The sequence below is a fragment of the Microcystis aeruginosa NIES-843 genome (assembly GCF_000010625.1).
GTDB classification, from domain to species: domain Bacteria; phylum Cyanobacteriota; class Cyanobacteriia; order Cyanobacteriales; family Microcystaceae; genus Microcystis; species Microcystis aeruginosa.
In genome coordinates this window covers 228,527-459,212 of the sequence record NC_010296.1, presented here as the reverse complement: position 1 = coordinate 459,212, position 230,686 = coordinate 228,527, and the positions used below count along the sequence as shown (strand labels likewise).

At 41.4% G+C, this 230,686-nt stretch carries 214 protein-coding genes, 1 tRNA gene, 26 pseudogenes and 1 riboswitch (2 of these 242 cut by a window edge); of the genes and pseudogenes, 112 read left to right on the top strand and 129 right to left on the bottom strand.

Annotated features, from left to right (window positions below; translation table 11 throughout):
• On the top strand, window positions 1-1,371 hold the 3' portion of the coding sequence (locus MAE_RS02345) for an IS1380-like element ISMae9 family transposase (protein ID WP_012264152.1). The gene continues 114 nt to the left of window position 1, outside the view; 1,371 of the gene's 1,485 nt are visible here — the last part of the coding sequence; the start codon falls outside the window, past its left edge; it ends in the stop codon at window positions 1,369-1,371.
• A 423-nt stretch (window positions 1,372-1,794) separates the two neighbouring features.
• On the opposite strand, the gene MAE_RS02340 is transcribed toward MAE_RS02345, so the two are convergent.
• On the bottom strand, window positions 1,795-2,838 hold the full coding sequence (locus MAE_RS02340) for an IS630-like element ISMae22 family transposase (protein ID WP_012264150.1): 1,044 nt from the start codon (window positions 2,836-2,838) through the stop codon (window positions 1,795-1,797).
• A 45-nt stretch (window positions 2,839-2,883) separates the two neighbouring features.
• Window positions 2,884-3,042 (bottom strand): hypothetical protein, encoded by a 159-nt coding sequence (locus MAE_RS33090; protein ID WP_012264149.1) that lies wholly within the window; start codon window positions 3,040-3,042, stop codon window positions 2,884-2,886.
• Between the two features lie 139 nt (window positions 3,043-3,181).
• Between MAE_RS33090 and MAE_RS28275 the strand changes: the two genes are divergently transcribed.
• Window positions 3,182-4,404 (top strand): ISAzo13-like element ISMae28 family transposase gene (locus MAE_RS28275; protein WP_125730310.1). Its coding sequence is split into 2 segments (ribosomal slippage): window positions 3,182-3,662 and window positions 3,662-4,404, totalling 1,224 coding nucleotides; the frame shifts between segments, so codons are not numbered across the junction.
• 221 nt (window positions 4,405-4,625) lie between these two features.
• Here MAE_RS28275 and MAE_RS02325 read toward each other — a convergent pair.
• From MAE_RS02325 to MAE_RS02280, 12 genes and pseudogenes are all read right to left on the bottom strand, one after another.
• The gene (locus tag MAE_RS02325; protein WP_041803696.1) at window positions 4,626-4,868 is read right to left on the bottom strand and encodes a type I restriction endonuclease subunit R; all 243 of its coding nucleotides are present in this window, start codon (window positions 4,866-4,868) and stop codon (window positions 4,626-4,628) included.
• Entirely contained in the window at window positions 4,855-6,123 is a 1,269-nt protein-coding gene (locus MAE_RS02320) for an IS701-like element ISMae34 family transposase (RefSeq protein WP_012264125.1), read from the bottom strand. The genes MAE_RS02325 and MAE_RS02320 overlap by 14 nt, the downstream gene beginning before the upstream one ends.
• A 150-nt stretch (window positions 6,124-6,273) precedes the next feature.
• Window positions 6,274-7,476, bottom strand: coding sequence for a type I restriction endonuclease (locus tag MAE_RS02315; protein ID WP_012264146.1), 1,203 nt, complete (start codon window positions 7,474-7,476; stop codon window positions 6,274-6,276).
• 85 nt (window positions 7,477-7,561) lie between these two features.
• A complete protein-coding gene (locus tag MAE_RS02310; RefSeq protein WP_148204719.1) occupies window positions 7,562-7,999 on the bottom strand; it encodes a restriction endonuclease subunit S in 438 nt (145 codons plus the stop codon).
• Between the two features lie 101 nt (window positions 8,000-8,100).
• Window positions 8,101-8,475, bottom strand: a complete 375-nt coding sequence (locus MAE_RS34650; protein WP_231859784.1) for a hypothetical protein — start codon at window positions 8,473-8,475, stop codon at window positions 8,101-8,103.
• A gap of 37 nt (window positions 8,476-8,512) precedes the next feature.
• Window positions 8,513-8,638, bottom strand: coding sequence for a hypothetical protein (locus MAE_RS35565; protein ID WP_269453960.1), 126 nt, complete (start codon window positions 8,636-8,638; stop codon window positions 8,513-8,515).
• Window positions 8,639-8,703: 65 nt separating this feature from the next.
• Window positions 8,704-9,162, bottom strand: a complete 459-nt coding sequence (locus MAE_RS02300) for a hypothetical protein (RefSeq protein WP_050766265.1) — start codon at window positions 9,160-9,162, stop codon at window positions 8,704-8,706.
• A 302-nt stretch (window positions 9,163-9,464) separates the two neighbouring features.
• Window positions 9,465-9,884, bottom strand: a complete 420-nt coding sequence (locus MAE_RS02295; RefSeq protein ID WP_012264142.1) for an endonuclease domain-containing protein — start codon at window positions 9,882-9,884, stop codon at window positions 9,465-9,467.
• A gap of 35 nt (window positions 9,885-9,919) precedes the next feature.
• On the bottom strand, window positions 9,920-11,080 hold the full coding sequence (locus tag MAE_RS34645) for an N-6 DNA methylase (protein ID WP_231859703.1): 1,161 nt from the start codon (window positions 11,078-11,080) through the stop codon (window positions 9,920-9,922).
• A 107-nt stretch (window positions 11,081-11,187) separates the two neighbouring features.
• Window positions 11,188-12,066, bottom strand: coding sequence for a type I restriction-modification system subunit M (locus tag MAE_RS34640; RefSeq protein ID WP_012264140.1), 879 nt, complete (start codon window positions 12,064-12,066; stop codon window positions 11,188-11,190).
• 1,407 nt (window positions 12,067-13,473) lie between these two features.
• Entirely contained in the window at window positions 13,474-15,132 is a 1,659-nt protein-coding gene (locus MAE_RS02285; RefSeq protein ID WP_012264138.1) for an IS1634 family transposase, read from the bottom strand.
• Between the two features lie 170 nt (window positions 15,133-15,302).
• Window positions 15,303-16,282 (bottom strand): annotated as a pseudogene (locus tag MAE_RS02280) (ISKra4 family transposase); the annotation flags it as partial.
• A gap of 155 nt (window positions 16,283-16,437) precedes the next feature.
• Here MAE_RS02280 and MAE_RS31395 point away from each other — a divergent pair.
• From MAE_RS31395 to MAE_RS33925, 7 genes and pseudogenes are all read left to right on the top strand, one after another.
• Window positions 16,438-16,749: pseudogene (locus MAE_RS31395) on the top strand (transposase); the annotation flags it as partial.
• Between the two features lie 160 nt (window positions 16,750-16,909).
• Window positions 16,910-18,568 (top strand): IS1634 family transposase, encoded by a 1,659-nt coding sequence (locus tag MAE_RS02265; protein WP_012264135.1) that lies wholly within the window; start codon window positions 16,910-16,912, stop codon window positions 18,566-18,568.
• A 464-nt stretch (window positions 18,569-19,032) separates the two neighbouring features.
• Window positions 19,033-20,256, top strand: a complete 1,224-nt coding sequence (locus tag MAE_RS02260) for a DHH family phosphoesterase (protein WP_041803689.1) — start codon at window positions 19,033-19,035, stop codon at window positions 20,254-20,256.
• A 52-nt stretch (window positions 20,257-20,308) separates the two neighbouring features.
• Entirely contained in the window at window positions 20,309-20,803 is a 495-nt protein-coding gene (sixA, locus tag MAE_RS02255; protein ID WP_012264133.1) for a phosphohistidine phosphatase SixA, read from the top strand.
• Between the two features lie 68 nt (window positions 20,804-20,871).
• The gene (locus MAE_RS02250; protein ID WP_002797815.1) at window positions 20,872-21,228 is read left to right on the top strand and encodes a hypothetical protein; all 357 of its coding nucleotides are present in this window, start codon (window positions 20,872-20,874) and stop codon (window positions 21,226-21,228) included.
• A 274-nt stretch (window positions 21,229-21,502) separates the two neighbouring features.
• Window positions 21,503-21,832: a type II toxin-antitoxin system VapC family toxin gene (locus MAE_RS02245; RefSeq protein ID WP_002797814.1), complete on the top strand. Its 330-nt coding sequence runs from the start codon at window positions 21,503-21,505 to the stop codon at window positions 21,830-21,832.
• Between the two features lie 133 nt (window positions 21,833-21,965).
• Complete coding sequence (locus tag MAE_RS33925; RefSeq protein WP_173351051.1) at window positions 21,966-22,115, top strand: hypothetical protein; 150 nt, start codon at window positions 21,966-21,968, stop codon at window positions 22,113-22,115.
• Here MAE_RS33925 and MAE_RS02240 read toward each other — a convergent pair.
• The gene (locus tag MAE_RS02240; RefSeq protein WP_012264131.1) at window positions 22,078-22,698 is read right to left on the bottom strand and encodes a PEP-CTERM sorting domain-containing protein; all 621 of its coding nucleotides are present in this window, start codon (window positions 22,696-22,698) and stop codon (window positions 22,078-22,080) included. The two genes, MAE_RS33925 and MAE_RS02240, sit on opposite strands and share 38 nt — an antisense overlap.
• Window positions 22,699-23,080: 382 nt before the next feature.
• On the opposite strand from MAE_RS02240, the gene MAE_RS02235 reads away from it, so the two are divergent.
• Window positions 23,081-23,299 (top strand): type II toxin-antitoxin system HicB family antitoxin, encoded by a 219-nt coding sequence (locus tag MAE_RS02235; protein ID WP_012264130.1) that lies wholly within the window; start codon window positions 23,081-23,083, stop codon window positions 23,297-23,299.
• A gap of 93 nt (window positions 23,300-23,392) precedes the next feature.
• Here MAE_RS02235 and MAE_RS02230 read toward each other — a convergent pair whose 3' ends face one another.
• From MAE_RS02230 to MAE_RS31390, 6 genes and pseudogenes are all read right to left on the bottom strand, one after another.
• Window positions 23,393-24,466, bottom strand: a complete 1,074-nt coding sequence (locus MAE_RS02230; RefSeq protein ID WP_041803687.1) for a cadherin repeat domain-containing protein — start codon at window positions 24,464-24,466, stop codon at window positions 23,393-23,395.
• A gap of 311 nt (window positions 24,467-24,777) precedes the next feature.
• Window positions 24,778-25,999: pseudogene (locus MAE_RS02225) on the bottom strand (ISNCY family transposase).
• A 259-nt stretch (window positions 26,000-26,258) separates the two neighbouring features.
• Window positions 26,259-26,570 (bottom strand): hypothetical protein, encoded by a 312-nt coding sequence (locus tag MAE_RS02220; RefSeq protein ID WP_050766264.1) that lies wholly within the window; start codon window positions 26,568-26,570, stop codon window positions 26,259-26,261.
• A gap of 286 nt (window positions 26,571-26,856) precedes the next feature.
• Window positions 26,857-27,714 (bottom strand): annotated as a pseudogene (locus tag MAE_RS02215) (IS5 family transposase).
• Between the two features lie 92 nt (window positions 27,715-27,806).
• Window positions 27,807-28,802 (bottom strand): IS30-like element ISMae39 family transposase, encoded by a 996-nt coding sequence (locus MAE_RS02210; protein WP_012264126.1) that lies wholly within the window; start codon window positions 28,800-28,802, stop codon window positions 27,807-27,809.
• 302 nt (window positions 28,803-29,104) lie between these two features.
• Window positions 29,105-29,296 (bottom strand): annotated as a pseudogene (locus tag MAE_RS31390) (IS701 family transposase); the annotation flags it as partial.
• Window positions 29,297-29,374: 78 nt separating this feature from the next.
• On the opposite strand from MAE_RS31390, the gene MAE_RS02205 reads away from it, so the two are divergent.
• Entirely contained in the window at window positions 29,375-30,643 is a 1,269-nt protein-coding gene (locus MAE_RS02205; RefSeq protein WP_012264125.1) for an IS701-like element ISMae34 family transposase, read from the top strand.
• Window positions 30,644-30,660: 17 nt separating this feature from the next.
• Here MAE_RS02205 and MAE_RS02200 read toward each other — a convergent pair.
• Window positions 30,661-30,924: pseudogene (locus MAE_RS02200) on the bottom strand (IS701 family transposase); the annotation flags it as partial.
• Between the two features lie 80 nt (window positions 30,925-31,004).
• Between MAE_RS02200 and MAE_RS35560 the strand changes: the two are divergent.
• Entirely contained in the window at window positions 31,005-31,130 is a 126-nt protein-coding gene (locus MAE_RS35560) for a hypothetical protein (RefSeq protein WP_269453959.1), read from the top strand.
• Here MAE_RS35560 and MAE_RS02195 read toward each other — a convergent pair.
• A pseudogene (locus tag MAE_RS02195) lies at window positions 31,120-31,902 on the bottom strand (IS701 family transposase); the annotation flags it as partial. The gene MAE_RS35560 and the pseudogene MAE_RS02195 overlap by 11 nt on opposite strands.
• Before the next feature lie 2,137 nt (window positions 31,903-34,039).
• Here MAE_RS02195 and MAE_RS02190 point away from each other — a divergent pair.
• Window positions 34,040-35,698 (top strand): IS1634 family transposase, encoded by a 1,659-nt coding sequence (locus MAE_RS02190; protein WP_012263887.1) that lies wholly within the window; start codon window positions 34,040-34,042, stop codon window positions 35,696-35,698.
• A gap of 1,684 nt (window positions 35,699-37,382) precedes the next feature.
• Here MAE_RS02190 and MAE_RS33085 read toward each other — a convergent pair.
• The 3 genes from MAE_RS33085 to MAE_RS02180 all read right to left on the bottom strand — a co-directional run bounded on the left by MAE_RS33085 (window position 37,383) and on the right by MAE_RS02180 (window position 38,176).
• A complete protein-coding gene (locus MAE_RS33085; protein WP_012263821.1) occupies window positions 37,383-37,532 on the bottom strand; it encodes a hypothetical protein in 150 nt (49 codons plus the stop codon).
• A 67-nt stretch (window positions 37,533-37,599) separates the two neighbouring features.
• On the bottom strand, window positions 37,600-37,962 hold the full coding sequence (locus tag MAE_RS02185) for a PIN domain-containing protein (protein ID WP_012264121.1): 363 nt from the start codon (window positions 37,960-37,962) through the stop codon (window positions 37,600-37,602).
• Window positions 37,949-38,176 carry a hypothetical protein gene (locus tag MAE_RS02180; protein ID WP_231859702.1) on the bottom strand — a complete coding sequence of 76 codons (228 nt, stop codon included), beginning with the start codon at window positions 38,174-38,176 and terminating at the stop codon, window positions 37,949-37,951. The genes MAE_RS02185 and MAE_RS02180 overlap by 14 nt, the downstream gene beginning before the upstream one ends.
• A gap of 311 nt (window positions 38,177-38,487) precedes the next feature.
• Here MAE_RS02180 and MAE_RS35555 point away from each other — a divergent pair, with 311 nt between their 5' ends.
• Entirely contained in the window at window positions 38,488-38,619 is a 132-nt protein-coding gene (locus tag MAE_RS35555) for a hypothetical protein (RefSeq protein ID WP_269453958.1), read from the top strand.
• A gap of 1,606 nt (window positions 38,620-40,225) precedes the next feature.
• On the opposite strand, the gene MAE_RS02175 is transcribed toward MAE_RS35555, so the two are convergent.
• The 4 genes from MAE_RS02175 to ftsY form a co-directional block, all read right to left on the bottom strand.
• Window positions 40,226-41,506, bottom strand: coding sequence for a DUF3086 domain-containing protein (locus tag MAE_RS02175; RefSeq protein ID WP_002797809.1), 1,281 nt, complete (start codon window positions 41,504-41,506; stop codon window positions 40,226-40,228).
• 198 nt (window positions 41,507-41,704) lie between these two features.
• Window positions 41,705-42,121 (bottom strand): DUF3119 family protein, encoded by a 417-nt coding sequence (locus MAE_RS02170; protein ID WP_012264120.1) that lies wholly within the window; start codon window positions 42,119-42,121, stop codon window positions 41,705-41,707.
• Window positions 42,122-42,160: 39 nt separating this feature from the next.
• Complete coding sequence (locus MAE_RS02165) at window positions 42,161-42,961, bottom strand: metal ABC transporter ATP-binding protein (protein ID WP_012264119.1); 801 nt, start codon at window positions 42,959-42,961, stop codon at window positions 42,161-42,163.
• Between the two features lie 94 nt (window positions 42,962-43,055).
• Entirely contained in the window at window positions 43,056-44,411 is a 1,356-nt protein-coding gene (ftsY, locus tag MAE_RS02160; protein WP_012264118.1) for a signal recognition particle-docking protein FtsY, read from the bottom strand.
• Between the two features lie 225 nt (window positions 44,412-44,636).
• On the opposite strand from ftsY, the gene MAE_RS02155 reads away from it, so the two are divergent.
• The 4 genes and pseudogenes from MAE_RS02155 (at window position 44,637) to MAE_RS02145 (ending at window position 46,472) form a co-directional block, all read left to right on the top strand.
• Window positions 44,637-45,224 (top strand): Uma2 family endonuclease, encoded by a 588-nt coding sequence (locus MAE_RS02155; RefSeq protein WP_012264117.1) that lies wholly within the window; start codon window positions 44,637-44,639, stop codon window positions 45,222-45,224.
• A gap of 101 nt (window positions 45,225-45,325) precedes the next feature.
• Window positions 45,326-45,418: pseudogene (locus MAE_RS35985) on the top strand (PCP reductase family protein); the annotation flags it as partial.
• A 140-nt stretch (window positions 45,419-45,558) separates the two neighbouring features.
• Entirely contained in the window at window positions 45,559-46,146 is a 588-nt protein-coding gene (locus MAE_RS02150; RefSeq protein WP_012264116.1) for a Uma2 family endonuclease, read from the top strand.
• A gap of 140 nt (window positions 46,147-46,286) precedes the next feature.
• Window positions 46,287-46,472, top strand: coding sequence for a PCP reductase family protein (locus MAE_RS02145; RefSeq protein ID WP_002795651.1), 186 nt, complete (start codon window positions 46,287-46,289; stop codon window positions 46,470-46,472).
• 4 nt (window positions 46,473-46,476) lie between these two features.
• Here MAE_RS02145 and moaA read toward each other — a convergent pair whose 3' ends face one another.
• A complete protein-coding gene (gene moaA, locus MAE_RS02140) occupies window positions 46,477-47,466 on the bottom strand; it encodes a GTP 3',8-cyclase MoaA (protein ID WP_012264115.1) in 990 nt (329 codons plus the stop codon).
• 418 nt (window positions 47,467-47,884) lie between these two features.
• On the opposite strand from moaA, the gene MAE_RS02135 reads away from it, so the two are divergent.
• Window positions 47,885-49,228, top strand: a complete 1,344-nt coding sequence (locus MAE_RS02135; protein WP_041803681.1) for a DUF3370 domain-containing protein — start codon at window positions 47,885-47,887, stop codon at window positions 49,226-49,228.
• A 7-nt stretch (window positions 49,229-49,235) separates the two neighbouring features.
• Here the strand turns inward: MAE_RS02135 and MAE_RS02130 are convergent, their stop codons facing one another.
• Together MAE_RS02130 and MAE_RS02125 are read right to left on the bottom strand one after the other, a co-directional pair.
• Window positions 49,236-49,748 carry a TolB family protein gene (locus tag MAE_RS02130; RefSeq protein WP_002782737.1) on the bottom strand — a complete coding sequence of 171 codons (513 nt, stop codon included), beginning with the start codon at window positions 49,746-49,748 and terminating at the stop codon, window positions 49,236-49,238.
• Window positions 49,749-49,771: 23 nt separating this feature from the next.
• Window positions 49,772-49,987 carry a hypothetical protein gene (locus MAE_RS02125; RefSeq protein WP_002797803.1) on the bottom strand — a complete coding sequence of 72 codons (216 nt, stop codon included), beginning with the start codon at window positions 49,985-49,987 and terminating at the stop codon, window positions 49,772-49,774.
• Window positions 49,988-50,208: 221 nt separating this feature from the next.
• Between MAE_RS02125 and MAE_RS02120 the strand changes: the two genes are divergently transcribed.
• Window positions 50,209-50,282, top strand: a tRNA-Asp gene (locus MAE_RS02120).
• A gap of 85 nt (window positions 50,283-50,367) precedes the next feature.
• On the opposite strand, the pseudogene glgP (MAE_RS02115) reads toward MAE_RS02120, so the two are convergent.
• A pseudogene (gene glgP / locus MAE_RS02115) lies at window positions 50,368-51,507 on the bottom strand (glycogen/starch/alpha-glucan family phosphorylase); the annotation flags it as partial.
• Window positions 51,508-51,576: 69 nt separating this feature from the next.
• On the opposite strand from glgP (MAE_RS02115), the gene MAE_RS02110 reads away from it, so the two are divergent.
• On the top strand, window positions 51,577-52,845 hold the full coding sequence (locus MAE_RS02110; protein ID WP_012264111.1) for an IS701-like element ISMae34 family transposase: 1,269 nt from the start codon (window positions 51,577-51,579) through the stop codon (window positions 52,843-52,845).
• A gap of 17 nt (window positions 52,846-52,862) precedes the next feature.
• On the opposite strand, the pseudogene glgP (MAE_RS02105) reads toward MAE_RS02110, so the two are convergent.
• Together glgP (MAE_RS02105) and MAE_RS02100 are read right to left on the bottom strand one after the other, a co-directional pair.
• Window positions 52,863-53,978: pseudogene (glgP, locus tag MAE_RS02105) on the bottom strand (glycogen/starch/alpha-glucan family phosphorylase); the annotation flags it as partial.
• A 195-nt stretch (window positions 53,979-54,173) separates the two neighbouring features.
• Window positions 54,174-54,464, bottom strand: a pseudogene (locus tag MAE_RS02100) (glycogen phosphorylase); the annotation flags it as partial.
• Window positions 54,465-54,678: 214 nt separating this feature from the next.
• Between MAE_RS02100 and MAE_RS34635 the strand changes: the two are divergent.
• Window positions 54,679-54,853, top strand: a pseudogene (locus MAE_RS34635) (dihydroflavonol 4-reductase); the annotation flags it as partial.
• Between the two features lie 179 nt (window positions 54,854-55,032).
• Here MAE_RS34635 and crcB (MAE_RS02095) read toward each other — a convergent pair.
• Together crcB (MAE_RS02095) and crcB (MAE_RS02090) are read right to left on the bottom strand one after the other, a co-directional pair.
• A complete protein-coding gene (crcB, locus tag MAE_RS02095; RefSeq protein ID WP_012264108.1) occupies window positions 55,033-55,437 on the bottom strand; it encodes a fluoride efflux transporter CrcB in 405 nt (134 codons plus the stop codon).
• Window positions 55,438-55,582: 145 nt separating this feature from the next.
• Entirely contained in the window at window positions 55,583-55,972 is a 390-nt protein-coding gene (gene crcB / locus MAE_RS02090; RefSeq protein WP_012264107.1) for a fluoride efflux transporter CrcB, read from the bottom strand.
• 124 nt (window positions 55,973-56,096) lie between these two features.
• Between crcB (MAE_RS02090) and rsmA the strand changes: the two genes are divergently transcribed.
• Together rsmA and ispE are read left to right on the top strand one after the other, a co-directional pair.
• Complete coding sequence (gene rsmA / locus MAE_RS02085) at window positions 56,097-56,903, top strand: 16S rRNA (adenine(1518)-N(6)/adenine(1519)-N(6))-dimethyltransferase RsmA (RefSeq protein WP_012264106.1); 807 nt, start codon at window positions 56,097-56,099, stop codon at window positions 56,901-56,903.
• 17 nt (window positions 56,904-56,920) lie between these two features.
• The gene (ispE, locus tag MAE_RS02080; protein ID WP_002797798.1) at window positions 56,921-57,862 is read left to right on the top strand and encodes a 4-(cytidine 5'-diphospho)-2-C-methyl-D-erythritol kinase; all 942 of its coding nucleotides are present in this window, start codon (window positions 56,921-56,923) and stop codon (window positions 57,860-57,862) included.
• A gap of 204 nt (window positions 57,863-58,066) precedes the next feature.
• Here ispE and MAE_RS02075 read toward each other — a convergent pair whose 3' ends face one another.
• Window positions 58,067-58,879: an urease accessory protein UreD gene (locus MAE_RS02075; RefSeq protein ID WP_012264105.1), complete on the bottom strand. Its 813-nt coding sequence runs from the start codon at window positions 58,877-58,879 to the stop codon at window positions 58,067-58,069.
• Window positions 58,879-59,403: a hypothetical protein gene (locus MAE_RS02070; RefSeq protein WP_012264104.1), complete on the bottom strand. Its 525-nt coding sequence runs from the start codon at window positions 59,401-59,403 to the stop codon at window positions 58,879-58,881. Before MAE_RS02070 ends, MAE_RS02075 begins: the two co-directional genes overlap by 1 nt.
• A 313-nt stretch (window positions 59,404-59,716) precedes the next feature.
• Here MAE_RS02070 and MAE_RS02065 point away from each other — a divergent pair, with 313 nt between their 5' ends.
• Together MAE_RS02065 and MAE_RS02060 are read left to right on the top strand one after the other, a co-directional pair.
• Window positions 59,717-59,965 carry a helix-turn-helix domain-containing protein gene (locus MAE_RS02065; protein WP_002759092.1) on the top strand — a complete coding sequence of 83 codons (249 nt, stop codon included), beginning with the start codon at window positions 59,717-59,719 and terminating at the stop codon, window positions 59,963-59,965.
• The gene (locus MAE_RS02060) at window positions 59,962-60,687 is read left to right on the top strand and encodes a restriction endonuclease (protein WP_012264103.1); all 726 of its coding nucleotides are present in this window, start codon (window positions 59,962-59,964) and stop codon (window positions 60,685-60,687) included. The genes MAE_RS02065 and MAE_RS02060 overlap by 4 nt, the downstream gene beginning before the upstream one ends.
• A gap of 1 nt (window position 60,688) precedes the next feature.
• On the opposite strand, the gene MAE_RS02055 is transcribed toward MAE_RS02060, so the two are convergent.
• The gene (locus MAE_RS02055; protein ID WP_012264102.1) at window positions 60,689-61,852 is read right to left on the bottom strand and encodes a DNA cytosine methyltransferase; all 1,164 of its coding nucleotides are present in this window, start codon (window positions 61,850-61,852) and stop codon (window positions 60,689-60,691) included.
• Between the two features lie 255 nt (window positions 61,853-62,107).
• Here MAE_RS02055 and gyrA point away from each other — a divergent pair, with 255 nt between their 5' ends.
• Both gyrA and MAE_RS33920 read left to right on the top strand, forming a co-directional pair.
• Window positions 62,108-64,660 (top strand): DNA gyrase subunit A, encoded by a 2,553-nt coding sequence (gyrA, locus tag MAE_RS02050; RefSeq protein WP_002797789.1) that lies wholly within the window; start codon window positions 62,108-62,110, stop codon window positions 64,658-64,660.
• Entirely contained in the window at window positions 64,635-64,796 is a 162-nt protein-coding gene (locus MAE_RS33920; protein ID WP_173351049.1) for a hypothetical protein, read from the top strand. Before gyrA ends, MAE_RS33920 begins: the two co-directional genes overlap by 26 nt.
• 194 nt (window positions 64,797-64,990) lie before the next feature.
• On the opposite strand, the gene MAE_RS02045 is transcribed toward MAE_RS33920, so the two are convergent.
• From MAE_RS02045 to MAE_RS02035, 3 genes are all read right to left on the bottom strand, one after another.
• Entirely contained in the window at window positions 64,991-65,521 is a 531-nt protein-coding gene (locus MAE_RS02045) for a ComEA family DNA-binding protein (RefSeq protein ID WP_002759087.1), read from the bottom strand.
• Window positions 65,521-65,916, bottom strand: a complete 396-nt coding sequence (locus tag MAE_RS02040; RefSeq protein WP_002777830.1) for an NINE protein — start codon at window positions 65,914-65,916, stop codon at window positions 65,521-65,523. The genes MAE_RS02045 and MAE_RS02040 overlap by 1 nt, the downstream gene beginning before the upstream one ends.
• A 76-nt stretch (window positions 65,917-65,992) precedes the next feature.
• The gene (locus MAE_RS02035) at window positions 65,993-67,228 is read right to left on the bottom strand and encodes an RNA-guided endonuclease InsQ/TnpB family protein (protein WP_012264100.1); all 1,236 of its coding nucleotides are present in this window, start codon (window positions 67,226-67,228) and stop codon (window positions 65,993-65,995) included.
• A gap of 142 nt (window positions 67,229-67,370) precedes the next feature.
• On the opposite strand from MAE_RS02035, the gene asnS reads away from it, so the two are divergent.
• A complete protein-coding gene (asnS, locus tag MAE_RS02030; protein WP_012264099.1) occupies window positions 67,371-68,735 on the top strand; it encodes an asparagine--tRNA ligase in 1,365 nt (454 codons plus the stop codon).
• A gap of 166 nt (window positions 68,736-68,901) precedes the next feature.
• On the opposite strand, the gene MAE_RS02025 is transcribed toward asnS, so the two are convergent.
• Together MAE_RS02025 and MAE_RS36305 are read right to left on the bottom strand one after the other, a co-directional pair.
• Window positions 68,902-69,138 carry a DUF6887 family protein gene (locus MAE_RS02025; RefSeq protein WP_419866683.1) on the bottom strand — a complete coding sequence of 79 codons (237 nt, stop codon included), beginning with the start codon at window positions 69,136-69,138 and terminating at the stop codon, window positions 68,902-68,904.
• Window positions 69,135-69,419 (bottom strand): DUF6888 family protein, encoded by a 285-nt coding sequence (locus tag MAE_RS36305; protein ID WP_012264097.1) that lies wholly within the window; start codon window positions 69,417-69,419, stop codon window positions 69,135-69,137. Before MAE_RS36305 ends, MAE_RS02025 begins: the two co-directional genes overlap by 4 nt.
• 247 nt (window positions 69,420-69,666) lie before the next feature.
• On the opposite strand from MAE_RS36305, the gene MAE_RS02015 reads away from it, so the two are divergent.
• The 7 genes and pseudogenes from MAE_RS02015 (at window position 69,667) to MAE_RS33915 (ending at window position 72,629) form a co-directional block, all read left to right on the top strand.
• A complete protein-coding gene (locus MAE_RS02015) occupies window positions 69,667-70,002 on the top strand; it encodes a hypothetical protein (RefSeq protein WP_041803675.1) in 336 nt (111 codons plus the stop codon).
• Window positions 70,003-70,068: 66 nt separating this feature from the next.
• Window positions 70,069-71,018, top strand: a protein-coding gene (locus MAE_RS28215) for an IS630-like element ISMae26 family transposase (protein WP_076611860.1) whose coding sequence is annotated in 2 segments (ribosomal slippage) — window positions 70,069-70,411 and window positions 70,411-71,018 — 951 coding nt in all. Because the reading frame shifts where the segments join, the coding sequence is not laid out codon by codon here.
• A gap of 281 nt (window positions 71,019-71,299) precedes the next feature.
• Window positions 71,300-71,419, top strand: a pseudogene (locus tag MAE_RS34630) (PEP-CTERM sorting domain-containing protein); the annotation flags it as partial.
• A 125-nt stretch (window positions 71,420-71,544) separates the two neighbouring features.
• On the top strand, window positions 71,545-71,781 hold the full coding sequence (locus MAE_RS01995) for a hypothetical protein (protein WP_012264094.1): 237 nt from the start codon (window positions 71,545-71,547) through the stop codon (window positions 71,779-71,781).
• A gap of 2 nt (window positions 71,782-71,783) precedes the next feature.
• On the top strand, window positions 71,784-72,023 hold the full coding sequence (locus MAE_RS01990) for a hypothetical protein (RefSeq protein ID WP_012264093.1): 240 nt from the start codon (window positions 71,784-71,786) through the stop codon (window positions 72,021-72,023).
• Between the two features lie 199 nt (window positions 72,024-72,222).
• Window positions 72,223-72,468, top strand: a complete 246-nt coding sequence (locus MAE_RS01985) for a UPF0175 family protein (protein ID WP_012264092.1) — start codon at window positions 72,223-72,225, stop codon at window positions 72,466-72,468.
• Window positions 72,465-72,629, top strand: coding sequence for a hypothetical protein (locus MAE_RS33915; RefSeq protein WP_012264091.1), 165 nt, complete (start codon window positions 72,465-72,467; stop codon window positions 72,627-72,629). Before MAE_RS01985 ends, MAE_RS33915 begins: the two co-directional genes overlap by 4 nt.
• A gap of 23 nt (window positions 72,630-72,652) precedes the next feature.
• On the opposite strand, the gene MAE_RS01980 is transcribed toward MAE_RS33915, so the two are convergent.
• Window positions 72,653-72,937, bottom strand: a complete 285-nt coding sequence (locus tag MAE_RS01980; protein ID WP_012264090.1) for a type II toxin-antitoxin system Phd/YefM family antitoxin — start codon at window positions 72,935-72,937, stop codon at window positions 72,653-72,655.
• A 246-nt stretch (window positions 72,938-73,183) separates the two neighbouring features.
• On the opposite strand from MAE_RS01980, the gene MAE_RS01975 reads away from it, so the two are divergent.
• Window positions 73,184-73,903, top strand: coding sequence for a PEP-CTERM sorting domain-containing protein (locus tag MAE_RS01975; protein ID WP_002792105.1), 720 nt, complete (start codon window positions 73,184-73,186; stop codon window positions 73,901-73,903).
• A 76-nt stretch (window positions 73,904-73,979) separates the two neighbouring features.
• Here the strand turns inward: MAE_RS01975 and MAE_RS01970 are convergent, their stop codons facing one another.
• The 6 genes from MAE_RS01970 to MAE_RS01945 form a co-directional block, all read right to left on the bottom strand.
• Window positions 73,980-74,333 carry a type II toxin-antitoxin system RelE/ParE family toxin gene (locus tag MAE_RS01970; protein ID WP_012264089.1) on the bottom strand — a complete coding sequence of 118 codons (354 nt, stop codon included), beginning with the start codon at window positions 74,331-74,333 and terminating at the stop codon, window positions 73,980-73,982.
• Window positions 74,326-74,664 carry a UPF0175 family protein gene (locus MAE_RS01965; RefSeq protein ID WP_012264088.1) on the bottom strand — a complete coding sequence of 113 codons (339 nt, stop codon included), beginning with the start codon at window positions 74,662-74,664 and terminating at the stop codon, window positions 74,326-74,328. The genes MAE_RS01970 and MAE_RS01965 overlap by 8 nt, the downstream gene beginning before the upstream one ends.
• A gap of 71 nt (window positions 74,665-74,735) precedes the next feature.
• On the bottom strand, window positions 74,736-75,245 hold the full coding sequence (locus tag MAE_RS01960; protein ID WP_012264087.1) for a DUF3368 domain-containing protein: 510 nt from the start codon (window positions 75,243-75,245) through the stop codon (window positions 74,736-74,738).
• Entirely contained in the window at window positions 75,242-75,487 is a 246-nt protein-coding gene (locus MAE_RS01955) for a UPF0175 family protein (RefSeq protein WP_002748168.1), read from the bottom strand. Before MAE_RS01955 ends, MAE_RS01960 begins: the two co-directional genes overlap by 4 nt.
• A 318-nt stretch (window positions 75,488-75,805) precedes the next feature.
• Window positions 75,806-76,216 carry a putative toxin-antitoxin system toxin component, PIN family gene (locus tag MAE_RS01950; protein ID WP_012264086.1) on the bottom strand — a complete coding sequence of 137 codons (411 nt, stop codon included), beginning with the start codon at window positions 76,214-76,216 and terminating at the stop codon, window positions 75,806-75,808.
• Entirely contained in the window at window positions 76,206-76,412 is a 207-nt protein-coding gene (locus MAE_RS01945) for a hypothetical protein (RefSeq protein WP_002797778.1), read from the bottom strand. The genes MAE_RS01950 and MAE_RS01945 overlap by 11 nt, the downstream gene beginning before the upstream one ends.
• A 551-nt stretch (window positions 76,413-76,963) precedes the next feature.
• Here MAE_RS01945 and MAE_RS34625 point away from each other — a divergent pair.
• Both MAE_RS34625 and MAE_RS01935 read left to right on the top strand, forming a co-directional pair.
• Window positions 76,964-77,110 carry a UPF0175 family protein gene (locus MAE_RS34625; RefSeq protein WP_231859700.1) on the top strand — a complete coding sequence of 49 codons (147 nt, stop codon included), beginning with the start codon at window positions 76,964-76,966 and terminating at the stop codon, window positions 77,108-77,110.
• A 95-nt stretch (window positions 77,111-77,205) separates the two neighbouring features.
• Complete coding sequence (locus tag MAE_RS01935; RefSeq protein WP_012264085.1) at window positions 77,206-77,706, top strand: DUF3368 domain-containing protein; 501 nt, start codon at window positions 77,206-77,208, stop codon at window positions 77,704-77,706.
• 92 nt (window positions 77,707-77,798) lie between these two features.
• On the opposite strand, the pseudogene MAE_RS36300 reads toward MAE_RS01935, so the two are convergent.
• The 9 genes and pseudogenes from MAE_RS36300 to MAE_RS31375 form a co-directional block, all read right to left on the bottom strand.
• Window positions 77,799-77,975, bottom strand: a pseudogene (locus MAE_RS36300) (Txe/YoeB family addiction module toxin); the annotation flags it as partial.
• Between the two features lie 2 nt (window positions 77,976-77,977).
• A complete protein-coding gene (locus MAE_RS36295; protein WP_422730587.1) occupies window positions 77,978-78,211 on the bottom strand; it encodes a hypothetical protein in 234 nt (77 codons plus the stop codon).
• On the bottom strand, window positions 78,201-78,485 hold the full coding sequence (locus tag MAE_RS01925) for a type II toxin-antitoxin system Phd/YefM family antitoxin (RefSeq protein ID WP_012264082.1): 285 nt from the start codon (window positions 78,483-78,485) through the stop codon (window positions 78,201-78,203). Before MAE_RS01925 ends, MAE_RS36295 begins: the two co-directional genes overlap by 11 nt.
• Window positions 78,486-78,662: 177 nt before the next feature.
• Window positions 78,663-78,944 carry a hypothetical protein gene (locus tag MAE_RS01920; RefSeq protein WP_002779898.1) on the bottom strand — a complete coding sequence of 94 codons (282 nt, stop codon included), beginning with the start codon at window positions 78,942-78,944 and terminating at the stop codon, window positions 78,663-78,665.
• Window positions 78,937-79,242, bottom strand: a complete 306-nt coding sequence (locus MAE_RS01915; protein WP_002779895.1) for a hypothetical protein — start codon at window positions 79,240-79,242, stop codon at window positions 78,937-78,939. Before MAE_RS01915 ends, MAE_RS01920 begins: the two co-directional genes overlap by 8 nt.
• A gap of 272 nt (window positions 79,243-79,514) precedes the next feature.
• A complete protein-coding gene (locus MAE_RS28210) occupies window positions 79,515-79,583 on the bottom strand; it encodes a hypothetical protein (RefSeq protein ID WP_231859783.1) in 69 nt (22 codons plus the stop codon).
• 119 nt (window positions 79,584-79,702) lie between these two features.
• Entirely contained in the window at window positions 79,703-80,023 is a 321-nt protein-coding gene (locus MAE_RS01910) for a type II toxin-antitoxin system YoeB family toxin (RefSeq protein WP_012264081.1), read from the bottom strand.
• Window positions 80,013-80,297, bottom strand: a complete 285-nt coding sequence (locus MAE_RS01905; RefSeq protein WP_012264090.1) for a type II toxin-antitoxin system Phd/YefM family antitoxin — start codon at window positions 80,295-80,297, stop codon at window positions 80,013-80,015. The genes MAE_RS01910 and MAE_RS01905 overlap by 11 nt, the downstream gene beginning before the upstream one ends.
• A 290-nt stretch (window positions 80,298-80,587) precedes the next feature.
• Window positions 80,588-81,737 (bottom strand): annotated as a pseudogene (locus MAE_RS31375) (IS630 family transposase).
• A 179-nt stretch (window positions 81,738-81,916) separates the two neighbouring features.
• Here MAE_RS31375 and MAE_RS01890 point away from each other — a divergent pair.
• On the top strand, window positions 81,917-84,487 hold the full coding sequence (locus tag MAE_RS01890; RefSeq protein WP_002797773.1) for a TIGR03960 family B12-binding radical SAM protein: 2,571 nt from the start codon (window positions 81,917-81,919) through the stop codon (window positions 84,485-84,487).
• A 42-nt stretch (window positions 84,488-84,529) separates the two neighbouring features.
• Here MAE_RS01890 and MAE_RS01885 read toward each other — a convergent pair.
• From MAE_RS01885 to MAE_RS01865, 5 genes and pseudogenes are all read right to left on the bottom strand, one after another.
• Window positions 84,530-84,997 (bottom strand): annotated as a pseudogene (locus tag MAE_RS01885) (hypothetical protein); the annotation flags it as partial.
• 78 nt (window positions 84,998-85,075) lie between these two features.
• Window positions 85,076-85,285, bottom strand: coding sequence for a hypothetical protein (locus MAE_RS31370; protein WP_012264077.1), 210 nt, complete (start codon window positions 85,283-85,285; stop codon window positions 85,076-85,078).
• Between the two features lie 95 nt (window positions 85,286-85,380).
• Complete coding sequence (locus tag MAE_RS01875) at window positions 85,381-86,595, bottom strand: type II secretion system F family protein (protein ID WP_012264076.1); 1,215 nt, start codon at window positions 86,593-86,595, stop codon at window positions 85,381-85,383.
• Window positions 86,596-86,761: 166 nt separating this feature from the next.
• Entirely contained in the window at window positions 86,762-87,862 is a 1,101-nt protein-coding gene (locus MAE_RS01870) for a type IV pilus twitching motility protein PilT (protein ID WP_002797770.1), read from the bottom strand.
• Window positions 87,863-88,007: 145 nt separating this feature from the next.
• Complete coding sequence (locus tag MAE_RS01865; RefSeq protein ID WP_012264075.1) at window positions 88,008-90,023, bottom strand: GspE/PulE family protein; 2,016 nt, start codon at window positions 90,021-90,023, stop codon at window positions 88,008-88,010.
• A 240-nt stretch (window positions 90,024-90,263) separates the two neighbouring features.
• Here MAE_RS01865 and grpE point away from each other — a divergent pair, with 240 nt between their 5' ends.
• Window positions 90,264-90,986, top strand: a complete 723-nt coding sequence (gene grpE, locus MAE_RS01860) for a nucleotide exchange factor GrpE (RefSeq protein WP_012264074.1) — start codon at window positions 90,264-90,266, stop codon at window positions 90,984-90,986.
• 89 nt (window positions 90,987-91,075) lie between these two features.
• Here the strand turns inward: grpE and MAE_RS01855 are convergent, their stop codons facing one another.
• Window positions 91,076-91,744 carry an HAD-IA family hydrolase gene (locus MAE_RS01855; protein WP_002797767.1) on the bottom strand — a complete coding sequence of 223 codons (669 nt, stop codon included), beginning with the start codon at window positions 91,742-91,744 and terminating at the stop codon, window positions 91,076-91,078.
• Window positions 91,745-92,091: 347 nt separating this feature from the next.
• A complete protein-coding gene (locus tag MAE_RS01850) occupies window positions 92,092-94,056 on the bottom strand; it encodes an amylo-alpha-1,6-glucosidase (RefSeq protein ID WP_002797765.1) in 1,965 nt (654 codons plus the stop codon).
• 90 nt (window positions 94,057-94,146) lie between these two features.
• Here MAE_RS01850 and rpmH point away from each other — a divergent pair, with 90 nt between their 5' ends.
• From rpmH to MAE_RS01830, 5 genes are all read left to right on the top strand, one after another.
• Window positions 94,147-94,284, top strand: a complete 138-nt coding sequence (rpmH, locus tag MAE_RS28205; RefSeq protein WP_002739276.1) for a 50S ribosomal protein L34 — start codon at window positions 94,147-94,149, stop codon at window positions 94,282-94,284.
• Window positions 94,285-94,310: 26 nt separating this feature from the next.
• The gene (rnpA, locus tag MAE_RS01845) at window positions 94,311-94,673 is read left to right on the top strand and encodes a ribonuclease P protein component (protein ID WP_002797764.1); all 363 of its coding nucleotides are present in this window, start codon (window positions 94,311-94,313) and stop codon (window positions 94,671-94,673) included.
• Window positions 94,663-95,058, top strand: coding sequence for a PH domain-containing protein (locus MAE_RS01840; protein ID WP_002738951.1), 396 nt, complete (start codon window positions 94,663-94,665; stop codon window positions 95,056-95,058). Before rnpA ends, MAE_RS01840 begins: the two co-directional genes overlap by 11 nt.
• Before the next feature lie 84 nt (window positions 95,059-95,142).
• Window positions 95,143-96,291: a membrane protein insertase YidC gene (gene yidC / locus MAE_RS01835; protein WP_012264073.1), complete on the top strand. Its 1,149-nt coding sequence runs from the start codon at window positions 95,143-95,145 to the stop codon at window positions 96,289-96,291.
• On the top strand, window positions 96,291-96,785 hold the full coding sequence (locus tag MAE_RS01830) for a protein jag (protein ID WP_002797761.1): 495 nt from the start codon (window positions 96,291-96,293) through the stop codon (window positions 96,783-96,785). Before yidC ends, MAE_RS01830 begins: the two co-directional genes overlap by 1 nt.
• A 199-nt stretch (window positions 96,786-96,984) precedes the next feature.
• Here MAE_RS01830 and MAE_RS01825 read toward each other — a convergent pair whose 3' ends face one another.
• Genes MAE_RS01825 through MAE_RS01815 form a run of 3 tightly spaced genes read right to left on the bottom strand, consistent with a single transcriptional unit; the run spans window position 96,985 to window position 99,462 of the window.
• On the bottom strand, window positions 96,985-97,194 hold the full coding sequence (locus MAE_RS01825; protein ID WP_002739214.1) for a hypothetical protein: 210 nt from the start codon (window positions 97,192-97,194) through the stop codon (window positions 96,985-96,987).
• 11 nt (window positions 97,195-97,205) lie between these two features.
• A complete protein-coding gene (locus MAE_RS01820; RefSeq protein ID WP_041803668.1) occupies window positions 97,206-98,885 on the bottom strand; it encodes a glycosyltransferase family 39 protein in 1,680 nt (559 codons plus the stop codon).
• Window position 98,886: 1 nt separating this feature from the next.
• Complete coding sequence (locus MAE_RS01815; RefSeq protein ID WP_041803666.1) at window positions 98,887-99,462, bottom strand: hypothetical protein; 576 nt, start codon at window positions 99,460-99,462, stop codon at window positions 98,887-98,889.
• Window positions 99,463-99,698: 236 nt separating this feature from the next.
• On the opposite strand from MAE_RS01815, the gene MAE_RS01810 reads away from it, so the two are divergent.
• Both MAE_RS01810 and MAE_RS01805 read left to right on the top strand, forming a co-directional pair.
• Window positions 99,699-99,893, top strand: coding sequence for a hypothetical protein (locus MAE_RS01810; RefSeq protein WP_002763089.1), 195 nt, complete (start codon window positions 99,699-99,701; stop codon window positions 99,891-99,893).
• Window positions 99,894-100,371: 478 nt separating this feature from the next.
• Window positions 100,372-101,058 (top strand): class I SAM-dependent methyltransferase, encoded by a 687-nt coding sequence (locus MAE_RS01805; RefSeq protein ID WP_012264068.1) that lies wholly within the window; start codon window positions 100,372-100,374, stop codon window positions 101,056-101,058.
• Window positions 101,059-101,159: 101 nt separating this feature from the next.
• On the opposite strand, the gene MAE_RS01800 is transcribed toward MAE_RS01805, so the two are convergent.
• Entirely contained in the window at window positions 101,160-102,689 is a 1,530-nt protein-coding gene (locus MAE_RS01800; protein ID WP_012264067.1) for a pyruvate kinase, read from the bottom strand.
• A gap of 722 nt (window positions 102,690-103,411) precedes the next feature.
• Between MAE_RS01800 and gatB the strand changes: the two genes are divergently transcribed.
• Together gatB and MAE_RS01785 are read left to right on the top strand one after the other, a co-directional pair.
• The gene (gene gatB / locus MAE_RS01795) at window positions 103,412-104,884 is read left to right on the top strand and encodes an Asp-tRNA(Asn)/Glu-tRNA(Gln) amidotransferase subunit GatB (protein WP_012264066.1); all 1,473 of its coding nucleotides are present in this window, start codon (window positions 103,412-103,414) and stop codon (window positions 104,882-104,884) included.
• A 332-nt stretch (window positions 104,885-105,216) separates the two neighbouring features.
• Window positions 105,217-105,867 carry a ParA family protein gene (locus tag MAE_RS01785; RefSeq protein WP_002745320.1) on the top strand — a complete coding sequence of 217 codons (651 nt, stop codon included), beginning with the start codon at window positions 105,217-105,219 and terminating at the stop codon, window positions 105,865-105,867.
• 17 nt (window positions 105,868-105,884) lie between these two features.
• On the opposite strand, the gene MAE_RS01780 is transcribed toward MAE_RS01785, so the two are convergent.
• Window positions 105,885-106,337 (bottom strand): hypothetical protein, encoded by a 453-nt coding sequence (locus MAE_RS01780; RefSeq protein WP_041803663.1) that lies wholly within the window; start codon window positions 106,335-106,337, stop codon window positions 105,885-105,887.
• A gap of 48 nt (window positions 106,338-106,385) precedes the next feature.
• Complete coding sequence (locus MAE_RS01775) at window positions 106,386-107,183, bottom strand: pentapeptide repeat-containing protein (protein WP_012264063.1); 798 nt, start codon at window positions 107,181-107,183, stop codon at window positions 106,386-106,388.
• Between the two features lie 430 nt (window positions 107,184-107,613).
• Between MAE_RS01775 and MAE_RS35550 the strand changes: the two genes are divergently transcribed.
• The 4 genes from MAE_RS35550 to MAE_RS01760 all read left to right on the top strand — a co-directional run bounded on the left by MAE_RS35550 (window position 107,614) and on the right by MAE_RS01760 (window position 111,155).
• The gene (locus MAE_RS35550) at window positions 107,614-107,745 is read left to right on the top strand and encodes a hypothetical protein (protein ID WP_269453957.1); all 132 of its coding nucleotides are present in this window, start codon (window positions 107,614-107,616) and stop codon (window positions 107,743-107,745) included.
• A gap of 77 nt (window positions 107,746-107,822) precedes the next feature.
• Window positions 107,823-108,860 carry an AI-2E family transporter gene (locus MAE_RS01770; protein WP_012264061.1) on the top strand — a complete coding sequence of 346 codons (1,038 nt, stop codon included), beginning with the start codon at window positions 107,823-107,825 and terminating at the stop codon, window positions 108,858-108,860.
• Between the two features lie 18 nt (window positions 108,861-108,878).
• Window positions 108,879-109,736 (top strand): amino acid ABC transporter substrate-binding protein, encoded by an 858-nt coding sequence (locus MAE_RS01765; protein ID WP_012264060.1) that lies wholly within the window; start codon window positions 108,879-108,881, stop codon window positions 109,734-109,736.
• A gap of 12 nt (window positions 109,737-109,748) precedes the next feature.
• Complete coding sequence (locus MAE_RS01760) at window positions 109,749-111,155, top strand: DUF2079 domain-containing protein (RefSeq protein ID WP_012264059.1); 1,407 nt, start codon at window positions 109,749-109,751, stop codon at window positions 111,153-111,155.
• Here the strand turns inward: MAE_RS01760 and miaA are convergent.
• A complete protein-coding gene (miaA, locus tag MAE_RS01755; RefSeq protein ID WP_012264058.1) occupies window positions 111,097-112,044 on the bottom strand; it encodes a tRNA (adenosine(37)-N6)-dimethylallyltransferase MiaA in 948 nt (315 codons plus the stop codon). The two genes, MAE_RS01760 and miaA, sit on opposite strands and share 59 nt — an antisense overlap.
• Window positions 112,045-112,591: 547 nt before the next feature.
• Window positions 112,592-114,445: an ATP-dependent zinc metalloprotease FtsH3 gene (ftsH3, locus tag MAE_RS01750; protein WP_012264056.1), complete on the bottom strand. Its 1,854-nt coding sequence runs from the start codon at window positions 114,443-114,445 to the stop codon at window positions 112,592-112,594.
• 273 nt (window positions 114,446-114,718) lie between these two features.
• Here ftsH3 and MAE_RS01745 point away from each other — a divergent pair, with 273 nt between their 5' ends.
• The 12 genes and pseudogenes from MAE_RS01745 (at window position 114,719) to MAE_RS01690 (ending at window position 128,063) form a co-directional block, all read left to right on the top strand.
• Complete coding sequence (locus MAE_RS01745; RefSeq protein ID WP_012264055.1) at window positions 114,719-115,966, top strand: hypothetical protein; 1,248 nt, start codon at window positions 114,719-114,721, stop codon at window positions 115,964-115,966.
• A 2-nt stretch (window positions 115,967-115,968) separates the two neighbouring features.
• Entirely contained in the window at window positions 115,969-117,096 is a 1,128-nt protein-coding gene (locus MAE_RS01740) for a DUF1822 family protein (protein WP_012264054.1), read from the top strand.
• Between the two features lie 15 nt (window positions 117,097-117,111).
• Complete coding sequence (locus MAE_RS01735; RefSeq protein ID WP_012264053.1) at window positions 117,112-119,580, top strand: CHASE2 domain-containing protein; 2,469 nt, start codon at window positions 117,112-117,114, stop codon at window positions 119,578-119,580.
• A 65-nt stretch (window positions 119,581-119,645) separates the two neighbouring features.
• A complete protein-coding gene (locus MAE_RS27605) occupies window positions 119,646-123,785 on the top strand; it encodes a serine protease (protein WP_012264052.1) in 4,140 nt (1,379 codons plus the stop codon).
• 419 nt (window positions 123,786-124,204) lie between these two features.
• Window positions 124,205-124,393 carry a type II toxin-antitoxin system HicA family toxin gene (locus MAE_RS01725; RefSeq protein ID WP_002768607.1) on the top strand — a complete coding sequence of 63 codons (189 nt, stop codon included), beginning with the start codon at window positions 124,205-124,207 and terminating at the stop codon, window positions 124,391-124,393.
• Between the two features lie 11 nt (window positions 124,394-124,404).
• Complete coding sequence (locus MAE_RS01720) at window positions 124,405-124,701, top strand: type II toxin-antitoxin system HicB family antitoxin (protein ID WP_002763050.1); 297 nt, start codon at window positions 124,405-124,407, stop codon at window positions 124,699-124,701.
• A gap of 484 nt (window positions 124,702-125,185) precedes the next feature.
• Window positions 125,186-125,533: a hypothetical protein gene (locus MAE_RS01715; RefSeq protein ID WP_012264049.1), complete on the top strand. Its 348-nt coding sequence runs from the start codon at window positions 125,186-125,188 to the stop codon at window positions 125,531-125,533.
• A gap of 8 nt (window positions 125,534-125,541) precedes the next feature.
• Window positions 125,542-125,886 (top strand): hypothetical protein, encoded by a 345-nt coding sequence (locus MAE_RS01710; protein ID WP_002798281.1) that lies wholly within the window; start codon window positions 125,542-125,544, stop codon window positions 125,884-125,886.
• Between the two features lie 12 nt (window positions 125,887-125,898).
• Window positions 125,899-126,078: pseudogene (locus MAE_RS01705) on the top strand (hypothetical protein).
• Between the two features lie 86 nt (window positions 126,079-126,164).
• Window positions 126,165-126,458: a nucleotidyltransferase family protein gene (locus MAE_RS01700; RefSeq protein WP_002763046.1), complete on the top strand. Its 294-nt coding sequence runs from the start codon at window positions 126,165-126,167 to the stop codon at window positions 126,456-126,458.
• Complete coding sequence (locus MAE_RS01695; RefSeq protein WP_012264047.1) at window positions 126,455-126,796, top strand: HepT-like ribonuclease domain-containing protein; 342 nt, start codon at window positions 126,455-126,457, stop codon at window positions 126,794-126,796. The genes MAE_RS01700 and MAE_RS01695 overlap by 4 nt, the downstream gene beginning before the upstream one ends.
• 175 nt (window positions 126,797-126,971) lie before the next feature.
• Window positions 126,972-128,063: an ISAs1-like element ISMae8 family transposase gene (locus MAE_RS01690; protein WP_012264046.1), complete on the top strand. Its 1,092-nt coding sequence runs from the start codon at window positions 126,972-126,974 to the stop codon at window positions 128,061-128,063.
• A 468-nt stretch (window positions 128,064-128,531) separates the two neighbouring features.
• Here the strand turns inward: MAE_RS01690 and MAE_RS01685 are convergent, their stop codons facing one another.
• The 4 genes from MAE_RS01685 to MAE_RS01670 form a co-directional block, all read right to left on the bottom strand.
• Window positions 128,532-128,780, bottom strand: coding sequence for a DUF2442 domain-containing protein (locus tag MAE_RS01685; protein ID WP_002785172.1), 249 nt, complete (start codon window positions 128,778-128,780; stop codon window positions 128,532-128,534).
• On the bottom strand, window positions 128,764-129,000 hold the full coding sequence (locus MAE_RS01680; RefSeq protein ID WP_041803658.1) for a DUF4160 domain-containing protein: 237 nt from the start codon (window positions 128,998-129,000) through the stop codon (window positions 128,764-128,766). The genes MAE_RS01685 and MAE_RS01680 overlap by 17 nt, the downstream gene beginning before the upstream one ends.
• 267 nt (window positions 129,001-129,267) lie before the next feature.
• Window positions 129,268-129,441, bottom strand: coding sequence for a hypothetical protein (locus tag MAE_RS33080; protein WP_155120266.1), 174 nt, complete (start codon window positions 129,439-129,441; stop codon window positions 129,268-129,270).
• A 20-nt stretch (window positions 129,442-129,461) separates the two neighbouring features.
• Window positions 129,462-130,019, bottom strand: a complete 558-nt coding sequence (locus tag MAE_RS01670; protein ID WP_002763043.1) for a Uma2 family endonuclease — start codon at window positions 130,017-130,019, stop codon at window positions 129,462-129,464.
• A 178-nt stretch (window positions 130,020-130,197) separates the two neighbouring features.
• Between MAE_RS01670 and MAE_RS01665 the strand changes: the two genes are divergently transcribed.
• From MAE_RS01665 to MAE_RS01640, 6 genes are all read left to right on the top strand, one after another.
• Window positions 130,198-130,692, top strand: a complete 495-nt coding sequence (locus MAE_RS01665) for a tetratricopeptide repeat protein (RefSeq protein ID WP_041803656.1) — start codon at window positions 130,198-130,200, stop codon at window positions 130,690-130,692.
• A gap of 143 nt (window positions 130,693-130,835) precedes the next feature.
• Window positions 130,836-131,936 carry a S1C family serine protease gene (locus MAE_RS01660; RefSeq protein WP_012264042.1) on the top strand — a complete coding sequence of 367 codons (1,101 nt, stop codon included), beginning with the start codon at window positions 130,836-130,838 and terminating at the stop codon, window positions 131,934-131,936.
• 59 nt (window positions 131,937-131,995) lie between these two features.
• The gene (locus MAE_RS01655; protein ID WP_041803654.1) at window positions 131,996-132,604 is read left to right on the top strand and encodes a COP23 domain-containing protein; all 609 of its coding nucleotides are present in this window, start codon (window positions 131,996-131,998) and stop codon (window positions 132,602-132,604) included.
• A gap of 39 nt (window positions 132,605-132,643) precedes the next feature.
• On the top strand, window positions 132,644-136,183 hold the full coding sequence (locus MAE_RS01650) for a serine protease (RefSeq protein WP_012264040.1): 3,540 nt from the start codon (window positions 132,644-132,646) through the stop codon (window positions 136,181-136,183).
• Window positions 136,184-136,606: 423 nt separating this feature from the next.
• Complete coding sequence (locus MAE_RS01645; RefSeq protein WP_002774769.1) at window positions 136,607-136,879, top strand: hypothetical protein; 273 nt, start codon at window positions 136,607-136,609, stop codon at window positions 136,877-136,879.
• Window positions 136,866-137,309 carry a type II toxin-antitoxin system VapC family toxin gene (locus MAE_RS01640; protein WP_002761104.1) on the top strand — a complete coding sequence of 148 codons (444 nt, stop codon included), beginning with the start codon at window positions 136,866-136,868 and terminating at the stop codon, window positions 137,307-137,309. Before MAE_RS01645 ends, MAE_RS01640 begins: the two co-directional genes overlap by 14 nt.
• Window positions 137,310-137,447: 138 nt before the next feature.
• Here MAE_RS01640 and MAE_RS33075 read toward each other — a convergent pair whose 3' ends face one another.
• From MAE_RS33075 to MAE_RS01610, 6 genes are all read right to left on the bottom strand, one after another.
• Window positions 137,448-137,819, bottom strand: coding sequence for a hypothetical protein (locus tag MAE_RS33075; protein WP_012264038.1), 372 nt, complete (start codon window positions 137,817-137,819; stop codon window positions 137,448-137,450).
• A gap of 43 nt (window positions 137,820-137,862) precedes the next feature.
• Window positions 137,863-140,211: a tetratricopeptide repeat protein gene (locus MAE_RS01630; protein WP_041803651.1), complete on the bottom strand. Its 2,349-nt coding sequence runs from the start codon at window positions 140,209-140,211 to the stop codon at window positions 137,863-137,865.
• A gap of 441 nt (window positions 140,212-140,652) precedes the next feature.
• Window positions 140,653-140,994, bottom strand: a complete 342-nt coding sequence (locus tag MAE_RS01625; protein WP_002763032.1) for a DUF565 domain-containing protein — start codon at window positions 140,992-140,994, stop codon at window positions 140,653-140,655.
• Window positions 140,995-140,996: 2 nt separating this feature from the next.
• Entirely contained in the window at window positions 140,997-141,608 is a 612-nt protein-coding gene (locus tag MAE_RS01620; RefSeq protein ID WP_002800798.1) for a DUF3611 family protein, read from the bottom strand.
• A gap of 73 nt (window positions 141,609-141,681) precedes the next feature.
• Window positions 141,682-142,371 carry a J domain-containing protein gene (locus MAE_RS01615; protein WP_002763029.1) on the bottom strand — a complete coding sequence of 230 codons (690 nt, stop codon included), beginning with the start codon at window positions 142,369-142,371 and terminating at the stop codon, window positions 141,682-141,684.
• Window positions 142,372-142,771: 400 nt separating this feature from the next.
• The gene (locus tag MAE_RS01610; RefSeq protein WP_012264035.1) at window positions 142,772-143,536 is read right to left on the bottom strand and encodes a PD-(D/E)XK nuclease family protein; all 765 of its coding nucleotides are present in this window, start codon (window positions 143,534-143,536) and stop codon (window positions 142,772-142,774) included.
• 147 nt (window positions 143,537-143,683) lie between these two features.
• Here MAE_RS01610 and MAE_RS01605 point away from each other — a divergent pair, with 147 nt between their 5' ends.
• From MAE_RS01605 to MAE_RS01600, 3 genes are read left to right on the top strand one after another with little or no spacing between them, the layout of a single operon-like run.
• Window positions 143,684-143,986 (top strand): DUF4347 domain-containing protein, encoded by a 303-nt coding sequence (locus tag MAE_RS01605; RefSeq protein WP_050766262.1) that lies wholly within the window; start codon window positions 143,684-143,686, stop codon window positions 143,984-143,986.
• Between the two features lie 54 nt (window positions 143,987-144,040).
• Window positions 144,041-144,178: a hypothetical protein gene (locus MAE_RS33910; RefSeq protein ID WP_164516998.1), complete on the top strand. Its 138-nt coding sequence runs from the start codon at window positions 144,041-144,043 to the stop codon at window positions 144,176-144,178.
• Window positions 144,179-144,218: 40 nt separating this feature from the next.
• Window positions 144,219-144,719, top strand: a complete 501-nt coding sequence (locus tag MAE_RS01600; RefSeq protein ID WP_012264033.1) for a hypothetical protein — start codon at window positions 144,219-144,221, stop codon at window positions 144,717-144,719.
• An 87-nt stretch (window positions 144,720-144,806) separates the two neighbouring features.
• Here the strand turns inward: MAE_RS01600 and MAE_RS01595 are convergent, their stop codons facing one another.
• Together MAE_RS01595 and MAE_RS01590 are read right to left on the bottom strand one after the other, a co-directional pair.
• Complete coding sequence (locus tag MAE_RS01595; RefSeq protein ID WP_041803649.1) at window positions 144,807-145,211, bottom strand: type II toxin-antitoxin system VapC family toxin; 405 nt, start codon at window positions 145,209-145,211, stop codon at window positions 144,807-144,809.
• Window positions 145,208-145,453: a hypothetical protein gene (locus MAE_RS01590; protein ID WP_002747004.1), complete on the bottom strand. Its 246-nt coding sequence runs from the start codon at window positions 145,451-145,453 to the stop codon at window positions 145,208-145,210. The genes MAE_RS01595 and MAE_RS01590 overlap by 4 nt, the downstream gene beginning before the upstream one ends.
• Before the next feature lie 255 nt (window positions 145,454-145,708).
• On the opposite strand from MAE_RS01590, the gene MAE_RS01585 reads away from it, so the two are divergent.
• From MAE_RS01585 to MAE_RS01565, 5 genes and pseudogenes are all read left to right on the top strand, one after another.
• Window positions 145,709-148,219 (top strand): Calx-beta domain-containing protein, encoded by a 2,511-nt coding sequence (locus tag MAE_RS01585; protein WP_012264031.1) that lies wholly within the window; start codon window positions 145,709-145,711, stop codon window positions 148,217-148,219.
• A 145-nt stretch (window positions 148,220-148,364) separates the two neighbouring features.
• Window positions 148,365-149,423: an Rpn family recombination-promoting nuclease/putative transposase gene (locus tag MAE_RS01580; protein WP_012264030.1), complete on the top strand. Its 1,059-nt coding sequence runs from the start codon at window positions 148,365-148,367 to the stop codon at window positions 149,421-149,423.
• 26 nt (window positions 149,424-149,449) lie between these two features.
• Window positions 149,450-149,824: pseudogene (locus tag MAE_RS01575) on the top strand (hypothetical protein); the annotation flags it as partial.
• Between the two features lie 92 nt (window positions 149,825-149,916).
• Window positions 149,917-150,108 (top strand): hypothetical protein, encoded by a 192-nt coding sequence (locus MAE_RS01570; RefSeq protein WP_012264028.1) that lies wholly within the window; start codon window positions 149,917-149,919, stop codon window positions 150,106-150,108.
• A gap of 267 nt (window positions 150,109-150,375) precedes the next feature.
• A complete protein-coding gene (locus MAE_RS01565) occupies window positions 150,376-150,846 on the top strand; it encodes a hypothetical protein (protein ID WP_012264027.1) in 471 nt (156 codons plus the stop codon).
• Between the two features lie 29 nt (window positions 150,847-150,875).
• Here MAE_RS01565 and MAE_RS01560 read toward each other — a convergent pair whose 3' ends face one another.
• A complete protein-coding gene (locus MAE_RS01560; RefSeq protein ID WP_012264026.1) occupies window positions 150,876-152,765 on the bottom strand; it encodes an ABC-F family ATP-binding cassette domain-containing protein in 1,890 nt (629 codons plus the stop codon).
• A 190-nt stretch (window positions 152,766-152,955) separates the two neighbouring features.
• On the bottom strand, window positions 152,956-154,629 hold the full coding sequence (gene groL / locus MAE_RS01555; protein WP_002759846.1) for a chaperonin GroEL: 1,674 nt from the start codon (window positions 154,627-154,629) through the stop codon (window positions 152,956-152,958).
• 248 nt (window positions 154,630-154,877) lie between these two features.
• Here groL and MAE_RS01550 point away from each other — a divergent pair, with 248 nt between their 5' ends.
• Complete coding sequence (locus MAE_RS01550) at window positions 154,878-156,656, top strand: hypothetical protein (protein ID WP_012264025.1); 1,779 nt, start codon at window positions 154,878-154,880, stop codon at window positions 156,654-156,656.
• A 50-nt stretch (window positions 156,657-156,706) separates the two neighbouring features.
• Here MAE_RS01550 and MAE_RS01545 read toward each other — a convergent pair whose 3' ends face one another.
• The 4 genes from MAE_RS01545 to MAE_RS01530 all read right to left on the bottom strand — a co-directional run bounded on the left by MAE_RS01545 (window position 156,707) and on the right by MAE_RS01530 (window position 164,085).
• Window positions 156,707-158,731, bottom strand: coding sequence for a potassium channel family protein (locus MAE_RS01545; RefSeq protein ID WP_012264024.1), 2,025 nt, complete (start codon window positions 158,729-158,731; stop codon window positions 156,707-156,709).
• Between the two features lie 21 nt (window positions 158,732-158,752).
• A complete protein-coding gene (locus MAE_RS01540; RefSeq protein WP_012264023.1) occupies window positions 158,753-159,592 on the bottom strand; it encodes an SWIM zinc finger family protein in 840 nt (279 codons plus the stop codon).
• A gap of 13 nt (window positions 159,593-159,605) precedes the next feature.
• A complete protein-coding gene (locus tag MAE_RS01535; RefSeq protein WP_012264022.1) occupies window positions 159,606-162,728 on the bottom strand; it encodes a DEAD/DEAH box helicase in 3,123 nt (1,040 codons plus the stop codon).
• A 199-nt stretch (window positions 162,729-162,927) separates the two neighbouring features.
• Window positions 162,928-164,085 carry an RNA-guided endonuclease InsQ/TnpB family protein gene (locus tag MAE_RS01530; RefSeq protein WP_050766261.1) on the bottom strand — a complete coding sequence of 386 codons (1,158 nt, stop codon included), beginning with the start codon at window positions 164,083-164,085 and terminating at the stop codon, window positions 162,928-162,930.
• A gap of 101 nt (window positions 164,086-164,186) precedes the next feature.
• On the opposite strand from MAE_RS01530, the gene MAE_RS01525 reads away from it, so the two are divergent.
• Together MAE_RS01525 and MAE_RS35980 are read left to right on the top strand one after the other, a co-directional pair.
• On the top strand, window positions 164,187-165,344 hold the full coding sequence (locus MAE_RS01525) for an IS630-like element ISMae23 family transposase (RefSeq protein ID WP_012264020.1): 1,158 nt from the start codon (window positions 164,187-164,189) through the stop codon (window positions 165,342-165,344).
• 139 nt (window positions 165,345-165,483) lie between these two features.
• Entirely contained in the window at window positions 165,484-165,696 is a 213-nt protein-coding gene (locus MAE_RS35980) for a transposase (protein ID WP_308417900.1), read from the top strand.
• A 592-nt stretch (window positions 165,697-166,288) separates the two neighbouring features.
• Here MAE_RS35980 and MAE_RS01520 read toward each other — a convergent pair.
• The 12 genes from MAE_RS01520 to MAE_RS01465 form a co-directional block, all read right to left on the bottom strand.
• Window positions 166,289-167,266 carry a DUF3616 domain-containing protein gene (locus MAE_RS01520; protein WP_002797711.1) on the bottom strand — a complete coding sequence of 326 codons (978 nt, stop codon included), beginning with the start codon at window positions 167,264-167,266 and terminating at the stop codon, window positions 166,289-166,291.
• A gap of 149 nt (window positions 167,267-167,415) precedes the next feature.
• The gene (locus MAE_RS01515) at window positions 167,416-168,417 is read right to left on the bottom strand and encodes a hypothetical protein (RefSeq protein ID WP_002797709.1); all 1,002 of its coding nucleotides are present in this window, start codon (window positions 168,415-168,417) and stop codon (window positions 167,416-167,418) included.
• Between the two features lie 58 nt (window positions 168,418-168,475).
• Complete coding sequence (locus MAE_RS01510) at window positions 168,476-169,954, bottom strand: hypothetical protein (RefSeq protein WP_002797707.1); 1,479 nt, start codon at window positions 169,952-169,954, stop codon at window positions 168,476-168,478.
• 43 nt (window positions 169,955-169,997) lie between these two features.
• Entirely contained in the window at window positions 169,998-170,846 is an 849-nt protein-coding gene (locus MAE_RS01505; protein WP_002797706.1) for a DUF2272 domain-containing protein, read from the bottom strand.
• A gap of 43 nt (window positions 170,847-170,889) precedes the next feature.
• Window positions 170,890-172,050 carry a glycoside hydrolase family 75 protein gene (locus MAE_RS01500; RefSeq protein ID WP_041803645.1) on the bottom strand — a complete coding sequence of 387 codons (1,161 nt, stop codon included), beginning with the start codon at window positions 172,048-172,050 and terminating at the stop codon, window positions 170,890-170,892.
• A 9-nt stretch (window positions 172,051-172,059) separates the two neighbouring features.
• Window positions 172,060-172,941, bottom strand: coding sequence for a hypothetical protein (locus tag MAE_RS01495; protein WP_012264017.1), 882 nt, complete (start codon window positions 172,939-172,941; stop codon window positions 172,060-172,062).
• Window positions 172,942-173,109: 168 nt separating this feature from the next.
• Window positions 173,110-173,376, bottom strand: coding sequence for a hypothetical protein (locus MAE_RS01490; RefSeq protein ID WP_231859696.1), 267 nt, complete (start codon window positions 173,374-173,376; stop codon window positions 173,110-173,112).
• Window positions 173,377-173,617: 241 nt separating this feature from the next.
• Window positions 173,618-175,276, bottom strand: coding sequence for an IS1634 family transposase (locus tag MAE_RS01485; protein ID WP_012264016.1), 1,659 nt, complete (start codon window positions 175,274-175,276; stop codon window positions 173,618-173,620).
• 137 nt (window positions 175,277-175,413) lie between these two features.
• Window positions 175,414-176,004: a LysM peptidoglycan-binding domain-containing protein gene (locus tag MAE_RS01480; RefSeq protein ID WP_012264015.1), complete on the bottom strand. Its 591-nt coding sequence runs from the start codon at window positions 176,002-176,004 to the stop codon at window positions 175,414-175,416.
• A 27-nt stretch (window positions 176,005-176,031) separates the two neighbouring features.
• Window positions 176,032-176,934 carry an N-acetylmuramoyl-L-alanine amidase gene (locus tag MAE_RS01475; RefSeq protein ID WP_041803640.1) on the bottom strand — a complete coding sequence of 301 codons (903 nt, stop codon included), beginning with the start codon at window positions 176,932-176,934 and terminating at the stop codon, window positions 176,032-176,034.
• A gap of 49 nt (window positions 176,935-176,983) precedes the next feature.
• Entirely contained in the window at window positions 176,984-178,534 is a 1,551-nt protein-coding gene (locus tag MAE_RS01470; protein ID WP_012264013.1) for a glucosaminidase domain-containing protein, read from the bottom strand.
• An 85-nt stretch (window positions 178,535-178,619) separates the two neighbouring features.
• Window positions 178,620-179,372, bottom strand: coding sequence for an N-acetylmuramoyl-L-alanine amidase (locus MAE_RS01465; RefSeq protein ID WP_012264012.1), 753 nt, complete (start codon window positions 179,370-179,372; stop codon window positions 178,620-178,622).
• 650 nt (window positions 179,373-180,022) lie between these two features.
• Here MAE_RS01465 and MAE_RS01460 point away from each other — a divergent pair.
• From MAE_RS01460 to MAE_RS01400, 13 genes and pseudogenes are all read left to right on the top strand, one after another.
• Window positions 180,023-181,465, top strand: a complete 1,443-nt coding sequence (locus tag MAE_RS01460) for a sensor histidine kinase (protein WP_041803638.1) — start codon at window positions 180,023-180,025, stop codon at window positions 181,463-181,465.
• 92 nt (window positions 181,466-181,557) lie between these two features.
• Entirely contained in the window at window positions 181,558-182,655 is a 1,098-nt protein-coding gene (locus tag MAE_RS01455; RefSeq protein WP_012264009.1) for a saccharopine dehydrogenase family protein, read from the top strand.
• Between the two features lie 3 nt (window positions 182,656-182,658).
• Window positions 182,659-184,341, top strand: coding sequence for a mechanosensitive ion channel family protein (locus MAE_RS01450; protein WP_041803637.1), 1,683 nt, complete (start codon window positions 182,659-182,661; stop codon window positions 184,339-184,341).
• A 205-nt stretch (window positions 184,342-184,546) separates the two neighbouring features.
• A pseudogene (locus MAE_RS28190) lies at window positions 184,547-185,045 on the top strand (IS1/IS1595 family N-terminal zinc-binding domain-containing protein); the annotation flags it as partial.
• A 519-nt stretch (window positions 185,046-185,564) separates the two neighbouring features.
• Window positions 185,565-186,485 (top strand): glycosyltransferase family 2 protein, encoded by a 921-nt coding sequence (locus MAE_RS01440; protein ID WP_012264006.1) that lies wholly within the window; start codon window positions 185,565-185,567, stop codon window positions 186,483-186,485.
• Window positions 186,486-186,499: 14 nt separating this feature from the next.
• Window positions 186,500-187,453, top strand: a complete 954-nt coding sequence (locus MAE_RS01435) for a GDP-mannose 4,6-dehydratase (RefSeq protein ID WP_012264005.1) — start codon at window positions 186,500-186,502, stop codon at window positions 187,451-187,453.
• A 32-nt stretch (window positions 187,454-187,485) separates the two neighbouring features.
• Window positions 187,486-189,114: a glycosyltransferase family 39 protein gene (locus MAE_RS01430; protein ID WP_012264004.1), complete on the top strand. Its 1,629-nt coding sequence runs from the start codon at window positions 187,486-187,488 to the stop codon at window positions 189,112-189,114.
• 13 nt (window positions 189,115-189,127) lie between these two features.
• On the top strand, window positions 189,128-190,345 hold the full coding sequence (locus MAE_RS01425) for a glycosyltransferase family 4 protein (RefSeq protein ID WP_012264003.1): 1,218 nt from the start codon (window positions 189,128-189,130) through the stop codon (window positions 190,343-190,345).
• Window positions 190,346-190,374: 29 nt separating this feature from the next.
• Window positions 190,375-191,358, top strand: coding sequence for a glycosyltransferase family 2 protein (locus MAE_RS01420; RefSeq protein ID WP_012264002.1), 984 nt, complete (start codon window positions 190,375-190,377; stop codon window positions 191,356-191,358).
• Window positions 191,359-191,385: 27 nt separating this feature from the next.
• Complete coding sequence (locus MAE_RS01415; protein WP_002797685.1) at window positions 191,386-191,940, top strand: phycobiliprotein lyase; 555 nt, start codon at window positions 191,386-191,388, stop codon at window positions 191,938-191,940.
• 87 nt (window positions 191,941-192,027) lie between these two features.
• Complete coding sequence (locus tag MAE_RS01410; protein ID WP_002797683.1) at window positions 192,028-192,420, top strand: MerR family transcriptional regulator; 393 nt, start codon at window positions 192,028-192,030, stop codon at window positions 192,418-192,420.
• 5 nt (window positions 192,421-192,425) lie between these two features.
• Window positions 192,426-193,646, top strand: coding sequence for a hypothetical protein (locus tag MAE_RS01405; protein WP_012264001.1), 1,221 nt, complete (start codon window positions 192,426-192,428; stop codon window positions 193,644-193,646).
• Complete coding sequence (locus MAE_RS01400) at window positions 193,643-194,425, top strand: transporter (RefSeq protein WP_012264000.1); 783 nt, start codon at window positions 193,643-193,645, stop codon at window positions 194,423-194,425. The genes MAE_RS01405 and MAE_RS01400 overlap by 4 nt, the downstream gene beginning before the upstream one ends.
• Window positions 194,426-194,748: 323 nt before the next feature.
• Here the strand turns inward: MAE_RS01400 and MAE_RS01390 are convergent, their stop codons facing one another.
• Complete coding sequence (locus MAE_RS01390) at window positions 194,749-195,399, bottom strand: nitroreductase family protein (RefSeq protein ID WP_002797673.1); 651 nt, start codon at window positions 195,397-195,399, stop codon at window positions 194,749-194,751.
• Window positions 195,400-195,593: 194 nt separating this feature from the next.
• Between MAE_RS01390 and MAE_RS01385 the strand changes: the two are divergent.
• The 3 genes and pseudogenes from MAE_RS01385 to MAE_RS01375 form a co-directional block, all read left to right on the top strand.
• Window positions 195,594-196,235, top strand: a pseudogene (locus tag MAE_RS01385) (RNA-guided endonuclease InsQ/TnpB family protein); the annotation flags it as partial.
• Between the two features lie 196 nt (window positions 196,236-196,431).
• A pseudogene (locus MAE_RS01380) lies at window positions 196,432-197,013 on the top strand (RNA-guided endonuclease InsQ/TnpB family protein); the annotation flags it as partial.
• A gap of 147 nt (window positions 197,014-197,160) precedes the next feature.
• Window positions 197,161-198,585, top strand: a complete 1,425-nt coding sequence (locus tag MAE_RS01375; protein ID WP_012263996.1) for a PP2C family protein-serine/threonine phosphatase — start codon at window positions 197,161-197,163, stop codon at window positions 198,583-198,585.
• Between the two features lie 13 nt (window positions 198,586-198,598).
• Here the strand turns inward: MAE_RS01375 and MAE_RS01370 are convergent, their stop codons facing one another.
• The gene (locus tag MAE_RS01370; RefSeq protein ID WP_012263995.1) at window positions 198,599-199,840 is read right to left on the bottom strand and encodes an AmpG family muropeptide MFS transporter; all 1,242 of its coding nucleotides are present in this window, start codon (window positions 199,838-199,840) and stop codon (window positions 198,599-198,601) included.
• Between the two features lie 306 nt (window positions 199,841-200,146).
• Here MAE_RS01370 and MAE_RS01365 point away from each other — a divergent pair, with 306 nt between their 5' ends.
• On the top strand, window positions 200,147-200,767 hold the full coding sequence (locus tag MAE_RS01365) for a GNAT family N-acetyltransferase (protein ID WP_041803632.1): 621 nt from the start codon (window positions 200,147-200,149) through the stop codon (window positions 200,765-200,767).
• On the opposite strand, the gene MAE_RS01360 is transcribed toward MAE_RS01365, so the two are convergent.
• Window positions 200,738-200,980, bottom strand: a complete 243-nt coding sequence (locus MAE_RS01360; RefSeq protein ID WP_041803631.1) for a hypothetical protein — start codon at window positions 200,978-200,980, stop codon at window positions 200,738-200,740. The genes MAE_RS01365 and MAE_RS01360 overlap by 30 nt on opposite strands.
• A gap of 159 nt (window positions 200,981-201,139) precedes the next feature.
• On the opposite strand from MAE_RS01360, the gene MAE_RS01355 reads away from it, so the two are divergent.
• A complete protein-coding gene (locus MAE_RS01355; protein WP_012263992.1) occupies window positions 201,140-202,552 on the top strand; it encodes an LCP family protein in 1,413 nt (470 codons plus the stop codon).
• 23 nt (window positions 202,553-202,575) lie between these two features.
• On the opposite strand, the gene MAE_RS01350 is transcribed toward MAE_RS01355, so the two are convergent.
• On the bottom strand, window positions 202,576-203,259 hold the full coding sequence (locus MAE_RS01350) for a Uma2 family endonuclease (RefSeq protein WP_012263991.1): 684 nt from the start codon (window positions 203,257-203,259) through the stop codon (window positions 202,576-202,578).
• A 155-nt stretch (window positions 203,260-203,414) separates the two neighbouring features.
• Here MAE_RS01350 and MAE_RS01345 point away from each other — a divergent pair.
• Together MAE_RS01345 and MAE_RS01330 are read left to right on the top strand one after the other, a co-directional pair.
• Window positions 203,415-203,891 (top strand): annotated as a pseudogene (locus MAE_RS01345) (Uma2 family endonuclease); the annotation flags it as partial.
• A 507-nt stretch (window positions 203,892-204,398) separates the two neighbouring features.
• Window positions 204,399-204,854, top strand: coding sequence for a hydrogenase maturation protease (locus tag MAE_RS01330; RefSeq protein WP_002797663.1), 456 nt, complete (start codon window positions 204,399-204,401; stop codon window positions 204,852-204,854).
• Window positions 204,855-205,173: 319 nt separating this feature from the next.
• Here the strand turns inward: MAE_RS01330 and MAE_RS01325 are convergent.
• Window positions 205,174-206,217 (bottom strand): annotated as a pseudogene (locus MAE_RS01325) (IS630 family transposase).
• A gap of 86 nt (window positions 206,218-206,303) precedes the next feature.
• On the opposite strand from MAE_RS01325, the pseudogene MAE_RS28175 reads away from it, so the two are divergent.
• Window positions 206,304-206,567 (top strand): annotated as a pseudogene (locus MAE_RS28175) (ISNCY family transposase); the annotation flags it as partial.
• Between the two features lie 451 nt (window positions 206,568-207,018).
• On the top strand, window positions 207,019-207,375 hold the full coding sequence (gene folB / locus MAE_RS01315) for a dihydroneopterin aldolase (protein ID WP_002795705.1): 357 nt from the start codon (window positions 207,019-207,021) through the stop codon (window positions 207,373-207,375).
• Here the strand turns inward: folB and MAE_RS01310 are convergent.
• Window positions 207,362-207,904: an NADPH-dependent FMN reductase gene (locus tag MAE_RS01310; protein ID WP_002795706.1), complete on the bottom strand. Its 543-nt coding sequence runs from the start codon at window positions 207,902-207,904 to the stop codon at window positions 207,362-207,364. The genes folB and MAE_RS01310 overlap by 14 nt on opposite strands.
• 160 nt (window positions 207,905-208,064) lie before the next feature.
• Between MAE_RS01310 and MAE_RS01305 the strand changes: the two genes are divergently transcribed.
• Window positions 208,065-208,391, top strand: a complete 327-nt coding sequence (locus MAE_RS01305; protein WP_002759792.1) for an antibiotic biosynthesis monooxygenase family protein — start codon at window positions 208,065-208,067, stop codon at window positions 208,389-208,391.
• Here MAE_RS01305 and MAE_RS01300 read toward each other — a convergent pair.
• The 3 genes from MAE_RS01300 to rseP all read right to left on the bottom strand — a co-directional run bounded on the left by MAE_RS01300 (window position 208,388) and on the right by rseP (window position 210,870).
• Window positions 208,388-208,996 (bottom strand): rhomboid family intramembrane serine protease, encoded by a 609-nt coding sequence (locus MAE_RS01300; RefSeq protein WP_002795707.1) that lies wholly within the window; start codon window positions 208,994-208,996, stop codon window positions 208,388-208,390. The two genes, MAE_RS01305 and MAE_RS01300, sit on opposite strands and share 4 nt — an antisense overlap.
• Window positions 208,997-209,122: 126 nt before the next feature.
• A complete protein-coding gene (nth, locus tag MAE_RS01295) occupies window positions 209,123-209,779 on the bottom strand; it encodes an endonuclease III (protein WP_012263983.1) in 657 nt (218 codons plus the stop codon).
• On the bottom strand, window positions 209,779-210,870 hold the full coding sequence (gene rseP / locus MAE_RS01290; protein WP_012263982.1) for an RIP metalloprotease RseP: 1,092 nt from the start codon (window positions 210,868-210,870) through the stop codon (window positions 209,779-209,781). Before rseP ends, nth begins: the two co-directional genes overlap by 1 nt.
• A gap of 149 nt (window positions 210,871-211,019) precedes the next feature.
• Between rseP and MAE_RS35975 the strand changes: the two are divergent.
• The 4 genes and pseudogenes from MAE_RS35975 to MAE_RS01270 all read left to right on the top strand — a co-directional run bounded on the left by MAE_RS35975 (window position 211,020) and on the right by MAE_RS01270 (window position 214,004).
• Window positions 211,020-211,674: pseudogene (locus tag MAE_RS35975) on the top strand (phycobilisome protein).
• A gap of 179 nt (window positions 211,675-211,853) precedes the next feature.
• Window positions 211,854-212,444, top strand: coding sequence for a PAP/fibrillin family protein (locus MAE_RS01280; RefSeq protein WP_002797657.1), 591 nt, complete (start codon window positions 211,854-211,856; stop codon window positions 212,442-212,444).
• A gap of 238 nt (window positions 212,445-212,682) precedes the next feature.
• Complete coding sequence (locus MAE_RS01275) at window positions 212,683-213,339, top strand: sigma-70 family RNA polymerase sigma factor (protein ID WP_002759776.1); 657 nt, start codon at window positions 212,683-212,685, stop codon at window positions 213,337-213,339.
• A gap of 113 nt (window positions 213,340-213,452) precedes the next feature.
• Entirely contained in the window at window positions 213,453-214,004 is a 552-nt protein-coding gene (locus MAE_RS01270; RefSeq protein WP_002797655.1) for an anti-sigma factor family protein, read from the top strand.
• A 3-nt stretch (window positions 214,005-214,007) separates the two neighbouring features.
• Here MAE_RS01270 and MAE_RS01265 read toward each other — a convergent pair whose 3' ends face one another.
• Window positions 214,008-215,213, bottom strand: a complete 1,206-nt coding sequence (locus MAE_RS01265; protein WP_002797653.1) for an acetate kinase — start codon at window positions 215,211-215,213, stop codon at window positions 214,008-214,010.
• Between the two features lie 377 nt (window positions 215,214-215,590).
• Here MAE_RS01265 and trxA point away from each other — a divergent pair, with 377 nt between their 5' ends.
• Window positions 215,591-215,923, top strand: coding sequence for a thioredoxin (gene trxA / locus MAE_RS01260; RefSeq protein WP_012263979.1), 333 nt, complete (start codon window positions 215,591-215,593; stop codon window positions 215,921-215,923).
• Here the strand turns inward: trxA and dprA are convergent.
• The 9 genes and pseudogenes from dprA to MAE_RS01215 all read right to left on the bottom strand — a co-directional run bounded on the left by dprA (window position 215,920) and on the right by MAE_RS01215 (window position 226,451).
• Window positions 215,920-217,068 (bottom strand): DNA-processing protein DprA, encoded by a 1,149-nt coding sequence (gene dprA, locus MAE_RS01255; protein ID WP_012263978.1) that lies wholly within the window; start codon window positions 217,066-217,068, stop codon window positions 215,920-215,922. The two genes, trxA and dprA, sit on opposite strands and share 4 nt — an antisense overlap.
• Before the next feature lie 936 nt (window positions 217,069-218,004).
• Window positions 218,005-218,244, bottom strand: a complete 240-nt coding sequence (locus MAE_RS01250; RefSeq protein ID WP_002797650.1) for a hypothetical protein — start codon at window positions 218,242-218,244, stop codon at window positions 218,005-218,007.
• Between the two features lie 327 nt (window positions 218,245-218,571).
• On the bottom strand, window positions 218,572-221,229 hold the full coding sequence (locus MAE_RS01245; RefSeq protein WP_012263976.1) for an SUMF1/EgtB/PvdO family nonheme iron enzyme: 2,658 nt from the start codon (window positions 221,227-221,229) through the stop codon (window positions 218,572-218,574).
• A gap of 337 nt (window positions 221,230-221,566) precedes the next feature.
• Window positions 221,567-222,271, bottom strand: a complete 705-nt coding sequence (cobI, locus tag MAE_RS01240) for a precorrin-2 C(20)-methyltransferase (RefSeq protein ID WP_012263975.1) — start codon at window positions 222,269-222,271, stop codon at window positions 221,567-221,569.
• Entirely contained in the window at window positions 222,268-222,894 is a 627-nt protein-coding gene (locus tag MAE_RS01235; protein ID WP_012263974.1) for a precorrin-8X methylmutase, read from the bottom strand. The genes cobI and MAE_RS01235 overlap by 4 nt, the downstream gene beginning before the upstream one ends.
• Window position 222,895: 1 nt before the next feature.
• Window positions 222,896-224,320 carry a precorrin-3B synthase gene (cobG, locus tag MAE_RS01230; RefSeq protein ID WP_041803627.1) on the bottom strand — a complete coding sequence of 475 codons (1,425 nt, stop codon included), beginning with the start codon at window positions 224,318-224,320 and terminating at the stop codon, window positions 222,896-222,898.
• A 56-nt stretch (window positions 224,321-224,376) separates the two neighbouring features.
• A riboswitch (cobalamin riboswitch) is annotated at window positions 224,377-224,535 on the bottom strand.
• Window positions 224,506-225,075, bottom strand: a complete 570-nt coding sequence (locus MAE_RS01225) for an NERD domain-containing protein (protein ID WP_012263972.1) — start codon at window positions 225,073-225,075, stop codon at window positions 224,506-224,508. Its footprint overlaps the riboswitch before it by 30 nt.
• A gap of 57 nt (window positions 225,076-225,132) precedes the next feature.
• Window positions 225,133-225,747, bottom strand: coding sequence for a hypothetical protein (locus MAE_RS01220; protein WP_012263971.1), 615 nt, complete (start codon window positions 225,745-225,747; stop codon window positions 225,133-225,135).
• Window positions 225,748-225,804: 57 nt separating this feature from the next.
• Window positions 225,805-226,451 (bottom strand): annotated as a pseudogene (locus MAE_RS01215) (DUF3782 domain-containing protein).
• A gap of 63 nt (window positions 226,452-226,514) precedes the next feature.
• Between MAE_RS01215 and cbiE the strand changes: the two are divergent.
• Window positions 226,515-227,783, top strand: coding sequence for a precorrin-6y C5,15-methyltransferase (decarboxylating) subunit CbiE (cbiE, locus tag MAE_RS01210; RefSeq protein WP_080506920.1), 1,269 nt, complete (start codon window positions 226,515-226,517; stop codon window positions 227,781-227,783).
• An 81-nt stretch (window positions 227,784-227,864) separates the two neighbouring features.
• Here the strand turns inward: cbiE and MAE_RS01205 are convergent, their stop codons facing one another.
• From MAE_RS01205 to MAE_RS01195, 3 genes are all read right to left on the bottom strand, one after another.
• On the bottom strand, window positions 227,865-229,079 hold the full coding sequence (locus MAE_RS01205; protein ID WP_012263890.1) for an ISL3-like element ISMae36 family transposase: 1,215 nt from the start codon (window positions 229,077-229,079) through the stop codon (window positions 227,865-227,867).
• Between the two features lie 269 nt (window positions 229,080-229,348).
• Window positions 229,349-229,783 carry an endonuclease domain-containing protein gene (locus MAE_RS01200; RefSeq protein ID WP_012263968.1) on the bottom strand — a complete coding sequence of 145 codons (435 nt, stop codon included), beginning with the start codon at window positions 229,781-229,783 and terminating at the stop codon, window positions 229,349-229,351.
• 188 nt (window positions 229,784-229,971) lie between these two features.
• Window positions 229,972-230,686, bottom strand: partial view of a GUN4 domain-containing protein gene (locus MAE_RS01195; protein ID WP_231859694.1) — the final stretch only. It continues 1,148 nt past the right edge of the window; 715 of the gene's 1,863 nt are visible here — the last part of the coding sequence; its start codon lies beyond the right edge, outside the window; the stop codon is at window positions 229,972-229,974.

Below are 230,686 nucleotides of genomic sequence, written 5' to 3'. Positions count from 1 at the left end.
ATTTTGATGGCAGAGTTAGACCAAAAGCTAAAAATAACGGCTCGGTTTGCCGAATGTTTTCGAGATTATCGAAATTCATCCTATCTAGATTATTCAGTTCATGAACTACTCGCACAAAGAGTTTATGGGATAGTTTTGGGATATGAGGATGTCAATGATCATGATAAATTACGTCATGCTCCAGCTTTAGCAATAGCATTGAAAAAACTAAATTTTATTGACTCAGCCCAAGCAAATTTAGCGGGAAAAAGTACAATTAATCGACTAGAATATTGTCCGGAAACAGTCATCAATCAAGAGAACAGTCGTTACCATAAAATCGAGCCTAACCCCAAAGAAATTGAAAAAGCTTTTGTGGACATCTTTCTAGAATCCTACAAAAAGCCACCGAAACCAATTATTTTAGACATGGATGTCACCGATGACCAAGTGCATGGAAATCAAGAGGGAGCGTTTTTCAATACTTATTATAAAGGAGTGTGTTATGCTCCTTTGTATATTTTCTGTGAGCATCATTTATTAGTAGCTAAACTCCGGTCTTCTCATGTAGATACTGCTGGGGGAGCATTAGAAGAATTGCAGCGAATAATCGGTATAATTCGAGAAAAATGGTCAGATACGCAGATATTAGTACGAGGAGATAGTGCCTATTCCCGTGAAGATATCATGAAATTTTGCGAAAGTCAAGCAGGAGTTGATTATGTTTTAGCAATGGCAACGAATAGTCAATTAAAATTACGAGCGACCGATGTAATTGAGAAAGCTAAGGCAGATTACGAGCAAAGACTTCAGCCAGTTACTGAATTAATGGAGACGTTATTTTCTCCCGATGAAGAGTTAGGAGAATTGGCGAAATTGGTACCAGAATCGACTTGGTATCGTTCCCTATGTTATCAAACCCAAAAATCCTGGAGCCGTTCAAGAAGAGTGGTGACAAAAGTTTGTCCTGGTAGTGAGGGCGTAAAAATTCGCCACGTTGTGACTTCTTTACCTGCATCAAAGATTCCCCCATCTAAACTTTACACTGAAAAATATTGCCCCAGAGGTGAGAGGTCAAATCGAATTAAAGAGCAACAATTAGACTTATTTGCTGACCGGAATTCGACACAGACATTTGAGAGTAATCAATTAAGACTTTGGTTGTCATCAATGGCTTATGTTTTAATGCAAGCTTTTCGTCAAAATTGTTTGGCTAAAACTTCTTTTGCCAAAGCGACAGTGGGAACAATTCGCCTTAATTTCCTTAAATTAGGAGCTAGAATTACTGTTAGTGTCAGAAGAATTTTAATCGCAATTGCCAGTTCTTGTCCCTATCAAGATATTTTAGCGATAGCTTACTCTAGAATTCAAGCGATAGCGGGAACTGGATAAGTTGAAGAGTTTTCAAAGATCATTAAATAGTCTTAAAAATGGCTGCTTATAAATTCAGCTAACTTTGTCGTGAACATTTTCCCTAATTGACGGAATTTTTCCAGTAATTCAGGAATTTTTTGATTAGTTTAGTCAGATTATTCCTTGATAACTAAGCGGGTTTCTCTTATTTTTGAAAAACACCAACTTTTAACCTCCAAATTAGGTTCTTAATTCAGTTTGTGAGAAATGCGGGTAACGATCGATCAGGTTATGCAGCTTGACACAGGTGAGCTTGTCGATACAAATCACCATGGCTTTGCCTGTTTCCCAAGCGGTGCTGTAATGTTCAACGAAATCACGGGCCAGCGCATCCAACCGCTGCGGGGCCGTCAGGATGTAGTAATCCCTTCTTAATTCCCTTTCTAAACGGTCTTCTATACTTTAGACGTTCATAATCTGAGATTTATTAAACTTCTGAAATCGTAGAGTCAGCAAGGAATCCAGTTCTTTTTTATGTTTCAGATGGGCATCATTCAGACATTCATAAATAGCTGAAGAAAAGTCAGAAAAGTTCTCATAATATTTACCATATAAACATTTCTTTTTGACCAATTTCCACAGCCTTTCAATTAAATTTAGATTAGGCGAATAAGACGGTAGATAGAGTAGCTCTATTGACAAATAAAGAGCCAATTCTTCAACAATTTTACATTTCTGATAGCGGGCATTATCTAATACGAGAGTGATGGGAATCATTAGTCCTAAAGCAGCTATTTTTGACCGGAGTTCACAGACTTGAGTTGCTGTAATATAAGTGTCATTCGTAACCAGAATAACTTCATGAGTTATTGCATTTAATGCTCCTAAAACATTGAAGCGTTTACGCCCGCTCGGTGACTTAACAAAAAGTCTCTCAAAACACCAAACAAAACCGAGAAATGCTCCCATGACGAAGTGAGCGGCATCAACAAAAAAAACAGCCCTTTTTCCTTCTTTAGCCTCATTTAGTCTGGGTTCTAGCTTTTTTTCTTTGTATTCTTCTTGTTCATCTGGGTCAGCTTTAGAAGGAAGAGAACCTACTTTTAAACATTTCATTCCCAAGGATTTTAAGAATTTTCTCACTTGGGTAGGACTTCGTTTTATTCCTGTCAATTCTTCTCTTCTATATACAGCTTCATTTATTGTGGCTGGTGGATTTTTCTCGAAATATTTTTTGAGCGTTTCTCTTTGAGACTCTAATTCACTTTTAGGGCGATAGAAGTTGATTTCTTTTAATTTTTCTATTCCGCCCTCTTGATAATCTCGAAGATAGGTTAATAAGGTATTTGGCGAGATTCCTGCTAACTGACAAATTTTTTGGTGCGGTATCTTTTGGCTTTTTAACCAGAGAACTTCCATCTTCAGTTGAACCCGGGGATGGGGATGATGAAATCTTTCATAATACAGTGAGTTCTTTTCTTCTTCCGTGAATTCTAGGTTAATCATGTTTTTAATGAGTGCTTTGCTTCTAATTATGACTCTTAAACTATATTATTGTCCTTGAGTAAAAAATGCAAGTTGTAGCCGTGCAAAGTATATCTCGACATTTTCGATCTCTAACTCTTCGATTTTGGCGGCGATCTGTTCGTTGAGGTCGTTGACGGCGATCGAGAGTTTATCACCCCTTGCATCATAGTAGGGGACTTCCAAAAAATAAACTATTCATGCTCAAGAATAATAATCATTCTCGGAGTGTAGGAGGTAGGGGTCGATGGTTGCCTCCTCCTTCCAATTTTGTAGTAGAATTAATCCTGTACATTATTAATCAAGTTTTTCTTTGTAAGTGTATATGGAATTAACTGATTCCCTCAAGAAATTGCTCAGTGAAACTGCACTTCAATTAAAAGGTGCAGCTAAAAGAAGATTCATGGCCCAAACAGTCTTAGAATTAGGCTATGGGGGACAAACCCTTGCTGCACAGGAGTTAGGCTGGAATCGAACTACTATTCGTAAAGGAATTAAAGAACTAAAAAGAGGTATTATTTGTGTTGATAATCATTCAGCTAAGGGGCGGAAAAAAGCAGAAGAACATTTACCTTTTCTATTGGAAAACATCAAAAGTTTAGTGGATTCTCAAAGCCAAACTGACCCAAGTTTTAAAAGCCAAAGGCTTTATGTGAGACTGAGTGCGGCCGAAGTCCGAAAGCAATTAATCTCTAAATATGGGTACAGTGATGAGGATTTACCGAGCGAGGAAACTATTCGGGTTAAATTAAATAACTTAGGTTATCGTCTGAAAAGAGTCGCTAAAGTTTTACCTCAAAAAAAATTCCAGAAACCGAGGCAATCTTTGAGGAATTAGCTAACATTAATCGGGAAGCGGATGAAGACCCTACGATGTTACGTCTTAGTTTGGATGCCAAAGCCCGTGTTAATATTGGACTATTTGATCGAGGAGGTAAGAATAGAATAACTGTCGAAACAAACGATCATGATTTTAATCCGAAAACAACCCTAACCCCTTACGGAATATTTATTCCAGAATTTGATGAGTTGTTTTTGTATTTCACTGCCTCCACAGTCACCAGTGACTTTATTGTTGATATATTAGAAGATTTCTGGGAGTCGGAAAAATCTCGTTTTGAGAAAATTAAAACTTTGATAATTAATCAAGATAATGGACCAGAAAATAATTCGAGACGAACTCAGTTCATGAAACGTATAGTTGAGTTTTCCCAAAAATATCAAGTTAATATACGTTTAGCTTACTATCCCCCTTACCATAGTAAATATAATCCTATTGAACGAACCTGGGCTGTGTTAGAAAACCCTTGGAATGGGAGTATTTTAGATGAAATCGAAACGGCTTTGAAATTCGCCCAAACTATGACTTGGAAAGGAAAACACCCGATTGTTAAGTTGATTACTGAAACTTATGAAAAAGGAGTAAAGCTTACTAAAAAAGCCATGGAAAAAATCGAAGAAAAAATCGAACGTCTCACAGAATCAACGAATCAAGACTTTCCCGATTTGGGACAATGGTTTATTGATATCTATTATGATAAGACCTAGTTTGTAGTTAACTAAGATGGTTAGCTAAAAACTGTCTTTGATTCTTTAACTTGTCCTTGTTATACTCGAAAAAGCTCGGAAGTATAAGAGTTTGTGCTGCCTATTTTTTCGGAAAAATAGGTTGTAATGGGAGACTCTTTGTTTTCCTAGACAAAAATAATTACTTTTTCAAAAAAACACTTTTCTATTTTTTTGTTGGGTATTTTATTCTCTGGAAGTCCCTAGAGGGGAACGGTGGCTTTATCCTCGACCGCTCTCTGGAAGTCGTAGGTGGAGATATAATCCCCGAAATAGCGTTTAGTGATCTCGTCGTTGCTGACTAGAGGGGTGCCGGTAAAACCGATAAAACCAGCGCCCGGAAGTGCAGCCCGGAGGTTGCTGGCTAGGGTTCCGTACTGGGTTCGGTGGGCTTCGTCGCTGATAATGATGATAATGGGACTTAAACAAATTTCAAGCCCAAACAAAGCCTAAACTGGCTTTGTAAGCGGCAAACACATCCCGATTCTCGGTCAGCCACTCAAAGAAACGGAAAGACATCGCTGTCCGAAAAGCTTCCAAGGCTTCCACAAAAGTGTTTAAAGGTCGATTCGCCCACTGCCTTTGCAATCCCCCAGTTAACTTATGCCACAGGATAAATGTATAGGCACAAAACACCAGGATAAAATGACGAAGTAAGCTTCGTTTATCCCTGACTTGGTATTCCCTTAACCCTAACCATCCTTTGGCTTCTCGGTAGAATACTTCCACCCAATTTCTTTCGGTGTAAGTCTTGACTATCCACGACGCTGTTACTGTATCTGCCTCAACTACATTGGTGATGAAATAGTCCACCTCTGTGGCTTTTTCCATTGAACTTGCATTCATGACGATCGCCAAGTTCCTTTCTCCTTCTAGTTGAGATATTTTCGCTCTGAATACCGCTACCCAAACCGTTTTTTCTTTATCTAGATTTAGGGTGATTTTCTCCCAATCCTTTTCTGATAGGCTTTTTGCTAGTTGCTCAAGCTGGATTGTTTCTTCCACACCCCCTTCTTTTTCAATAATTACTTTTCGATTTTTTGCCAATCCTCCTAAGTATTTTAGCTTTCTTTCTTCCAGGGCTTTGAGAAAATTTGTGTTGTTGCCATAACCAGCATCTATTAAGACGATTTTCGGTCGATAGCCTCTGGTTAAGCTCCGGTCAATTAAATCTATCGCTATCTCCGGTTTCTTCTTAAATTCTTTGTCTTCTTTCCCCTCGGCTAAGGAACTAGCCGGTTGATAAATTTCAATGTCTAGGGGGACACTTTTTTTGCCGTCGTAGAGATGGGTAGTGACGGCGACTATTCCGTTGTCTGTCTTGCCAATTTCTCCTAGGTACTGCCTGCCAACTCCGGCGGTCAGATTGCCACTTTTTCGATGTCCTGAGTCATCGACAATCAGGGAAAATCCTCGGGGGATTTGCGTCTGGCGGCATTGGTTCATCACTTGCAACCGACATTCATTCACCTGACGGTCTGACCAGGGAGATTCGGTCAAAAAGTGATGTAATCGGTTATAAACTACTCCGACGGCATTATTGGCCATTTGAGTGAGGTTTTTCCGCTCACTTTCCCCTAATAATCCTCCTAAATATTGTCTGAAGCCGTTTTTTTGCGCTTCGTTTTTGAAGCAATTGTCAAACCGCCGACACCATCGGTCAAAGCATGGGGGCATCGCGGCTGGGGTTGTCTCTTTCATCGCTGATCTTTCAACGTAAAGTGCTTACTCTTTAACGATTATACTCGATTTGATCTTTATTTGGCGTTTAAGTCCCAATAAGCTAAACGGCTTTTACTTCGGATCACCGATATAGACTCCAAAAGGGTTATAGCTGTTGGATCATGCAGGTTAAGCGCCGTTTAGCTTATCGTTTCGGGAGTTGTAGGGTTGGTCGGGATTGACGGTTTGGTTGAATTTCTGGATGAGGGTGAAAATATAGGCTTTATGGTCTCCCAGAAGACTCTGTAAGTGTTCGTTACTGGAAGCTTGGCAGAGTTCTTGCTCGTTATTGGTCAATCCGGAACCGGCAAAGGTATAGTAGATTTGTTTATCTAGATCTTCGCGATCGGTACAGATAACGAAGGTATAGTTTGCGCCTAGTTTACGGCGAATTTTGCGGGTGAAAAAAACCATAGAGTAGCTTTTTCCGGAGCCTTGGGTATGCCAGAAAACCCCTAGTTTGTTATCTTTTATCGCACCCTCCCGCCATCTTTTCACAGAATCGATCGCTTGGTTAACCCCTAGAAACTGGTGATTTCGGGCGATAATCTTGCAGGTTTTGCCAGTGGAGTTATCGAAAAGGACATAATTTTCTAACAGATCGATAAAGTTATTTTTATCGCAGACTCCTTTTAGCATGGTTTCCATATCGACAATGCCGGGGTCACTCTCGGCCAAGCGTTTCCATGGGTGAAAGTGTTCGTATTTGCCGCAGAAACTACCTATTTTCGCGTCTATGCCATTAACTAAAATCGCAAAGGCGTTATAGGCGAATAGATGGGGGATGGTATCAAGATAGTCCGATAAATTCTCGTCGTAGGCCGCTTTTAGGTCCCGGTTGAGGTTTTTCGCTTCTAGGAAGAGTAGGGGAATGCCGTTAACAAAACCTACCAAATCCGTGCGACGGAGGTAGATTTCCCCCTGTATCCACAGTTCTCGAACCGCTAGAAAATGGTTATTGCTGGGTTGGTCGAAATCAAGGATTTTTAGGGTTTGTCTAATTAGCTCTCCTTTGGCGTTGCGGTAGCTCACCTGTACTCCATCGAGAAGGAGTTGATGTTTCTCTTGATTGGTGGCCAGAAGGGTTTGACTAGAGTTGATTTCTTCGATTTGGAGAATGGCGGATTTATAGGCTTCTTCGGGAAGATTGGGGTTAAATTCTCGTAATTTCTGTTTTAGGTAGCGTTTGAGGATAACTTCTTTCTGATTTTGCCGTCCGAGCAGGCTGTTTTCACCGTAATCCTCTTGATTATAAGCATAGACACTCTGCCAACCAAGTTGATCTCGCAGACAGTTGGCGGTGAGTTGTTGTACTTTATCCTCGGTGGTCATAGGGTCGATTGTGCAGGGGAGTGGTTTATTTTATTAATATTGCCAATTTTCAGGGATTTTTACAGGTGCGATCGCTCTTTCGCCTCTACACCTCGATCTCTCCATTCATAAGTTTCGGAAGTAGTATGTCACGCGCTTGTTTTAGTTTTTGATTGTATTTATGCAATAGAGAGCGTTGTTTTAACGCTGGCTCGACTACATCATTAAATAATCTAAGAAGAGTTTTATTAGGAGTAAGTATATGCAAGCCTCTTAAAAATTTCAAACTAAAAAACTTTTGTGATGTTCCAGAAGACTGAATTTCCATTTTTCTTAAAGTAGCAGGATCGGAAAAATATAAAAATATAAAACTAGAATAGTTTTTGTCAAAAGGTTTAAATAAAGCTACATTTTTTATACTAAACTCGAATTCATTATCTACCAAAACCGTTGAACCTAATGTCCCGATATTTGAAAAAATTATATCTCCTGTTTCTGGTCTGCTCCTTTGCATAACCTTTTGATGGTCTTCATCAGTAATCACATAGTGGGACTTAGACAAAAAACAAATCGAGAAAAGCTTCAACTCCAATCCCCGCTTGGGATTTACTTCGAGAAGCCCAAAATCGCTGAAACCCAGATATATCAAGGAAAATCATAAATCGAGGTTAACCCTTTGTCCCGTAATGGTTTGAGCCTTTTTTGCTGACCGAAAACGCCTAAGTCCCAATAGCATTTAGAAAAATCAATAAAACCATCTGTTATATGTCTTCCAGTTACTAAATAGTATCCTTCATGTACGGGTTTAGGACTATCGTGAGTTCCATCAATCACATAACATAAATTAGTAATTTTTGTATTCTCCCACCCTTCAGGAATACCATCAATAATCGGGGTGTGTTCGTGTCCGGGGAAGCGTAAACGGACGAACCATTCCTTGTAAAGTAAGCGGGCTGAACGTTCTAATAACTCGATGCGGCGGCGATTATTTTCGATTAAATCATCATATTTGGAGAGGATATCGGCGATTTTCTGTTGAGTAATAATTGAAGGATAATCAACTATTATATTTTTGGCTCTTCGTTACTTGGTATGGTTCGATAGGGGGGCATAAATTGACTAAATCCTTATCTGGCAAAAGACTTAATTGATGAGTTCGCTTTAGATCAAAAACAATTGACAAAAATCGCTAAACGCCTTTCTATATAAGGGTTCCATCCCTTATAACCCCCGTCCATTGCATAACAATTACCGAAGAGCCATATTTTTTAAGTCGCTTCCCTTAATCCCTTTGACATTAGTTCCTGTTACTATAGCTCGTATAGCACCACTTCCTCTTAAAGATTTAAACCAGTAATAATAAAATTTAGGTAATGCCAAATTAGGATCTAGCCTAACCCGAATAATCGATGATTCAAAGGTGGTTTTCTCGATCATATTATCGATAAGTGAGCATTTACCAGCACCAGATTCTACTAAAGATCTTCGCCCGAATAGTAGATCGCCATTTTGTAAACAAAATCTATCGATCTCTGAATCGGTCATTGAAATACGTTTCATCGGCTGATCCGCAATAAAATCATATCCGAATAACTCACCCATATTTATAATTTTAATACCAGTGCCATGATTTTCTTGTGATTTATATATTCCATTTCTTGAAGGTTCTAAATACAGTTGTGAGAATACTATTCGTTGCCATTTCATATTCGTGAGGGTTCCTTATATTTATGCGATCAATTGAGAAGCATCGGGAATCACTGGTGGGAAGCGGGACTTTTTATCCCCCTAAATCCCCCTTTTCAAGGGGGACTTACGCAGCCATAGCGCCCGTCTCACCACCAGCACCCCTACCGCGCTCCGATTCCGATTCCGGTTCCCCCCTTGAAAAGGGGGGCTAGGGGGGATAGCCTTGAAAAGGGGGGCTAGGGGGGATAGCCTTGAAAAGGGGGGCTAGGGGGGATAGCCTTGAAAAGGGGGGCTAGGGGGGATAGCCTTGAAAAGGGGGGCTAGGGGGGATCACCAAGCTCCGTACAGACAGGAAGCGAAGAAATAAACCCCGATATTTTCTCACAAACCGCCTCGAAATCGTATTTAACCTCATCATTGGTGAAACGGATCACCGTTAATCCGTATCCCTCTAAAACCTTCGTTCTTCTAGCATCATAAGCCATTGCCTCCGGAGTAAGATGAACCTCCCCATCCACCTCGATCACTAATTTCAACTTCGGACAATAGAAATCAACGATAAAATGATCGATCGGTCGCTGTCGCCACATTTTTAAGGGAAATTGTCGGAGAAAAGCCCATAACTTTTTTTCTGTCGGTGTGGGATTTTTTCGCATTTCCTTGGCTCTAGGGACTAAATCGGGATTGTAGGGTAGAAAATAAACACCGTATTTTAATTTAGACACGATCGCTATCTCCATCGGTCTCCTTTAAGGAAATATACCCAAGTTCTTTTTTAAATTCCTAACCCTTCAAAATTCTTCGCAATTTCATCAGCTAAACGAATCGCCTCGGAGTTGAGATCATTTAACTCCAGATGAATTTCGCGTAACGTTTCCTCGAAATCGAAATCCTCATCTTCCTCCTCTGGGGAAACGCCTACATAGCGTCCGGGGGTTAAACTCCAATCATTCGCCTGTAACTCCTCGCGATCGACCACTTTAACCAACCCTTCCACATCCCGCAGCTTGGCATCGGGGAACCTTTCTAATAGCCAGTGAGCGTGACGGTAGAAACCACGAAGCGATTTAAGCTGTTCGATCGCATTCTGACGGCTTGTATCGGCTTCTTTGCGTAAGGTGTTGAGTTCGCGGGAATTCCACCACAGTTTACTATCTCTTGCCCCCAGATCCTTCTCGGCACGCTCGATCGCTCGACCTAATAACTTATTCACCAGATCCGCCTGTTTGCCCAGATCCCGGCTAAATTCGCCGTATTCGTGATAACAGCGGACAGCCTCGTGTAAAGTCTCTAAATCATCAGCGTTATAGGAAATCGGAGCGAAACCGGCGTATTTATCGATGTCATCTTTGAAAAGCTCAGATGCTGTTCGGAGTTCTAACCATGTTCCGTCTTTTTCATCGATGAGATTATAAAATTTCTCTAGGGCCTCGGTTAACTTGTCCAGATGCTCGCAATAGTTTTGTAAAAGAGCGATCGATCCCTGATACTCTCGATCGATACTCTGGCAATAACCGACAACCAAATCGATAAAACGCTTCGATTCACTCCGATAGAGCCAGACAATCGAGAGAATATTCTGTAACTGCTCTGGGCTAAAATCGTTGATCGTCCGGTTTACTTTCCGGTAAATATTGCGGGCATCGATCATTAATATCTTATCTTGAAGCTCGGCGGGTTTCCCTCGATTGAGAAACCACAACTCGCAGGGTACGGAGCGGGTATAGAAAAAGTTAGAGCGGATCGCGATCATTATGTCCACCGTTCCCGTCTCGATTAACTTCTGTCTTACCTTGCCTTCGTCTCTCCCGGCGCTGGAAGCTTGGGAAGACATGACAAAACCGGCTTTTCCTCGATCATTGAGATAGCTGTAGAAGTAACTGATCCATAGATAGTTACCGTTGGAAACTTTGTTACTTTTATTGACCCCCGGCAATCCGAAGGGTAAGCGCTCATCACCATCTACCTTACTAAGCTTAGACGCACTTACATTGCACTTTAATATCCTGGAACGCCTTGTAGATAGGGATACGAGTAGGAAACTTAAATGCGTCTAAGCTTATCCACCTCGTCCACGTTGAAGGGAGGATTGGCCATCACATAATCCACTTTCCCGGCCAATGCCAGCGGATCCTCGTAGTAGGTGATCGCTTTTTGGATATCCCCTTCTAAACCGTGAACCGCGAGATTCATCTTGGCTAAACGAATTGTGGTCGGATTCTTCTCTAACCCTTTAAAAGTTAACATCTGGGGATTGATGCGCTGTCTCTCAACGAAATGTGCGCTCTGGACAAACATTCCCCCCGAACCACAGGCAGGATCGAAAACCAATCCGTGATCGGGTTCTAAAACATTGGCGATCAAAGATACTAGAGAAACGGGAGTAAAAAACTCTCCGTTATCGTGAGCTTTGAGATTAGCGAATTGTGTTAGGAAATATTCATAAATTCGCCCGAAAATATCCCCATCGGCTTTTTTTAACTCTTCTGGGTTTAAAATCCGTAGTAAATTCCCTAATACCACGTTATCTAGTTCTTGGTATTCCGTTTTCGGTAAAATACCCCCTAAAGGTGGATAATCCCCCTCGATCGATAGCATTGCTTCCATTAAGGAGGTCGATCGATTGACGCTATCGGGGAGCGCCACCAGAAAATCGAACTGAGCTTTTTCTTGGAGATAGATCGCTCCTTTGCACAAGAAATCTTCTTTGGTTAAGGAGCGTGTTTTACCCCCTCGCTTCGGTAAATCCGCCTCTACCTCCCTCTTAACCTTGAGAAAACGACTGTAGGCATGACGAAGGAAAATCAAGCCCATAACGGGCAGAAAATACTCGTTACTGGCATAGTTAGAATTAGCGCGCAGAGTATCGGCCGCTTTCCATAGCTTTTTTTCGATCGCTTCGATGTTGTCCAGTTGGGCCATGAAATTTTACTCAAGAATTAGGTAGATGGTCGAGCCTGAAGGGAAAATTAAGGGGTTTGGTATAGTAAGCTGCCCGCGCATTTAAACCCACATTCCGCACCCTAATACCATTTTTCTAAAGTAATGGCAGAGATAGTTAATTACCCTCACCCCCCCCCAACCCCCCCCCTGACAGGTGTAGGTATTTTACAAGTAAGAGGAAGGGGAGTAGTAAAAAGCGTCAACGGGGGTGGGAGGGAAAGAACTCCAACGATGAAGGTGAATCGACAAACCTTTTAGTAAATCAGCAATTAGGGTAATAGAACCCACATTCCGCACCCTAGTCGGTTGAAACCAACAGTTGCTCTAGCCCTTGTATAGCTGGACTTCCCCCATACAGAAATACTAAAAAATCAACAAAACCCTTACTGCCTGGAGCTTCTCAGAAAAAATTGACAAGCCGCTACTGGGTACATTTTTCGCTTGAAAATGGCTGTACCGTTGACTGTATCTGGAGTAGAGCGATTCCGTAGAGTTGGCTGTATAGTGATCGCTAACCTCATTGTAACAGATGGTGTCATTAATCTCTAGAGTCAGCGATTCCCTCTGTAGCCATGTTTTTGATGGTTTTCTGCCCGGAAACAAGCTATAATGGTCGAAAGGTCAAATTTGAAAATTTTTGCCTCAAACCCTATCAGCGTAAGGACTTCAGGAGTTTGTGTCCAGTAGTCCATTAGTATTATATGGCTTTAACTCAGGCTCTATAAGACTTTTAGCCATAGCTAGTATGTTTATACGGGGGAAGTCCAGGTATAGTAAGACTTTTAGCGATTACTAAGAATCGTGAAGTGTCACACTCTAGTCAGCGCTCGCCAGCTTAATGAGAGTCCATCTCAATAATTTGGTATCAGAGCTATCAGATTTTTAGCGCCAATTGTGCATCTGCTGGGCAAACAAATTAGCCTGTAATTCAGAGCCGGCAATCGTTTTGACGATTTAGATAAAATTTTCAATGTGACACTTTAGGGTGCGGAATGTGGGTTTGTTGTTTAGCATTGTCTTTCGCTATGCTCCTCTAAATCTCTAGCTTGATTTTCTCGCCATGAGTGTGTGACTGCTCACCTCTTTGTAATAAACCTACACCTGTCAGGGTGGGAGAGGGGACTATGATGCCTGCCACGAATAAGGAAAAATGGTATAAGTGTCACAACGTCTCAAAAGAGGAAGGGGCGCGAGTCAAAATACTTATCTAGAGGAGTGAGTTGGCGGCAAGCTGCCGGCAACTAAGCCGAAAATTTCAGAGTTCCCCCGGTCATTCTCAATAAACAGTGCTTGTTGAGAATGACTAGGCAATCAGACTTAACATCTAGGGGGAGATGTTCCAGTTGCTCGCTTTGTTTTGTCACCCCTTGAAGTCAATCCATCTGGTCAAGATAAGAGATAATATTCCTGGCAAGGTTTGGGGAAAAATCTCAAAATGTTGCGCCTCTCATCCGTTAAGTTGCTAATCTTTTGATTGTCTTGAATACGGACGAGATGAATCCCTTGAAAGCCCTGAAATATCCAGCGTAACGTCGGTCGGTCAGTTAACTTACCCAACGGATTTTTCAGTCCCGTCTCCTGCTGTTTTAAACTTAAACGAAGTTGTCTTTGACCAATAGTATAAACCAGCAGGCACAAGCCCATGAGCATGGCCATGACCTCGATTCTATGGGGAGATTTGAGAAAGACACTGTGGGCAAAAAAGCAGGGGTCTTTGAGAAAAGAAAATCCTCTTTCCGGAGCTTGTTGCCCTTTATATTTTTTGAGTATATCCTCACTGCTTAATCGTTGTTTCTCCAAATCGTTAGTTGCTAAAACGAATCGTCCTGCTCGTTTCTTTAGCCTCTCAATGGCGGTCAAATTCAACTCTAATTCGGCTTGAACTTGATAGCTTTGAGAGGGCAAATCGTCTTTTGATTTGAGTTTTGACTGCTGAGACTCAGGCGGAATGAGATTGACTTTAATCTCCGTTAACTGATGAGATTTTAAGGAGTCAGATAATCCTTTGGCTATCGCCAACGCCACCGCTCTATTCTCAAATTCTCTTCGGGATAGTTGCCGGATTTTTTCTTGGGCAGAATTCTTTTCTTGCTCGATTTTTTTCTCTAATTTTTTCAAGTCTGATTCTTGTCTAGCTTGACTTTCAACTAGCAACCATCTTTGTTCTATCCCCCCATAGTTAGAGATGGTTTCCCGCCAGGAATAACCCGGTATTTCTGAATCGGTTAACTCTTTTTCTGAGATGCTATCAACCAACTCTTGAGCCTCTTTAATGCTTAATGGTACTCGAGACAACCAACGCATTTCTTTCATTAGTTTTAAATTCTCTTTGCTATAGAGGGCGCTATCGCCGACTATTAAACTGTCAAAGTCAACTTGTTTTTTAAATTCTCGGGCGATTTGACCAAAAACCGCTTTGTCCGCTTCATTTCCGTCCCCTACTTTCAGGAATAAAGGTACATCTCCATCCCCACTTACGATTAAGTCAATCATAAATTGTTTTAAGTCAGGTCTTCGGTCGCGGGAGTATCCGTAGGTAATTTTTATTGGCTGTTGTCTGGTTTCAATTTCTTCTCCCACTGCTCCTGATTTCAGGATTTCTACTGTTGGGTATTCCTTGTTATATTCTCCTTCTACTGATAGAGAAGTCGAATCTAAATGGGAGTTCTCGGTTGCTACACCAAATTTTTTCACGGCCGCTAAACTAATCAGTAGGAAAATGACCGAAACATTAAGTTGATAAAGTTTGTCCATTACTCGACCAATTTTATCATCATTCAGGTGTTTTGGTTCGATGCCCTCTCCCAGCAGATGTTCGGTTGCTTTATCTTCAAAAAATTGAGGAAATAAATACAAGGCTCGGGAGACAAATCCCAATCCATTCAGGATAATTGCTTTCACGACTTGCCCAGCTGTGACAATTTCTCCTCGCTCAATTGAGACTTGTTCGTTGATAATTTCAACGATTCCTATTTCATCGATAATTCCGGCTACTAATCCCAGATGGTCTAGATTTTTGACTTCAATTTCTGTTGATTGATTCATGGTCGAACAGTCCACTCGCCTCAGTTTTCCAACAATTCCTATTTTTTCATAATTAGGGGTCTCAAGACCCCCCTAGCGGCCACCGAGAAAACCTTCACCAGCTAGGTATTTTTACTCAAGTCTCTGGCGGGGGACAGCTTATGTGACAGTTGAGGGTGCGGAATGTGGGTTTTAAGACGATGAGCAATTTGTTTAATTTTTGATTCAACAGAGCCAGAGCCAATCGAAATGCCCTCTGCCTGCAAATAACCATAATTGACAATTCGATGTTTATGCTTGTTCAAATAAATAATAAAATTCTCCACTTGCGGCTCTGACCATCCCTCAAAACAGGAGATAGCAGCATCCACTTCCCCCTTCCATAGAAAACATTTTACCTCATCAATCCGCTGGAATGACCCGCCAACTTTATAGAGGTTTTCGATTAAATGATACCAATCCAATATTTCAATTCTTTCCTGTTTCTCTCCTATCTGACCAAATAAATTCCAGATACCATCATGTCCATCTCCTAAACAAATTAAAGGTTCAGCCAAAACTTGAGAATTAACCAAATCTAATAAAGCCGAGTTATTTTGAAAAAAGGCCGCTACCCCCAGTTGATGAAAACTCACTGCTTTATAATCACGCCAAATCAAGGCTTTTCCCTTGGCAGTTCTTAGTCGTACCTTACCGCCATCTATGCTCATTTCTTCCACTTCGACTTCTGGGTTAGACGGTAATTCTTCAAAAGCATAGCGATGCACGAGGCGTTGTTGGGTACTGTGAGAAACAGCAATCCCTGTCAATGATTTGATTTTCTGCGCCGATTTCTCGTAGGATTCATCGCCACTTAATAACAAACAGTTCTTCTCTAACATTGGACTCATCTGAGTCCGAGGCTTTACTTCTAACTTCTTCGCTTGTTTTTCTGTAATTGGTAATTCCCCCAAAATACTTTTCACTTTTCTCGTCCGACCGGCGGTTTCTTCTGTGCTTGTTTTGACAAAAAAATACCGATTTCTGGGTTGACATAATGAATCATTAAATCTCTGACTGTCTCCTCTATCTCTCCCAAGTTATTAAATTTCTTAATTGGGGATTGCTCATAGAGACATTGCCCTAACTCTTGACATAACTCTTTAATTCTTTTTTCATTTTCTGATAACATTGAATTATTCCTCCTATCGAGCCATATTCTGAATTGTAAGCTATAACTATTATAATCTCATTTCTCTTTGTGATCAAGTTGAAGATTTTCTAGTTGTTGACGGCTATAAGCATTAATACTCATTGCATAAGTGAGATGCTCCCAGAAATTTAGAAATTTGTCCTGATGTCGAAGAACTTTTGAAGTGGAGAAGGCAACTCTATAACGCCCTTGGTTCGAGACGCGAGACGGTCATGGAATTGCTGGATTCCCTCTCGTCGAATCGACAAGCTTCAACAGTTGCCGAATTATCTTTGAACCCTTTATTTCGTCGAGATTATAACAGTTTATATAAAGGGATTCAAGAGTTTTTACCAAGTCCAACAAATGACAATTATCAAAAAGCAGTTGATAGCTTATTATCAGTCGTTTCGGCTACTATTCCTCCCCCCGTTTCTAGACAATTCTATTTATTTGGAGCCCACATTCCGCACCCTCAACTGTCACATAAGCTGTCCCCCGCCAGAGACTTGAGTAAAAATACTTATCTGGTGAAGGTTTTCTCGGTGGCCGTTAGGGGGAGCTTGAGACCCCTAATTATGAAAAAATAGGAATTGTTGGAAAACTTAGGCAGTGGGCTGTTCGACCATGAATCAATCAACAGAAATTGAAGTCAAAAATCTAGACCATCTGGGATTAGTAGCCGGAATTATCGATGAAATAGGAATCGTTGAAATTATCAACGAACAAGTCTCAATTGAGCGAGGAGAAATTGTCACAGCGGGGCAAGTAGTGAAAGCAATTATCCTGAATGGATTGGGATTTGTCTCCCGAGCCTTGTATTTATTTCCTCAATTTTTTGAAGATAAAGCAACCGAACATCTGCTGGGAGAGGGCATCGAACCCAAGCACTTGAATGATGATAAAATTGGTCGAGTAATGGACAAACTTTATCAACTTAATGTTTCGGTCATTTTCCTACTCATCAGTTTAGCCGCCGTGAAAAAATTTGGTGTAGCAACCGAGAACTCCCATTTAGATTCGACTTCTCTATCAGTAGAAGGAGAATATAAAAAGGAATACCCAACAGTAGAAATCCTGAAATCAGGAGCAGTGGGAGAAGAAATTGAAACCAGACAACAGCCAATAAAAATTACCTACGGATACTCCCGCGACCGAAGACCTGACTTAAAACAATTTATGATTGACTTAATCGTAAGTGGGGATGGAGATGTACCTTTATTCCTGAAAGTATGGGACGGAAATGAAGCGGACAAAGCGGTTTTTGGTCAAATCGCCCGAGAATTTAAAAAACAAGTTGACTTTGACAGTTTAATAGTCGGCGATAGCGCCCTCTATAGCAAAGAGAATTTAAAACTAATGAAAGAAATGCGTTGGTTGTCTCGAGTACCATTAAGCATTAAAGAGGCTCAAGAGTTAGTCGATAGCATCTCAGAAAAAGAGTTAACCGATTCAGAAATACCGGGTTATTCCTGGCGGGAAACAAGCTCTAACTATGGGGGGATAGAACAAAGATGGTTGCTAGTTGAAAGTCAAGCTAGACAAGAATCAGACTTGAAAAAATTAGAGAAAAAAATCGAGCAGGAAAAGAATTCTGCCCAAGAAAAAATCCGGCAACTATCCCGAAGAGAATTTGAGAATAGAGCGGTGGCGTTGGCGATAGCCAAAGGATTATCTGACTCCTTAAAATCTCATCAGTTAACGGAGATTAAAGTCAATCTCATTCCGCCTGAGTCCCAGGGGTCAAAACTCAAATCAAAAGACGATTTACCCTCTCAAAGCTATCAAGTTCAAGCCGAATTAGAGTTGAATTTGACCGCCATTGAGAGGCTAAAGAAACGAGCAGGACGATTCGTTTTAGCAACTAACGATTTGGAGAAACAACGATTAAGCAGTGAGGATATACTCAAAAAATATAAAGGGCAACAAGCTCCGGAAAGAGGATTTTCTTTTCTCAAAGACCCCTGCTTTTTTGCCCACAGTGTCTTTCTCAAATCTCCCCATAGAATCGAGGTCATGGCCATGCTCATGGGCTTGTGCCTGCTGGTTTATACTATTGGTCAAAGACAACTTCGTTTAAGTTTAAAACAGCAGGAGACGGGACTGAAAAATCCGTTGGGTAAGTTAACTGACCGACCGACGTTACGCTGGATATTTCAGGGCTTTCAAGGGATTCATCTCGTCCGTATTCAAGACAATCAAAAGATTAGCAACTTAACGGATGAGAGGCGCAACATTTTGAGATTTTTCCCCAAACCTTGCCAGGAATATTATCTCTTATCTTGACCAGATGGATTGACTTCAAGGGGTGACAAAACAAAGCGAGCAACTGGAACATCTCCCCCTAGATGTTAAGTCTGATTGCCTAGTCATTCTCAACAAGCACTGTTTATTGAGAATGACCGGGGGAACTCTGAAATTTTCGGCTTAGTTGCCGGCAGCTTGCCGCCAACTCACTCCTCTAGATAAGTATTTTGACTCACGCCCCTTCCTCTTTTGAGACGTTGTGACACTTAGGGTGCGGAATGTGGGTTCTCAAGTAATGGCAGCGATGGTTAATTGCCCTAACTCCTCTCCCAGAACAAACGGCAGGGGTCTTTTGATAGACTAGAGTTATAGCCCCAGAGTAAGGAGCTAGGGGCGAGAAAAGCTTAATAATTGAGATGAACCGATCGAGCGAGAATATCGTCTAGAATTAATTAACTCAAAAAATCCTGACTGAATCTACCTTTAAGCGAACTTTTCTAAAAATGATGGCTGAATTACTGAGTCTAGTTCCTGCCAAGTCCCTCGAAACCGATGTAGTGGTAGGGGAAGCGTCGGCAGTATGTCCCCTTCCTCCAGTCACGGTTAGTAATGATACCCTACTTATTTCCCTAATCGATCGCCTGCGACGTACTTTGGAAAATCACCGCGGCGAAAATCAAATTGTGGTGATGCAGGATTTCCCGGATCCCGATGCTCTTTCTAGTGCCTGGGCCTATCAAATTATCGCCGAACAGTACGATATTCACTGTGATATAGTCTATGCGGGTACTCTCTCCCATCAGGAAAATGTCGCTTTGGTAAAACTAACGGGTTTACCGGCTAAACGTTGGGGAGTCCATACCCTCAAGGATAGAGATCTATCCGTTTATCACGGTTGTGTTTTTGTCGATGGTCAGGGAACCAATAGTCAGTTAACCACTCTGGTTAAACAGGCAAAAATTCCCATTATTGTCGTGATTGATCATCATACTCGCCAAGGGGATCTAGACGCAGAATTTGTCGATATTCGCCCCCAAATCCGGGCAACGGCGACGATGTTAACCCAATATATCCAAAAAGGGTTAATAAGTTTTAATAGTAGCGATACCATCCATGTTAAGTGTGCCACAGCCTTGATGCACGGATTGCGATCGGATACGAATAATTTAATGCAAGCGCAAGAATGTGAATTTATTGCTGCTGGTTATCTCAGTCGTTTCTACGATGCTCAATTATTAAACGCTGTCCTGCAATCGGCCAGATCCCGAAGGGTGATGGATGTGATTGAACGGGCCCTGAAAAACCGTATTATTAAAAATAATTATTCGATCGCCGGGGTCGGTTATTTGCGTTATGATGACCGAGATGCGATTCCCCAGGCTGCCGATTTTTTGGTGACAGAAGAAAATGTTCACACGGCTTTAGTTTACGGTATCGTTCACGATGAAGATGAGGATATCGAGTTAGTCATTGGTTCTATGCGTACCAGTAAAATTACCCTAGATCCCGATGAATTTCTCAAGGAAGCTTTCGGACAGGATAACCAAGGTCGCTTTTTTGGTGGTGGTCGTTATATGGCCGGAGGTTTTGAAATTCCTATCGGTTTCCTCGGTGGTTTTAATAATAATGCCGAATACGCAAAACTTAAGTGGGAACTGTATGACACCCAAATTAAACAGAAACTTTCCCATCTAGTTAACCCAGATGAAAAGGTAATTCGCACCTAGCTATTAGACCTCAGCTATCTGTTAACATTGCCAAGACCGACCTAACACTGATATGAAACTTTATTTTGTGCGTCATGGATTAGCAGGACAATCGGGGGATTATCTCAACGATGGGGAACGTCCTTTAACCGAGGAAGGTAAGGCAAAAACTGCTAAAATTGCCCAAAGATTAGGACAGTTGGGGGTGAAATTTGACCTAATTCTCACTTCTCCCCTGGTGCGTGCCGTGCAAACCGCCGAAATTTTGCAAAAAGCGGGTTTAAGCCGTAAAATTGAGCAATTTAATCCCCTATCTCCCAACGGCAATATTCAAGATTGGGTGCAATGGTGGCAAAAGTCGGACTATCAGCGAGAGGAAAACGCGATCGCAATGGTAGGCCACGAACCGGATTTAGGCTATTGGACGGAAATGCTAGTTTGGGGCAAGTTTCAAGGAAAATTATCGGTCAAAAAAGCGGGAATAATTGGTCTAGAGGTTCCCAATCAGGAAAATCCCCTAGGCAAGTGTGAGTTATTCTGGTTGACAGCCCCGAAATTACTCCTCTAGGAATTAACCTGGGTGTATCTATCCTTTTTGGGGACTACAATCGATGTTTAGTTAATAGTTAAAAAATCATGAACGATGTAGAATTACGCCAGTTATTAACTGAGAAGTTAGCAATTTTGTCCGCAGACAATCTTAATTTAGTTGGGCAATTTATTGATAAGTTAACTCATCAAGAGGCAGCAAACAAATCCGACAATTACCTAACAGAAAAAGCATTACAAAAATGGCAATTTTTAGTTAAAAATAACCAAGAAATGGACAATACAAATCCTTTAAGTGAAAATGAAATTAAGATAATTTGGCAATTTTTAAGTCAATCTCATCGATCTCGTCCGGTAGGATTAGCTAGAGGAGAATTTACCATCTCCGATGATTTCAACGAACCTTTACCAGAAGAAGTTTTAGACTTGTTTTATCCACAATGAGATTGTTACTAGATACACACATTTTTCTTTGGTTAATTAGTGTTTGCTCAATAAATCTTAAAACCTTGTTGGGTAAGACTTTTAGACTTTTTTCCCATCAAAAAGTGCCAGACATTGGGGTGATCGGGGGGGGAAAATTTAGGCACTTTTTCCCTGAAAATTAGGTAATTGACCCCCTGAAAATGGGTAAAACCCTACACCCTACACCCTACACCCCACACCCTGTCCCCAGGAAAAATTTTTTCAGCAAACCCTAATTAGTGATCATCCGCGCTTGTCTGAAAAAATATGCCGTCAGATAAAAAATAGCAATAACGAAGTTTTTTTGAGTGTAGTCTCTGTTTGGGAGTGCGTTATTAAGTATCAGTTAGGCAAATTAAATTTTCCTGAGCGTCCTGACCTATATCTTCCCAAAAAAAGAAAACAGCATTTAATTAACAGTTTAGTTATTGATGAAAAAAGCCTAGTACATTTAAAAGATTTACCACTCCTTCATAAAGATCCTTTTGACCGTCTTTTAATCTGTCAAGCTTTACAGCATAATTTAGTAGTGGCTACTGAAGATAATGCAATTTTAGCCTATCCTAACTTACAGTTTTTTTGAGTATCAATCAGGGACGTAAACATCATCACTCACGTCCCCTAAAAATATCAATTAACGGTTCTTCGGTTTGTCTTATGCAACGGACAGGGTTACAAGGAATGAAACTCTTATATAGAAAGACATTCGGGGATTTATGTCAATTGTTTTCGATCTAGAGCGAACTAATCAATTAAGTCTCTTGCCAGATAAGGATTTAGTCGATTTATGCCCCCCTATTGAACCATACCAAGTAACGAAGAACCCAATTAACCATCATTACTACTGTCTTGATTGCGCTTTTTAGACAGCAATACACCTAACCCTAATATTACTATTGCCAAAATTGTAGAAGGTTCGGGAATAGCTGTCGATGAACCCACTTGAACTATTTTTATAAACTGACTTTGATTACCAGAATAACTGGCAACACTGCCATCGCTAAAACCAGTTTGAGATAAATCAATATTAAGTACCAGACCAGAATTACCATTGCCGATTACTTGAAAATACAATAAACTAAAAGTATCCAATTGATTAATTCCTAGAGGTGAACCAATGCCCAAAAATGGTAAAGAACCGCCGACTAAGTTAGTAATTGAACCATTGGTATTGTCTAAGATTCCCGTGCGTCCAAAGGGGAAACTAGAGGTAACAAGAGGACTATTGATATCTGAGGGATTGAAAGGATTGTCGATGTTTTGAATTGAGCGAGGATCGAAGGATAAATTAATGGCACTGCTAGTGATACCGACCGGATTAATATCACTATTTTCCATTAAAATTTCTACAAAAAATCTATCGCCTACACGGAGAGGACTATTAATAATAGTTCCCACTAGGCCACTATTATCAGTTTTGAGGTTGAATTGAGTAGTCAGACTAGACATAATGTAGTTCTCCTGAGTTAAAAAAGTTAGCGAGTTAAAACAAATGCTACGCAAAGCAGCATTTATTCAAAAACCTGGCAAGGGAAGTCACACTAATGGGACTTAGGCGTTTTCGGTCAGCAAAAAAGGCTCAAACCATTACGGGACAAAGGGTTAACCTCGATTTATGATTTTCCTTGATATATCTGGGTTTCAGCGATTTTGGGCTTCTCGAAGTAAATCCCAAGCGGGGATTGGAGTTGAGGCTTTTCTCGATTTGTTTTTTGTCTAAGTCCCACTAACTGGGTACATCATCTGTACTCTGGTAAAGTTACTGTTTCTGGAAAAGACAGTGCCGATGCAAAGCTGTATCAAGAAAAAGAAGGTAAGAGGAATCAAGAAAATGGCACAAATTAAATATCCCATGGTGATTCAATGGTCTGATGAAGACAATTGTTTTTTGGTTGCATTGCCTGATTTTCCGTGGCAATATTGGCGTACTCATGGAGATACTTATGAGGAAGCTGTCGCTAATGGAAAAGAAGCTATAGAATCCCTAATGATTGCTTATCAAGCAGATAATGACTCCTTACCTGAACCTTTATTTTGTAGGATGGTTTAGCGCAATTCGTAACCCATCAAACCTAATCAAAAGCCATCATAATTAATCTGAATTGTTGGGTTTTCTTGGGTCAACCCAACCTACAGAGTTAATCTAAACAACTAATCCAAATTCGGAATTGAAGGGAACTAATTCGGCAAGATTAATTCTTCCATCTCCGGTAATATCAGCAGTAGGGTCATAGTTAGTTTGTTCACTGCTACTACCAAATAACCCCGGACGTTGTAAGGTAGTTAAGTCGGTTAAATTCACCCGTTCATCGTAGGAAATATCACTGTTAAAGGTTGATTTCCCTGTTAGTTGAATGTTCAAAGCGGAATTGTTTTGAGCATTACTGTTGATGACTAAACCGTTAGCCAAATTGAAGTTTTCTTGCGCTGCTTTGGGTGTATATGCTAAAGCAATACGTCGAGTTTGTCCGGGGTTTAGCAGTATGTCTCCATTGGCAAAATTGGCATCTGTGGTGACATTTTGTGCATTAATAGTAATACCAGCAATAGCGAGTACATCATTAGTTCCCACTGCGGTATTAGTAATATCAATGTATTGGGTTTTGTCAGCAAAGTTAGGACGGACAAACAGGCTATCGGTTGCACCTTGTCGGTATTGGGAGAGTTTTGTCCCGAAGGTAACAGCAGTTTTATCTACGACTATTGTCCCTTCATTAACGTTAGTAATCTTAACGTTAAATGTCTTTTCCGCAGAGGTTTTGTAACCGTCAGTTGCTCTGACTCCCAATTGATAGGATATTACTCCACTTTCATAGTCAATGGTATTAGAACCTGCTTGAGTGAGGGTAATTTCTCCGGTGGTTGCATTGATGGCAAAAAGGTTATTTCCTGACCCATCTTTAGGAGAGGTACTGAGGCTAAAGGTGGGAGTTTGTCCGTAATTATCATCGGTTGCTTCGACTAAGTTACCGGCTACTACTACTGTACCTGCTGCGCTTCTTTCGGCGAGGTTGACGTTATTAATAGTACCGACGATGGGAGCATCATTGATAATGATGTTACGGGTTAAGCTTAAAGTACCATTAGGATCAGCAAATGTGCCATCAGCAAAACCAATTTGGGAAGGATCAAAGGTGACGGTTAGGTTGGAGTTGTCCCGTGTACCGACTACATTAAAGCGTAGCAGACTAAAGCGATTTAATTCAGCAATTCTCATTTTGAAAACAAAAGAAGATAAAGTTCTCTATGTGAACAAGAGAACTTCTGTCTAATTATCATTTTTTTTCAAGATAATCATCATAATTAGCTTCAAGAGACAGTTTTAAAATATCTGCCCATAAAAAACTTATCTCAACTCATAAATTTAGCTGAAATTCTGACCTAATTTGTGGTTTTTTCAATGAATAAAATAATCTTTCCTTCTCTCGAAAAATTGACATTTTTAACTAGAATTTATTTTTTTGAGCGGGACATATTCGGTAAGAATAAACAAGAAAAACTCTGACCAATTCTTAAACCAAAAATATTTTAATAAAGTACGAATATCATTAAAAAAACTGGTGCGAGTAACTAATAACTCACGAATCTTTTGATAAGTATGATTAACTAAATCTAAAACGGTATGAAATAAAAAAGCTAGTAAATTTAAAGACAACAAGAACTCGCATAAATGACTTTGACCATGACCAAAATTATGTTCTAAATTATAACCGTGATTTTTAAGAACGTTATTTCCTTCATTCTCAACTTTCCATCTGCTGCGTCCAGCTTTGACAATTTTTTCAACATTATTTTCAGTAATTTGATGATTGGTAATCCAATTATTTTGATAGATAATTTTCTGTGTTTTTTCATTAATGACCGTGACTTCACACCAATTAACTTCGAGACTTGACTCGACCTCTCTCAGAGGAACTCTAGAAACATAACGATAACGATAAATGAGATTCTTTCGTCCATCCCATTGTTTCTTTTCTACGGTTTTAACTTCTCCACTTTTTTCTAAAAATTCTCGCCATTCATATAAGGTTTTATGAGAAGTTTCAAGACAAACAAAAATAAAATTATAACCTTGTTTTAGAGCTAACTCACAGATAGGTTGGCGAGAGTATAAGTCATCTCCTAACAGGGTTACAGGATAACCATACTTCTTTTGATGATTCTTATCTAACCATCTTTTAACAGCCGCATTTTCACAATCTTGTTTTTGCTGCCCATCTTGTTTTTTAATAAATTCTGGTTCTAAATTAATCACTTGTTTTTGCTCAGGAGAAACCACAATTGGCGTGACGCAACCATGAAAATAAGTTGTCGTTCCATTACGAGGATTGCGGCAATTACAATGGGGACAACTAATTTTCTTTGAAGAAAAATATTCCGTACCATCTAAAGCTATTAAAATTTCCTCATCTAAGTAGAAAAATTTTTTAATAACTCCCGGTTTTTTTAACCATTGATAGACTTGTTGAAAAGAGCCAAATATTGTGGCAGCTGGGATAGGATCTAACAGGTTTCTGATTTGATTATCACCAGGTATTTTTTTGATACCAAATAAACTTGAAGCATTATCTTTTCCCTTACTACTTTTCATCAAACGTTGATGCTCTAAAAAAGAAGGTGACTGAGTAAAAAAAACCGAAAAAGCCGCCTTAACTGCATCTTCTACCTGATATTTGGTATTGTTTCCTGGTTTTCTGTCATCGGGTAAGTCATGTAATTCTTGAACTAAAAATTGTATTAATTCAGGAATTTCTCAAGTCACAGCCTTTTTCGTCATCGCAGAACAGTTTGATTAATTAATATTTCCAACTTAATAATTTTACCTCAACAGACAACAATCATCAATTTTTATTTGGTTCTCTTTCTGATGTAGAGAACTTTTGTTCTAGATTTCTCCCATCTTTCAAATATTTTGAGTATAAATACTCTATATACTCACTTCTCTGCGATGCAGTCGCACTCGCGGGAGCGCATTTTGTAGCTTGCTTAAAGCTTTGTTTCTGTCTGTATCACTTGTTACTTTTTAAAATGAGAATTGCTGGATTTAATTGATTAATACCAATCGCTTTACCTTGATTTGCTTGGGGAACTGAACCACCGCTTAGGTTATCAATTAATCCGTTAGTATTGTCTAATGTACCGCTTCGGAATAGGGGGAAATTAGAGGTAACTAGGGGACTGTTGACATTGCCAATATCGGCGAAGTTATTGATATTTTGAGCAACATCCGCAGCGAAGCCAAAATCAAGGGAATTAATGATTAAACCGGCTGCATTGGTACGAATATCCCCTACTATACTTTGCACGGCTACAACTTGCATTTTTTACTCAAGGACAAGGCCAATTCAAGTCTGAATTGCATCACTGTCTAGAACTCTTGCAAATTAATTATATGTTATAATGATGGGTTAACTAATTTTCCCCAAAAAATTAGTTAACCAGTACATTCGTCCTGAATGAAAACTTGAAGTTTAACTTTTAACTCAAAACTCTTTAGATATGCTTTAATTTGGTTATCAAAACCTCTTTATTTAAGCGGCACAAACTATCTCAATTATAAAAATTGAGAATAAATTCTCCTTGACTTGATTAATCTTTAGGCAACTTTTAAGAAGCTGCTATACCTATCCCTAACTCACCGTTATAAATAGCCGCCAACAAGTTAACTCTTAAACTATATCTTCGACGACGATTCCGATATTTACAGGATAAGATTTTAAAGATTTTGAGTTTCCTATTTATAGGTTCAATGATAATCCTTTCTTTGGCTAAAGCCTTGTTATACTCTTTTTCTAACTCTGTTAATTTTCTATTTTTCGATTTCTTTTTCGGTGTATAACTATTACTATGGTATGCAGCTATTCCCTGATAACCACTGTCTTCTATGCTGGTAGTTAAAGGATGAAAACGAACTCGACTTTTTTTAAATAAACTAAAATCATGACCTCTACCTTTCCCACAAAAGACACAGATAATTTCCTCGGTATTTTGATCAGCTACTAATTGGGATTTTAAAGTATGATAACCTCTTTTACCCCCCAAAAAATCTTTCTGTTTCTTTTTGGGGCGTTCAATGGGAGTTTCCGTTACATCCATTACCGTTACGACCGGTATCTCTGCTTGATTGAGTAAAGCTTTTTTTCCTTTTAAACGGAAGTTTCCCGATTGTAAAAGCATTTTTTCCGTCTTATTTACAATCCGACATATAGTTGATTCTGATAGTTCCCAGCTTGTACCAATGTGAAAATATGTTCTATATTCTCGCCAATATTCTAACGTTACTAAAACTTGTTCTTCTATAGATAGTTTAGGTTTCGGTCCCCTTTTAGATGGTGAATTAGAGTCGGCTTCAACACTTTTTACTGATTCTACCATCTTTCTATAGGTTTGTTTATACACACCGAAACGGCGTTTGAATTGTTCATCTGATCAGTTTTGATAATCCATAATTTTGCTAATAAACATAGCAAAATTATAGATGATTTCCTGACCTAAGATCACATTTTATTCTTTTTTCCACTTCAATCTAAGAATTGAGAAAAAAGCAAAACCTTATATTATACCATAAAAAAATTATGCAAGAGGTCTTCTGATCTACCTTTATAGAATACCTCATTCGGGGTACGATAGTCAAGACATTTTCGAGGACGATTGTTAATCAAGTTTACGGCTCTTTCCACCTCCTCTGGCTTAACGATTTTAAAATTCGTTCCCTTGGGGAAAAATTGTCTTAACAGTCCCTTGGTATGCTCGTTTAATCCCCTCTCCCACGAATGATAAGGAGTAGCAAAATAAAAATCTGCTCCTAGTTTCTGACTCAACTCTTGATGTCCACAAAATTCTTTGCCGTTGTCACAAGTAAAGGTTTTTCTTTTGTCAGGGTGAATCTCTTGAAAAAGTTTTTCTGTGACTCTATTGATTTCCGATGCGGTTTTGTTTTTGGCTAATCCTGCTCCTAAAAATTTCGAGGCTTTATCTACATGAGTAACGAGAACTCCTAGATGATTGCCTCCAATCATTGTGTCACTTTCCCAATGACCGATTTCAGTTTTCTGGTCAGCAATTACTGGTCGCTCGCTGATATCTACACGCCCTGGAATCCCTCCACGCTTACTTTTTGCTCCGCCTCGACTCTTTCTTTGACAAAGCCCCCGGCGTAAATATTTCTGGTACTCTCCACATCCGTGATAGTTCTGATAGATCATTTGATAGATGGTTTCGTGACTGAGAGATTCTTGACTGGCTCTTTTCAGACGACCTGCTATTTGTTCGGGACTATGATAATCTTTCAATCCTTCTTTGACCAACTCTAAGGCTGACTCGCTGACATTTTTAAAGGGTTGTTTGGCATTTTTTCGCCTTGTCTCGCTTTGAGCTTGTGCTGTGTCAGGTAGATAGCAGCCAAGGGAACTTTGATTCCTTTTTAATTCCCGTGATATTGTGCTTTGATGACATCCGAGCCAGACGGCCATTTGCCGTTGAGATAAATTTCCCTCCTGACTAAGTTGGTAGAGCAAGTTTCTTTGTTCTATGTTAAGATGTTGGTGGCTCATTTTGGGTCTGATTTGTTTTTGTTAATGATCAGACAGTACCTGATGAGCCTTTCTTTGTCAACTCTTGAGGTTGATGCGTTTCATTTTTGAATTGGCGCAATAATATAGTTTAAGAGTCATAATTAGAAGCAAAGCACTCATTGAAAACATGATTAACCTAGAATTCACCGAAGAAGAAAAGAACTCACTGTATTAAGTACCTAGGCAAAATTAATTACATACTCGCCTCCAAAATTGTCCAGCACTTTTTTAACGTAAGCGAGGAGGCTCTTTCGGTCTTTATAGTGGGACTTAAACAAATTTCAAGCCCAAACAAAGCCTAAACTGGCTTTGTAAGCGGCAAACACATCCCGATTCTCGGTCAGCCACTCAAAGAAACGGAAAGACATCGCTGTCCGAAAAGCTTCCAAGGCTTCCACAAAAGTGTTTAAAGGTCGATTCGCCCACTGCCTTTGCAATCCCCCAGTTAACTTATGCCACAGGATAAATGTATAGTGGGACTTAAACGCCAAATAAAGATCAAATCGAGTATAATCGTTAAAGAGTAAGCACTTTACGTTGAAAGATCAGCGATGAAAGAGACAACCCCAGCCGCGATGCCCCCATGCTTTGACCGATGGTGTCGGCGGTTTGACAATTGCTTCAAAAACGAAGCGCAAAAAAACGGCTTCAGACAATATTTAGGAGGATTATTAGGGGAAAGTGAGCGGAAAAACCTCACTCAAATGGCCAATAATGCCGTCGGAGTAGTTTATAACCGATTACATCACTTTTTGACCGAATCTCCCTGGTCAGACCGTCAGGTGAATGAATGTCGGTTGCAAGTGATGAACCAATGCCGCCAGACGCAAATCCCCCGAGGATTTTCCCTGATTGTCGATGACTCAGGACATCGAAAAAGTGGCAATCTGACCGCCGGAGTTGGCAGGCAGTACCTAGGAGAAATTGGCAAGACAGACAACGGAATAGTCGCCGTCACTACCCATCTCTACGACGGCAAAAAAAGTGTCCCCCTAGACATTGAAATTTATCAACCGGCTAGTTCCTTAGCCGAGGGGAAAGAAGACAAAGAATTTAAGAAGAAACCGGAGATAGCGATAGATTTAATTGACCGGAGCTTAACCAGAGGCTATCGACCGAAAATCGTCTTAATAGATGCTGGTTATGGCAACAACACAAATTTTCTCAAAGCCCTGGAAGAAAGAAAGCTAAAATACTTAGGAGGATTGGCAAAAAATCGAAAAGTAATTATTGAAAAAGAAGGGGGTGTGGAAGAAACAATCCAGCTTGAGCAACTAGCAAAAAGCCTATCAGAAAAGGATTGGGAGAAAATCACCCTAAATCTAGATAAAGAAAAAACGGTTTGGGTAGCGGTATTCAGAGCGAAAATATCTCAACTAGAAGGAGAAAGGAACTTGGCGATCGTCATGAATGCAAGTTCAATGGAAAAAGCCACAGAGGTGGACTATTTCATCACCAATGTAGTTGAGGCAGATACAGTAACAGCGTCGTGGATAGTCAAGACTTACACCGAAAGAAATTGGGTGGAAGTATTCTACCGAGAAGCCAAAGGATGGTTAGGGTTAAGGGAATACCAAGTCAGGGATAAACGAAGCTTACTTCGTCATTTTATCCTGGTGTTTTGTGCCTATACATTTATCCTGTGGCATAAGTTAACTGGGGGATTGCAAAGGCAGTGGGCGAATCGACCTTTAAACACTTTTGTGGAAGCCTTGGAAGCTTTTCGGACAGCGATGTCTTTCCGTTTCTTTGAGTGGCTGACCGAGAATCGGGATGTGTTTGCCGCTTACAAAGCCAGTTTAGGCTTTGTTTGGGCTTGAAATTTGTTTAAGTCCCAATAGGCACAAAACACCAGGATAAAATGACGAAGTAAGCTTCGTTTATCCCTGACTTGATATTCCCTTAACCCTAACCATCCTTTGGCTTCTCGGTAGAATACTTCCACCCAATTTCTTTCGGTGTAAGTCCTCACTATCCACGAAGCTGTTACTGTATCTGCCTCAACTACATTGGTGATGAAATAGTCCACCTCTGTGGCTTTTTCCATTGAACTTGCATTCATGACGATCGCCAAGTTCCTTTCTCCTTCTAGTTGAGATATTTGGCTCTTCGGTTTGTGTTATGCAATGGACGGGGGTTATAAGGGATGGAACCGTTATATAGAAAGGCATTTAGCGATTTTTGTCAATTGTTTTTGATATAGAGCGAACTAATCAATTAAGTCTCTTACCAGATAAGGATTTAGTCGATTTATGCCCCCCTATCGAACCATACCAAGTAACGAAGAACCAGATATTTTCGCTCTGAATACCGCTACCCAAACCGTTTTTTCTTTATCTAGATTTAGGGTGATTTTCTCCCAATCCTTTTCTGATAGGCTTTTTGCTAGTTGCTCAAGCTGGATTGTTTCTTCCACACCCCCTTCTTTTTCAATAATTACTTTTCGATTTTTTGCCAATCCTCCTAAGTATTTTAGCTTTCTTTCTTCCAGGGCTTTGAGAAAATTTGTGTTGTTGCCATAACCAGCATCTATTAAGACGATTTTCGGTCGATAGCCTCTGGTTAAGCTCCGGTCAATTAAATCTATCGCTATCTCTGGTTTCTTCTTAAATTCTTTGTCTTCTTTCCCCTCGGCTAAGGAACTAGCCGGTTGATAAATTTCCCTGTCTAGGGGGACACTTTTTTTGCCGTCGTAGAGATGGGTAGTGACGGCGACTATTCCGTTGTCTGTCTTGCCAATTTCTCCTAGGTACTGCCTGCCAACTCCGGCGGTCAGATTGCCACTTTTTCGATGTCCTGAGTCATCGACAATCAGGGAAAATCCTCGGGGGATTTGCGTCTGGCGGCATTGGTTCATCACTTGCAACCGACATTCATTCACCTGACGGTCTGACCAGGGAGATTCGGTCAAAAAGTGATGTAATCGGTTATAAACTACTCCGACGGCATTATTGGCAATTTGAGTGAGGTTTTTCCTCTCACTTTCCCCTAATAATCCTCCTAAATAGGGCTGGCTGAATAAATCTAAAAACCTTGTTGGATAAGACTTTTGGACTTTTTTCCCCTCAAAAAGTACCAGATATGGGAGTGATCAGGGGTAAATTCCGGGACTTTTTCCCTGAAAATTAGGTAATTGACCCCCTCAAAATCGGTAAAACCCCACACCCGTTACAGTAGAGCAGGAAGTCGCCTTCCCACCCCCTGCTTCAAAACCGGACTTACGACTTTCGCCGTATCCGGCTCCTGAGTAACTAGGCTACTGTCATTAGTAGAATAATAATGGGAATTATTATTTCCTTGTCTATTCAACCCTCTTGGCTGTATCCCCACCAGACAAGATTGTTGGTTTTAGGGCGTATATGACCGTTGATTGTTGCTTAGACTTCCTAGTTACCCGTCCTTTGTCAGCATATCTTTGATATTACTCAAAGCCTTGGCTTTTAAGGACATCCTCTCCCTCTATTGACTTGCGGATGGTTTCCTACTGCCCCGAACGGGCAGAGTCAATCAGGGTTACTTCGTTCCCTATAACCATTGGTTGAACCCTTAGGATGATACTGTCCACAACAGAGTAACGGGAATGCCTTACTGATAGTGGTATGAGCTATCAGCCCCAACTCTGTTAACTTTTGTTTCGAGCCTGTCAGCCTTTTGGCTCGTGGGTGTTGACGATGGTTAATTCGTATCTTCGCCCCAGGGCTATCCATAGGTTCTGGCTCAACGGGTTTCTGATTTAGGCTATCAGATACCGCTTTTTTTTCCTCGCTCACTACCTCAGATGTACCAAGTCTAAAGCAGCAGGAAATGCCGTCACTCTAGGCATCTAGAGGACAGGACTAAGGTTATTACTAACCCGCACCTGTAGGGTTATAAAGTTATCAAGGTACTACATTTACCAAGCGGCTAATCCTCTAAACGTCTTACTGTCTAGTTTCTAGCCAACGAATCGCACGTTACAGTAGAGCAGGAAGTCGCCTTCCCACCCCCTGCTTCAAAACCGGACTTACGACTTTCGCCGTATCCGGCTCCTGAGTAACTAGGCTACTGTCATTAGTAGAATAATAATGGGAATTATTATTTCCTTGTCTATTCAACCCTCTTGGCTGTATCCCCACCAGACAAGATTGTTGGTTTTAGGGCGTATATGACCGTTGATTGTTGCTTAGACTTCCTAGTTACCCGTCCTTTGTCAGCATATCTTTGATATTACTCAAAGCCTTGGCTTTTAAGGACATCCTCTCCCTCTATTGACTTGCGGATGGTTTCCTACTGCCCCGAACGGGCAGAGTCAATCAGGGTTACTTCGTTCCCTATAACCATTGGTTGAACCCTTAGGATGATACTGTCCACAACAGAGTAACGGGAATGCCTTACTGATAGTGGTATGAGCTATCAGCCCCAACTCTGTTAACTTTTGTTTCGAGCCTGTCAGCCTTTTGGCTCGTGGGTGTTGACGATGGTTAATTCGTATCTTCGCCCCAGGGCTATCCATAGGTTCTGGCTCAACGGGTTTCTGATTTAGGCTATCAGATACCGCTTTTTTTCCTCGCTCACTACCTCAGATGTACCAAGTCTAAAGCAGCAGGAAATGCCGTCACTCTAGGCATCTAGAGGACAGGACTAAGGTTATTACTAACCCGCACCTGTAGGGTTATAAAGTTATCAAGGTACTACATTTACCAAGCGGCTAATCCTCTAAACGTCTTACTGTCTAGTTTCTAGCCAACGAATCGCACCACACCCCACACCCTACACCCCACACCCCCACTTCCCCACACCCCACACCCCACACCCGTTACAGTAGAGCAGGAAGTCGCCTTCCCACCCCCTGCTTCAAAACCGGACTTACGACTTTCGCCGTATCCGGCTCCTGAGTAACTAGGCTACTGTCATTAGTAGAATAATAATGGGAATTATTATTTCCTTGTCTATTCAACCCTCTTGGCTGTATCCCCACCAGACAAGATTGTTGGTTTTAGGGCGTATATGACCGTTGATTGTTGCTTAGACTTCCTAGTTACCCGTCCTTTGTCAGCATATCTTTGATCCCACATTCCGCACCCTCAACTGTCACATAAGCTGTCCCCCGCCAGAGACTTGAGTAAAAATACCTAGCTGGTGAAGGTTTTCTCGGTGGCCGCTAGGGGGGTCTTGAGACCCCTAATTATGAAAAAATAGGAATTGTTGGAAAACTGAGGCGAGTGGACTGTTCGACCATGAATCAATCAACAGAAATTGAAGTCAAAAATCTAGACCATCTGGGATTAGTAGCCGGAATTATCGATGAAATAGGAATCGTTGAAATTATCAACGAACAAGTCTCAATTGAGCGAGGAGAAATTGTCACAGCTGGGCAAGTCGTGAAAGCAATTATCCTGAATGGATTGGGATTTGTCTCCCGAGCCTTGTATTTATTTCCTCAATTTTTTGAAGATAAAGCAACCGAACATCTGCTGGGAGAGGGCATCGAACCAAAACACCTGAATGATGATAAAATTGGTCGAGTAATGGACAAACTTTATCAACTTAATGTTTCGGTCATTTTCCTACTGATTAGTTTAGCGGCCGTGAAAAAATTTGGTGTAGCAACCGAGAACTCCCATTTAGATTCGACTTCTCTATCAGTAGAAGGAGAATATAACAAGGAATACCCAACAGTAGAAATCCTGAAATCAGGAGCAGTGGGAGAAGAAATTGAAACCAGACAACAGCCAATAAAAATTACCTACGGATACTCCCGCGACCGAAGACCTGACTTAAAACAATTTATGATTGACTTAATCGTAAGTGGGGATGGAGATGTACCTTTATTCCTGAAAGTAGGGGACGGAAATGAAGCGGACAAAGCGGTTTTTGGTCAAATCGCCCGAGAATTTAAAAAACAAGTTGACTTTGACAGTTTAATAGTCGGCGATAGCGCCCTCTATAGCAAAGAGAATTTAAAACTAATGAAAGAAATGCGTTGGTTGTCTCGAGTACCATTAAGCATTAAAGAGGCTCAAGAGTTGGTTGATAGCATCTCAGAAAAAGAGTTAACCGATTCAGAAATACCGGGTTATTCCTGGCGGGAAACCATCTCTAACTATGGGGGGATAGAACAAAGATGGTTGCTAGTTGAAAGTCAAGCTAGACAAGAATCAGACTTGAAAAAATTAGAGAAAAAAATCGAGCAGGAAAAGAATTCTGCCCAAGAAAAAATCCGGCAACTATCCCGAAGAGAATTTGAGAATAGAGCGGTGGCGTTGGCGATAGCCAAAGGATTATCTGACTCCTTAAAATCTCATCAGTTAACGGAGATTAAAGTCAATCTCATTCCGCCTGAGTCCCAGGGGTCAAAACTCAAATCAAAAGACGATTTACCCTCTCAAAGCTATCAAGTTCAAGCCGAATTAGAGTTGAATTTGACCGCCATTGAGAGGCTAAAGAAACGAGCAGGACGATTCGTTTTAGCAACTAACGATTTGGAGAAACAACGATTAAGCAGTGAGGATATACTCAAAAAATATAAAGGGCAACAAGCTCCGGAAAGAGGATTTTCTTTTCTCAAAGACCCCTGCTTTTTTGCCCACAGTGTCTTTCTCAAATCTCCCCATAGAATCGAGGTCATGGCCATGCTCATGGGCTTGTGCCTGCTGGTTTATACTATTGGTCAAAGACAACTTCGTTTAAGTTTAAAACAGCAGGAGACGGGACTGAAAAATCCGTTGGGTAAGTTAACTGACCGACCGACGTTACGCTGGATATTTCAGGGCTTTCAAGGGATTCATCTCGTCCGTATTCAAGACAATCAAAAGATTAGCAACTTAACGGATGAGAGGCGCAACATTTTGAGATTTTTTCCCAAACCTTGCCAGGAATATTATCTCTTATCTTGACCAGATGGATTGACTTCAAGGGGTGACAAAACAAAGCGAGCAACTGGAACATCTCCCCCTAGATGTTAAGTCTGATTGCCTAGTCATTCTCAACAAGCACTGTTTATTGAGAATGACCGGGGGAACTCTGAAATTTTCGGCTTAGTTGCCGGCAGCTTGCCGCCAACTCACTCCTCTAGATAAGTATTTTGACTCGCGCCCCTTCCTCTTTTGAGACGTTGTGACACTTAGGGTGCGGAATGTGGGTTTGATATTACTCAAAGCCTTGGCTTTTAAGGACATCCTCTCCCTCTATTGACTTGCGGATGGTTTCCTACTGCCCCGAACGGGCAGAGTCAATCAGGGTTACTTCGTTCCCTATAACCATTGGTTGAACCCTTAGGATGATACTGTCCACAACAGAGTAACGGGAATGCCTTACTGATAGTGGTATGAGCTATCAGCCCCAACTCTGTTAACTTTTGTTTCGAGCCTGTCAGCCTTTTGGCTCGTGGGTGTTGACGATGGTTAATTCGTATCTTCGCCCCAGGGCTATCCATAGGTTCTGGCTCAACGGGTTTCTGATTTAGGCTATCAGATACCGCTTTTTTTTTTCCTCGCTCACTACCTCAGATGTACCAAGTCTAAAGCAGCAGGAAATGCCGTCACTCTAGGCATCTAGAGGACAGGACTAAGGTTATTACTAACCCGCACCTGTAGGGTTATAAAGTTATCAAGGTACTACATTTACCAAGCGGCTAATCCTCTAAACGTCTTACTGTCTAGTTTCTAGCCAACGAATCGCACCACACCCCACACCCTACACCCCACACCCCCACTTCCCCACACCCCACACCCCACACCCTACACCCCACACCCTACACCCTACACCCCACACCCCACACCCGTTACAGTAGAGCAGGAAGTCGCCTTCCCACCCCCTGCTTCAAAACCGGACTTACGACTTTCGCCGTATCCGGCTCCTGAGTAACTAGGCTACTGTCATTAGTAGAATAATAATGGGAATTATTATTTCCTTGTCTATTCAACCCTCTTGGCTGTATCCCCACCAGACAAGATTGTTGGTTTTAGGGCGTATATGACCGTTGATTGTTGCTTAGACTTCCTAGTTACCCGTCCTTTGTCAGCATATCTTTGATATTACTCAAAGCCTTGGCTTTTAAGGACATCCTCTCCCTCTATTGACTTGCGGATGGTTTCCTACTGCCCCGAACGGGCAGAGTCAATCAGGGTTACTTCGTTCCCTATAACCATTGGTTGAACCCTTAGGATGATACTGTCCACAACAGAGTAACGGGAATGCCTTACTGATAGTGGTATGAGCTATCAGCCCCAACTCTGTTAACTTTTGTTTCGAGCCTGTCAGCCTTTTGGCTCGTGGGTGTTGACGATGGTTAATTCGTATCTTCGCCCCAGGGCTATCCATAGGTTCTGGCTCAACGGGTTTCTGATTTAGGCTATCAGATACCGCTTTTTTTTCCTCGCTCACTACCTCAGATGTACCAAGTCTAAAGCAGCAGGAAATGCCGTCACTCTAGGCATCTAGAGGACAGGACTAAGGTTATTACTAACCCGCACCTGTAGGGTTATAAAGTTATCAAGGTACTACATTTACCAAGCGGCTAATCCTCTAAACGTCTTACTGTCTAGTTTCTAGCCAACGAATCGCACCACACCCCACACCCTACACCCTGCCCCTAGGAAAAACTTTTTCAGCAGACCCTAAATATTGTCTGAAGCCGTTTTTTTGCGCTTCGTTTTTGAAGCAATTGTCAAACCGCCGACACCATCGGTCAAAGCAGGGAGGCATCGCAGCTGGGGTTGTCTCTTTCATCGCCGCTCTTTCAACGTAAAGTGCTTATTCTATAACAATTATACTCTATTATACTCTTGTTGATCGTTTAAGTCCCAATATTTGCATCAGAAAATGAAGCGCAAGCAATCACTAAACTATCCCAAAATGATAGATGATATTGAGTTCTCAGATTATATGCAGATTCAAAAATATCAAGATTAAATGAGATAACTTGATATTTGCTATAAAAGGAAACAATTAATTTAAACAGTTGTTTTTCATCAAGCTTATGCTTTTTAAGTAAATTACAAGAAACCTCATTAATTATTTGGGTACTAATAATGATGGACTTTTCTTTAATTAATTGTTTTGCCAATATTCTTTTACTTTCTTCTCTTTTATCAGTGGAAAAAGCATAAAGCCAAATATTAGAATCAACAAAACAACTATGATTTTTAAGTTCTGTCATAAATTTCTTCTCGTTTCATAAATTCTAAATTATCAACCTCTATAGGATTTTCCAACAGGTATTCAATCATATCAATTTCAGTTTCACTTTTATTGAGTTGATTTTGAGCTTTAAATGCGGCAATAATTGCTTGTATCTGCTGAATTTGTTCAGGTTTAAGTCCAGTTACATTAATGTTTTTAATCATGGCTACCTTGGAATGATTTGGGAGCATCTCACTTACGCGATAAGTAATTATACTTAGCCTAAAAGCCACTCTTAATCGTGTCTTGGAACGAAATAGAGGCTTTTAAAGACTGCGTACATGGAGAATTAAAACAAGAATTACCCTCGAAAAGCCTATTTTTCCACTAAGTATTTATGCTCATTGCAAAGGTGAGATGCTCCCAATGATTTTTACTTTAATTATACTAATTACACGCTCTCACAATCATGATCTTCCTTTTTTGGTTCTTCGGTTTGTCTTATGCAACGGACAGGGTTACAAGGAATGAAACTCTTATATAGAAAGACATTCGGGGATTTATGTCAATTGTTTTCGATCTAGAGCGAACTAATCAATTAAGTCTCTTGCCAGATAAGGATTTAGTCGATTTATGCCCCCCTATTGAACCATACCAAGTAACGAAGAACCCCTTTTTTTACATCTTTGACTAAAATTATCGGTGTTTATGAAGATTTATTATAGCCTAGCCTTTGAATTATAACAAAGAGACGCAAACTCCGTCGCTTACGTCCCCAATTGATCCTCAATCAAAGTTTACCGCTTGGATAACCGAGAAATCACCCGTTTTAAGCTATATCCCCCCCGTAAGGAAAACTAATACCATTTTTCTTTATTCGTAGCAGGCATAACCGGGTGCATCTCCTATTTGTGATTTTCTCTCACTTATGGTGAGCAGCAGAAGTTGTTCAAAGAGGGCGGGTAATGATTCGGTAGTAGTGGTGTAGCCCTCTTGCTTACCTGGTATGAATTGTGTAAAATATTTAGGGTTTGCTGAATAAATCTAAAAACCTTGTTGGATAATATCTTTAGGCTTTTTTGAAATCAAAAAGTGCCTGGCATGGGAGTGATCGGGGGGAAAATTCAGGTACTTTTTCCCTGAAAATTAGGTAATTGACCACCTCAAAATCGGTAAAACCCGTTACAGTAGAGCAGGAAGTCGCCTTCCCACCCCCTGCTTCAAAACCGGACTTACGACTTTCGCCGTATCCGGCTCCTGAGTAACTAGGCTACTGTCATTAGTAGAATAATAATGGGAATTATTATTTCCTTGTCTATTCAACCCTCTTGGCTGTATCCCCACCAGACAAGATTGTTGGTTTTAGGGCGTATAAGCTAAACGGCTTTTACTTCGGATCACCGATATAGACTCCAAAAGAGTTATAGCTATTGGATCATGCAGGTTAAGCGCCGTTTAGCTTATGACCGTTGATTGTTGCTTAGACTTCCTAGTTACCCGTCCTTTGTCAGCATATCTTTGATATTACTCAAAGCCTTGGCTTTTAAGGACATCCTCTCCCTCTATTGACTTGCGGATGGTTTCCTACTGCCCCGAACGGGCAGAGTCAATCAGGGTTACTTCGTTCCCTATAACCATTGGTTGAACCCTTAGGATGATACTGTCCACAACAGAGTAACGGGAATGCCTTACTGATAGTGGTATGAGCTATCAGCCCCAACTCTGTTAACTTTTGTTTCGAGCCTGTCAGCCTTTTGGCTCGTGGGTGTTGACGATGGTTAATTCGTATCTTCGCCCCAGGGCTATCCATAGGTTCTGGCTCAACGGGTTTCTGATTTAGGCTATCAGATACCGCTTTTTTTTCCTCGCTCACTACCTCAGATGTACCAAGTCTAAAGCAGCAGGAAATGCCGTCACTCTAGGCATCTAGAGGACAGGACTAAGGTTATTACTAACCCGCACCTGTAGGGTTATAAAGTTATCAAGGTACTACATTTACCAAGCGGCTAATCCTCTAAACGTCTTACTGTCTAGTTTCTAGCCAACGAATCGCACCACACCCTACACCCTACACCCTGCCCCCAGGAAAAACTTTTTGCCGCAGACCCTAATTAGTTAATAAGTAGTCGTGCAAAATTAATTTCCTAGTCGAGACAGGAGACTCCGAGACAGGAGACTCCGAGACGGGAGACGGGAGACAGCTATTAGGGATCGGATTTGAGTTTTCAGTTCACTGTTTCCTCACACCAGAAGTCTGACGGAGTAGTGGCTTAGATGTGTAATTAATTTTGCTTAGGTACTTACCAATAACTAGAACTTTGTTGGGGTTCAGGGGCAAAAGCTAACCAGTAGGGGAATTGTAAAAGAGCGAAATTGAGCCGTTCTTCGGTATCATCGATGATAATGAGCGGTGAATACTTATCCTCGATTAAACGTTCCGCTTTTTGAATTAAAGCTTCGGGAGACTCAAAGAGAACGATGCCGCGGTCTGGTCCAAAATCGGCGCGGGAAATGCCGAGACAATCTTGGAGGCCGCGCCGCCATTCGCCTAAACGTTCGGGACTATTAGCCAGAACTAGAGAACGGAAGCGATCGCCCTGTAATTCCGCCATAATCGAGATAATTGCCGAAGCGACCAGAATATTCTGGAGACGGCTGCCCATACCGCGAACAGTACCCCGGCCTCCCTGTTTAAAGAACCACTGTTGCACCCGTTCGGCGTGAATTGGTTCAAAAGTGCGCCGTAGTTGCCAAGGGGGACCGTAATAATCAGGACGACTGCGATAACGGTCTAAAAGAGCTTGGATGCGCTGATTTTGGTCAGAAAAGCCCTGTCTAGGGGTGGATTGCCCCACCGGTTCCGATTCATAACCGGAACGGTTAGAACGACGGGGTTCTTGCCAATTATCCCGGCCTTGGTTACTGGTGCGGGAAGGACGGGGACTTTCTTCGCGATCATCCCGGCCTTGACTGCCACGGGATGGGCGCGGGTTTTCCTCCCGTTCGGTCCGCAGGGGAGGTTCCACGGAGCGGGGGGATTTTTCGGGGGTTTCAAAACGGGGTAATTCCAACTGTTCGGCAGCCGCAGCCAAATCCTGTAAACTGCCCACCAGATAGTCTTTAAATCCCTGAACCCGCACGGCTATGTCCTGGGAGACTCCGGCGAAATTACTCCGCATTTCCTGCCGAATACGCTCACGACGGCGTTCTAACTGTTCGATCGCCAATTCTAAAGCCTGTTTGCGTTGTTCTAGGTCTTTTACGCCTTCCTTGAGCATTCTTTCGATTTGAGCTTTGATATCTCCTAGTTCCTCGGCGATCAAGCGTTCTTTTTCCGCTTTTAACGCCGATATTTCTGCCGCTAGGCTCTGTTTTTGCCGTTCTAGAGCCTCGATTTCTGCCCGCAGGGGTTGCGCCTGCGCTGCGGGAACTAATTCGCCTTCGGGGGCGATTGCCGATGGCAGCGGATTCTCTACTGGGCGATCGTTCCAGAGATCGTCAAAACTAAATTCTTCGACAGATTCATTGGGTAAGTCTGTCATTTTGTCAAGGGGTAAAACATTAAAATCTTCTGAATTCATCGGCTTTAGAAATGCAGAGCGAACAAAGGGCCAAGGCAGGCAATTAAGTAAGTGGTTCTAATTAATAGACGATATATCTTGCCTTTGATCCCCCCTGCCCCCCTTGATAAGGGGGGTGCCGATAGGCGGGGGGATCTGACAATTTTTAACACCTACCCACTTAAAACGCTATTAGCCAGATTTTATTTTATCTCAATCTTAGTTCGCTTCTGAGTCGATCGCTTGCGATGCTGCTAAAGGATAGTATTTTTCGAGGCAGAGTCTCAGGGTTGCGCTGTCAAAGATAATGGGCAAAAAATGAATGCTGTTAATTTCTTTGAAATAAAATAGGATCGGGACTTTATTCGAGAAAATACGCCAATTTTGCCATTCTTGGTAGGGAAAGGAGCGAATTTGTTGCCCGGACAGATAGACATCTAAGGAAGTGGGGGTAAACTGGAGACGAATGCGGGTAGTCTGGAACATCAAGAATAGCCCTAACAGGGAGAAAATTATTCCGAGCCAGACCTGTAAAAAGAGTAAAGGCAGCGATAAAATTACCAAAAACAGGGGAATTCGATAGTTAGGAGCCAGTTCGATCGTTCCTGTTACTTCTTGCGGGGAAATAGTTGTCATTGGTGTCCCTATCGGCAGTCAGCCAAAATATCTTCGCTTCTAGTTTATCGCATTGTTTTTCGAGAAGCGATCGAGATAATCGAGACTCGATCGGCGATGATCTGGTGGTGTCATGGCATCGTAGAAGGAGACTTTACCCCCATAGGCACGCCGGAGATTAAAATCAGTTAAGACCTTAGATCGTTGATCGGCGAGGATCAATTCTTTATTTAAGAGGATTAAATCAGCAAAATGGCTGATAGATTCGCCTAAATCATGGTTAACCACCATGACAATTTTATTTTCTTGGGCTAACTCACCAAAGATATTAAAAAGAACCCCCTCGGTTTTTTGATCTACCCCAACGAAAGGTTCATCAAAACAGAAAATCTCCGCTTCTTGGGCCAAAGATCTGGCTAAAAAGACTCTTTGCTGTTGTCCCCCCGACAGCTGACCGAGGGGACGATGGCGTAAATCAGCCATTTCCACCCGTTCTAGGGCATTTAAAGCCTGTTGACGACTAATATGGGAAAAAGGACGAAACCAACCCGTTTTTCTGACTCTCCCCATCATTACCACATCCCAAGCGGTGACGGGATAGGTCCAGTCGATTTGAGATCTTTGGGGAACATAAGCGACTTTATCCAGTTGTTGCTGTAGAGATTGCCCTTGATAGTTAACGGTTCCCTGTTGTACGGGAATTAATCCTAGCATGGCTTTGATCAGGGTACTTTTGCCCGCACCGTTGGGACCGATAATACCGGTTAATCGTCCTGGATGAATTTTCAGGGTGATATCCCGTAGGGCTTCCACGCCGCGATAATATACTCCTAGATGACTAACTGTAATTGTCGTTTGCATAGTTGTTACCCTGAGTCTCCATTTCTAGCATAACTAAAAATGAGACAATTATGAAGCAACCATGAAAAGATTATGAAAGATAGCTAGGGTGAGATTAATCGCCACTCAGTAAAGCTTCCACGAATTCGTAACTGGAAAAGGGCCGCAGATCCTCGATTCCTTCCCCAGCGCCAACAAAGCGAATCGGTAGGTTAAGCTGACGCGCTACGGCAAGGGCAACACCCCCTTTAGCTGTACCATCGATTTTAGTCAGGATCACGCCGCTTAATTGGGCAGCTTCCGAGAAAACCTCTGCCTGTCGCAGCCCGTTTTGTCCTAAAGTGGCATCGAGAACTAGAAGCGATTCCACCACAGCACTCTCGGCTTTTTTGTCGATAATGCGGCGAATTTTGCTTAATTCTGCCATTAAGTTCTTTTTATTCTGCAATCTTCCCGCCGTATCTACTAAGAGTAATTCTATCTCCCTGGATTTAGCGGCTTCGATGCCATCGTACACCACGGCGGCCGGGTCGGTATTTTTGCCCGGGTTGGCAATTACTTCGACTTGCGATCGCTCTCCCCAAACTTTCACCTGTTCCACGGCAGCAGCGCGAAAGGTGTCGGCAGCGGCGATCATACAGCTATAGCCAGATTGTTTAGATAAATGGGCTAATTTGCCGATAGTCGTCGTTTTACCCACTCCGTTAACTCCTGTGAGCATCCAGATATTTAATTTGCCTTTTTCTGGCTCAAAACCGGGGTTGCTATAATTGGCTAAAGGTGCATCTAAAATCTCGCGGATAATTTCTTTGAGATATTCGATCGCTTTTTCGGGGGGCAGAGCTTCCTGTTTTAGCTTATTTTGGAGGGTAGTGATAATATAATCGGTGGCATCTACCCCCACATCGGCCTGAAGCAATAAAGCTTCGATTTCCTCCACCGCGTCTTGATTGAGGGGACCCTGACCGACCACGGCCTTAAGCTGATTAACCAAGCTGCGGCGCGTTTTGCCCAAACCCTGACGCAATTTTTTTAACCAGGTGATTTCTTCTTCCGAAACGTCCTCTGCTTGTCGTCCCTGATTGGCTAAAACTTTGGCCGACCAGATAAAATCTTCATCTGGTTCTGTGGGGGTTTCGATGGCGGTTTCTTTAAGAATTTCGAGGCGATCAGATTTTTTCAGCCATGCGGGGGTATTATCCTCGGTTTCTTCTTCTTTAACTGGTTCTTGCTCTTGCGGAGGTTCCGTTTCAGCAATGGATGTTTCAGGGGTTTCGCTCACGACGGCCTCGGCCGTGGCTTTTTTCTCTTGAATATTTTTAAAGGCTTTTTTGGCCCAATCTAAATACTCTTCCTGACTGGTTGCCTCGCTAGTCGTCGGGGTTGCCTCGCTGGGGGTGTCCTCTACGGGTGCGGGGGGTGTTTGTTCTTGTTCGGGTTGGACTTTCTGACGACGGAACCAGTTAAACATAGGAGAAACTAAACATAAAACTATTTATCTAGTTTATCTTAACCCTTGAAGTGAGCAATTTTGATACTTAGATTTTTAATTATGGATTTCTCCGCATTTTTTGCCAGAGATTAAGGAAAAAATATGATCCGAGTAACTCAATTGATAACCTTGCTCAAGGATAACTTTATCTCTTTTTAGGGAAATGCTGTATCCTAGAAAATAGAATAGGAAGGAGAGTCAAAAATGTTAAGCGCTACTGAAACTAAATATTATACTCCCGAAGAATATCTAGCTCTGGAGGAAACATCCGAAGATAAAAATGAATATCGTCAAGGAGAAATTATCCCAATGGTAGGAGCCACCACTAATCACAATCAGATTTGTCTAAATTTTTGCCGTAATTTTCCCTTAAATATCAATAATCAAGATTATTATACCTATATGGAAACGGTGCGTTTATGGCTATCAGATTATAGCATTTACACCTATCCCGATGTGATGGTGATTCAAGGTCAACCTCTCTATCAAGGCAATAGTCAATCTAACGTGATCAATCCTTTAATTATTGTCGAAATTCTCTCCAATTCTACCCAAGCTTATGATCGAGGGGATAAGTTTAAATTCTATCGTTCCTTGCCAACTTTTCAGGAATATATTCTGATCGAACAATCTAGTTATAGTGTGGAACGTTACTATAAACAAAAGGATGATCAATGGTTAATTGATTTCGTCACGGGGGAAAATGCGGTTTTACAATTGGTGTCGGTAGATTGGCAGATTTCTTTTCAAGATTTATATCAAAGAGTAAATTTCGACCTAGCAGAAACCTAAAATTAAAAGAAAGGTGAAAAAGAGTCGCTATCAAGAAACTCATCATTTAATTAGCTTGGCAATAAATAGCTAATCTTTTTTGGTATAATAGACGGACTACTATTGTTAAATCTACGGACGCTCTAGATTTTTCCGATCAACTACAATGGACCGCAAAAGCAAAACTAAAAAATATTCCCTATTTTGTTCGTTCCTAAGCGCGTCAGCGGATTACTGAGATATTTAAGATACACTTTTCCGAGCCACTCAATTGATAACCTTCCTCAAGGATAACTTTGTCTCTTTTTAGGGAAATGCTGTATCCTAGAAAATAGAATAGGAAGGAGAGTCAAAAATGTTAAGCGCTACCGAAACTAAATATTATACTCCCGAAGAATATCTAGCTCTGGAGGAAACGTCCGAAGATAAAAATGAATATCGTCAAGGAGAAATTATCCCAATGGTAGGAGCTACCACTAATCACAATCAGATTGCTGGAAACTTCTATCGAAGATTTCCTCTGACTATCAATAATCAAGATTATTATACCTACATGGAAACGGTGCGTTTATGGCTGTCAGATTATAGTATTTACACCTATCCCGATGTGATGGTGATTAAAGGTCAACCTCTCTATCAAGGGAATAGTCAATCTAACGTGATCAATCCTTTAATTATTGTCGAAGTTCTCTCTAATTCTACCCAAGCTTATGACCGAGGGGATAAGTTTAAATTCTATCGTTCCTTGCCAACTTTTCAGGAATATATTCTGATCGAACAATCTAGTTATAGTGTGGAACTTTACTATAAACAAAAGGATGATCAATGGTTAATTGATTTCGTCACGGGGGAAAATGCGGTTTTACAATTGGTGTCGGTGGATTGGCAGATTTCTTTTCAAGATTTATATCAAAGAGTCAATTTCGACCTAGCAGAAACCTAAAATTAAAAGAAAGGTGAAAGAGATTGAGAACGGAATTGAGCAGGAAAAGGTCGCTATCAAGAAACTCATCATTTAATCAGCTTTTTAATAAATAGCTAATCTTTTTTGGTATAATAGACGGACTACTATATGTTAAATCTATGGAAGCTCTAGATTTTTCCGATCAACTACAATGGACCGCAGAAGCAAAAGCAAAACTGAAAAATATTCCCTATTTTGTTCGTTCCCAAGCGCGTCAAAGGATAGAAGAATTAGCTCGTCATGCCGGTTCCGATCGAGTTACCGTGGAAATGGTAGAACAGGCTAGAATAGAATTCGGACAGTAGATTTTTAGCCGCCAATTTGGGACATAGTACGGGTATAAATGCCGCTTGATGTGCCAGAATCACGCAGTTTAAAGTTTATTTCTGCTTTCAGTTCTATTAATTCCCGCACTCTTTCCCTGATTTCTGCCGGCGAAATTCCTTGACGGAGGGCAGTTTTTAGGTCAATTTGTCCGGTTTCGTTGAGGAGACAGGGACGCAACCAACCATCGGCCGAGAGACGTAGTCGGTTACAGCGATCGCAAAAACATTCCGACATCTGACTAATAAAGCCAATTGTACCCTTAGCCCCCGGAATTTGAAAAACATCGGCTGGACCATTTCCCCGCACTTGACCCTCATTTAAGCCCCATTTTGCCCGAATTCGCCCCCTTAATTCCTCGTTCGCAATCCAAGCTTTTTCTTGAAATAAATCACCGTTACCGATGGGCATAAACTCGATAAAACGGACGTGCCAACGCTTCTCAATGGTCAAAGCCGCTAAATCTTCCACTTCTGCCTCATTTATCCCCGGAATCACCACCACATTCAATTTTAAGGGGTCAAAACCCACCCTCTGGGCCGCTTGAATACCTGCCCAAGTTTTTTGCCAACGACTCCGGCCGCGATTACCGATAATCTTATCGAAAGTGTCGGGGTCGAGGGAGTCTAAACTGATATTAATCCGTCTTAGTCCGGCTTCATACAACATTTCGGCTAAATTGTCAAGTAAATAGCCATTAGTGGTCAAGGCTAAATCGCTAGTGGCAGATAAAGAGGCGATATCGCGCACAATCTCCACTACTTCGGGATGTAAGAGAGGTTCCCCACCAGTAAGGCGAAATTTGCGGAAACCGAGGGGAATAAAGACATTTTTGACTAAAGTAAGAATTTCCTCCCGGGTGAGTAAATCTTGCGGTCGAACATAGGCCAATTCTGCATCTTCAGGCAGACAATACTGACAGCGAAAGTTACAGCGATCGATTAAACTAATCCTGAGATAGTCGATTTGGTTCATGTTCACGGGGAAATACCGTTATAAAACTTCATGAATTTATCATAACAATTCTGGCTCGATCGATATCTAGACATCGGCTACATCTAGATTTTAGTCTATGATGACAATAGATTTGATCAATGGCAAGGGCAAATAACGATTGGGAAATTTGATAATTTTTCTTGATTGTACTTAAGTAGGTAGGCGTTAAAAATTATCAGACACCCCCCTTATCAAGGGTAGGGTTGATTCATGAATCAACCCTACCTTATCAAGGGGGGCAGGGGGGATCGAACCTAAAATCGATTTTTAATTTAATTATAACCAGCTACTTAACACCGGCAAGAAATATTAACCAATCCTCTAGATATAGACAAACAGAATACTATCTAAATTGAGCGAGCCAGTAATGCTATGATCAAAAAATAATTATCTTGAGATGGTAATTTGTGTGATGTTACCTTTTTTACTACCCATTGCCCAAACTCCTCCTATTGTAGAAATAATTCGACCGGTGCAGGTGCGTCCTTTACCGAATCAACTAGATCAAGTTCCCGTTTTTAATAGCAATAGTCCCGAATTATTGCTAGGAGAAGGGATTTTACTTTCGACTTTTCCCCCCCAAGAGAAAAGTTTTCCCTCGGCCCATTTAAATTATGCTTTTCAGGGACGCTTTGATATTTTTGCCCACCATGTAGCGAGGGGGAGTTTTCCCGATAATTTACGCAGCCTTTATCTGGGTATATTACTCCACAATCCTAGTTCTAATCCCGTGACCGTTAAAATTCTGCAAGGGGCCAGTTATTTGAGTCAACCCGATGCAGCTTTTATCGATTTACCTGCACAAGTGGAAAATAATCAGGGGACGGTTTTTGCCGGGCCGGGAAGTCGGGTAATGGGGGATATTTTAATGGGGCAGCGTCAGGATATTTTTCCCGATAGGATTATTATTCCGGCGGGGGAGAGTTTTATGGTCTTAAATGCGGCGATTCCCGTGCGCGATTTGACTCCCCCTTTAAACGGTAGGTCCACTTATCTCCGTCTGGAAAGTGACGGTCTTCTCTACGCTGCTAGTTTAGCTCTTTATGCACCCCTAGATGAAAATGGACAGGAAAGACCACCAAATCTTACAGAGTGGCAAAATTTGCTAGAAAAAGGCGATTTATCGACTCCGCGGGATCGAGCGCCCACTCCTCCCCATAGTCAAGGACAGATAATTTATGGACGGGTAGCGGGGGTGTCCCAAGGTTCAGCTTGGCCAGCCCGATTGGTCGATCGAGCTTCTTTATGGTTAAATATTCCTGATTCTGGTCAATCTATAGCCTATGGGATTAGCACCCTACCCGGGGGCAAACTGGGAACGGAACAAAATCAAAGTGCTAGTATGTTAGTTCGCTATCCCGATACGGCCTATCAAGCTCATGGTAATTACGGTGTGGAATATAGGTTAAGTTTACCTCTATTTAATCGAAGTAATGAGGCAAAAACGGTGACTATTGCGCTAGAAACACCGATTAAAGAGGATATTATTGGGCAGGGTTTGCGTTTTCTCGATCCGGCTGCCCCACAAGTGTTTTTTCGGGGAACAGTAGCCGTCAATTATAGCGATGACCAGGGACAGGCACAAAGCAGATTTTTCCATCTCGTCCAAAGACGCGGACAAGAGGGGCAACCTTTAGTGACTCTGACTATTCCTCCCGGGGATTGGCATATAGTACAGGTAAATTTTTTATATCCACCCGATGCAACTCCTCCGCAAGTTTTAACGATTAAGACCGAGTAGAACAAGTTTAAAATTGGCCGTTAACGATCGCAATATTCCATTGACCGTCTTGGTTGGTTTCAAAGGCAATTTGGCGACCATCACCGCTAATGGTGGGATTACGGACGCTTCCCCGCAGGTTAGCGGTTAATAGGGTTGCACGGGACTGGGAACGATCATAAACCATGACATCACTCTTGCCGCGTTCGCTGGAGATATAAGCAATTAAACGACCGTCAGCATTCAGAGATGGCTGATCTTGGCTAGAATCGCCACGATTTAGGTTAGGAAGATTAACTAAGCGCTTTTCTTGCAGATCGAATAAATATATACTACGACGACCGGAGCGATCGGAAGCGAAGGCTAAATAGCGACCATCAGCACTATAACTGGGGAATTGATCGGGAGCAAAACTATTTAAACCACCGGCGGGAACTTGAGGAGTAATCAAAAGAGGAGAATTACAGCCACTTATCCCCGATAACAGCCCAAAAGAGGCCAAAAATCGCCCCAGCCAGACAAAAAAATTTTTTTCTTTCATCTTGACTTTTGACCCCAAATGTGCTAGTAACTTTCTTCCCTGCCGACGGTTTTGAGGGTAAGTAGTTGATTGCCTTGACTGAGACTATCGGCGATCGCTTCTCGAATCGGCAGGTCAATAGTGGTTTCAGCGAGGATTTCTTGGGCTTTTTGCCGCAAATCTGCCCCAGTATCGGCATCTACTTGGTCTAGATCGAGTAATTCCTGCGATAGCTGTTCGATCGAATTCGGGTTAGTCATAGCTCAGGCTCCCAACAAGCTTAATTACAATCCCATTGTAAAGAGGGTCCGGTCCCTAATTGGGGATTTTTTGGCTTTAATTCAGTATTGATACCAATCCAACTTTAAAAACCCAGTTATCAATTGTTTCTCCCCACTTCCCCACTCCCTCAAAAAAATTTTCCCAGAGGTGCTTGACATAACCCTAATGATGAAGTTACAATCAGAAATGTGGCAAAAATGGGATTGTAGTTCAATTGGTTAGAGCACCGCCCTGTCACGGCGGAAGTTGCGGGTTCGAGCCCCGTCAATCCCGTAGAAATTTAGGTTAGAGTCGCCCAGGGCCAGTTAACCTGTGGGCAGTAGGATAAATGAACAGGATCCTACTGCCTAGATTGGTTCTAATTTACCGATAAACCGGCATTAGCTTGAGTATAATCGGGTAATTCAATCTTTACCGGTTGTACCCGCCAGATTTTCTCGCAGTATTCCCGAATCGAGCGATCGCTAGAGAATTTTCCCATGCGGGCCACATTAAGAATCGCTAAACGACTCCAATGTTCTTGATCTTTATAAGCGTGACCGACTCCTTCCTGACAGTCGATATAGGATTGATAATCGGCCAGTAACATATAGGGATCATTGTAGATAAGATTATCCACAAGCGGGCGGAATAAACTACTATCACCCCGGCTAAAAAATCCCGAACCAATGAGGTCTAATACTGCCCGCAATTCTTCGTTATGGTAATAGTATTCTTGGGGATTATAACCGGCGGCTTTCTTAGCATAAACCTCCTCGGTTGTCAAGCCAAAAAGAAAGAAATTTTCCGCCCCCACCTCTTCACGAATTTCGATATTTGCCCCATCGAGAGTACCGATAGTTAAGGCCCCATTCATAGAGAATTTCATATTACCAGTTCCCGAAGCTTCTTTCCCGGCGGTGGAAATTTGTTCGGACAAGTCGGCAGCTGGATAAACCCGTTGACCGAAGGTGACATTATAATCGGGGAGGAAAACCACTTTTAAACGTCCTCCAATCGTCGGATCATTATCAATCACTTCCGCCACAGAATTAATCAATTTAATGATTAATTTCGCCATAAAATAACCCGGGGCTGCCTTACCACCAAAAATAAAGGTACGGGGGGTAATATCGAGATTGGGGTTATTTTTGAGACGATGATAGAGAGTAACGATGTGTAAAACGTTGAGGTGTTGTCGTTTATATTCATGAATGCGTTTTACCTGCACATCAAAGAGGGTACTAGGATCAACTTTAATGCCGACTTTTTTATCGATATAATTGGCTAAATCTGCCTTAATATCGTATTTAATTCGTCGCCAATAGTCCCGAAATACTCCATCATCCACATAGTTTTCTAAACCGCGTAAATCCTCCAGATGTTTAATCCAATTTTCGCCGATTTTTTCGGTAATTGCAAAAGTTAAGCGGGGATTACTAGAAACTATCCAGCGCCGGGGAGTAACCCCATTGGTTTTGTTGCTAAACTTTTCGGGAAAGAGTTCATAGTGGGACTTAAACGCCAAATAAAGATCAAATCGAGTATAATCGTTAAAGAGTAAGCACTTTACGTTGAAAGATCAGCGATGAAAGAGACAACCCCAGCCGCGATGCCCCCATGCTTTGACCGATGGTGTCGGCGGTTTGACAATTGCTTCAAAAACGAAGCGCAAAAAAACGGCTTCAGACAATATTTAGGAGGATTATTAGGGGAAAGTGAGAGGAAAAACCTCACTCAAATTGCCAATAATGCCGTCGGAGTAGTTTATAACCGATTACATCACTTTTTGACCGAATCTCCCTGGTCAGACCGTCAGGTGAATGAATGTCGGTTGCAAGTGATGAACCAATGCCGCCAGACGCAAATCCCCCGAGGATTTTCCCTGATTGTCGATGACTCAGGACATCGAAAAAGTGGCAATCTGACCGCCGGAGTTGGCAGGCAGTACCTAGGAGAAATTGGCAAGACAGACAACGGAATAGTCGCCGTCACTACCCATCTCTACGACGGCAAAAAAAGTGTCCCCCTAGACATTGAAATTTATCAACCGGCTAGTTCCTTAGCCGAGGGGAAAGAAGACAAAGAATTTAAGAAGAAACCAGAGATAGCGATAGATTTAATTGACCGGAGCTTAACCAGAGGCTATCGACCGAAAATCGTCTTAATAGATGCTGGTTATGGCAACAACACAAATTTTCTCAAAGCCCTGGAAGAAAGAAAGCTAAAATACTTAGGAGGATTGGCAAAAAATCGAAAAGTAATTATTGAAAAAGAAGGGGGTGTGGAAGAAACAATCCAGCTTGAGCAACTAGCAAAAAGCCTATCAGAAAAGGATTGGGAGAAAATCACCCTAAATCTAGATAAAGAAAAAACGGTTTGGGTAGCGGTATTCAGAGCGAAAATATCTCAACTAGAAGGAGAAAGGAACTTGGCGATCGTCATGAATGCAAGTTCAATGGAAAAAGCCACAGAGGTGGACTATTTCATCACCAATGTAGTTGAGGCAGATACAGTAACAGCTTCGTGGATAGTGAGGACTTACACCGAAAGAAATTGGGTGGAAGTATTCTACCGAGAAGCCAAAGGATGGTTAGGGTTAAGGGAATATCAAGTCAGGGATAAACGAAGCTTACTTCGTCATTTTATCCTGGTGTTTTGTGCCTATACATTTATCCTGTGGCATAAGTTAACTGGGGGATTGCAAAGGCAGTGGGCGAATCGACCTTTAAACACTTTTGTGGAAGCCTTGGAAGCTTTTCGGACAGCGATGTCTTTCCGTTTCTTTGAGTGGCTGACCGAGAATCGGGATGTGTTTGCCGCTTACAAAGCCAGTTTAGGCTTTGTTTGGGCTTGAAATTTGTTTAAGTCCCAATAGAAATCGCGCAGAACATCTTTTTTCAGTAATTCTGTATGCAGGGCTGCCACCCCGTTAATTGCCTGGGAACCCACACAGGCGAGGTGAGCCATACGGACGTATTTTTCGCCACTTTCATCGATTATAGACAAACGGGACATTTTGCCGTCATCATGGGGATAAATAATGCGAATTTTATCCAAGAAACGATGGTTAATTTCGTAGATAATTTCCATTAATCGCGGTAAAAGACGACCAAAAATACTCAAAGGCCATTTTTCTAAAGCTTCTGGCAAAAGAGTATGATTAGTATAGGCGAAGGTATTTTGAGTAATAAACCAAGCTTTATCCCAATCGAAATGATGCACGTCAATTAACAAGCGCATTAACTCGGCTACCCCGACGGAAGGGTGAGTATCATTCAATTGTACTGACCATTTTTGATGAAAATTATCGAGACTGGGGTTCTCATGTAAGTGAATACGAATCAGATCCTGTAGGGAACAGGAAACAAAGAAATATTGCTGTTCTAAACGCAGTTCTTTGCCTTGAATTGGTTCATCGTTAGGATAGAGAACTTTACTGATATTTTCCGAGTGAACTTTATTATCCACCGCACCATAATAATCGCCGCGATTAAAGCGTCCAAAATCAAAAGATTCACAAGCTTCTGACTTCCATAGACGCATGGTATTAGCGGTGTTAACTCGATAGCCGAGAATTGGGGTATCGTAGGGAATTCCTTTGACTACATAATCGGGAATCCAACGACTGCGATAATTACCATTTTCGTCGGTATAGGATTCGGTATAACCGCCAAATTTTACCTCTACTCCCGCTTCCGGTCGGGCAATTTCCCAGGGATTTCCATACTGTAACCACTTATCGGTTATTTCCACCTGCCAACCGTCGTGAATTTCTTGATCAAAGATACCAAATTCGTAGCGAATACCGTAACCAATAGCCGGAATTTCTAGGGTAGAAAGGGAATCGAGATAACAGGCAGCTAAACGACCTAAACCACCATTTCCTAACCCCGGTTCTTCTTCCTGGGCAATTAATTCTTCTAGTTTTAATCCCGATTCGCTGACAGCTTTCTCGACCTGTTCGTAGATACCGAGATTAATTAAATTATGGCTCTTCGTTACTTGGTATGGTTCGATAGGGGGGCATAAATTGACTAAATCCTTATCTGGCAAAAGACTTAATTGATGAGTTCGCTTTAGATCAAAAACAATTGACAAAAATCGCTAAACGCCTTTCTATATAAGGGTTCCATCCCTTATAACCCCCGTCCATTGCATAACAATTACCGAAGAGCCTAAATTATTAGCCAAATGGGGACCGACTAAAAATTCGGCCGAGAGATAACAAACGGTTCTGACATCTTTTTTTAGATAGGTTTGTTGGGTGGTTAACCAACGCTGCAATAAACGATCGCGGATTGTATAGGCTAGGGCCATATAAAGATCGTTTTTGCTGGCTAATTCCGGTAATTTACCTTGAATATAGAGTAAATTATCCCTTAAAGCCCGTCGGATAGTTTCTGTGTCTAATCCTGTTCTGTCGTCTTCGATGATAATCGGACAAACAAAAGTTGACTCTGGAGATGGATTCATAGGAGCATTTTTACTGAAGATTTACTGCTCTTAGTCTAAAATAACCCGACCCCAAATTGTATCAAGAAAAGCTTAAATATTGACTAAGATTAAGGTATAGTAATAATAAAGTTAAGGTGATTAAATTTCAGTTACTGATAGGAAGCGAAAACAGGGGAAAGTTTGAATAATGGGTGCTTTTGTGACGGGTGGAACGGGTTTGATCGGGGCGATAATCTCGGGAAAATCGCCCTCTATACCCCTTGATGGCCTGAAAATGTCAAAACAGTCCATATACTAAGATTCCTCGAAGGCAGTGCAAGAAACTGGGCTTACCGCAATCGCCGATTAGACAAGCTTTAGCCGATGCCATCGATTGGTTTCAAACCCATGGAGACATTACCTATTAAGACTGAGTAGGAAAGGAAAAAGATAGTCTCAATTGTGCTGAGATGCTTAAGTAGTTAGGTGTTAAAAGTTGTCAGATGCCCCCCTTATCAAGGGGGGATTAAGGGGGGATCCCCCCGCCTATCGGCACCCACCTTATTAAGGGGGCAGGGGGGATCAGACGCAAAATCTATTGAATAATTCATCTAGGAAAACCCGTTCTTGCTAAAATAACTCCAATTTTAAGCGCCATCATCCCCCCAAGAACACTGCCCAACCAGTAAATTAAACCGAAAGTCATGTTTCCCTGCTCTAAAAACTTGTTAACCTCCAAACTATAGGTGGAAAAAGTTGTATAGGAACCACAAAAACCCGTGGCAATCATCAATCCTAATTCTGGGGCAATTATGCGAATATTTTCCCTAACTATAGTAAAGATATAAGCAATAATTAAACAGCCAGAAATATTGACAAAAAATGTCCCCAAAAATTGCCATTCTTGACCGAAAATACTTTCAACTAATTTCGCAATATAAAAACGACTCAAAGCCCCAAAAATAGCCCCAATCGCCACGGATAAACTATAACGTCCCCTGAAGAAGTTCATGCTGTCTCTCCTGCCCTTCAATAGTCAATAAATTGGAGAATTAAGTAGCTGGTTATAATTAAATTAAAAATGGATTTTAGGTTCGATCCCCCCTTAATCCCCCCTTGATAAGGGGGGCATCTGATAGTTTTTAACGCCTACCTACTTAACCTAGAAAAACTTGGGCAATAGCTGCCCCGATTCTCACGGCAATCAATCCGAAAATTATACTAGCAAAGGCAAAAAAAAGACTGAGAAAATTTTGTTGATTGCGCCAGAGGATCAGGATATCTAAACTATAGGTAGAAAAGGTGGTATAAGCTCCTAAAAATCCCGTTCTCACCATTAAATCTAGTTGGTGGGAATAAAAGGTAAAACTGGGTAAAATAGCCCAAAAAAAGCCGATAGCTAGACAGCCAGTTAAATTAATAATAAAGGTTCCATAGGGAAAGCGCAAGCCGAATTTTGCTTTTGTCCATTCGGTAATATGATAACGAGATAACGCCCCCGGAACCGCTCCGGCTACAATTGCGAAAACATCGTTCAAATCTGACATTGTCTCTAATTTTTTTGCTATCTTTGCCTAGGCTCTATCATAATTGATGCGGTTATCGATCGCATGGCCCATATTTTCAGGGGTGTTATTGTTGAGGACAACCCTCTGACTTTAAAATAAAGGGATGAAAATTCAACCGCGTAAACGTTTTGGACAACATTGGTTAAAAGATGAATCGATACTCGATCGCATCATCGGCGCTGCTAATTTACAATCAGAGGATCGGGTATTAGAAATCGGACCGGGTACAGGCATTTTAACCCGTCGTCTTCTCGATGGCGCTCAATTGGTTGTCGCTGTAGAAATCGATCGAGATCTATGGACAATTTTAAACAAAAAATTTGGCCAACAAGATAACTTTCATCTCATCCCGGGCGACTTTCTTAGCCTTAAACCGGAGCAACTGCCGCCAGTTAATAAAGTAGTGGCTAATATTCCCTATAATATCACCGGTCCGATTCTCGAAAAGCTGCTCGGTTCGATCGCCCATCCCTTCACCCCCCCTTACCAGAGTATTACCCTTTTGGTCCAGAAAGAAGTCGCCGAAAGATTAGTCGCTGTCCCCTCCACCAAAGCTTACAGCGCTCTCAGCGTCCGCATTCAATACCTTGCCGATTGTCAATGGATTTGTGATGTCCCCTGGCGAGCCTTTTCCCCACCTCCCCGGGTGGATTCGGCGGTAATTCAGCTTTTACCCCGTGTTTTGCCGAATAATGTCAGTAATGCTGCCTTTTTGTCCACTTTAATTAGCTGGGGTTTTGCCAACCGGCGCAAAATGTTACGCAATAATCTAAAAAATTGTCTAGATAGCGATCGATTAAGCCAAATCCTGACACAATTAGAAATTAATCCCCTCGCTCGTGCCGAAGATCTCAGTTTATCGCAATGGATTGACTTGGCGGAAAAATTAGGTCAATTGCCAAAATTTTAGATTTTTTTTCTTGACAAATGCACAGTTATACCCTTCTAGCCCCCGCTAAAATTAATTTATATCTAGAAATCGTTGGCGATCGCCCTGATGGTTTCCACGAGTTAGTCATGGTGATGCAGACGGTGGCATTATGCGATCGCATCACTCTCCGGCCGAACGGATTGCAGGAATTCCGTCTCTTTTGCCATCATCCCCTCGTCCCCCAAGATAGCAGTAATCTCGCCCATCGGGCCGCCACTTTGATGGCGAAGGAATTCCCCCGCCTCTTTGCCAATTACGGCGGCATCGATATCACCATCGAGAAATATATTCCCGTGGCTGCCGGTTTAGCGGGGGGTTCCACCAACGCGGCGGCGGTGTTAGTCGGTATCGATTTAATCTGGGAATTAGGCTTAACCCGTCCGGAATTAGAAACTTTAGCGGCAAGATTGGGGTCCGATACTTCCTTTTGTGTGACAGGAGGAACGGTTATCTGTACGGGAAGGGGAGAAATTCTCGATCCTATCGCTCCTCTCACTGGATTATGGGTGATTTTAGCCAAATACGATCATTTATCCGTTTCTACACCCTGGGCCTACCAAAGCTATCGACAAAAATTTCAGGATACCTATCTGTCTTCTCCAGAGGACTTTCATCACCGCCGTCAGCAGGTGAGTTCCGGGGCTTTGGTACAAGCGATCGCCCAGAAAAAACCAGCCGCTATCGGCAAATTTATCCACAATGACCTCGAAAAGGTGGTTTTACCCGAATTTCCCCTCGTAGCCGAGTTAAGACAGGTTCTGGGCGATTTAGGCGGCTTGGGAACGATGATGTCAGGCTCTGGCCCGACGGTTTTTACTCTCTGTTCATCTCAGGAAGTGGCGGAAACTATTGTTAAAGAGGCCCGGGAAATTCTCGTCGCTCCCGATCTACAATTTTGGATAGCCCCAATCACCGATACAGGCATTCAAGTGACTTGAAAAAATGATAATTAACCTCTTGTAAAAATCAAAAATTGTTGTTAGGGTTAGGAGTCAGTAGCCAGTAGTCAGTAGTCAGGAGAATTAAGAATGAATGATAATCAGTTAAATGGTCTATTTACAGATTTTATGCGATTTAATCCCTATTTTTGACGTTTTTGAACCCTCAAAAATTAATTATGCAAGAGGTTTAATTGACCGCCTTTACCAAGATAACCAAACTCGCGGAATAATTGCCTCTTGATCGCTCATTTCTCGCCTTAAAATTTGCCAAACCTGCTGAAACCATTGTCGCACTTCACCGCTAGAATTACCCCGATAACGACACAAAAGACCATCTCCTAAAGTGTTAGTAACTCCCCTCTCTCCTTCTAGGGAAAAATCTCTCACTTTCTCGATTAAATTTCTGCCCACCGGTTGACCGATATAAACTAAAGTACCGATCAGGGCGCTATCATTTAAACCAGAAAATCCCTCGATCATTTTACCACCTAACAGGCAGGATCGATCGAGCCATAAAGGTTGTCCAGATCGCCAAATTTCCCAATTAGAATGCCATTCTCCCGCTAAAAATTTCTCCCCTCGCGCACTGCGACCAAAACGGGTAATTTCCCATCCCAACCAACTGCTATTTTCCCCTAAATCCACTCGTAAATGTTGGCGAAATGCCGCCCCATTAAAGATAATTGTTTCTTGGGGTAGCCATTCTAAACTGGCATTGTCATCGATTTTAATCTCGATTAATTGCTGTGCCATCTGACCATTACTCTGGTAAACTTTTCCGGCAGAAGCAGTGGTAATCAGGGCATTAGTAGCGGCTTGGAGATGAATTTTTTGTTGAAGAACATCACCACCAACTATTCCCCCCGCCGTGTGTAAAATCACCGTATGACAAAGGTTTTTTCCTTCGGGATAAAAAGGTCTTTGTACTTTTAAAGGGGCGGTAGCATAGACGTGATTAATCTCGGTTGCGAGATTTTTTTGCTTGTAAATTAGTTCTAGGTTTCCCTGCCACATTATTGATCCTCGGTCATGGTTTCTAGAAATTGGCGATAATTTTCGGGACTGAGATTAATTTTAACTTCTATTTGCTGTTCTTTATCCCTGATCAGTAAAATATATTCACTTTCCGCTTTTTTGCCGACCATGAGAGGGTTTTTTAGCTCGAATTTTTGGTAAACCAGACGGGGTTTCGTCACCCGAATAACTAAACTAGCTTGGGATTGGGGATAAATGTCTAATTGCTCCCGTTCCCGATCTAAAATTAATTGTTTAGGTGTCATGCTTCTTTCGTCAGCAAAAGTAGATTTATGCCAATAGAGGGTAATCCCCCGAATTTGAGGCATTTGGATGCTAAATTTTTCATCAAAACCTTGCCGCTCCCAATTAATATCTTCCAGAGAGCCAGTATCGGGAATTAAACGCTGTTGCCAGAAGACTTCCTTAAGATTTAAATCTTGCCACCATTGGCTAATAATTTGGAAATTCTCCAGATTATCGGGGTGGGGATTGGCACTTTGCCAGAGGAGAGGAGTAAGCATTTTGGGGGAATTTTTGCGCTGGGAAAATCAGGTTAATAGTCTTCGCTGGAGTTAAGGGATCATTAATCTCAATTATCATCGATTCTTGAGCTGCTGATCGGGCCATGGTATTAACTCTCGATCGCATTTTTATTTTATCCTAAATTATCGAGGGAAAAACTGCTAAAAAATCCGATTTTGTCCCCCTGTGAGCTGCCTTGACGATCTTTTGATTCTGATTAAGAGGCTGTTTGGTTGACGGGAGGAGAGGAAAATTATTCCTGTGACATATAGTCCGTGGACTTATCGTCCACTAAGGACGATTATAGACTTTATGGAAAAATCAAAAGCAGTAATTTTAAGGGCATTGGGGTTAATGATCCGAGAGCATAGAGCAGCTTTAGGCATATCACAAGAAGAACTAGGGCTACGTTGCCATCTTGATCGTACCTATATATCTGGACTAGAGCGAGGAGTAAGAAATCCTTCTCTTACCGCTCTTGTCACTCTGGCGAAGGGATTAAACATAACTGTATCCCAATTACTGGAAAATTTAGAGATAGAAATAGAGAAACCGGAATGAGTTCTGATTTAGTAGAAGCTATAAAAGCAAAGTTTAAACAGGGTTCATCACAGTACAAAGTCTTCGAGTTATTATCAGATCGAGCTTGGCATTGTCGTACCTGTGAAGGGAAAAAAATAGCATCGGAGCAATATGCCGGTGGCGGTGGTATCCAAGGATTAGAGCGCGGAAATAGGAGCGGTCGCCAGGGGCTAGTAATAGAAACAAAACGAGAATACTGTCCAATTTGTCAGAAAACAACAACTTGGGATCGATGGACTGGAGAGATGCGAGCGGCGAATGCCTCTGCCAACATACCGCCTCAATTAGTGGCTAGAATTTTGGAGTTTTATCGATATAAAGATGTGATTGAAAACAGAATCAGACAGTCACATGAACTGGTTATTGACCATCGTTTTCCTATGGAACGTTGGGGGATAAGTGAACCAAGTCATGATGTCAATATGAGTGTAGCTGAGATGAGAAACAAGTTTCAGCTTCTCAAAAAAGATAGTGCGGGAAATCATAATTTATTAAAGTCAAGAAGTTGTGAAAAATGTATTAAAACTGGTAAGCGAGGAACACCAATGGATATCAGATTTTGGTATTCCAGTGGAGAGAACTGGCCGGAAAATATTCCTCAATCTGGAGCAGAAGCAGAACAGGGCTGTGTAGGTTGCGGTTGGTATGATTTGGAAACATGGCGTAATTCTCTTAATATCAAATTGACTGAAGAGCGGTGATTTATCTTGCCACCTCTCCAATATTTTTATTACCTGTAGCTATGAGATTTAAGTAGGGAATAAGAGCATAGCCAATACACTCTGCCAAACGTGGAGGTACGGCGTTTCCAATTTGCCACATCGCTTTTTTCATTGTTCCTTCAAAAATAAAGGAATCGGGAAAAGTTTGTAATCTAGCCATTTCTCTGGCTGAAATAACCCGATTTAAATAGGGATGGATATGAGTACCGCCATGATTTTCTTTAATTGTCATACTTGGCTTACCCCGATACTGTCGTTTGAAGGCATCAACATAACTTTCATATAAGGAACCCCCGGGAGGAACTTGAGCTATTCTGGCCATATATTCGGGGGAGTGACGAGTCCATTCGTGATTGATACTGGGAAGAGGTTCATAAGCAGGTAAATCGCAGATAGCGGCTTCAATCGGTTGGTATTTCTCCGGTACTAATTGAGGACTTGGATAAGGATTTGGCAGCCCAAATCTATTAGCTATGAAAATAGCTCTTGGTCTTATTTGAGGAACGCCATAGGCGGCAGATTCAAGAATTGCTATTGAAATATTTCCATAGCCAATACTTTGAAAAGCTTCCAGAATATTTTGCTTAATTTCTCCTTTTTTTATTGTTAGAATACCGGGTACATTCTCCATGACAACGTACCAAGGCTGTATTTCAGAAACAAGGCGGATAAATTCTTGAAAGAGATGATTCCTCGGATCATTAGCATCTCGTTTTCCAGCAACAGAAAATCCTTGACATGGTGGTCCGCCCACCACAAGATGAATGAATGGATTGCCAATTTTGGCCAACCATTCTTGAGTATTAAAATCATGTATATCACCACAAAAATGATGACAATTGGGAAAATTCTTTTGATGGGTTGCTGAGGCGATCGGGCTAATTTCTGCACTGGCTACAGGGTTAAAACCTGCTTGCAATAAACCTTGGGTGATACCGCCCGCACCGGAGAATAGATCGATAAAATTATAGCTATTGAGAGGCTGAAGCGGAACGTTAACATCGACCAGGACTTGATAGGGATCACGCTTTACCGTTGCTAGTTCGCGCTGAATTCTTTCGTAACGACCTAACTTGGCTTTTTTCTGTTTGCTTACCGCCTGACTTGGTTGATTATCTGGAAATAATGACAATTGCAAATCCATTACTTTAAGAACAAATGGCCTACATGACAATATTGTGACAGATAGTCCACAGAGTGTCAAGATCGGGCTGGAATGAGGGAAGAGACTTTCGGCAAAAGTTTGAGTGCCGCCTCAAACCCCAAAAAAGAGGGATTTTATGGTAAAATAGTCGTACAAATGGGCATATTCTGCACATCAAAAGGGTAAAAACCCGAATTTTAGCGAATTTACTCACAAAAACGCTTTTTTTGCCTTGTTATTGGAGTTAACCCCCCTATGACCGCCGCCCAGGATCATGTCGTCCCCACAGACTTAAGCAATGAAATGTCCCGTTCCTATCTAGAATACGCCATGAGCGTCATCGTTGGGCGCGCCTTGCCCGACGCTAGGGACGGACTGAAACCCGTACACCGGCGCATTCTTTATGCGATGTACGAACTAGGATTAACCCCCGATCGCCCCTTCCGGAAATGCGCTAGAGTCGTCGGGGAAGTATTAGGAAAATACCATCCCCACGGGGATACTGCTGTTTACGATGCTCTCGTCCGCATGGCCCAGGATTTCTCCATGCGCGATCCCCTGATTAACGGTCATGGTAACTTCGGATCGATCGATAACGATCCCCCGGCAGCCATGCGTTATACCGAGTGTCGTCTGCACACCCTGGCCACCAACGCCCTACTACAGGATATCGAGTCAGAAACCGTCGATTTTGCCGATAACTTCGATGGTTCCCAACAGGAACCCGTGGTTTTACCCTCTAGAGTCCCACAACTGCTAATTAATGGCTCATCGGGGATCGCCGTCGGTATGGCCACCAATATCCCCCCCCACAACCTGGCCGAGATTATCGATGGAACCGTTGCCCTCATCCATAACCCCGATCTCACCGATACGGAATTACAGCGTTATATCCCGGGGCCAGACTTTCCCACCGGGGGGCATATCCTTGGTAGAGACGGCATTCAGGAAGCTTACACCACCGGCCGCGGTTCCATTACCCTGCGGGGAGTGGCTACCATTGAAACTATCGAACAAAGGGGAAGACCCGATCGAGATGCTATTATCATCACCGAACTGCCCTATCAAACCAATAAAGCGGCATTAATCGAAAAAATCGCCGATTTGGTCAATGATCGCAAAATAGACGGTATTTCCGATGTGCGGGACGAAAGCGATCGCGACGGCATCCGGGTAGTGATCGAACTGAAACGAGATGCCTATCCCCGCGTCGTCCTCAACAATCTTTATAAACAAACGCCCCTCCAGTCGAATTTTGGGGCGAATATGTTGGCATTAGTCGATAACGAACCGAGATTACTGACTTTAAGGGAGTTTCTCCGCGTTTTCCTCGATTTTCGGGTAGAAGTGATCACCCGTCGTACCCGTTATGAACTCCGCAAGGCCGAGGAAAGGGATCATATCCTTCAGGGTTTACTAATTGCCCTCGCTAGTCTCGATGCAGTCATTGCCCTGATTCGCAGTGCTGCCGACACAGCTAGTGCAAAAGAGGGATTAGTGCAGAATTTTGGTCTTTCAGAGGTGCAAGCGGACGCAATCCTACAAATGCAGCTGCGGCGTTTAACCGCCCTAGAATCGGAGAAAATTCAGCAAGAACACGGGGAATTATTGGCAAAAATCGGCGATCTTCAGGATATTTTAGCCAAAAAAGAACGGATCGACAGCATTATCGAGGAAGAACTGCAACAGATCAAAACGATTCACGCTACCCCCCGTCGCACTCATATTGAACAACGGGAAGGAGAAATCGCCGAAACTGACCTGATTGCCAACGAACAAGCCTTAATTCTCGTCACCGAACAGGGTTACATCAAAAGAATGCCCGTTAATACCTTTGAGTCCCAAAATCGGGCAACAAGGGGCAAAGCAGGCGCAAAAATGAAAGAAGACGACGGCATCGATCACTTTATCACCTGCCGCGATCACGATAGCGTCCTCTTTTTCACCGATCGCGGGGTTGTCTATAGTCTCAATGCCTATCATATCCCCACCGGTTCCCGTACCGCTCGCGGCGTTCCCATCGTGCAACTGTTAGAGATTCCCAAAGGGGAGAAAATTACCTCGGTGGTGGCAGTCAGCGAGTTCAGCGAGGATAATTACCTGATTATGCTCACACAAAAGGGATTTATCAAGAAAACCGCCCTCGCTGCCTTTAGTAATATTCGATCGAACGGTTTAATCGCCATTTCTCTCGAAGACGGTGATCAACTACGTTGGGTTCGCTTGGCCAAAGAGGAAGACAGCGTCATTATCGGTTCTCGTCAGGGGATGGCCATTCATTTTAAGGCCGATAGTCAACAATTGCGCTCCTTGGGAAGGGCAACTAAAGGCGTAAAATCGATGAAATTGCGCTCAGGTGACGAATTAATTAGTATGGACATCCTGCCTAGTCAAATTGTCGCCCAAATCGCTGAATCTAACGAAGAAGAAACCGAGGACGAAAGCGAAGAAATTAACCCCGAAGTGGCTAATAATGGCCCCTGGGTGTTAGCGATTACCATGGCAGGACTGGGAAAACGGGTTCCCGTTACCCTCCTACGTCTGCAAAATCGGGCGGGATTAGGAGTCAGAGTGATTAAATTCCGCAAAAAGAACGATAAATTAGCGGCTCTGCACGTTGTTAACCCCCACGAGGAATTTATGATTATCACCGAACGGGGCATTATCATCCGTCAATCCGTCGATGCTATTACTCCCCAATCGCGATCGGCCGGAGGCATCCGGGTACAAAAACTCGATGAGGACGATGCGATCGCTGCGGTAGCCCTAGTTCCCCCTAGTGATGCGGAGGAATCTGAAGACATTTAGATTTGCTGGGAAGTGGGGAAGTGGAGTGTGGGGAAGTGGGGAAATGGGGAAGTGGGGAAGTGGGGAAGTGGGGAAGTGGGGAAGTGGGGAATTGGGGAAGTGGGGAATTGGGGAAGTGGGGAAATGGGGAGAATAAATAAAAATAATCTCCTGATTACTGTCTCCTGATTACTGTCTCCTGAATCCTGTCTCCTGACTCCTGACTCCTGACTCCTGACTCCTGACTCCTGACTCCTATCTCCTGACTCCTATCTGCTATCTCCTGACTCCTGACTCCTGACTCCTGACTCCTGACTCCTGACTCCTATCTCCTTTCCTGAGTATTTGGGATTAAAACTGGAAAAAGTGCATTAATTGGGAGATTTCCTGAGCGTCTAGGGATAAACGCCCTTTAAAATCCACAATATTCTTAAATAATCCCTGTTCTTCTCTATTTTTAATAATGGCAGCTGCCAAATTATCGCTGATTAGGGGTAAGGTGGTTAACTGCTCGATCGAAGCGGTGTTAGGATTGATTTTAGGGGGTGCGAGGTGACTTTCCCGACTATAATAGGCAAATTCTAGAATCGGCTCCCAAGCTTTCAATCTAGCCACAGGAACACTCAAAGCAGCCGCTAGATCTTCGAGACAAAGCAATTCTACCCCCATACCCGACAATTCCACCAACATTCGCGCTTGATGGATGGATATCCCCGGCAATCGCAGCCAATCATCCACACCCGCTTGACTGACATTAATTTTAATGCCCAATTGCGCCGCCATAGCGATCTCATCAAGGGAACGAAAGCGATAATAGGGATCATTGCTAATTTTGGCTTTTAAAGGGTTAAAAGTGCGCCCTAACCAGTTTTGCGGTGTCATTATAGTAATTGTCGCCGTTTTTCTTCAAATTCGTACTCAGAAATTAATCCTTCTTGCCGGAGGCGCTCTAATTCTCTTAAAGCTGCCCCGATCGCCTCTACTTGTTTAGGCTCTAAACTGGGGACAGTGGCAGCAGCGGTGGCAGTGGGAAAATAGTTAGCGAAAAATTGGTTATCTTGGATTAAATACCACACTGCATCGATCGCGCAAGCCACCCGGGGAATCGGAGTTTGCCAGAGGAGAAGATAAATAATTCCCCAGAGAGGTTGACCGAGATAGAATTTATGAATACCAGCGATAGGAAAGGGTAAAGCGAGAATGCTGCCGATAAAAGCCAAAAAAATCGCTAATTTACGGCTTTTGGGCTTACTTAATAATTTTTCCACCAGAAGCATGACACCTGTTCGAGATTGATTTTAGCCTGATCTGAACCTTCTATCGTGAACTACTCTCAAGGTCTTTGAGAGCTTCCTATTTCACAGGGGATTGCCTCAAGACGGACTTACGCCCAGCTTTTGGTCTTATATCCCCTCTATAGGCAGTATCGCTAGTTCCTAACGACAATATCCGTAAGCTTTCATCTCGAATATTTATTGCCGCATTTATGTCACGATCATGGATTGTTTTGCAATGCACACAAGTCCATATTCTAACATCAAGGGATAAACTACCCACTTGATTCAGACAGACATGACAAGTTTTAGAACTAGGGAAAAACCTATCAACTTCGATATAAGTTTTTCCTTCCCATTCTGCCTTGTATTTGAGCATTGTACAAAACATTCCCCAACTACAATCACTAATAGCCTTAGCTAAATTATGATTGCGTACCATGCCTTTGACATTGAGATTTTCTACCGCAATAACTTGGTTTTCGTTAACTATCTTACGGGATAGCTTGTGGAGAAAATCCTCACGACATCTTGAGATTTTAGAGTGAACTTTAGCTACTTTACATCTAGCTTTTTGACGGTTGTTACTGCCTTTCTTTTTACGCGATAACTTTTGTTGTTTCCTTTTTAGATTACGTTGATGTTTGGCTAAATGTCTAGGATTATCATATTTACTACCATTACTGGTAATAGCAAAATGATTAAGTCCTAAATCAATTCCTATGGCTTTTCCATCTATCCCCCCGCCTTCGTCATCCCCCTTATCAAGGGTAGATCCCCCCGCCTTCGGCACCCCCCTTATCAAGGGGGGCAGGGGGGATTGTCCGTCATCAACTAAAATAGAAGCGTAGTATTTACCGTCTGGGTTTTTTGAGATAGTAACGGTTTTAATTGTTCCTGCAAATTCCCGATGACGAACACAATAAACTAATCCAACTTTACCCGGTAATTTGAGGTAGTCACCTTCAAATTTGACATTAGCTGGATAGCTAATTGATTGTTTACCATGTTTAGATTTGAATCTTGGTAATCTCGCCCGTTTCTCAAAGAAATTTTGATAAGCTTGGGATAAGTTCAAAGCGACAACCTGTAAGCACTGGGAATAAGCATCTGTCAACCACTCATATTCTTTTTTGAGACTAGGCAATAGTCCCTGAATATAGTTTCGTGTCAGTCCTTTTCCTGTGGTTTTATAGGTTTCTTGGCATAAATTCAGGGAATAATTCCAAAACCAACGACAACAGCCAAAGCTTTTTGCTAAGGCTATTTCTTGCTCGGTATTAGGCTTAAGTCTGAATTTGTACGCTTTGTACATAAGAGTTATCAAGAAACTATAACTATGATAACATGGTTTTCGAGAATTGTCTATATACAAAGTCAGCAGAAGTCCATAAAAGCGAGGGACTTTTGCTGACATTCAGTTAAAATACTCTTTGGTTCTAACATAGGGATAAGCGATGACTACCAGAATCAAGGAAATCTTTCAAACAGGACAACCCGATCAATCCGTCACCGTGCAGGGTTGGGTGAGAACAAAACGAGAATTAAAAGAATTTACTTTCCTGGAAGTTAATGATGGCTCATCCCTAGCCAACTTACAAGTTATCCTCGAACCGACTTTACCCGATTATGAAAATGTACTAAAAACAATTAGTACAGGAGCAGCGATCGCTGTTTCGGGAAATTTGGTTCCTTCCCCGGGTAAAGGGCAAAATATCGAGTTAAAAGCGGCCGAAATCACCCTTTATGGTGACTGTCCCCCGGATTATCCCCTACAAAAGAAACGTCATTCCTTTGAATTCCTAAGAACTATTGCCCATCTGCGAGCAAGAACCAACACCCTAGGGGCAGTAATGCGGGTTAGAAACGCTTGCGCCACCGCTATCCACAGTTTTTTCCAAGAAAAGGGCTTTATTTGGGTACATACTCCCATTATTACCGCTAACGACTGCGAAGGTGCGGGGGAATTATTTACTGTCACCAGTTTAGATTTAAAAAAACCCGCCAATTTTGCCGAGGATTTCTTTGGTAAACGGGCCTATTTAACCGTCAGTGGACAATTACAAGCGGAAGTAATGGCCATGGCTTTATCTAATGTTTACACTTTTGGCCCGACTTTTCGCGCCGAAAATTCTAATACTTCCCGTCATCTGGCCGAGTTTTGGATGGTGGAACCGGAAATGGCTTTTTGTGATCTGGAAGGAGATCAGGATTTAGCGGAAGCTTTTCTGAAATATATCTTTAAATTCGTCTTAGAAAATTGTCCCGAAGATTTGCAGTTTTTTAACGAACGTATCGATAAAACGGTGTTAAGTACGGCCGAGAATATCGTTAATAGTGAGTTTGGCCGGATTACCTACAGTGAAGCGATCGAGTTATTAGAAAAAGCCGATCGTCAGTTCGAGTTTCCGGTAGAATGGGGCGTAGATTTACAGTCAGAACACGAACGTTATCTAGCGGAGGAACTATTTAAAAAACCCGTGATTGTCACCAATTATCCCAAGACAATCAAAGCTTTTTATATGCGTCTAGATGACAATAATAAAACCGTTTCCGCTATGGATATTTTAGCACCCAAGATCGGCGAAATTATCGGCGGTTCCCAACGGGAAGAACGATTAGATGTATTAATCCAAAGAATGCAGGAACAGGGAATGAATCCCGATGATTTGTGGTGGTATTTAGATCTGCGTCGCTACGGTTCCGTTCCCCACGCTGGTTTTGGTTTAGGATTCGAGCGTCTGGTACAATTCATGACCGGAATGACCAATATTCGCGATGTGATTCCTTTCCCCCGTACCCCTTTAAGTGCCGACTTTTAGAATGATGTCTAGGATCGACAGGAGAAAGGAGGAATGTAAATATTTATTAAATTGTAGCTTAGGCTACAGTCTTAGAGTAAAAAATGTGTATTTTTCACTGTCCTCCTTCTGTCTTGGGTTGGGCTATTGCTTGACCTGACTGCGAGAGAGTGCGATCGCACTGTATCTAAGTTAACTCATTTTGCTGAAAATTATGACGGGAATCTTGACGCATTTGTTCAATAACTTCGGGATATTTTTCCAGTTCTTCTAATGAGTTTAAAGGTGGATAAACTACTCGATCTTTTCTTTCATTTACCTTATCTACATAAGCATAAAAAGCCTCGTCATCCTCACGATGAGATAATACATAACTTTTTAATTCTTGAGATGTCATAGTTTTAAAATTAGGTTTTTGATTCATTTTATCCATTGTCCATTAGGTTTAATTTCAATCTCAATACCTTCACCAATTAACATGAAAATATTTTTAGTACGCTCATCCAATCTTATTAAGTTAATTGGTAAATAAAACCTTGTTGCCCAACAAGATAGGGTATAACATTGTAAGAGTTGTGCAAGTGTCGGAATATTTTTCCCTCCCAAAACCGAACGAATGACACTAATTATAACAAAATAGAGAATCTGCTTCAACAACTTCGAGACAGAGATGAACGCAAAGGCGAATCCGACAGACCGCGCCACAATAACTCAAGGAAGAGGATAGTTCGTCTGAGAAGGAGTAAAACAGTGGAAAACACCTGAGACTCCCTGCTCTGTCAACCCCTAAGCTAGGGAGAAAAATATAAAGACTTTATTAAATTGTAGCTTTTAATACAGTTGTGGGGGGGGAATGTGTATTGTTCTATTGTCTGCCTTGTGTCTTGGGTTGGGTTGTTGCTCGATCTATTGTGTTTTTGTCACACTTACATACAAATTTGAGGCTTATTTTATGAATCGTAGAAATGTCTTTGTAGGTAGTCTTTTAGGTACAGTATCCTTTGCCTTACTAGCTCAACCGGCATCTGCTTTAAAACTTGGACCTTTTCCAGATTTTAAAGGATTTGTATTTGAAAGTAAGAAAGTTACTTTGGAGACTTTTTTGGGAGTTGACCTAGGAAAATTTGGTCTTTGCTTTAAATGTGGGATTAAAGACAGCAGAGATTTTACAATTAAAATTCCCGTCCCAGTATTCGCAAGTACATATATAGATATCAAAGTAACTCTAGGAAATGTTGATCCTAATAGCCAAGTTGTGTTGACTGATGTTTGGTCTCTTGACTTATAGCAATTCTTGGAGCTATGAGGTACAATGGAAAGCAAATAGACAAATAATAGAACTTACCGGCTTCCTATGAGACCCTATTCCGTAGATTTTCGCCAAAAAATTATCGATGTCTGGAAGAAAGAAAAAATTTCCATTCGAGGACTAGCCCAGAGATTTGACGTGGCTAAAAGCTTTATTCAGAAGTTATTGAAGCAACATAAAGAAACAGGAGATATCCGTCCTCGTCCGCAAGGGGGAAGTCCGCCAACCAAGTTAAATAGTGAACAACTGATAATTTTAATAGAAATCATCGAAGCTAACAATGATGCAACTCTCGAAGAATTATCGGACTTACTGTATGAAAAGACACAGGTGAAAGTCAGTAGAGCCACCCTGGGGCGGCTTACGCAAAAACTCAATTACAGTTTCAAAAAAAAACACTACACGCGGCGGAAAAAGAAAGTGACAGGGTACAGCAAAAAAGAGTGGAATACTGGTCAGAAGTTCGGGAAATTGAGGCATCAAAACTAATTTTCATCGATGAATCGGGGGTAAATTTAGCCCTTTTGAGACTCTATGCTAGAGCCTTAATTGGCCGAAGAGCTCGGGGAAGAAAACCACAAAAAAGAGGGAGAAATATTTCAATAATTAGTGCTATAAGCTTAGAAAAAGTTGTCGCATCAGTCAACATATACGGTGCAGTGGATGCGGTAACATTTGAAGGATTTATTCTAAAGGAAGTGCTGCCAAAAATTAAAGAAGGAGACTGTCTGATCATGGATAACGCCAAGATTCATCTCGGAGAAATGGTCAGAGAAATAATCGAACAAGAAAAAGCTAGACTCATCTATTTACCTCCTTATTCTCCCGAATTCTCTCCTATTGAAAACTTTTGGTCAAAAGTGAAAGCGACGTTAAGAAAACTGAAGGCGAGAACTTACAAAGACTTAATAGAAGGGATTGAATTGGCTATGTTAGAAGTTACTCAAAAAGATATTCGCAATTGGTTTACTCACTGTTGCTACTGTACCTCATAAGTCAGAGAATTGCTATAAATCCATCTGGTAATCCAGACGACGTTCCTTTACAAACAGGTTTTAATGCTATTGATCCTCAAATTGTGCCTCTTTCTGATGAATTATTTATAGGGAGAAAAACGGGTACAATTTATACTTCCTTCTTGAATGTAACATCCACGTTAGCTGATCTTCCAAACCTTCTTCCTGGATATGACTTATCAGTTTTTACGGGTGACCCTAACTCAATAGTCTATGTATCACAAGCCCTAGTACCTGCATTCGATGTTGGAGAATGTATACCCGAACCCTCTACAGTCATCAGCTTATTAACCCTCGGCACACTAGGAGCAGCTTCAACCCTCAAACGCAAACTAAAACCCTCTAAATCCACTGAAAAAGAAACCACAAAAGTCGGCTAAATTGTTTCTAAAAATACCATAAATACCCCTTCAATCAATCTTGAGGGGGTTTTGTTTTTTTATATCTCTTTTTTGGCAATAGATGCTATAGTGAAAGGCCACTCTTTAAGATTGCTTGCTCGATCGTGGACTTTGAGATTATCAGCGATATCACGAATATCGAGATTATTGCCATAGGAACAGGAATTCGTAATCGGGAACGGTTGCAAAAACAGTATGGCAAAGGTAAATGGAGAAAATTAAAGGGCATAGCCCAAGTTCAGCTTCCCAATGGTATAGTAAGGTTAGCTGAAGTCCATTGGTATGAAGCTCATGGCATCGGCAAAAAAGAATTTAAGCTCAAGTTACCGTTTCTAGATTGACCATGAAAATAGAGTCATCTCCAACAAATAAGTTCGCAGTTTGTCTCAATAATGAAGGCTACGAAGCTTCACTAGAGGTGGGCAAAATATACCGCGTTGTCCCTGATGAGACAGCAGAAATAAACGGTCTAATTCGGGTTATTGATGAAAGTGGTGAAGATTACGCTTTTTCTGTGAATCGGTTTCATCCTATTGAGTTACCAAAGCCAATAGAAGAGGCATTGTTATCAATGGCCAACTAAAATCCTGCCAATCCACCGAAAAAGAAACCACAAAAGTAGGCTAAATTGCCTCTAAAAATACTATAAATGCTCCTTCATTCAATTTTGAGTGGGTTTATTTTTTTGCCCGTGTTTCCAATCATTAATTTTTCTTAATTAATTGCTCGCAAGTAGTTTTTGTGATACAATAATGGCTCTCAGTTTAATATCGTAAAATTCAATGACTATTGTGATTCCCAACGAAATTATACAAGCAACAGGAAAAAACGAGCAACTGTTGCGACTAGAACTGGCAATCATTATGTTTAGAGATTATCATATCAGTAGCGCAAAAGCGGCTGATTTTGCCAACTTATCTTTAATTGAATTTCGTCAAGAAATCGCCAAGAGGAATATTTGCGTAAATTATGATAGTGTAGATTGGCAACAAGAATTAGAAACCTTAAAAACTTTAGGTGATCTGTGATTGTTGTTAGTAACACCTCTCCTATTACCAGTTTAGCTGCTATCGGCTATCTTAACTTGCTCCATGATATTTATGGAACAATTATTATTCCAGTAGCTGTTTATGAAGAAATGACAGGATTAGGTTATTCAGTTCCAGGTACTATTGAGGATTGTTTTTAGGTTTATCTGGCTTATTTTCTCTTTTAGGACTCAATTCCTAACTCCTCTTTCAATTCAGCTAATGTTTGAGGAGTTGCATCTTCTGTCTGGGTCCATGCTAAAGAGCGAAATAAGCGTTGGGCATTTTCCGGAGATCGCAATAAATAAACACACTCTAATAAACTGGAAAGCTCATCTTCAGCAATTAACGCCACATTTTTCTGATTGCGACGCTTAATGACGATAATTTGAGATTCGTCACACACCTGATCTAAGATACTGGCTAAATTCATTCTCGCCTGAGAGTAGGTGGTTTCTTTGCTTAACATGATTTTTAGGGGAGACTTGTACAACTTTATTGTACAAGTCCAAGCTCTTGAACTCCCCAAAAACCCCAAAATCTGAAGGGATAGGAATGCAAATATTTATTAAATTGTAGCTTTTGATACATTTGTGGGGGGGGAGTGTGTATTGTTCTACTATCCGCCTTTGGTGTTGGGTTGGGTTGTTGCTTCACCTAATGGCTAAAGGGCGATCGCACTTAACAATATATTTAGCAAAAAAGAGAGGTTAGAATGCTAAAAAACTTAGCCGCCGTTTCTACTCTAGTCATTCCTTTTTTATTTTTTCCGACTCAAGCTCAAGCGATCACTATTAATTTAGCAACAGGATTAGATGCTTCCAATACCTTAATCACAACAGGAGCACAATCTGACGCTCACTGGACTGTAGATAACCCTCAAGGCAGTTCAACTACTACTCCGGCTCAAACAGTCTATCCGGGCAATCCAAATTGGTTTGGTGGATGGTTGGCTAATGGGCCTAATTCCACTTGGATTGCTAGAGATGCCAATACACCAGCTAATGGACTTGGAACTTATACTCGTGCCTTTGATCTGACTGGGGTCGATCTCTCGACAGTCTCTATTACAGGGAGTTGGGCGGTAGATGATACTGGTATTTTGGCTCTCAATGGGCAACAGATTGCCTCACTAAGTGCTGGCGCTTGGGGTAGTTTAACACCATTTTCTCTTGCCGCAGGTTCTTCCACGGCTGCACTTCTCAATCAAGGACAGAATCAACTAACCATTCGGATTATTGATCCAACAGATAACTTCCTAGAAGGAGTAAGATTGCAAGGAACTTTGACAGGAAGCAACGCACCAACCTCAGTCCCTGAACCCACCTCAACCCTCAGTCTCCTTGCCCTCGGCACTCTCGGCGCAGCTTCAACCCTCAAACGCAAACTAAAGTCCTCTCAATCCACTGAAAAAGAAACCACAGAAATAGGATAAATTGCTTCTAAAAATACCATAAATGCCCCCTTAATTCAATCTTGAGGAGGTTTATTTTTGGCATCTATTAATACTTCTAAAAACTGTCAAACTTATTAATGATGTCTTGAATTTGCTGCGCTGGGATGTCCGTTTGGTCAGATTTGGCATAGATGAGGAGCATCAAAACATAACTATTGTCTTTAAGTTGATAGATAACACGATAGCCGCTACTTTTGCCCTTTTGAATATCGCTGTTTTTGAGGCGAACTTTAAAAACAGTGTAGCCTATTCCTGGTATTTTATCGCCGATGAATTTGCCTATCTGAAGGTCATCAATTAGGGGTTGTATATCAGTACGAATGCTCCGATAGCGTTTGGCGAGGATGCGAAGTCGATCCTTGAATTCATCAGAGAAAAGGATTTTAATAGAGGGGATTCCTTCAGTCATCTATGCCATCCCACAGTTCAGAGATGGGATGTACTTTGCCCTCTTTAACTTGCTGAAGAGAAATACGAAGACTGGTGAGGATGAGTTCTTTTGGTTCGTCGTCGGGGTCCGTGGGTGGAGTGAGGATATTACGCGATACTAGCAATTGGTAGAAATCATCGATCGCCATTCCCGTTAGTTCGGCTGCTTGTTCAAATTGAAGACGTTGCTGCTGATAGAGCATGATAGCGATTTCCGTGAGCATTTGAGCTTCAGTCATTTGTACTGTTTGCAGAAGTTCAGAGGGAAGGATGAGGCTCATAGAGGTTTCATTAAGTGGTGGTAACTTCATTGTATCGCCATTAAAAAGAAACCACAAAAGTAGGCTAAATTGCCTCTAAAAATACCATCAATGCCCCTTCTTCAATCTTGAGGGGGTTTATTTTTTTCTTCATCAACAATCTGTAAAACACTGCTGTATAAAGGTGCAGCAACCCAAAATCCTGCTCGATCAATCAAAGCGTCTAGCAAGGGTTTCACCTCAGAGATTAACCCTCGATTCTTCGCCTCAACTAAAATGCCCAGAATTCCTGTGTATCGAAGATTAAGTCTAGCAGCAATTCTACGACCACGACGCTCATCAATCAAAACTTGATCTGCTCCCAACTCAAGTGCTAAAGCAATAGCCTCAGCTTCTCCCTTATCTAGTTCATCAGCAAGAGCTTTAATCACCGTGCGGTTAGTTACCGTTCGAGTTTGAATCCAATCTAAGGTTTGGACTTCTATTGAACCTGCTACTGGAAAATCAGGCTCAGTTAATTCTCGATAAACTGCTTCAGGAATAAAAACTATTTCGTAAAGTTGTTGTAGCAGATGAAGTTGATTAATGGCGGCAAGATTGTTGATAGGGGATGTATCACTGACAACAATCACAATCTTCCCATCTCCCGCAAGTTCTTAATATCCTGTTCAAAATCTTCGACATCGTAGTGTACCGGAATTTGACGACTTGCAAGTAGGTGTTGAAAAGCAATACGATTCATTCCTGCAAATCGACTCGCTTGAGCAAGGGTGAGCTTCTCTTTTTGAAAGAGCATGACCGCAATTTCCTGCCTCATCTCAGCTTCAGTCATGCGTGTTGCACTGAGAATTTCATCGGAGATATCAATACTCATGGCTATAACCCTATCTATCCCTTCCTATTGGAATGATATCATAACCCCCTTCATTTAGTCAGTTGAGCAGGTTTATTTTTTGCGTCTCTTCCTCTTACACATTTTACACATTAAGAATCGGTTTTATGCTATTGAGTTACCAAAGCCAATAGAAGAGGCTTTATTATCAGTTGCCAAATAAACCCCTCCCAATCCACCGAAAAAGCAACCACAAAAGTCGGCTAAATTGCCTCTAAAAATACCATCAATGCCCCTTCAATCAGTCACTTGAAGGGGTTTATTTTTTTGCCTTCCTCCCTCAAAAAATTCTCAGTGACACTAGAAAATAGCTAAAAACTCTGCTGGAGTAATAATTGGAATCCCTTGATAAGTATTGAGAATTAAAAGATCCTTATCGCCTGTTATGATGTATTGTGCCATTCCAGATACAGCTAATTCTAAGAATTTATTATCATCTAAATCGGAACACACTCTCGTTTCATGCAATATATCAACAAATAAGCTCCTATTTTTAAGAGACGACAAGAAATCTAACCTATCATCTTTTTCTAAATATTTGTCAAATTTCTTTTTACTTATTCTCGTTGCCAATTCTTGATAAGTTGCCTCGCTCTGGAGAATGGTAAATTGACTGACTGCTATATTGATTACTTTTTTGGGTGTTCCTAGTGGATTGAGTAAAGCACTAATAAAAACATTGGTATCTATAACAACTCGATTAGGATTCATCTGCTAATAGTTCTGTTAGTTTATCTTCTGTCAAACCTTTAGCTTGAGCTTTTTTGCCGACTTTATCCATAATTGAGATAAGACTTTCTGAATTTTCCTCAATCGTCAGATTAACTTCTTGTTCAGGAGAAAGACCTAACTGAGCGATTAGTGTAGGAATCTCCGATACCTTAATATTTTTGAGAACTTGTTTCATGGCTTAACTAGGTAACTAGGTGTATCTTCAACTTTCATTGTACTCTATTTAGGGCTTGCTGAATAAATCTAAAAACCTTGTTGGGTAAGACTTTTAGACTTTTTGGAAACCAAAAAGTGCCAGATCTGGGAGTGATCGGGTGGAAAATTCCTGGACTTTTTCCCTGAAAATTAGGTAATTGACCCCCTCAAAATCGCTAAAACCCTACACCCTACACCCTACACCCTACACCCCACACCCTGCCCCCAGGAAAAACTTTTTGCCGCAAACCCTATTTAATCACATTTAACAGTTTTCCTCAAATCGTCCTCGACCTCTTCGCCACAACTTCAACCCTGAAGCGTAAACTAAAACCCTCTAAATCCACCGAAAAAAAAACCACAAAATTCGGCTAAATTGCCTCTAAAAATACCATAAATGCCCCTTCATTCAATCTTGAGTGGGTTTATTTTTTTGCCCGTGTTTCTAATCATTAATTTTTATTAATTAATTGTTCACAAGTAGTTTTTTGTGATATAATGGCAACTCTCAGATCGATATCGTAAAATTCAATGACTATTGTGATTCCCAACGAAATTATACAAGCAACAGGAAAAAACGAGCAACTGTTGCGACTAGAACTGGCAATCATTATGTTTAGAGATTATCATATCAGTAGCGCAAAAGCGGCTGATTTTGCCAACTTATCTTTAATTTAATTTCGTCAAGAACTCGCCAAGAGGAATATTTGTGTAAATTATGATAGTGTAGATTGGCAACAAGAATTAGAAACGCTAAAAAGCTTAGGCGATCTGTGATTGTTGTTAGTAACACCTCTCCTATTACCAGTTTAGCTGCTATCGGCTATCTTAACTTGCTGCCTGATATTTATGGAACAATTATTATTCCAGTAGCTGTTTATGAAGAAATGACAGGATTAGGTTATTCAGTTCCAGGCACTATTGAAGTTCAAACCCTATCTTGGATAGAAAAGCGAGAGTTAAAAGATCGTTTATTATTGAAAGATTTACAGAAGGAATTACACCGAGGAGAATCAGAAACGATAGCTTTAGCTATTTCTCTAAATGCTGATAGAGTCATTATAGATGAGAACCCTGGCAGAAAGAAAGCTATGAGTTTAGGCTTGAATGTTATGGGAATTTTAGGTATTTTATTAATTGCCAAAAGAAGAAGATTAATTGCTGCCATTCAGCCATTAATGGATGATTTAATTTTAAAAGCAGGTTTCCTTGTTAATCAAAGATTGTATTTATATCTATTAAGATCGGCGCAAGAAATTGATGAAAATCAATAAGTCAACCCCGCCAACTTCACCGAAAAATAACCGACAAAATACGTTCTTTGTCTCCTTTCTCCTGTAACAGTTCTTAATAGGTTTGTCTGAGTTTAGCCTGATTGATAATGATAACGAGCTTGTAAAAAATAAACCTTATTTCCTGTGACTTTATAAACCAAACGATGCTCTAAGTCGATCCGTCGTGACCAAGTGTCGGCAGCAATATACTTAAGAGGTTCGGGCCTACCCAATCCTGTAAACGGATCGGCATCCAAAATATCTGCTAAGCTTAGACGCACTTACATTGCACTTTAATATCCTGGAACGCCTTGTAGATAGGGATACGAGTAGGAAACTTAAATGCGTCTAAGCTTACTAAGTCTAAGATTTTATCGCCTTTTTTCGGTTCGTTCCGATACCACCAAGCTAAATCTGCTTTGAAATCAGGACTAAAAACGGGCAAATAACTATGAATAGAATTGTTTTTAGGTTTATCTGGCTTATTTTCTCTTTTAGGACTCAATTCCTAACTCCTCTTTCAATTCAGCTAATGTTTGAGGAGTTGCATCTTCTGTCTGGGCCCATGCTAAAGAGCGAAATAAGCGTTGGGCATTTTCTGGCGAGCGCAATAAATAAACACACTCTAATAAACTGGAAAGCTCATCTTCAGCAATTAAGGCGACATTTTTCTGATTGCGACGCTTAATGACGATAATTTGGGATTCGTCACACACCTGATCTAAGAGACTCGCTAAATTCATTCTCGCCTGAGAGTAGGTGGTTTCTTTGCTTAACATGATTTTTAGGGGAGACTTGTACAACTTTATTGTACAAGTCCAAGCTCTTGAACTCCCCAAAAACCCCAAAATCTGAAGGGAGAGGAATGCAAAGATTTATTAAATTGTAGCTTTTGATACAGTTGTCGGGTAGTATGTGTGAATGTGTCTCTTGGTGTTGGGTTGCGTTGTTTTGGTTTACCCTTTTTTGAAATTACTTTCAACTAGCTCACCCGTGATATATTTGTGCAGGATACTAGAGATAAGTGTCTGATAGGGGATACCTTCCTCTATTGCTTTAGATTGAAGAGCATCCAGATCAAGGGAAGACAAACGCAAAGTAACTTTCTTATCCTTATTTAGGGTAGCTTTCCCATAGGATTGTATCTCGGTGATTCTCTCTGGTGTGGTGACAGAAAGCCACTCATCTTTTTCATAAGAATCGAGAATTTCTTGTTCTTCTTGATTAAGCTTAGTCATTATTTTTCTGGAGTCCAAGATATTTCTTTGTCGCTTTTCTTGAGGGAATAATTGTTTTGAGAAATAGTTCTGATGGCGAATCTATATAGGGAACCAGAAAAGCATAACTACCAATTCTTACAACCATCATGCGCTGGTTAGGATATTTAGTAACATTGGGATGGACGAGATCTTCTAGGACATTTCCTTGTTGTATTGCTGTAACGACCATCTCAAATGTTAGCCCTCGTTCTTGTTGAAGTTGTCTGTTCTTTTCTTGACTCCATCGAATTGTTTTTATGCCCTCATTTTCTGACATTTTAGCTAGAGTGTCAATCAAATCCCCAGATCACTGAAAATCCTGATGCTGTCAAGGGAGTAGTACAGATACCAGCGTAAGCCATCAGGGACAGGAATGTAAAGATTTATAAATTGTAGCTTTTGATACATTTGTGGGGGGGAGTGTGTATTGTTCTACTATCCGCCTTTAGTGTTGGGTTGGGCTATCGCTTAACCCAAGCTGCGAGGGGGAACGTACTACGTTCTTTGTCCCCTTTCTCCTGTAACAGTTCTTAATAGGTTTGTCTGAGTTTAGCCTGATTGATAATGATAACGAGCTTGTAAAAAATAAACCTTATTTCCTGTGACTTTATAAACCAAACGATGCTCTAATGGGACTTAGACAAAAAACAAATCGAGAAAAGCTTCAACTCCAATCCCCGCTTGGGATTTACTTCGAGAAGCCCAAAATCGCTGAAACCCAGATATATCAAGGAAAATCATAAATCGAGGTTAACCCTTTGTCCCGTAATGGTTTGAGCCTTTTTTGCTGACCGAAAACGCCTAAGTCCCACTAAGTCGATCCGTCGTGACCAAGTGTCGGCAGCAATATACTTAAGAGGTTCGGGCCTACCCAATCCTGTAAACGGATCGGCATCCAAAATATCTGCTACTAAGTCTAAGATTTTATCGCCTTTTTTCGGTTCGTTCCGATACCACCAAGCTAAATCTGCTTTGAAATCAGGACTAAAAACGGGCAAATAACTATGAATAGGATTGTTTTTAGGTTTATCTGGCTTATTTTCTCTTTTAGGACTCAATTCCTAACTCCTCTTTCAATTCAGCTAATGTTTGAGGAGTTGCATCTTCTGTCTGGGTCCATGCTAAAGAGCGAAATAAGCGCTGGGCATTTTCTGGCGAGCGCAATAAATAAACACACTCTAATAAACTGGAAAGCTCATCTTCAGCAATTAAGGCGACATTTTTCTGATTGCGACGCTTAATGACGATAATTTGAGATTCGTCACACACCTGATCTAAGATACTGGCTAAATTCATTCTCGCCTGAGAGTAGGTGGTTTCTTTGCTTAACATGATTTTTAGGGGAGACTTGTACAACTTTATTGTACAATTCCAAGCTCTTGAACTCCCCAAAAACCCCAAAATCTCAATCGCTGGTTGGGGAGAGAAATATAAAGATTTATTAAAATGTAACATAAGATACAGTTGTGAGGGGGTAGTATGTATTGTTTTGTTGTCCGCCTTTGGCACCTAGTTGGGCTGTTGCTTGACCTGGGTGCGATGATAGCGATCGCAATCAAAATATTTAGCAAAAAAGAGAGGTTAAAATGCTCAAAAACTTAGCCGCCGTTTCTACTGGTTTGTCAAGTTAAAATTGACAGATATAATTGAGTTAATTTGATGCGAGCATCTTCGGTAGTAAACTGCCAATCAACAGGAGAAGAAGTTTGATTTCTTTGTTGTTCCCAAGCCTCCACTTCTTGGATTAAAATCTCTTGGGAAGGAATGCGTCGGTTAAGGCATTGTCTATTGAGAACACTTAACTCAATTTCAGCCATATTCAACCAACTTCCATGCTTAGGAGTGTAATAAAATTCTAACTTGTCCAGTATTCGACGAGCTTCACGAGGGGGAAATGCTTTGTATAATGAAGCTTTAACATGAGTATTAAGGTTATCTTGAACCCCTCGGATTTTTTGAGCCTCTGGATAACGTTCATCCACTAAGTATTTCATTTGTTGGGCATAGTCAATGCTGGTACGTCGGTCAGTGACAGTGAAGTGACCTCAACGTGTCTCCAAGCTTTTAAGGGTTCAAAAAACATGAATAAATTACTAACTCCTTCTCGCTCGTATTGATAATCAAAACCTTCAGGTTTTCCTGGTTCGGCAGTTAAGGGTTGTCGGATTTCTGAAATGAGTTGCTTGCAGCTTTCATCAAAGCAAACTAAGGGATAAGCTGGATTATAAGGACGAGTGTAGAGTTCTAAAATTTCTGACCTCTGGCCAACAAACTCTGCATTGGCTTGAGGGGGAATTACCCAACATTCTTGTAGCCAAGGTTTAATTTCGTTTTTTTTAAGACTTGTCTGACGCTTTCATGGGAAATCGTTTCTACATACTCTAAAACGACCATTTGTTCGGCTAATAATCGTAAAGTCCAACGGCTATACCCTGTGGGAGCTTCCGAACAGGCCAAGGCGATTAAATGGGCTTCTGCTTCCCCATCTATCTTTCTGAGTTTTGACAAGTTTTTCGGACGGGGATTCAGTGATTGTTCTAATCCTTCTTCCACAAATCTTTGCCTCACTCTCTCAATGGTTCTGGTACTTATGTCCAATGTTTGACTAATCATTTGATCATTCCATCCCCCATTGATTTGATTAATGTCTGCCTTGAGTAAGATACGAGCATGATTGATTTTTCGGGCAGCCGATTTTCCCTTTTGGGTTAATTCTTCGAGTTCTTGGCGTTCCTTCTCAGTTAAAGAGACGATATATTTTTTAGCTGGCATTTTTAAGCAGATTGGGGAGAATTTACCTCTCCTATTATCCATCATTGTTGCTTTGACAGACCACTAGTTTCTCTTTTTCTTTTTAGGGCGCGTAGCGTCCTTCAGGATCTGATCACTGAAAAGGCTGGCTGCTATAGTAGAAAAGCACCCATTGCTGACGATATCTGAGGTAGATTGCCGTGACTATTGCTTTAGACCAACTGCTTACCCCCGACATTTTTCGACCAGCGCGTTATTTGGGCAACGAGTTAGGCGCTAAACATAAAGAATGGGCAAGTGCTGTGGTTCGTTGGGTGTTAACCTATCCGGAAGTGTACGAAGTGGGGGCATCTAACCTCGGCCATATTATCCTCTACAATATCCTCAATGCTCAACCCCGCCAACTCTGCGATCGCACTTATTTACCCGCACCGGATTTAGCCCAAAAACTCAAACAGACAAAAACCCCCTTATTTGCCCTAGAATCCCGTCGTTGCCTCACAGATTTTGATATTCTGGGTTTTAGTCTCAGTTATGAGCTAGGAGCCACCAATATTTTAGAAATGCTCGACCTAGCGGCAATTCCCTTGACTTGGAGAGCAAGAGACTCGGGTAACTATCCGCTAATTTTTGCCGGGGGACAAACTGCCACCTCTAACCCCGAACCCTATGCCGACTTTTTTGATTTTATCGCCCTTGGTGATGGCGAAGAATTATTGCCAGAAATCGGTTTAATTTTAGAAGAAGGTAAACTAGCTAATCTAAGCAAAGAAGAACTATTACTAGATTTAGCCCAAATTCCGGGGGTATATGTCCCGCGTTTCTACGATGTCACCCCAATCGGTGCAGTTATCCCCAATCGTGACGATGTACCGAAAAGAATTTTACGCCGGGTAGCCACTCCTATCCCAGCCTATTCTATCGGTTTAGTTCCCTTCGTGGAAACGGTTCACGATCGCCTGGTGGTGGAAATTCGTCGCGGTTGCACTCGGGGATGTCGTTTTTGTCAACCGGGGATGTTAACCCGTCCCGCGCGGGATGTGCAACCGGAAGCAGTAATCGAATCGATTGAAAAAGGAATGCGAGCGACGGGATATAACGAATTTTCTCTATTATCTCTCAGTTGCTCCGATTATCTAGCTTTACCTGCCGTGGGTATGGAGATTAAAAACCGTCTCCAGAATGAGAATATATCTCTATCCTTACCCAGTCAAAGAGTCGATCGCTTTGACGAAAATATTGCTAACATAATTGGGGGCAATCGTCAATCGGGTTTAACCTTTGCACCGGAAGCGGGAACCCAACGAATGCGCGATGTGATTAACAAAGGGTTAACCAACGAAGAATTACTCAGAGGGATAAAAACTGCCGTCGAACAGGGTTGGGATAAGGTCAAACTCTATTTTATGATTGGTTTGCCAGGGGAAACCGATGTGGATGTCATCGGTATCGCGGAAACGGTGCGTTGGTTGCGTCGGGAATGTCGTTTACCGAAGCGGAAACCCCTCGATTTTACCCTAACTATCTCTAATTTTACGCCCAAACCCCATACCCCCTTCCAGTGGCATTCCGTCTCGACGGCCGAATTTATCCGCAAACAGGAGTTATTAAGACAGGAATTCCAAGGCATGAGAGGGGTAAAAGTCAATTATACCGATGTCCGCATCTCGGCTATGGAAGATTTTATCGGTCGCGGTGACAGAAGTTTAGGGAAAGTGGTGCTGCGCGCTTGGCAATTGGGAGCCGGGATGGATGCTTGGTGGGATAATACGGAAAAAGCCTATCAAGCATGGTCACAGGCGATCGAAGAATCCGGTTTAACTTGGAAATATCGTCGGATAGAACAGGGAGAATGGCATATTTTTGCCGATGCAGACAAAGATATTTTAGAGCGTCCTTTGCCCTGGGATCATCTGGATACCGGTATCGATAAAAAATGGCTACAGGAGGACTTAAAACGCGCCCTAGACGCGGCAACAGTCCCCGATTGTTCTTTTGAGGGTTGTTCCCATTGTGGCGTTTGTAGCCTCGATTTTGGTCATAATATCGTCATTGAAGCGCCTGCGATTCCCGCTTTTGCTGGACATTTTCAACCCAATCAAGAACGCGCCCAAAGAATTCGGGTTTGGTTTGGCAAAATTGGCGAAATGGCCTTAGTTAGCCACTTGGATCTGGTGCGTTTATTTGATCGCGTCGTCCGTCGCGCTGCTATTCCCATTTCCTTTACCGGTGGATTTCACCCTGGTCCGCGCATTTCGATCGCCAATGCTTTATCCTTGGGAGCAACCAGTAGCGGTGAGATTGTCGATTTTGAATTGACAAAAGTGATCGATTTAGAGAGGTTTAAACAGCAATTAAGCGCACAATTGCCCGCAGATCTACCAGTTTATCAGGTGGAAGAAATTCCCTTAAATGCCCCCGCTGCCACCCGTTTGTTAGAAAAAGCCGAGTATTTGCTCACTTTTAACAGTGAGGGAATTGACTGCCAACAATGGCAAAATTGGATCGAGGCGATTAAGCAAGCAACGGTGATGGAACGGGAAAAAACCACCAAATCCGGCAAAAAAGTCACGATTAATCTGCGAGAACAATTATATGAATTAGAGTTAAAAACTGTTGACAAGGAAGCCGTTTTGTGCTATGTGGGCAGTTGTCGCAATGATGGCACTTTACTACAGCCCGATCATCTCGTCGAGATGTTAGAAAGGGTTTCTGGACAGGAAATTTCGCTGCTTAATTGCCATCGTCAGTGCTTGATTTTAGGAACTTAACCATCGTCAACTGTTCCCTTTATACTAACCCCAGAGAGTCAGCTAATCTTGATCGACTAATTCTAAGCAATCATCAATCAAAGCTGGCCGATAACTTTGAACAACCATCGGTAAAAAAGCCCCTCTTAAACCCTTTTTTATTCTCTCGGCCGTTTGATCAAAAACCACAAATAAAGGATGAATTGTTTCTGCACCTTCACTAAACATATGTTGTTCTCTGGGGGGCATTAACCATTCATATTCTTTATCTAAACATATTTGTGTTTCGCGCCAGCGTTTCAACAAATCAGAAAAATCTTCCCCCGGACGATGGATAAAAATCAGGATTTCTGAACCTAATTTAATTTTCCATTCCGGATCACACATCAGAATAGCCAAATCACAGGCTAATTGTACCGTCTTTCTAGATTCAAGGGCAGAAGATGGACGAATTCTGACCAAGGGCAAGGGAATAGTAATTAAACTCTCTTCAGGACGACGCATACTAGGAATTAACTCTAAATAGGGTTGGCTGAATAAATCTAAAAACCTTGTTGGGTAAGACTTTTAGACTTTTTGTCAATCAAAAAGTCCCCGGCATGGGAGTGATCAGGGGGAAAATTCAGGGACTTTTTCCCTGAAAATTAGGTAATTGGCCACCTCAAAACCGGTAAAACCCCACACCCCACACCCCACACCCCACACCCTGCCCCCAGGAAAAACTTTTTCAGCAGACCCTAAATAGGGGCGATATTGTCGCAATAATTCGATCGCCCGCTCACGACAGCTATATTCCGCTAATAAAGTTTCGTAAGACACAGATTCACCTAATCAAATAAAAGGAGATGAAAATTAAAATCTTGCTGATTTCCAGCTACCGGCAATAGTCACTGATCACTTGATCACTGATCAACTTATCCCAACGCATCGAAGATTTTAAACATGGGCAAGTACATAGACAAAAGAATAATTCCCACCATCCCCGCAACACCAATCATCATCAAGGGTTCAATGATACTGGTTAAAGCTTTAACGGCCTGTTCCACCTCATCTTCGTAGAAATCCGCCACTTTCATCATCATGGCATCTAATTCTCCCGTTTCCTCCCCAATACTAATCATTTGAATTGCCAAAGGTGGGAAAACATTGGCTTTTTGTAGGGCCAAACTCATCATTCCCCCCTGCTGAATTTCCGCCTTGGCACCGGCGATCGCATTGGCAATTACCTGATTACCCACCGTATTACAAACGATGTCGAGAGAACTTAAAATCGGGACACCAGAACGCGTCAGAGTCCCAAAAACCCGGCAAAATCTAGCCACAGCTGACTTTTCATTCAAATCACCAAAAAGAGGCATTTTAAGGAAAAAGTGGTCAATTTGTAGACGACCCATCGGGGTTTTGTAATAGCGACGTAGTAAAAAAACCGTGGCAACAATGGTGACAATCGGAATTAAAATCAACCAACTACGCATCACACTACTTAAAAAGAGCATAAATTGCGTTAAAGCTGGTAGCGGCACGTTTAAATCGGTGAAAATTTTCGCAAACACGGGAATTAAAAAGATCGTCATCCCGAAAAACACAATTACCGCCAAAATTCCCACCGCTACCGGATAGGTCATCGCCGATTTAATCTGGTTTTTCAAGCGGGCCATATCTTCCAAAAGTTTCGAGAGACGGTTCAGCACTTCATCGAGTACCCCCCCCGTCTCTCCAGCTTCGACCATACTGACATAAAGTTCATCAAAACATTCGGGATGTTTGGCCATCGCTTCCGATAACGGAGTCCCTTGCTGTACCTCAGCACTAATCGCTTGTAGGGCTTTTTTCATCTTGAGGTTACCGCATTGATCCCCCAAAACTCCCAAACATCTCACAATCGCCACACCAGCATTAATCATCACCGAAAATTGACGGGAAAAAACCGCTTTATCTTTGATGGAAATGCTGGTAAACATCAACTTTAAACCGGAAAGATCGATCTCTCCCCCCACTTTTTTGACCTTACCGACGGCGGCATATTTCGCCTTCAGCATCGTCCTGGCCTGTTCGGGAGACATGGCCTCAACTTTCTCTTGGAAAACTTTTCCAGAGCCGTTTTTAACTTGTGCGACAAAATTAGGCATAGGACAAATCAGTTATCAGTTATCAGTTATCAGTTATCAGATTGGAGTTTTAAGTGGGTAGATAGTGTTAAGTGAAAACTTCGGTACTTTCTTTTCACTGATTACTGGTTACTGTTCACTGATAACTGATAGGGGCTGACGAACGCTTAAAGGTTACTATTTGTTATTAAATCCGGGCTTTAGCGTTAGCGCCGGCCCCGGCGATAAGACGTTGTAATTCATCGGGTTTACCGCTTTTAGAAATGGCCTCTTCCAAAGAGACAACACCCCTAACAACTAAATTAGCTAATCCCTGTTCCATGGTTTGCATTCCTAACTTCATTCCCGTTTGAATTGCTGAATAGACTTGGGGGGCTTTTCCTTCCCGAATTAGGTTAGCGATCGCTGGAGTTACCACCATGATTTCCTGTACCATTGCCCGACCAAATTCCCCCGGTTTAGGATTTTTTTTCTTGACTAGGTTTTGACTAAAAACTGCTAGTAAAGAATTGGATAACATGGCGCGAATTTGTGCCTGTTGGTTAGCAGGAAAAACGTCAATAATCCGATCCACTGTTCCCGCTGCCGAGCTAGTGTGTAGGGTTCCGAAGACTAAGTGACCAGTTTCTGCCGCCGTGATTGCCAAACTAATTGTTTCTAAATCCCGCATTTCTCCCACAAGGATAATATCAGGATCTTCCCGTAAAGATGCTCTTAAAGCGTTAGCAAAACTCTTGGTATCTTCTCCTTTTTGTCGTTGGTGAAACAGACTTTTTATATTAGGAAAAACGTATTCAATTGGGTCTTCTACAGTTAAAATATGTTCAGACCTAGTCCGATTAATTAAGTCTAAAATTGCCGCTAAAGTGGTAGTTTTACCTGAACCTGTTTGGCCAGTTACGAGAATTAATCCCCTCGGTCTTTCCGATAACTCCCGTACTACTCTAGGTAAATTTAATTGTTCAAAGTTAGGAATTTTAGAGGACAAAGCCCGTAAACAAGCTGCATAAGCCCCCCTTTCTTTATAAACATTGACCCTAAATCTTGCTAATCCTTTCACCCCGTAGGAACAGTCTAATTCCCAATTCTGCTCTAACTCTTTTCTTTGGGTATTATTGAGCATACTAAAAATCAATTTCTGACAATCTTGCGGGGTTAAAGATTCTTCATTAATCGGGGACAGTTTGCCACTAATGCGAAAATAGACCGGCGCCCCAGACTGAATGTGCATATCGGAACCGCCCATCTCGACCAATTGTTCCATTAAATCTTCGATCATTAATTCCATAAGTTAAACCCCATCTATAAGGTAAAATCAGTGAACAGTGAAAAGACATTGGGAAAGTGCTATTTAAGACTACTCACTTAATACTCCTTACTTAAAACTCAAATCTCATAACTGATAACTGATAACTGATAACTGAAAAACTGTCTTAATCACTAAATCGCGGTGTCATACAATAGGGACAATCGAGCCATTCTGGTTGTAGTTCGGCGCGACAACCACGACAGATTAAACCGCTTTTCCGTTTGGCTTTTAGTTCCGCTTCCAGACCGGAATCGGTAAATGTCACCCGTTCCACTTCTTCGAGGGTGGTGTAACCCTCGCGCACCAGATTTAAACTATAGGCTAGGAGTGTCACCATGCCCTCATCGACGGCCGCCTCCTTAATGCGATCAGTGGTTGCCCCTTGGTAAATTAGCTGCTGTAGTCGTTCACTATTTTGCATTACCTCATAGACACCAATGCGACCTTTATAACCGCTGCCGCTACACTTAAGGCAGAGATTGCCCTGTTTTCGCGCCTGTTGAATTTCCTCTAGGGTCAGGGTATTAGCCTTATAAAAGGTCACTTCCCGTTCATTGGCGGCGGCAAGACCAAAACGGGCTAATTCCCCTTGGCTGGGGTTATAGGCGACTCGACATTGGCTACAGACGCGCCGCACGAGACGCTGGGCCAAGACTCCCAAGAGAGAACCAGAAATCATAAACGGTTCAACCCCCATCTTATCGAGACGAGCGATCGCACCAGCGGCATCGTTGGTGTGTAGGGTAGTGAGGACCAAGTGACCAGTTAGGGCGGCCTCGATCGCTGTTTTAGCCGTTTCCTTGTCCCTAGTTTCTCCCACCAGAATCACATCCGGATCTTGTCGCATGAATGCCCGCAGAATCGAGGCGAAATCCATGCCTTTTTCCCGAATTACCTGCACCTGGGTGATGCCTGGTAGAGAATATTCGATCGGGTCTTCGGCGGTACTAATATTAACTCCAGGGTGATTTCTTTCCGCTAACACCGAGTATAAAGTGGTGGATTTCCCCGAACCGGTGGGGCCCGTCACCAGTAACAGACCAAAAGGGTGACTGGCCAAGTCTCGGACGATTTGCAGGGTCTTTTGATCGGTGATCAGTTTATCTAAACCCAACTGGGTAGCCGAGTTATCGAGAATCCGTAAACAGACTTTTTCCCCGTAGCGACTGGGCAGGGTATTAACCCGAAAATCCACTGTTCGCCCTTGATAAAGCCGCCGGATTTTACCATCCTGGGGAAGACGACGTTCGGCGATATCGAGATCGGCCATGATTTTAAAACGGGCAGTGACCGCCGGGGTAATTTTTTTCGGCAGTGGCTCAAAAGCTTGATGAAGAACTCCATCTTTGCGAAAGCGAATTTTCAGGAATTCTTCTTGGGGTTCGATGTGAATATCGGAAGTCCCTTCCTGTAGGGCTTTAGCTAGAATTTTATTGACGAGGTTGATGACGGGAGCTTGATTAGCTTCCCCTTCTCCGAGATCATCGGCCACTTCATCGTTAGCAGCACCAGAGGCCACCTCAATATTGCTGACAATACCAGTGAGATCCGAGAGTTTTGCCAGTTCTTTTTCTTTTTGCAGTCGGGCTTTTTCCTGTTCTAGCTCCGATTGGACCGAGTGGAATTTTTCCAGTAATCTTTCATAATCTTCGCTGGTAATCACCAAACGCTGTAAACCTAACTCCCTGGGGCGGAGGATACGATTGATATCGTCGGTAGCCTCGAGGTTGTCGGGATCGACCATGGCTATCAAAATCGCAGCCGGCTCTCCTTCGATCCGACTCAGGGGGATGAGACGATAGCGACGACAAAGATCGATCGGAATCAAAGAATCGATCAATCGGGCTATTTCCAGTCCATCCACATCGGTTAATTCGGGGTCGATCGATTCGACTCCGTAGAGAATTTTTAGTTCAAATAACTGGTTTTTCTTATACTGTCGCTGTAAATCCGGGGGCAAAGGGCGCCCGGTTAGTTGTTGTAATATTTCTACTAGCGATCGTCCCGATTTCCGTGTTTCCACTAAGGCCCGTTGCATCTGGTCGGCACCGATATAGCCCGACTGCACCAACTTGTTACCAAAGGGCGAAAAGTAATTGCGCAGGGCAACGGCACGGGTTTTCTTGGAAGAAAATGTCATAGACGATTCTTAACCTCTCCACTACCCTTAAATGTTCCCAATTTTACTAATAGAACTATATTCTAGCAAAAATTTTTCTAGATCACCGATTATCTATCGGGGTCGCTTATATCCAGTTACGGATCTTGTCCACAAAATGTTACATTAAAGGTTAAACCTTGATTATTAGCTGGTACTTAAAGACCAAAATTAGCAGTAAATGGTCATATATTGCAAAATTACCCACTAAAATTGTATACTATGATTGCAGAACCGAATAACTCAGTAATTTTCGACGAAAACCAAGAATCCTTTCCTAATTCCCCCGAATCCCTTACAACCGAATCGGAAGCCACTGTCACCGATGAAGCCAAAACGGTGACTAACCAGGCAGCCTCTAGCGAGGAATTTTCCCTTCTAGGGGGAATGACTATCGATGCTCTACAAGAGGAAATCGACACTCTCAAACAGCAGTTAGAGGAACAAACCCAACAGGTTGATGCCTACAAGAAACTCTATATCACTCTAGCAGCCGAGTTCGACAATTTTCGCAAACGCACAGCCAAGGAAAAAGAGGAACTGGAAACAAAAATCAAGGGCAAAACCCTGATGGAAATTCTTGGCGTGGTGGATAATTTTGAGCGCGCCCGTACTCAAATTAAACCGGCTAATGATGGCGAGATGGGTATTCACAAGAGTTACCAAGGGGTCTATAAAATCTTAGTAGAGAGTCTCAAGCGTTTAGGTGTTTCCCCCATGCGTCCGGAAGGTCAACCCTTTGATCCCACCTACCACGAAGCGATGATGCGGGAGTACACCGATGAACATCCCGAAGGCACGGTGGTCGAGCAGTTAGTGCGAGGATACACTCTCGGAGAAGATGTTTTGCGTCATGCTTTGGTAAAAGTGGCCGCCCCCAAAGAGACAGATCCTAACGCTGATCAGTCAGAATCTAGTTACATTCCATCGCAGGAATTAGTCTAAAATCCCGATGGGGATTAAAGCATTTTGAGGGTTAGGTATTAGCCGGTAGGATATGTATTCCCTCCCTATCCCCTATCCCCCATCCCCGCTCAGAGACTTTTTCTCTCTTGACCGATTGATCTTTTAATTAAAAATGCTTCCATACCCAAGGCTTTTGCCCCTTGGTAGTCCTCTTTTTTACTATCGCCAATATGCCAAGCTTGTGCGGGGGAACAATCATGTTTTTGCAGGGCGATTTGAAAAATTTCAGCATCGGGTTTAGCTGCTCCTGCATGGGAAGAAATCGTGATCGATCGAAAAAAATATTCTAAGCCTAATTCGGCCAAAACTTGGTAGATACGACTATCAAAATTAGAAATAATGCCCAACTCGATCCCCTGAATCTGCCAGAGTCTTAAAGCGGGAATGACATCCTCGTACAGGACCCAAGGCTCGGCCGTGGCAAAATGACGGTAAAGTTCGCCAAAAAAAGCCTCAAAATCGGGAAATCGTTCCAGATAACCTAAATTATGAAAAACTGCCCCAGTCAGCGATCGCCACCAGCGATACTCTAACTCGGGAATTTGTGCAGGTTCAACCTTAGGAAAAGCTAGGGGGGGAGAAGTGGGGAAAATAGCCAAGAAAGATTGTTCTAGACTCTCGGCCGCCACCTCTACCCCAAAATCAGCTGCTATTTGACTATAAATTGCTCCGACACTGCCTTTTACTCCAAAAAGAGTACCCACAGCATCGAGAAAAATAACTTGCGGTTTCTCCATGAGAGTTTTGTCTATAACGGTCTGACTGAGGTTTTTAGCCGACATTCCGCACATCTTCATATACCTTTATATATTTTTACATTCCCCAAGATGTTTTGACGAAAAAGCTTCATTGTAGAAACTACTATTGAGAACATTTTCAATAATTGATTTTTTCTGAGAAAACAAATTACAATTCTTCACCTTGATGAAAATCGATCCTTGTAGCTACAATCTTTACTGGCAAAGGGTTGTAAGCAATGTATTAGTAAAAATTATCAATTGAATGTTAAGAAGTGCGGAAAGTGGGTTTTAGGGTCGGTCCTTTAGCTGGTCTAACACACCTAACAATTGCTTATTTTAAAGGATTATGGCGAAAATTCTCGGATCGCTTGCCAAACTCTTAATACCTCTGCCACCGTCCATGCTTGGGCAAAAGCACCCCTAGGGGTAAAAGGGGCATTACCATCGAAAATTTCACTTAAATTACCGATACAGCTATCCCGAAGATGGTCGATCATCGGTGTTAAAAAACTCTCAGCTAGGATGGGATCGCGATAGACTTTCAGATGGGCCTCGATAAATGCCCCTAATAACCATCCCCAGACTGTCCCCTGATGGTAGGCACTATCTCTTTTTAAGCGATCGCCACTGTAAACGCCACGGTAATCAGGATGATCGGCATCTAGCGATCGCAAACCGCGAGAAGTCAACAATTTTAAAGCACAAATATCGACAATGGCCTTTTTCTGTGGGGAATTTAATAACTCCTCCACCGACAAAGACACGGCAAAAAGTTGATTCGGTCGTAAACTGGCATCATTGCCCTTGTCCGTATCTAAAACATCGTAACAATACCCCAGAGAATCATCCCAGAAGCGAGAGAACCCTTTTAGGGTCATTTTTCTCATTTTTTCGTAATCAGTGGCATCCATGCCCAAATAATGGGCAAATTGAACCATTATTTTGAGGGCATTGAACCAAAGGGCATTAATTTCTACGGGTTTGCCGATGCGGGGAGTAATCACCAGATCATCAACTTTGGCATCCATCCAAGTCAATTGTACTCCCGCTTCGCCGGCATAGATCAAACCATCGTCATCTAGGTGAATATTGTAGCGAGTGCCGCGACGAAACCAAGCGATCACTTCCTTTAAAGCGGGATAAATAGTTCTGAGAAACTCAAAATCTTGGCTTTGGTTAAAATAGGAACGAATGGCTTCAAAATACCAAAGAATAGCATCGACAGCGTTATATTCGGGCATTTCTCCCCCATCGGGCAGTAAATTCGGCAATAAACCCCGGTCTAGATAACGGGAAAAAGTTAGTAAAATCTGACGGGCGATCGCAGGTCTGCCTGTAGTCAAAGTTAATCCTCTTAGGGAGATCATCGTATCGCGACCCCAATCACCAAACCAAGGATAACCCGCGATTATCGTTTTGCCCTCCGGTTGATCCCGGAGAGGACGACTAACGATAAACTGGTCGGCAGCGAGGGTAAGTTGTTGAATCCATTCGGGCTGCTGGGGATTAATCAGACTATTTTCGTAGCGATAGCGAGACTCTAGAGAAGATTGACCGTCTAAACTGGGATCGGGACGGGTACTAGCGGCAATTGTCACCGATTCTCCCACTTTAAGAGTAGCCGAAAAACTAGCGGCATGGAGATGATTTTCCCGATCGATTAAACCACGATAACGTTCCACGGCCAAATCAAAGCGATAATACCAGATATGAGCGGGAAAAACCTCTCCCTGACTGATTAATAGATAAAAAGGTACAGCATTGTCATAGGCAATCACTCTGACTCCTTTTTCTAGGGGACTAATAGCCATTTGCCAGTTAAAACCCTGGGTATTGCCGTGAAAATCACGATAATTGACAAAAGCAGTCAGATTGAGAGTTAGGGGAGAATTGCCACGACGGTAGGTATAGTGAGTATAGGTGGTATTTTCTCCCTGTTCCATCCAGATACGCTTTTCTAGTAAGGCATCCCCACAGGTAAAAGTCCAGACGGGAATTGTGCCTTCCAGATGAAAACTTTCGATATTAATATAGCCTTGCGGTTCGATCGTAGCACCTAACCAGCGATTGCTGGCCAGATGATAAATTTTCTGGTTATATTGTATCGATTCATCGATTTTAGTCACAAGAAGCGTTCTTTGCGTCGGTGGAGCCAAAGCAGCGATCAAGAGACCATGATAACAGCGAGTTAGCAATCCGGCCACAGTTCCCGCGGCAAAACCACCAATACCATTAGTGACTAACCATTCGCGCTTTTCAGCCACTGGGAGACAATTACAGATATCTCGACCAAAACGGAGCTTGACCATGGGCTTCCCAATTCCTAGTAATTTTGTTATAATAGAAAATTGTGTCTTTATATCTATAGAGTAACTCTATCTTAAGGAGGAAAATCAGCAGTGAGTAAACGTACTTTAGAAGGAACCACGCGCAAACAGAAGCGCACTTCTGGATTTAGAGCGAGAATGCGTAGCGTCAACGGACGCAAAGTAATTAAAGCTCGTCGGAAAAGAGGGCGCTATCGTTTAAGTGTTTAGGTTATTCTGGGAACCGACTAATTTTCGTGGGACTACCCCAAATTCATCGCTTAAAACATCGACAGGATTTTCAAGCTGTCTATGGAACAGGGAAGCGTTATCACGGTTCCCACTTAACCTTAATTAGTTTAGAGGATTCTTGCCCAGATGCCCCCGGCCCCAGTCGTTTTGGTATCTCGATTAGCAAGAAAGTTAGTAAAAAAGCGGTGGTTCGTAATCGACTAAAAAGACAAATAAGAGCGGTAATTCGGGAGTTATTGCCAGAAATAGCGGCAGGATGGCGAGGGATAATCATTATCCGTCCAGGGGCGATCGAGTGCAATTATGAACATTTTTTGCGAGAATTAAAGCAGTTGTTAGTGAAGGCCAATATAATTCATGGGCATTAAAGAAGAAACTTTTTATGAAGGGGGTCCGCACATCGGCGACCTAATCATCAATATACTGCTAGGATTTACGGTGATTTGTTTACCTTTGACCGTTGGGGCAGTAGTACGGGCAATCTGGTTAAGATATAAGATAACCGATCGGCGGATTTCGATCACCGGGGGTTGGATGGGACGAGATCGCACAGATATTATCTATTCAGAAGTGGCAAAAGTGGCGAAAATGCCGAGAGGAATTGGTCTTTGGGGGGATATTGTCGTAACTCTCAAGGATAGAAGTCGTTTAGAAATGCGGGCGATGCCGAAATTCCGGGAAATTCATGACTATATTGCCGAAAGAGTCGCCGATAAAACCGGTCGTCCCCTAGAATCGATCATCAGTCAATAAAACAAAATAATCGATCGCCGAGATTCGATAAATTAGATTTGTCAAAGTGAACCCCTATTAAACGAGAAGGCATAGATTAAACCCATGGATTTTGGAGTCGGATTTATTTCCACAAATATCATGTTGCCAATCCTAGATTTTTTCTTTCGGATTGTGCATAGTTACGGTTTCGCCATCATTGCTTTAACGCTGGTGGTCAGATTTGCCGTCTTTCCCCTCAGTGCCGGCCAGATTCGCAATATGAGAAAAATGCGAATCACTCAACCCTTAATGAAGGAAAGACAGACAGAAATTCAACAACGCTACAAAAATGACCCGCAAAAACAACAGGAGGAAATGGGCAAATTAATGCAGGAGTTGGGCAATCCCCTAGCGGGTTGTTTACCCCTGTTATTACAAATGCCGATTCTTTTGGCTTTATTTGCGACGCTGCGGGGTTCCCCCTTCTCGGATATTAACTACACCGTCGATTTACAGGTGTTGCCGAGCGAACAAATCGCCATGGTGCAGCGCCAACTCTATGCCACCAAACCCCAAAACGTTTATATTGACGAGTCTCTCCACTATCCCATCACCGCTTTTTTACCCCAAGGCAATAAAATCGCCCCGGGAGAACAGGTAAAAATCGACCTGCAAAACGACCAGGGCAAGTCTTTAAGCCAATTAGCCACGGAAGCACCCGAAAATAACCTAAAACCCACCTACGAGGTGGTTAAAGGTCAAGAACTGGTGCAAGTTAATGAAGACGGTTCCATCGTCGCTTTAGCCCCCGGAGATGCCAGTATTAAAGTTATCGTGCCGGGGATTGCCGCTAATACGGGTTTTCTCTTTATTGAGGCCCTGGGAAGAATTGGGGCAACCGGTCCAGATGGTGAAATTCACTGGGATATCTTGGCGATGGTGATCGCTTTCGGCATTAGTATCTATGTTAACCAAGAGTTATCCGGTGCCGGTGCGCCTTCGGGGGGAGCAGCCCAACAACAGCAAACGGTGAATAAAATCACCCCGATAATTTTTAGTATGATGTTCCTGTTTTTCCCCTTACCAGCGGGGGTATTGATGTATATCTTAACTGCGAACATCTTCCAAACTATTCAAACGGTGATTTTGATGCGGGAACCGTTACCGGAAAACCTGCAAAAATTGGTAGCGGAACAGGAAAAAACGGAAAAATCCCGCGATGCTCTCCCCTTTGAAAAACGTTCTAGCAAGAAAAAGGAAAAAACATCGTAATGAGTATATGGGAGCAAAATAGCGAGAAAGCTAAACAATGGCTGGAAAAACTGCTAAAGTTGATGGCCATGCCCACAGATGTCCAGATTGGTGTGCAGGAATTGGGAACTGGACCTTCCTCCTGTTGGTTAATTATTGATAGCAGTCAATTGAGTCCCCAACAAGTGGAACTTCTCCTCGCTAACAAGGGTGAGGGACTGGATGCGATTCAATCCCTAGCTAATACGATTCTGAATATTGGTGTCGAGGCGGCAGAACATCAGTTCTATATTGTCGAAATCAATGGCTATCGTCAACAAAAACAGGCAGAACTTTTCGACTGGGTGAATCAAGCGGCGACGCAAGTGCGGCAAACAGGACAGGAAATAGAATTAAAAGCCCTATCTTCGGCGGAACGTCGCCAAATCCATGCCTTTTTTCAGGAAGAAAACGATTTAACCACGGAAAGTCGCGGCGTGGAACCCGATCGCCGGTTAGTAATTCGTTTAAAATAAGACCAAAGGGTGGGGTAAAACCTGCCCTCTTGCATTTTTTCGCCTGTTTTTGCTCTAAAAGCTCTGCCAGCCAAATTTTTGTCATCGATTGACGTTGTTAATAGTGCGATTAACTCCTAATCCAGCTTTAAAAACCCGCTCCCTTGTCCCCACTTCCCACTTCCCACGCAAAACTTTTTGCCGCAAACCCTAGTTATAGTTAATAACTTAACTTCAGAGCATTTACTGGTACATCATCCCAAGATTCTACGGTTCTTAAAACTGCTACCCACCCCGCTTGTTTTTGTTCGTCCGTAAGACTGGTTAACCAACTTTGATGACAATCTTTTGCTGCTTGTTCATCTTGACAGGCAATACAAGCTTGTACTAAACCGCAGGGGTCAATCTGTTCATTTACCCAAATAATCATAGTTAATAGCCCTACTTAACTTTACTATTATAATCCATCGATCGCCCACAGAGAAACTTTTGATATTCATAACCTGTTACATAATTGGAGGATAACTCTGAAGGTTGACAGTCCGATAAATCTATTGAAGAATGGAAATTAATTAACCATAATTCAAAAGCAAGAGAAGATGACAGATTAAAATTTGGCTTTTGTTCTGGGTTAACTAAGATAAACTTAGGGTTTTTATCGGGAAATTTTTGGTTAAATTCCCAAGCAATTCCCATCATTTCTCCCACCTGCACCAAACTCCTATAGCTAGTGGCAATTACTAACGGATAACGGCTATTATTTTCGATAGTGGTAACTAATTTATCTGGGCGATAATACTTACGATAGCCTAAATTAAAAGTCACACTTAGGGAACTAACTAAAGCCATGATAATGACAATAATTACTATTCTTTTCTGCTTCCTTTGCCAACAATTGTCTAATAAAATTGCTAGAATTAAAATTACCGAGGGAAAGTAAACAAAACTATATCTAGCTCCCCGGGTAATATCGATCAAAAGCAGATAAGTGATGACAAAGAAAATAGCAATTGAACTGAGAAAAAATGCCGAGAGAATGCCTAATTCTGATTTATAGGAGTCTAGCCACGCTGTTTTTAATTGTGGGATAATCCAGAGAAAAAACCCGATCATTATTGCGCCAGAAATCAAGATAATTATTAAAGATTCTGATTCAACGGGGAGCAGGGAAAGCATGGTGATTAATGTTCCCAGCAATTGAAAAAAGGGGCTAATTACTGCTAAAAAACTATCATTGTCTCTCTGAATCCAACCAGTCATCTGATTGCCATAATCTTTGGGTACAAAGCTGATAAACCAAATAATAATAAAGCTCAAGTTACCTAAAAAAACTAAACTTAAACGCCACCAATTAGTTATCCAAAAGTTTTTTTGTTGGATTTGCTTGAATAAAATCAATAATAAAGTTATTGCTTCCGCTAGGATAGTTAAACTAAAAAAATAGTGGACTAATAACCCTAGACAGTTGACAATTAACCAGAAAAAAACCAAAGTATGGGATATTCTCTTATGGTCGATAATTTTGCTGCTTGCCCTAAGAAAACAGCCTAAAGATATGAGGACAAATACAACCGCTAAAGTATAATGACGCGCTTCTTGGGAGATAAAAACCGCATAGGGAGAAACCGCCATTAAAATCGCCGACAGAAAAGCGATCAAGCCGGATTTAAAGACCAATTTACTGATAAAATAAATTAAAGGAATCGAAATAACTCCCCAAAAAACTGCCAGCAATCGCATTCCTTCTAAAGACACATATTCTCCCCGATCAAAGAATAATTTATTCCAGAGATAGGCGAAAATAAAATATAAAGGTGGATGATTGTCCTCCTGAATAACTAATTTAATTACATCGGCAATAGTTGCCTGATGGTTGCTCTGAAGAGGTGCTAATAAAGTGTCTAGGGAAATTATTTGATTTAACGGCACTATCTGGTAATTATTGCCAATACTAAAAACCATAGTGGCAAATTCATCCGTCCAGGGAGGTTTGCTAGTTAATTGTGTTAACCTAATAACCAGTCCCAAAATTATTACTAATCCTAACCAGCAAAAATCAGACCAAGCTAACCGCTCCTTGCTTCTTTGTTGTAGATCAGAAATGACTGTAGATAAATTCAATTTAATTGTTATCTCCGAAAGATTCGATTATTTTAACCGCTTCCGATGGGGAAATATCTTGACGGCAATTAGGATAATCATACTCCTCCCGGGCAATTAATGCCCCACTGAGACGATAAAAATATTCTCCCATTTTCATCCAATCGGAATACAAATCGGGTTCGGGGAATTGTTGCCTTAATTCCGAGTCTTTGGGTGTACCATAATTGAGCCAGTATCCTTCTCCAAATAGTGGGGAATTGAGCGCCAGGGTTCCCTCTAATTCTAAACCATCATCGCCCCTGGCGTTTTCGATTCCTTCCACCAAAAAACAGCTATTCTCGGCATTTTCAAAGAGGACTGCGTATCCATTCCCCTCTTCTGCGAGGATTTTAATCTCGCTGGCCCGAAATCCGGGAGGAATATAGTTAGGTAAAATAATCTTAGCATCTAGCGATCGCAGTTGTTGCCGTTGACTGGCGCTCAAAGTTACCGTTTCTGCTCTCAAATATTGCCCATTGTCAATAATAACAATAGATAATCCTAAAACTAAAGGCCAGAAAAATTTTATGGTCATAATCGCGGTTTCTAAGGTCATATTCTGGAGAATATCTGAGTTTTTAGGCAATTTACTGATTATTTAACCAGATTAATGACGAATATTGCCCTTTTCCTGTTCCCGATTCCCTATCTACCGATTCTAATCGACAAAAAATCATAGCTTGTCTGTGGATTCCACTTTTTTCCACTTCTGTCACCCGGAATTATGGGACTGACATCACCCCAAACCCTCTCGTATTCTAAGGTTATCGACAGGAAAGAGAGGTGACAACCATGTTAGCCAACCACCAAAATCAAACTTTTGTCCGTAACTACTTAATCGCAGTTATCTCCGTGGTGATGATGGGTGTGGGAGTTGCCGATCTCGTCAATAATCCCTCTCGAATCGCTCAACAAAACCGTCTTGATGGTTATGGTCGCTATGTTAGCGCTGGTTTGGTTAGTGGTGCGGTCAATAATATGCGTTAATCTGCTTCTGACACTGGATGTCACCAAGTCCCTTTGAGGACAGATGTTAAAGCGAGATTTGACATTTCTAGCTTTTGTTGTATGATAATGTCGCTAGTCGTTATTCTCATAACTTGGCAATTTCAATATGGCCTATCATCCATTCCATGAATTCCTAGCAATTTCCCTGCTGATGAGGTACAATACCTTAGGTTTTGGGGAGGGGAACAAAAGGGTTAAGTGAGCATACCCCATGATACTGGTAAACTCTATAGTTATGGGTAAATCCTCTGTCGATACCAAGAGAAGATGTTATAGCAGTTTTCATCAGAATGAGGCATGGGCAAGGGGCTTAAACCCTTTGTTGGCAAAACTTGTCGATACCTCAGTAACGTGAAAAGCGCTATATTATGCCAGTAATAATGTTGATTTACAAATATGTTTTGTCCGATCATAACTGTCAGAATACCCTTAAATTCACCATCATAAAAGGAAAACAATGCTTAAACGTAGATTTGAAAGACTAAACGCATTAGCAGATATTAACTCCGCCTCTAAATATTTGGAAATTGGAGTTAGCTCTGGGGGGACTTTTATTCGGGTTAAGGTTCCCCAAAAAATAGCTGTAGATCCCTGTTTTAAGGACGATGTTCATAAAAAATACGCCAATGAAAACTCAATTTTTTATGAAATAACGAGCGATTCTTTTTTCTCCACTCTTGCTCCCCAACACGGTGAATTCGATCTGATATACTTAGATGGATTACACACTTTCGAGCAAACGTTTAGAGACTTTTGTAATTCTTTACGATACTCTCATTCCCGCACTATCTGGCTTATTGATGATACCTGTCCGATTAGTTGGTTTGCCTCTCTTCCTAATTTCCGGCTCTTTCGCATATTAAGAAAATTGCTTAAGATTAAGGACCCAAGCTGGATGGGGGATGTCTATAAGGTCATTTTCGCTATCCATGATTTTTTCCCTCAATTCAGTTATGCGACTTTTCCCGGTCACGGACAAACTGTACTCTGGTTGGAAACCCGAAAGGATTTTATCCCGACTTGGGATTCTTTGGAGAAAATTAGTCGTCTTAGCTATTGGGATTTCGAGAAGTTTAAAGACACTCATCTACTTATCCGCGATCCCGAGACTATTCTTGATCAAATCAAGAATAGCCTTTCTTAACCGCTACTCCCAAATCCGCTTTTGTATAGTACGATTAACTGCTCACTCCCTCACTTCCCATCAGCACACAGTTCCGACTGATAACTGATAACTGAAACTGCTTAAACCCAAGAATGGAGGGCGCGTAATTGGGGCGTTTTTTTAGCTTGGTGGCTCTGCATTCTTTGTAAAACATCATCGAGAATTGTCACCGCTTCACGGATATATTCCCCCTTATTAAGCATGACACATTCGGCTCTTTCGGCCATAGCGGCATCGGTAATCTCGGCCCGGGAGGGAATACTTTTCTTGACCAGATTTTCTAGGACTTGGGTAGCCCAAATGACCGGAATATGGGCCGCTTCGCATAACCAGAGAATTTCCTCTTGAATTTCTGCTAGTCTTTGATAGCCAATTTCTACGGCCAAATCACCCCGGGCAATCATTACCCCAAAAGGTTGTTTACCGGCGGCATGGATGATTAATTCGGGAAGATTTTTCACGGCTAAAGGTGTTTCTATTTTGGCCACGATTGCTTTTTGTCGCCAAGCATCCCCCAAACGACTTTGTAACTCTAGCTGTAGTGTCTCGATATCGCTGGCTTTTTGCACAAAAGAGTAACCGATAATATCGGCATTTTCGGCAATAAAATCTAAATCTTGCCGGTCTTTTGCGGTCAAAGGATCGATATTTAAGACCGTATCGGGGAAATTTAAGCCTTTATCTGCTTTGAGTTTTTCCCCTTTCTCCCTAGCGTGGGTAATTTTTAGTAAAAGACCTTCTGGCATTATGGCAATAACTTCAGCCCCGATATGACCATCATCAATCCAAACTTTCGCCCCGACGGGAATTTGGGGAATAATTTCCGGTTGGGAACAATTAGCCTGAAAATACTGAGGATGGGCAGTGTGGGGGGGTTGGGTGGTTAAGAGGAGAAAATCCCCTTGATATAGTCTGGTTTGGGACTGGGGGGCTAAAATCTCTTCTAAACGGATTTTTGGGCCAGCTAAGTCCATATAAACCTTACAGGTATGTCCATTGACTAAATTTTCGGGATTTTTGACCGCCTCGCGCAGATTTTCGATCATTCCCTGCCACTCTTTCGGGCCATCATGGGCGCAATTAATGCGAATACAGTCCATCCCGCAACGCAGTAATTGAGCGATAAAATCGGGGTCGGTTGCCGCCTCCGTCGGCATTGTCACCATAATTCGCACCCGACGCCGGGGGGAAGGCAGACCGAAAACTTCCGCGCTATGGGAAGCTAAAAGTTGATCTCCTTGGAAAAATGCCTCTAAAGGGGGATGTTTGGGTAATAATGAGGCTTCTTGATGACAAACCGCCCCTAAAGTGGCAATTACCGCATCGAGAGTCGGTAAAACTTTCGATTCAATCCGGCCTAGGGAAGATAATCCCCAGGGCATTAAAGCTAATTGTAAATCCCGGATATCTTCTTGTCTCAGGGCGAGATAATAGGCTAAATTACGGGTGCTAGGTTGAAAATTCTCCTTTTCAATGAGGTTTTTCCACTGCTGCAATTTCTCCTCTCCTTCCACTGTCACAAAATGCCGTAACCTTTGCAGATGATGGAGGAGAGTTTGGGGATAGGATAATTGTTCTCGTTTGAGTTGTTCTGAGAGAGTTAAAGACATAAAATTAAGTAAAAAGTAAAAATCGTCAATTAAGTAAGTGGTTTCAATTAAATTGAAGATAGATTTTAGGTTCGATCCCCCCTGCCCCCCTTGATAAGGGGGGTGCCGATAGGCGGGGGGATCTGACAACTTTTAACGCCTACCTACTTAAGTAAGTGGTTTCAATTAAATTGAAGATAGATTTTGTCCTTGATCCCCCCTGCCCCCCTTGATAAGGGGGGTGCCGATCCCCCCTTAATAAGGGAGGTATCTGACAATTTTTAACACCCACCTACTTACTAAGGCAATATTTGCCTAGAAAATGATCACTTTCGCCGCTTATATTGCTTTTGGCTGGTTATGGGGTCAGTTCTTAGGTATAATCTCTCTGTTTCTATACTAAGCAAATATCCCGTCTCTAGAAGTTAATTTTTGCTACGATTTATGGCGGTTATCTTAACGGTGAGGTGGGAAGTTTTGGTTTTCGGTGGTCGGTGGTCGATACTAAAAAAGCTAGGTTTATCGGTGAAAAATTATCGATAAGCTTCCCTGTCTTATGCCTTTGATAAAATTTAAAATAATGGCGTACATTGGCTGAATAAATTATCTTTTTTAAGCTATATTAAAGGTGCATAGAGTTATTAGTAACTACAGTATTAAGTTTTATGAAGGGAGGGAATGCTCCAGAATCGCGACTATAATGATTAAACAGATCATTCCTGTGTCGGCGAGAGCGAGAAAATATGTCTGCCACTGAATACGAAGCAATTATCGGTTTAGAAACCCACTGTCAACTGAACACCAGAAGCAAGATATTTTGTTCCTGTCCCACCAACTTCGATAGTCCCCCCAATACTAACGTCTGTCCCGTCTGTTTGGGTTATCCGGGGGTATTACCCGTCCTTAACCAAGAAGTCCTGGCTAGTGCCGTTAAACTGGGATTAGCTATCGATGGTAAGATTACACCTCATAGCAAATTTGATCGCAAACAGTATTTTTATCCCGACCTGCCGAAAAATTATCAAATTTCCCAGTATGATCTCCCTATTGTCGAACAGGGTCAACTAGAAATCGAGATCGTCGATAAAAAAACTAAGGAAGTTAGCCGCAAAATTATCGGCATTACCCGTCTGCACATGGAAGAAGACGCAGGAAAACTGGTTCATGCTGGCAGCGAACGTCTCTCCGGTTCCACCCATTCCCTCGTCGATTTTAATCGTACAGGTGTACCATTATTGGAAATTGTCTCGGAACCAGATTTACGCACCGGGGCCGAAGCGGCGGAATATGCCCAAGAATTACGGCGTTTAGTGCGTTATCTCGGCATCAGTGACGGTAATATGCAGGAAGGTTCCCTACGCTGCGATGTCAATATTTCTGTTCGCAAAAAAGGCACTGAAAAGTTCGGGACTAAGGTAGAAATTAAAAATATGAACTCCTTTAGTGCTATCCAAAAAGCCATAGAATACGAGATTGATCGACAAATTGAAGCGATCAAAAATGGCGAATTGATCGTACAGGAAACCCGTCTTTGGGAAGAAGCTAGTCAACGGACGATTAGTATGCGGAAAAAAGAAGGTTCTAGCGATTATCGCTATTTTCCCGAACCGGACTTACCCCCCCTAGAAGTCTCCCCCGAACAGTTAAAAGCTTGGGCGGAAGAATTACCGGAATTACCCGCGCGTAAACGTCGTCGTTATGAAGAAGAATTTGGTCTTTCCGCCTACGATGCCAGGGTTTTAACCGATGATCGCACCGTGGCCGAATATTTTGAAACTGCCGTAATTGCCGGGGCTAATGCGAAATTAGTCGCTAACTGGATCAGTCAAGATATCGCCGCTTATTTGAATAATAATAAGCTGACGATCACAGAAATTGCCCTGCAAGCATCAGACTTAGCCGAATTAGTTAAACTGATTGAAATGGGAACAATTAGTGGCAAAATTGCTAAGGAAATTTTACCGGAACTTCTCACCGAAGGCGGTTCACCAAAAACACTGGTGGAAAAGAAAGGATTAATACAAATTTCTGACACTTCTGCAATCAAAAAACTGATCGAGGAAATTATCGCCTCCCATCCAAGCGAGTTAGAAAAATTCCGGGCGGGTAAAACCAATCTTAAGGGATTTTTTGTCGGTCAAGTCATGAAAAAAAGCGGCGGTAAAGCCGATCCTAAATTAACTAGCCAAATCTTAGATCAAAAACTTTCTGGTTAGTTATATTCAGTGATCAGTGATCAGTAAACAGTAATCAGTGGGGAGCTTTTTTTCAGTGATCAGTAAACAGTGATCAGTAAACAGTAAACAGTGAACTTAAAACTCAAATCTGATAACTGGTAACTGATAACTGATAACTGGTAACTGATAACTGATAACTGATAAGTAGCTGGTTATAATTAAATTGAAGATAGATTTTAGGTTCGATCCCCCCTGCCCCCCTTGATAAGGGGGGTGCCGGTAGGCGGGGGGATCCCCCCTTAATAAGAGGGGCATCTGATAACTTTTAACGCCTACTTACTTAACTGATAACTGATAACTGATAACTGAAAATGACCTCGCAATTAAAGCCTAATAGCCCAAAAATCCTCGCTGTTGTCAATGGTAAAGGTGGTGTGGGTAAAACCACCACTGCGGTCAATTTAGCGGCAATTTGGGGGCAGAATCAGCGTGTTTTGCTGGTGGATGCGGATCCGCAGGGTTCCTCCACTTGGTGGGTAGAAAGAAATCAAGCGGGTATGGTATTTGATTTAGCCAAGCAAATTAATACAGAGAAATTAGGAGAATTGCGTCAAATTATCGAGTACGATCTGATCGTGATTGACACACCACCAGCTTTGCGTTCCGAATTACTTACGGCAGTAATAGCAGAATCGGATTATTTAATTTTACCGACTCCTCCCGCACCGATGGATTTAATGGCTTTAATTGACACGGTACGCACAGCAGTTAAACCCCTAGGAATTGCCTATCGGGTTTTATTAACAAAAGTGGATTCTCGTAGTCTTAAGGAAACTTTAGAAGCACAAAATACTCTATTAGAATTAGGTATTCCCGCCTGTCATGCTTTTGTCAGAAATTATAAGGCCCACGAAAAAGCCGTTTTAGACGGGGTAGCTATTACCAATTGGCGCGGTAAAAATGCCCAAGAAGCCAGCGCTGATTATCGTCGTGTAGCCGAAGAATTAGAACGGGATTGGTAGATTTATCGACAGGTTTTCTAAGGACAATATTTTTGTAGTAAAGAAATCACTAAATCTAGACCATCGGGCTGAACTTGAACAGTATAGGCTTCGGCTTCAATTTGTCTGCTAAAACCCTGATAATTCATAAAAAATCTTCTGGTCATTGCCGGTGGTTCTATGGCTAAATTAAGAGCTTTAACTGTTTTGCCTCCATGACAAAGTTGAGCGGCATGGACAGCTTCATGAATTAATGTTGGTCGGGCAATACCTAAGTCAAAAACTAGGGGATGAATCCAAATAATTCTAGTTTTACTATCAAATAACCCGTAGGCTCCTCGCACTGGTGGCGGGGAAATTTTAACGATAAAATTGTGTTTTTCTAGAGCTTTTTGCAGCAGTAAAAAATCAGAATTCGCTGCCGATAAATTTTCTCCTCCAGCTAATTGCATCCCTAGAAAAACAGCAGCGATTGTGTAATAAATGCCCATCAGGTGATAGTTCCTATTAAAAAAATATCAAAATTAGCAGGAGGTTATTCATTGATGAATCGAACCATCGGGGAGAATTGTTCCCGTTAAAATTGCTCCAGTTAATTTCACCATAATACGCTTACCAAAGCCAATTTTTGCCCCGCGTAAATCCGCCGCCGACAGATCTGCCCCGCTTAAATCCGCCCCGATGAGATTGGCTTCCTGTAAATTTGCGCCTTTAAGGTTAGCTTCGAGGAGATTGGCGCGAAAAAGATTAGCCTTGTACAGATTAGCCTTTTCTAGGTTAACTTTGTGCAGGAAGCTATCGCTTAAGTCGGCATGGCTTAAATCTGCCCCGATGAGACTGCGACTAGAGAAATCTTTTTCCTTCAGGTTAGCTCCCTGTAAATCGGCTCCGTTTAAATCCCGATAGTGAGGGCGCCAGGCGGCATGATTGTGGACCTGATGGTTATTCTGGGAGTGGCTGTGTTGACTGTGGGTTTGTTGACTGTGGGTTTGTTGACTGTGGGTTTTATGGCTGTGGGTTTGGGAATTTTGGCCGGGTTGGCTAGGGTGAGGCTGATAGGGGGACGCAGTTTTATAGGCGTGGGCGGGCTGTTTTTCAGTTTTAGGGGGGTAATTGGAGCGTTTAGGAGAATTTTGATGAATTTGCCGCAATTGTTCCCTAGCGTGGTTAATTTCTTGCAGTTTAGCGGTGGCTTTTTCCAAAAGACGCTGATTATCTTTGGGAATGCGATCGGGATGCCAAATAAACACCAAATCTTTGTAGGCTTGATTGATCTCGTCGAGAGATGCCCCATGATCTAACCCTAAAACTTTATAGTATCGCTCCAATTCTTTCATTATCGAAGTCCTAATACAAGGATAAAAGCATTAATGGCTACAATTTCTCTGAGTCTTGTCGGATTTTCTAGGAGAGGATTTCTTTCAGGATAATTTGACTCTGGGAGAGTTGCCATAAAATTTGAGAAAATGTCTGGTAATTAAGAAAATCTCGTTTTTCTATCCTGTTTTGTGGCGTAATTGTATAGCACATAACAGCAAAATTAGCAAATTTTTGATACAAAACTTGATTTATGCTGTTGGGGAAGTGAGGAAGTGGGGAGATTTGGTCAGTTATCAGTGAACAGTAAACAGTAATCAGTGAAAAGACAGCACTGTTGTTGTCATCCATATACTGCTCACTTAACACTCTAGGTTCTTCGGTTTGTGTTATGCAATGGACGGGGTTATAAGGAATGAAACCCTTATGGAGAAAAACATTTAGCGATTTTTGTCAGTTGTTTTTGCTCTAGAACGAACTAATCAATTAAGTCTCTTGCCAGATAAGGATTTAGTCGATTTATGCTACCCGATGGAACCATCCCGAGTAACGAAGAACCAGAGTCCCACTGATAACTGGTAACTGATCACTGATAACTGAAAAAGCTGAGGACCGACTGCTGTATGATAAAACTTGTCCCGATAGGATAAATAAAGGTCGTGAAATTTGGTCAGTGGTTGGGGTTTATCTGTTTAATAATGGCTCTCTATGTATTGTGGCAGATTCGACAGCTGTTATTATTGATTTTTATGGCGATCGTGTTTACCGTAGCCTTAAATAGATGTGTGAAAGGATTGCAGAGATTGGGTATTAAAAGGGGTTTGGCTATTTTAATTACCCTGCTGACGAGTCTAGCAATTGTGATTTTATTTTTTATAATTATTGTTCCCCCCTTTATCGAACAGTTTCAAAAATTAATTGAACTTTTACCGCAAGCTTGGGATTTAGTCCGCAATAACTCGATTCAATGGCGACAACAATTTCAATTTGATTGGTTGCCATCGCTGCCTAATTTAACTGATTTATTCCAGCAGTTACAACCTTTAGGAACCTTTGTTTTTAGTAACTTTTTTACCTTCTTTTCTAACTCAGTTGCGGCAATTTTGCAATTATTATTCGTGCTGGTGTTAGCAATGATGATGTTAGCCAACCCCCAACCCTATCGACAAGCTTTCTTAAAATTATTTCCTAACTTCTATCGTCGTCGTGCCGAGGAAATTCTGACCCTATCGGAAGCGGGTTTAGGTAATTGGTTGTTGGGAATTGCCATTAGTTCAACTATGGTAGGATTATTCAGTGGTTTCGGTCTTTGGCTTCTACAAATTAATCTAGTTCTCGTTCATGCTATCCTAGCAGGATTGCTCAATTTTATCCCTAATATCGGACCGACTGCTAGTGTGATTTTTCCCATTCTAATTGCTGTTATCGATGCACCTTGGAAAATTGTCGCTATTCTGATTCTCTATTTTATTATCCAAAATGTCGAAAGTTATTGGCTGACACCCACTGTCATGGCTAAACAGGTATCTTTACTACCGGCAATTACCCTAATTGCTCAAATTTTCTTTGCTCAAATGTTTGGCATCTTAGGTTTATTATTGGCTTTACCTTTGACAGTGGTAGTAAAAACATGGTTAGATGAATTATTATTCAAAGACATTTTAGATAAATGGGATCACGGCCATAACAAATCTTAAATAATCTCGGCAAAAGTCATGAAATTAATCATTCTTACTCTCGTTATTTTATCTAATGTTTTTGCTGCTCTCCCCGCTAAGTCTGAAACAGTGCTAGAAAAAATTAAACGCACGGGATTATTAGAAGTAGCGATGAGAGAAGATGCCATTCCTTTTGGCTATCGAGATAGTAATAATAATTTGCAGGGATTATGCTTAGATTTTATCCAATTGCTCAGAGGGGAACTCAAGCATAAATTAAACCTCCGGATCATCAGTGTCAAAATTTATAAATCAACTTTATTTAATCGCTTCCAGTTATTGGAAAATAAAACCGTTGATTTCGAGTGTGGTCCTAATAGTATCAGAAAAAATATACCCAATGCTGTCAGTTTTTCTCGTCCTTTTTTTGTGACGGGAACTCAGTTTTTAGTTCGGAGTGATAATCAGAATAATTTTAACTTTTCCTCGTCCTTAGAAGGTATAAGTATTGGAGTTTTGCGAGATACCAGCACTCAAGAATTATTAAGACAAAAATATCCTCTTGCTACCTATCAAGAATTTCAAGGAGTGACGGGAAGACTGCGAGGTATCCAAAGTTTAAGAAGGAATGGAATAGATGCTTTTGCTAGTGATGGTATTCTGCTAATTGGAGAAGCTGTCATTCTCGGTTTATCCTTAGAAAAAGATTATCAACTTATCCCGCGCAATCCTTTAAATTGTGATTATTATGGTTTTATTCTTCCCGCTAATGATCCCCAATGGCAAGAGTTTATTAATGGGGTTATCGTCACCAGTGAGAACAGAAATATTTTTAAAACATGGTTTACTGAAGTTGCTTCTTATTTTATACATACCTGGCAGTATTGTCGTAATAATCCCGAAGAATCCAGGTAAAACTTTATAATTATGCACAAAAAAAATTATTTATTTTGGTTAGTTATTTGCGGCACAATAATCCTGTTTATTTGCAGCAGCATCAGACATATTTTATTTCAATCTAACGCTCTCGATCTTGGTTGGTTCGATCAAGGAGTTTACCTAATTTCTCAAGGTAAACCACCGATTATATCTTTTGTGGACTACCATATTTTAGGCGATCATATCGCTTTTATCCTCTATCCTATAGCCTTACTTTATAAAATTTATCCTAGCGTTTATTGGCTGCTTTTCTTACAAGCTTTTTCCCTTTCTCTTGGTGCTTTTCCCCTCTGGCAATTGGCAATACAAGCGGGATTAAAAGAAAAACAAGCTTATACATTAGCCTTAGTTTATCTGCTCTATCCCCTAATTTTTAATGTTAATCTCTTTGATTTTCATCCTGAAGTTATCGCAGTTCCAGCAATTTTTTGGACAATTTTGGCCGCAAGATTAAATAATCTCTGGGGATTTTGTCTAGGAATCATTATTATTCTCGGTTGTAAAGCAATTCTCTCTTTAACATTGTTGGGAATGGGTATCTGGTTACTTCTCTGGGAAAAGAAAAAAATCTCGGGAATAATTGCTATTATTACCGGCATTCTTTGGTTTATTATCGCCACGAAATTATTAATCCCTCTACTGACAGGAAAATCAGCAGTTATTGAAATGGCCGATTCTCGATATAGTTATCTAGGAGATAGTTTACCAGCAATTATCTTTAATCTTTTCCTCAAACCCGATCTTGTCTTAGGAAAAATCTTTACTGGCAACAATCTAGAATACCTAATCCTATTAATTATTCCCTTAGTTTGGGGTTTATCCTGGCGCTATTCTGCCCCAATAATTGCCGCTATTCCCGCACTCGCTTTAAATTTATTAGCAGATCATGCCCCACAAAAAAACTTAACCACTCAATATTCCCTGCCAATTTTGCCCTTTTTATTTCTAGCGGTTATCGCCACTTTAGCCCATAATAGCAGCTGGTTGAAGCAGCCTAAATGGATAATTACTTGGGCAATTATTGCCTTTTTTGCCTTAGCTAAATACGGCTATTTTTGGTCACTGTATTTAAATTCCCTCGATACTTGGTCCGCCACCCAAAAAGCTCTCACCCAAATTACCACCAGTGAGAGTGTCTTGACTACTTCTAGAATTGCCCCCCATCTTACCCATCGAGAAATGATCAAATTAGCGATCGAAGGTTCCCAATCCCTAGATTTAAATCAATTTAATTATATCCTACTCGATCGCCGTCATCCCGGTTGGTCTAGTTCATCAGAACTAATTGATGATCACTTAAATAAACTGAATCAAAATGACAACTTTCAGTTAATCGTTAATCAGGATGATGTGTTTTTATATCGGGCCTTGACAACCCCTCAAGAAACAAAATAATTTCTCGTTCCACCGATTCCAATAAATTTTCTTTATCGACGGGAAACCAGATAATATCAGCATCGGCACGAAACCAAGTGCGCTGACGTTTGGCAAATTGACGGGTGTGGAGGATAATTAGATCGATCGCCTGTTCTAAAGAAATTTCCCCGAGCAGATATTGCTTAATCTCTGCATAACCCAAAGTCTGCAAAAGTGGCAAATCCCAACCGTATTTATCCCCCAAATTCTGCACCTCTGCTACTAATCCCCTGGCGATCATTTGATCAGTACGAACAGTGATCCGCTTGCCTAAACTTTCTGGGGAACAATCTAAACCAATTTGTAAAATCGGATAAGTGGGAGGATTTTCTCCCTGCTGACTAGAGATAGGTTTTCCTGTCAGATAAAAAACCTCTAAAGCGCGTAAAGTCCTGACCTGATCATGGGGATGAATTTTTTTAGCAGCCTCCTCATCTACCTGCGTCAGAATTTGATAAAGATAGGATTGCCCTAAAGCTTGTAATTGCCGTCTTAAATCCGCTTGAGGAGAAACCCTCGGTATTTTTAAACCTTTGACAATGGACTTGATATAAAGTCCCGTACCACCGACCAAAAACAGGGGAGAATAGTGGAGATTGTTGATTAAATCCTCAGCTTGTTCTTGGTACTGTGCTAGGGTAAAATTATCTTGAGGATCACAAATATCAATTAGATAATGGGGAATCCGCTGACATTCTTCTAAGCTAGGTTTAGCAGTACCAATATTAAATTCTCGATAGATTTGTCGGGAATCGGCACTGAGAATTACTGAATTAAACTTTTCGGCCAATTGTAGGGCTAAACTGGATTTTCCTGTGGCAGTTGCCCCACAAATAACAATTAAAATAGGTAAAGAGGAAGTAGTCATCAATGCTACATGACAGTAATCAGTGAACAGTGAAAAGACAGGACTGTTAAGCTAAGTGGGTGGGTGGAATTAAATATAAGATCAACGTAGGTTGGGTTGAAGCATGAAACCCAACGTCCGCTCATGTTGCGCTACCGCTAACCCATCCTACAAATAATTGTGCCTCCCTACTTAAGACGCATTTAAACTGGGTATTGTGAAGCTGATTAACAGGGGTACATCCCACATTAATTATCAGTGACTCTTAAATTATTACAGATATATCAGCAGCTATCTGTAATCATCCCACCGAAAAACTAATGCGCTTCGGGGTTTGGGTAGGGTTGATTCATGAATCAACCCTACCTTGAATCAACCCTACCTTGAATCAACTTTAGGAGAAAGTTTCCGCTTAAAAATCCGAAATTACATGAGTAGAAAACGGGTTTCTCCGAGAAACCCGTTTTCTCTGTGTGGGATTGACAAAAATTGAGATGCACCCGATTAACAGCTATCAAAAAAAACAGCACCCTGATGGATGCTGTTTGTCAAGAAAATGTTACAAAACTTAAGCTAAAGCCGCCATTTTCACATCGTTATGAGCGAGGATATTTTGTAACTCCTCCGCGTCCACGGTTTCTTTTTCCACTAACATTTGCGCTAACTGGTCCAAGATGACGCGGTTATTGACTAAAACCTCTTTAGCGCGACGATAGGCCTGTTCCACTAAGTTACGCACTTCCTCGTCAATAGCTGCCGCAGTTTCATCGGAGAAATCTCGATCGGAAGCGATATCACGACCTAGGAAAACATTACCATTTTGACGACCTAAAGCCACCGGCCCCAGGCGATCGCTCATGCCAAAACGAGTGACCATTTGCCGCGCTACTCGTGCCACCTGTTGCAGGTCATTAGAAGCACCCGTAGTCACTTCCTCCTCACCGAAGATAATTTCTTCAGCTAAACGACCCCCCAAAGCTACAGCCATCTGATTTTGCAGATAAGCGCGAGAATATAACCCGGATTCCATGCGATCCTCGCTAGGAGTGAACCAAGTTAAACCCCCAGCGCGACCGCGGGGAATAATACTAATTTTCTGGACGGGATCGTAATCTGGCATTAAAGCACCCACCAAAGCATGACCAGCTTCATGGTAAGCAACTAAAGTTTTGCGTTTTTCGCTCATGACGCGATTTTTCTTCTCAGGACCGGCCAGAACACGATCGATCGCATCGTTGATCTCATCCATGGAAATCTCGGTTAAATTGCGACGTGCCGCTAAAATTGCGGCTTCGTTGAGCAAATTAGCCAGATCCGCACCGGTAAAACCGGGGGTACGACGGGCGATTTTATCGAGATCCACGTCTTGGGCCAAAGTTTTGCCTCTGGAGTGGACATTAAGGATTTCCTTACGGCCAGCGTAATCGGGACGATCCACCACCACTTGGCGATCGAAACGACCCGGACGTAATAAAGCGGCATCCAGCACATCAGGACGGTTAGTGGCGGCGATAATGATAATACCTGTATTACCTTCAAAACCGTCCATTTCCGTTAATAATTGGTTGAGGGTTTGTTCCCGTTCATCGTTACCACCCCCTAAACCGGCACCCCGTTGACGACCGACAGCATCAATCTCATCGATAAAGACGATACAAGGTGCATTCGCTTTCGCTTGTTCAAATAGGTCGCGGACGCGAGAAGCACCCACCCCGACGAACATTTCCACAAATTCCGAACCGGAAATACTAAAAAACGGGACTCCTGCTTCTCCAGCTACTGCGCGAGCGAGCAGGGTTTTACCAGTCCCCGGAGGACCGACTAAAAGGACTCCTTTGGGGATTTTTGCCCCAATTGCCGTGAAGCGATCGGCATTTTTCAGGAAGTCCACCACTTCGTTTAATTCTAATTTTGCCCCTTCAATCCCGGCCACATCACCGAAAGTAACCTGGGTTTGGGGTTCCATCTGTACCCTTGCTTTCGATTTGCCGAAGTTCATCGCTTGGGAACCGGGACCACTTTGGGCGCGACGGAGCAAGAAAAATAGACCAACAAGAAGTAAAATCGGGAAAAAGAGGCTACTGAAGGCTCTTACCCATACTCCTTCTTCTCTTTGGGGCAGTACGGAAATATCAACGTTATTTTCTGCCAAGATGTTGATTAATTGCGGATCGTTGGGCAGGTTAACTAATACATTTGCTCCATCTTGGGTGGGTACGATCGCTCGTTGCCGGTCGGCACTTAAGCGCACGGTTTCTACTTTACCTTCCCGTACTTCCTGTAAAAATTCACTATACTTCCAAGTCTGTTGCACTGCTGGCTGGCGATCGAAGAAAGCTGAGGCCAAGGCAAGGACTACGATTAACAATAGGGCATATAGTCCCGCATTGCGCCATTTTTTGTTATTACCGTTTTTGTTCACGCTGTCGAACTCCTGATAAATTGAGGATGATTTTATCGGTTGTCAAGGGGTTGTTAACTTATGTTAACGTTTCTCAGGAACACTGGACAGGTTTTTTTTAAAAGATGCCCCTCGTAGTCCTCCCTGGGGGTTAGCTGTTGGGGGTGGGGGAGTATGTCAATGTGACTCTCCTAGACCGAGTATGATCAATTTGTAACAAAATGCCAAAATACTGCATAAAAGCTGCAAGTGGAACGATAGAGAGTTTAGTTGACCTCCACGGGGAGTAGCTAGATGAAAAAACGAGAGACTTTGCTGGAGAAGTTTTGTTGCTTTTTAGTTTTGCGACAAAATAGGACAGAATGGAATTGCGATCGGCGTTTGCGTCGTAACATGGAAAGCTATGGCCCAATCGATCCTAATGTCGAGTCCGAGGATTATTGGTCCCTATTCTTTCACCAACAGTATCAGAATCACGGTTCCAAAAATCATCTTTTTCGTGGGCATTTATACGCTTATTTACAGGAACCTTGCTACTGGGCTGCTGCCGAAATCTATCAAAAATATCAAGCTAAACTGGATTATCAGATCGAAGACTACTTTAACGAAGGAATTCTTGGTTTTGAGGCTATCTTAGCTGACTTTAAGCCTTTATTCTCTACTCGCTTCGATAATTTTGCCACTCAGAGGATTAAATATCGCTTAATCGATCGCATCCGTCAGATTAGTCAAGCATTCGGCCATAATACTTGGAGCCTACTACTTAATTCTACCGGAGCGCGTCTCAGCCAAGCTCTCCTGGCGAGGGGATTAGTGGGAGAAACTCTCGAAAATTACCTTTTAGCTTGGGATTACTATAAAGAAATTTATGCCCAGGCAAAAATCAAAACCGATGGTAAAATTCAGGAACCTAGTCCAGAAATCTGGCAAAAAATCGCCGCTGCTTATAACTCGGATAGCCACTCTACCATCAAAATCAGTTCTGCGACAATTACCCGATGGTTAAAGGATGCGGGACAAGCTATTTCTGATTATTTATTTCCCCAAGGAAAAACAATTTCTCTACAGCAACCTTTCGGGGATGGGGAAAGTAGCACGAGGGAAGAAATGATCGAAGATACTCTCCATAATAACCCTTGGCAGCAATTAGAAGCGGCGGAAAATTTTCTCGATTCGCAACAAAACCACCAAAAAATTCTAGCTTGGTTAGGGGCAGAAATTGAACAGATTTGTCAGCAGCCGCAACAGGCAAAACTGCATCCGCAAATTCAGTTAATTCTAGAGATGACTTATGGTTCCGGGTTGGGACAAGTGGCAATTGCCGCTAAGATTACAGAAATTACCACGGTGGTTATCAAACAATATCAGGTTTCTAGGGAACTGGATAAAGTTTATCGTCACCTCGCTAAAAAGTTTTTACCCTGGGCCAGCGAAAACCTGCATATTCCTTCCCAGTCTCACGATAGAGAAGTTATTAGTAAGGCAATAGAACCATGGCTAACATACTACTATCAAACCAGCGCAACAACTCAGGAGGATTAATTATGGTTAATGATTGGTTAGAACTAACTCCTGATAGCATTTGGCTAGAAATACCCGCAGATATTCAAGAGATCAGTTGGGCAAAAAGTGCCAGTTTTACTGATGCCAGTATTCGTCAGAGATTTTATGTTAATTATCTTTGTCAACAAGTTATTTTTAACTATCTACAGTCAGGGATGCCTGGGGTTAGCTTAGTAGAAAATCAAGAGGATTTCTGGCAACTAGGAGTTAATGGTTTTACCGTTAAATTAGGCGAAAAGTCAGTAATAGTTATTGCCAGCGAAACTCTGGATCTAGAAGCGATCGAAATTCCTCAAGAATGGGTAGATATTCCTCAATTAATTGGTGATTATTATCTAGCGGTACAGGTAAACACTGCCGAAAGTTATCTGAGAATTTGGGGTTATACTACCCATAAAGATATTAAGGAAAAAGGACAATATATTAAGCGTAATCTTAACTACTCTCTACCGAGAAATCAACTGCAATCAGGATCAGATTCTTTGAATTTATGGGGAGAGTGTCAATTACAACCAGTTAAGATTGAACCGGAAAAGATGGAAGAAAAACTATCTTTAGATAGATTGACAACCTTACTAGACATCTTAGCTAATCCTCAGTTAATCTTTCCCAGAAAAGCCGTTACTTTTCAGGAATGGGCAGCAGTTATCGTCAATAGTAACTGGAGAAAAATTTTAATTACCCGTCGGCAAAAATCCCCCGTCAAGTTAACCAATTGGTTTGCCGATAATTTCCCCATTGATTGGCAAAGTATCCTCGATTTTAGCTCACTGTCACTGGTTCCAGCTTTCAAAAATACAGAAATTAAACGCATCAAAGATTTAGGAATAGAATTACTGGGAAATTCCCTCGCTTTGATGATTACTATCGCTAAAATTGAAGAAGTATTTAGCCTGCAAGCGACTGTTTACCCCACCGGAGAAACAAGCACTTTACCCCCCCATTTAAAATTAACTATTCTCACCGAAAATGGTCAGGTTTTTCGAGAAGTAATTGCCACAGATAACGATGAATTTATTCGTTATCGATTTGATGCTGAATTGGGGGATAAATTCTTCATTGAAGTGGCTTTAGAATCGGCAAGAGTCACCGAATATTTACAAGTATAAGCGAGGAAAAACTTAATGATTAAACTCTTAACTCTCGAACTAGATGGCACATTTGATCGGGGATTTAAAGTAAAATTAGAAATTCGTCCCGATCTTAATTCTCGTCCCCAAACTGTGATCAAAGCAAGGCTACCAGCTAATTTAGAGTTATTAACTCTTTACCGTCAATGGCAACGTCACTATAGTGAATTAGAGGGATTTTTTAAAGTCTTAAAAGATAGCAATCCCCAACAAATTACCAATAGTTCTCAGCAGAGTTTAGTTTTTAAAAACTGCCAAGAAAAAGCCAAATTATTTGAGGATAACTTAAACAAATGGTTGAATAATAGCCCAGAATTTGAACCGATCAAAACCGCAATTCTGCGCTCTGGCAATAACTTTCGTATCTGGTTACAAACCGATAATATTTGGCTGCAAAGATTCCCCTGGGAAAAATGGGAAATCCTCCAAAATACTGGCGCAGATATAGCCATTATTGTCTCAGAATACGATACCTTAACCAGACAATTAAAAAATCATGAAAAAATTCGGATTTTAGCCATTTTAGGCTATGCCACCGACTTAAGATTTCTCGAAGAAGATCGCAAAACTTTAGACGATATTGCGGGAAAAGCAGGAGCCGAAATTATCTGGGAAAAAGCCCCTCACCCGCAAAAATTAAATCAGTTATTGCGTCAAGAAACTTGGAATATCCTCTTTTTTAGCGGTCATAGTGCCAGTACAGAAGATGGTCAAGATTGCGAAATTCAACTAACAGAAACTCATAAATTAAAGATAGCTGATTTTAGCTTTTCCCTGGGAGAAGCCACTAAAAACGGGTTAAAGTTAGCGATATTTAACTCCTGTGATGGTATTGGTTTAGCACAACAACTATCACGGGAAAAAGGGATGGCATTACCCCATCTAATCTTTATGCGCGAGAAATTACCCGATCCCGTTTCTCCCAAATTTCTGCAATACTTTTTAACCGCTTTTACCAATAATAAATCTCTCTATAGCGCCGTACATGAAGCCCAAAAAAATCTGCACGATGACTGGGAAAAAGACTATCCCTGTGCCAGTTGGCTGCCCGTAGTTTGCCCCAATCCCACCGAAGAACCCCCCACTTGGCATAGTTTCAGTAACTCCCCTCAAAAACAACAAAATTGGCGACGATTTGCTCTAACTTTCGGTTTAGGTTTAGCCGTAACGATGACAGTCTTGGCAATAAGAGAAACAGGAATTTTAGAACCCTTAGAATTAAATATTTATGATCGCCTGATGCAACTAAAACCCAAAGATAAACCCGACGAAAGATTATTAATTATTACCATTGATCGCCAAGATTGGGAATATCAAGATCGCATGGGTATGAAAAGACCAACAATACCCGGAAGCGATCGAAAACGTTCCCTCGCAGGAGAAGCATTATCGCAGCTTTTAAATAAATTACTGCCCTACGAACCGCAAATTATCGCCTTAGATATCCTCCGTCCCATCGCTGCCAGTCAAGATTATCCACCCCTAGCCAAACAATTACAAAATACTCCTAATTTTATCTCGATTTGTAAGTTTAATAATTACCCGCAACCGGACGGATTTCCCCCACCCCCGGAACTGCCAAAAAATCAGAGTGGTTTTAGTAACATAGTCCCAGACGAAACCATTGCCGGAGTTCCCCGAATTCGTCGTTTTTTATATCAGGCAAAACTCGATCGCACATCTCCCTGTCTTCCCCCGGATTCTTTGGCCACAGTTGACTCAATGTCCTGTAATTTTAAAGATTATGCTCCTAGTTTTAGTCTCCTAATTGCCAAACGATATCTAGAATCCCAGAATCAAGATTTTGACTGCAATAAACTGCAGCGGGGAATTCTAGAAATTAATATCGGGGATACTCATCTCGGTGACTGGCTGCAATCCAACCGCGGCCCCTATAGAACCAGTCAATCCGATACCCGATCCGGTCGTCAAGTTATGCTCGCTTACCGTCGAATCGCCGATAATGGCAGCGATGCAATCACAAAAATTGCCCCGAAAAAATCTCTCCAACAGGTTTTAGATCCGGGTTTTAATTCCGAATCGGTCCGGGGAAAAATTGTCCTGATTGGAGTAACAGAACCCGGGATCGATGATTTTTTAACCCCCTTTAGTCGCAACCCATCGGAAGCAATTCCGGGGGTTTATTTGCACGCGCACGCAGTCAGTCAAATTCTCGATACAATGGAAGGAAAACGTACCTCGATCGCTTTCTGGAATCCCCTACAGGAGGCTTTCTGGGTGCTGGGTTGGTCCCTGGTGGGGGGATTGTTAACGTGGCGTTTTCTTCGGGTAAAAACGGTACTTTTGACAGTGGCGATCACTGTGATTTCCCTTACTGGTATCGGTTGGCTTCTCTTTAGTTATTTCGGTCTCTGGGTTCCGATTATTCCCCCAGCGATCGCACTTCTCACCACCTCCGGTATCTTCTTTTTTCTTCGTTCTTATACTAAATCCGTTGAGTAACGCACAGAAAACGGGTTTCTCGGAGAAACCCGTTTTCTACTATTTAAAATAGCTAGGTAAAAGCCATGATCAAACCTTCGATCGCCCTCATCCTTCTTTTCTCCCTACTGCCTCAACCCGGGTTAACCCTTATCACCCCGGCTGCCGGAAATATTTCTAATCATCCCATTCTGACGGCACAGGGCGATCGGGAGCTTACCGAGGAGCAAATCCTACAACGAGTCACCGTTCGGATTACTAGCGAGACAAATCGGGGATCGGGGACGATTATCGCTAAAAAAGGCGATAATTACCTTGTCCTAACCAACGCCCACGTTACCCGCAACACGAAAACCCTACAGGTACAAACTTACGACGGCCACAGCCGTGCGGCCCGCATTGTCCCCAATTCCCTATCGGAGAATCAAGATCTCGCTCTGCTGGAGTTTAGCGATACCCGGGACTATTCGATCGCCACCATCGCGAAGTTTACCATCAATCAAAACAGGATCGGTTTAGAAGTGGTGGCCGCGGGATATGTTGCCGAAACGGGACAGTATCGGACGACAAAGGGAACCCTCGAACAGGTGAGCGATCGACCCCTCCGGGATGGCTACAGCGTCGGTTATAGTGGCGATATCGTGCAGGGAATGAGTGGCGGCGGCATTTTTGTCGATGGGGAGTTAATCGGCATTAACGGGCGATCGGCCCATCCGATTCTCTCTAACTACACCTACGAAGACGGCACAAAACCCACAGACGAAGAAATCCAACAGATGAGAGCGGTTAACTGGGGCATTTCCCTTCATACCCTATTAACCTACATCCGTCCTGAAATCCTCAGCGCCTATAACCTACCCCTACCGCAGGTGAACCCCGATATAGAAACCACCGCCCCTACTGTCTATATCGCCCAATTAGAAACAAAAGCCAAGGGTTTCACCGTGCGGATTGATAGTAGCAGTAAAGCCAATGGAAGTGGCGTAATTGCCAATGGAAGTGGCGTAATTATCGCTAAAAAAGGGAATATTTACACAGTTTTAACCGCCGCTCACGTCCTCTGCGAAAAAATCGCCGAGGAGAAAACCTGTGTCAATTTCACCTACACCGTCGTCACCAGGGACGGCAAAACTCGAAAAATCGAGAAAAGCACCATCATCCGGCAGGAAGGGGTAGATTTAGCAGTTTTTCAGTTTGAAAGCCGAGACAATTATCCCGTTGCGGAAATAGCGAATTATAACCCAAATACCGGTGATTTTGTTTTTGCCGCAGGCTTCCCCAAAATTGGCGACAATCCCTCGAAATGGTTGTTTAGTGGCGGTACAATTCACGATAAAGAAGGGGGATTACTACAAACCCGCCAAAGTGACTTAAGCAATGAACAAGGAGGAACATTACAAAGTGTTGCTTCTTTAACCGGAGGCTATGAATTAGTTTATACCAGCATCACATTTGGGGGCATGAGTGGCGGTGCAGTCTTAGACTCTCAGGGGAGAGTAATAGGGATTCATGGAAGTTCGGAAACAGCAGGGGTAGGGAAAATTCAGCTAGGGTTTAGTTTAGGGATTCCCATTAGCACTTTTATCGGATTGCAAGAAAGATTGAAGGTAAAACCGCAATTATTAACCACTGCTCAACCCCAAGTTAGTCCGCAACAACAACAAGAAATTATTCAAGCGATTACTGGTGTTATTGTCCCTAATACCAATGCGAAGGCGGATATTTGGATACAAAGGGGAGGACAATTATGGCGGTTAGAAAGGTATGAGGAAGCAATTAAAGCCTTTGATGAAGCGATTAAGCAAAATGACCCCAAGAATGTCTATTTAGCCTGGTATGGGAAGGGATTGGCGTTAGGTTATTTAGGTAAATATCAAACAGCTATAGAAGCTTTGCAACAAGCGATTAATACCTTACCTAAACGGGAAGATTTAAAGAACTTTCACAGTAGTATTTTACAAAAGCAAAGTGTTGTTTATCGCTATTTAGAAAATTATGAGCAAGCCTTAACGGTGATTAATCAGGCGATTTCTCTGTTTCCCAATAACCCCAATCACTATAACGAGAAATATGTAGTATTAAGTCAATTAAAACGCTATGATGAGGGATTAGCGGCGATTACTCAGGCAATTGATCTCGCTCCCCGTGCTGCTTGGTATGGCAATCGGGGGAATCTTTACTATAACTTGCAGAAATACGATTTAGCCCTCTCTGACTGGAACAAAGCCATTAAAATTAATCCTAATTATGCTAACGCTTACAACAATCGGGGGAATCTTTACTCTGACCAAAAAAAATACGAATTAGCTTTAGCTGACTACAGCAAAGCTATTGACATTAATCCTAATGATGCTGTGGCTTACTACAATCGGGGGAATCTTTACTATAACTTGCAGAAATACGATTTAGCCCTCTCTGACTACAGCAAAGCCATTGACATTAATCCTAATGATGCTAAGGCTTACTACAATCGGGGGAATCTTTACTCTGACTTGCAGAAATACGATTTAGCCCTCTCTGACTACAGCAAAGCCATTGACATTAATCCTAATTATGCTGAGACGTACAACAATCGGGGGAATCTTTACAAAGACTTGCAGAAATACGATTTAGCCCTCTCTGACTACACCAAAGCCATTGACATTTTAGCCCTCTCTGACTACACCAAAGCCATTGACATTAATCCTAATTATGCTGTGGCTTACAACAATCGGGGGCTTCTTTACTTTAACCAAAAAAAATACGATTTAGCCCTCTCTGACTACAGCAAAGCTATTGACATTAATCCTAATTATGCTGAGACGTACAACAATCGGGGGAATCTTTACAAAGACTTGCAGAAATACGATTTAGCCCTCTCTGACTACAGCAAAGCCATTGACATTAATCCTAATTATGCTGTGGCTTACAACAATCGGGGGCTTCTTTACCTTCTCCAACAAAAATACGAACTAGCTTTAGCTGACTGGAACAAAGCTATTGAACTTAATCGTAATTTGGCTCTGGCTTACTTAGGTCGGGGGGGTATTTACAGTCTCCAACAAAAATACGAATTAGCTTTAGCTGACTACAGCAAAGCTCTTGAAATTAATCCTAATTTAGCTGAGGCTTACTTAGGTCGGGGGAGTATTTACAGTCTCCAACAAAAATACGAATTAGCTTTAGCTGACTACAGCAAAGCTCTTGAAATTAATCCTAATTTAGCTGAGGCTTACTTAGGTCGGGGGGGTATTTACCTTCTCCAACAAAAATACGAATTAGCTTTAGCTGACTTCAACAAAGCTCTTGAAATTAATCCTAATTATGCTATGGCTTACTTTGGTCGGGGGGAGCTTTACTATTACCAAAAAAAATACGAATTAGCTTTAGCTGACTACAACAAAGCCATTGACATTAATCCTAATTATGCTAATGCTTACAACAATCGGGGGAGTATTTACTATAACCAACAAAAATACGAATTAGCTTTAGCTGACTGGAACAAAGCTATTGAACTTGATTCTAAGTTAGCTATGGCTTACAGCAATCGGGGGAATATTTACAATGACCAACAAAAATACGAATTAGCATTAGCTGACTTCAACAAAGCTATTGAACTTGATTCTAAGTTAGCTATGGCTTACAGCAATCGGGGGAATCTTTACTATCTCCAACAAAAATACGAATTAGCTTTAGCTGACTACAACAAAGCTCTTGACATTAATCCTAATTTAGCTGAGGCTTACTTAGGTCGGGGGGGTATTTACTATTACCAACAAAAAGACGAATTAGCTTTAGCTGACTTCAACAAAGCTATTGAAATTAATCCTAATTTAGTTGAGGCTTACAACAATCGGGGGAATCTTTACTATCTCCAACAAAAATACGAATTAGCCCTCTCTGATTACAACAAAGCTATTAAAATTAACAAAAATGCTTGGTTTGCTATGATGGGCATCGGCTTAGTTAAGTATGAACAAGGGTCAATAAGTGAAGCAATTAAACAATGGGAAAAAGCACTAATAATTAACAATCAATCAGCCGAAATTCAATTAGCTTTAGCCGTTGCTTTTTATCATCAAGGCGAAAAAGATAAAGCATTAAAACTCGCTGAAAGTGCTTTAAGTATTAATTCTCAACTTGCCAATATTGATTTCCTCAAAAAGATTTTACGGACAAACAAAATTTTTGCTGATGTTCAAAAATTATTAGCACATCCTGAACTAAAAAATTATGTTAATCAGTAGTTCCGTAGGTTGGTTTGAGCGAATAAATATGTTAAAGAAAACCTCTCAATTCTCAGGAAAAGCGAAACCCAACACCCAAAACCTAAATCTGTCTGAATCTTTTTGTTGGGTTTCCTTGGGTGTATTGTTGGGTTTCGTGCCTCAACCCAACCTACGGTAGAAACCCAACAACCAACACCTAAATCCGTCTGAATCTTTTTGTTGGGTTTCCTTGGGTCAACCCAATCGACGATAATTGCTATGATTACTATAATCCGTAGTCGTGGTGTTTTATATGCCATATTAGGACAATCCGAAAAAGTAAAAATTGATCTACAACAAGCAGCCATAATATTCCGCCAACAGAATAATATGGCAACTTATGAACAAGTGATGCAATTTTTGCAGCAATTAGGGGGGTGAAATAGAAATCATCAATTATGGAAAGTCGAGAAATTATCAAAAAACTGAAGGATGAGGGATGGTATCAAGTAGGTACAACAGGAAGTCATCATCATTTTAAACATCCCCATAAAAAAGGGAAAGTGACTGTTCCTCACCCTAAAAAGGATATTCCCCTTAAAACCCTAATCAGTATCGAAAAACAAGCCGGTATTAAATTACGATAAAGGAGAAATCAATGATTACTTATTTAGCCACCGTTCATAAAGATAACCATAGTGATTATGGGGTACAATTTTATGACTTTCCGGGTTGTATTAGTGCAGGAGAAACCATCGAAGAAGCGAAAAAAATGGCAACTGAAGCCTTAAAAGGTCATATTTCCTTTATGTTGGCAGATGGGGACGAAATTCCCACCCCTAGCACCCTCGAAACCATTTTAACCGACGCGGATCATCAAGATGCGATCGCTTTTCTGCTCATTGAGGTATCAGAAGCTATTTTAAACCATCAGGAATTGTGTGTAAAAAACTAGGTGCAGTCCCTAGCTTGGTTTGAGCGAATAAATATGTTAAAGAAAACCTCTCAATTCTCAGGAAAAGCGAAACCCAACAGCCAACACCTAAATCCGTCTGAATCTTTTTGTTGGGTTTACTTGGGTGTATTGTTGGGTTTCGTGCCTCAACCCAACCTACTTTAGAGTTTCGTAGTTTCGTAGGTTGGGTTGAGCGAATAAATATGTTAAAGAAAACCTCTCAATTCTCAGGAAAAGCGAAACCCAACACCCAAAATCTAAATCCGTCTGAATCTTTTTGTTGGGTTTCCTTGGGTCAACCCAATCGACGATAATTGCTATGATTACTATAATCCGTAGTCGTGGTCTTTTATATGCCAAATTAAAACAAACCAAAAAAGCCAAAATTGATCTATAACAAGCGGCTATAATATTCCGCCAACAGGATAATATGGCAACTTATGAAAAGGTGATGCAACTTTTACGCGAATTAGGGAGGTGACAAATGATAAAAACACCCGTTGATTTATACCGTAGAGGTAATGCTACATCTCCCAGAATGGATTATGTTCGTCCTAACAAAGATATTGCTATCTATGAAAATAATGGGCAAATATGGGTAAAAGAAACCCTTGTCGATGGACAAACACCGGGGGGAATTTCGACCTTTTCCGTTCAGGGAATAGGAAACAACTGGTGGAAACTAGATCGGGGAATTTCTATTCCCAGTGAGCTAGAATTAATTAATGATCGAGGTAATCACTGGTTATGGAAACCCTTATTTCCCATGTCAATAGAAACCTATCAACACGCTTTAAGGGTAATTGGTGAATTTTTTTATCGTGTAAGTTGAGGTAAACTATGAAAACTCTATCATTTAAAGACATCCAATTTATTATCGAAGCTCTCGAATCCCTTCTCAAAAATTATAGTGACCGTATTCAACAAATAGAAGCTCTCGAAAACTATGAAGATGAAATTTCGGACTTAAGTAATGATTCTTTATTTTTACAAGAATTAATTACTGACTTACAAAATCAACAAACACAAGAATTGGCTCTACTTGTGCCTGAATTTGATTTAAAAAAAATGCCTTTACAAACATTAATTAAACAAGGAAAAAACCTGTCAATTGAGGAAAAATTAATCTTATTGGAATCTCTAACTTCATCAATCCGCGAAGAATATAATCTAATGCGAACCTGAAATGAGAAATCAATGATTACTTATTTAGCCACCGTTCATAAAGTCCGTAGTCGTGGTCTTTTATATGCCAAATTAAAACAAACCGAAAAAGCAAAAATTGATCTATAACAAGCAGCTATATTATTCCACCAACAGAATAATATGGCAACTGATGAAAAGGTGATGCAATTTTTGCAGCAATTAGGGCAATAAGTGGGGGGGTGAGTTATCAGTATTTAGTTTTTTCTAGTCTAGTCTGTTAATTGTTCATTAAAAACCTTCGGGATGGATGTTATTTTATGACCTTAAAACAACTCATACAAGACAAACGAGAGGATATCCTAAAAATTGCCACCAAACATGGTGCTTTTAATGTGCGTGTATTTGGTTCCGTTGCTAGAGGTGAGGAAACCGAAAATAGTGATATTGATTTTTTAATTGATTATGATTTAGCTAAAACATCCCCTTGGTTTCCCGGTGGATTATTAGTTGATTTAGAGGCTCTCTTAGGGTGTAAAGTGGATGTAGTAACTGAAAAAAGCCTTCATCATCTAATTAAACAGCGAATCTTAAAGGAGGCAATTAAGTTATGAATGAAGATCGAGTTTATCTTGAATATATTTTAGACTGTATTGATAAAATTAAGGACTATTCCCAAGGAGGAAAACAGGAGTTTTTTGCTAATTCAATGATCAGCGATGCTATCATTAGACGCTTACAAACTTTGGCAGAATCAACTCAAAGGCTTTCGGAGGAATTAAAGGCAAATATTCCCAATGTTGACTGGCGTAATATTTCTGGTTTTAGGAATATTTTAGTACATGATTATTTAGGGGGAATTGACCTTAATACAGTTTGGGAGGTGGTAGAAAATTATTTGGATGATTTAAGAAAACAGATTTTAAGGCATCTAGAATCAGTCAATACTTAATCAAAGTCTAATTTCGTAGCTTGGGTTGAGCGAATAAATAAGTAGGTAGGCGTTAAAAGTTGTCAGACACCCCCCTTATCAAGGGTAGGGCTGTTTCATTCTCCCATCAGAATATCAAAAGTAAAAGCGATCACTATCAGGTAAAATGAGGAGTGACCGCCAACCTTTAAAATATATGTTGAGCTTAATAGAAAAACTGAAACAAGTCAAGGACTTTAGGAAAGATAAAGGAAAAAGACACCCTTTATGGATAGTATTAGTAGTAATAATACTGGGAACAATGCTAGGATACTCAGGTTATAGAGAACTAGGAGAGTTTGCTAAAAATAATCGGCACAGGCTCAGTAAAGAATTTAACATAATTCCAGAAAGAGTCCCATCCTATTCAACAATTAGAAGGGTAATGATGGGAGTTGACTGGCAGAGTTTGTTAAAAATGTTTAATGAATGGGCATTAGAAGAATATGGACAAAGAGATGATATAAATTGGCTAGGTATGGATGGAAAAAGTCTCAAAAACACCCTAAAGAATCCTAATAATGAACAACAAAATTTTATCATGTTTGTCTCATTGTTTAGTCAAGAAAGTGGATTAGTATTACACTTAAAAAGAATGGAAAACAAAAAAGGGTCTGAAATCGACGAAGGGCAAGCTATAATTGAGGATTGCTCTCTCCAAAATAAAGTTTTTACTGGCGATGCTTTACACTGTCAGAAAAAAACAATCAGCTTAATAGCCAAGACTAAAAATGATTATGTTATCACCGTTAAAGGAAATCAGAAAAATCTTTATAAGCGAATACAAGACCTGAGTAATTCCTCAAAGCCAGAAAGTTGCTTTCTTGAACAAGATAATAGTCATGGACGAAAAATATCAAGAAAAATAGAAGTTTTTAAAGTGAGAAAAAATGAAAGACAAGGGTTTGAAAATCTGCGAAGAGTTATTAAAGTAGAAAGAAAGGGTAGTCGCGGGGATAAAACCTATGAAGAAACAGCTTACTATATCAGTAGCCTAACCGAATCCGCTCAAGTATTTGCTAAAATTATTCGAGGACATTGGAAAATAGAAAATCAGTTACATTGGGTAAAAGATGTAATTTTTGAGGAAGATAAAAGCGAGATAAGTGATTTTCAAGCGGCCAGCAATTGGTCAATTCTCACAACTATAGGATTGAATCTTTTCAGAGGTTTGGGTTTTCTCTCAATAACAGAGGGACAGAGGTGGTTAGCTGAACGTTGGGAAAAATTGATAGTTTTATCGACGTAAGAAGCAGAAAAATTAGCTAAATTAACAGGATGTACTCTCAGACAATTTCAAGAGAGATAGGCTTTTAGTGGCTTGGGAACAGGCTTTATCAATTTATTCATAATAAATATTGGCAGAAGATTAAAGATTAGTTATTGTGACTAACTCTTTTGATTAGAAAAAGATAAACTTGAGAATCTTCGGTCAAATTTATTGACTCAAAATCAGCTGTAATTAATTTAAATGAAACAGCCCTACCCTTATCAAGGGGGGCAGGGGGGATCGAACCTAAAATCCATTTTTAATTTAATTATAACCAGCTACTTAGGTTAAAGAAAATCTCTCAATTCTCAGGGAAAGCGAAACCCAACACCCAACACCTAAGTCCGTCTGAATCTTTTTGTTGGGTTTTTTTACGTCAACCCAACCGACGGTAATTGCTATGATTACTAGGTTCGGTAGAGCCGATTTTTTTTAAGCATTTAACATTTAAGCACCCAATCTTCCTTCTAAAATGCCAATGATGGACAAATCCTCATCTAAGGTTTCCCAATGTAATCCCGTGCCATCACAAATTAACTCAACCTCTGCTAATTGTTCAAAGGTTGCTTTTGATAAGCGTTTATTTTTATAAGCAGGAAAACGAATTTCTCTATCGTCTTCTAAACGAATACAAATCCATTTATCTTCAACCCAAACTTTTTGAGCTTTTACTATGCTTTCATGTACCAAATACATCGTGCCATTTCCTCCGTATTATTTCTATATTTTCTGTAATGATAACTTCAGCCCGAACAATTTCTTTGGTTTTTAGACCTTTAGCATAATCCAATTCTAGCGGCTCTAGCCAAAATTTAGCATATCCGCCGCCCCGTCGAACGTGAACGTGCATGGGTTCATTGCCTTCATTGGCATAGAAAAAGAAAACATAGCCTTCCAGTCTGAAAATTTCTGGCATGAGGTTAAAGCTTATTTTGCCGGATTTCGCCAAGCATGAAATGTAACGCACCACCAATTTTATAATATTCGGTGGGTTATGCTACAGTGCTTGTCATCTTGGTGCGATCACTGTTTTAGAGAACGAAAAGCGATCGCATCCTTTCCTAGGTTGGGTCATCGGAACGAAACCCAACAACCAACACCTAAGTCCGTCTGAATCTTTTTGTTGGGTTTCCTTGGGTGTATTGTTGGGTTTCCTTGGGTCTATTGTTGGGTTTCCTTGGGTCTATTGTTGGGTTTCCTTACGTCTATCGGCTAGACAAGGAAAAAGCGATCGAGGATTTCCGACAAGCCGCCGAACTGTTCCGCCAGCAAGGGAACGCGCCAGCACGCGAAAAAGCCCTGCAATTCCTACGGCAATTAGGCGCGGTCTAGATACTCGATCGATTTTGAATCTCACCCCGAAAAAAGCGATCGATCTTACAGCAAGATTTCTAGCGCTAGGGTGAACCCCGGAACCACATCTTCCCCGCTTAAAATCGCGTTCTCGGGATAACAGGTAATCGTCCCGTCCTGACGGTAGACGAAAGCCTGTTTATTGTGGCGATCAATCAACCATCCTAACTTCACCCCGTTCTCCCGATACTCCTCCATTTTCCGCTTTAACTTGGATAAACTATCGGTTTTAGAACGGATCTCGATCACGAAATCCGGCGCGAGATCGAGAAATTCATCCTCCCTTTCCTGCCAACCGGACGGTAAACGTTCTCTCGCCACGAAAGCCACATCGGGAGAGCGTACCGCGCTATTGGCCAGTTTAAAACCGCCGCTAGAACTAAATACCTCTCCTAACCCGTTCTGTTCGACCCAGTAGAGCAGGCGAGCGCCGGCTTTCAGTTCTCGATTCGCTGAAATACTTCCGATCGGGGGCATAGTGACTAACGTTCCATCTGCATTGCGTTCAAAGCCTAATTCCGGGTTCTGACAACTGAGGCGAATTAATTCCGCATCAGTAATCGTCGGGGATTTGCTTACCATATTGCATCAAAAAAAACAAGTATTTTTCACTAAATGATAACAAAGCGATGCCGATTGCCGCGCTTTTTCCTTTTGTACCCGAAAGGAAAAAAAATTGATCGCCCTATCCTGCATATTCTCAAAAAAGCAACCGATGAATTAGGTAGAAGTTCAAATCACCCTCACCGAGGCACTACCCATGAAATCCTTTGCCCTTCTCACCACCGTCAGTCTAATCGGCCTCTCCACCCTCGCCACTGTTCGCCCCGTTATGGCCCTAGAAAGCCGACAACCAGCCGAAACCCTGATCACTCAAGCGAACTACAAAGAAGCGATCGCCCACTTTAACCGGGGAATTAACTACATCCAACAGGAAAAATATGATCTCGCCCTCGCTCAATTCACCAGAGCGATCGAACTCGATCCAGACTATACCGAAGCTTACCTCGGTCGGGGCATGATTTACACGATTCGCGAACAATGGCGGCCGGCGTTTCAAGACCTGAACACCGCGATCCGACTAAACCCCCGCGCTGCCTACGCTTACCATTTCCGCGGATACGTCCATCTCGCATTTAACCAGAGACAAAATGCGATCGCCGATCTAACAACGGCCGCCGAATTATTTCGCCAGCAGGGAAACACAGAAATGTACAACAGCGCCATAGAAGCACTACGGCAGATAGGTGCGTAAGTTGCAAGGGAGAGCGATCGCTCTCCCCCTCTAAACTTTTGTGAAAAAAGCAACCTGAAGACTTAAAACTTAATCGCATAATTGGAAAAAAACCAACGATAACATCCTTGCAAGTATCCCCCGACTAAAGAGGAGCCAACCCGATGAAACCAATTACTTTCACCCTATCGGTGCTACTGGCCACCACTGGCCTACTCGTTCAACCCGGAGGCTTCCTGATGGAAAACATTCCACCCATCCTCGCCCAGGAGCAGACCGCTTCTAGAGTCTATCAGAAAGCCAGCCCCGCCGTCGTCACCGTCAAAAATGGCAGCGGCCACGGTAGCGGCTTTCTGGTCAGTCCCGACGGTATCATCATTACCAACGCCCACGTTGTTGCGGACGGCCCCCGGGTGGTGACGGTGAAATTTTCCAACGGACAGCAGGCCTCGGCAGACGTGATCGGCTTCGCTAAAAATGGCGTGGATTTAGCCGTCCTGCGGATTTATAACCGCCAAAACCTGCCCTATCTTCCCCTCGCCCGTCCGAACTCCGCCAAAGTCGGCGAAAGCGTTTTCGCCATCGGCACACCCTTAAACGAGGACTATCAAAACACCCTCACCCAGGGCATTATCAGCCGTCTCGACCCCGAAAAAGGCATCGTACAACACAACGCTAATATCAACAAAGGCAATTCCGGCGGGCCGCTTTTGAATTCACGGGGGGAAGTGGTGGGGGTTAACGTCGCAGGCGATATCGGGAGTTACGTTTACGACGGTGCGGGAAACCCGATCGGCCTTACCCAGAGCGGGATTAATTTCGCCGTTTCCCTCGATCGCCTGCAAGCTTTCCTCACCGCAGTTAAAACAGGCGATGTCTCCACCGTCTCAACATTAGGACAGGACGATCGGATACAGTTACTCGCCCTCCCTCTTAACGGTCAGACCGTTCAAGGCAACTTGACCAAAGACCAAAACGAGCAATATTACGGGTTCGAGGGTCGTGCCGGACAGAAAATCGTTCTGGATATGAACAGCAACGAGATCGCTCCCTATCTTGTCCTCTATCGCGTTCTCCAATCTTCCGAGGGGACAAAATACCCACAGGTCGCCCGTAGTAACCAGCGCGTCGATCGCGCCCCCGGGGATTTTAACGCTCGACTCGTAACCGAATTACCTGCCGATGGAGTTTATATCCTAGTGGCCACCTCTCGCGAAGGGGGTGAATCGGGTCGCTACACCCTCAACGCCGCCGCTAACCCTTAAATAATCCCATTTTGACCCTAATCACGATTCTAATCCCTATTTTCTGAGGAACTATCCCTATGAACTCTAGACATATTTCCCACCGTCTCGCTTGCGTCGGCCTCCTCGCCACTGTCCTCCTCGGTGGTATCGCCCCCGGTTTCAGCCAATCGACCACCCCGAATGGCGTCACCTTCTTCTGTAAAGAGGTGTTCGATCGCGCATCGGGAGGAAAAATCCCCGCCACCCTGGCTTGGATTCCCCAAAGGAGCGGCAATGTGCGGATTATCGGCTGGAAATCGGAATATTTCTCCAAACGTTCCCCGGTTCGTTGCGAGGAAGTCACGAAAAAATTCCAGGAAGCCTATAATCAAGGGCGTTTTAACTATCTCACCACCGGCCGGGCGAAGGGATACCCGATCATCTGCAGCGTTTCACGATCCGGCGATCCCTGCGATGGTAATAGCCAACTTTTTACCCTTAAACCCCACGATAATCCAGATTTAGTCTTGCAACAACTCATGGACATCCTAGAGGGGAAAAGCTCGGATATGCTCCTCCAGAATTCCGGAGATAAAACCTATATCTCGATGACGGAGTTTTTCGCCAAAGCACCACTCGCCGATCGCGACGCACCCTGTGGTACGAGATCTGCTGGCCCGCAAAATAATTGCGTTCCCACCCGCTAGAATTTTCGCTGTTTTACCCCGAATTTCCCCATAATAACCATGTTGAAACCCTTTCCCCTACTCCTAAGCCTCCTACTTCTGCCCGTCGTACCGGTTAAAGCGCTATCCCCTTTCTCTGCTCCGGCGATCGTGGCGGAAGACAGCCCAAACGCGCAGATCGAGCGATCGATCCGTCAAGTCACTGTTAAGATTACTAGCGAGATAAATCGGGGATCGGGAATCATTATCGGGAAAAAAGGCAGTATATATCTCGTTTTGACCAACGCTCACGTTATCCGCGGCGCGAAAACCCTACAGATCCAAACCCACGACGGCCAAACCCGCACAGCCTCGATCGTGCCGAATTCCCTTTTAAAAGATAAGGATCTGGCCCTAGTGGAGTTTAGCGATACTAGGAATTATCCGATCGCCAAAATTAGCGCCATTCCCCTTGAAGCGGGACTAGATATCACCGTGACCGGTTATTCCGCAGAAACGGGGCAGTACACCACCGATAACGGGAAAATTGAACAAACAAGCGATCGACCCCTCCGGGAGGGCTACAGCGTCGGTTATAGTGGCGATATCGTGCAGGGAATGAGTGGCGGTGGTATCTTTTTCGAGGATGAGTTAATCGGCCTTAACGGGCGATCGGCCCATCCGATTCTCTCTAACTACATCTACGAGGACGGTACGAAACCCACAGACGCAGAAATCCAACAGATGAGAGCGGTTAATTGGGGCATTCCCATCAATACCCTATTAACCTACATCCGGCCCGAAATCCTCAGCGCCTATAACCTGCCCCTACCGCAGGTGAACCCCGATATAGAAACCACCGCCTATACTGGCTATATCGCCGAATTAGAAACAAAAGCCAAGGGTTTCACCGTCCGGATCGATAGTAGCAGTAAAGCCAATGGAAGTGGCGTAATTATCGCTAAAAAAGGGAATATTTACACAGTTTTAACCGCCGCTCACGTCCTCTGCGAAAAAATCGCCGAGGAGAAAACCTGTGTCAATTTCACCTACACCGTCGTCACCAGGGACGGCAAAACTCGAAACATCGAGAAAAGCACCATCATCCGGCAGGAAGGGGTAGATTTAGCAGTTTTTCAGTTTGAAAGCCAGGACAATTATCCCGTTGCGGAAATAGCGAATTATAACCCAAATAGCGGTGATTTTGTTTTTGCGGCAGGCTTCCCCAAAATTGGCAACAATCCCTCGAAATGGTTGTTTAGTGGAGGTATAATTGGGGGTAAAGAACAGGGATTACTACAAACCCGCCAAAGTGACTTAAGCACGCAACAAAGTGGAACATTACAAAGTGTTGCTTCTTTAACCGGAGGGTATGAATTAGTTTATACCAGCATCACATTTGGGGGCATGAGTGGCGGTGCAGTCTTAGACTCCCAGGGGAGAGTAATAGGGATTCATGGACGTTCAGAAGGAGCAGGGGGGGGGAAAATTCAGTTAGGGTTTAGTTTGGGGATTCCCATTAGCACTTTTATGGGATTGCAAGAGAGATTGAAGGTAAAACCGCAATTATTAACCACTGCTCAACCCCAAGTTAGCCAGCAACAAAAACTAGAAATTATTCAAGCGATTGATAGTATTATTGTTCCTAATACGAATGCAACAGCGGATATTTGGATAGAAAGGGGGGGACAATTATGGCGGTTAGCAAGGCATGAGGAAGCAATTAAAGCCTTTGATGAAGCGATTAAGCAAAATGACCCCAAGAATGTCTATTTAGCTTGGTATGGGAAGGGATTAGCGTTAGGTGCTTTAGATAAAGATCAACCAGCTATAGAAGCTTTGCAACAAGCGATTAATACCTTACCTAAAGGGGAAGATTTAAAGAACTTTCACAGTAGTATTTTACAACGGCAAAGTGGAGTTTATCGCTCTTTAGGTGACTTCTCAACAAGTGCTGGTAGAGAAAGAGAAGCCAGAGAAAATTATGAGCAAGCATTAACGGTGATTAATCAGGCGATTTCTCTGCTTCCCAATAACCCCAATTACTATAACGAGAAATGGGCAGTATTAGATAAATTAAAACGCTATGATGAGGGATTAGCCGCAATTACTCAGGCAATTGATCTCGCTCCCCGTGCTGCTTGGTATTCCAATCGGGGGAATCTTTACATTGACTTGCAGAAATACGAATTAGCCCTCTCTGACTGGAACAAAGCCATTGAACTTAATCCTAATTTTGCTGATGCTTACAACAATCGGGGGAATCTTTACAAAAACTTGCAGAAATACGAATTAGCCCTCTCTGACTACAGCAAAGCTATTGACATTAATCCTAAGTTTGCTGAGGCTTACGTCAATCGGGGGAATCTTTACAAAAACTTGCAGAAGTACGAATTAGCCCTCTCTGACTACACCAAAGCCATTGACATTAATCCTAATTATGCTATGGCTTACAACAATCGGGGGAATCTTTACTCTGACTTGCAGAAATACGATTTAGCCCTCTCTGACTACAGCAAAGCTATTGACATTAATCCTAATTATGCTATGGCTTACAACAATCGGGGGGTTCTTTACTCTGACTTGCAGAAGTACGATTTAGCCCTCTCTGACTACACCAAAGCCATTGACATTAATCCTAATTATGCTGAGGCTTACGTCAATCGGGGGGTTCTTTACTCTGACTTGCAGAAGTACGATTTAGCCCTCTCTGACTACAGCAAAGCCATTGACATTAATCCTAATTATGCTGAGGCTTACGTCAATCGGGGGAATCTTTACAAAAACTTGCAGAAGTACGAATTAGCCCTCTCTGACTACAGCAAAGCCATTGACATTAATCCTAATTATGCTGAGGCTTACGTCAATCGGGGGAATCTTTACAAAAACTTGCAGAAGTACGAATTAGCCCTCTCTGACTACAGCAAAGCCATTGACATTAATCCTAATGATGCTAAGGTTTACTACAATCGGGGGAATCTTTACTATAACCAGCAGAAATACGATTTAGCCCTCTCTGACTACAGCAAAGCTATTGAAATTAATCCTAATTATGCTAAGGCTTACTACAATCGGGGGAATCTTTACAAAAACTTGCAGAAATACGAATTAGCCCTCTCTGACTACAGCAAAGCTATTGACATTAATCCTAAGTTTGCTGAGGCTTACTACAATCGGGGGCTTCTTTACTATAACCAGCAGAAATACGATTTAGCCCTCTCTGACTTCAGCAAAGCTATTGACATTAATCCTAATGATGCTGGTGCTTACAACAATCGGGGGAATCTTTACTCTGACTTGCAGAAATACGAATTAGCCCTCTCTGACTACAGCAAAGCTATTGACATTAATCCTAATTATGCTAATGCTTACTACAATCGGGGGCTTCTTTACTATAACCAGCAGAAATACGATTTAGCCCTCTCTGACTTCAGCAAAGCTATTGACATTAATCCTAATGATGCTGGTGCTTACGTCAGTCGTAGTATTTTATATGCCATATTAGGACAACCCGAAAAAGTAAAAATTGATCTACAACAAGCAGCTATATTATTCCTCCAACAGAATAATATGGCTGCTTATGAAAAGGTGATGCAGATTTTACAACAATTAGGGGGGTGAGTTTCGTAGGTTGGGTTGAGCGAATAAATATGTTAAAGAAAACCTCTCAATTCTCAGGGAAAGCGAAACCCAACACCCAACACCTAAATCCGTCTGAATCTTTTTGTTGGGTTTCCTTGGGTGTATTGTTGGGTTTCCTTGGGTGTATTGTTGGGTTTCGTGCCTCAACCCAACCTACTTTAGCTAGAGTTCGTAGGTTGGGTTGAGCGAATAAATATGTTAAAGAAAACCTCTCAATTCTCAGGAAAAGCGCAACCCAACACCCAACACCTAAATCAGTCTGAATCTTTTTGTTGGGTTTCCTTGGGTCAACCCAACGGACGATAATTCTATTCCTGTTAATAAAGGAGCAGAAGTTAAAATTATTCGTTATGTGGCTTAAAAATTAGCAGCCCATTTAAAAATCTTAACGGAGGAAAATTAATGATTAACTTAGAACAAATTCAAGAAGATATTAACCAATTACCTGAAGAAGCACAAAACTTACTGATTGATTTTATTGAGTTATTAAAAAAACGCTATTCCTTGGCAAAAAAGCCAGAGATTGCAGCAAAAATAAACCCTGAAGCTCAAAGTACCCTAGACATTTTAAAAGAATCTGGATTAATCGGTTGTATTAGTGCAGAATCCGACCTTTCTACTAATTATAAATCTGTTCTCAAAGAAGGATTAAAAGCTAAATATGATCATCGTTGATACTGGATTCTGGGTGGCTTTATTTAACAATAAAGATCAATATCATCTAATAGCACAGCAAACCTTAGCACAGTATTCTTCTCAACCACTAATTACAACTTGGTGTGTTTTAACAGAAAGTTGTCATCTTCTTTTACAACGTTCTCCAAATCTCTATACAGGAGTTGAAAAACAAATAAAATTAATGAACGTATTTGAGAGACATCCCCAAAAATTTCTATTATTCCACCTTGAAAATACTCATCTAGAAAGAATTCAAGACCTTATGAAACAATATCAAAGTCTGCCAATGGACTTAGCCGATGCCTCTCTAGTTATCTTAGCAGAAGAGTTAGGAAATGGACGTATCTTATCAATTGATAATCGAGATTTTAATACCTATCGCTGGAAAAATAAAAAACCCTTTATTAATCTTTTCCCAAATTTCTAGTTAATCAGTAGTCCGTAGTCCGTAGGTTGGTTTGAGCGAATAAATATGTTAAAGAAAACCTCTCAATTCCCAGGAAAAGCGCAACCCAACACCCAACACCTAAATCCGTCTGAATCTTTTTGTTGGGTTTCCTTGGGTCTAGAAATAACAGCACTTAATCTTATTACCACACCCAGGAGGCCCCCAGAAAAGAAGTTTGGTCTTTGGTAAGTATCCATACTTAGCTAATTTTTGTCGTTGACGATGTTCATCTAAGACTCTCTCTATTTTAGCTTCAGTTTCTTGATTAAAGACAATTTGAGTTGAATCTATAGAGCTTTCTTCAAGTATAACTAAATCCTCGCCACTGTGACGATATCTAGGAAGTAATCTTAATCCATTCTCTGGAATCTGTTTCAACCGTTGCTTTCCTAAAACTTGCTGTAGCTCTTGAGCAAGAGCATGATGATTAGCGGCTAATTGATCGGCAATAAGAGACTCCCCCGCTCTTTGAAGGCTTGAAATAGCCAAGTCTTGAAGTCTTTGTCAAAAATGAGCTTATTTTTTCGAGAAATTACTGCATTTTTAACATCCATTCTACCGCGCGTTCATACAGTTCTAAATTACCAGTTTTTATCAAAGCATTAGCGGCTTTTTGCAAATAGTTAAGGCTCGCTACTCGACTACTAGGATTTTTATCGTCGTAGGTGGCAAGCGCCAAATTATAATAAGCTTCGCCATAATTTGGCTGATAAGTAATTGCTAATTGATAATCAGCGATCGCTGCCTTCTTATCGCCCATTTTTTCCTTAACTAAACCTCGATTATAGTAAGCTTCAGCATAGTTAGACTGGAGAGAAATAGCCATATTTAAATCCTCCAAAGCACTGGCATTATCTCCCAAATCAAAGCGAATAACTCCCCGGTTATTATAGGCGATCGGATTATTGGAATTCAAGCTAACTGCCTTATCTAAATCCTCTAAAGCACCCTCCTTATCCCCAGTTTGTCGTCGAATAATACCACGATTATTATAGGCGATCGGATTCTCCGATATTCTCGGTGTTACTTGTACATTATCGGGAATAGTAGCGGTATCAGTGCGTGCATTTCCCCGATTACTATACGCTGTCACATCGATAGGATTAATGCTCAAAGATTGCAGATAATCTGTAATCGCTCCTTGATCATCTCCCACGTCAGCGCTACTATTACCACGACTATAGAAAATTCTCGCATCACGGACTTTTTGTAGGAATACATTATAATCCTCGATCGCTCCCTGTTTATCCCCTTTTTCAAAACGCGCATTAGCCCGTTTATGATAGCCTTCTGGATCGTTAGGATAGGCAACTATATAAGTAGTATAATCTCTTTCGGCCGCAGCAAAATTTTTCAGAGCAAAATAAGCATCTCCCCGGGCCAGAGCATGACAAGAGACATTATAATTAGGACGAAAATCAGTTTCTCTGGAGTCATAAAAATAATTTTTCTCGGCAGATTCTCGGATATTTTCGCTACAGACAGATCGAGAAGTAAAACTAGGTGTATTAATCCCATCATCTTGGGCTAAGGCAATATTATAATTATCTACTGCCTCCTGATAACGCCCCAATTTATACAGCACTAACCCCCGATGATAGTTAGCGGCTGCATCATGACGATTTCGTGCTACTGCCGCAGTAAAATCCTCTAAAGCTCCCGCGTATTCTTGATATTTATTCGCTCGCATTAACCCCCGATATACATAGGCTTTTGCGTCTTGGGGTTGCAGATAAATTGCTTGGTTATAATCTTGAATTGCCCCTTGATTATTGTTGAGTCTTAGGTGAGCATAACCCCGTTTAAGAAATGCTCTAGAATGGGGAATTTTATCGTAGTTGGGATTAATACGGATGACAAGTGCTAGATCTTTGATTGCTCCATTATAATACTCGATCGCTGTTTGATACCCTTGGGGGGAATTAGAAGATAAATTGGCTAATTCGACTTCCTCGTCAGCCATTTCAATTTGTACTCTGGCACGGTTTTGATAACTGCTAGGAGCATTCTTGGCTAAAAATAGTTTGGGTGAGCATTTTAAAACGATTTTATAATCCTTAAAAGCCTCTCGTTTTCCCCCTATCTTTTCTAAAGCTATAGCCCGATTATAATAGCCTTCAATTAGATCGGGTTTGTATAAAATAGCCAGATCATAATCTTTGATAGCCTCTGCATAATTTCCCCACTGAGAGTATAGCTGTCCTCGATGATAATAGCCGCGATAATCTTCAGTTTCATAACCAATGAAACGCTGGTAATAATCTAAAGCCAAGGATTGATGATTGAGCAAAGACGCAATAATTGCTAGGTTAAAGTAAACTTCGCTTTTATTGGGATTATACTTAAAGGCTTGCTGAAAATCTGAGCGAGCAGCTTCTAATAATTTTAGCTGATGCTGATCCTTGATTCGGCTTTCTCGCTCAATCAAGGGTGTTTCTTCCTCAATAACAGGGATTTCCTCAACTATAGGGGTTTTTTCCTCAATAACAGGGATTTCCTCGGCGGCTATAGGGGTTTTTTCTCCCTCAATCACCATGGCTAACTTTAACACACCTCTTTGATAATAGGCTTGAGCTAGTAACTGTCGATCTTTGAAGGCGGGAGCATTATAATTACTATACCAAATGTATTGACTGAAATCATCGATCGCACCGTTTTGATCGTTGATTTTTTCTCGGGCCATTCCCCGTTGAAGATAAAGTTTAATCGTACCCAGATCGCTAGGATAGACTCGCAGAGTGGCTGAATAATTAGCAATTTCTCTTTTAAGAGCATTAGTATCAACTTCTTCCCTAGAAATAACGGGACATTGTAGGTTTTCTACTGCTTTAACTGAGCTAACTTCTAAACCCAATAATTCCCAAAACAACAGGGGAGACAATAAAAATATTTTTCTAAAAAGCTTGACATTTAAACGATTTTGTGCGGGGGGGGGTAACGGCTTGCTCTGTCAGGGTTTTAGCGATTAAGGATTGTTGTGGCATGATGATTAAAAAAATTTGCCCTAAATATAATTTGGTAATTTAATTATAACTGAACTTCTCCCGTATGAATATATTAGCCATGGCTAAAAGTCTTACAGAGCCTATGCTAAAGCTGGGTAATTTTAATGTACTAATGAGAATGAACGTCTGAAATCCTTATTTTCCTGAGAAGCGCCATGGAGTAAGGGTATCGTTGGGCAGCTTAACTAATACACTTGTTCTGTCTAGGCTGGCTACGATTGCTCGCTGCCGGTCGGCACTTAAGGGCAAGGTTTCCACTTTCCCCGACTGGCTCCTGAATCCTCACCCCACCAAGAAACATTTTCAGCCAACCCTATTTAAGAGCCAATTTTAAAGGCTTCTAGAAATAAACTATAGGTGATACCAATTTTGAGTAAATTGAAAGATTCTCGCAGAATCGGTGCGGGTTTAGCCTGAGAACTTTTTCGGTAAACAATCCGGCTAATCGCCTCCGTAAACAGCACTAATAAACCGGCCGCGGTGACATCCCATTGAGCAGTTTGTCCAGCAGTGGTGACAATTGCTTGACCAGAAAAAATTCCAAATAAAACACAAATTATCTGTAGGGAAATCCGTCGCCAAGGATTACCAAAAAAGCTATTAAATCGACTGCTGGTGACATTAGCCAGCGTACTTAAACGGGTGCGTTGCATGGCCATATTTATTTAGAAGTAATACGGTTAAGAAGCCACAAAGAAGTAACGATACCAGTAAAGTGAGCGAGAATTGTATTAGTATTAGCCTGCACAATTAACAGATCAACCGAATTAACAAATTGACTGGGGTTAGAGGCAACATTAAAAGTACCTTGGGGAACATTGAGGGATTTAATTAAGACGATTCCCGCTAACGCTTGCGCTCCCAAAATCGTTAAAAACATCCCGATAATATTAGCGATTAAACCCTGACGGATTAACTGAATAGTATCGGATTTTTTCGGGCGACTATCTTGATCACCCCTCAACATTTGACGGGCAATTTTCATGTAACGAGAGGAAAAGAAAATGGCGACCACCAAGAAACCAGCCCCACCAATGGCACATAAAACACCGATTTCAATGCCAGAAGTGCGTTGTCTCGTCCCTAATAAACTAGCGGTAGCAATGAGTAATAAAACCCCTGAAATTACGCCCAGGACAATCTGCGTCCAAAAACCGATTCTTCCCTGACGTAAAAGGATATTAGCAGCCCGTTGGACGGCCGGAGGCAAGGAATAAAGATCAGAATCTCTAGGGGTGGATATATTGGTAATTTCTGATTGTTTGTCTCTCATCGGGGTTAAGCTAGGGTTGGGTAAATCTGGTCTTGATCTATTTTCGTCTTTTTTTTTGCCCATGGCTAGAGATTTAATTTTGGCACTGACTGGCTATCTGTTTAGCTTCTACCTGTAAACGCTGGGCCATGCGAAACATTTCTTGACCGGTGTGGAGAGAGCGATCATCGTAGTTAAGGGTAAAGGTTTCTAATTCTTCTAGTCCATCAGTGAGATGATTGAGACAGTAGTAAAGAGAAGCGGCCACTTTGGCCATTTTGGCAGGGTTGGGCCGTTGGCAAAAGAGGGTTTTGGCTCGATCGAGATTTTGGCGACAGGTTTCTAGATAGTCTTGAAAAACAGCCATTAACTGATCATCGAAGGGATCGGCGGATAGGTGATCGATCTGACCTTTGAGAGGCCGGATAATTTGACCGATCAGACGATTAATCGGGCTATAGGTCTGGTTATACCACTGTTTCACCAGGGCCTCGTCTTCCTGGACTGCCTCTTTGTAACGATGGTAATTTGCTTGGGCAGTGGCAGTGCGTTGGCCGCGTTTTTCGGGAAAATTGGCGATTAGTTGGTTATCATAGTCCTTTCTTAGCCTCGGATCGCTTAAAATCTCGTAGGCGGCGTTAATAGCGACGATTTTATCGTGACTGGCACTATCGTTTTGACTATCGGGATGGAATTGTCTGGCTAAACGCCGATAGGCCCGTTTAATCTCGTCAGGGGTCGATTTATGGCTGATTTCTAAGGTTTGGTAGTGGTTGCCGGTCATGAGCGCAAGCGATCGATCTGTCTTTTATTATTATCGACTATGGTTAACGCGGCGGAGAAGGAGAATTGTCAGTAATCAGTGATCAGTGATCAGTGATCAGTTATCAGTAAACAGTAAACAGGGATAAAGATGAAGATAAATATAGCAGTTTTCATCAGAATGAGGTATGGGCAAGGATATTAAACCCTTTGTTGGCAAAACTTGTCGATACCTCAGTAACGTGAAAAGTGCTATAACTAACTAACTAACTAACTTAAAACTTAAGTAGGTAGGCGTTAAAAATTATCAGATACCCCCCTTATCAAGGGGGGATTAAAGGCAAAATCCATTTTTAATTTAATTATAACCAGCTACTTAGATCCGATCACTGATCACTGATAACTGATAACTGATAACTGATTTAGACAAAAGGATTGATTTCAGGGATATCCTCGATCGAGGGTAAGTCTATTGGGTCCGATCGCTCTTGTCTAAGATAATAGGGACAATGAAGCTGACAATCGGGACGATGGGGAAAATCAACTAAATCATTTTGGTATGCTGATAGATAGCGATCGAGATCCTTCAATAAACGGCGTAAATCTCGCCCTGTCTGTTGGTGTAGTTTCCGATTATAGTTAAAAGTAATTTGTTCGGGGCTGCGGGGTAACTGCACAAACCAATAGGTCATCGATAAACTATCAAGAGGATAAGCAGAAGTTTCTGCCAACACATACAGATAAAGTCTCGTCTGCCAATTTTTGGCTAGTTGGTCAGCATCGATAGGTTTTAAGTAGGTTTTCCAGTCAAAAATTACCGCTCGATCGCTCTCTAATAAAATTAAATCATAGATAACCGTTAATAAATAATTACCCACAGTTAAACTGCGACAATGTTCCGCTTCTCGATTGGTTTCTCCCGGATTTTGGGCAATTGCCGGGGCAGCCTTTAATAGGGCCGTTAAACAATGTTCTAACTGTTCATTTTCCCGTAATAAAGATGCGATCGGCAGTCCTAATTCCCGCTGCTGTAATAATAGGTGAAACTGACTGCCCCATTCTTGCCGCTGCAATTGTTCAGGGTCAGCCGGTGTGTTAAGTTCCTCTAGATAGACTTTTTGAAATCTGGGTGGACAGGTTTCCAATAGGTTTAAATGACCTTGGGCAAGACGGTAGATCTTAGGCATAATAGGGTTATCGTGAATATTATCGAGAAAACGGGTTTCTCGAAGAAACCCGTTTTCTGTATAAATGTTAATTGATGTTACAGGGGTCTTGAAAAATTGGCGATTGTTTGCACAAAATAGTCGCAGTCATCCCTTGAGGTTAATATCATCACTTCTTCTCTTTTGCCGAGCCTTCCTGCTGTTGACGATGTTTTGTTCAATTTTGCTCAATCTGATGGCTTGAGTCAAGCTAATCAGGTGGATAGTGTGAGAAATCAGGGTTTAACCGCACCCGAATTAAATACTGTAGTTTTCCTCGATGCTGGTGTTACCGATTATCAAAGTCTCCAAGCTGGGGTAATTCCAGAAGTCGCCACGGTTATTCTCTCTCCCAATCAAGACGGAATCGAACAAATATCCGCTTTTTTACCACAAAATCCCCAGATTACCACCATTCACCCCTATTATTAAATCGGTGCATTACGCTATCGCGCTTCACAGCCTACGAGTAAGCAAACAACTCAAATGAACCAAACAACCGCCAATTATGATGAACCCTGGAAAGAAGCATTAAGCGAGTATTTTGAAGCGTTTTTATACTTCTTTTTTCCTGAAGTTCACCAACTAATCAGTTATCAGTTATCAGTTATCAGTTATCAGTGACTAATTGGAAACAAGTAGCAATCCCTTTGCTATAATAGTCATGGCACACCTGAAAACAAAAGCGACTATTGGGAAGCTGCCACAACGGGAACAGTGGAAGTGGAAGTTAATCAGGGGATTATATGAAAAGGAGTTCGAGAGGGAACAGATAATTAAACTGTTTGAAATCATCGACAATATGATGACTTTATCCCCTGAATTGCAGTCAAGTTTAGAGAGTAAAATCAAACAATTTGAGGAGGAAAGAACCATGCCTTTAATGAGTAATATGGAGTTACGAGGAATCGAACGCGGTAAAGAAATTGGTAAGGAAATTGGGGAGTTACGAGGAATCGAACGCGGTAAGGAAATTGGGGTGCTAGAAAAAAGCCGCGATGCCATAAAAACAGTTTTAACTGTGCGGTTTGGAGAGATTTCTTCAGAAATTGAAGAGATAATCGGCAAAATGACTAACCCTACTATCTTAGAAGAGCTACTAAAATTAGCAGCTACCGCTAATTCTCTCGCAGAATTTAAGCAGTCTTTGGCAAGAATCCAATAATCTTATCCTAATATCTAGAAAACGGGTTTCTCCGAGATTCTCAACTGAGAAAACGGGTTTCTTCGAGAAACCCGTTTTCTGGACTTATTAACGAATAAAATTAATCTGACAAATATTAAGAGGAATAATCGGTTCAAATTCTTTTCGGTCAGAAGTAAGTAAAATTCCTTTTTCTTGATTGGCTAAAGTTAAAGCAAAACAATCAGCTAAAGAAATGCGCTTAATTAGTGCCTTATATTGGCTTACTTGTCGCCAAAACTTGCTACTTAAATCAAAGCGAGTTTTTATGTTAATATCACTTAATTCTTGAATTAGTTTTTCTGTTTCTGATTCTCCTATGTCGCAATAAAAATTATAGTAAACTTCGCAAAGATTAACAACATGAATCATTTTTTTATTATTTTGATTAGTGATGGTTTCTCTGACAAGATCCGCTCCTGTTTCATTACGAACAAAAGCAATTACAGCACAAGCATCTAAAATGATATTCATCTATTACGCTCCTCCCAATCAATTTCTGCTTGTTTTTGTTGGGCAAAATCTTCACTACTGGTGGGTGCATGAGCATATTTACCTTGTAATGATTTAATCAACTGTTGTCTTTCTTCTTCTGATTTAGGTTTAATTTGAGGCAAAAAATTTTGCTCGATTAACTCTCTAATTTGCAATAATTGTTCGCCAGAAAGATTAGCTAATGATTCAATTATTTGTTGACGTATTGCTGTAGCATTCATGATTATTACTGACAATTAAGTATAAAAAGTTACTATGGTTACAATCTATCACAAAAAATGCTAATTGGCCAGCAAACCTCTAAAATTAAGCAAATAACTGCCTCGCTTTGACGTTAGCGATCGCATCTTCGCAATAACTGAGAAAACGGGTTTCTTTGAGAAACCCGTTTTCTGTAAATTTTTGTTATATCCCCCTTGAAAGATTGGGGATTGTTGAGCTAAAAATGTTAGCAATAAACCTTTACAGTTAATATCATGACTTCTTCTCTTTTGCCGATTCTTCCTGCTGTTGACGATGTTTTGTTTAATTTCGCTCAATCTGATGGCTTTTGGGCGAATTTGGCCATCGCTTTTGGAGCAAGTTATGATGTGGTTAAGGCGACAGAATTACGACAGCAGTGGAAAAGCCGAAATTTTAGTCAACTTCCCCCAATTGAGGTACTTAGTGGTGAAGTTTTGGGGACGGCGAATGGTGCATATTCCAGTAGTACGAATAAGATTTATCTATCAGCATCTTTTTTGAATACAGCTTCTTCAGCAGCGATAATTAATGTGATTTTAGAAGAAATTGGGCATTATGTGGATGCTCAAGTTAATCAGGTGGATAGTGCGGGAGATGAGGGGGCAATTTTTGCAGAGTTGGTGCAGGGAAATAGTCTGGATGTGGCAACCTTGGAGGCTTTACGAGCAGAGAATGACCAGACAACAATTATAGTAAATGGCGAAATTATTCAAGTAGAACAGGCGGATTTTACGGGGACTAATGGGAATGATAATATTACTGGAACTTCTGGGGATGATAACATTTATGGGTTGGGAGGCAATGATACACTTTCTGGTCTAGCCGGAAATGACCGTTTAGAAGGTGGTTCTGGGAATAATACTCTCTACGGTGGGACAGGTAATGATGTCTTTAACTTTGCCTACCCTCTAAACACAAACACCAGTGATGTAGCGATGGATTTTGTCCAGGGACAGGACAAAATTGATGTGAGTAGCTTGAACCTGAGTGATTGGGCTACCCTACAATTACTAATTAGTAATGATGGCAAAAATAATGCGTTAATCACTACTTTTTTTGACGGTGTTCAATCTCAGCTAAAACTCAATGGCATTAATCCGACTCTCTTACAGGCAAGTGATTTTATCTTTAATACAATTAACCTCAATCAGTCTATTGATGGTGATGACTTTTATACTTATAATGATCAACTATTTGGTGGTTTAGGCAATGATACATTGAGAGGATTTAAGGGTAATGATACTTTGTTTGGAGAACAGGGAGATGACCGTTTAGATGGGGGTTCTGGAAGTGATACTCTCTACGGTGGTTTAGGAGATGATACTGCCGTCTATACTGGCAATCGGTCTCAGTATTCATGGACTAGCAATCAAGGAGTATTTACGATAACTGATTCAGTAGCTAATCGGGATGGCATAGACACTTTATACGGTATTCAAAAACTACAATTTTCCGATCAAATTGTAACAATTGCTCCTGAGGAAGATTTCCCTAGTATTACTCTTGCTGTCTCTCCCAGTAGTGTTACTGAAGATGGGACAGCTAATCTTGTTTATACCTTCACTCGTAGTGGTTCCACAACCAATCCTTTAACGGTTAATTACAGTATTGGAGGGACAGCAACCAATGGAACCGATTACGCTTCTATTCCCACGGGTGTCATCTTTGCAGCTAATTCTGCGACTGTTACCGTAATCGTTGACCCCACTGCTGACACAATAGTAGAAAGTAACGAAACTGTTATTTTAACCCTCGCTTCGGGGACAGGTTATACAGTAGGTACTCCTAACGCAGCCACGGGGACAATTACCGATGATGATACCAGTGTCACCTCGCAACTCTCCATTAATGACATCACCGTGGTGGAAGGTAAAGATAATCATGCCATCCTCACCGTCACAGTTGATAACCCCAACCCGCAACCAATTACCTTCAACTATACCACTGCACCCATTAACGCTACCGCTAATGTAGATTACACTAGCAAAACTGGAACTATCACCATTGCTGCTAATACTGCCACCGCTACTATTAGCATTCCCATCCTCAATGATAACCTTAATGAACCTGATGAAGCTTTTACAGTAACCCTGTCAAATCCCGTTAATGCTACCATCAATCCCGAAGGGGGAATAGGAGAAGTTATCATTACTGATACTTGGCAAAGCACTCTCACTCGCACCCTACCCAACAATGTCGAAAATCTCAGACTAATTGGCAGTAATAATATTAACGGTACAGGTAACGCCGGTAACAATAAAATCACTGGAAATAGTGGCATTAATCAAATCAATGGACGTGCGGGAATTGATACTTTAACCGGTGGTTTAGGTGCAGATACTTTTATCTTCCAATTTGGTCAATCTACCATATCAACAAGGGATCGTATCACAGATTTTGCCATCAATAGTGATAAAATCGACTTATTAACTCAAGGTGGAACTGCCACGAGTGCGCCTAGCAATTTCAGTCGTGCTGCTAATAGCACTGTCACCACTTTACAGAATTTAATCAATCAGGTATTTACTGATGCCAATGGAGCCACTACAGGTAATCAAGGATTAGGGGTTAATAGTGCCGCCTTAGTGCAGGTAACAACCGGTGCAATAGCTGGAACTTACCTCGTTATTAATGATAGCGCGGCTGGCTTCCAATCCAGCAATGATTTATTAATAAATATCACCGGATTTACTGGTGCTTTGCCAGCTTTAGGGAACATTCCAGTGGGTAATTTCTTTGTTTAATTAAGTAGGCGTAGGGTGCGTTAGGTGGCTAACAATTCGGTCAAAAAAACACGCATCAACAATCCGCCGTAACGCACCACCTCTATTATTAAATCGGTGCGTTACGCTATCGCGCTTCACCCCTAAGAGTAAGCGGACAACTCAAATGAACCAAACAACCGCCAATTATGATGAACCCTGGAAAGAAGCATTAACCGAGTATTTTGAAGCGTTTTTATACTTCTTTTTTCCTGAAGTTCACCAATTGATTGATTGGACAAAAATTCCCGAATCCCTAGAAAAAGAACTCAAACGGATTACCGCTTCAGCAAAGACAAAAAAACGTTTCGCTGACAAACTCTATAAAGTCTGGTTACTCAGGGGTGAAGAAGTCTGGATTTTGATTCATATTGAAATTCAAAGCCAGTACGAAGAAAATTTTCCTCAGAGGATGTATATTTATAACTATCGGGCCTTTGATTTGTATCAGAAACCAGTTATCAGTCTCGCTATATTAGGAGATGAACGAGTAAATTGGCGACCAGATTCCTATAATTATACTATCGCTGGTTGTGAAGTCAGCCTCAAATTCCCAACGGTTAAATTACTGGACTATGAGGAAAGATGGTCAGAACTAGAAGCAAGCAGCAATCCTTTTGCTATAATAGTAATGGCACACCTGAAAACAAAAGCGACTACTGGGAAGCTGCCACAACGGGAACAGTGGAAGTGGAAGTTAATCAGGGGATTATATGAAAAGGAGTTCGAGAGAGAACAGATAATTAAACTGTTTGAAATCATCGACAATATGATGACTTTATCCCCTGAATTGCAGTCAAGTTTAGAGAGTAAAATCAAACAATTTGAGGAGGAAAGAACCATGCCTTTAATGAGTAATATGGAGTTACGAGGAATCGAACGCGGTAAAGAAATTGGTGAGGAAATTGGGGAGTTACGAGGGATAGAACGCGGTAAGGAAATCGGTAAGGAAATTGGTAAGGAAATTGGTAAGGAAATTGGTAAAGAAATTGGAGCGTTAGAAAATGCTCGTGATTTTGTGAAAAAAGTTTTGGAAAACCGACTAGGCGATATCCCTGGAGATATTGGACAATGTCTCAATGATGCTTCAGTTATTTCGGTTTTAGAAGAGATGTTAAAAGCCGCACTTATAGTAAATTCTTTTGAGGAGTGTAGGAAGTCTTTTAGTATCATCATAAATAAGTAGGGTGGGTAATACCTACCTTACTTAGTAAACTGTTTGAAATCATCGACAATATGATGACTTTATCCCCTGAATTACAGTCAAGCTTAGAGAGTAAAATCAAACAATTTGAGGAGGAAAGAACCATGCCTTTAGTAAGTAATATGGAGTTACGAGGAATAGAACGCGGTAAGGAAATTGGTAAAGAAATAGGCAAGGAAATTGGTAAGGAAATTGGAGCGTTACAAAAAAGCCGTGATGCCATAAAAACAGTTTTAACTGTGCGGTTTGGACAGATTTCTTCAGAAATTGAAGAGATAATCGGCAAAATCACTAACCCTACTATCTTAGAAGAGCTACTAAAATTAGCAGCTACTGCTAATTCTCTCGCAGAATTTAAGCAGTCTTTGGCAAGAATCCAATAAGAAAATCTTGCCGTAGGGTAGGCATTGTCCACCCATTCACCTTAAAACTCTTAGCCAGAAGCGGAGAACAATTAAAACTATCACCCTAATTGATGAACCAAACAACCGCCAATTATGATGAACCCTGGAAAGAAGCATTAACCGAGTATTTTGAAGCGTTTTTATACTTCTTTTTTCCTGAAGTTAACCTAGAAAACGGGTTTCTCGGAGAAACCCGTTTTCTGGACTTTAAGACAAAAAAACGTTTCGCTGACAAACTCTATTCAGTTATCAGTTATCAGTGACTAAGTAGGTGGGTGGAATTAAATATAAGATGAACGTAGGTTGGGTTGAAGCATGAAACCCAACTCCCGATTATGTTACGCTACCGCTAACCCATCCTACAAATAATTGTGCCTCCCTACTTAATTGGAAGCAAGTAGCAATCCCTTTGCTATAATAGGGTCTGCTGAAAAGGTTTTTCCTGGTGGCAGGGTGTGGGGTGTGGGGTTTTACCGATTTTGTTCCTACCTCACCATTAGGATAACTGCTGTAAATGAAATAACCGACTAATGAAAAAGATAATATTGACTTTACTATTAGCTTGGCTTTTAGTTGCTAACATGAATAGCCAAGGGGTTTTAGCAGTGACGCTCGATTTTCAATGGTTGGGAAATCAAGGCTATACAGCTAAAGGTTCTTTTAGTTATGATGAAAAAACGGCCCCGACTATCTTTTCGGAAAAAGGTTCGGGAAAAATGCGAGTTTTAGAAAATTTTCAGGTATCTTTTTATGACAATGGTGGTCAAGAGATCGCTAAATACGATAATGTCAGCGAGGGAATTTCCTCGGCTAATTATTTTCAGTTTAATTTTAATACCAAAACCGGTCAAGTTTTCGGCTCGATCGATCTGGGGGGTGAAGGGATGGGGGAAATCTATCTTCAAGGGGTGGTTAACGATAATTTGGCCCTCTTGCGGGTGGAGTCGGTAGATCTGGTCATGGATGAGGATGATTCACCAGAAATTATCACTCAGTTTTGACTAAATTGATCGGGAAAATAGGGATTATCCTAGCCTAATTTTTCCGCTAATTCTAACCAGCGATCGGTTAAATTATCAATTTTTTGACTCAATTGAGCTAATTCTTCGGTCAGAGCGGTTATTTTAGTAAAATCTTCTAGGGGTTCTCCATAAAGTACCTGTTCAATTTCAGCTTTTTTTGCTTCTAAAATTGGTATTTGTTTTTCGATATCTTCGTATTCTTTTTTCTCTTTAAAAGAGATTTTCTTATTGACGGGTGACGGAGAAGCTTTAACAGTTTTTGGGGTGACTTTTTTTTCTTTTGGTTCCTCCTCCTCTTTTTTCTGATCGAGATAAAGGGAATAATTACCCGGATATTGACGGATATTACCCCCGGTTTCAAAGGAAAAAATAGTATCAACTACTCGATCGAGAAAATAGCGATCATGGGAAACGACAATCACACAACCGTTAAAGTCCTCTAAATATTCTTCTAAAATTGCTAAAGTCTGCACATCGAGATCATTGGTGGGTTCATCTAAGATTAAAACATTAGGCGCACTCATCAAAACTCGTAGTAAAAATAAGCGTCGTCTTTCTCCTCCAGAAAGTTTATAAATTGGTGCATACTGTTGATCGGGAGGAAAGAGAAATTTTTCTAACATCTGGGAAGCGGTGATCACGCTGCCGTCTAGGGTTTTGACTAATTCGGCCACACTTTTCAGATATTCGATCACTCTTTGATTTTCGTTGATATTGAGATCATCGGATTGTTGATCGAAGTAACCAATATGAATAGTGGAACCGATGTCAACCGTGCCTGAATCGGGGAGAGTTTTCCCGGTAATAATATCCATGAGAGTAGATTTTCCTACCCCGTTACTGCCAATAATACCGATGCGATCTTCGGGGGTAAAAATATAGGTAAAATCTTTAATTAAAGTATGATCGCCGTAAGCTTTCGAGATCTTTTCTACTTCGATAACTTTTTTGCCGATGCGTCTTCCTGCGGTGGCAATATCGACTTTTCCCTCCACCTGTTTAAATTCCTTAGTCCCCATTGCCTGAATGCGATCGATCCGCGCTTTTTGTTTGGTACTGCGCGCTTTTGGTCCCCGGGATAACCATTCTAATTCCCGTCGTAAAACTCCCGCGTGTTTGCGTTGACTACTGGCGATCGATTCTTCCGCTAAAGCTTTTTTTTCTAGATAATAGGCATAATTACCAGAATAAGTAGATAAATCTCCCCGATCGATTTCAATGATGCGATTAGTCACTCGATCGAGAAAATAGCGATCGTGAGTAATTAATAATAATCCTCCCCGAAAACGGGACAAATAACTCTGTAACCACTCCACGGAAAGCGCGTCTAAATGGTTTGTGGGTTCATCCATCAATAAACAGTCAGGATCGGCTAAAAGTGCGGTAGCGATGGCGATTCTTTTGCGATATCCCCCCGATAAATCTCCCACGCGAGCATTAAAATTATCGATACCCAGTTTACTTAAAATAACTTTAGCATTGGTTTCTAAATCCCAGGCGGCAAGTTTATCAATTTGTTGCGAAACCCTTGACAAACGTTCCATAATAGTATCCAGATTTTCTGGCTCATGGACAAGGCGATCGGACAATTCCTCGTATTCCTTAATTAAAGTCATACTTTCGCCACTATCGGCGAAAACCTGCTCTAAAACCGTTTTATCGTCGTCTAGATCGGGTTGCTGGGGTAAATAGACGATTTTCATCCCCGAATTGATTTGAATTTCGCCACCATCGATCGCTTCTAATCCGGCGATCATTTTCAATAGGGTCGATTTTCCCGATCCATTCGTACCGATCAGGCCGACTTTATCGCGATCATCGAGACTAAAACTCGCATCTTTGAGAATTTCCTTGATACCGAAGTCTTTTTTGAGCGATCGAACCGTCAGCAGTGTCATGATTTCTGGGAATAATCCTTCTTTTCTAGTGTAGTGTCTGGACTAATGCAAAGGATAGATTAAGCAGGTTCTGCTGAAAAAGTTTTTCCCGATGAAAAAAAACCTGTCCCTAATGCCGACGATAACGAGAAAAGGGACAGATTGGCTCAATGGAATGAGATTATTTTCAGGGGCCAGACGGCATCAGGAATTACATCATACCCATGCCGCCCATGCCGCCCATGCCACCCATGCCGCCCATGCCACCCATGCCGCCCATATCGGGGGCTGCGGCTTCTTTAACGGGTTTTTCGACCACGAGGGCTTCCGTAGTTAGGACCATACCGGCGATAGAAGCGGCGTTTTGAACGGCTGACCGTACCACTTTAGCCGGATCGATAATTCCGGCGGCGATTAAGTCTTCGTACTTGCCGGTGAGGACATTGTAACCGACGCTAAAAGCGGTTTCGCGCACACCTTCCACGATCACATCCCCTTCCACACCGGCGTTGTTGGCTAACTGACGCAGGGGGGCTTCTAGGGCTTTAGCGACGATATCGGCGGCGACTTTTTCCTCATCGTTAGTGAGAGAAGCTTTGAAAGCCTTCACCTTAGAAGCCAGATGAATCAAGGTTGTACCACCGCCCGGGACGATACCTTCTTCCACGGCGGCTTTGGTGGCATTGAGGGCATCTTCGATGCGGAGTTTGCGATCCTTGAGTTCGGTTTCTGTGGCTGCCCCGACCTTAATGACGGCCACACCGCCGGCTAATTTAGCGATGCGTTCCTGTAATTTTTCCTTATCGAATTCGGAATCGGTTTCTTCTAACTGTTTTTTCAGTTGGGCGAGACGTTTCTGCACATCGGCCTTATTGCGGCTGTCCCCGGAGGCGACAATAATTGTATTGTCTTTTTCTAGGGTGATTTTTGCCGCTTGCCCTAGCAGATCGAGGCTAACCGTGTCAAGACTCAAGCCCACTTCTTCGGAAATCAGACGACCACCGGTGAGGATGGCAATATCTTGTAAAACCGCCTTGCGACGTTCCCCGAAACTGGGGGCCTTGATGGCGACGACATTTAAGACCCCCCGGGCCTTGTTGACCACTAGAGTGGCTAAGGCTTCGCCGTCCACATCTTCGGCGATAATTAATAGGGGACGACCTTGACGAGCAACGGCTTCGAGGACGGGGACTAATTCAGCGATCGCACTGATTTTTTTATCGGTAATCAGGATCAGGGGGTTGTCGTACTCGACGATCTGTCTTTCCTGATCGGTGATGAAATAGGGAGAGATATAACCGCGATCGATCTGCATCCCTTCCACTACTTCTAATTCCGTGGTTAGGGATTTCGATTCTTCCACGGTGATTACGCCATCGGTGGTGACTTTTTCCATGGCGGTGGCGATCATTTGTCCCACTTCTTCATCGTTGCCGGAAGAAACGGTGGCCACTTGAGCGATCGCATCTCCAGCGATCGGTTTAGCGACGGCAGCGATTTCTTCCACCAGATAGGCGATGGTTTTGTCCAGTCCGCGTCTTAAGGCGACGGGATTGGCCCCGGCGGTAACGTTTTTCAGACCTTCTTTAATTAAAGCCTGGGCGATGATGGTGGCGGTAGTGGTGCCATCTCCCGCTAAATCTTTGGTTTTTGCCGCTACTTCCTGAATTAATCTCGCCCCGGTGTTTTCGAGGGGATCGGACAATTCGATTTCTTTGGCCACGGTGATGCCGTCATTAACGATCTGGGGGGCGCCGTATTTCTTTTCTAACAAGACATTGCGTCCTTTCGGACCGAGGGTGATTTTTACCGCATCGGCCAAGGCGTTGACACCTCTTTCTAGGGCGCGACGGGATTCATCTTTAAAGGCAATGATTTTGGACATGGTATCGCTGTTGTAATAGGACTCCTTATAGTTAATTTAGCACTCTTAGGGCTTGAGTGCTAATCCCGGTGTGCGGTTATTGAGGAGATCAGGGTGTTATCTCCCCACGGCAGACTGAATTGAGTTAAAAAAATAAAAATTTATCAAGATTTATGAATAATTGCAGAAAATCAATGATAACTATTGTAGCATTGGGGAGATAATCGAATTTTAGCCCATTTTCGCCTTTTTTTTAGGAGAAGACAACCATGATTAATCCAAATCCTGCTATCGAACAAAAAATTAATCAATTTATTCTAGAAACCCAAAATAAATTTAGTCAGGATAAATCAGCTACCCTTGCTAGTTACCAAACAGAAGCCAAAACAATCACTCAAGAGACTAATAATTTAAGAGATGAACTTATTCAAAAACTAGGTGAATTAACTTTTTCAGACCCTTTACCTAGCAGAGAAGAATTAGAAAAACAAATAATAGCTCATATAGATCAGCTTGTGGAGACAATCAACCTTTTATCTACGGGTAAAATTTCAGAAATTCCTCTTGATACTTTAAGCCAAGAAATTGATAGTTTGGTCGCAACAATTACGATTGTATTTGATGCTAATGCTAACGATGCAAACTTGCCAAAACTTAAGGAAAAGCTAACTGCTTGGCAAACAAAAGTTAAAGATACTTTGGTTAAATTTTCCACGACTGTGGAATTACAACAGAAAAATGAGTCTTTGATTGCTGAACTGAAGGATAAATTAGACAAATATAGTTCAATTCCTGAAGTAGATGAACCCTTTGAAAAGTTAGTCAAGGAATTTAAAGATAATTCTGCACAACTACAAGTACAAGAAGCAAGTGTTTTATTTCAAACTTTAGACGATTTAATCAATGAAATTAAAGCTAGAGATGAGGTGATTAAACTAAATCAAAGAATTGATACTTTGCTGGGAAAAACTAAAGAACAAGTAGCGGGATTCCCTCCAGAATTAGACCGGGAAGTACAGGGAGAATTAGCCAAATTAATTATAATACTAGGGATAGCGCAGGTGGAACTCATCAACAGTTCCAAAGCTTGGGATATCATGCAAGTAAAGTCGGTGGTAGATGCTGGAGAAATTGCGATTAAATCTTTAACAGGTCAACCTAATATTATTTTGGCACAAAAATTACGCTATGCTGCCGAAACAGGATTAAGAAAAACCCAGATGGGTTTTTGGAATGGTCTAGCCGAATTCAGAGGTAATCTTTTCCATTCTATCAAAATACCTACAAAAGTTTTAATTGGATTAGTGTTAGCTCTCCCTTTGAATTGGGGTATTATGAACTCCCCTCCAGTGAAGAATTTGCTTATGCCCTTACCTCCAATCTCAAATTCTAGTAACCAAAATACTGAGGACAAAGATGAAAATTTTAGACTCTTGATATTGATATTGATGACAGGGACTTTAGGGGGAGCAGTTAGTCTTCTAACTCGTTTGCAAGACTTTGATAATCCCAAAAATCAAAAATATGACGATGACTTCTTGCCATTGTCAATTGGTTTAACCAAACCCATTTTAGGGGGAAGTTTCGCTTTCTTTATTCTGCTAATTCTTAACTCTAGCATTTCTCCCTTACAAATTCGGACTGACAATGGAAATAAGGGGAATGACACCTATTTATATGGACTTTTGACAATGGCTTTTGTGGCTGGATTTAGCGAACGTCTTATTCCCGATTTAATTAATCAAGTAGAGAAAAAAGTAACTGTAGAGGCTAGTTCCACTGGACAGGGACTACCTCCAACGATTTTGATCGCTCCGTCTAGCGCAGCTTTAGCATTAAATGGAATCCAGGAATTTAGCATTAATCCCGTTGGTAACTACACCATCACAATCTCACCGCCAGAAAGCGGTAAAATTGATAAAAATACCACTGATGCCAAATTTACCTACACTGCACCCCCACAAGGAAATGCTGGGGATACAATTACTATTACTGCCACTTCTGATTCTGGACAAACTGCCAAGGCTACGGTCACTTTAACTGCATAAAAAAAGACCGAGAGAGCCTTCTAGTTTGACAAAAAAAGTATAACTCCCATTTACCCCGATTTCGGGTTAATGGGAATAGCCAAGGCTTGAACTTGAATTTTTTTTAACTCGGAAACTAATCGAATCGCCTGCTGTTCGTAGAGGGGGGCGCCGAGAGTCGCTGGCAAATTTTCCATGAGATCGCTGGCGGTTTTCAGGGGACAATTAGAAAAACGACTGATCACGGTGGGTGCTTCCGCGGCAATATTGCGGTTAAAGGCTTTTTCCACCCGCACGCGCCAAGTTTTGGGAGTGCGACGACCCTGCTCCACCCGTCGCAGTCCGTTGATGGTGGCCAGCACCACAATGCGATCGCCGATGCGTAAATTGAGATAATCTTCGGGCATTAATTTCGGGGCTTGCCGTTCTCGTTGGTGTAGGATCGGCACGACTCGATAACCGTAGGCAATATCCCCGATCGAGCTACCATTGAGAGTATCTCCGGCTTCGATCTCGTATTCTGTCACCAGAATCGTTTTTTGCGCCCAACGGAACAGATAGATAATATTTTCTCCGAAAGCCGCTCCCGTAAAGGCTTCTGCCGCTACGGTGTTGGTTCCTAAAATGTGAGATCGGGGCAGAATTTGACTTAATTGTTGACTAAGGTTGTCGTCGGTGGTGCGGATGACTAAGTAGCTTTGGGGGTTGAGTTTGCGGGTGGTTAGGGCCACTTCTAAATTGAGGATTTCGTCATCGGTAACGATGGCTATACTTTTGGCCCTATCTAAATTGACATTTTTTAAAGATTCTTCGATATTTCCCGTCATCAGGGGCATTTTTGGCAGCATAGTCCCATCAAAATCCCTATTTAAGCTCACCCCGACGATCGCCTGTTGCATTTCTAGTAATAAATTAGCCACTTCTCTGCCGACTCGACCTAAGCCAACAATAACGATATGATTCTGTTGGGGAACTGGGGGACGGTTAGGGATAAATTGAAATCTTGATGATAATAAAGTTTCTGTCAAAATGGCATAGAGAACCCCGATAAAAGCGGTTCCAGCTAAGGTTAAAAAGAGACTAAATAGCTGCATCCACCAGGGAACCGCATTTAAATCTTCGGGGTTAGAGCCACCGAAAACATCGCCGTAACCACCTAATAAAAGGATCGCTGTTCCTGAAAGAGAGGAAATAAAGGAAGCTCTCGGGGCGTAGAGATGGAAAAGAAAAGTCCCGATAATTACTAGGAGGATAATGATAAATACTGACAGGAAAGCCACCCGATGAATTTGCTGCTGAAAACTCAATTGCCAGAATTGTTGGATTTCTTTGAGGAATTTCTGCCAAAAATCCCGCAACTTCTGGGGAGAATTTGACGGTTTCTGGCGGGTAGAATCGATGTTTTGATAGGTAGTCTCTATAGTGGTAATGGTATCACCAGCCCTGATAGTGGTGGTGGGAGACCATTGATAAAATCCGGCCCTTAAAGGTTCATCGGGGGCTGTGTGTGCTAACAGACGACGGGTGGGAGTATTTAAATCACCTAAAAAGCGATCGAGTAAACCATCTTCGGGGCTAATTTGTCTCTGGATAATCCGCAATTTCTGACCGTCGAGATGCAAAAAACCGAGGGTTTCTGTGCCTAATGTGGCTAAAGCAAAGGCATTGGCGGGTAGTTGGGTGGGTTCATAGGCGATAAAATTGCCTAAACGTTCCTTGAGTAGCTGATTGAGATTATCTTTAGAAGAACGCACCACTAAGCGGGTAAGGGGATTTAATTGCCGAATAATTAGGGCAGTGGTGGCATTAATTCGCTCATCACTGGTGACAATTAAAGCGGCCCGACAGCGATCGATTCCCGCTCTTGCTAAAATGTTTTTTTGACGACAATCACCGATAATTATTTCCTCTAATAAATCGGGAAAATCATTAATTTCCCAACTGGGAGGCTGTATTAGTTCGATACCGACGACGCTAACCCCAAACTCTTTTAAAGACTTGACGCAGTGTTGTCCGAGACTACCCAATCCACAAACTAAAAAGCGATCGGCTGACTTGACATTACCATGGACAAAGCTGAGAGATTCTTGGTTCATAGATTCTGCTTGTCTTAAAAATTATAACATACCTGCATTTTTATTGCGTACCCGTTGATACATTTCTTCCATTACCTCGATAAAGGAAGTATCCTTATCCCAAAATGCAGGATAATCACCAGCTTTTTTAATGACAATTGCGGGAATAGTTGCGGATTTAACTAACTGAGGATTTTCGGGTAAACGGTGATGAGAGTGCCAAAATTCTTTGAGATCAATTGTTTCTGCTGCCAGTATGGTTTCGGGTTTAGTGTGATAGGAGGTAACGGGGTTAAGAGGAATTTTTTCCTCTTGGATGGAGGAGGAAAGCAGCTTACCGAGGGGAGTTTTTGCTAACTCTTGCAGTAATTTTTGACGAGAGATACCCCGTAATTCAAATAAGAGGAAAGGATCCTGATCTAATTGGGAGGCAACCAGATAATAAACTCCAGCAATATGTTTACAGGGATTTTCCCAATCGGGACAGGAACAATTGGTGATAAAATCCTTTTGATTGTGGGGTAATAAGTGCAGATTCAGATCGCTAAATGCTTCATCAATATTATCGGGAACTTCTTTGAGCAGCAGTTTAGAGATCATACTCGCTCTTGAACCAAGATTATATAAAGCTTGTGACCACTCTGCTTTAGTAATTGGTTTAATCTCGATACTCACCTTATACAAAGGTTCTTTGTAAACCCCAAAGTAGGGATTAATGGAACCTCGCACCTGAGCAGTAATTAAATTACCGTCAATTGTATAATTCTTGACTTTATCATTTTTGGCGTAGGAACGTCCTCGACTCAAGCGCGCTGAGTCGGTAAATTCCTCTAATGCTTCTATAAAGCGTTGTCCCCACCAAGTTTTACTAAATTTATTCATAGGTTTACCTCGGTTAAATAATTGTCTGTTTATTCAATGCGATTAACTGACGAAAACTTTCGTTATCTAATTCCGTTAACCAGGATTCATCATTACTAACAATAGCATTAGCTACCTTTTTCTTTTCCTCGATCATTTCATCAATTCTTTCCTCTAAGGTTCCCAATGTGACAAATTTATGCACGAAAACATTTTTTTGTTGACCAATTCTAAAAGCGCGATCGGTTGCTTGATTTTCCACCGCAGGATTCCACCAACGATCGAAATGAAAAACATGATTTGCTTTGGTTAAAGTAATGCCAACTCCCCCAGCTTTTAAGGATAAAATAAATACGGAAGGTTCTGTTTCGGGATGTTGAAATTCTTCGATCATTTGTTCTCGTTTTGGTTGAGAAGTCCCTCCGTGAAGATAATAGGTATTGTAGCGAAAAGTTTGTTTGAGGTACTTTTGTAAGGAGTCACCGATTTCAGTAAATTGAGTGAAAATAAGCAAACTATCTCCCTCTAAAATTACTTCTTCTAGCATTTCTCCCAAACGCTCTAACTTATGCGATCGCTCAGGAGTAAAAGCACTGTTATCCTGTAAAAATTGACGCGGGTGATTACAAATTTGTTTCAAGCGCATCAGGGTAGATAAAATTAATCCTTTGCGTTTTATTCCCTCCGCTTCTTCTAATTGTTTTTCCACTTCTTTGATGACAACTTCGTAGAGAGAAGCTTGTTCTTTAGTTAAATTACAATACTGTTTGTTTTCCACTTTGTCAGGTAAATCTTTAATTATCTGCTTATCGGTTTTTACCCGACGCAGAATAAAAGGTTCCACTAATTTTTTGAGAACCGTGGACTGGAGACGATCATTTTGTTTTTGGATTGGCACTTCAAACGCTTTACGAAATTGAGTTTCTTTACCTAAATAACCAGGGTTAAGGAAGTTAAAAATTGACCATAAATCAAGCAGTCTATTTTCTACTGGAGTTCCCGTTAATGCGAGACGATGTTGTGCAGATAAACTCAAGATTGCTTTAGTTTGTGCTGCTTTAGGATTTTTGATATTTTGTGCTTCATCAATTACCAAACGTTGCCAAGATTGCGAGTTAAATAATTTCAAATCCTTGCGAACTAAGGTAAAGGAAGTAATGACGATATCCTTTTGACTAGCTACTGTCTGAAATTCGCTCTCATCTTGATAGCGCTTACTACCATGATGAATTAAAACCTGAAGATGGGGGGCAAATTTTTCAATTTCTTTTGCCCAATTTCCCACCACGGAAGTGGGTGCAACTAGCAGAGTTGGTAAAACATTATTATCTCCCTCTCTTTCCCCAACCAATCTAGCAATTACCTGTAGGGTTTTTCCTAATCCCATATCGTCAGCAAGACAACCATTTAAACCCAATTGTTCCAGGTATTGAATCCAGGCAACTCCACGCTTTTGGTACTCCCGCAGCGTTCCTTGTAATTGGGGAGGATTTTCGATCGGTTCTAGTTGACTAGGATTTTGTAATTTCTCTAGCATAGAACCCAAAAATTCATCGGTTTCAACAATAATCTCCTCTGGGGATTCGGCAGCTTTTTTCATTAATTCAATCAGATTCATCTCAGGATTTTCCTGCTGATATTTCTCCCAAAAATCCAGCATTTGCTGCATTTTATTTTGTTCTAATTCTACCCATTGACCTCGAAATTTAACTAGGGGTGTTTTGGTGTTAATTAATTGTTGCCATTCCTCTTGGGTAATAGTTTCTTCACCGATGGCTAGTTCATATTGATATTCAATGATGTTTTCGAGGCTAAAAATCCCTTTACTAACGGGGGTAGATTTGCCCGATTTAGAAGTAGTTTTTAGCCGAACTTTGGCGCGCTGACGACCTTGGGGAGTCCACCAAGCGGGAATAATCACTTTATATCCCGCATCTTCTAAAACCCAAGCAGTTTCTTTCAAGAAAGTAAAAGCTTCTGTAAGGTTGAGAGAAAATCCCGTCGGTTTATCCGTTTCTAATCCTTGCCAAATGGGGGGATAAATACGGGCAGCATAACCCAAACTTAGTAAAATATTTTTGTCTAAATCTTGACCAAAATGCGCTCGTATGCTTGTTCTATTTTCGGGTACTGCATACCAATATTCGTCTAATTCTAATCGCAGGGAGGGGTCTTGTTTAGAGATGAGGATAAAAGTAATTTGCCACTGTTCAATATTATTTTCTGGTGCTTCCGTTAGTTTAAAACCAAGGCTAAAACTAGATATATTTTGGTCTCCTAGTAATTGCTGTCTCCAAGTTTGCCACTGTTGATATTTTTCTAAGGCAGCGGCAGTTTGCAGAAATCCAGCAGCTTTAGTCACAGAGAGGCAGTCACCTATAATTGTCTCGCCAATTTTTTTGTCAAAACTGGCAGGAATTGCCGTATTAGTGACAATTTCATTGAGGAGACATTCGGAGAAGTGCCGCAGTAGGGTTTTGGGATCGTATAATTGTGGTGAAGCATGGGGATTTTCAGCACCAGCAAGACAAATGCGGGGAAGATATTCGAGATAGCGATCGAGATTGGGTTCGTAGGTTGCTGATATAATTTCCCAAAGAGGATAGATGGCAAAGTTAGCGTTTTTCTTGTTCTTTGTGGCTAATTCTCGATATTTAAAAGCAGGAATATAGTTATCTTTGAGAATTATTTCTTTAAAAGCTTGACTGTAGTGATACCAAAAAAGTAAATCTGCACCTAACTGAATCTCTGAGGAGTTGTAAAGACAGATAAAGTGCAGATCATTGAGCAGTTTAAGTACAGGATTAAGGGGATAACAATCAATGTGCCAAGATTGCCATTGGCTATTTTCTGGGGGTTCTTTTTCTAGATAACGCAGTAATTCTAAGGAGGGTAAAGGTTGATTGTCGTGACTAGGTAAAAGAAAGTAGCGGGGGGCAAATTGCCGACTAAGAGGATTATAATTCGATTGAACTATTCCTAACTCTCCAGTGAGAAAGCTAGTTAATTCTTCTTTGCTTAACTGAAAAGGATGATAATTATCAGCAGTGGTGCGACTCTTTTTCGGGGTGCTAGTTTCTCCCCAAAGATAAAAGCTACCCTTCTGAATAAATTCATCCGTTGATTGGGGAATCCAAGTACCGTGAAGAATTTTCATGGTTTTTAATGAGTACAAAAGAACTTGAATGAGGGCAATACTTAGCCTCTAGAAAAATTGTAGCGATTATGGGAGGATTCTCCACACTTTTTTGTCCCTTTGCGAACCCAGAAGTCCTCTGGATAAGAGAAAAAGGTTATTGACTCTCCCCCGCTAACCGCTCGCGCGGTGTAGCGGGGGATTCTCGGTTCTTAGGCTTTTAACTAGATCGACCTGGTTTAACCCGGTCGATCCCCGTCAAATCGCCTCCGCGAGCGTTTTCCAACACGGTCAGCCCGACCGCGTTTTTTCCTCGGTTCTCAATTACCTTTGCTGATGCCGTATCTCTTGGTTCGATGTGACCGCAAGAATCACACCGGTGAACTCTTTCCGATAACGCTTTTTTGCCAGTAATCGCGCCACAATTCGGACACTCTTGCGAAGTTCCGTTTTTATCGACCTTAAGATAATATTTTCCCCGTTTCCAAGCGACAAACGGTAATATCTCGTTAATAAAACTACCGATACCCGAATCTAGAGATTGTTTTCTAACGATCCCTCTAGACCACGAAACGAAGTTAATATCTTCAACGAAAATATTATCAGCGAGATCGCAAAGGTAATGACTTAATTTAAAGTGCCAATCTCTACGAGTATTAGACACTTTTTCGTGTAATCTCGATATCTTCTCTTGGAGTTTTAACCAATTGCTAGAGCCTTTAGTTTTCCGTTTCAAGCGTCTTTGTAGCAATTTAAGCTTACTCTGTACTTTCAACAAAAATCGAGGGGCTTTGATTAAATCTCCCCGTGAAGTAGCGACAAAACTTTCAATCCCCGCGTCGATTCCTAAACAGGTCTTCCCAACTGTCATATCGGGAACTAATTCCGTAGATTGGAAGGAAACCGAAACGTAAAATCCCGACGCTTTGCGGATAATTCGAGCTTGTTTAGGCTCAAACCCAGACGGGTACTCCCTAGATTTCCTAATCCGAATTTTTCCCAATTGTGGAAAATTCAAACATCCATCCCCTAGAAAGTTTTTTGACAGCGCAGGAAAAACCAAACTCCGCATCTTTTTCTTAAATCTAGGAAAGCCGAAGCCTTTCGATTTTATCTGGTCAAAAGCTTTATCTACAGTTTTTAAGACTTGCTGTAAAACTTGAGCGTTAACCGTCTTTAATATCGGGTAAACTTTTTTAGCTTCCGTTAGATTTTTAGCTTGAACGAAGTAATTTGGATAGGGTTCATCCGCAGGAATTATGTACTCGGAAACTAACGAACAACGATCCGCAAGACACTTTCGAGAGTTTAACCAATCTTTCCGTTCCGAGAGCGCGTAATTATAAACGCTTTTGCAAACATCAAGAATGTGGATTATCTCCCGTTCCTGTCGCCTGTTTACCTTTAGTTTGTACTGGTAAGCTAAAACGCACTTAAACCACCTAAAATAGAAATAGTAACTTGAGAAAAATCCTACTTATGCCAGCCAAAGATTTCCTAGACTTAGAAGAAAAGAAAAACTTACAAAAAGCTCTTAAAGAAGAAGAAAGAGCAGAGGTTAGGGAAAGAATTTTAATGTTTCTCTTGCTAAACGACGGAAAAACTCAACGAGAAATAGCTGAGTTTATTGGCTGTTCACTCAAAACAGTCGCCCCTTGGTGTGTTCATGGCGATCCTAACAATATAGAAAGTCTAGAAGATGGTAGAAAAAATGGAAATCATAAAAAAGCCACAGAGGAATATATTAATTTACTATTGAAAATAGTTGATGAAGACCCGAAGGAATTGGGATATGAATTCGGGAGATGGACAGCGGCAAGATTAGCAGAGCATCTAGAAAAGGAAACAGGAATTAAACTGAGTGGCTCGCAAGTGAGAAGAATATTGAGAAGAAAAAAGTATGTGTATATCTGGGCAAAATATAGTCTAGAAGATAAGCAAGACAAGAAATTAAGAAAAGCATTTAAAGAAAAATTAGATGAATATTTAAAGTTAGCGAAAGAAAAGCCAGAGTCAATCCAGGTATGGTTTTGGGACGGGGCTTTCAAGGTGGCGACGCAGGTTCGCCACACAGCCCCTCATGAGTGTGGATTTAGTTTGAGAGTAATAAGAAGGAGAGCTTGGACAAAAAAAGGAAAGCGAAAAAAAGTGAATGGGCAAAGAAAAAGAGGAAGGGTGAATGTGATGGGAGCCTTAAGATATAATGATAAAAAAAGAGTCTGTTTTATGATCAAAAAAGGAAATTCAGAAACTTTCCATGAACAATTAAAGAAACTTCATGAAGAGATTCGTCAAGAATGGATAAACTTGGGAAATCTGCCCGAAGATTTTCGAGAAAAGGGGCCGAAGATTATCATTATATTAGACAATGCTAGTTATCACAAAAAGAAAGATGTTATTGAGCAGGTGGAAAAAGAGTTGCCCAATATTAGGCTAGAGTTTTTACCAGCTTATAGTCCAGATTACAACCTAATAGAATTAGTGTGGCATTCCGCTAAAGAATACATAGCTAATCGAGAATTTGAAAATAAAGAAGAACTGGAAAAAGTAGTCAATCAGCTTTTAAATGAAGGGGGATTGATTATTAAATGGAGTAGAAAACTTAAAAATAAGGGTAATGCTGTCAATGTAACTTAAATGCGTAAAAGCTTAGGTAAGCGTTATCACTGTCGTTCGTTTCGTGATGTACAATTAGATTATAACACTTACCGCCTAATATGTCAACCGATTACAATCATGAATTTTGCTCTGTTTATAGACTTACCGCTCACGTCATATTCGTCATCAAATACCGACCATTGCTATTAACAATGAAATCTTAGCCCGACTTCAAGAAATCTTTGTATCAACGCTGACGAAATGGGAAAGCGTGTTGCTTGATTTCAACGGTGAATCGGATTACGTTCACCTGATTATCGATGACAAGCCTGACATCGCTTTATCCAAATTAATCGCTAACCTTAAAACAGTTAGTAGTCCCATTAATTAGAAAGGAATTTCTGGATTTGGCGGCCAAGTATTTCGACAATAAACCTTATTTTTGGACGGGAGCTTATTTCGTGGCTAGTTGTGGCGGAGTTAAGTACCTAAGCAAAATTAATTACACATTTCGATCAAGCTTTTGCCTTTTGCCTCTTGCCTTTTGCCTATCCTAACCAAGAAATTAATTTTGCACGACTACTTACTGTCGAACAACTAAAAAAATACGTCGAGAACCAAAACTCCCCAAAAGTGGAAACGCTACCGCGTTAGTTTCATTCCGGTGGCGATTTATCTCCCGTTAACCGCTACGCGGTTTAACGGGAGTCCTCTCGCTCCATTGAGATAGAGCTTCTAGGATAAAAAACCATTGAAAAGACGTGATCAACGGTTTTTTTGAGCTTAAAGCTTATCCCTATATGGGTTTAAAGCTATTTTTGTTCTAGGTTTTGTTGAGGTTCCACTAAGAGGGATGTCTAATTATATCAATTCTCCAAAATCCGGCTACAAGAGTTCGATCCCCCTACCTTCGGCATCTCCCTTAAAAATGGGAACTTAAATTCGATAATTCGATCTGTAGTTTTTATGGGTGAGAATTGGTATTAATTAACTTTTACCCAAATACTGCGGAAATATTTTTCGGGATTATTTTTATCGGTATTTTTACAGGGAGTATTACCAACTCGCTCGATTGTACCATCATCGCTTAAAATCTGAAAGCGATCTGGGAAATGGGGATAAAACAACAAAGCTTCTGGACGAAAACCGTCAGGGAATTGCAGTGATTCTATCTTTTCCGGTGCATCTTCTTTTTTTCCTGACCAAGTATAGAAAACAAATTGATCGCCTCCATGAAATTCTCCAGCAATAATTAAATATACTTCTAAAGCAGGCCAAAATTCAATGCTACGAATTCCTAATCCTCCCAAATCTAACAGGATAGGATCACCAAAATCAGCCCGAGCATTGCTGGAATTATTAACTAAACTGTAAGGATTTTTTAGAGTTAATAAAAGAGCTTTATTACTTGGTATGGGATTACGAAAACCGATTAAGATATTTCCGTCTTGAGTTGCCGTTAAACCTTCAATATTTAATCCTCCTTCAGCTTTAGGAGCTTTGGTTTCTGCCGTTTTGAAATCAAATATTTCAGCCAATTGAGAGTCTTCGATAATATCGCGCAAGACTAACTGAGTATAAGACTCACCCACTTGAACTATACTAGAGCCGTCATCGGTAATTTTACTGGCAAAAAATTGATGACGAGGGAGTTTTTGTTCGGCATTTTTATTGCGGCCATGGGAAGTAATCCAATAGATTATGTCATTTAGCACAGTTACCCCCTCCAAGTCGATTTCTTTATTTTTAAGATTGTTCTTCACCCAACTATTAATGTCAATTGTTTTCAGGGCTTTTCCCGACTCTTGAGAGGAATAAATCCAGAGAAAATTACCTAATTTTGGATCCGCCTCATCATTACCAACAACAAATTTATTTTCTCCTAAAGCAGTGGCTGCAGAAGCATCACAAATTCCTTGATGTTTGATCTCTTGGATAATAGAAAAGTTGAGAGGTTGCATGATTGTATTCTCCTTGTTAACCAGAAAAGTGAGGATTAAGAAAATTATAGGCAATAAAAGAGAAAAAGACAAGAAATGACTAGAAATAATCTGAGAAAGGACTGGTTTGAGGATTGATGGAAAATCGTTAAAGTGACAGCAATAATTATTTATTTCTGAGTATTAGGAAATATGGGTTTGCCAGTATTACGCACATTGATAAGCTTCCCTAAAATATCAAACCAAAAAGGTGCGCCCATCGCCACGGCTACTCCTGTCATTAACCAGCCAAAGATAGCTTGTAACAAGCCATTTTGTTCTTTTATTTGTTCACCATTAAACCATCCTTTTTCATCCCAACCAAGCGGCAAAGGTTGATTAATTTTTTCTAAGTCCTTGACACTGGCTTGTAATTTTTCTGTACATTCAGCGACTTTGTTAGGATCATCTTTAGCGTCTTTAAAACAAGATTCATTAGTCTGAAAAACTTCTGTCGCTACCTGATTAATTCCCTGTCTTAAATTGGAATTTTTGGATAGTTGCTCAATGACATAAAAACTATCAATATTGAGCAAGGCAGCCGCTAAAAAACCAAAAGCAAAAGATACACCCTTGGCATTTCTTTTATATACCCCCGATGTTCGCTCCATAATTTGAGTAAAAGTGTTGGCTATTTCATCAACAAAATTCTCCAGAGTTGGATTGTCATATTTGAGTTTGGTGCTGTAACCTATTTGTATCAATCTGTCAATAGCCGTTTTGTCTATTTTAGAAAAATCAGAAATACTAGCTAATTTCTTAAAGATTCCTGTTTTTTGTTGATCAAGATTATTTCCTAAGAAATCCGCTTTTAATAATTTTTCATTATCTGAAAGTTGACTATTAACTAGACTAATTAGAGACTCTGCCAAAACTTTTGGTTCAACATAGGAAGGACCAACTGACTTCCCAAAATTAGTGTATTGATTGAAACTTGATAATAACGATCCATTATTGTACAAAGATTCCACCGTATTTTTCCCCAAGAATATTTCCAGAGCTTTTTTTAAATTTCTAGCCCGAAATTCTAATAAGGCGGCCAATTGTTCCTGTAATTCGGAGATAATAAGGCTGGAAGCTAAGTAGATAAAAATTAGAGCAACAATAATTTCGAGAAGGGTTCCTAGGTTCATTTTTAAGACCTCACTATTGATTTTACAAGTTTTTGTTTTTAGTTATGACCAAAGTAGATTAAGGCAATTCCTCGGTTAAAATGCGGCGGACAATTTCGGTGACAGCGGCGGCTAAATTGGTATCTCTCCCATCAAAATCAGAAGAAACTGGACTCAGACAACGTAAAGATAAGGCGAAAGTTCTTAATTTTGCAGGAGTAAAACGTCGATCAACAAATTTAACAAATACGGTATAAGTCATTGACCCAGAAGTAGCAGATATGTTTCCCCAACCTACTTTTGAAATAATCACAGGTTCACTGATAATATTCATAACTCCCAAGGTTTCAAAAGCTACATCTACATATCGTGCTGTATCATGACCCATTGCCCGAACTATGCTTTCTAAACTTTTCCATTGGGCTGAGGGAAGTTTAGCATTATTGGGTAAATGTAAATGCCATCCTAACATTGAAATTAGGCGTACCAGATCGTAGGCTGACAGGGAATTAGTTGAAGTAGCCGCACCAACATCCCCTGAAGATAAGACAATATTTCCTGTCGTTGTATCTTTAATTCTTGCTGGAAAAATTAAGGAATCTTCTCCATAGGAACCCGTAAAATTTAGACTAACACTTCCTGTTTGTGTTTCAATCCAATTACTTAAAACTTCTCTTTTACTAAAGCTTTTAAATAAAGCCCCAATACGATTAGAAGATAGTCCCTGATAACTCACCATATCTCTTACTAAATCATTAAATCGGTGAGAAGCAATCACACAATCATCAATATCTGTATTAATTGAGTTTTGATTAATTTGACAAACTGTATTTAAAACGCCAATAAATTTAGTGGTACTCCACCATAAAGTAACAGGTGTTAGGGCATCTTTTCCTAACCATCTGGCTTTAATCGGGCTATTACTATCTTTAAAACTTCCGATACAAAGACAAGCATGAGAGATATTACTAGGAAGAAAACTTAAACCATTATTGTCAATATTTGGCTGACTTCCGCAATTAGGATAGTCGTTAAAGTTAACCGTTCTACCATCAGAAAGTACCAAAGTATCACCAGAGGAAATTAGAGAGGTTCCGTCGGGTTTCTGGGTTAAGAAATTGGGATAATTAATGATAAATGGTTTGAAAGGAGATTGCTCAATACTTCGAGATACAAAAGCAGAAGGAGGGGTGTTTTTATTAATAATTGGTGATCTGGTTTGAATTTGTTGAAGACGGGTAAGAATTGAATTTTGAGTAGCTGCTTTAAGAACCGAGTCAACTTGCTTGGTTGTTAGCAATTTTTGGGCAATCTCTTTATTGATAGCTAGGGTATCCGAGGGAATGGGAAGACTCCCAATTTTTTTACAAAAATCAATTAATCCAGTCCAAGAAAAACTACTGGATTCTCCTAAATCTCCATCAATCCAACCGCCGCCGGGGTAAAATCCTAGGTTAGCGAGTTTGGTTTGAATTTCTATTACTAACCCTTTGTCCGTTTTTAGTTGGGAACGGGTTAGGGTTTTACTTTCGTTGATAATATCTTGTAAGGTAGCCATAACTTTGTCCTTGAAAGTTAAAGTAAATAACGAAAGAAACAAATTAGAGAAGGTTTTTAATCACTACAAACCAAGGTCGTTTTGTAGCTGGATTCCCGTTAACCAGAATTTTTCCATTAGGAATTACTTTTCCTTCTGCATTCAATTCAATAGTTGTCTTACTCACAGAATCTTCAACATTGCCCCCAATCATATCAATTTCATTCGTTCTTTTTGCCACCACTAAATCGCAGTGAGAAGCATAAGGTGGGGATGTGTCATATTTAACAAAATCTACTGAACTTGCCCTTGGCGCACAAACTAAGTCCCCTACTTCTGGCGTGATTTCATCAACTTTAAAAGCAATAAATGGGGCATCAAACACTCGATTTTTACGTTTTTGAACGGCATCGTGAATATAAACTGAATGACTCGCATCACGCTTAAATTTGTCTGCTGCACCTGCCTTTGTCATGATCCAAGAAATAAAGGCAGCTGACCAAGGATTTCTTATACCGTCTCCTACTTCATCGGGAGTATCAATATGGTGTATATTAAGAGCTTCTTTCCAATATTTAACCACTCTTTGCCAAAAGCCATCTTCTCGTTCTTTTTTAGTTCCTTTTTCAAAAAATTCCCATTCTTCAGTAGCTGTCTCTACTAAAGTTTTCTTGAAGTTAGGATCAGAAAATATTTCGACATGGGAGATAAAAGCAAACCAAGTGACAAGACCATTTTGGGGAGTGACTAATTGAATTTCCCAATGATTATTAGGTGCAGAACGATATTGCAAGATTTCTAAAGTAGCATCTTCAGGTAAAGTAATTTTCTGGGAATCACTTAAGCCAATGCTATCTTGAGGTAAAGACTTAATAACGGTGTTGGTTAATGCTTTGAGAGTTTTGTTAGCCATGGGTTTAATTCTCCTGAAAGTCAATACAAAAGAACAGAATGAACTATTGAATGGTAATCGTAAAATTCAGAGGTTTAAGCGGTTTATCTGTAGCATTGAAAGGTTGAATAGTCACAGGTCTATCGATCCCTTTTGTGTTAAAAACTTGCTCAAAAGTCCAGTTTTTTTTAATATTTTTGAGGTCGGCAATTTCAAAGAGACCTCCAAGACCGATACTGACTTTAATTCGGGAAACTTCTGGGTTAGCAGTACCAGAAAATGTCACGGCAGTATTAACAGCAAAACTTTGTCCTGATTGAGGTTGATTGAGTTGAATCACCCCTTGACGATTATCCTTGAGGTTTTCAAAGCGTTTTAAAGCTTCTGTATTGATTTTGTTCGTGGCATTCGCAGGACTCAAATTCGGAATTTTAGAGTTGGGAAAGATAAAAAAGAGAACTTTATCTTCCACACTAACATTCTTGTATTCAGTACAATGAACATCACTTGTCCATCGCTTATCAGTGCGAGTTTTTCCGTCCGTTCTTCGTTTACCCGGTTTACATTTATCTTCACCAATCAATTGATGAAGTAAGGATGAACCTTCGCCTAATTTATTATAAGGGCCGCTATCAGCGACGAATACAGGAACCACCTTATTTTTGTAAACAACTACTCCTAAATCTCCTAACTTAACCCCTGTTTTCTTTTCAAATAATTGATTTCCACCGGGATCATTACTTTTTTGAAAATTAGATACTGGATTGACGATATAAGCAAAGTTATCAGGATCAACAAATTTATTAGGTTCTTGGGTTTCCGTTGGCCAAGAAAAAGATGTTGGGCATTGAGAAGTCGGCGCGCCTTGTCCTTTACACGCTAACCATGAGCCATCGATATCTAAACTCAATTTCGATTCGATAAAAATTGTTCCGTCTGATAATTTTAACAAGGCTTTAACATTATTAGGATCGTTCTTACATCTTCTAATAATTGGTAGAGAAAATCCTCTAAAAGTATCTTTTTGATCGCAGTTTTCAAATTCTTTGCGATAGGCTTCATCAACCGGAACAGCTTGATTGAATGGAATATCTCGTAAAACACTCGCCGACTGAGCAGGAGGGGTGTAGCTAACTTGTGCGAATGCTGGAGAGAGAAAACTACTCATTAGAATTAGATAAATTACTGCAATAGTTAGTAATAATTGTCTCAAATATTTGTTCATAATTAACTCCTAAGAACGAATTTCAGTTAAAATGTCATTGAGTTGTTTTGACCATTGATCTAGGTTAAAATTCTGAGGGTCATCATGTCCACCCGGTACGATTTGATCAAGAACAACATGAAAAGCAGGAATTAACCATTTTCCGCGCCGTACACTGGCCGCAATATAAACAACTGCTAGGCGATCTAATTGAGCTTTGGTAAAGCCGGGATCTGGCGATTTAGCATCATTTTTTCTGGGTGGAGAACACTGTGTTTGACCAGAGTTTGGTTGACATTTTCTAGGTTGAACTAATTCAACTGCTAAGAATAAACCCTTACATTTATTCACCCCACAAAATTGCTCCGATTCTCGTCTGGTAGAACGCCAAGGGGTATTAAAATCCTTACGAGTGACGGATTGTCCTACTCGATTAATAATGATATGAGCGGGAGAATTGTCACCACTGCCATATTTATTGAAATTATTAAATTCCCAACTAGCTTCATTAATATTATTGGGAAAGGTATCATTGCCCAAATTAGGGGTACTGGTATCATGAATAATAAAATAACGAGCCAACTCTGCCCTGGGATTATTATTATTGGTTCGTGAGACAGGTTTATCTAATGAACCGCCAATGTCTGCTTCGTTAATTCCTTGAGCTTGTAGATATCGTCTTAATTGCTCTTTACTGATATCAATGGTAGGTCTAGTTAAGAGTTGATCAAACGGAGCAGGTAAACTGGTTAAAGTTGGTCCCACATTCCCAAAAATCTTGGGTTGACGTAATAAACATTTAGCCTGATCGATAGAAGAAATCTGAGAAGTCGGTACTATTTGACAAACGGTTTGAGCTTGGATTTTTGCTTGAAAAAATAAGATTATTACTAAAGTAAATCCAAAGATCATGAATCGCTGAAAAAGCTTGAATAACACAGCTTTACCACTCCTTGAAATCTTGAAATAAATAGAAAGACAAATTTCTTCTAACTAGATAACTGGACATGACTGACTAAAATTGATGCTTGAGAGCCGCAAGCTGAATTGATGATCAGAACCCCAAGACAGGCGAGGAAATCAAGCTAGATAAAATTGTTGATAGCCGACGCTAACAGGCGTGGTGGTTCCTTTCAAAACAAAGACTGCATCGTTAAAGAATTTAATAAAGCGATCGCAGTGTGCGGAAGTACCAATGGGAAATTGACGCATTCGCCAACGATTATTGGAATTTTTGTTTTCAAATAGAGAACCAGCATTATAAGCACAGGCAACTTTGGGCGGATCTAACAAAGTTTTCAAGCGTTGATCGGCAATAAATGACGTTCCTGCTTTAATAGAACCCACATTCCGCACCCTAAGTGTCACAACGTCTCAAAAGAGGAAGGGGCGCGAGTCAAAATACTTATCTAGAGGAGTGAGTTGGCGGCAAGCTGCCGGCAACTAAGCCGAAAATTTCAGAGTTCCCCCGGTCATTCTCAATAAACAGTGCTTGTTGAGAATGACTAGGCAATCAGACTTAACATCTAGGGGGAGATGTTCCAGTTGCTCGCTTTGTTTTGTCACCCCTTGAAGTCAATCCATCTGGTCAAGATAAGAGATAATATTCTTGGCAAGGTTTGGGAAAAAATCTCAAAATGTTGCGCCTCTCATCCGTTAAGTTGCTAATCTTTTGATTGTCTTGAATACGGACGAGATGAATCCCTTGAAAGCCCTGAAATATCCAGCGTAACGTCGGTCGGTCAGTTAACTTACCCAACGGATTTTTCAGTCCCGTCTCCTGCTGTTTTAAACTTAAACGAAGTTGTCTTTGACCAATAGTATAAACCAGCAGGCACAAGCCCATGAGCATGGCCATGACCTCGATTCTATGGGGAGATTTGAGAAAGACACTGTCAGCAAAAAAGCAGGGGTCTTTGAGAAAAGAAAATCCTCTTTCTGGAGCTTGTTGCCCCTTATATTTTTTGAGTATATCCTCACTGCTCAATCGTTTTTTCTCCAAATCGTTAGTTGCTAAAACGAATCGTCCTGCTCGTTTCTTTAGCCTCTCAATCGCTGCCAAATTCAACTCTAATTCGGCTTGAACTTGATAGCTTTGAGAGGGTAAATCGTCTTTTGATTTGAGTTTTGACCCCTGGGACTCAGGCGGAATGAGATTGACTTTAATCTCCGTTAACTGATGAGATTTTAAGGAGTCAGATAATCCTTTGGCTATCGCCAACGCCACCGCTCTATTCTCAAATTCTCTTCGGGATAGTTGCCGGATTTTTTCTTGGGCAGAATTCTTTTCCTGCTCGATTTTTTTCTCTAATTTTTTCAAGTCTGATTCTTGTCTAGCTTGACTTTCAACTAGCAACCATCTTTGTTCTATCCCCCCATAGTTAGAGCTTGTTTCCCGCCAGGAATAACCCGGTATTTCTGAATCGGTTAACTCTTTTTCTGAGATGCTATCGACTAACTCTTGAGCCTCTTTGATGCTTAATGGTACTCGAGACAACCAACGCATTTCTCTCATTAGTTTTAAATTCTCTTTGCTATAGAGGGCGCTATCGCCGACTATTAAACTGTCAAAGTCAACTTGTTTTTTAAATTCTCGGGCGATTTGACCAAAAACTGCTTTGTCCGCTTCATTTCCGTCCCCTACTTTCAGGAATAAAGGTACATCTCCATCCCCACTTACGATTAAGTCAATCATAAATTGTTTTAAGTCAGGTCTTCGGTCGCGGGAGTATCCGTAGGTAATTTTTATTGGCTGTTGTCTGGTTTCAATTTCTTCTCCCACTGCTCCTGATTTCAGGATTTCTACTGTTGGGTATTCCTTTTTATATTCTCCTTCTACTGATAGAGAAGTCGAATCTAAATGGGAGTTCTCGGTTGCTACACCAAATTTTTTCACGGCGGCTAAACTGATGAGTAGGAAAATACCCGAAACATCCAGTTGATAAAGTTTGTCCATTACTCGACCAATTTTATCATCATTCAGGTGTTTTGCTTCGATGCCTTCTCCCAGCAGATGTTCGGTTGCTTTATCTTCAAAAAATTGAGGAAATAAATACAAGGCTCGGGAGACAAATCCCAATCCATTCAGGATAATTGCTTTCACTACTTGCCCCGCTGTGACAATTTCTCCTCGCTCAATTGAGACTTGTTCGTTGATAATTTCAACGATTCCTATTTCATCGATAATTCCGGCTACTAATCCCAGATGGTCTAGATTTTTGACTTCAATTTCTGTTGATTGATTCATGGTCGAACAGTCCACTCGCCTCAGTTTTCCAACAATTCCTATTTTTTCATAATTAGGGTCTCAAAGCCCCCCTAGCGGCCACCGAGAAAACCTTCACCAGCTAAGTATTTTTACTCAAGTCTCTGGCGGGGGACAGCTTATGTGACAGTTGAGGGTGCGGAATGTGGGATAGAAATACTGGCATTTTTTAAGTCATCTCGATCGATGGTTGAATTATGTAATGTACCTCTGGCCGTAGAAATTAATGTTTGCATTAAGCCAACACTGATCAAATGAGGGGTGATAGAATCAGATACATAACCCGGTTCTTTGCGGATAGCGTCTGCTTTTCCGTTCGATTCTGTGGCAATGGTGGCAATAATAATTACTGCTGGCACATTAAAATGTTTTGACCATTGATTAATTTCATCAGAAAAATTATTCCAAATTTTAGTAGCAGTCGCCGGTTGACCACTGGTTCGCTCAATGCCGCTACCTTCAATTTCCACTCCATCTTCTGCCAATCGCCAGCGTACACTATTAGGAAAAGCCCGATGAAAATTTTCTAGGGGATTATTGTCATTGTCATCGGCAAGCTCGGGAATTTCTAAAACTTGTCCCACGGAAATTTGATTAGGATTGGCAATATCATTGGCTTCTTGAATTACCACAAACTTTGAAGCATCACCATAAAATTTTAAAGCAATTCCTCTGAGGGTATCTCCCGATTTAATCGTGTAGTTTTGCATAAAATTATCTCCTGAAGTTATCGATCTTTACTCAATTGTTACTGTCCGAGTTGTGCCATCCCAAGTTACAGAAAGATTCAGTGCTTGCGCCAAATCTACTACTTTCACAAAGCCGAATTGTTCAATTTTCTTGATAATTTCTCCTTGGCTAGTTCCCTCGGGGATATCCATCGGGTTATTGCTGTGTTCAATCAGCAAAAATCCTAAGGATTTTGCCTCTTCCCCATCAGCAAATTTTAATTCCATCACTTCTTGATCATTGGCAGTAATAATTTTCCAATTAAAAGTATCTAGCAAAGGACGAATCTTGACGATACTTTTTTCATTAAATATCTGCGCTTCTCGGAAGGGTTTTCCTTGAATAACTGCTGTGATACTAGCTGGAGTTTCCACTAAACCAGAAACGCCCGTTAATTTCGTTTTGACTAGGGTTCTAAATTGATCTCCCACCTGTCTTTTACTTAAGGATGTATCCCAGGGTAAAACCATTGGATCCCATTTTCCGCGTTGGGGTTTATTAGGAAACTCACGTTCTACTTCTCCATGACCTAAAACGGTTTTAGCTGTTACTTCAATATCGTAAAAATCACAGAGTTCTGCTACTACCTGCGCCATGGTTTCCCATTGGGTTTGTGTCATCGGAAAACTTCCTGCTTTAAATGGTTTTTCCACCGCACCACTCATACAACAGACGCTAACTCCGATTGAACCCGTATTAAACAGTGCTGTATGAGCCGCATAAACATTATCTGCGGTGGAAACATTATCTTTAATTGAGTGAGTTCCCCGCACTAAGTTACCATCATCCTCGATTAAAATATGATAATGAGATTTATCGCTGCTAGAGGCTTTATGTCCCCCTGCCGTCCAGTGAATAATGATTCTTTTCATCGAACAGTTAGGCATCCATGTTGTCGGTACAATTCCCATAATTTTTACCTCTCAATTATGCAATTATCTGGTTAGTCAATGAATGAAACTAAGCTCTCACGGGAGGGCGAATAGCAAAGTGAATGTGGTGATCATGACCGGGAGCAAAATTGCATAGTTTTTGTCCCAAAAAAGTTTCATCTCTCAGGGTCGCGTCATTAAAAAACACTTGACTAACCAGTTTTTGTCGTCTCATGGCTTTAATCAGAGCGCGTGCTGCGGTGCGGTCAAAATTGTCACTTTCCCAAGTGATTCCGCCATGTTGTCCATCCGTGCGCGGAAGCCTTACATCACACATTAAACCCGTTTCATGGCCTGCGTGTTGGGGGGTGTCTCCTCCTGTGGGTTTACTAACATCATTAATAGAAAAAGCGGCACTACTAGGATTAGAAACTCGGAATGTATTATGATAGTCAGCAGCAATTTCTAAGATGGCATCTGCTAACCAACTTGTTCCAAAATCATGATCATCATTAGTTTGATTTTTCTCATGATTAATTAAGCTAATAGAAGGATTACTATCGGGCATGGTTTGCCAACGAGGTGCATTGGCTGCTTCTAACCATTTCTGAGTGGTATTGTCCACATCTATTCGTCCATCTCCACCTAGAGTTTCTCTCCCTGCAATAATCGATTGAAATAATTTAATAGCAAGAATGAAACCTGTATTCAAGGCTGCACTATTAGGATCACCGACAAAAGTATAGCCGAGGGAATGTAATCGCTGTTTAACCGCAATCTTATCGGCTGTTCGGTTGATTCCTCCTAATCCGACACTTCCCGTTAAATTCAGGGTAACTGCACCTGTTGCCTTTGGTGGAGAAGCCTTGATTTTGATTTCTACACTTTGATTATCAATGGCTATTTTAACAATGCGATTGCCTGCTTGTAAGAAGACAAATTCGGCTTTCCATTCTCCTCCTTCTTCTATTTTAATATCATCTAGGGGGAATTGATTATCAATTAAAACGGTGAGTTTTTTGCCTTTGTCGGCAGCGGCGGCGGTTCCTTCAATCCGAAAACTTTGTCCCACTTCCACTTCCTTGGGAAAACTGGTTACTTGTAAGGTATCGGGGGGTGGTGGAATAACAATTCCGTTGGCTTTTGCTAGTAAAGTCCTCGCTTCGGGAACAAGTTTTAACACTTTGCTGATATAACTTATATCGGCAGCAAAGCCTTTACTTTGAATAAAACCGATAAAGTTTTCAGGAGTTTGAGTATTTTCTTCTAATCCTTTATAGGGTTCACGGGTTAAAAATTTCCAATAACCTCGCAGAAATTTGTCAATATCCGTGAATAAACAAAAGTCCATCGCTTCCGATTCAGAAGGTACTTTAATCGATTTAGGAGTAGCAAAGGGAGTCATTTCGTTGCGCCATTTTAAACCGGCGAAGTTTTTCTGTTCCTCGGCTAGTTTACTGGTGGCTCTGGCGGACTCTAATAGCCATTGAGCGAGAGAAACTTCTTTTAAATGACTAAAATGATCGGGAGGAATTGCAGTTAAGTTAACTTGCCGATTATCGGTAGCGTCAACTTCTCGAAAAATTATGGACAAATCAGCTTGAGCATATCGTTGAACTAAGTCATCTAGTAAAGCCATTGCTTTCTCCTGTGAGCGGTAGAAAATCAATTATTTCGCTGATATATTTCCCTTTATTTTGAGAAATAAATCGAGAAATTTCTGTCTATTGCACGATTTCGGCAAATTCCTCAAAAATGAAATGTTCATCTCGATTAGCCTGACTTTTATCAGGCCATTTCACCCAAAAATGTCTTTCTTCCAAGCGCACATCCAACACGGCATAATCTCCCGGTTCAATCTCAACTAAAGTACTTGCCTCTAATTCAGAGGATTGTTCTGTGGAGGGTTTAAGAACAGTTTTTTGAGTAATTCTTAGGGTAGCTGGCTCTGGTGTAGAGTTGTCATCAGCATCCCCAATTAAACCAACTTTAATCGCTTCTGCCATCTTTTCTGCATCAAAAAGATCCATGTCTGCTTGGGAATCCACAAAGCAACATTCAATTAAAATCGCCGGCATTGAAGTATTTACCAACACAGAAAAACGGGTATTTTTTACTCCTCTATTTTTAAATCCTAGCTTGACAATTTCCGTCAAAACTGATTTAGCGATCGCTTGAGAAGTTTGACTAATACCATAAACCTCCGCTCCCACTGCCTTTTTGTTAAAGGCATTAAAGTGAATAGAAACAAAAATATCAACGTTATTACTATTGGCTTTATTGGCTCTTTTTCGCAAAGAATCATTAAGACTAACGGCACTGGTCGGGGTGCAGTTAATTACTGAATGACCCGCTGCGGCTAATTTAGCAATTAGGCGAGTACCCACCTCTTTAATAACAACATCTTCCTGTCTAACTCCCGATGCGCCAATGTCATGAGGTGGGCAATTATGACCCATATCAATCCCAAATTTCATCTGTATACCTCCAGTTTCTTCAATGTTTATTTATTGATCAATTACTCTGAATATACTCTACCTCAATTAAACTAATAAAAATCATATTTTACAAAAATTTACTATTGTTTTATAGCAATTTTTACTGAAAAATTTGGCAGCAATAATGCTACTCTAAAGCTTAATTTAGAGATAATTCTTACCATTGACGTAATGCCAAGGCAAAAGGTTTTGGGATCAAAGATCAGTTAGTTAGGGAAATAATTTGGGAACAATTTAACTTGCTCTATGATAACCATAGATAAACAAAAAAAATACTTAAATGTAACAAAAAAACACATAAGTCGGCAGGTGTAATTAAATATCAGACTTATCGAGGTTGAATTGAGCCACGAACCCCACAACCAGCATAGGTAATCAACTGGACTAACCTATATTACAAATCATTAAACCGATTGACAGCCTTTCTGATCAAGATGAAGTGTAACCTAATTTGCTATCGACGACCGACTCCCCAAAAGCAAAACTTTGTACCTCACTATTAAGATAACTGCCCTAGGTAAAAACGCGGATATCACTGCTAATAGAGTTCGGTTTTACCGTTATGGGATGAGCATTAACGGGGGTACTATTCTAGGTAAGGAATTTGTATCTAGTCAGTGATGAAGACGATGTTAAAGGGGTCTTTACCGAAATTAAGCGATATTTTCCCGCCGACTGACCATCAGGACCGGGAAACTTTCACCCCCAATGCTTTTTATCCTAATTTATCGGAATGGCTCAAGCGCTCGCAACTGAAAGCGGAAAGTGAATGGTTCGCAGCGATCGCCGCTTTAGAAAATATCTTATTACAAAACCAAAATAATGCTGCCGCCGGTCGGGGTTTAATTCTCTCCGGTCCGACGGCTTTAGTTAGAGAAAGCAAGGCTTTAACGGGTTTTGAATTTGGTGTTTTTACTGTTAAAGCTTTAAAACATTTACAATGGCCGGGTTTTCAATTGCCTTCTCAGGAAAAATCCGCCGCCGATGTTTCCCCGACGGAGATTCATGAATTGCCTCTCTTGCCAACGGATCCGATTGCTAATGAAAGATTTTGTCTGGTTTTTAGCGAAAGTTTCGCTCTTTTGCTGGTTTTAGGCGAGGATCAGTGGGGTTTGTCCTCTTTTCAATTTTCCTTTGATCCCGTCCTCACCCAGCAAGCCTGGCAGCAGTTGCGGCAACGATTAGTTAATCTGCGTTATCCGCAAATCGGGACTTTAGAGGCAATTATCGAGGCTAATGGCAGTCCCTCGCCGGATTATCGTCTAGTTAGCCAATTTAGTCGCCAATTACTGCAAAATTTACCCAACCAGCCTAATTTAGACCTGAAAAAAACGAAATCGCCTATCAATGCCGAAATCACTCCGCCAAAGGAAGATAATTCTAATTTAGAATCGGGTTGTGATTTGGAATTATTGCGCGCTTTAACCCACGAAATTCGCACCCCTTTAACCACCATTCGCACCATTACCCGATTATTATTAAAACGGGCAAAAGTAACGGAAGATGTGCAGAAATATTTAGAAACAATCGATTTAGAATGTAGTGAACAAATTCAGCGCATGGAATTAATTTTCCGAGCCGCAGAATTGGGTATTAATCCTCTGGGGGATAAACCGATTCAATTAATTCCAATTGCTCTAGAAAAAGTCTTTCAAGATAGTATTCCCCGGTGGCAAAAACAAGCTAAACGGCGCAATGTCAATTTAGAAGTTAATGTACCGAAAAAATTGCCTTCGGTAATTAGTGACCCGAATTTATTGGATCAAATGTTAAATGGAGTCGTGGAAAAATGTACTCGCAGTATGGCTAGTGGTGGCCTGTTGCAAGTACATATATCAACGGCAGGAAATCAATTAAAAATGCAGTTCCAAACTCAGGTAAAATCGCCTAATCTTACCCTCAAAGCTTTGGGAAAAGTCCTAATGTTTCAACCAGAAACCGGTAGTTTAAGTCTGAATATGAAGGTGACTAAAAACCTTTTTCAAGCTTTGGGAGGTAAATTGATTGTGCGTGAAAAACCCGAAGAAGGTGAGATTTTAACTATTTTCTTGCCCCTCGGACGCATTAAATAAGTTGTGATTATTCTCAATTTTTCATCTTGTAAAATAGGCAAAATTGCCAAGAGGATGCTATACTAGGGCAACAAATATTATTGATAGTTGCCATGGAAAAAACTGTTTTAATTTTAGGTGGCACTGGTCGCATTGGTCAAAGTGTCGCCCTAGATATTATTAATCATACTGCAGCTAAAATTATTGTCACTGGACGGAAGGAAAAAGCGATTAAATTACTGCCAAGAATGCAGTTTTTGGCTTTAGATTTAGAAGAAATAGACAAGCTTAGACAGGCAATTAAAAAGAGTGATTTAGTTATTCATTGTGCCGGTCCCTTTCATTATCGCGATGGCAGGGTAGTAAAAATTTGCATCGAAGAAAAAGTCAATTATATTGATGTTAGTGATCATCGTTCTTTTTATCAAAAGTTAATTCCCTATCGAGAATTAGCGATAAAAGCGGGAATAACTGCCGTGGTTAATACGGGAATTTTCCCCGGTATTTCTAATAGTATAGTGCGAGAGGGAGTGGAACAGTTAGATAGGGTAGAAACGATCTGTTTAAATTATGCCGTAGCTGGTTCAGGAGGTGCGGGATTAACCGTGATGCAGACTACTTTTCTCGGCTTAAAAAAGCCTTTTTTAGCTTGGATTGAGGGACAATGGCAAGAGATTAAACCCTATACTGCTAGAGAAGTAATTGACTTTCCCGCTCCTTTAGGTAAAACTGGTGTTTATTGGTTTGATATGCCAGAAACCTATACTTTTGCTGAATCTTTTCAAGTGCAAAATGTGATTACAAAATTTGGTTCTATTCCCGATTTTTATAATCATTTAACTTGGATTACTGCCCATATTTTTCCCGATGCTTGGGTAGAAAGTTCTCGGGGAATCGAGTTTTTTTCCCAAGTTAGTTATCGCATGACAGAAGTAACCGATAAATTTTCGGGAATTGGGGTAGCAATGTTAGCAAAAGTGGCCGGATGGCAAGGGCAGCAAAAAGCAGTTTATCAAGCAACTATGCTTCACGAGAATACTGCTCAAGCAGCGGGTTGGGGAACTGGCAGCGTGGCAGAATTAATCTTAGCGGCAAAACTCCAAAAAGCCGGGATTTATCCGGTGGAACAGGTGTTATCCACAGAACTATTCCATGCTACGATGAAAAAAAGAGGTATTAAACTCGATCGCTCCTGTGCAATTGTGGCTTAGAAGATGCAAAAAATCTGGCGTTACCTAGGGCTGTTTTGTTTAGTTTTGTTACTGACTTTATCCCCTATCTTCATGATAGCAGCCCAGAATAATCCTGCTAAACAGGGACAGGAAACACCCCTGGAAACTTTGGGAGAAGTTTTTCCCGTCATGCTTGATAATCAAGAACTTTTTACGATTCGGCAGGGAATAGGTTCTTTTTCAGCGCAAGAAAGAGCGAAATCGATTACAACCAGAATTGAAAAAATTGCCGATGACGATGCTCTTTCTCCTGAAGATTTAACCATAAAAATCGATCCTGAAGACAAAAACCCCTCGATTATTTTGGGAGATACGGTTATTGCTACTATTACTTCTAAAGATGCCAAATTACACTCAGTAAGTCAAGAAGTATTGGCCGAACGAGCTTTAGCAAAGATTAAAGCGGCCATTGTCCGTTATCGTCAAGAACGTCAACCGGATAACCTCTTAAAAGATGCAACTTTGACGGTAAGTGCTACCTTGGCCACGGTCTTAATTTTCTGGGTAATAATTTTTATATCTTCGCGGGTTTTTCCCCAGATTCAGAGATTAATCACCTCCCTAGTTCCTGGGGTCGTATTCCAAAATTTTGAGATTATTAGTTCCCAGACAATAGGAATTTGTTGCCTGAGAGTTTTGCAATTTATCCGAACTCTAATTATTTTAACTATTCTCTATTTTTATTTAACTTTTGTCCTTCGTCTTTTTCCCTGGACTAGAAAATTTGGTGATGGTTTTCTGCAATACTTTTTTAGTGCTTTGGAAGTTATTTCCCAAGAGATAGCAAAATATTTACCCAATATTTTTATTATACTGCTAATTGTTTTTATAACTCACTATCTGTTGAGAGCAATTAAACCATTTTTCACTGGATTGGAAAGAGAAAATTTAGTAATCCATGGTTTCTATCCCGATTGGGCAAAACCAACCTATAATTTACTGTCACTGCTGATAATTGCCTTAGCTATAGTCATCGCTTTTCCCTATCTACCCGGATTTAATTCTCCTGCTTTTCAGGGGGTGTCGGTATTTTTAGGGGTGCTATTTTCCTTGGGTTCCACCTCTGCTATCGCTAACGTGGTAGGAGGAATTATCCTCATCTATACCCGCTCTTTTCAACTAGGAGATAAAATTTCTATTGGTGATGTTATTGGAGATGTGATTGAAAAAGGATTATTAGTCACCCGTATTCGCACACCAGCTAATAGAATTATCACGATTCCTAATTCATCGCTGTTAAACACCAATGTGATTAACTTTAGTGTCTCCCAAAGGGAATTCAAACAGCCTTTAATTTTGCAAACCACAGTCACTCTCGGTTATGATTTACCTTGGCGTAAGGTTCACACAACCCTGAAAGAAGCAGCCTTAGCAACCAAATTTATTGTCTCAGAACCTGCTCCTTTTGTCTTGCAAACCAGTCTCGATGATTTTTATGTCAGCTATCAGCTAAATGCCTACACCGATCATCCTAGCAAAATGGTGTATATTTATTCTGAATTGCATCAAAATATTCAGGATAAATGTAACGAAGTCGGTATCGAAATTATGTCTCCTCACTACAAGGCTCTCCGGGATGGCAATCACAGCACTATTCCTGAAAATTATCTGCCGGAAGATTATCAAAGTCCTGCTTTTGGTATTCAGTCAAATCCTCAGAAGTAATAATACTAAATCCGTTGAGTATAGGCTACTGGTCTGTCAAAGCAATTATGTCGGATAATAGGAATGTAAATAAGCTAACCCCGAAAAATGGTAATGATTCGGTAGTAGTGGCGTAGCTCTCTTGCTTACCTGGTATGAATTGTGTAAAATATTTATTAATAAAAATAATTGCAACCCGCTCAGTCTTTAAACCTCTAGCTTGATCATGACTTTTCTAATAAATATCTTTTTCTGGCTCCTGTCTGGCTTACTCAAATATCAGTCTAGCACCGAACAAAGTCCCCCCTTCACCTCTATTCCCCTGTCCTAATTGTGGTTCTCACCATACTATCAAGAATGGTTCTATTCATAATGGAAAACCCAAACGTCAAGGTAAAGAATGTGGTCGTCAGTTTGTGATCAATCCCACTAATAAAACCGTCTCTGACCAAACCAAACAATTAATTGATAAACTCTTACTCGAACGAATTTCCTGACGAGGAATTGCTAGAGTAACAGGGGTAAGTTGGTCATGGTTACAAAACTATGTCAACAATAAACTGGCGGCTGTTCCCCGTCAAATAAAGGTTTCGGACAAACCAAAAGGTAAATTGGTTAGAGAATGTGATGAGATGTGGTCTTGGGTTTTTTCTAAGACGATAAAGGTTTATATTTGGCGGTTAATTGATAGAAAGACAAGGGAAATTATTGGTTGCTATTTAGGAGATAAGTAGGGTCTGCTGAATAATGGTAAAACCCTTTTAAAATAAGGCTTTTGACCTGTTAAAATCCGATGTTCATGCTGCGAAAATCGGATTGGGACCATCAAAAACCTGGCATTATCCTTAGTTTAGTACATAAGTTAGTACAAAAAAGAGAGGGCAACAAAGCCTGAAACTCCCGACGACCGGCTACTGACGACCGGCTACTGACTCCTAACCCCACCAACAAACTTTTTGCCGCAAACCCTAAGTACATCAAAGCTTTTAGCTTAACAAATTAGGTTTGAGATTGGTCGAGTGGAGAGTGTTATAGCAGTTATCTTCATGGTGAGATAGGAAGTTTTCCTTTTGGGGAGTCGGTCGTCAATACCAAATTAGGTTATACTTCATCTTTACGAGAAACGCTATAAGTAAAAAGCAATCTCCTGTCTCCTGTCTCCTGTCTCCAGGTTAAAAAGCATTTTTACATTTTTCCAAAGGAATGTTAAGTTTTAGGGTATTGAATGAGTAACCTTGATAGCCATGGCTCCTAAAATAGCAGGGATTATCTGTACCCACAACCGCGATCACTACCTAGCAGGAGCGATCGATAGTCTTTTAGGGCAAACCTGCCCAGATTGTGAGATTTTAGTGGTTGATAACGCATCTACCGATAAAACCCGTCAAGTGGCCGAGTCGCGTCTGGGAGATGGGCGGCTAAAATACGTTTACGAACCTATTTTAGGGCTATCTACCGCCAGAAATCGCGGGGCGAAGGAAACTAGAGCGCCGATTTTAGCCTATTTGGATGACGATGCGATCGCTAGTACTCAATGGTTGCAAATTCTGTTAAATGCCTACGAAAATAACGAAAAACTGGCAGTAGCGGGGGGAAAAGTCACTCTTATTTGGCCGCAAGGCTACAGTCAACCCAATTGGTTATCCGATGAGTTAGCAGGGGGTTTAGGGGCTTTCGATTTGGGCGACAATGTGGTATACATTAGCCAGGCGAATTTAACTCCGCGAGGGGTTAATTACTCGATTCGGCGAGATTTTTTGGAGAAAATTGGCGGTTTTGACCCTAATTTGGGAAGAATTGGCAAAAAACTTCTCTCTAATGAGGAATTATACACTACAGAACTGGCACTCGCCCAGGGATGGCAAGTAGGCTATTTTCCCGCAGCATTGGTGGAACACAATGTTGCCCCGGAAAGAATCAATCGTCAATGGTTTATGCGTCGTAGTTGGTGGCAAGGCATCAGCGAACACTACCGGGAAGAAGTGGCAGGAAGGACGGGATTGGCTCAATTTAGGCGAGGAGGTGAGCGTTTGGTGAGAGGATTGGTTAAATATGTCAAATTTATCAATGATCCCGCTAAAAGCTTTGATAATCTTCTCTATGCCTACGGACAAATCGGTTATTTAAGCGAGGCCGCCAAGGCGATGTTAAACCCTCAAAAGTAAATTATTGTAAATAAATGAGTAAAAAAGCGTTAATTTGTGGTATATCGGGGCAGGATGGAGCCTACCTAGCCGAATTACTGTTAAAAGCCGGCTATACAGTTTGTGGCACCTCCCGGGATGCCCAAATGTCCTCTTTTAGTAACCTGAAACGTTTGGGAATCAAGGAACAGGTAAAACTAGAATCGATGGCACTGAACGACTTTCGCAGTGTCCTACAAGTCTTAATTAAAATTCAGCCCGATGAGGTCTATAATTTGGCTGGACAAAGTTCTGTGGGTTTATCCTTCGAGCAGCCGGTGGAAACCTTAGAAAGTATTGCCACGGGAACCTTAAATCTCTTAGAAGCAATTCGATTTACCGGAGCAAAAATTAAATTATATAATGCAGGATCGAGTGAATGTTTCGGGGATATCGGCGATAATTCTGCCGACGAAAATACCCCTTTTCGTCCTCGCAGTCCCTACGCTGTGGCCAAATCGGCGGCTTTTTGGGAAGTGGCTAATTATCGAGAAGCCTACGGAATTTTTGCCTGTTCAGGCATACTTTTCAATCATGAATCTCCCCTGCGTCCCGAGCGCTTTGTTACCCAAAAAATTATTGCTGCCGTGGCTAGAATTGCCCAAGGAAGTCCCGATACTTTACACTTAGGAAATATGGATATTCAAAGGGATTGGGGTTGGGCGCCGGAGTACGTTGAAGCGATGTATTTAATGCTGCAACAGGAGCAACCCGATGATTACGTCATTGCCACGGGAGAAAGTTCAAAACTGGAGGATTTTGTCGCCACAGCTTTTGCTACTGTTGGCTTAAATTGGCAAGATCATGTAGTTTCCGATCAAAGTTTATTAAGACCAACAGATTTAGCCATTAGTCGCGGCAATCCCAACAAAGCTAAGGAAAAATTAGGTTGGCAAGCACAATACAAAATGACTGATATTGTCCGCATGATGGTAGAAAAAAATCAGTAAATAAATAAAACATAGAAAAAAGGAGCTAAAATATGTTAATGGAACTTAAAGCTGGATTCTTGAAAATTCCCAATTGGTTAAAAGCTTTAGTATTAATCAGTTTAATTTTGGGGATTTTCCTGAGATTTTATAATTTAGATGGCAAATTATATTCTAATGATGAAGCTTTTAGTACAACCTATATCTACGGGCAAAATATAGCGAACATTATCGATGTTAAAATTGTCTCTGCCTCGGAATTACAAAACTATCAAAGATATAACACAGATGAAGGTATTTTCGATAGTTTTAAGCGCCTGCTTGAGCGACCTTACGTCTTTCCGCCTTTATATGCTTTCATGGTGCAAATTTGGTCAAGATTCTGGAGCTTATTCCTTACCGAGCCTGCGATAATCACTCGAAGTTGTTCAGCTTTTATTAGTTTGTTTTCTCTCCCTTTTATGTATTGGCTATGTTGGGAATTATTTCAATCAGCATCTATCGCTTGGTTAGGGACGGCAATTTTCGCAATTTCTCCATTACAACTCCAATATTCCCAGATCGTCAGAACTTATAGTCTAATTACAGCCTTTACTCTATTATCTAGTGCAACTTTACTTCACAGCTTACGAGTTCCCAAAAAAATTAATTGGTTGCTCTATACATTTACCGTTGCTTTCGGGTTATATTCTAATATTCTTTTCGCTTTTGTAATAATTAGTCATGCTCTTTATATAATTATTGATTCCAGAGGCAGAATTACTAAGAATGTTAAGAACTATATTCTATCATCGCTGTTAGGAATTTCACTTTTTATGCCCTGGTTCTATCTGTTTCTAACCAAGCCAGGGTTATTCGGATATTCTGTGGAACAACCGGCTGAACAAAATATCCCAATCACTGGGTTAATTAAAGATTGGATGAGAGGGGTGCTTCGTATTTTTATCGATCTAAATGATGGCTGGATTAAGGATACTGACTCTTTTCTCTTATTACAAAGAACTTCTTGGATTTTTCTTCTAGTTTTTCTTTTGACATCTGTAGTATTTTTAATTTTTAATGCTGGCAAAAATAAAAACTGGATGATTCTCGCTTTGCTAATTGGTGGGGGAGGGATTTTGATGATAAAAGACGCTATCTCGGGAACAGGGTTTTCTGTTCGATTACGTTATATGTTGCCCTACGCTATCGGTTGGCAATTAGCAGCAACTGCTTTGATAGCTTATCTTTTTTATTCTCGTTTAAGCTGGCAAAGACAACTGAGTAAAATCATCATTTCTAGCCTTTTACTATTGGGATTGCTATCATCTTGGATCATAGCTAGTTCTCCTTCTTGGTGGGCATTTGGAGCACCTGATTACCCAGCAATAGCTCAAAAATTGAACAAATTAGAGAAACCTGTAGTTCTATATGATGATTTTGCTGATGCCTTAACCATGAGTTATTTAGTTAACCATAATGTCTATTCTCATCTGACTAAAAGAGCAGAATTTCATCTCGAAACTAATCCCAATCAACCTAATGATATTTACCGAGGATATACTGATATTATCATTTTTCGTCCATCATCAACTCTTGTGGAAAAGTTACAATCAACAGAAAATTTTGTCTTAGAACCACTTTTTAAATCCCAAGAAAACTATCCTAGTAAACCCAACGCATGGAAAGTCATCAAACGCTAACTTTGCTCAAGCCATGAAAATTTTAATTCTATCCTCTACTTTTCCCTATCCCCCAACCAGAGGGGGAACTCAAGTTAGAACCTTCAATCTTTTAAAACACCTGAGTAAGAATCATGAAATCACGATCATGACTCGACCAAATTCGGATGTTAGTAGGACTGATATTGAAGCCTTGGAAAGATTGGTTAAGGAGGTAAAGATATTTCCCTATTCTAATTCTGCCAACCCTAGTATTTTAGGCAAAATAAATCGTTTTTATGATTTTATAATGCAAGGTACTCCTCCCAACGTTCGACAAGTATATAGTGCTGATATTCAATTGTGGCTTGATCGTGCCATTGATAGTCAAAAATTTGATGTTATTACTTGTGAGCATAGCGTCAATGAGATCTTTGTCCGCCCCCATTGGCAAAAAAAGCTTAAAACTATAATAAATATACATAGTTTAGCCTATAAAACCTGCAAAAATCAATTAGAGATAGGAGTCAGCCCTAATCCTATTCGAGATACATTGTATTTGCCACTTCTCGAACGCTATGAACGGAGATTTTGTCAGAAATTTAACCCTATAGTTGTCACTACTTCAGAAGACAAGGAGCAGATGAAAGAGTTGAACATTAATCGCCCTGTTATTGTAATTCCCAACGGCGTTGACTTGGAACTATTCCCCTATCGAGAAACCGATCCCAGTGGTTATCAAATTATTATGACGGCAGGCCTAGATTACAGTTCTAATATAGATGCAGTACGCTTTTTCAGTTTAGAAGTTTTCCCTATTTTACAACAAAAATATCCTGAGGTTACTCTGATACTTGTTGGTTCCAATCCTGCTCCATCGGTCATAGAATTAACAAAAAATTCTAAAATCACTGTCACAGGTCGAGTTCCATCTATGGCCGAGTATCTTCATCATGCTACTATTTGTGTTGTGGCAATGCGTTCGGGTTTTGGGATTAAAAATAAAACCCTAGAATCGATGGCTGCGGGAGTGCCGGTGGTAGCCAGCGATCGAGGTTTAGAAGGGTTAACAGTGGAAGGAAATCATGTTCCTTTAGCAGCCTTAAGGGCTAATAGTATTGAGGAATATTGTACGGCGATTAGTAGTCTTTTTGAATCGGCAGAGTTACGAGAAAAATTATCTAGAAATGCTCGCAAGTTAATCGAAGATAATTATACTTGGCAGCAAGCAGCCACTAAGTACGAACAAGTTTTGACTGCTGATATTTGTTAGACAATTTCTCTAGTTTTTTGTAAATTAATATGCTATCAAATCAAATACCAGTGAAAATATCTGTTGTTGTTCCTCTGTATAACGAAGAAGAAAATATCGATGCTCTCTTTGGGCGACTTTTAGCGGTTTTAGAGACAATAAATACCAGTTATGAGGTCGTTTGCGTCAATGATGGTAGTCGTGACAATACTCTCAAAAATCTCGTGGAATATCATCAACGTTACCCACAAATTAAAGTGGTTAATTTATCCCGTAATTTTGGTAAAGATATTGCCATGTCAGCAGGAATTGATTACAGTCAAGGGATGGCAGTAATTCCTATTGATGCTGATTTACAAGATCCCCCCGAATTAATTGCCGAAATGATCGAAAAATGGCAGCAGGGTTATGATGTGGTTTATGCGTCCCGTCGGGTTAGAATTGGCGAAAGTTGGTTGAAACGTTTTACAGCAGAAGGTTTCTATCAAGTCATTAATAAATTAAGTCGGGTTCCTATTCCCCCTAATACGGGAGATTTTCGCTTGATTGATCGCCGAGTGGTAGAATCAATTAAAAAGATGCCCGAACGTCAAAGATTTATGAAAGGAATATTTGCTTGGGTGGGATATAAACAGACATCAATTTTATTCGATCGAGAACCACGGTATCAAGGACAAACTAAATGGAATTACTGGAAATTATGGAATTTTGCCATCGATGGTATTACCTCTTTTAGTTTTTTACCTCTAAAAGTCTGGACCTATGTAGGATTTATCATTTCACTTGTTAGTCTTGTTTATGCTAGTTTTTTAATGCTCAGGACTATTATTTTAGGAATCGATGTACCTGGATACGCTTCTCTGATGGTTGCTATCTTATTTTTAGGAGGAATTCAATTACTGACTCTTGGTATTATTGGCGAATATATTGGCAGGGTTTATGAAGAAGTAAAGGGACGGCCACTTTATCTTGTTCGAGATTGTTATGGTTTTGAAAATCGGGAACAAGTTACTGATAAAATAACTCAAAATTAAAATACTGACAAGAGGAGAATTAACTCTATGAATACCGAAGTTTTTCAGCAATTTTTTGTCTATTGTGTCGGTAGTTGGCAAACGGAAAGAACCTATCATTATCTAGCCGATCAAGAAGTGGAACGTTCCCGTACTGAATTCCTCATTCAACCCCTGACTAGGGAGATTAAACAGAAAGTTCTGACAGATAATAACTATCCTGATATTGCGGATTTAGAAAGTATCCCCGGGTTTAATTTAGGTTTCTATACCATCTCGGAAAAAGGGGAAGAAGTGCGACAAAATCTTAATCTTTTATTTGTGGTTAAAGCAGAAAATAACGGTTATTTAGAAGGGGATTATCTTCGTGATCGCGCCTACGAAGAAGCAAGACCAATTATCTCTGCTTTTCGCTTTGATTCCACTACCAGAGAGTTATTAATGACCACCAATTATACTCGCAGTGTTTCCGTGGATTCAATTACTTTAATCAATCCAGACCTGCGAATTCGCAAAATTATTAACTATCAACGTCCCAAGGAGGGGGAACCCTTGGAAAAAGTTCTCTTGGTCGGTTTTGGAGTTGAGTGTAAAGTCAGTTAAAAAAATATTTCTTTCCCCCCCCCCTTGATTCTCCAGTCAGGGGGAGATTTTATAATAGGGTAACGATAGGATTAAGGAGCAAAAATAATGCTCAGAATCGGTCAACTTTCCCTAGAAAGTGGTGTTTCAATTAAAACGATTCGTTATTACGAGGAATTAGGACTAATTCAGTCCCCTGAGAGGACAGAGGGACAATTTCGCCTATTTACTCCCGATACTGTCCATCGCTTGCTGTTTGTCAAAAGATTGCAATCTTTGGGTTTAAGTCTGCAAGAGATCCGCGAATGTTTAGTAATTCATGACCATGGTGAGTTACCCTGTGGAGATATTCAGGAAAAATTAATTAAACATATTGCTGAGATCGATCAACAAGTGGAACAATTGCTTTTATTGCGTCAACAATTAACCGAAACCCTGCAAGAATGGACGGATACACCTGTAAAAGACGATCAATTTATTTGCCCTAATCTCAAGGTTTAACTATCATGAAAAAGTTGATTGTATTGGTAACTGTAGCACTTATTTCTACTCCTGTAATTGCTCAACATTTACATCTTGATTCACCTCAAACTCAGACTTTACAAGCAATTCCTGACAATATACCAGCTTGGATGTATAACAAGCAACGTAATCATATTTATCCCCAAAGAGGGGTTTATAACAATGCAATTTATAATGTCAGAGATTTAGCTTTAGACTTGAATGCGATCGCTGTTGGTCATGCCTTTGCTTACGAAGATATCGTAACGGGAAAAGCGAAAGATTTAGAAACTAAGACATACCAAACAATTAATTGGGTTTTAAAAAATCCGCCTAAATTTATGCCCGACGAGGGTAATATTTCCCCAACTTTTGGCAGAAAATACGGTGTTTTAGAACAGGTTTTCGATTGGGCGCATATTTTCCATGCTCAAACCGTTGATGTTTTAGCCAGCAGCAAATTAACCAACAAGGAAAAAGAGGCGGAAATTGAGAAATTATATCAATTTTACTTGACAAAAGTTCCCTATGCGATTACGGGATTACCCATGAATATGGGTTATCTGGATTCCCAGCCTTATTCTAAAGCCTTTCGCCAGAAATATCCGAAAGTTAATGGCTTATTTTGGGGCTACCATTGGTTACAAGGAACAATGTATGACTTGCTCTATGAGAAGACGCTAGAAGAACAAAAACAAGCTTATAAACAGGTAGGAAAACAATACCATAGTCAGGAATTGTATCGCACCGATCGAGCTTTTATGCCGATGTTTGCCGAACTTAGTCCCAAGTTTGCCCGACGTTTTCCTCAGATATCTAACACCTTCGATAACCTGCATATGTTGCACGATATGGTTAATGATATTCTGGCATCAGATTGGCTAACTCCCCAACAAAAAGACGAACAAATCACCCGCGCTATTTGGTTAGTAATGGCTGCTAATCATCAAGAAATGGCAGCAGGAAAAAATTATGGTGGTGAAGGACTACACGATCATCGTTTTCAGTCAGGAATTCCGGGGATGGGATTAATGCCAGCAGATATTTCTCACGAAGGTCATAATCACGACAATCCTCATAATTCTGAGAAAAAACCTGATAATTCTCAGGGAGATGAGGGAGGAGATCACCAACACCATAACCACGAAAATCACTCTCCGGAAAACCCTCCTAATACGGAGAAAAAACCTGACGACAGCAATCATCAAGAGGAACCCAAAAAATGAGAAGATTTTTATTAATTGCTGTGAGTTTAGTCGTTAGTTTTACTAATCCAGTTTTTGCCAACGATCATAATAATCTGGATTCTGGTCGTCCCCTTTCTTTTGATGATGCTGAAAGTATTGGTTTTGGGGAACAATCAATAGAATTTGGAGGAAGTCTAGTCTTTCCTGAAAATAGTAATCTTGGGGGTGAGTTTGATATTGAATACCTCAACGGTATTATTCGCAATGGTCACATTATTATCGGCATCGATCCGCAAGTGGGAGGACGAGTTAATAGTGATGATACGGATTTTGATGTGGGAAATTTATCTGTAGGTTTTTTCTATAATTTCAATCGAGAATACGATAATGTTCCCGCTTTTGCCATTCGTACCGATTTAGGATTACCGACGGGAAATAATGCTAGGGGATTAGATTTTCGTCTGCGGGGAATTGCTAGTAAAACTGTTGGTCAATTCGATCGCGTGCATCTTAATCTCGATTTAAACATAAACACTGACCCCGATAACGGCGATCGAGCTTTTTCCCCGGCAGCAATTCTCGGTTATTCGCGACCGATTGGTTATCCGAAACGTTTTGATCGCACTTTTTTAGCAGAATTGGGCGTAATTACCGGCGATAATAGTAATGGTGGCGTTTTAATTCGCACTGGTATGGGAATTCGTCAGCAAATTAATCGCCAAGGTGTGATCGATTGGGGTATCGAGGGAGATATTGCCACTAATGGCAATGATCAAAGTCAATTAAAGCTAAAAATCGGTTATTCTTTCGGATTTTAGGATTTTTCCCTAGCCTGCTCTTAAAAGCTAAAATAGATGAAGTATAACTTAAATTTTGGTTTGACTGGGAGTATGAGGGGGTTTGGAAGTCCACATCTTCTCATCCCTGAAAACAACAGGGATATCTTACCAAAACCGATACTTTTCAGCAGACGATTTTTTAGTAAACTTTTAAAAGCGATCGTCAGACAGGTGACAAGAATAAACAGTACAAGAATACCAATAGTCCAACCAAGAGTGATCGACACTCCCCCAGCGCGCCAAAGGGGAGTGTTAAAAAAGGGCGTTAACCAAGCTGAGGGAGAGAAAGTCATCGCTAAAGTTTAGATTTGATAGGGATTACCCAAGCGATCCACAAAAACATTGTAATCTAAGGGTAAACGCCCCGGATTAAGCCGTGGTTCCGCCGCGTAACCGATGGGAACGACAACAGCGATCGCCAGATGGGGATGATCGGCAGCACCAATGACAGCTTTTACCTTGTCCTCAATCCAACCGTTGAGAAAACAACTAGATAAACCGAGACTTTCGGCAGCCAAAACCAGATGAGTAGCGGCGATCATGGCATCTTTAATCGCGTATTCCCGGGTTTTTTCGCCTAAATTCTTTTGAAATCCCGGGATTGCCTGTTGAAAATATTTTACCGTGCCTTCGCTCCAGGCACCCGTACTGAGAGCCTGTTCATAGATAGGAGTTAGCTCTCCCCCTCCTGCGGCAGCATCGGCAGCGAAAACAAAAGTAACCGGCGCTTGGATAATTTGCTTTTGTCCCCAAGCGGCCTCGGCTAAAGCGGCCTTTTGTGCCTCATCCTGTACTAAAATAATTCGCCAATCTTGGATGTTGAAACTACTAGGTGCGGCAACGGTTAATTCTACCAGGGTTTTCAGCAGTTCTGGGGCGATCGGAGCGGTAGTAAAATTTTTAATAGAACGACGTTGATTAATCGCCGTGGGAACATCGAGAGGCAAGGTCATAAAGTCAGTGGATCAAGTTAAATACTTCTAATTATTATAAGGTCAGGTTATCAGCCCTAGACTTCGGTGTGACCGAAAATTTGGGTACAAGCCCCGCCATGCCCGCGCAGGGTCGGGCGGCTTTAAATAAATATGTATTGTCAACTTAAAGAATTTTGTGTTAAGATATTGATACTCAGTCAAGCAGTATCAAAATGTTTGTACTAGAATACAAGGTTAAGCCAAAACCTAATCAGATAGAAGCCATTAACGAAGCAATACGGACAACTCAATTTGTTCGGAATAAAGTTCTGCGTTATTGGATGGATAATCGGGGTGTTGGCAAAACAGAGTTATTTCGATACAACACAGCATTAAGGAAAGAGTTTAAATTTGTTGATGATTTAAACTCCCATGCTTGCCAGACTGCCGTAGAAAGAACCTTGCGGGCAATTACTCGGTTTTACGATAATTGCCAAAATAAAGTTAAAGGAAAGAAAGGCTACCCTAAGTTTAAAAAACATTCCCGTTCTGTTGAGTATAAAGTATCTGGATGGAAGCTATCAGCTAATAAACGTCATATTACCTTTACAGACAAAAAAGGTATTGGTACTCTTAAACTGATTGGTTCTAGAGATATTAATTACTATCAACCAGACCAGATTAAACGGGTAAGAATCCTTAATCGTGCCGATGGTTATTATGTGCAGTTTTGCCTTAAATTAGACCCCAGAGACAGGGTTAAGCCTTTAACACCTTCCCAGAAAGCCACTGGGATTGATGTGGGATTAAAGTTTTTCTTAGTAGATAGCGAAGGCCATCAAATTGATTGTCCGAACTACTATCGAAAAGCTGAAAAACAACGGCTCTTCGTTACTTGTTATGGTTCGATAGGGGGGCATAAATCGACTAAATCCTTATATGGCAAGAGACTTAATTGATTAGCTCGTTCTAGATTGAAAACAATTGGCAAAAATCGAAGCAATGTCTTTCTATATAAGGGTTTCACCCCTTATAACTCCCGTCCATTGCATAACACAAACCGAAGAACCAAAACAACTAAACCGATTAAATAAAAAAAAGTCAAAGAAATACCGTAAGGGTAAAAAACAATCTCGTAATTATCACAAAGCTAGAAAGCGATATGCTCGGAAACATTTAAGAGTAAGTAGGCAACGAGAAGAGTTTGTCAAGAGTGTGGCACTCCGTTTAGTTAAGTCTAACGACTTAATCGTCTATGAAAACTTGAATATCAAAGGCATGGTCAAAAATCGTCATTTAGCGAAGTCGATAACCGATGCAGGATGGTCTGTTTTTAGGCAATGGCTAGAGTATTTTGGGGACAAATACGGCAAGTTAACTATAGCTGTCTCACCTCATAATACGTCTCAAAATTGTTCTAATTGTGGACAAAAAGTCCAAAAGTCGCTATCTACTCGAACCCATGTTTGTCCTCATTGTGGATATACAGATTGTCGAGATAGAAACGCCGCTTTAAACATCTTGCAAAAGGGATTAAGTAGCGTGGGGCGCACGCAAACTTTAAACGCTTCGGGAGAGATTCCCTCTTGGTTGGTTGGAGAAATCCTGCTTGCTAACGGAGACTCAATGAACGAAGAATCCCCGTCTCTTTAGACGGGGAGCGTCAAAAAACGGAAATAGTAAAACATCAGGGTTAAATTGTGGCAGTCAGAAAAAGATCAACTATACTGTTAGACTTAAACAGGTCATAACCCAATGACCATCTAGCTATAATCATGTCACCGCCACAAAGATCATTTTATGCTTTCTGAGCCGGAACCGAGCGACACCCTCACCACTCCCACCGTCAATATGGGCGATCACAGTACCGATATCAAGCCAATTTTAGCCTTAAAAGAGTTGGTCGCTAGTTTATATCGCGAACAAAACAAAGTTCAAAATCTCTTAAGTTCCCTCGGTTTTGCCCTGCGGAGTTTCAATAATTTAAACCAATTCCTCGATCTTACCCCCTTGATGGCCGCACGAGTGGCAGACGCGGAGGGAGGGGCATTGATTTTGAGCAAAAATAACGGTCAAGTGGCGCTCGATCAACTCCATTGCCAAGATAATCAAATTAATGGGGAACTACGCCGACAATTAGAGGCAATTATCCGACAATTAAACCAAGAACCGGCACTTGAGAATAAAAATAATCGATCGCTTCTCGATAGTCTCGACCATAAAATCCGGCAAACTCTCGGACAGGGTACGCAGGTTTATAGTACACCTGTTTTGGTAAAAAATAGTGAGCGGGGGCGTTTATACGTTTTCAGTCGCGATCCCGATTATGGTTGGACACCCACCCGTCGTAAACTGTTGCAGCTAGTGGCCGATCAAACGGCGGTGGCTATAGCTAATAATGAATTAACGATCGAATTACGTTCTAAGGAACGTCAGGATCGAGAGTTAGAAATCGCTGCCGAAATCCAAAATCGTCTTTTACCTCGGCAATGTCCGAAAATTCAGGGGGTAGAATTGGCAGCCCACTGCCAAACGGCTAATCGCGTTGGTGGCGACTATTATGATTTTATCCCCTGCAACTACGATCAATTTAAACCGGCAACGGAGGCGGAAAGGGAAGCCAGTGCCGCTCCTTGGAGTATAGTCATCGGTGATGTCATGGGAAAAGGTGTCCCAGCAGGATTATTGATGACCATGACCCGGGGAATGTTGCGAGCGGAAGTGTTAAATCGTCACTCCCCGGCCCAGATTTTGCGTCATCTCAATCGGGTTATGTATGCCGATCTCGATAATTCTCATCGTTTCGTGACATTATTTTATTCCGAGTATGATCCCCTGACGCGCCGTCTTGGCTACAGTAATGCTGCCCATTATCCCACCCTCTGGTGGCGGGCCAAAACGGGAGAGTTAGAGTCTCTCGACACGGAAGGGACATTAGTTGGTTTAGAGGCCGATTCTATCTATGACGATGCCCAAGTGCAATTAGAAGCGGGAGATACGCTGATTTATTATACCGATGGCTTTACCGATGCAGTTAACTCGAAAGGGGAAAGATTTGATCAGAAAAATTGGCTATCGGCAGTTAAAGAAGCCTGTCAACAGTACACCGATCCCGAACAGATTCTAGAATATTTATTTGGAAAAGTGGCCGCTTTTACCGGTTTAGGAAATGACAGTAGTGACGATATGACTTTAGTAGTTATGCGAGTGAAATCGGAGGAATAAATCATCAATTAGCTCAATTGTCCTCTTGCCAAGGAGCAAATAAAGGCAATAAAGCTAACCCGGGTAAAGCGGCAATTACTGTGATTAAAAAGAACCATTGCCAACCGATCGCCTCAGCTAAAACTCCGGCGGGAGCCACCAAAATATCGCGACTAAAGGCCATTAAACTTGATAAGAGGGCGTACTGAGTAGCGGTAAAACGAGCATTGCAAAGACTCATTAAAAAAGCCACAAAAGCGGCAGTGACTAAGCCACCGCAGAAGTTTTCAATATTAATAGCCAAGACCATAAAAGGATAATTTTGCCCTAAATTTGCTAAAGTAAAATAGGCTAAATTACTAATAGCTTGCAAGCCGCCAAAAATCCAGAGCGATCGATTAATTCCCCAACGACTTAACAGGGAACCACCTAATAAAACTCCCACCATAGTTGCTATCATGCCCATGCCCCCTTGGATCGCCCCGATATCGGTTTGACTGAAACCAGTTTTTAAGAGAAAAGGAGTCACCATATTATTAACTAAAGCATCCCCTAAACGATAGAGAACGATAAAGGCGAGAATACCGATTCCTTGACCTAATCGATAGCGTTGAAAAAACTCTTGGAAAGGCAACCAAACCGCCTCTAAAAGGGTTTGAGGAGTATCATCTCTAGGGGGAGTAGCTGGGGCGAAAAAAGACCAAATAATCGTTAAAGCCATCAATCCAGCTAGGAAAAGATAGACGAGAGGCCAGGGAAAGTGATCGGCTAAAATTAAAGCGATCGAACCGGTTAGAATTAAAGCCAAACGATAACCTAAAACCCCGATCGCTACCCCAGCACCCATCTCCCATTTTTCTAAAATATCTGTGCGATAGGCATCGTAGGCAATATCTTGGCTGGCACTAAAAAAAGCGATCAGTAGAGCATTAATTGCCAATAATTCCAAAGATTGTTTTGGTTGTTGAAAGGCCATAAAACCAATCGCTAAAGTTAAACAAATTTGAGCGATTAAAATCCAACCGCGACGACGACCAAGAAAAGGAGGAACATAGCGATCGAGTAAGGGAGACCAAAGAAATTTGAGAGAGTAGGGGAGAGCGAATAAACTAAATAAACCGATCGATTCCAGAGGAACTTCTTCGGTGGTCATCCAAGCTTGCAGGGTGCGACTGGTGAGCAACAAGGGCAATCCAGAAGCGAAACCTAAGAATAACAAAGCCGCCATTTTTTGACTGCGGAACACTTGTAAATAGGCGGAAATTTCCTTGATCATAGAGGGGGTAGGAGGATAGATTAGATTAAAGAATATAGTTAATTGACCCAAAAAGAAAGAAATTAGTTCTGACCGGCATCGTCCCATCTTAACCATGGCCCGGCGATCAAAAAAAATTCCCGAAAAATAGCGGTCTTTCCCCCAACTGGGGCTATAGGCAGTAGAATGGATGAGATTTTGATTCAGTAGTCTTGAAAAATTGCGGTCTTCTCCTTAAGATAGATGCTTGATTCTCCCAACTAAATCCCACCCCTATTTACCTTTCCCAGATAAGGACTGCCATCCCCACCTTCCCTGCCGACTCCTGTGATTAAAGTGGACTCCTGTTTTATCTCATACCTATTGTCTAATCCCTCCGACTCGGAAGCGACCGGTGACAATGCCGCCATTACCGTCGAGGTGCGTTTGGCCCAAAGCCAAGATCTCAAAAGCTTGGCGGAAATTCTCACCGATAGTTTTTTCCCCACGGCCAATTATTGGTCTTTTCTGCGTCCTATCTTTAAATTAGGCATTTACGAGGACTTACGGGGACGATTGCGCGCCGATACCCCTTACTATCACTGTCTGGTAGTCAGTCAAACCAGCGTCACCGTCACGGGTCCTCAGGAAATTATTGTTGCTACGGCGGAAATCGCCTTAAAATCCAGTTCTTTTTTAGCTGTTCCCATTCCTTATATCTCTAATTTAGCCGTTAGTCCCGATCGCCGGCGTGCCGGTCTGGCCCGGAGATTGCTGCTCAAGTGTGAACAGATCGCTAGAGAATGGGGTTTTGAGGAACTTTCCCTCCATGTTCTCGATAATAATCTAGCGGCCCAGTCACTGTACTCAAGTAGCGGTTATCGTCTGCAAAAAACCGACGGTTGGTTGATCAATTGGTTATTTAATCGACCACAAAAGTTATTTCTGCACAAAAAAATCAGCCAATGAGGAGATAGGAGACTCCCAGACTCCGAGACAGGTTTTAGGTGTTGGGGGTTGGGGTTTTGGGGTTTTGGGGTTTTGGGGTTTTAGTTCAATTTCCCCACTTCCCCACTTCCCACTTCCCACTTCCCACTTCCCACTTCCCCACTTCCCACTTCCCCACTTCCCCATTCCCCACTCCCACGAAACAAACCCTAGATATTTCGACAAAATTGCCATGCAGAAGAACTATAAGGAAAAATTCTGCTATATTATCTGCTAACTCTCTAAAAAACCCGATTAGTTTAATGATCTTTTCCGGGTATCTGAGAAAACAAATAGTTCATCCCTTTAAAATATGGTTTTAGGGAGATAATTAGTGACTGTGTGAGGCAATTTGTGGTTAATAAGAGGAAATCAAGGCTTAAAAGCGGAAAATCAAGCAAATTAGCAGCTAAACCTGTTAAAAAGCGGCGATTGTCGGGTAAATGGTTCCTGACAGCCCTAGGCTTAACTGGCTGCGCCCTAGTTTCCGCTACGGCGGGGGCTATGTTGGCTGTGTCTCTCTCCTCCACACCTTTGCGACAAGCTGCTCTTAGTCCCCAAGAAGCCGCCGCTTTTAACAATCAGCAGGCGATATCCTATCAAAATCTGCAACTTCCCGCCCTCAACCGCCCCGTTAATATTCTGGTAGTTGGCGCGAAAGTGTTGACATCCGATGTCAAGGAAGCACAAACCCCAGATCTGGGTTATCATGCCCCGGTTAATTCCTTGGATGGTTTAACCGATACCATGCTGTTACTGCGTTTTGACCCCCAAAGACAGAAGTTAACCATGCTTTCCATCCCCCGGGATACCCGCACCGATATCGAGGGTTACGGGGAGAAAAAAATCAATGAAGCTAACGCCCTCGGTGGACCTGCTTTAACGGCGGAAACGGTTAGTCATCTTTTGGACGGAGTGGCTATCGATCGCTATATTCGCATTAATGTGCAGGGTGTGGAAAAATTAATTGATGCTTTGGGGGGGGTGACGGTATATGTTCCCAAAGACATGAAGTATAAAGATTTTAGTCAACACCTCTACATTGACCTGAAAAAAGGGGAACAACACCTCAACGGCGAGAAATTCCTCCAGTTTGCCCGTTTTCGTTACGATGCTAACGGCGATATCGGTCGTATCCAACGACAACAGCAATTAATGCGGTCTTTAGTAGAACAAACCCTAAAACCAGCAACTTTATTGAAAATTCCCGATATTATCGAGGTTATCCGCAATCATATCGATACTAATCTCAGTTTAGAGGAGTTACTCGCCCTAGCTGGCTTTGCCTCCAAAACTCAGCGCGCTGATGTGCAAATGCTACTGCTACCAGGAGACTTTAATGGTGATGGTCGGCAAGGGATCAGTTATTGGTTGCCCAATCAAAGTAAAATTCAAGAGCTAGTGGCTCAACATTTTAACCACGGCTCTTTTATGGCTGACATCGAAGAAACCACGCAACCGACTCGCATAGCTGTGGAAGATAGCATCGATAATCCAGAAGCGGTGCAAGCTCTAGTCAGATATCTGCGCTCGTTTGGTTATGAAAATGTTTTTGTCTCTAAGTCTTCATCGCCAATTCTAGAAACTACCAAAATTATTGCTCAAAAAGGGGATAATTCCCTGGCTGCTGCCCTGCATAATAGCCTTGGTGTCGGGGAAGTTTTGGTGGAAAGTACGGGGAATCTCGCTTCTGATGTGACGATTAAAATCGGTCAAGATTGGCAAGAAAAATCAGCTAATCTTTCTGAGCCATCCCTAGGCAACTAAGAAAAAAATCAAGTTTATCCTGGTTATTTATTAGCCAAAGTTTGACAAAAATTTTGGTGTTGTTCACTAGCTATTCCTTGCTGTAACACTGCCAAAACTTCGGCTAAATTACCCGATAATAAAGCATTTTTATTCAGCCATAATCCAGGAAATACTTGAGAACAAAAGATGTTATTTTGATTTGATTCTAGGGGCAAATATTCCCCATCAGTTAAACCAAACCAATCTAATTGAACGTCATAAACTCGCCAGATAATATACTCTTGCACTCCCTGGCGACGATAAACTTTGAGTTTTTCGTGTAAATCGTAGGAAGCAGTAGAAGCGGCAATTTCCACGATTAATTCCGGCGCGCCTTCTACATAATCATCTTCACTAATGCTTGATTGTCCACCGGTTTCTATTCTTAATAAAGCATCTGGTTGTGGTTGATTATCCCCATCCAGTCGCACAGTAGTATTATCCAGTGTTTCTACTCCCGGTGTCGCCACTTCGTAGGCAGTTAACCAACCGATAATATTAGCGTGGGGTTTACCGTGGTTTTTGGCTCTCACCGCGGCTGCCATATAAACAACTCCTGCGATTAATTCAGCTTTTTTTAGCTGTGTCATTGCTTGATAACGGCGCTCGAATTCAGGACGAGTTAATCTATCGCCATTTTTGAGAGGGGGAATAATATGGGGGGAAACTGTGTTAGTCGATAGCATAATTTTTGGCTCATCAAGAAACTACTATCAAGGCTTAAGTTTTCTTACCAGACTCAGTTAATTTATCGATTAGGTTAAGCTGTGCATCGAGAGCATCGAAGATATCCTATACTTATTTTACAGCGTTTCTGATCATTTACCTGCAACCTTGCGCCATGTTTGCCTTAGTTTCACTAGATAAAATCGAGCTACCGGCGGGGTCCTTAGTGAGATTACCTGCCACTTGGCTAGATTATCAAACTTTGTCTCGGCAAAGGGGCGACAATTCTCAGCCTAAAATCAAATATCACAATGGAGAAGTCTTGCTTATGTCTCCACTTCCTAAGCATGGACGTGATGCCCATTTAATTGCTAATATTATCATCACCTTATTGGATTATCTGGGGCGTGAGTACGAGGCTTTTACTCCCGTAACCATGGAATTACCAGAAACAAGTGGTATTGAACCAGATTATAGTTTTTATATTGACCATTGGCCGGCTATAGCAGGGAAAGCCAGAATTGACTGGGTAAATGATCCTCCTCCCGATTTAGTATTAGAAATTGATGTCACCAGTTACTCGAATGTGGATGATTATCTGCCTTATCAAGTGCCTGAAATTTGGTTGTATCGTCAGAAAAATCTCTATATTTAGGGTCTGCTGAATAAATCTAAAAACCTTGTTGGATAAGACTTTTGGACTTTTTTCCCCTCAAAAAGTGCCAGCCATTGCGGGGATCGGGGGGAAAATTCAGGTACTTTTTCCCTGAAAATTAGGTAGTTGACCACCTGAAAATCGATAAAACCCCACACCCCACACCCCACACCCCACACCCTGCCCCCAGGAAAAGCTTTTTCAGCAAACCCATTTATTGGCTAGAGAATCAAGAGTATATCCCTCGCCATCAAAGTCAATATTTTCCTGACTTTAACCTAGAAAATTTAGTTTCTTTCTGTGGAGAAATTGCCGACAATCGCAATAGTAGTATGGCAATTCGTCAACTAAAACAACATCTCGAAGATTTTTATAGTATTTCAACTAATTTTTCCCGCTTACAGCGTCTTTCATGGCAACCAAGTAAATCCCGAACCAAGTTAACCTGATTAGGGAAAAGTTACTTACTGTCAAGTTTCCAACTCCTGTTTCCTCTATTTAACCATGAATAATTTTAAAATACTGCTCATCGGTTACGGTAATACTTTAAGAAATGATGACGGAGTGGGAGTGAGAATAGCCGAAATTATTGCCGAGGAGAATTTGCCTAATGTGCAAGTCATCGCTACCCATCAATTGACTCCTGAGTTAGCAGCCGATATAGCTGATGCTTCTCTAGTTATTTTTGTTGATGCGGTATTATCTAATCAAACCGATATCCGGATAGAAAAATTAGCAGCAGTTACCGAATGGAATAATTTAGGTCATGCAGAAAGTCCCGCTTCTTTATTAGCATTAACTCAAGCAATTTATCAACAAACTCCCAGGGCCTGGGGAATATTTATTCCTGCTATTAATTTTGAATTTGGTGAAGAATTATCAACAATAACTCAAAAGGGCTTGACAAACGCGATTAAAGCTATTAGGAAAATTATCCTAAATCTGGTTATTAAAGACTGATTATCTATTGCCCCTATTGCCTATTGCATGAGTGCCTATTGCCTCTCCTGATATGTAGGGTCTGCTGAAAAAGTTTGTTGGTGGGGGCAGGGTGTGGGGTGTGGGGTGTAGGGTTTTACCGATTTTGAGGTAGTCAGTTACCTAATTTTTAGGGAAAAAGTACCTGAATTTTACCCCCGATCCCTCCAATGGTCGGCACTTTTTGAGGTCAAAAAAGTCTAAAAGCCTTATCCAACAAGGTTTTTAGATTTATTCAGCAAGCCCTATGTAGTGATCTGTCAAGATGTTATTGACGGATAGAAGCTTTTTAATTTATACTTTAGACGTTCATAATCTGAGATTTATTAAACTTCTGAAATCGTAGAGTGAGCAAGGAATCCAGTTCTTTTTTATGTTTCATATGGGCATCATTCAGACATTCATAAATAGCTGAAGAAAAGTCAGAAAAGTTTTCATAATATTTACCATACAAACATTTCTTTTTTACCAATTTCCACAGCCTTTCAATTAAATTTAGATTAGGCGAATAAGACGGCAAATAGAGTAGCTCTATTGACAAAAAAGAGCCAATTCCTCAACAACTTTTACATTTTTGATAGCGGGCATTATCTAATACTAGAGTGATGGTAATTATTAGTCCTAAAGCAGCTATTTTTGACCAGAGTTCACAGACTTGAGTTGCTGTAATATAAGTGTCATATGTTACCATAATAACTTCATGAGTTATCGCATTTAATGCTCCCAAAACATTAAAGCGTTTACGCCCGCTCGGCGACTTAACGAAAAGTCTCTCAAAACACCAAACAAAACCGAGAAAAGCTCCCATAACAAAGTGAGCGGCATCAACAAAAAAAACAGCCCTTTTTCCTTCTTTTGCCTCATTTAGTCTGGGTTCTAGCTTTTTTTATTTGTAGTCTTCTTGTTCATCCTGGTCAGCTTTAGAAGGAAGAGAACCTACTTTTAAACATTTCATTCCCATTGATTTTAAGAATTTCCTCACTTGAGTAGGACTTCGTTTTATTCCCGTCAATTCTTCTATCCTATATACAGCTTCATTTATTGTGGCTGGTGGATTTTTCTCGAAGTATTTTTTGAGCGTTTCTTTTTGAGACTCTAATTCACTTTTAGGGCGATAGAAGTTGATTTCTTTTAATTTTTCTATTCCGCCTTCTTGATAATCTCGAAGATAAGTTAATAAGGTATTTGGCGAGATTCCTGCTAACTGACAAATTTTTTGGTGCGGTATCTTTTGGCTCTTTAACCAGAGAACTTCCATTTTCAGTTGAACCCGGGGATGAGGATGATGAAATCTTTCATAATACAGTGAGTTCTTTTCTTCTTCGGTGAATTCTAGGTTAATCATGTTTTCAATGAGTGCTTTGCTTCTAATTATGACTCTTAAACTATATTATTGTCCTTGAGTAAAAAATGCAAGTTGTAGCCGTGCAAAGTATAGAGCATAATTTTGGGCATGGCAAGCAACATTTAGCCTCTTTTCTGCTGACCCTAAATCTTCTGGCTTTCTTATTCCATACTGTTCTGCATCTGGTCGATGAACGCTATCAACGGACTCGGCTTCAGCGAGGAACTCGCCGGGGCTTTTTTCAAGACGTTATTTGTCTGACCAAGTATCTGTTGTTTGAAAGCTGGCATCACCTTCTAGACTTTATGCTCGATGATGCCGTCCCTATTGCTCTCGTTAATTCTTCTTGATGTTGGATTGGGATGTACCTGGCAAAAGTGTTTGATGTTCCGTATCATTTGCTACATTCTGAATTGGGAATTGCTGTAATGCTGACAGCAAAAATAAATTCGGAACGATTTTGCGCCATTTCAGAGATCAATCCAAATGTTAAGAATTGTACAACCCTCTTGTCATAAGGATTTTTATGTCATGAAACCTTAAATTTGGAATTGCTGTAATGCTGACCAACATATAGACAATTCTCAAAAACTGTGCTACCCTGAACATATCTTGACCACTATTCCTTAAGCGATAACCGAGCTTCGGCGGGTCGTGTTGCAAGAAAAAGTATGGGTCTTAGGAACTAGGACTTCTGCAAGGGTCGGGAAGGTAAGACTGGCTATCTTTCGAGGTAGAAAGCGCATCCCATTGAAGCAGGAAGCTCTCAACGACCTTGAGAGTATTTCACTTTAACTATCTATGGATACTATTCACTTTACAGGCATTCGTGCCTACGGTTACACAGGATATCTGGCCGAAGAACAGGTTTTAGGTCAATGGTTTGAGGTGGATTTATCCCTAGAACTTGATATCAGCATTGCTGGCAAAAGTGACGCGATTGAAGATACCCTAGATTATCGACAGGCGATCAAAATTGTCAAACACCAGATTGAAACCAGCAAATTTGCCCTAGTGGAAAAATTGGCCACGGTTATCGCTGAGGATATCCTACAACTCGATCGAGTGCGACAGGTAAGAGTACAATTATCGAAACCTGCCGCTCCAATTCCCCATTTCACCGGTAAAATCACCATCGATATCACTAGATCTCGTTGAGTTTACGGGTATTATCGACTAAACTTCGCGCAAAAGCGTCAAAACGTTGGGAAAGCTTCTCGTCAAGGATTTCTCCTTCTTCGTTGAAGACTTTCCACGCTTGTCCTAAGCCAATTTGTTCCGGAATTACCCAAGCGTGAACCCAACGGAGAATGATTCTTAAATCATTTAGGGCGTTACTATTGGATTGGCCGCCTAAAACACTGATTAATCCGGCAACCTTTCCCGATAACTCCTCAAAACTCATTAAATCTAGGGCATTCTTCATCACACCACTGACACTGCCATGATACTCCGGTGTCGCCAAAATTAATCCCGCTGCCGATTTAACCGTTTGCTGCATTTTGGCCACATCGGGATAGTCAGAATAGTCATCTCCCCCGTTACAGAAGGGTAAAGAGAGTTTTCTCAGGTCAATTATCTCCGTTTCTACCCCTAACCCCTGTACTCGACTGATAGCAACTTCTAACGCCATCGCACTATAGGATCCGGGGCGTAAACTGCCATTAATACCAACGATTTTGATCATAGAACTTATACAAACTCATAACGACTACATATAAGCTAACAAAAAAAGAGACAATTGGGGAAGCTTAGTTAAAAAAATATGTCGATGGGGCGGAGGGGGCGATCGATCTAAGTTTTAATGAGAGTAGAAAGAAAGATTTATTCCATTTCCCCTCATTGCCATGCCAGAATTTCTCGATTTTCTCAAACATAAATACGCCTATGTGGCTATTGGTGAATTCAAACCGGGGTGTTTTTCCGAAGCCCAAAAACTCTACGAAAAGGCCGTTTCCACCTATTCCACGGGATTCCAGGGGGCTTTTCTGCTGCAAAAACCCGGAACCGACGAAGGAATTGCCGTGATCATCTGGGATAAAATCGATGATATGGAGGCAAATAAAAGCGAAGCCCACGAATTATTGCTGAAATCCATGGCTCCTCTGTTTGCGAAACCGCCTGTCACCGATTTTTATGAAGTATGTAGCGAGATAGAAGGTTCCCCCATTTAGGGATAATGTTTCTTTTCGGTGGCGATTAATTTGGCGGCTAAAACCCCGCCTAGGAAACCAAATAAATGTCCTTGCCAAGAAATCCCCGGACGGGAAGGCAAAACGCCCCAAATTGTGCCACCGTAGAGTAAAAAGACTAGAATTGACAAGAGTATAGAAGGAATATTTCTCTGGAAATAGCCCCGCAGTAATAAAAAACCTAAATAGCCAAAAATCAAGATACTTGCCCCGATATGAATGGATCCGGGAGTAGCAAATAACCAGACTCCTAACCCCCCCACCAGCATAGTCAAGCCGGTAACAATAAAAAAGTCACTGGTTTCCTGTAACATCACCAACCAACCGAGAATCAGGAAAGGAACCGTATTAGCGATAAGATGGGGAAAGTCACCGTGTAGGAAAGGTGCGAAAAGAATACCCCGCAATCCGATGACTTGATGCGGAATAATCCCGAAAATGTCTAAACTGCCCCGAAAAACAAATTGATCTAAAATCTCTAACAGCCAAAAAATCGCCACAAAGGTAGCGAGGATTATTGCTTGGGTTTTTATTTCTTGCCGAGATCCTTGACTCATAAGATTGATGGATGAGCTATTTTTTCCCATTATAGCCCCCCACATCAGTTATCAGTTATCAGTTATCAGTGATTCAGTTACCAGTTATCAGGTGTGAGTTTTAAGTTTACAGTTATCAGTTATCAGTGATTCAGTTATCAGGTGTGAGTTTACTGTTTACTGGTTACTGTTTGCTGCGGGACAAAGAGAGGCTAATTGACAGGAAAAACAAGCGGGATTTCTTGCTTTACAAACCGCCCGGCCGTGGTAAATAATACTAATAGAAAAAGTTTCCCAATCCGGTTGAGGTAGTAAAGCCATTAAATCCCGTTCAATTTTCACCGGATCGTTATTAGTAGTTAAACCCAAACGATTACTTAAGCGCTTAACGTGGGTATCTACTGTCACCCCCTCAATAATCCCGTAAGCGTGAGCGAGTACCACATTAGCCGTTTTTCTAGCTACCCCGGGTAAAGTTAATAATTCCCCCATTGTCTTGGGTACTTCCCCCTGAAAATCCTTGAGGATTTTTTGACAAGCACCCTGAATATTTTTAGCTTTATTGCGATAGAATCCCGTGGAACGAATCAGGGTTTCTAACTCCTCTCGCTCGGCAAAAGCTAAGGATTTAGCATCGGGAAAACGAGCGAATAAAGCAGGAGTCACCTTATTTACCCGCTCATCAGTGCATTGTGCCGAGAGAATCACTGCCACCAATAACTGCACGGGAGTTTGATAATTTAAGCTACAGGTTGCCTCTGGATATAATCGCTTTAGGTTGCTTAAAATTTCTAGGGCACGCAGTTGAGGTTCAGTTTTTTTTCGAGAGTCCATCACTGGAATAAATCCTGAAAAACTGCTAGGTTAGCCGTGTCGCGCACGATTAAGAAAACTCCTAATCCTAAGAGTAAAACTAGACCTGTTTGCATGATGTTATCTTGTAGTTTAGTTGGGAGAGGTTTACCTACCAAAGCCTCGATTAATAAAAATACTAATTGACCGCCATCAAGAGCAGGTAAAGGCAGAATATTAATTACCGCTAAGTTAATACTAATTAGGGCGGCAAATTGAAAAAGATTACCCGCATCATTACGAGCGATTGCGGCTCCGTATTCGACAATTTTAACTGGTCCCGCTACCTGTTGAACACTGTCTTTGAAGTTACTAACTAACTGCCCAAAACCTTGAACGGTTAATAGGGTTAATCGTTGAAATTCACCCGCACCTAAGCTAAAAGCTTGACCAAAATTATCGGCTTTCAGGCGAGTTTCTTCACCGTTAGGAGCCAATCTAACCCCAATTTTACCCTGACCATCACTTCCCAATTCAGGAGTAACGATTAAATTGATCGTTTCTGTCGGGCGTTTGATGGTTAATTTTAGGGGTTGATCGGGGGAAGATTGAATAATGTCACGGAAGTCAATAATGGCATTTTGAGAAGCACCAAGGGGCTGATCATTGATAGCCAGAACGATATCCCCCGCTTTCATTCCTGCTTGTTTAGCGACGGAATTTTCAGCAGTGAAAACTTCAGGAATAATTACCCCTTCTTGATAGTTAATTTGGGGAAACCCCACGGTAGCGACTTGGGTAACAAGCAAAAAATAGGCAAAAATTAAATTAGCAATTACTCCCGCACTAATGACGATAGCTCGATCGAAAACAGGACGATTGCGTAATAAATCAGGGTCGTTATTGGGAATTTGACTATCGGGATCGTCATCGGGAAAACCAACGTAACCCCCTAAAGGAATGGCGCGGAGGGCGTATTCCGTTTCTTTACCTTGATATTTAGCTAAAGCTGGACCAAAACCGATGGAAAAGCGATTAACATGGATAGATTGCCAACGAGCAGCGGCAAAATGACCGAATTCGTGAACGACAATTAATAGGGCAAGTACACCGATCGCTATTAAAACTGACATGATGATCAAATTATAATGACTTAGCTTTTGTTTATTGTAAGCGATCCTCTTGGATAGATTTCAAAAAATCTGGAGTTATCGCTAATTTTTCGATCATTTATGATAGAAGTGATCTTAACTGCCTAATCTGACCTAACGGAGAGCGATCGATGCCTTTGAGTGAGCGCGCCCAGCAATTAATCCCAAAAGCGAGAATCATTAGTTTCGCTAATTGGCCCTATCAGCAAGCAGCGATCGCTATTTGGCAACAAGCGGATGAGCAAAATCGCTATCTCAGCGATAGCGATTTAGATACTATCGTCAATTTAGAGCCTGATTTACTTGTTTCTAGTCAACAAGCTCGAAAACTGCGGGATAATACCAAATTTCTAAATCCATGACAGACATCCACGCTCGAATGCTTGCCAAGCCGGTGTTCGTTGTGACGCGAATAAAGAAAAATGGTGTAATGCTAATTTTATCGTCGATAACGCCCGTCAGACTGTCTTCAGCCAATTTCCTACCATTCTTCAACCCGGGGGCGATCTTTATCCACCCCACCGCGCCGAAGCTTGTTGGCGTGATTTCTGGAACTTTTTACGCTGTATTACCTACGGTGTCGTCGGACAACAGATTCCCTATACCAGTGCCGAGGGATTGGAAAATATGCGTCTTCTTTACCAAGAATTGCAAGTACCATTAGGGGCGATGATTTCGGGTTTAGAAGCTTTAAAAGCATACAGTTTAGCGTATTTTAGAGACCCAGAAAAAACCGCAATTACTCCCTATTTTGATCACTTAATTACGGTTATGAAAAAGTTTTAAAACTGCGGCATTTAATCTGTGTTAAAATAATAAGGCCAACGGTTGAAAATGCCGCTCACTGGGGTGAAAACTCCGTTGAAACCCTGAAATCATCGGCGCGGGTGAGCCTCTTGGAACCAGCAAAAACCTTGAGCGATCGCCAAGCGGGTCGAGGTAGTTTATAAAATAAGGGAGATTCTATGGATGCCAAAGCGAAATTATTAGAATTGATCGCTGGTAGAAATCGTGGACTCCTGGCCACGGAAAGCGACCGCGTGCGGATTTTAGCGGCGATCGAACAATTGGAGGATCACAATCCCCATCCCCATCCCCTCGAAGTTAAACAACTATTAGGGGGCAATTGGCGTTTGCTATTCACCAGCAGCCGCAACATTCTGGGAATAGATCGCCTACCTTTTTTGCAATTAGGGCAAATTTATCAATATCTCGACCTGAACAAGGCCAAACTCTACAATATCGCCGAAATTATCGGCGTACCTTGGCTAGAAGGGGCAGTAATCGTCTCCGCTACCTTTGAACCCACATCCGAGCGTCGGGTAATGGTCAAATTTGAGCGCTCGATCCTCGGTCTGCAACGTCTTCTCAATTATCATTCTCCCCAAGAATTTATCGAAGCGATCGAAAGTGGCAAAAAATTTCCTCCCCTCGATTTTTCTTTCAATAATCGCCAACAAACAGGTTGGCTCGATATCACCTATCTCGATGAAGATCTCCGCATCGGCCGCGGCAGCGAGGGCAGCGTCTTTATTCTCGCTAAGGAAAAAACCTAACTTACAGAGCTATTCAGGAGACTCCGAGACTCCGAGACAGCTTTTATGTATTCTCCCCACTACCCCACTACCCCACTACCCCACTTGCTGCTCCCTTGCTCCCTTGCTCCCCCAGATGAATGCCCCGATCGGTTAGAATCAAAATATGGGAAAAAAATTATTTATTTTCGGGAACCTTTACTGAATTCTCCCGTCCTCAAGCTCTGAGTGAGGAGTTTATATCCCTAGAGGAAATCCCATGAGTCAATCGATTCCAGCATCTTGGTCACTTGAGGCCAAAAAGTCTCAAAACCCCGTGTCCCCTGACAAACTCTCCAACTACGATCTAATTGCACGCTGTCAGGAAGGGTGCCAGCCCGATCGAGCAGCTTTTGCGGAACTGCTGCGGCGCTATCAAGCTCATATTGATAAATTACTCTATCATTTGGCTCCCGATTGGCAAGATCGCGCTGATTTGGCTCAAGAGGTCTGGATTCGCGTCTATCGCAATATTAACCGTCTCCATGAACCCCTCAAGTTCCGCGGTTGGTTAAGTCGCATTGCCACTAATCTTTTTTACGACGAATTGCGGAAACGCAAGCGGGTTAATCACCCCATTTCCCTCGATGCTCCCCGGCGCGTGGAAGATGGCGAAATCGATTGGGATATCGAGTCCGATTACCCCAGTCCCGATGAACATCTCACCACCCACGAATTCTACGATCAATTACAGGCGGCGATCGCTGATTTACCAGAAGCTTTTCGGACAACTATTATTCTGCGAGAAATTGAAGGCATGGCCTACGAAGAAATTGCCGAGATGACGGGAGTTTCTTTAGGAACTGTTAAATCCCGCATTGCTCGCGCTCGCGCTAAATTACAATCTGTTTTACAGCCCTATTTTACGGAAGGCTAAATAAAATTGTGGTGATTCGGCACTAACGGTCGAAATGAGGAGTCGTTAAATTTAACTAGCTCCGTGCTGGTAAAAAGTGATTGTATACCGATCGCTTCTGGTCGAGGTCAACCATGAATAATTATCAACCCGAAGACGTTCAATGGATCAAGTCTTTGTTACGTCACGATGACAGCGATTCCAACTCCGCAACCGAGGATATTTTATTCTTAGATGAGGATAACGAAGAAGCTCATCGTTTCGATTTAATTAGCGCCTATATTGATAACGAAGTAACGGTAGAGGAACGGAAGCTAGTTCAGCATTGGTTAGACCATGATGCTGCCGCTAAAAAACTCTATCAGCAGCTCTTGGGATTACAAACTAATTTAAAGCAAATTCCCGTACCGGCTACTATGGCCAGCGACCGATTAGCAGAACAGGTGTTCAGAAAAGTCGATGGTCAGCGTCGTCGGCAATATTATGTTTATGGTGGCGCAATTTTCACCGCTATGGCGATCGCTGTTGGCTCCTACTTCGTCTCGGGACGCAATGATCCCCTCTCCCAAATGGCGAGCAGTCCGAGCAGTATTAGCCAAGAGGGAGACCATTTGATGATTGCTCTTAACCATCCGATTATGGAGATTCCCGCAACGGAACAGCCAAAAGAGAATGGCCAAAGGTAAGGTCTATGGAGATAAATGCCAGCATTCTCGTGCGATCGCCCAATCTTCCGCCGTAGCAATTACCATCACGCGTACTTTAGATGTCTCGCTGGCGATATCCTCATCCCGGGGACGAGCGGCATTTTTAGCTAAATCTAACTCTAAACCGAAAAAAGACCAGCCTTGACTGGCTTTTTCCCGTACTAAAGCTGAATTTTCGCCGATTCCTGCCGTAAATACCAACACATCCAACCCCTCCAGAGAAGCAATCATCGATCCGATTAAACTTTTCAGACGATGAATATACATCTCAAATGCTAATTTTGCCCTCTCGTTGCCTTCGGCCATCGCCGTCGTAATTGCCCGCATATCCCCAGAAATACCAGAAATTCCCTTTAAACCCGATTCTTTATTGAGTAAACTATTTAAACTATCGGGATTATATTGATATTCTCGCTCTAGATAAATCAGAATCCCTGGATCGATCGAACCGCTGCGGGTTCCCATCATCAATCCCTCTAGGGGAGTAAATCCCATAGTAGTATCGATACTTTTACCCCCCTTGACTGCCGATAGGGAAGCACCATTGCCCAGATGACAGATCACCATTTTCAAGGATTCCAGGGGTTTTCCTAACAATTCGGCGGCTCGTTGGGAGCAGTACTGATGACTGGTGCCATGAAAACCATAGCGACGGATTCCCAGTTCACTCCATTGGTAAGGAATGGGATAAAGAGAAGATTCGGGAGGGATAGAACGATGAAAAGCGGTGTCAAACACTGCTACTTGAGGAACATCGCCCAAAACTTGCTCGATCGCTTCAATTCCTTCTAAATGAGCGGGATTATGGCTAGGAGCCAGGGGAATCAGCTTTTTAATCGTTTCTTTGACCTGGGGAGTGATCATGGTAGCCTGGGAATATTCCGTGCCACCATGGACAACTCGATGACCGACTATACTAATGTCGGCGAGGTTGGCTACTACCTTAGTTTCGCCAGTGACTAAGGTATCTAACATCCGAGCAATTCCTGCCGGACGATCCTGACTAGAAAGATTAATTTCCTGTTTAATTCCCTGAGCTTTTACCGTTAAAACCGCGTAATCAGGGTTAACTGTCCAATCGATCCCCGCTTGCCAAATTGGTTGCGGAGGATGGCCAGGGAGAAACTCTAAATCGTACAAACAACTTTTTTGACTGCTCGATCCCGCATTTAAGACCAGAATTTTCATAGAAAAGCTCAATTAGGAGGTGGCCTATGGCGATCATAATCAAACTCAGGTTAAGTCTAGATAAAATCGCTGACTTTTCGGGTTTTTCTTCAAGAAAATTTTATCCGGCTGTGATCACCCATCCCTGACTCGGGCAATATTACAAAACTTTATCAAAAAAAAGTCAAAATAGAGCCTCTAGGGTTATAAAATAGAAGAATACCCCTTGTGAAATTAATCCAAGAAGCTACCTCTGATGCAAGTTAAGGCCTCTATAGTGGATTTAGAGCTAGTTCTCGTCCTTTTCACCAGTGGAATGTCAACATCGCACCACGAATCTCTAGAATGGAATTTTTGCGTATTCTAGATAACCGTGATTACTAGAGGATTTCTTAAGTATGTCAGAGGTTCCTGCAGTTACAGATGCCAACTTTAAAGTCGAAGTTTTAGATAGTGCCGACCTTGTCCTAGTAGACTTCTGGGCTCCTTGGTGCGGCCCCTGTCGAATGGTGGCTCCCGTTGTCGAAGAAATTGCCAAACAGTTCGAAGGGCAAGTCAAGGTGGTGAAACTCAACACCGACGAAAACCCCATTATCGCTAGTCAGTACGGGATTCGCAGTATTCCTACTCTGATGATCTTCAAAGAAGGTCAAAAAGTTGATATGGTGGTCGGGGCTGTACCGAGAACCACTTTAGCTAATACCCTAAATAAACTCCTGGGAGTTAACTAGGTTTTCTGGTAACGCATACCGGGTAACTGAGTCACTAAACCCATTAATTCTAATTCCAATAAGATCCCCGCCACTTCTGAGGTGGGGATTTGCATTTTTTCAACAATAATGTCAAACAACAGGGCATCTCTGTCAAATAACTGATACACTTGTGCTAGTCTAGGTTCTAGATTGACTGGAGGAGCAGGATTAAAGGCCGGGGATGTCTCTAGAGGGAGTGAAGGGGAGAGATTAACTGGTGCGGATTGGTTCGTGGTGGGAATTGCCCCCAACATTTCTAATAATTTCTCCTCAGAAACGATAATTTCTGCCCCCTGATGAATCAGTTGTAAACAACCCCTAGCGGCAGCAATATCGGGAGAATTGGGTAAAGCATAGATATCGCCGCCGAATTCGTTAGCATAATTAGCTGTGATTAGGGAGCCTGACCTTTCGGGGGCCTCGATAACAATAGTCGCGCGACTTAAACCGGCGATAATGCGATTACGACTGGGAAAATGGGCTTTATTCGGCTGAGTTGCGGCAGGATGTTCACTAATAACTAAACCCTGCTTTTGGATGTCCGCGTGTAGCTGCCGATGACGACTAGGATAAACCACATCGACCCCCGTTCCCAAGACGGCAATCGTTCTTCCCCCCGCTTTTAAACAGCTTTGGTGTGCCTCGCCATCAATTCCTTCGGCCATACCAGAAACAATAGTAAATCCCTGTTGGGCCAAAAGGGTACTTAAGCGCCGCGCCCAGCGCCGGCCGTGATCCGTGGGGTTACGAGTACCCACAATGGCGACGGTGGGGATATTTCCCTGATTTTCCTCTAAATTGACCTTTCCTTGATAGTAAAGTAAGGGGGGAGGACTGGGAATTTCCCAGAGAAAGCGGGGATATTCTGGGTCGCTAGGAGTCCAAAAAAGGGGGTTTTTCTGGATATGTTCGGCGAAAAGAGCTTCTGGGTCAATTTGCGATCGCCCTTCCCGTACCGCTACCATTAACTTTTTGCCAAATCCCGCCACTTCTGCGATCGCAGTATCGGTGGCATTCCAGGCCACAGCGACACTGCCAAAATGTTGATAGAGTCGCTTTAGGGAAATTGACCCAACTCCAGCAATACTTGACCATGCTAACCAATAAACGCGATCGTCTGTCAATTTGAAAAAGCTCCTCAGACCAAGTAATATTTTCAGTCGGTTAAAACTGACTGCGGCCAGATGACCTTAATTTATTTTAATCTTGCCGGAATCTCTTCCATTAGTTGTTGAGGTATTGTTGAGCCTCGTTAATGTCTTTCACTTTTTTAAAATGTGAATAAGTTGTTCTTGATCTTCTGGGGGAAGTTGTTCAGTTGCTTCTAGTATTTCTGCAAAAGTGGCTTGAGTCATGGTTTTAGTTGGTTATAGTGGTCTTTGGAGCCAATTGTAGCAGTAACGGTAGAATATCTTAGCATAGCGTAACGTATATAACAGACAAATTTATCGTAATTTAAAGCCAAAAACTGCGTTAAATAATGCCCCCGAAGAAATCAGTGATTGTATTTTTTTTAAGAACGTAGAATATCGGACAAAATATCTACAATTAAGGTTTGTGTTTTTAATGATAATGAGCCTAGTTCACGCTGAATCAGTGAAGATCGAAGTGTTACTAAATGATCAAGTCTGATGGCTGACGATTGGCGAAGACCACTGATCATAAAATCTGGACTTTCTGGTCTCAGAATAATATCTGTATGAAGGGGATTTTCTGGAATACGACTGGTAATTAGGGCTGGCTGAATAATGGTAAAACCCTTGTTGGTTAAGACTTTTAGAGTTTTTGTCAATCAAAAAGTACCAGATATGGGAGTGATCGGGGGGAAAATTCAGGGACTTTTTCCCTGAAAATTAGGTAATTGACCCCTTCAAAATCGGTAAAACCCTACACCCCACACCCCACACCCCACACCCTGCCCCCAAGAAAAACTTTTTCAGCAAACCCTAATTAGGGCAAAGATAATGTGTTGATAGCCTCCAATTTGATTGGTTAGGCAATAAGCAGGACGAACCTTACTGGAAGATAAATCGTCGAAGGGAAATTGAATTAATACAATTTTACCCTTCATTAGTTACAGGTTGTCCATCGTTAAGGGTATAAATATCTTCTTCGGTATCTTGCAGAAAAGCAAAGCTAGGGTTATGGGAAACGGCATCTAGCCAGTTTTTTTCGTTCAGTTCATCCTCCGACATCAAAAGAATGACGCGTACAAACCGATCTTTTTCTTGGGGAATAGGATGATCAAGTTGAATTTGTCCCTGGGTATTGAGGATACCAGTGGTTTCAATCGCACGCATAGCAAAACCTAAAAGAAGTGATTCGATTCTAACATTAAAGTAACCATAAAAAGCGGTGATGGCTAACTACAGCGATCTCCATTCTCAGGCTCCCCCTATGGCTCTCCTCGACTTTGTGTGATAATCATTGCTTATCATTCCTTGTAGTTTTGCCAGACAAGGGTTTAAAGACTATATTTCCAGAAAATTATCGGCTGCATCTCCTATTTGTGACTTTCCCTCACCTATAGGTGAGCAGTAGAAGTTATTCAAAGAGGGCGAATGCAATTCGCCCCTACAATAATATTATTGCGCCAATAGTGGCCCCCAACTGATAAAAGTTAACTGTTAACTGTTAACTGATTGGGGGAGATCGCACACAACACGAAAACCGTGTCCCTGGCCGTGAACATCGCTGTCGCCGCGATATGCGGAACGGCAAAGCCCGGGATAGGAGTCACAAGCGCCGCCACGAAGTGATGGTTTGGTACTTAAATAACCACCATACCATGGAATACTGCCATTTTCTTTAATATTTTCTGGTTTATTAACATAACTTTCATGATATTCATCAGCACACCATTCCCAAACATTGCCGTGCATATCATAAATTCCCCAAGGATTAGGCTGTTTTTCCCCAACAGGATGGGTTGTATTATTTGAATTAGCACGAAACCAGGCATAATCTCCTAGTTTATCTTTATCATCGCCAAAACTAAATAGGGTTTCTGTACCAGCGCGACAGGCATATTCCCATTCTGTTTCTGTAGGCAAACGGTAGTTTTTTCCAGTTAACTGGCTCAGGTTTTCACAAAAAGCTTGAGCATTAAACCAACTAATGGATTCTACCGGGTTCTGGGGATTTCCTGAAAACTTTAAAGGATAATATGCCGCTATCGAAGGATTATATCCCATCACCGCTTGATACTGTGCTTGGGTTACGGGATATTTGCCTATCTGAAATGCTGGCACAATTACTTCATGTATCGGTTTTTCATCTTCATACTGATTAGAACCCATGTTAAATTTACCGGCGGGTATATCCACCATTTCTAAGTGAAAGTCTGGAGGCAATGAGGTAATATTTTGGCTAATTTTAATATGAGGCAATGAGGTAATCTTTTGGATAATTTCAATATCGGAAATTTGTTTTTGTTGAATAGGCTCATTATCTAACCGAATTACCTTGGGTGATACTTGTAATAATTTATCAACATTTACCTCTGCCAAGCTAAATTTAGAGTTAGCTGCCAATTTGTCATGACCGTAAGCCATTAAAGCTTTTAGCTTAATATGACTACCCCAATAGCGAAGCGACTCTTCATATTCTTTGGTTTTTTCTTCATCTAGTGCAAATTCTTCTAGTTTTGCTAAAATTCGCTTATCATTTTCTAAATCTGATAATAACAATGGCCATTTTAAACTAATGGCAGTAAATTTACCTAACTGTTCAAAAGTCAAAGAAGGATCTAACAAATTATCATTCTCATCTCGCTCCTCAAAAAATAAACCAGTTTCATTAGCGATATAAACCTTGAGACGAAAGACATTGATAAAGTGTTTAATCCGTCGCGGATTGTAATCCAATGCGGGAGCCACCATCATAATGATATTCCGCACTGTTTGGGAATCTCTATTATCAGATTTGTTGACTTGAATCGCTTCTAATCGCTTAATTACAGATGCTCGTGCTTTCTCTTTTTCGGTTTGTTCAGATTCTATCGAAGGATTATCTAGAGACAAGTTTTTTAAATCACTTGTCTGATTACTTGTTGCAGAAGTGAGATGCTTTTGCGAATTATTTCTCCAGGGTAAAGCTAACTTAAACTTACCCCAGAATGACTGAAAAAATGTAAAACGAGGTTTAGCTGGCTGTAAATTGGGAGGAGTTGAAGTAGCAAGCTGAATCAAAAAACGCTCAAAATCTGACCGGGATGGTTGGGGAACTAAAAAGGGAAGCTGGACAAACTTTTCAATAAAGGTATAACCATAAGCTAACCCTTTATTAGCACTACGTCTCGCTAAAATATCAGGATCAATTTCTGTGGTTTCCGACGGTAAATACTTGAGAATGTTTTCGTATTTTACCGCTAAACTAGCGGCTACTTTTTCTCTGTCCATTCCTAAAATAAACACCACTGAAGGATCATCAGCAATCATCAAATTAATCGCTTGCATCAAGTCCGCTGATTTTGGATGTTCACAACGATCTAAATCGTCAATAAATACATATACCCGATCATTGCCAACATAGGCATCGACAATTTTAGCAAAATCTTCATGAAATTCTTCTACAAATGCCGATTGTTTTTTATAATCTGGGGCTTCTATATATTTAATTAGGTTGTTTTTGGGGTTTTGGAGTAACCTTTGAAAATTTCTCAATAAACTCTTAATACCAGCGAAAATCCCCGCTCCTGATAAGGTGACACCGACCGCAGTAAATAATAATTTAAAAACTGAATTAATTTTGCTCCAAAAAACATCTTGAGAGGTTGTTGCTCTGATTAATTCGTTAATTCCTTCAACGCCATAACCGATTAAAATAAAGGGAATGGCAATTGAGGCACAAATCACAAAAATTATTACTGGTAAAGCTTTAATTAATTCAAACAAGCCTTTTTCTAAGTTAAAACGCAATAATTGTAATTTAAAGTGTACTAGGATAATTCGAGGCAAATCTCGCCAATTTTTGGGCGTAGAAATCTGCTTAATAAAAGACAGCGCAAAGGCTGCCCATACCGACTCCGCCTTATCGTGTCGCCAAGCATTAAACCAAACCGTCCGACCTCCCTTTTTTCGTAAATATTCCTCTAACATTTTCATAAAAGAAGACTTGCCACTACCCCACTCTCCCTCAACCGATAAAGTTAGGGGTGGTTGTGTCTGCTGATGCAACAAAAATTCAGCGATCGCTATTACATAAGGCTCAAATCCGAGAGCATCATTATTAGTAGCTTGATCGCTGACGCTAGTATTGCGGATAGATTCAGGAGAATCGGACATGGTAGTTATTTTTAGGTGACAGAGAACGGAGAATAAAATAGATTACCTTAAGTAGCTGGTTATAATTAAATTAAAAATAGATTTTAGGTTCGATCCCCCCTGCCCCCCTTGATAAGGGGGGTGCCGATAGGCGGGGGGATCCCCCCTTAATCCCCCCTTGATAAGGGGGGCATCTGATAATTTTTAACGCCTACCTACTTATCAATCCGAGAAACGCTGTATATAGCCTCCTATGCAACAAAAAAAGCAACGAAGAAAAGACATTTTCATAATATTATCTAAACCCTATAGGTTCTGTCAGGTAGGGGATAGAAGATTTAACTTAGTGTCTATAGAGTTATTGAGGTTTAGTTTTACTAGGAATCAGAATTAATGACCAGTAAGTAGCAGCCTCTGGATCGACTTCTGTAATCGGAATAATTTGCTGATTGGGTAAGGTTGCTCGTTCGATGTAGAGGGCGCGTTCTAATAATCCTAATTCCTCGAGAATATTGCGAACTTTAGCGAAATGTCTGCCCAATTTAATAATCGCCGCTGCATCGATAAAGGCTAGGCGATCCCGCAATATTTCCGCCTCTAAAGTAGCGGGCATAATACTAAATACGTCATTTCGATAAGTGATAGGTACACCCAGCATTGCTGCACTTGCCATCACTGAAGAAATACCCGGCACGACTTCAATGGAAAAGCGATCACACAAGCGATTAAAAATATACATAAACGTGCCATACAACATCGGATCGCCCACACATAGCACCGCCACATCTAGACCTAATTTTAACTGTTCGGCGATATTTTCGGCGGCAATATCATAATGAGGTTGAGAACTGCGCTCGACACTAAAAGGTAAAGGCATGGGAATTTCTATCTGCTCGGGACGGATAAAATCCGACACAATTGCCCGTGCCAAAACTTTGCCACTTTCTAAGGTAGGATAAGCAATTACCGGAACAGTTGTGAGAATTCGGTGTGCTTTGAGCGTCAACAATTCGGGATCGCCGGGCCCGATTCCTAATCCATAAAGTTTGCCTAATTTATTCATAATTCGTTCTCTTTTGCTAAAGCATTGACTGCTGCTGCTGCGATTGCGCTGCCTCCCCTACGTCCGTGCAGGGTAATAAATGGCACGCCACGACTATTAGTTGCTAATTCTATTTTCGACTCTGCCGCTCCCACAAATCCCACGGGAAAGCCTAAAATCAAAGCCGGTTTATCTACATTTTGATCGAGCAATTCTAGTAGGCGAAAAAGTGCGGTTGGTGCATTACCAATGGCCACCACTGCTCCAGCTAAATGAGGTCGCCAAAGTTCTAAAGCGGCAGCGGAGCGGGTATTATTAATTTGCCGTGCTAACTCGGTTACTTCTGGATGATTGAGGGTACAAATAATCGGATTATCTTTAGGTAAACGCGCTTTGGTAATGCCATTAGCGACCATTTGAGAATCACAGAGAATTGCTGCACCCCCAGCGAGGGCATTTCGTCCGATTTTAACCGCGTCCGGTGATGCTTCTAAATCTTTTGTTATGTCTGTCATCCCACAGGAATGAATTAGACGAACCGCCACAGGAGCTAAATCATCGGGGAGATTTTCCCAGTTAGTTTCAGCCCGAATAATAGCAAAAGATTTGCGGTAAATTTCCTCACCATTCTTAATGTATTCCATTCTATTTATCTAAAATTTTCGAGTTTTGGGAGCTTAAAATTTGGGCTATGAGGGGGGGAATCTTGGTAAATTCTCCCTCAAATATAGGTGTTTCTAAGAATTTTTGACTATCACCCACATAGACTTGATAAGCTTCTAGTATTTGGCCATTTTCCTCGATGGTGGTTCCTAAAAGGGTAATTTCGGCTGGACCCGGTTGAGCGCAGGATTTAGCACAACCTGTCAAATGAATATTAACAGGAGAATTGCAGGTTAAGCGTTCTTTCAAATAATCTGCCAAGAGAGAAGCATGAATTTGAGTTGCAGTGGCCGCCGCTGCACAGCCCGGTTTACCGCTACAGGCAACTATCCCCGCATCCCATCCAAGAGAAGCGGATAATCCTAAGAATGCCAGTTTTGGCAACAATTCTGACACTTTTTCATCGGGAATATCGGGTAATATAACAGTCTGCCAAGGGGTTAATCGTAACTGACCACTGCCAAAAGTTTCTGATAGTGTCGCTAATCCCCATAGTTGATTAGCCGTCAATTGCCCTAATCTTAATGATAGACCAATATAAGATAATCCGGGTTGCTTTTGAGGATGAATTCCCAGATGAAAATAGGGTTGAGTAGAATGGGCAGCCTGCCGGTATTCTTGCCCTTTTATTATGCCGGTAGAAGTCCGATGTAATTGAGAGTTAACTTGTTCGAGATATTTTGCTAATCCCCAATCTTTAAGCAGGTGTTTCATCCTCGGTTTTTTACCCTTGATATTGGGGTTTTGTTGAACATAATCGATATAAACCTTTACTAGAGCTTTCACCACAGCTAAACAGTTTTCTGGCTCAATTAATAAGTCCGTGTCATAGAATTGTTTATCTCCTCCGAGGGCTAATCGAAAGCAAACAAGAGAAGTTAAATTTGTCGGATTATTGACGGTAATTGCCGATAGCTGAATCTCGTTATAGCGGTGTTGCCAGTCCATAGTTGAACCAGTGCCAATTCCCACTGCACCACCGCCATCGATACCGATACTAAATTTAGGACTTAGTTCGGCAATTGATGGATAATTTTGGATAAAATTATCTAATTCTTGGACTAATGGACGAGTATCGATCGATTCTTGGCAGTCAATTCCAGCCGTGGGACTGGACATGATATTACGCAGATGATCGATACTGGGATTATGGGCAGCTAACCCTAATTTTTGCAGGGTTTGAAATTCTTCTAAAGTGGGGGATTTTTGCAGTCCGCGAATTTGCAGATTTGCCCGATTGGTAACTTGTATTGTCGTCTGCCATTGTTCGAGCCAAGTGGCGATCGCTTTTCCCTGTTGAGAATTGAGCCATCCACCGGGGGTGCGGAGACGAATTAAAAACCCATCCTGGGCAGCAGTTCCATAAAACAAACCGGGACAAGCATTTGCTTCAACTAACCAATTCACCTTTGTGTGTTCTCCATGCGACGCAGAGAAGTAGTTAGAAAATTATTTGTCTATCTACCGATTAAAAACTTGTAATTGGCATTCTGACTCGCAAGGAAAAAGGGAAGATGTACTCTTTTTACTTTTTACTTGATTACAGCTGCGGCACAGTACCAGAATTGCACTGGACTTTCCCAAAGACAAGCTTAAATATTATACCACGTTTTCGGTTGAAACTCAGTATCGTTAAGAATCGCTACATTTTCACCCCTTTGTGCCAAGACAAATAAACCTTGACGATAGGCATATTTATCTGCTCCTTCTTCGATTTCAATGCCTGCTACTGCCCCATATAATTGTTTGTGGTTATATTCTGGGAAAAATTGCCTAAATTCTGTTAGATTCTTGATTAATTCTTTGACATCATCTACACTTAAACTACTTTTGACTTCCACTACTAGCACATGATTCTCATTAGTTACTAACACATCAATTTCTAGGGTTTTACCGTCGAGACGTTTTCTGACTCTTTGACTAACTTGATGTACGGGAATCTGACGATTTAAAAATAAAGTCTCACAAGCTGGGGCTACCATATTTTCGACAAAACGACCCCATTTACCCCCAAGATTACCAATTTCTTGACTGAGTCTGGTAATTTGGCGATCAGTTTCTTGAAAGCGGCGCTCGGTTTCTTGAAAGCATCTTTCTGTCTCTTTTTGAGCTTCTACTAATTCGGCTAATAATTTCCAAACGTCATCGGCGGTGGTGGTCATAATTTTTCCTCTGAATTAACTTGACAATAACCTGATTACATCTTGTTTTTAAAGCCCCTACCAAGTTTTTGGTTGAAACTCAGTATCGTTAAGAATCGCTACATTTTCACCCCTTTGTGCCAAGACAAATAAACCTTGACGATAGGCATATTTATCTGCTCCTTCTTCGATTTCAATGCCTGCTACTGCCCCATATAATTGTTTGTGGTTATATTCTGGAAAAAATTGTCTAAATTCTGTTAGATTCTTGATTAATTCTTTGACATCATCTACACTTAAACTACTTTTGACTTCCACTACTAGCACATGATTTTCATTAGTTACTAACACATCAATTTCTAAGGTTTTACCGTCGAGACGTTTTCTGACTCTTTGACTAACTTGATGTACGGGAATCTGACGATTTAAAAATAAAGTCTCACAAGCTGGGGCTACCATATTTTCGACAAAACGACCCCATTTACCCCCAAGATTACCAATTTCTTGACTGACTCTGGTAATTTGGCGATCGGTTTTTAAAGATTGTTCTTTGAGAATACGCTCGGTTTCTTGAAAGCGTCGCTCGGTTTCTTGAAAGCGTCGCTCGGTTTCTTGAAAGCATCTTTCTGTCTCTTTTTGAGCTTCTACTAATTCGGCTAATAATTTCCAAACGTCATCGGCGGTGGTGGTCATAATTTTTCCTCTGAATTAACTTGACAATAACCTGATTACATCTTGTTTTTAAAGCCCCTACCAAGTTTTTGGTTGAAACTCAGTATCGTTAAGAATCGCTACATTTTCACCCCTTTGTGCCAAGACAAATAAACCTTGACGATAGGCATATTTATCTGCTCCTTCTTCGATTTCAATGCCTGCTACTGCCCCATATAATTGTTTGTGGTTATATTCTGGAAAAATTGTCTAAATTCTGTTAGATTCTTGATTAATTCTTTGACATCATCTACACTTAAACTACTTTTGACTTCCACTACTAGCACATGATTTTCATTAGTTACTAACACATCAATTTCTAAGGTTTTACCGTCGAGACGTTTTCTGACTCTTTGACTAACTTGATGTACGGGAATCTGACGATTTAAAAATAAAGTCTCACAAGCTGGGGCTACCATATTTTCGACAAAACGTCCCCATTTACCGCCAAGATTACCAATTTCTTGACTGACTCTGGTAATTTGGCGATCAGTTTTTAAAGATTGTTCTTTGAGAATCCGCTCGGTTTCTTGAAAGCGTCGCTCGGTTTCTAAAGATTGTTCTTTGAGAATCCGCTCGGTTTCTTGAAAGCGTCGCTCGGTTTCTTGAAAGCATCTTTCTGTCTCTTTTTGAGCTTCTACTAATTCGGCTAATAATCTCCAAACGTCATCGGCGGTGGTGGTCATAATTTTTCCTCTGAATTAACTTGACAATAACCTGATTATATCTTGTTTGAAGGATAGAGCCTGATGGCAGATAATGAAATAGTAGCGATTTTTTTTAATATGGCGGATCGCAATTGTCAGTCGAAATGGCTATCGATCATAGGAATTGGTGAAGATGGCTTAGAAGGGTTAAGTTCGGTAGGGCGAAGTCTGCTTTCTTTAGCATCAGTTATTGTCGGTGGTGAACGTCATCTGGCAATGTTACCCTCAGAGGATCAACGGCAAAAACTGCTCTGGACTTCTCCCATCCAAGACTCTGTTAACGAGATTATCCGCCGTCGTGGTCAATCCGTCTGTGTTTTGGCCAGTGGTGATCCCATGTGCTACGGAATTGGTGTCACCCTCACCCGTCAGATTCCCCTTGAGGAAATGACGATTATTCCCTCTCCTTCTGCCTTCAGTCTTGCCTGTAGTCGTTTGGGTTGGCCTCTGAGTGAAGTGGAAACTTTGAGTTTGTGCGGTCGGCCTCCGGCTTGGTTGAATGGGGTGCTTTATCCCGGCGCTAAACTGCTGGTACTGAGTGCCGATGCCCAGACTCCAGCGATCGCTGCTCGGCTTCTCAGGGAGGGAGGTTTTGGCGAGAGTCGCATCACGGTTTTAGAACATCTAGGGGGAACCCTAGAACGCCACATTGAAGGCATCGCCAACGATTGGCAGTTTACATATCTGGCGGATCTAAATGTCATCGCCATTAGCTGCATCTCCTCCCATCCCCCCACCCTGGCGCCGCGCCTTCCCGGACTGCCGGATTCTGCTTACCATCATGACGGACAGTTGACAAAAAGAGAAGTTCGTGCTATCACTCTGAGTACATTGGCTCCCCTACCCGGACAATTGCTCTGGGATGTGGGGGCAGGTTGTGGTTCCATTGCCATTGAGTGGCTGCGTAGCGATCGCCGTTGCCAGGCTATTGCGATCGAACATCATCCCACCAGATTACAATACATTGCCGATAATGCCGCCGCCCTGGGAACGCCCCACCTGCAAATCGTCGCCGGAATCGCACCGAGCGCCCTGGAAGATTTACCGCAACCGGATGCTATTTTTATCGGTGGCGGTATCACCACACCCCACCTATTGGAAACCTGTTGGTTAGCCCTGCGCCCCGGGGGTCGTCTTGTTGCCAACACTGTTACAATTGAAAGCGAATTAGTCCTCTTGCAATGGCATAGTAAATTAGGAGGGGAACTGCTGCGAATTGGCATTGAAAAAGCCGAACCGGTCGGCAAGTTTTTAGGTTGGAAAGCCATGGCCCCCGTAACCCAGTGGACTGTTCAGAAACCGAGATTGTAAATCCTTGATTTTGTCCTTGATCTCTGTGGCAAAAGTTGTATATAGAACTTTTTGGGGCTCTTCGTTACCCTTTATGCTAAATCAACATACAAGATGCCAAGATAACATACTTCTAACCCAAAAATTCCGAAAGTTTCTAAAGCCATAGCCTCTCCGTTTTATTAGTTTAAGTTTATTGTTGATTCCTTCGACCACCCCATTCGTTGTCCTTCGCTCGAAATAACTAATTATTTCTCCAAACCAGTTTCGGATTGTTTGACAACTCTTGGTAAAAACACTGGAGGATTTTGCCAACCATTCCGAGATGGATAGCATTCCCTCTGTCGGATTCTCTGAGGTTTCATAAATCTTTCTAAATTCTTCCTTTAATTCCTGCATCTTTTTCAAATTTGGGAATTTTTCTTTGATAGCTTCTAGTTTAATTTTTTGGGGTTCCGTTAAATCTTCTTCATTTTTTAACAGGCTATATTTACTTCGCTTTAAAACTTCTAGCTTGGCTTCTTTTTCTGCTTTCTGTTTTTTATTTTTCTGCGCTTCTACGGCTCTTTTTTCTGCTCTTCTCTGTTCGTCTAACTCTTGATTAATTTGTTTCATTACATGGAATCTATCGGCGACTACTTCGGCCGATGGCATCAATTCTTTCACCAAATTTTTATAAGGCAACCAAAGGTCTATGCTCACTTCTTCAATTTGCTCTAACACCTCTTTTCCCCAGCCCGTAAGCGTTTCTCTCAACTCTTCTTGTGTTCGCTTCTCTAGAATAGCTATTAGTTTTCCCGTATCTAAATTTACTAAAACCGCACAGTAATTTTTTTGTCCTTTGACTAGAGCGATTTCATCAATTCCTAGTCTTTTTAATTCCGATAGGTCTGGCTCTGTAATTTCTTCGGCGATGTCCTCTATCATTCTTTGAATCTCTTCTTCCGTTACGTCATTTATTCGACTAACATTTAAAATATCTCCTTCTTTTAATTGTTCGAGTATATTTGCGGCTAGTCTTTTCGTATAGGTTCGTTTCTTGGCGACAAAATCTAACTCTTCGCTAAAGGGTCTCTGACAATTATCGCACTTAAATTGACGACGATTAACTTGTAGGTATACTGGTTGACCTGAGATTGGTAAATCTTTGACTAAATGTCGATGATTTTGGTGGAGTTTATCGCTCTCTAACCCACAACGAGGACAGGTTGCTTTTTGATTTTTCGATTCGATTCGGCAAACTATACCGATATTTTCTAGGTGTAGATAGCCTTGAATACAGGTTCCTTTTAGGTTCAAAAATTTGTCAAGTATCATAAGTAAAATAATCTCGTTTTTGGCTATTATATCAAATCTTAACTCAATTGTCTATCTTTTGGTATTAACCTGTTTGTGCCTTAAGTCCTTCCCTGTATGGATTTCAGCTACTTTTGAGCGTAGGCGCTCTCATCGAATTTTATTTTAAGTTAATTATTTGCATAACAATTCCCGAAGAGCCCTTTTTGGGTATTCTTTTCCTCTCTAATTAGTTAGGTGTTAAAAATTGTCAGATCCCCCTTAATAAGGAGGGATCAAAGCCCCCCTTATCAAGGGGGGTTGGGGGGATCAAAGCCCCTTAATAAGGAGGGATCAAAGCCCCCCTTATCAAGGGGGGTTGGGGGGATCAAACTTCCAATTACTCCACAAACTCCCTCAAAATTACTCAAAACTTCTTGATTAGTAAAGCGGATTACTGTTAATCCATAACCTGATAAAATTTGGGTTCTTTCTAAGTCATAGTTCTGAGCATCTTCCCTATTATGACTATCACCATCAATTTCAATCACTAATTTTAATTCTGGGCAATAAAAGTCAACAATAAATTGATCAATCGGTCTTTGACGATGAACTCTATATTGAAAATTTTTTAAGTATTCATACCAAAGTTTTCTTTCAGCTTTGGTCATATTTTTACGGAGTTCTTTGGCTCGTTCTACGAGTTTGGGATTGTAGGGTAGATGATGATGATTGGTTAATTGCATAAGCTTACTTTCTGGTTAGTCATGTTACCGTACTTAGCCCCCCTTATCAAGGGGGGCTTTTTACTGGTTGAATTTGATCCCCCCAACCCCCCTTGATAAGGGGGGCTTTTTACTGGTTTAAAATAATTGGTTAATTGCATAGGTTTGATCCCCCCAACCCCCCTTGATAAGGGGGGCTTTTTACTGGTTTAAGATGTATAAGTCTGTGATATATTACAGGTTACAAGTCGCTGCGCGAGAAAAGAGATTCTAACTTCTACCCCTCGATCTACCCACTCTTTTATATCCCAACCATATATCAGGTGAGGTAGGTGTGCGTGTTTACTACCATCTAATAAAAAAGTTAGCTGATCATAGCTCAACCAGTCTCCGCCCCTGCGCCAACCCACCTCGTCGGCAAATTTTTCATACACCTCATAATCGTACTTCCCTGGGACACCACCGCAATCCAGCCAGACTTTTTTCTGCACAGAAAAGCCAAATTTGCCGCCGCTATTATCTACCCAGAGCTTATCAATCGTGCGTAACTCTTCACAGGGAAAGTTGTTAATGCTTTCTTCATCTAGCCAGCCTTCATCTTCCCTTTTAGCAATTAACAACATTAACCGCGCCGTTTCCTCATCGGCTTCGCGCCATTGGCCATTTTTCAGATAGGTTTCTAGTTGGGTAAAGAGAGAAGTCTGTCGTTTTTGTTCTAAAAATTCCAAACCTCGACGTTTTTTAACAGGTAATTCTCGATAACATCGCTCCGCTAATCCCTGAGCTTTAGGATTATCTTCTTTATTATAGAAATACACAATAAAATCAGTCGGATTAATCAATAAAGTGGCATACATAATACAAGCCTCGTACCAGAGATTTTGCTCCCAATTTTCCCAGAGTAAATTTTCCTGCTTTAACCGT

Coding starts and splice junctions, on each gene's coding strand:
- MAE_RS02230 (WP_041803687.1), bottom strand. CDS start 24,466: ATGAGAATTGCTGAATTAAATCGCTTTAGTCTGCTACGCTTTAATGTA.
- MAE_RS01495 (WP_012264017.1), bottom strand. CDS start 172,941: ATGATCTTTGGATTTACTTTAGTAATAATCTTATTTTTTCAAGCAAAA.
- MAE_RS02045 (WP_002759087.1), bottom strand. CDS start 65,521: ATGACACCGCAAAACTGGTTAGGGCGCACTTTTAACCCTTTAAAAGCC.
- MAE_RS02130 (WP_002782737.1), bottom strand. CDS start 49,748: ATGAAAGAAAAAAATTTTTTTGTCTGGCTGGGGCGATTTTTGGCCTCT.
- MAE_RS01905 (WP_012264090.1), bottom strand. CDS start 80,297: ATGTTAAGCAAAGAAACCACCTACTCTCAGGCGAGAATGAATTTAGCC.
- MAE_RS01610 (WP_012264035.1), bottom strand. CDS start 143,536: ATGCCTAAGATCTACCGTCTTGCCCAAGGTCATTTAAACCTATTGGAA.
- MAE_RS33925 (WP_173351051.1), top strand. CDS start 21,966: ATGTCAATTGTTTTCGATCTAGAGCGAACTAATCAATTAAGTCTCTTG.
- MAE_RS02155 (WP_012264117.1), top strand. CDS start 44,637: ATGTTAAGCGCTACTGAAACTAAATATTATACTCCCGAAGAATATCTA.
- MAE_RS01950 (WP_012264086.1), bottom strand. CDS start 76,216: ATGAATCCTAATCGAGTTGTTATAGATACCAATGTTTTTATTAGTGCT.
- folB (WP_002795705.1), top strand. CDS start 207,019: ATGGATACTATTCACTTTACAGGCATTCGTGCCTACGGTTACACAGGA.
- MAE_RS35555 (WP_269453958.1), top strand. CDS start 38,488: ATGTCAATTGTTTTCGATCTAGAGCGAACTAATCAATTAAGTCTCTTG.
- MAE_RS01500 (WP_041803645.1), bottom strand. CDS start 172,050: ATGAACAAATATTTGAGACAATTATTACTAACTATTGCAGTAATTTAT.
- MAE_RS01280 (WP_002797657.1), top strand. CDS start 211,854: ATGGATGCCAAAGCGAAATTATTAGAATTGATCGCTGGTAGAAATCGT.
- MAE_RS01600 (WP_012264033.1), top strand. CDS start 144,219: ATGGCACACCTGAAAACAAAAGCGACTATTGGGAAGCTGCCACAACGG.
- MAE_RS02250 (WP_002797815.1), top strand. CDS start 20,872: ATGAACGATGTAGAATTACGCCAGTTATTAACTGAGAAGTTAGCAATT.
- MAE_RS34640 (WP_012264140.1), bottom strand. CDS start 12,066: ATGGCCCAACTGGACAACATCGAAGCGATCGAAAAAAAGCTATGGAAA.
- MAE_RS02220 (WP_050766264.1), bottom strand. CDS start 26,570: ATGCAAGTTGTAGCCGTGCAAAGTATAGTAGGGGATATTCGTACCAAT.
- MAE_RS01745 (WP_012264055.1), top strand. CDS start 114,719: ATGAAAAAACGAGAGACTTTGCTGGAGAAGTTTTGTTGCTTTTTAGTT.
- MAE_RS01815 (WP_041803666.1), bottom strand. CDS start 99,462: ATGACCTTAGAAACCGCGATTATGACCATAAAATTTTTCTGGCCTTTA.
- yidC (WP_012264073.1), top strand. CDS start 95,143: ATGGATTTTGGAGTCGGATTTATTTCCACAAATATCATGTTGCCAATC.
- MAE_RS01515 (WP_002797709.1), bottom strand. CDS start 168,417: ATGAACCTAGGAACCCTTCTCGAAATTATTGTTGCTCTAATTTTTATC.
- MAE_RS01435 (WP_012264005.1), top strand. CDS start 186,500: ATGAGTAAAAAAGCGTTAATTTGTGGTATATCGGGGCAGGATGGAGCC.
- MAE_RS01585 (WP_012264031.1), top strand. CDS start 145,709: ATGACTTCTTCTCTTTTGCCGATTCTTCCTGCTGTTGACGATGTTTTG.
- MAE_RS01300 (WP_002795707.1), bottom strand. CDS start 208,996: ATGGGAAAAAATAGCTCATCCATCAATCTTATGAGTCAAGGATCTCGG.
- MAE_RS02170 (WP_012264120.1), bottom strand. CDS start 42,121: ATGACAACTATTTCCCCGCAAGAAGTAACAGGAACGATCGAACTGGCT.
- MAE_RS01955 (WP_002748168.1), bottom strand. CDS start 75,487: ATGAGTATTGATATCTCCGATGAAATTCTCAGTGCAACACGCATGACT.
- MAE_RS01870 (WP_002797770.1), bottom strand. CDS start 87,862: ATGGAATTAATGATCGAAGATTTAATGGAACAATTGGTCGAGATGGGC.
- MAE_RS02025 (WP_419866683.1), bottom strand. CDS start 69,138: ATGAATCAAAAACCTAATTTTAAAACTATGACATCTCAAGAATTAAAA.
- MAE_RS01550 (WP_012264025.1), top strand. CDS start 154,878: ATGATTAATCCAAATCCTGCTATCGAACAAAAAATTAATCAATTTATT.
- moaA (WP_012264115.1), bottom strand. CDS start 47,466: ATGAACCAAATCGACTATCTCAGGATTAGTTTAATCGATCGCTGTAAC.
- MAE_RS02340 (WP_012264150.1), bottom strand. CDS start 2,838: ATGATTAACCTAGAATTCACGGAAGAAGAAAAGAACTCACTGTATTAT.
- MAE_RS01645 (WP_002774769.1), top strand. CDS start 136,607: ATGATTAACTTAGAACAAATTCAAGAAGATATTAACCAATTACCTGAA.
- MAE_RS02175 (WP_002797809.1), bottom strand. CDS start 41,506: ATGAATTCAGAAGATTTTAATGTTTTACCCCTTGACAAAATGACAGAC.
- MAE_RS01800 (WP_012264067.1), bottom strand. CDS start 102,689: ATGTCTTTAACTCTCTCAGAACAACTCAAACGAGAACAATTATCCTAT.
- MAE_RS01425 (WP_012264003.1), top strand. CDS start 189,128: ATGAAAATTTTAATTCTATCCTCTACTTTTCCCTATCCCCCAACCAGA.
- MAE_RS02240 (WP_012264131.1), bottom strand. CDS start 22,698: ATGTCTAGTCTGACTACTCAATTCAACCTCAAAACTGATAATAGTGGC.
- MAE_RS02315 (WP_012264146.1), bottom strand. CDS start 7,476: ATGACCACCGAGGATAAAGTACAACAACTCACCGCCAACTGTCTGCGA.
- MAE_RS01580 (WP_012264030.1), top strand. CDS start 148,365: ATGAACCAAACAACCGCCAATTATGATGAACCCTGGAAAGAAGCATTA.
- MAE_RS01570 (WP_012264028.1), top strand. CDS start 149,917: ATGAACCAAACAACCGCCAATTATGATGAACCCTGGAAAGAAGCATTA.
- MAE_RS01920 (WP_002779898.1), bottom strand. CDS start 78,944: ATGACTAAGCTTAATCAAGAAGAACAAGAAATTCTCGATTCTTATGAA.
- MAE_RS01475 (WP_041803640.1), bottom strand. CDS start 176,934: ATGGGAATTGTACCGACAACATGGATGCCTAACTGTTCGATGAAAAGA.
- MAE_RS01765 (WP_012264060.1), top strand. CDS start 108,879: ATGAAATTAATCATTCTTACTCTCGTTATTTTATCTAATGTTTTTGCT.
- crcB (WP_012264108.1), bottom strand. CDS start 55,437: ATGAACTTCTTCAGGGGACGTTATAGTTTATCCGTGGCGATTGGGGCT.
- ispE (WP_002797798.1), top strand. CDS start 56,921: ATGCACAGTTATACCCTTCTAGCCCCCGCTAAAATTAATTTATATCTA.
- MAE_RS01785 (WP_002745320.1), top strand. CDS start 105,217: ATGACCTCGCAATTAAAGCCTAATAGCCCAAAAATCCTCGCTGTTGTC.
- MAE_RS01915 (WP_002779895.1), bottom strand. CDS start 79,242: ATGTCAGAAAATGAGGGCATAAAAACAATTCGATGGAGTCAAGAAAAG.
- MAE_RS01840 (WP_002738951.1), top strand. CDS start 94,663: ATGGGCATTAAAGAAGAAACTTTTTATGAAGGGGGTCCGCACATCGGC.
- MAE_RS01620 (WP_002800798.1), bottom strand. CDS start 141,608: ATGAGAGACAAACAATCAGAAATTACCAATATATCCACCCCTAGAGAT.
- cbiE (WP_080506920.1), top strand. CDS start 226,515: ATGGCAGATAATGAAATAGTAGCGATTTTTTTTAATATGGCGGATCGC.
- MAE_RS01850 (WP_002797765.1), bottom strand. CDS start 94,056: ATGGTCAAGCTCCGTTTTGGTCGAGATATCTGTAATTGTCTCCCAGTG.
- groL (WP_002759846.1), bottom strand. CDS start 154,629: ATGTCCAAAATCATTGCCTTTAAAGATGAATCCCGTCGCGCCCTAGAA.
- MAE_RS01855 (WP_002797767.1), bottom strand. CDS start 91,744: ATGGAGAAACCGCAAGTTATTTTTCTCGATGCTGTGGGTACTCTTTTT.
- ftsY (WP_012264118.1), bottom strand. CDS start 44,411: ATGTTTAACTGGTTCCGTCGTCAGAAAGTCCAACCCGAACAAGAACAA.
- MAE_RS01245 (WP_012263976.1), bottom strand. CDS start 221,229: ATGTCCGATTCTCCTGAATCTATCCGCAATACTAGCGTCAGCGATCAA.
- MAE_RS01725 (WP_002768607.1), top strand. CDS start 124,205: ATGGAAAGTCGAGAAATTATCAAAAAACTGAAGGATGAGGGATGGTAT.
- MAE_RS01735 (WP_012264053.1), top strand. CDS start 117,112: ATGATTAAACTCTTAACTCTCGAACTAGATGGCACATTTGATCGGGGA.
- MAE_RS01970 (WP_012264089.1), bottom strand. CDS start 74,333: ATGACTGAAGGAATCCCCTCTATTAAAATCCTTTTCTCTGATGAATTC.
- MAE_RS01875 (WP_012264076.1), bottom strand. CDS start 86,595: ATGCCTAATTTTGTCGCACAAGTTAAAAACGGCTCTGGAAAAGTTTTC.
- MAE_RS01480 (WP_012264015.1), bottom strand. CDS start 176,004: ATGCAAAACTACACGATTAAATCGGGAGATACCCTCAGAGGAATTGCT.
- MAE_RS02065 (WP_002759092.1), top strand. CDS start 59,717: ATGGAAAAATCAAAAGCAGTAATTTTAAGGGCATTGGGGTTAATGATC.
- MAE_RS01270 (WP_002797655.1), top strand. CDS start 213,453: ATGAATAATTATCAACCCGAAGACGTTCAATGGATCAAGTCTTTGTTA.
- MAE_RS02295 (WP_012264142.1), bottom strand. CDS start 9,884: ATGGAGATAGCGATCGTGTCTAAATTAAAATACGGTGTTTATTTTCTA.
- MAE_RS01760 (WP_012264059.1), top strand. CDS start 109,749: ATGCACAAAAAAAATTATTTATTTTGGTTAGTTATTTGCGGCACAATA.
- MAE_RS01825 (WP_002739214.1), bottom strand. CDS start 97,194: ATGATTATTTGGGTAAATGAACAGATTGACCCCTGCGGTTTAGTACAA.
- MAE_RS01690 (WP_012264046.1), top strand. CDS start 126,972: ATGTTGAGCTTAATAGAAAAACTGAAACAAGTCAAGGACTTTAGGAAA.
- MAE_RS01200 (WP_012263968.1), bottom strand. CDS start 229,783: ATGCAATTAACCAATCATCATCATCTACCCTACAATCCCAAACTCGTA.
- crcB (WP_012264107.1), bottom strand. CDS start 55,972: ATGTCAGATTTGAACGATGTTTTCGCAATTGTAGCCGGAGCGGTTCCG.
- MAE_RS01865 (WP_012264075.1), bottom strand. CDS start 90,023: ATGACATTTTCTTCCAAGAAAACCCGTGCCGTTGCCCTGCGCAATTAC.
- MAE_RS02320 (WP_012264125.1), bottom strand. CDS start 6,123: ATGAAAGAGACAACCCCAGCCGCGATGCCCCCATGCTTTGACCGATGG.
- MAE_RS01330 (WP_002797663.1), top strand. CDS start 204,399: ATGAATAATTTTAAAATACTGCTCATCGGTTACGGTAATACTTTAAGA.
- MAE_RS01740 (WP_012264054.1), top strand. CDS start 115,969: ATGGTTAATGATTGGTTAGAACTAACTCCTGATAGCATTTGGCTAGAA.
- MAE_RS01805 (WP_012264068.1), top strand. CDS start 100,372: ATGCTTAAACGTAGATTTGAAAGACTAAACGCATTAGCAGATATTAAC.
- MAE_RS01985 (WP_012264092.1), top strand. CDS start 72,223: ATGACTATTGTGATTCCCAACGAAATTATACAAGCAACAGGAAAAAAC.
- MAE_RS01680 (WP_041803658.1), bottom strand. CDS start 129,000: ATGCCAGAAATTTTCAGACTGGAAGGCTATGTTTTCTTTTTCTATGCC.
- MAE_RS02265 (WP_012264135.1), top strand. CDS start 16,910: ATGAATCAATCAACAGAAATTGAAGTCAAAAATCTAGACCATCTGGGA.
- MAE_RS01980 (WP_012264090.1), bottom strand. CDS start 72,937: ATGTTAAGCAAAGAAACCACCTACTCTCAGGCGAGAATGAATTTAGCC.
- MAE_RS01410 (WP_002797683.1), top strand. CDS start 192,028: ATGCTCAGAATCGGTCAACTTTCCCTAGAAAGTGGTGTTTCAATTAAA.
- MAE_RS01590 (WP_002747004.1), bottom strand. CDS start 145,453: ATGAATGCTACAGCAATACGTCAACAAATAATTGAATCATTAGCTAAT.
- MAE_RS01990 (WP_012264093.1), top strand. CDS start 71,784: ATGAAAATAGAGTCATCTCCAACAAATAAGTTCGCAGTTTGTCTCAAT.
- grpE (WP_012264074.1), top strand. CDS start 90,264: ATGATTGCAGAACCGAATAACTCAGTAATTTTCGACGAAAACCAAGAA.
- MAE_RS01945 (WP_002797778.1), bottom strand. CDS start 76,412: ATGAAACAAGTTCTCAAAAATATTAAGGTATCGGAGATTCCTACACTA.
- MAE_RS01450 (WP_041803637.1), top strand. CDS start 182,659: ATGCAAAAAATCTGGCGTTACCTAGGGCTGTTTTGTTTAGTTTTGTTA.
- MAE_RS01375 (WP_012263996.1), top strand. CDS start 197,161: ATGCTTTCTGAGCCGGAACCGAGCGACACCCTCACCACTCCCACCGTC.
- MAE_RS01535 (WP_012264022.1), bottom strand. CDS start 162,728: ATGAAAATTCTTCACGGTACTTGGATTCCCCAATCAACGGATGAATTT.
- MAE_RS01670 (WP_002763043.1), bottom strand. CDS start 130,019: ATGGTAAGCAAATCCCCGACGATTACTGATGCGGAATTAATTCGCCTC.
- gyrA (WP_002797789.1), top strand. CDS start 62,108: ATGACCGCCGCCCAGGATCATGTCGTCCCCACAGACTTAAGCAATGAA.
- MAE_RS01400 (WP_012264000.1), top strand. CDS start 193,643: ATGAGAAGATTTTTATTAATTGCTGTGAGTTTAGTCGTTAGTTTTACT.
- MAE_RS02165 (WP_012264119.1), bottom strand. CDS start 42,961: ATGCAAACGACAATTACAGTTAGTCATCTAGGAGTATATTATCGCGGC.
- MAE_RS01235 (WP_012263974.1), bottom strand. CDS start 222,894: ATGGAATACATTAAGAATGGTGAGGAAATTTACCGCAAATCTTTTGCT.
- MAE_RS01685 (WP_002785172.1), bottom strand. CDS start 128,780: ATGTATTTGGTACATGAAAGCATAGTAAAAGCTCAAAAAGTTTGGGTT.
- MAE_RS02185 (WP_012264121.1), bottom strand. CDS start 37,962: ATGACAGAACTTAAAAATCATAGTTGTTTTGTTGATTCTAATATTTGG.
- MAE_RS01205 (WP_012263890.1), bottom strand. CDS start 229,079: ATGATACTTGACAAATTTTTGAACCTAAAAGGAACCTGTATTCAAGGC.
- MAE_RS01525 (WP_012264020.1), top strand. CDS start 164,187: ATGCCAGCCAAAGATTTCCTAGACTTAGAAGAAAAGAAAAACTTACAA.
- MAE_RS02060 (WP_012264103.1), top strand. CDS start 59,962: ATGAGTTCTGATTTAGTAGAAGCTATAAAAGCAAAGTTTAAACAGGGT.
- MAE_RS01415 (WP_002797685.1), top strand. CDS start 191,386: ATGAATACCGAAGTTTTTCAGCAATTTTTTGTCTATTGTGTCGGTAGT.
- rsmA (WP_012264106.1), top strand. CDS start 56,097: ATGAAAATTCAACCGCGTAAACGTTTTGGACAACATTGGTTAAAAGAT.
- sixA (WP_012264133.1), top strand. CDS start 20,309: ATGAAACTTTATTTTGTGCGTCATGGATTAGCAGGACAATCGGGGGAT.
- MAE_RS01250 (WP_002797650.1), bottom strand. CDS start 218,244: ATGCGTGCGATTGAAACCACTGGTATCCTCAATACCCAGGGACAAATT.
- trxA (WP_012263979.1), top strand. CDS start 215,591: ATGTCAGAGGTTCCTGCAGTTACAGATGCCAACTTTAAAGTCGAAGTT.
- MAE_RS02260 (WP_041803689.1), top strand. CDS start 19,033: ATGATGGCTGAATTACTGAGTCTAGTTCCTGCCAAGTCCCTCGAAACC.
- MAE_RS01615 (WP_002763029.1), bottom strand. CDS start 142,371: ATGACCGGCAACCACTACCAAACCTTAGAAATCAGCCATAAATCGACC.
- MAE_RS33910 (WP_164516998.1), top strand. CDS start 144,041: ATGAACCAAACAACCGCCAATTATGATGAACCCTGGAAAGAAGCATTA.
- MAE_RS01460 (WP_041803638.1), top strand. CDS start 180,023: ATGTTAAAGGGGTCTTTACCGAAATTAAGCGATATTTTCCCGCCGACT.
- MAE_RS02235 (WP_012264130.1), top strand. CDS start 23,081: ATGGCACAAATTAAATATCCCATGGTGATTCAATGGTCTGATGAAGAC.
- MAE_RS01710 (WP_002798281.1), top strand. CDS start 125,542: ATGAAAACTCTATCATTTAAAGACATCCAATTTATTATCGAAGCTCTC.
- MAE_RS01455 (WP_012264009.1), top strand. CDS start 181,558: ATGGAAAAAACTGTTTTAATTTTAGGTGGCACTGGTCGCATTGGTCAA.
- rseP (WP_012263982.1), bottom strand. CDS start 210,870: ATGTCAGTTTTAATAGCGATCGGTGTACTTGCCCTATTAATTGTCGTT.
- MAE_RS02205 (WP_012264125.1), top strand. CDS start 29,375: ATGAAAGAGACAACCCCAGCCGCGATGCCCCCATGCTTTGACCGATGG.
- MAE_RS02180 (WP_231859702.1), bottom strand. CDS start 38,176: ATGCTCCCAAATCATTCCAAGGTAGCCATGATTAAAAACATTAATGTA.
- MAE_RS01595 (WP_041803649.1), bottom strand. CDS start 145,211: ATGAATATCATTTTAGATGCTTGTGCTGTAATTGCTTTTGTTCGTAAT.
- MAE_RS01625 (WP_002763032.1), bottom strand. CDS start 140,994: ATGGCCATGCAACGCACCCGTTTAAGTACGCTGGCTAATGTCACCAGC.
- MAE_RS01655 (WP_041803654.1), top strand. CDS start 131,996: ATGAACTCTAGACATATTTCCCACCGTCTCGCTTGCGTCGGCCTCCTC.
- MAE_RS02285 (WP_012264138.1), bottom strand. CDS start 15,132: ATGAATCAATCAACAGAAATTGAAGTCAAAAATCTAGACCATCTGGGA.
- MAE_RS02135 (WP_041803681.1), top strand. CDS start 47,885: ATGGTAATTTGTGTGATGTTACCTTTTTTACTACCCATTGCCCAAACT.
- MAE_RS01405 (WP_012264001.1), top strand. CDS start 192,426: ATGAAAAAGTTGATTGTATTGGTAACTGTAGCACTTATTTCTACTCCT.
- MAE_RS01810 (WP_002763089.1), top strand. CDS start 99,699: ATGTTAGCCAACCACCAAAATCAAACTTTTGTCCGTAACTACTTAATC.
- asnS (WP_012264099.1), top strand. CDS start 67,371: ATGACTACCAGAATCAAGGAAATCTTTCAAACAGGACAACCCGATCAA.
- MAE_RS01485 (WP_012264016.1), bottom strand. CDS start 175,276: ATGAATCAATCAACAGAAATTGAAGTCAAAAATCTAGACCATCTGGGA.
- MAE_RS02040 (WP_002777830.1), bottom strand. CDS start 65,916: ATGCTTCTGGTGGAAAAATTATTAAGTAAGCCCAAAAGCCGTAAATTA.
- MAE_RS01720 (WP_002763050.1), top strand. CDS start 124,405: ATGATTACTTATTTAGCCACCGTTCATAAAGATAACCATAGTGATTAT.
- MAE_RS01310 (WP_002795706.1), bottom strand. CDS start 207,904: ATGATCAAAATCGTTGGTATTAATGGCAGTTTACGCCCCGGATCCTAT.
- MAE_RS02125 (WP_002797803.1), bottom strand. CDS start 49,987: ATGACTAACCCGAATTCGATCGAACAGCTATCGCAGGAATTACTCGAT.
- MAE_RS01640 (WP_002761104.1), top strand. CDS start 136,866: ATGATCATCGTTGATACTGGATTCTGGGTGGCTTTATTTAACAATAAA.
- MAE_RS01275 (WP_002759776.1), top strand. CDS start 212,683: ATGAGTCAATCGATTCCAGCATCTTGGTCACTTGAGGCCAAAAAGTCT.
- MAE_RS01775 (WP_012264063.1), bottom strand. CDS start 107,183: ATGAAAGAATTGGAGCGATACTATAAAGTTTTAGGGTTAGATCATGGG.
- MAE_RS01560 (WP_012264026.1), bottom strand. CDS start 152,765: ATGACACTGCTGACGGTTCGATCGCTCAAAAAAGACTTCGGTATCAAG.
- miaA (WP_012264058.1), bottom strand. CDS start 112,044: ATGACTACTTCCTCTTTACCTATTTTAATTGTTATTTGTGGGGCAACT.
- MAE_RS01650 (WP_012264040.1), top strand. CDS start 132,644: ATGTTGAAACCCTTTCCCCTACTCCTAAGCCTCCTACTTCTGCCCGTC.
- MAE_RS01510 (WP_002797707.1), bottom strand. CDS start 169,954: ATGGCTACCTTACAAGATATTATCAACGAAAGTAAAACCCTAACCCGT.
- MAE_RS01975 (WP_002792105.1), top strand. CDS start 73,184: ATGCTAAAAAACTTAGCCGCCGTTTCTACTCTAGTCATTCCTTTTTTA.
- MAE_RS01470 (WP_012264013.1), bottom strand. CDS start 178,534: ATGGCTTTACTAGATGACTTAGTTCAACGATATGCTCAAGCTGATTTG.
- MAE_RS01540 (WP_012264023.1), bottom strand. CDS start 159,592: ATGAATAAATTTAGTAAAACTTGGTGGGGACAACGCTTTATAGAAGCA.
- MAE_RS01225 (WP_012263972.1), bottom strand. CDS start 225,075: ATGACCACCACCGCCGATGACGTTTGGAAATTATTAGCCGAATTAGTA.
- MAE_RS01430 (WP_012264004.1), top strand. CDS start 187,486: ATGTTAATGGAACTTAAAGCTGGATTCTTGAAAATTCCCAATTGGTTA.
- gatB (WP_012264066.1), top strand. CDS start 103,412: ATGTCTGCCACTGAATACGAAGCAATTATCGGTTTAGAAACCCACTGT.
- MAE_RS02150 (WP_012264116.1), top strand. CDS start 45,559: ATGTTAAGCGCTACCGAAACTAAATATTATACTCCCGAAGAATATCTA.
- MAE_RS01665 (WP_041803656.1), top strand. CDS start 130,198: ATGAAATCCTTTGCCCTTCTCACCACCGTCAGTCTAATCGGCCTCTCC.
- MAE_RS01660 (WP_012264042.1), top strand. CDS start 130,836: ATGAAACCAATTACTTTCACCCTATCGGTGCTACTGGCCACCACTGGC.
- MAE_RS02070 (WP_012264104.1), bottom strand. CDS start 59,403: ATGCTTACTCCTCTCCTCTGGCAAAGTGCCAATCCCCACCCCGATAAT.
- MAE_RS01565 (WP_012264027.1), top strand. CDS start 150,376: ATGAAAAAGATAATATTGACTTTACTATTAGCTTGGCTTTTAGTTGCT.
- MAE_RS01420 (WP_012264002.1), top strand. CDS start 190,375: ATGCTATCAAATCAAATACCAGTGAAAATATCTGTTGTTGTTCCTCTG.
- MAE_RS01545 (WP_012264024.1), bottom strand. CDS start 158,731: ATGAACCAAGAATCTCTCAGCTTTGTCCATGGTAATGTCAAGTCAGCC.
- MAE_RS02055 (WP_012264102.1), bottom strand. CDS start 61,852: ATGGATTTGCAATTGTCATTATTTCCAGATAATCAACCAAGTCAGGCG.
- MAE_RS02110 (WP_012264111.1), top strand. CDS start 51,577: ATGAAAGAGACAACCCCAGCCGCGATGCCCCCATGCTTTGACCGATGG.
- MAE_RS02035 (WP_012264100.1), bottom strand. CDS start 67,228: ATGTACAAAGCGTACAAATTCAGACTTAAGCCTAATACCGAGCAAGAA.
- MAE_RS01520 (WP_002797711.1), bottom strand. CDS start 167,266: ATGCAACCTCTCAACTTTTCTATTATCCAAGAGATCAAACATCAAGGA.
- MAE_RS01390 (WP_002797673.1), bottom strand. CDS start 195,399: ATGACCTTGCCTCTCGATGTTCCCACGGCGATTAATCAACGTCGTTCT.
- MAE_RS01830 (WP_002797761.1), top strand. CDS start 96,291: ATGAGTATATGGGAGCAAAATAGCGAGAAAGCTAAACAATGGCTGGAA.
- MAE_RS01350 (WP_012263991.1), bottom strand. CDS start 203,259: ATGCTATCGACTAACACAGTTTCCCCCCATATTATTCCCCCTCTCAAA.
- MAE_RS01465 (WP_012264012.1), bottom strand. CDS start 179,372: ATGAAATTTGGGATTGATATGGGTCATAATTGCCCACCTCATGACATT.
- MAE_RS33085 (WP_012263821.1), bottom strand. CDS start 37,532: ATGAAAGAGACAACCCCAGCTGCGATGCCTCCCTGCTTTGACCGATGG.
- nth (WP_012263983.1), bottom strand. CDS start 209,779: ATGGACTCTCGAAAAAAAACTGAACCTCAACTGCGTGCCCTAGAAATT.
- MAE_RS01360 (WP_041803631.1), bottom strand. CDS start 200,980: ATGGCAATTTTGTCGAAATATCTAGGGTTTGTTTCGTGGGAGTGGGGA.
- MAE_RS33920 (WP_173351049.1), top strand. CDS start 64,635: ATGCGGAGGAATCTGAAGACATTTAGATTTGCTGGGAAGTGGGGAAGT.
- MAE_RS02300 (WP_050766265.1), bottom strand. CDS start 9,162: ATGAAATGGCAACGAATAGTATTCTCACAACTGTATTTAGAACCTTCA.
- MAE_RS01220 (WP_012263971.1), bottom strand. CDS start 225,747: ATGACCACCACCGCCGATGACGTTTGGAAATTATTAGCCGAATTAGTA.
- cobI (WP_012263975.1), bottom strand. CDS start 222,271: ATGAATAAATTAGGCAAACTTTATGGATTAGGAATCGGGCCCGGCGAT.
- MAE_RS27605 (WP_012264052.1), top strand. CDS start 119,646: ATGATCAAACCTTCGATCGCCCTCATCCTTCTTTTCTCCCTACTGCCT.
- MAE_RS01505 (WP_002797706.1), bottom strand. CDS start 170,846: ATGGCTAACAAAACTCTCAAAGCATTAACCAACACCGTTATTAAGTCT.
- MAE_RS01700 (WP_002763046.1), top strand. CDS start 126,165: ATGACCTTAAAACAACTCATACAAGACAAACGAGAGGATATCCTAAAA.
- MAE_RS01965 (WP_012264088.1), bottom strand. CDS start 74,664: ATGAAGTTACCACCACTTAATGAAACCTCTATGAGCCTCATCCTTCCC.
- MAE_RS34625 (WP_231859700.1), top strand. CDS start 76,964: ATGACTATTGTGATTCCCAACGAAATTATACAAGCAACAGGAAAAAAC.
- MAE_RS02210 (WP_012264126.1), bottom strand. CDS start 28,802: ATGAGCCACCAACATCTTAACATAGAACAAAGAAACTTGCTCTACCAA.
- MAE_RS01695 (WP_012264047.1), top strand. CDS start 126,455: ATGAATGAAGATCGAGTTTATCTTGAATATATTTTAGACTGTATTGAT.
- MAE_RS01305 (WP_002759792.1), top strand. CDS start 208,065: ATGCCAGAATTTCTCGATTTTCTCAAACATAAATACGCCTATGTGGCT.
- MAE_RS01925 (WP_012264082.1), bottom strand. CDS start 78,485: ATGTTAAGCAAAGAAACCACCTACTCTCAGGCGAGAATGAATTTAGCG.
- MAE_RS02145 (WP_002795651.1), top strand. CDS start 46,287: ATGGAAGCTCTAGATTTTTCCGATCAACTACAATGGACCGCAGAAGCA.
- MAE_RS02190 (WP_012263887.1), top strand. CDS start 34,040: ATGAATCAATCAACAGAAATTGAAGTCAAAAATCTAGACCATCTGGGA.
- MAE_RS01265 (WP_002797653.1), bottom strand. CDS start 215,213: ATGAAAATTCTGGTCTTAAATGCGGGATCGAGCAGTCAAAAAAGTTGT.
- MAE_RS02015 (WP_041803675.1), top strand. CDS start 69,667: ATGAATCGTAGAAATGTCTTTGTAGGTAGTCTTTTAGGTACAGTATCC.
- MAE_RS01370 (WP_012263995.1), bottom strand. CDS start 199,840: ATGATCAAGGAAATTTCCGCCTATTTACAAGTGTTCCGCAGTCAAAAA.
- MAE_RS01780 (WP_041803663.1), bottom strand. CDS start 106,337: ATGGGCATTTATTACACAATCGCTGCTGTTTTTCTAGGGATGCAATTA.
- MAE_RS01440 (WP_012264006.1), top strand. CDS start 185,565: ATGGCTCCTAAAATAGCAGGGATTATCTGTACCCACAACCGCGATCAC.
- MAE_RS02075 (WP_012264105.1), bottom strand. CDS start 58,879: ATGTGGCAGGGAAACCTAGAACTAATTTACAAGCAAAAAAATCTCGCA.
- MAE_RS01715 (WP_012264049.1), top strand. CDS start 125,186: ATGATAAAAACACCCGTTGATTTATACCGTAGAGGTAATGCTACATCT.